Genomic DNA, 228282 nt, shown 5'->3' with positions numbered 1-228282 from the left:
TCCGGGCTGTAGTGGTGCGCTTCCGCCTCGCTGCGCGGATTGTCGACGGTGGCGATGTGCGCGGTGATCCCCAATGAGTCGGCGGCGTCCCGTACGAGTTCGGCGAGCTGTTTGATGGACAGGACGTCGCGCAGCTGGTTGAAGACCCGGTACTCGCCGGGAGTGGGCGGGTGCTCCAGGGCGAGGGTGAGGCACTGCATCGAATCAGCCAGCGACAGCAGCGCGCGGCTCTGGGTGCCGCTTCCGTACGGGGTGATGGGGTGTCCGATCACTGCCTGGCAGCAGAACCGGTTCACGGCGGTGCCGAACGCCTCGTCGAAGTCCAGTCGGCTGTTGAGCCGTGGATCGGCCGGCGGGCACCAGCTGCCGTAGACGATGCCCTGCATGACGTCGGTGGCGCCGAGCCCCCACAGCCGACAGGCGAAAGCGACGTTGTGGGAGTCGAAGACCTTGCTCCAGTGGTACCAGGAGCCCGCTTGCCGGGGAAAGGGGAGCCGGTCCCGCCGACCACGGAACTCGACCTCGAAGAAGCCCTCCGGGATGTCCACATCGGGCGTGCCGTACTCACCCATGGTGCCGAGCTTGACCAGATGGGCGTCGGGGCAGTGCTCACGCATCGCGAACAGCAGGCTCAAGGTGCCCGAGACATTGTTGCGCTGTACGAAATCGGCGTGCCGGAAATCGATCATCGAGTACGGGGCAGAGGGACACTCGGCGAGCTGCACCACGGCATCCGGCGCGAAGTCGGCCAGCGCCCGGCCCAATGCGGAGTGGTCCCGCAGATTCAGGGCGTGGAAGGGCAGTGAGGAGCCGGAGAGCTCACGGTAGGCAGTCAGTCGCTCATCGACTGGGGCGATCGGAATGGCGCTGACCGATCCCCGCTCCGCGACCCAGTTACGCCGCAGCAGGGCGTCGGCGCCGGCGATGACATGGCCTCGTGCGGAAAGATGCTGGGCCAGTGGCCAGCCGAGATATCCGTCGACTCCCGCGATGAATACGCGCACAGCGTCGGCACCCCCTCATCCCTCCCGGAGGCGGACCACGGTTGCGTGGCTTCTCCTCCCAAGAGAACACAGGCGGGTGATCCATGGCGATATTCCACCTCATCGCGTGAATTACGGAATATTCGGTCACGATTAGGCGAGTTTTATGCTAAAGGGTCCTGTCGAGCCAGGTGACGTTTCCCAACTGCGCGCAACCGTTGCCTGTACCGAGGCGAGCATGATCGTCGCCGGGCTCCGGCCGGGCGACCGGGTGACGAACCTGCTGTCCGCCGGCGAAGCCCTCTACGCCGACCAGCGGACTCTGCTCACCGAGGCGTACCCCCATGCCGAGCCGCGCCCGTTCGCCTACGTCACCGCCGACGTCGGGATCCTCGCCACCCCGGTCCCCGACCAGGACGACCCACGGCTGTACCAGACCAACTCACCCACACCATCCTCGGGATCGCCGACCCCGACACCGGTCGGCCGTTGTCCGAGCTCGGCCGCACCGGGCGGATCCTGGCCACCAACCTCCTGCGTCGGCTCATGCCCGTCATCCGCTACCCCGTCGGCGACCTCGCCCGATTGGCCGACCCCCGCCGCGGACATCTGCGCAAGAACGCGGTGATCGACCTGGAGGAGTCCATGGCGTGGCACGGCGGCCAGCGCATAGTGGGCAGACAGACGGGGACCGCGGAGAACGGCCGGCTGAAGTCCTCGCCGACCGGCCTGATCATGGTGATGCTTCCCCTGCTGGTGGCGGTGTGCTGGGTGGCGATGGCCGGGGTGATCATCGCCATGTGACGGGGCCCGGGAGGCGCGGCCGGACCTGTCGGGCCACGGCTCGGGCCAACGACGCGCTCCCCCGATCCCGGTGACCGTCGACGCCAAGGACAGCAGCAACGCGCCCAGCACCCCGACAGCACCGCACAGCCGCACCTCCCGCCGCCCGTCGTATCGGCGGACATAGCGCATGGTGGCCGCGGCGAAGGCCAGGCCGCCGGCGATGAACCACGGCCCCCACAGACAGAGATACCAACGGGTCAGCCCGGCGAGGTCGGGTGCCACAGAGCGCGCCCCGGCCTCGACCAGCACCCCGTGGACGACGAAGAGACCTCCGTGCCAGATGAGAAGGGCCGCTGCGCCGCCACCGCAGAACACCAGCAGACGGCTGGTCCACGTGCCGCGGCGGCGTAGCAGGCCGATCCCGATCAGCGCCCCGAAGAGCTTCAGGAAGCCGGTCACCCACAACACGGCCAGGAACCAGGGCACCCGGTCCTGAGCGAGCTTCATCAGCGACGGAGCCACCGTCGACCGCGCCCCGAGAGTGCCGCCCATCGCCCAGACGAAACTGGGCACCGCAAACAGGAGCCCCCAAGCCGCAACGGCGAACCCGGGCCACTGGCCCAGGCGCACACGGCGCGTCCGACGGAGGAGCGGACGCACCGCGCCGTCCCAAGAGTGGTTGATCGCCATGCCTCCACCCTGGCCGGATCCCGACCACGGGGCGTCATCCGGACGGAGGATCCACCTCCCCCATGGGAGCTACCCGTTCTCCGCCGGTGGGTGAGGTGTCCGTCGTGAGGCGCGGATAGGTCGCCGCCACCGCCCATGCGAAGATCCACTCGCAGTGTGTCCCGTTTCAACCGTGGAAGGTGACCATGTACGCGATATCCCTGGGCGACGACGGCGCGGAGCTCCGGCCGCTCGAGCCCTGGCAGGCCGAGGAGTTCCTGGCCCACATCGACCGGGGCCGGGAGTTCATCGGGCAGCACAACGCACTGCCCGACGTCGTCGCGGACCTGGAGTCGAGCCGGGCCTTCCTCCAGGCCTACGCGCAGAGGGCCGCGACCGACACCGGGCGGCTCTACGGCATCCGGACGGACGGCACACTGGTCGGCGCGGTCTTCTTCCGGAGGATGGACGTCGAGCAGGGCACCGCGGAGGCGGGCTGCTGGCTGGAGCCGTCGGCCGTGGGCAAGGGGCTGGTGACCCGGGCCGTGCGTGTGATCATCGACTGGGCGATCCGGGAGCGGGGCATCCACCGCGTGGAGTGGTGGGTCTCGGCGACCAACGAGCCCAGCATCGCGGTGGCCCGGCGGCTCGGGATGTCGAAGGACGGCGTGCTGCGGCAGAGCTACCTGTACCGCGGAAAGCGGCACGACGAGGAGATCTGGTCGGTGCTCGCCCCGGACTGGCGGGCGGACGAGCAGGCGGTCTGAACCTTTCGGCCGCGGGTTTCCGTCCGATATCCGGTTCGGATATTCGGTGGGGTGGCCACCGGCCTTGCGTCATGATCGGTGCTTATGACGCTCGTCCTGCCACCCCGGCTCACCGCATCGGCGGAGACAGGACGCCGCCGCCTTCGGCGCGGAGCTGCTGGCCGGTTGCGGTCACACGCTGCCGACCGCCATCGTCGTCGACGTGGGAACGATCGACGGACGCTGGGCGGTGATCGAGGCCAACGCCGCCTGGGCCAGCGGCATGTACACCGCCGACCCGCAGCGCGCCCTCGACGTCATCCTCCGGGCCACCGGTCCGGCCGGCGCCGTCACCGACCGGAACCGCCCGTACCTCCGCGCTCCCGCCCGCCCCCTGCCACAGCCCGCGGCCCCGTAGCGACCGCGTAATCGGCCAAGGTCCTGCCGGCCGTCCATCCCTGACGTTCCGCCTTGGACACATCGAGCACGACGCTGTGCGCCAGTTGGTCGACGGCGTACCGGGTCAGCGGAGGTTCGACGCGCGGCCGCAGCCGGGACAGCGCCTCCGCCGCCGTCGCCGCGGAGTGGGCCACGGGCAGGGGGAGGTGGCCGATCCGGGCCCGTACGCCATGGGCGCGCAGGACGGTTCGTATCGCCGCGTCGCGGCGGTACGGCACAGGGTCGGCGATGTTGTAGGCGCCCGGTGCCCAACGGGCAGCGGCAAGGCAGGCGTCGGTGAGGTTCTCGACGGCCGTCAGGCTCAGGGGGACGTCGCGGCCCGGCAGCAGGAGGAGGCCTGCGCGGACGCGGGCCAGCAGCCGGGGCACCAGGTGGGGGTCCCCGGCACCGTAGACCGCGCGCGGTCGCAGGACCACCGCACCGGCCGCCAGCGCCAGGGCCTCGCCTGCCGCCTTCGTACGACCGTACGCGTTCAACTGCCCCCGCACCGGATGGTCCTCGGCGATCCGGGACCGTCCGGGGCCCGGCGCGTAGACGCTGGCACTGCTCACCCAGACCACCGGTCGCCCGGCGGCCGCCTCGAGGAGGCGTGCGGTGCCGTCGACGTTCACCGCGTGCATCGCCGCCTCCGCCGGTGAACCGGGAACCGGGTCGCCGACCGCCGCCGCGCAGTGGACGACGACGTCGGCGCCGGTGAGATCGGGCACGGCGGTCGACGCGTCCCAGGGGATGTGCCGGCCGACGGGGCCCGGGCGTCGTCCCACGCACAGCACGTTCGCCCCTCGTGCGGCGGCGGTGGCGGCGACGTGGGAGCCGCAGAAACCGCTGGCTCCGGTGACGGCGATCGTGGTCATCGGTGCTCCGTCGGTGCCTGGGCGTGCGCCGCCCGGACGGTCAGGGACCGCCAGCCGGGCAGCGCCGCCCGCCGGTCCACCCGGGCCCGTACGACGGACGGGCGGTGAAGGGCAAGCGCGGCCAGGGCGTCGTCGAGCTGCGCGCGGGCCAGCCGTGCGCCCGGACAGGCATGCGTACCGGCCCCGAAGACGAGTTGTGCCACGGCCGGTGGTGCCGGGTGGTGGGCGTCCGGGGCGTCGCTGTGCGCCCGCGCGGCGTGGCGGGCCACCAGGATCAGCCGGTCGCCGGCCCGTACGGGGCAGCCGTCGAGGTCGGCGTCGGCGGCGGCCACGCGCGGCAGCAGCGGGGAAGGGGCGGTGACCCGCAGCAACTCGGTGACCAGGGCGGGCCGCAGACGGTCGGCGGCCGCCTGCTCCCACAGCCCGGCGTCCGCGCACCAGGCGACGGCGCGCGGCAGGGCGGCGACGGTGGTGTTGACGGCGGCGACGGCGAGCATGGCCCGAAGCCCGGCGTCCGCGTTCCCGGCCGCACCGGAGCCGGAGCCGGAGCCGGCCGGAGCGAGCAGTTCCTCCAGCCGCGCCGTCGCGGCGGCCGCCGCCCGGGCGGTTCCCGGCCGCCGCGGCCCGGGCAGATGGTCGCGTACGGCCGCGGCCGCTGCCTCGGCCGCGGCTTCCGCGACGGTCAGCGGGTCGGCGGCGACGCCCAGCAGGGCGCAGACGGTCGCCCCGGCCAGCTCACGGGCCAGCGGCACCAGATCGACGGTGCGGCCGGTGTCGAGTGGGGCGAGGTGGCGCACGAGTACGTCCTGCCACACCGGGCGCAGCCGTTCCACGCCGGCCGCACCGAAATCCCCCGCGAGGGAGCGGCGGGTGTCGCGGTGACCGGTGCCCTCCTGGTCGAACAGCAGCGTGCCACCGGACAGTTCGCGGGCCGCGCCGCCCGTGGTGCCGGGGGCGGTGCGGTCCAGCGGGATCCGGGTCAGGGCGTACCGGTACTCCTCGGCGCCGTGCACCAGCACCGCGCGGCCGAGCCGGGCCACCGGCCCGCGGCGGCCCGCGGCGAGCAGGGCGAACAGCAGCGGGTGGGAGCGGGTGTACACACGCCGGTCGCGACGGCGTGCCGTGCGGCTTGCGCGGTCGGTGGCAGGGCTGGCCACGGGACATGCACCATCCGTTCGCCGGCTCGGGACGTCCGAGGACTTCCGGCGCTGGTTGAGCGGGACGTCGTCTGCGGGTCGGCGCTGCGGTGGTACGCGCGGCGCGTCGAAGTCGGGCGCCATCGCCCCCGGCGTCACATCGGTCCCGGCCGTCGTCATCGGCCCGCTCCCCGGAGGCGCTCGGCGGCGAGGCGGGCCGTGGCCGCGCGGTCGGGCTTCAGCGAGCGGCCGGCCAGCGGGATGCCGGCGAACAGCAGGGCGTCCGGGCGGGCCGAGCCCATCCGGTCCAGCGGCCCGGCCAGGGCGGCGCGCAGCCGGTCGGGGTCGGCTCCCCGGGCCGGCTGGACGACGGCGACCAGGCGCTCGTCACCGTCACCGGCCGGAACGCCGACCAGGACGGCGAGTTCGACGCCGGGCACGTGCAAGGACGGTTCGTACAGGCCCGGGTAGATGTTCTCCGCACGCCGGAGCACCATGTCCTTGCAGCGGCCCTCCAGGACGATCCGGCCGTCCTCGAGCCTGCCCCGGTCGCCGGTGGCGACCCAGGGATCGGGCTCGTCACCGAGGTAGCGGTCCCGGGCGGCGGGCCCCGACAGCAGCAGCTCACCTGCTTCACCGGTCCTGGCCCGGACACCCGGCAGCGGGGCCCCGATCAGATCGCCGGCGCCGGTGAAGGCCGCCTTGTCCGCCTGCTCGACCGCGGCGGCGGGGAACAGCTCGGTGAGCGCGTACACCCCCCACGCCTCGTCCGCCCCCGCGTTCTTGACGCGCGTCAGCAGGTCGGCGCTCGCCGGGGCGGAACCCGTCCACACCCGTCCGGTGAACCGTGCTTCCGCCGCCAGCGCGGCCCGGAGCTGAGGCGGGGTCAGGTAGGTGGCCTGCGGCCCGAGGCGCCGCATCTGCCGTGCCAGGACGCGGGGCGAACGCGCGGGCAGTGCGACGGGGGCGCCGCTCGCCAGGGACGGTACGAGGACGAAGAACGTTCCGCCGAGGACCGGGCGGCCGGGCCGCGGACCTACGAGACCCGTCACCGTCGCCATGCCCGCGGCGAGGGAGGAACGGGTGTGGACCACGGCGCGGGGCCGGGAGGTGGTGCCGGAGGTGAAGACGATGACCGCGTCACCGTCCTCGTCCACCGGGCGCGGCAGGGCGGTCCCGCTGAGGCCGGCGTTCAGGGCGGGGGCGCAGCCGGGCAGCCGTGGGCCGACCGTGGCCACCGGGCCCAGCCCGGCCAGGTCCGGCAGGGCGAGGCGGGCCCGGCGGGCGAGCGGCCGGGCCCAGCCGGCCACGGCCTGGGCGGCCGCGTCCGCCAGGACGACGTCGGGCCGGGCCAGGGCGAGCCGGGCGCGCAGGACCTCCGGTCCCGCGCCGGGGTCGAGGACCGCGGCGCGCAGCCCGAGGCGGTGCACGGCGAGCAGAACGGCCAGGGCGCGCGGACCCGGTCGTACCGCGACACCGACCGTGCCGCCGCGCTCGACGCCCCGGGCGTGCAGGGCCGCGGCGTAGCGGTCGGCGAGGTCGGCGAGGTCCCCGCAGGTGGCCTTGGCGCGGACCGCACCGGTACGGGTGGTGCCGAGCACGGCGGGACGGCCGGGGTGGGCGCGGAGGGTGTGGGCGAGGGCGTCGAGCATCAGCGCGGGTCCTCCCCGTGGTGGCCCGGGCCCCTGTCGAGGTACCAGCGGGCGGTCCCCACGATTCCGTAGGCGCGCAGGCGCCGGGTGGAGTTCTCCACCACCATGTCACGGGCGTGGACGATGGCGGTGGTGTGGCGGCGCACCCGGTTCAGGAAGAGGCGGTCGGTGGGGGAGGGGCGGCGCGGCATCCCGCCGACGGCCTCGTACAGCCGGGCCGTGACGGCCATGTTGTTGCCGGCGTGCATCCGGTACGGGGCGAGGTAGCCGTGGCGGCGCCGGTGCGCGGGACGCACCCGGCCGAAGAACGCGGCGACGCGCACCATGCCGCGGAACGCGGCCCGGCCGAGCGGGCCGTGCTCGTCGCGACGGGCGTCGATACGGCCGCACACCAGGCCCGCGCCGCGCCCCAGCGCCGCCCGGGCGGCGCGCGTCCAGCCGGGGTGCGGCAGGCAGTCGGCATCGGTCCGGGCCAGCAGCGACGCGCCCCGCCCGATCGCGTACCGGAATCCGGTGTCGACGGCGCAGCCCACACCCTTGTCCGGCTCGTGGAGGACGTGTACCGGGAACGGCGCCCGCTCGGCGAAGTCGCGGGCGATGCCGGCCGTGCCGTCGTCGGAGGCGTTGTCGACCACGACGAGCGTGAAGTCCCGGTCGCTCTGCGCGGCGAGCGCGTCCAGCGTCGCGCCGATCCGCGCGGCTTCCTGGTGGGCGGGCACCACCACCCACAGCGCGCTCACGCCTTCTCCCAGACCATCGTCATGATGCTGACGCCGCCGCCGAGGCCGACGAACAGCACACGGTCGCCGGACCGCAGCCCGTCCCGTACGAGGTCGAGTTGTACGCCCAGGGTGGCACTGGCCATGTTGCCGAGCTCCGGGACGGTGACGACGAGACGGTCCTCGGGCACGCCGGTGATCTCCGTGAACCGCTCCAGGTACGGCACCGTGACCTGGTGGACCAGGACGTGCCGGAAGTCGGCCCAGTCCAGGCCGGTGCGGTGCCGCATCCGGTCCAGCACCGACGTGCCGACCTTCTCGAACACCTCGCGCAGCTCGCCGCCGTCACCGTGGAAGTAGGTGTGCTCGTCCCCGCGCGGGTGGCGCGAACCGCCGCCGAAGAGCCCGCCGACCGGCCAGTGCTCGGAGTGCGTCGCGGTGTCCACGTCGAGGATCCCGCCGCGCCCGACCTCCTCCAGGACGACTGCGGCGCCCGCGTCGCCGAAGGTGTACCCGGCGAAGCCGGCACGGAACTGCGCGAGATCCGCGGGGTCGTGCCGGACCGCCCGGCTCGGCGTCTCACCGGTGACGACCAGAGCCCGCCGGGCGCGCCCGGCCAGGATCATGCTGCGGGCGACGTCGATGCCGTTGACGAAGCTGTTGCAGGCGTTGGTCACGTCCAGGGCGTGCGCCCGGGAGCCGAGCTCGGCCTGCACGATGTGCGCGGTCGCCGGCTCGACGATGTCGCGGCTGGCGGAGGCGAACACCAGCAGATCGACGTCGAGCGGGTGGAGCCCGGCCCGGCCCAACGCAGTGCGCGCGGCACGCACGGCCAGGGTGGAGGCGTACTCCCCCTCGTCCACGACCCGGCGGCCGCGGATCCCGGTGACCCGCTCGAATATCCCGGCCGGCAGCGGCAGCCCACTGCCGGCGGTGATGCGCTGCCGCAACTGCTCCGATGTCATGACCCGGCCGGGCAGGAAGGAGCCGACCCCGGTGATGCCGACGCGGACGGGAGCGTCGTCGACGGCGTTCTGACTGTTCATGGGAGGGAGGCTATGAAGTGATCAAGGGTGATCGTATGAGTGCTGATACTCAACTGGTCTAGGCAGAATCGGAAGCGGGGGTGAGTCTGAGCCCCAGCGTCGGCCGAACGCCACAAGGCGCCTCATGAGGACGAACGGAACGCATCCAAGAGACCGCACGGGTCGTTGGAGCGGGCATGAAGAAATTCGTCACTCTCGGTGTGCTCGGTGCGGCGATGCTGGGCGTCTCTCCACCGGCCCATGCCGATGCCCACGCCCAGGCCGATACCGATCCCGCCGGCGGAATCCTGGCGCCTGCCTGGAATGTCACCAAGTCCGCCGAGACCACGGCATGTCAACAAGACCTCTCGGGCCTGCCGGTGGTGAGCCAGTACGCAGGAGTCGTGTCCGGGGTCTGCAACAGCAAGGGAGCGCTCTCCGGCAATCCGCACAGCTGATACGGCTGTACGGCTTCTACCTCGCCTCTTCTCCTGTTCGCCGCGGGCTCACGGTCATGCGGATGTCGTCGGCCCAGAGCACGAACCGTTCGGTCGGCGTCACCTCGTGTTCTGGCGCCGGCCGGAATCGGAAGCGCTTGAGCAGGACGGCCAGGACCAACTGGGCCTCGGCCATGGCCAGAGCGGCGCCCTCGCAGCTGCGCGGCCCGAGCCCGAAAGGGATGTAGGCCAGCCTCGGCCGCTTGGCCGCCTCTTCCGGTGTGAACCGCTCGGGCATGAATGTCCCGGGCTCGGGCCAATAGTCGGGGTTCATGTGTACGGCCCAGAACGGATAGAAGATCGTCGCCCCGGCCGGGATCTCGTAGTCGCCCAGGGCGAGGGCCACGGTCGTCTCCCGGGCGCCGTACGGGCCGGGCGGGTAGAGCCGCATCGATTCCTTGAGGGCCATTTCCAGATACGTGAGCCGCCGTAGGTCGGCGTACTCGGGCACCGGCCGGTCGCCGAGCACACGGTCCAGCTCATCGGCGACGCGTTCGGCCACCTCGGGATGGCGCCCCAGCAGATGCAGGGTCCATGACACGGCCACCCCGGTCGTGTGGTGGGCGGCCAGCATCGCCACCATGACGGTGTCGCGGATCCGTGCCGGTCGTTCCCCGGCCTCGACGAGTGCTCCGATCAGGTCGCTCTTGTCCGGGTGGCTGCCGCGGTGATGCGCCAGGACCACCCGGTCGACCGTCGCGCGGAGGTGGGCGAGGGCCTCCTCCGCCCGCCGGGTACGTTCCTCCCGGCCACCCCCGTCCGGCACCTCGTACAGCCGTCCGAGGTATTCGGTGAGCACCTCCTCGAACGCGGCGACGATGCCGCCCGGGTCCGCGGTGTCGCCGCCGAGCGCGTACGCGCAGATCATCCGCAGTGACAGCTCGGTGAGGTCCTTCTGCAGCTCGACGGGCTGACGGCCGGCCCGCTCGGCCCACCGGTCGGCGAGCGCCGTGGCCAGCGCGGTGAACTGGGTGAAGTGCCGCTCGTGGGAGGGGCGTCCGGCCAGCACCGACAGGAGCAGGCGCCGCCACGGGGTGTGTTCGCCGGCGGGCATCACCTGCAGGTTGCCGGTCTCGAACAGCGGGGCCAGGAACGCGAACAGCGACTCCGGCCGCTTGTCGATGTGAGCCGTGGCCTCCAGCAGCACAGGGTCGGCGACCGACACGGCGGTCTCCACGCCCGGCAGCTGGAACCGTACGACGGGCCCGTACTCGGCGTGCAGCCGCAACTGGTAGGTGTGCAGGCCGCCCGCTGCCGCGACGGCGCCGACCCCACCGTCCGACCGGGGCTCGGGACCAGGGATGTTCATGGCCGCTCCTCCGGAGCTGTTCCCTACAGGTCACATGGATCACGTAGATCACGCAGTTCGCTCACGAGTCATTGTGCGGCGCCGGGGCGTGGTGCGTCGCCCCCGCATGTGTATCGTCCGGCGTGTGTGACGACCGTTGACGGGGGCGTGAGGAGGGGGTAGTGAGCGGGATAGTGATTTATGTGCCGCAGGGGAGCGGCGACGTCGATGGGGAGCCGTGTGGCGATGCGGTGACGTTACGGCTCGGCCCGGGGGAAGTGGCACGCTTCGGGCGGGGTTCCGCGACGACTCCGGTCGAACTGCGGCTCGCCGATGCGGCGATCTCCCGGCTGGCGGGGGAGATCCGGGTGACCGACGACCATTGGCAGCTCAGCAATCACAGTGCGACCCAGAGCTACCTGGTGGAGAACCCGGAGGGGGCGGGGGAGTACCTGAGGGTGCCGCCACGACGGGCCGGAGCACCGATCCCCTTTGAGTTCTCCCGGGTCGTACTGCCCACCCGCGGCAACACCACGGTCGCCTTCCAGGTGTTCGCGCCCGACCACGTCTACCTGGACCCGGACGGCACGGGCGGCCAGTGGGGGAGCCGCACGGTCACCGCGTACTCCCTGGACGAGACGGCCACCTACTTCCTCGTCCTGGTCGCCCTCTGCGAACCGCGGCTGCGTGACGAGTCGCCGGTCGCCGTGCCGACCACTCCCCAGATCGTCGAACGGCTCAGCGGTCACGCCGCCTGCGGCCAGCTGACGGCCCGGGCCGTCAGCTCGCACATCGACTACCTCGCCGAGGAGAAGATGCGGATCAGCGCCCCGGTGGGCGGCGAAGCCCGCCGGGAGGGCCGTCGCAACGGCAAGCGGGAAGCGATCGTCGGACTCGCGCTGCGGTTCGGGCTCGTACGGGAGGAGCACCTCGCGCTGCTGCCGCCCAGGGCCGGGACGGGCACAGGGGAGCGGGAGACGGTGAGATGACTCGAAGACCGACGGGGAGAGGCGGCATATCCGCAGACGGCCGACGGACCGGGGGAGGGGACGGTGCAGGGCCCGTGCGACACCTCGGGAAGTGACGGCATGGAACCGCTGCCGCCCGGTCACCGCGTCGGACGCTGGGAGGTCACCGCGCCGATCGCGGACGGAGGCTGGTCGACGGTCTACGCGGGACGGTCGGCCGGCGGGGAGGACGTCGCGCTCAAGTTCCTCCTGACCGAGGGGCTCACCCCCCGGCAGGCCCGCAAGGTCGCGGACACCGCCCGGCGCGAGGTGGAATTCGGCCGCCGCAACCGCCATCCGAGGCTGATCCGCCTGCTGGACTCGCTCGTGCTCAGCGAACCGGGCCACCCGTCCCTCGACGGCGCGATCGTCCTGGTCATGGAGCGGGCCGAACACAGTCTGCGCAACCGGCTCGATGCCGGAGCGACCGAGGCCGAAGGCGCCCGGCTGATCACCGAGATCTGCGAGGGCCTGGCACACCTGCACCGCACCGGCTGGGTGCACGGCGACCTCAAACCGGACAACGTCCTGCTCATGGCGGACGGTTCGGTCAAGCTCTCGGACTTCGGCCTCACCACGGAACTGACCGGCACCCACGCGTACGCGCCCCCGATGGGCACCTTCGACTACCTGCCGCCCGAGCGCTGGAAGGCCCCGCTCGGCGAGCAGGGCGTACGGGTGCGGCCGAGCGCCGACATCTGGGCCCTGGGCATCATGATCCACGAGGTGTTCGCGTCCGGCTCCTCGCCGTTCCCCGGTGCCACGCCCGTCTCGCGCGCCGCCGCGACACAGGAGTACGCCGACGGGCGCGCCCCGCTGCGCATGGACAACGCGGTACCGCCGTTCTGGCGTGAGCTGGCCGCCGACTGCCTGGCCCCGACCCACGCCGAGCGTGCCGCGCACACCGCCGAGAGCCTGCTGGCGCGCATCACCGCCCGGCAGGAGCCAGAAGCGGAGCCCGCCGGCGAGGCCGGGCACAGCGCCGGCGACCTTGAGGCCGCGCGTCCGGCGGCAGGGCGGCGCAGGAGGACCCGCACCGCCCTCGTGGCCCTCGCGGCGTGCGGAGTGGTCGCGGCAGCGGGCTGGTCGTACATCCTGCGCGACGGCGGATCCGCCTCGGCGGCCGGATCCGGCGAGCGCGCCACCGCGGCACCGTCCGGCGCCGCGGGACGGATCCGGGTGTTCAACGTCGAGCAGCGCTGCGGCGACCGTACGGACCGGAATCCGGACTGCAGTCTCGGCCTGGCGATCGATCCCCTGCGGCCCTACACCATCGACAACGTCGTACCGACACGGGTCTGGCACGGTGACGTCCTCGCCGTCGACTGCCAGTTGCCCGACGGTGTGTCCATCGTCGACGAGACGGGCACGTGGTCCGGCCAGTGGTACCGCGTCCGGCTGCCGCACGGCTCCGCACGGGACACCGCATGGCTGCCCGCGGTGCGCACGAAGGACCGCCCCGCCATCCCCCGGTGCCCGAGGCCCACACCCGTGCGGTGAGGGCGCCCCGATGCCGTGCCGCAGTCGGGGGTCTGCGGCACGGCTCGGGGTCCGGGCGTCGGTCATCACGGCACTCAGAGGTCTATCGGCAATCACCGGGCCCTGTCACTCCGGATCGTTCCGGATGCCGCGCCCCGGCGGCCCACGACTACCTTGCGGGCCTCGGTCCCCGGACCGGTGACAAGGCGGACTCCGTCCACTCCGCCCTTCTGGCGAACCCTTTCCACCGCAAGGTGATTCCGACCCTAAGGAGCAGCACGTGCGTGATGTAACCGCACGACGCGCGAGATTCGGAACGGCGATGCTCTTAGCCGTAGCGGCCGTTTCCGCCCTGGGCGGCCCCGCATGGGCACAGGGCGCGAACGGCGTGCCCGGTCCTCTCGGGCACCCCAGGACCGCCGAAGCGTACTGCGGTGTCCCCGCGGAGCGGGACATAGCGGTGACCCGGAAGGTCTACGAGGTCGGCCAACGCCTCAACGTCTCCGACAAGGTGATGCTCGCCGGCTTCGAGACCGGCTGGGTCGAGTCGCACATGAACAACCTGAACTGCGGGGACCGCGACTCGCTCGGCGTCTTCCAGCAGCGCCCGTCGCAGGGCTGGGGATCGCCGGAGCAGATCCTCGACGTCGACTACGCGGCGAACAAGTTCTTCGAAGTGGCCCTGCAGATGGCACCCCGCATGGAGGGCAGCAGCGCCGGGCAGCTCGCCCAGGCCGTCCAGCGCTCCGCCTATCCGGAGCGCTACGACCAAGTGGAGGGCCACGCCCGGGCGATGCGGGACGAGGCGTTTCAGCCGTACGGCTCGATCGGGGCGAAGTACGACAGCCTGGGCGGCCACGGCGGCCCGCTCGGCCCGCCGGTGCGCGCCGAGGAGAACGCCTCGTCGGGCGGGCGCTTCCAGCTGTTCCGGAACGGAATCGTCATCTGGCATCCGGACGCCGCCCACGCGATCTACGGCGACATCCTGAGCAAGTTCTGGGCGACGGACGCGGAGCGGCGTTGGGGTTTCCCGACGATGGACGAGGCGGATGCGTCGTCGGCGCCCGACGGTACGCGTGGCCGGTATCAGTTCTTCGAGCGGGGGCTGTTCCTGTGGTCGGAGCGGACGGGCACCCACCCCGTCCACGGGGAGATCTACAAGGCGTTCCACGACGCCGGCCATGAGAAGGCGCTGGGCTACCCGCTGACGGACGAGATGGACGAGGCGGGCGGCGGCAAGGCCCAGAAGTTCCAGAAGGCCACCATCCACTGGAGCCCGGCCAAGGGCACCTGGATCACCCCCGACAACTGAACAGGGGACAGCTATGAGATCGCTGATTCTTCGACGCCTGTTGGGCGCGCTCACGCTGACCCTGGCCGCCATCGCGTTCACCTTCTCCGCGGCGCCCGCCGCGAGCGCGTCGGAACCGGACGGGTCGATCGGGCGCGGCGAGGTGATGGACCGCGGGTGGTCGTGGGTCGCCGAACAGGTCCCGTACAGCCAGAGCGGCTGCTACCGCAACCAGTTCGGCTGCTACCGCCCAGACTGCTCGGGCTTCGTCTCCATGGCCTGGCACCTGGGCTCGTCCCTGACCACCTGGGCGCTGTGGAACGTCACCTCCGAGATCCCCGCGGAAGACCTGCAACCCGGTGACGCCCTGCTGCGCGACTCGGGCGGCACGGACCACGTGGCGCTGTTCGTCCGGTGGGCGGACGCGGCACACACGCAGCCGGTCGTGCGCGAGACGTACGACTTCGGCCACGTGGCCGAGGAGCGGGTGTGGGGCAACGGCCTGCGGGGCTTCTCGCCCCGCCGCTACAACCGGCTGGACGACCTGATGCCCTACGGCTCGATCAGGGTGAAGTACGACAGCATGGGCGGCCTGGGCAGCGTGCTGGGCCCGCCGGTCAGGGGCGAGCGCGACTCCCAGCTGGGCGGACGCTTCCAGCAGTTCCAGAACGGGATCATCATCTGGCACCCCGATGCCGCCTACGCGATCCACGGGGAGATCCTGAGCAAGTTCTGGGCGACGGACGCGGAGCGGCGCTGGGGTTTCCCGACGATGGACGAGGCTGACGCGTCGTCGGCGCCCGACGGTACGCGTGGCCGGTATCAGTTCTTCGAGCGGGGACTGTTCCTGTGGTCGGAGCGGACAGGCACCCACCCCGTCCACGGGGAGATCTACAAGGCGTTCCACGACGCCGGCCATGAGAAGGCGCTCGGCTATCCCCTGACGGACGAGATGGACGAGGCGGGCGGCAAGGCCCAGAAGTTCCAGAAGGTCACCATTCACTGGAACCCCGCCAAGGGCACCTGGATCACCGACAACTGACGCGTTATTACTCCCTTCCCGACCAGGAGGTCATGATGAGCGAGAACCCCACCCGCAGAAACATCCTGAAGGCCGCCGGCGGCCTCTCCGCCGCGCTGGCTCTCGGCGCCGGAAGCGTCGTCGCGACGGCGTCGGCGGCCCACGCGGTCGGCGACGGCAACGGGCTGCGCATCGTGCAACGCGGCGAGACCGACCCCCGCATGTGGTACTACCGGTTCGCGACCGCGGAGATCGGCTGGCAGCCCGCCGTCAACGTGCTGCTTCCCGACGACTACCACACCAGCGGACGCACCTACCCCGTCCTCTACATGCTCCACGGCGGCGGGGGCGACTTCATCGAGTTCGACCGCCAGGGCATCCGCGAGCTGACCGCCGGCAAGCCGATCATCGTCGTGATGCCCGACGGCGGAAAGACGGGCTGGTACTCCAACCCGGTCAGCTCCAACGTCGGCCCCCGCAACTGGGAGAACTTCCACATCAACCAGCTGATCCCGTGGATCGACGCGAACTTCCGGACGTTCGCCGAGTACGACGGCCGCGCCATCGGCGGGTTCTCCATGGGCGGATTCGGCGCGCTGAAGTACACGGCCAAGTACTGGGGCCACTTCGCCTCGGTGAGCTCCTACTCCGGCCCGGCCAGCCTGCGCCGTGACGGCGGCCTGGTCGTCCACTGGGCGAACACCACGTCCGCCCTGGACCTGGGTGGTGCCACCGTCTACGGCGTGCCGTGGGACCAGGCCCGCGTCACCGCCGACAACCCGATGGAGCGCATCGAGAGCTACCGGAACAAGCGGATCTTCATGGTGGCCGGCACGGCCCCCAAGACCGCGTTCGACTGGCTCAACGAGCCCCAGGTGCTGGCCGGCCAGCGGGAGTTCCGCGGTGCCCTCGACCGCGCCGGCATCCCGTACGAGGCGCACGAGGACGGCGGCGGCCACTTCTTCCGCGGGAACTTCTTCCGCGGCGACCTCGACGGCATCATCGGCCGCCTCCGCAGGGCGTAGGACCGCCCGTGCGCCCGGCGCGGGGACACCGTCTCCCCGCGCCGGTCGCACGGTCACGCCTCCGGGTGGTTGGGGTTCTCCGGCAACGGCGGCGTGAAAGCCACCTTGCCGCCCTGCCAGCGCGCCCGGTACGTGCGCTTCCCCCCGGACGCACAGCACTGGGGGTCGGTGGGCGCGTAGACGGGATACGAGAGGGTGACCGTCGTACCGTCCTGGCCCTCGATCGTCGACTGGGCGATGCCCGCCGCGTCGAAGCCCACGTACTCGTTGCCGACGAAGAAGAAGACGGACACGCAGGTGCCGTCGGCGGAGTTCGTGCAAGTGGCGTGGATCGCGCGCAGCGGACCGCGGAGGCCCTTGAGGACGGCGGGCTCGATGTCGGGCGTGAAGCCCAGGCGCTTGACGCGCAGCATCGCGCGGTCCGCGTCGAACGGCTCGTCCCGGGCCACCGGCGACTGCCCGGCCGAGGGGTTCCACAGGGAGATGGTCGGACTCGCGGCCGGCCGGCGGCCGTCGGACGACGACGTGCAAGCCGTCACCAGCAGCAGGCAGAGGCTTGCCGCGGCGGCGCCGGCCCTTACTCGTCGCGACATGCCGTCACCCCCAGCAGATAGCGTTCCAGCATTCCGTAACGCACGGTTTCCAGATCCCCCTGTGAGATGTTCCGTGTGACGCGTGAGCACAGTTCGGCGGCCCAGTCGTCCGCCGACGCCTTTCGGAGGACGAAGACGGCGTCCGTGCCCCGGGCCGTGCTCAGCAGCAGGCGCCGGCCGTCGGGTGACGGCACGACAGCCCGTACGCGAGCGGCGGCCGGCAGACGTGACCGGGCGGCCAGCCCGCCGGGGCCCCACCGCTCCACCATCCCCGGCCGGACGCTGACGACCTCGCCGGCGCCGGCGGACGCGGAGAGGAACTCCGTGGTGCGGGACGGCTCGGCCGGGACGGCGACGTCCCGGTGTCCGCCGTCCGCGGTCCACACCTCGGCGCTCCCGTCCTGCCCGAGCAGGAGCAGTCGGCCGTCCGGGCCGAACCGCACGGCGTCCCGGTCGGCCAGCGCCGCACGGAATCCGGGGGCGAGCACGGCGGCCCGGTGCCGGTCCCGCAGGTCCCAGACCTCCACGCCGCGCCGGTCGGGCGTCGTCACGGCGATGCGTTCGGACGCCGGATCGATCGCCAGGGTGGCCGTGTAACGGCGAAGGTCGACCGCCGTGTCCTCCCGGAAGAGCAGCGGTCGCCCCACCTCACGGCCGGTCGTCACGTCCCACTGCGAGACGGCGCCACCCGTCAGCGCGACGAGCCGGCCCTGCCGGGTGAAGCCCAGTCCGTCGAGTCCTGCGGCCAGAAGCGGTGTTCCGAGCGGCGGATCGACGCGCACCCGCCGCCGCACCTGGAGCGCGGGCAGGCTGTAGAGCGTCACCGTCTGGTCCGCGGGCCCGCTGACGGCCAGCGTCTTCTCGACGGCGTCGAAGGCCAGTCGGGCGGTACTGACGATCCCGGGCGCACCGGTGGCGCCGAGCCGCCGCCCCGTCCCCGGGTCCCACACCGCGAGTCTGCCTCCGACGCCCTGGGTGAGCAGGTAGCGGCCCGACGGCGAGAACTGCGCGACCCGTTCGTCGTGCTGGCCCGAGTCCGCGTCGCCCCAGACGGACATGGAGGACGTCGCCAGCGAGCCCGGCTCGGGGGCGGTGGTGACCAGCACGTCAGTGCCCCGGGCGAAGGCGACGCGGCGGCCCGCGGCGGCCAGGGAGTATCTGGTGTAGCGCCCTGCGGCCCCGTCCTCGGCCAGCGCCGACAGCGGCTGCCCGGTGGCCGCGTCGTACATGGTCACCGCGTTCTTCTGCCGCGCCAGGACGATGCGGTCCGAGACGCCTGCCAGTTCGTCGCCCGTGGCGCACGGGATGCCCTGGGACAGCCGCCCGTCGGCCCTGCCGGTGGCGACGCCGGCCAGCCGCCACCGGCTGTCGACGCACGTCGCGGCCACGGGGCGTGGACCATGGGGCACGTCGGTGTCCGTATCGGACGAACCCGGGCCCACGCGGTGGCCGGTGCGGCGGCCGGTGCGCGTGTCCCAGACGGGCCGGCCGAGCGAACCGGACGACACGATGTGTGTGCCGTCCATGTCGAAGGTGAGCCCGTCCGCGTTGGGGCCCCCGAGCGATTCCAGGGCAACGGGACGGGCCGAAGGCCGGTCGAGGTCCCACACCTGCGCCGTGTCGTCCAGATGGGGATGGGTCGCCAGACGACGCCCCGTGCGGTCGAAACGCACTTCGTCCACGGTCTGTTCCGTGCTCGCGGTGCTTGAGGCGGCCCGCAGCGTCAGGACGGTCCGGTGCTCGCGTACGTCCCAGATCCGGACGCGGTTGCCGTCGCCGCCCAGGGCCAGCCGGGTGCCGTCGGGGCTGACCGCGACGGCCGTGACGGCGCTCGTCCGCAGGAGCGCCGAGGGCCCGCCGGCAGCCCCGACGCGCCACACCGACAGCCCGCCGGCACCGGTCCGTACCGCGACGACCCCACCGGAGTCGTCCAGCGCCGTCTCCGCGACTTCCCCGCCGGCGGGCAGGACGGCGTCGTACGGGGCGTCGGCCAGATAGCGGCCGAAGAGGTTGTCGCGCGCCTGCTGGGTCGGCGCGGTGCGCCACGCGGCGACGGACAGCAGAGCGGCCGTCTCCCGGTGGGAGTCCGCCTGACGCTGCGCATTCTGCACGAGGCCGGCCGAGAGCTCGGCGGCCTTGCTGTCGCGCACCTCGTACAGGCCGGCCCCGGACAGGACGCCCATCACCGTCGCCACCGCCGTCGCCACGACGGCCTTGCGGGAGCGCCGGCGCCGCCGCCACTCCAGGCTCGCCCGCAGATACGCGCGCTCGCCCTCGGGGATGTCGTCCGGCTGCTCCCGCAGCCGCTCCCGCGCCTGCTTCAGCTCGGAACCGCGCATCAGCAGGGCACGGTCGTGGCCGCTCTGCTCCCAGCGGGCCATCCGCTCGCGCAGATGCTCCTGCCAGCTCCGGAAGTCCCGGTCGGCGTCCACCCAGGAGCGCAGCGCGGGCCAGTGCTCCAGCAGCGCCTCGTGGGCGAGCGAGACCGTCTCCACGCCGTCGGACGCGCGGTCGAGGTGCACCAGACGCTGGACGGCCAGCAGCTGTGCGGCCTCCCAGCAGGCGGGGTGCAGTTCGGGGCGGCGCGCGGTGCGCCCGGTGTCGACGGGGCTGTCCAGGCCGCCGTCGCCCGGGCGGACGAGCTGCACGAACAGTCGCCGCACCTCCTCCCGCACGTCGCCCAGCCGCTCCTTGACGACCCGCTCCGCGTGCGTGGCGAGGGCGCCCGCTACGCGGCCGATCTCCTCGTAGGCGGCGTGGCCGAGGACGCCCTGGCGCTGCCGCTCCCACAGCAGGGTGAGGGCGAACTCGAGCAGGGGCAGCGCGCCGGGACTCCGGCCCGCGTCCGACAGCAGCCGCTCGGCGAGCCGGTCCTCGAACCGTACGACCCCGTGGAACGAGGCGACCGGCGACAGCACCACGTCACGGAGCTGGTCCCCGGCCAGCCGGTCGACGAGCACCGGCGCCGCCTCGCACACTCTCTCCAGGGCCGGGAAGCGCCGCATGGCCTTCAGGAAGTCCAGCCGCAGGGCGAAGACCAGCCGCACCAGCGGACCGCCGTCCGCGGTGCGCCACCCGGTCATGGCGACCAGCTGCTCGACCAGGGTGTCGGCGGCGTCCGGCGAACAGCGGAACAGCACCTCGAACTGGTCGACGATCAGGAGGAGCTGGCTCGTACCGGAGCGGGCGAGCACCTCCTTGACGACCGGTGCGGCCGCGCCCTCCCTCAGCCGGCCCGCGAGCCGTTCGAGCGTGTCGAGCCGCCCGGAGACGTCGTCGGGGGCGCCGAGCAGCGGCAGCAGTGCGGAGGCGAGCACGTCCTCCGCCCGCACGGCCGGCTCCGGGACCAGCGAGGCGATGCTGTAGTCCCCGCGCCCGCGCAGCTCGGGGACGAGACCGGCGTGGACGAGCGAGGACTTGCCGACCCCGGACACCCCGATGACCGGCACGACCGACGACGTGGTGACCGCCTCGGTCAGCGCCTTGATCTGCTCGGACCGTCCGAAGTAGTGGGCGGCGTCCTGCTCCCGGAACGACTCCAGCCCGCGGAACGGCGACGGCAGGGCGGCGAGGCGGCGCAGTTCGGGGTGGGCCTCGAAGAGGACGTCGGCGGTGATGGCGTAGGACGCCCGCTGGAGGAACCGGTCGTCGGTGGCGACGACCATGCCGACCACGCCCTTGAACCGCTCGTCCCACAGCGGTGTGCCGCTGAAGCCCTGCCGGATCTCGCAGGCGCCGGTGCTCTCGATCTGCAGCCAGCCGCGGCCGCGGTCGTCCACGATCGTGCCGAGCGACCAGACGCCGTCGTCGTCGCCGGCGGGGAAGCCGAAGGCCCGGAACGGGTGGCCGCGCACCGCCTCCACGTCCAGCAGTCGCACGGGCTCGGCCCCGGGCGGCGGGTCCTCGTCGAGCACGAGGACGGCGATGTCGCCGGAGCCGTCCTCCGCGACGGGGACGTGTGTGACGAGCCGGGCGGTCTGCCGGCGGACCGCCCGCCCGGTGAGCGGGAAGTCCACCTCGACGGTGAGCCCCGGCGTGAGCGGGCTGCGCTCCGGCTCGCCGGCGACGGCCGACACGACGTGCCCGCAGGTGAGGACGGTCCTCGGGCCGGCGAGGAAGCCCGCGCCCTGCGGCGCGGCCGGCGCGCCGCGCGACCACAGGCGCGCGACCCCGGGGTTGGGCACAGGTTTGGACACCGCTGTCTTCCCCGCGTCCTCAGCCCGTCACGGCGCCGTTGCGCGCGGCGACCGCCCGGGTGAGCGGCACGGCCTCCGGCCGCTGCTTGTCCCACTCCAGGGTGAGGGTGAGCGACCCCTCGCCGGCGGTCTTGGCGAGAAAGACGCCGGCCTCCGCCGACAGCTTCAGCCCGAGCTCCAAAGTGATCCTGTCCGGCTGCCTCGGCAGGTCCGCGACCTTGCCGAGCACGGCGTGCGCGGCCTCCCGCACGCTTTCCAGTCCCCGCTCCAGCGTCTCCGACGCCTCGGCCACCATGCCACCGGGTCTGGCCACCCTGACCACGCCCTGAGGGCCGTCGTCGACCTCGACCAGTACGGAACCGCCGCTCTCCAGCGGCACCCTGAGTAACGCGGCCATCAAGTACCCCCGTGGCGCTCCGCGATGCGATGCGCGGAACTCTAGCGTCGGCGCCGGACGTTCGTGGCGGGAACGGCGGGGTTGACCTTGCCCTTGGGGCAGAGGGGAGTGCGACGGGCGTGGAGGACGACGACCCCTTGCTCAGCATCGGCGTGTTCGCGCGCCGCGCCCGGCTCTCGCCCAAGGCCCTGCGGCTGTACGACCGGCAGGGCCTGTTCCCGGGCCGCGCTTGCCGTATCCGCCACGTGTGAACGGCATCGAACATGACCTCTTGCGCACGCTGTGCGCTTGTGCGTACGGTGTGCGCAGCGGGTGAGTCCATTGAACCGGTCGTCCCCGCTTACTGGGGCGACCCATCACGAAGGAGTGGGAAGTGTCGGGAAACGCGCACTGGAAGAAGTCCCTGTCGTCCGCCGGGCTCGGCCTCGCCGCACTGGTCGTTTCGGTCACGGCCTTCAGCGGGCAGGCGTTCGCCGAGAGCGTCGAGGGGATCGAGGTCGACGACAGCGTGGTCAGCGAGAACGCCGAAGCGGCCACGGCGGCACTGCCGTGCATCACCAGCACCGGCGTCATCACCTGCTTCGACAAGGCGGGTGACAAGGTCTTCGTCAAGGACACCGCGGCCGACGGCAAGTCCGCGGTCGGGCTGTGGAAGACGAACTACGACCGCGCCGGCGGCTGCCGCAACAAGCTGGGTGCCGGCAAGTGGGCCGAGTGCAACTACAACATGCGCGAGGGCGGGTACATCCAGCTGCAGAACGCCCGGTACGACGGCGACAGCGGCAGGTTCACCTACCCCAACCCGCGGGTGTACTCCATATGGCTCCCCATCGGCTGATCGTCACCGCCTCTACCGCGACGTAACGGACAGGTGTGGCAGCCGTGTGCACGCGGCTGCCACACCTGCCTCACCCTCTGGGCAGGACCTTGCGCAGTGCCGCGTCCAGGTCCTTCGCGAAGCCCTCCTCGGACGCCGGATGGGACTTCGGCGAGCTGTGCAGCTTGCTCAGCTCCGTGGTGAACGCGTGGGTGAACGCTCCGTAAAGCGGTGTGTGCGGGCGCAAGGCCGCCGCTTCCAAGGCCGGCAGGAGCGTCCCCTCGGCGTACGAGGGGCGCTGAGCCTTGTCGCGGGGCATGTCGTCGCCGCTTCCCTCCGACGGTGCGGTCGCGGTGGGCGCCGCACGGTGGTCGTCGCACGACGTCTCCGCGTCGGTGTAGGCGGACTTGCGCGTCGCGGCGAAGCCGGCGTCCAGCAGGCAGCGCTCGCTGGTCTTGTCGGTGAGGAACCTGATCAGGTCGAGCGTCTTGTCGACCCGCGCCTTGGGCATGGCCGGGTTGGCGGCGACCGCGAGGTTCTGTCCGCCCAGCACGGCGCCGGGCAGCGGGACGACGCCCAGCTTGTCGTTGCCCAGGGCCGCGTGGAGCGTCCGGTACGCGTAGGGCCAGTGGCGGAGGAAGGCGGTCCGGCCTTCCGTGAAGTCGTTGAGGGTCTCGGCTTCCTCCGATTCGAAGGCGTTCTCGTACGTGTGCGAGGCGGCGGTTCGCTCCCGGAACGCCGCCACGCCCTTCCTCAGCCCCTCCAGAGACACGGAGTAGTAGCCGTCCTCGTCGGTCAGCCGGACTCCCACGGACGCGAAGGCCTCGGCGCCGTTGACGGTGAGACCCTCATAGGCGCTGAGCTGGCTCGTCCACGCGCTCCGGTAGTTCTTCGACTTGTCGGTCTTGTCGACGCGCGCCCACGCGTCCCCCGCGTCCATCAGGGAAGCCACGTACTTCCATGGGGTGCTGCTCGTGATCGCCTCCAGCTTCTTCACGTCGATCCCCGCGCCGCCGACCAAGTAGTCACGGCGGAAGTAGAGAAGACCGACATCGCTGTTGTACGGCGCGGCGTACACCTTCCCCTTCCAGCGGGCCGTGGTGGCGACCTTGTCGAGGATGTCGCCGTCGTCGGCGTAATTCCCCGGCAGTTCCCGTATGAGGCCGGCCGCGGCGAACTCGGCGACCCATGTGACGTCGAGGTTCACGATGTCGTAGTTCGCGCTGCCCGATTGCAACGCCGCCAGCAGCTGGCTCCGTTGCAGATCCGCGGACCCCGGCAGGATGACCGCACGCGCACGGTAGGGAGAATTCTCCTTCTCCTGCTTCTTGTTCCACGCGTCGACCAGGCGTTTGCGGACGCCGTTCTTACCGGTGACGTCCATGCCGGTGGCTATCACCAGCTGCGTCCCGGTCAACGGTCCTGCCGACGCCGGGCCGGACGTCCGCTCCGGCCCGCCGGTCCCGGAGCAGGCTGTCGCGCCCAGCACAAGGGCGGCACACCCTACGAGCGACCGGACGATCCCCGAGCGTTTCATGCTGCTGCCCCCGTCGAACTATCGATGCCCCTGCGCGACCCGGGAGATCTCGGTGCCGAGCCCCTTGGCCAGGTCGTCCCGGGCGTCCAGGCACATGCCGCCGCTCGCTTCGGCCACCCGCAGGTCCAACCGGTCCTTCAGACAGCCACCGGAGTCGAACGAAACCATCACCACGGGCACTTTCCGCTCGCCCACGAACTTCACCAGGTCGTCCTGCTGGGCCCCGCTCATACGGCTGTTGTCCTCGTCGTCGGTGATGAGAACGATCAGCTGAGGGTGCCCGTCGTCCTCGCCGCCACGGGGCATCTGATCGAGCGCCGCCCTCAGCGCACCGCCGATGTCCGCCTCCATGGACATCTCAGGCGTGGCGTCGTCCATCTTCTTCCCCGCCTCGGCGGCCTTGTCCTGCTCCTTCTTCCCGGCAGCACTCGACCCCGAGCCATGGGTGCCGAACGGGAGCAGTTCGCGGTACGCGGCATCGGACCCGCCGGAGGCGACGCTCCACACGCCGAACACGTCGTCGGGGCCGAAACGGCTCAGCGACTGCTTGACGATCTCGCGCGCCCCGTTCGCCCCGTCCCACCACCGGCTCATGGACCCCGAGCTGTCCAGGAGGAAGCGGACCCGGCTCGCGGCGTTGGCCTGCCGGTACTTCTCCAGCGTGTCCGCCGCCTCACCCGCGGAGAGCGCACGGGGCATGGGGCCGGGGCTCGTCAGCCGACCGGGCAGCGGCGAGGGGAGCGAGCCTTGCGGCGCATCGCGGAAGCCGTCCTCCTGAAAGGCCTTCCTGCCGTCCTTCGACGCCAGCCAATCCTGGAACCGTTGAACGGCCTCGTCACGCTTCCCCTCGTCCAGACGGGCGTCATTCCAGCGGACATGGACGAACACCGGGTCGAGCCCGGGCACGTCATTGGGATACTCGGCCACCCGTGTCACCGCGGTCTCGTCGGCGCAGCTCCGGTGCCGGCCGACGGTGGGCTCCGCCACCAGGACCGCGGTGCGCCGGTCCACCGTTCGCTCCTCGACGGTCTTGCCCCTGGCCAGCCCGCACACGAGGTCCTTGCCCGACAGCACGGGCCGCCCCTGGCGCCGCTGCTCGAGCTCGACGTTGCGCGGGGTCTCGGTGCGGTACAGCCCACGGGCGGCGGCGAGCCCGGCATCGGTGTACCGCGGGTCGGCCCGCCGGACCTGTACCTGTTCGCCTTTGCCCTTCATCGCGGTCACCAGCTCGGCGAGCCTACGACCCGTGCGCCCGCCCTCGGGCTCGGCGAGCTGTTCGGGCAACAACAAGACCATGGGCGCATAGGCCAGCGGACGTTTGTCGTCGAATTCCAGGCTGAGTACCGACGACTGATTGCCGCTCCCATCGTCCTGCGCCCGGCGCGCGCTCGCCGAGGACGCCGGTATCCACACGTCCGGCTGCGGCCCGACCGTGCCCACCGGATTGAATCCGGGCCGGCCGACGTGGGCCCATTCCGCGTACTGGGTACGGAACGCCTCCGCGCTCTCGGCGGAACTCGCGCTGTAGACCGTGATGCCTGTGCGTCGGCAATTCTTGTCGTCCGTGTTCGCGCCGGACGTGACGAAGCTGTTCACCGCCGTGCGGACGACCGGCTCCAGATCCGGGTCGGTGAGCACGCGCAGTTCGAGCGGGGGGCTGTTCGCGCAGGAGGCGGAGGGCACATGGTCATCGTCACGGGAGGTGATCCACCAAAGGGACAACGTGAGGGCGACAGCCACCGCCACCGTCGCGGCGATCAGGCGAAGACGGTTGGGGCGCGGCTCGTCTTCCTTGGCGTCTACTTCGTCGCCTTCGTCGCCGTCGTCGCCGTCGGTCGGCCAGGCCAGGACCTCGTCCTCTGCGGCATCCTTCCGGCATGCCAGGGGGCTCCACTCCCTGCCACCCACCGTCCTCGACGACTTGAGGCTGTCCGACACACTCCTGTGCAGGCCGCACAAGGTCACTGCACCGCCGGATTCTCCCGCGCCGTGCTCGAGGTGCCGTATCAGCGCTGCTGTGTACGGAGTCGGCGTTCTGGCGCTGCCCGCGTCGATCCGCTGGTTCTTCTGCACGGCCAACAGCAAGGAGACGCGCTTCTGATCCTGTTCGTCGAGCTCCTCCCAGGCAGCGGAAGCGTTGCCCGCGTAGCAACAGTCGAGGATCACCACCGTGTGCCGGGGCCTGTTCTCGCCGGAACACAGCCGGTTGAGTACGTCGTCCCAGCGGATCCACCCGGGAAAGCCGGGACCGTGCTCCACCTTGGCGTCCCGCAGGCCCAGCAACAGGCGCCCGTGCCCGCCCGTACGCGTATCCACGATGCCGTGCCCGGCGAAGTAGACCAGGAGCAGCCCGTCCGTGTGGTCCCGTGCGAAACCCAGCCCGTTCTCGAACTGCTCGACGCCGGGCGACGAGAGGGACTCCGTCGCGTCCTCGTCGAAGACGCCGCCTTGGCACAGTGCCTTCCGCAGCTCTTCCAGATTGTGCTGGACGGCGGCGATGTCTCCCAGACCCTCGGCGAATTTCAGGGGCCTCTTGCTGGTGTAACGCACCACTCCGACGAGAAGGGCGCGGTTGGTCTCCTTGCGCTGTTCAGGTCGGGCCATCGCGCTAGCCCTGCTCGTCGTCCAGGCGCGCCCGGAAGTCGGGAGGGTTGGGATCCCCCAGGGCACGCCGGCTGGTCCGCCACTCCCTGACCGACTCCGACACCCGCCTGACGACCTCGGTAGTGGTCGCGGCACCGGTCCACTCGATGACATGGAGCACGATGTCCAGCAGAGGGCCCATGGGAACGCCGGCTTCCGTACGCCGGGCACCTCGCTTGACCTGCACCAGGTCCTTCAGCTCCGGTTCGCCCTTGAGCCATGCCTCCAGTGACGTGACGTCCTTTTCCTGTACGTGCCCGGGCGCGGAGACCCGCACGTCGCGGCGTAACCCGCCCTCTCCCGTCGCCATAACTTGACATGGTGGCACGGAGTGTGGCGTTCGAGGAGAGGCTCGAGGGCATGTTTCCGACCGGGCCTCGGACGAACTTTCTCGCAAGTTTTTGTTATCGCTGTCCCCGCTGTGGGTCTCCTGAGTGTCGGACCAGCACTCAGCAGCACCGCATCGGAAGTGATCCACATGAACCATGAACCCGAGACGTCGGTCTACGCCCCCGCGTCGGACGAGACCCGTCGATCGCGCCGGCGCCGGGACAGGCGCCCCCGGCGGGCGGCGGTCGTGGGCGGAACGGTGGGGCTGATAGTCGTCGTCGGCGGTGGCTACGGCGTGGCCCAGTCACTGACCGACGACAAGGACAGCGGCAAGCGTTCGGATGCCGCGGGGGCTTCGGTCCAGGCCGCGCCCGAGCCCGCCGCGCCGTCCGCGGAACCGTCCGCCGTGCCCTCCGCGGTGACGGCCCCGTCGGCGTCGGCCTCGCCCTCCGGCAGCGCCTCTCCGAGCACGACCGCGGCCGGCACCGACCGGAAGCCCGCTTCCGGGATGTCCGCCAAGCCCGGCACCGCACCGGCCACGGACGCCGGCAAGGGCAAGAGCGCCGACGGCGGCAGCGCCGGCGGCGGCAGCGCCGGCGGCGGCAAGGGCAACGACAGCACCCGCAAGGCCCCCGCGGCGGGCAACGCGGCCGGCAAGACCGCCGGCGGGCCCGCGCAGCAGGTCGTCGAAATGGTCAATGCGGAGCGCGCCAAGAACGGCTGCTCACCCGTCACCGTCAACAGCAAGCTGCAGGCCGCGGCCCAAGGCCACTCCGACGACATGGCCGCCCGCGACTACTACGCGCACAGCACTCCCGAGGGCAAGGGGCCCGGCGACCGCATGACGGCCGCCGGATACCGCTGGAGTACGTACGGCGAGAACATCTTCAAGAGCCCCAAGGACGCCAGAACGGCGATGGAGGGCTGGATGAAGAGCCCGGGGCACCGCAGCAACATCCTCAACTGCGCCTTCAAGGAGATAGGCGTGGGCATCAACTTCAGCTCGAACGGCCCGTGGTGGACGCAGAACTTCGGCGCCTCTTCCTGAGTCTGTATCCCCCTTGCCGACGATTCGGGCGATTCGCCGTTTACCGGCACCTCCCGGCGGAAAGGCACCGCCCGGCGGTGGCCCCACCGCCGGGAGCAAGGAGGAGTCGGGTATGAAGCCCGGAGCCAGGAGAACAGTGATGTCGGCGATCGTCTCCGCGGCCGTGGGAGTGTCGGTGCTGCTGCCGACCGCCACGGCGCAGGGACAGGCCCGGACGCAGGCGCGGATGCCGATCTGCCCGCACGTCGTCGGTCTGTGCACATGGACGGCGCCCAATAGCGAGGGCGGGCCGAGGATGCTCCAGCGTGCCGAGCCCAACGTGAACCCGCCCGTGCGCAGTGCCAAGAACCAGACCAACGTGAGCTGGTGCCTCTATCCGCACCCGTCCTACGCGGGTCGGCCGGTCGTTCTCCCCTCGGGTTCGTACACGCCGGGGCTCGGTCTCACGGCCCGCTCCGCGCGACCCTGCTGACGCCGTTCACCGGGAGCCCGGGCGTTGCCCCGGGCTCCCGGGGCAACGCCGGAGCCCTACGTGCTCAGCTGATGGCGGCGCCGAACCACCGGGGCAGCCGGTCGAGCAGGTCCTGCTGGTCATCACCGGCCCATGCCACGTGGCCGTCCGGCCGCAGCAGCACCGCGGGCACGTCCAGTTCGTCGCTGGCGTCGACGACGTGGTCGACCCGGTCCTCCCAGCCCGCCACCGAGAGCCGGCCGGTCTGGTCGAGCAGCAGCCCGCGGCCGCCGCGCATCAGCTCGTAGAGGCGGCCCTGCTTCAGCTCCAGGTCCCGCATCCGCCGGCCGAGCAGGTCGTGGCCGTCGCCGAAGTCGTAGCGGACCCCGACCGCGGTGATCATCCCGGTCACGTACGCGTTCACCTCCTCGAAGTCCATCAGCTTCGAGAACAGCTCCCGCAGAGCGGTCGCACCCGGATCGGTTCCCATCAGCGTGATCTGCGCGCGGGTGTTCTCCAGCACGGCGGCGCCTACCGGGTGCCGCTCGGCGTGGTAGCTGTCGAGGAGACCCTCCGGCGCCCAGCCGTTGACCGCGGCGGCCAACTTCCAGCCGAGGTTGAACGCGTCCTGCACGCCGAGGTTCATCCCCTGTCCGCCGGTCGGCGGGTGGACGTGCGCCGCGTCGCCGGCCAGCAGCACCCGGCCGACCCGGTAGCGCTCGGCCTGCCGGGTGGCGTCGCCGAACCGGGACAGCCAGCGCGGCGAGTGCACGCCGAAGTCGGTTCCCCCGAATGCCCGCAGCTGCTGCTTGAACTCCTCGAGGGCCGGCTCGCTCCTGCGGTCCTCGGACACGCCGTCGGCGGGCACGATGACGCGGTACACCCCGCCCTCCTGGGGGACGAGGCCGAACCGCTTCTGGGTCTTGTTGACTTCCGCGACGACAGCGGCGATCGTCGCCGGGTCCTCGGTCACCTCCATCTCGCCCAGCAGCGTCTCGACCGTGGCGGCCTCGCCGGGGAAACCGACGCCGAGCAGTTTGCGCACCGTACTGCGGCCGCCGTCGCACCCGACGAGGTAACGCGAGCGCAGCTGCGTGCCGTCCGCCAGCTCGACGGTCACCCCGTCCTCGTCCTGGCTCAGCCCGACCACTTCGCAGCCGCGCCGGATCTCGGTCCCGAGTTCGAGCGCACGCTCGTTGAGCAGCCGCTCGCTGACCGGCTGCGGGGTGGCGAGGCCGTACGCGTGAGCCGTGTCCAACCGGCCCGGCCACGGCTTCATGATGCCGCCGAAGAGACCGCCGACCTGGAACTTCTCACTGACCGCCAGGAACCGGTCCAGCATGCCCCGCTGGTCCATCATCTCGACGCTGCGCGCGTGCAGGCCCTGCCCCCGGGACTGCTTGGTCGGCTCGGTCAGCTTCTCCAGCACGACCGTTCGCACCCCGGCCAGCCGCAGCTCGCAGGCGAGCATCAATCCGGTCGGTCCGCCGCCGGCAACGATGACGTCGATCATCAAACCACCATCTCCAAAAGATCTTGCTTAGGTCGATGATTGTGCGGCATGGCCGGGGTCTTGCCGCAAGCCCCCCTCTGCGCTATAACTTGAGAGTGGCAAGGAGTGGGAAACCTCCTTGCCTTTCTCTTTTTCCTCCGCTGCGCCCGCCTGTGACAGGGCCTCAGATCCCGGATCCCTCTCTGTACCTACTGGTATGTACAGTGATCGCATGAGCACTGCGGAACGCCTCATCGAGAGCACGCGAGAACTGCTGTGGGAACGCGGCTACACCGGCACCAGTCCCAAGGTGATCCAGCAACGGGCCGGGGCCGGGCAGGGCAGCATGTACCACCACTTCGCCGGCAAGCCGGACCTGGCGCTGGCCGCGATCCGTCGCACCGCCGAGGAGATGCGCGTCAAGGCCGAGGCGCAGTTCACCGCCCCCGGGTCCGCCGTGGAACGGATCGCCGCGTACCTGCGCCGCGAACGGGAGGTCCTCAAGGGCTGCCCGATCGGGCGCCTCACCCAGGACCCGGACGTCATGGCCGACCCGGCGCTGCGCGCACCGGTCGAGGAGACCCTGGCCTGGCTGCGAGAACGCCTCGCCGCGGTGCTGACCGAGGGGCGCGAACGCGGCGAGCTGGACGCCGCCTTGGACCCGCCGGCCACCGCCGCGACCATCGTCGCGGTCATGCAGGGCGGCTACGTGCTGGCCCGCGCCGCCGACTCCGCGGCCCTGTTCGACCAGGCGATCACTGGCGTGCTGGACCTGCTGGCCGCACACGCCTCCACCGCCCGCGCATAGACCTCACCACTCGCACATCACAAGGAAAGACGGCATTTTCGTGTACGCCAAGCAGTACGAGATCACCCTGCCCGCCGACTACGACATGAAGATCATTCGTAAGCGGGTGGCCGACGGCGGCCATGTCCTCGACGACCGCGCCGGACTGGGAATGAAGGCGTACGTCATCCGCGAACGCGGCGTCGACGGCTCTCCCGTCAACCAGTACGCGCCCTTCTACCTGTGGAACGACACCGGCGCGATGGCCCACTTCCTCGTCGGCGGCGCCGGGTTCCAGAACATCATCCGCGACTTCGGGCGCCCGGTCGCACACCACTGGACCGGCGTCGCCTGCCACGCCGGCCCCGCCCGCGCCGCGTTCCCCCGGGCGGCCTCCCGCCGCCTCACCCCTCTCCCCGCCGACCCCGACTCCGACGGCACCGGCCTGGGTCTGTCCGCTCTGATCGAAAAGGAAGTCGAGGGCCTTCGCGAGCTCGCCCGCCGCGACGACGTCCACACCGCCGCCCTGGCCGTCGACCCCCATCACTGGCAGCTGATGAGGTTCGTCTTGTGGAAGGACGCCGTCGCGCCGGAAGAGGCGGCGACCGAGCGCTACGAGGTCCTGCACCTCTCCGCACCCGGCATCGCCGATCTGCCGGAGGGACGGAGCTGGTAGGTGAGGGCGGCCAACGGTCCCTCAGGTGCCCGGTGGCGGGAGGGGAGCGGCCGGTCCGGTATGACCGGAGGGCGGGCGAATCCATCCAGCACTCGGGCGATGCGCCGGGCGCTGAAGACGATGTGCCCGCGCTCGCGAAGGGTGAGGTGCGCCGGATGGCTGGGAGGCCACAGCAGCACCAGCGCTCCCCAGCAGCGACGGCCGCCCCTGAGAGGGGCGGCCGCCAATGCGACTTGGTAGGGGAAGGCCGCCGCGGCGCGCGGATACCGGCGGGCCATGTCCTCCTGGCGCCCCACCCACACCAGGCGCTCCTCGCGGACCGCCTCCGGGAGAGGGGACTCGGCGGCCAGCGGCATCCGCCACCACGGCGCGGCCGTATCGACCGGCGCCCCGCACAGCACCACCAGTCCCAGCGAGGGCTCTTCCCTATATCAGGACACTACCTCTGTGCGGCGGCAGCATGCGGGGGCGGGAGTCGCTCCCTGTGCCGTGAGCGGCGCCGGGATCAGTAGCCGGCCGTGAACCTGGTCCGGTGGTGCCGGGGCTGCTCGGCCTCGTCCAGCAGGACCACGGCGAGGTCCTCCATGGAGATCGCGGAGTTGCCGTCGGCGTCGACCAGCAGTTCGTCGGTGCCCAGCCGGTAGGTGCCGGTGCGTGTGCCCGGCTCCAGCAGCGCGGACGGGCTCAGATAGGCCCAGTCCACCTCGGTCTCGGCGCGGCAGGCCGCCAACTGGGCGTTGCAGGCCAGTGCGATGCCCCGCCAGCCGGCGGGGAAATCGGGGCCGTCGATCACGGTGGTGCCGTCGGTGCCCGGCAGTATCAGGCTGCCCGCGCCGCCGACGACCAGGAGTCGCACGCCCGTACCGGCGAGTCCGGCCAGCAGCCCTTCGGTGGCCTTGACGAGGTCGCCCTCGCTGCCGGGCGCCGGCCGGGTCGCGCCGATCACGAGGTCCTGGCCGGCGCTGAGCCGGGCCACGTCCTCGGGATTCGAGGCGTCGCCGACCTCCGCCCGGGCCTGCTCGTGCAGCTGGGGGAAGCGGGCGGAGTCGCGTACGACGGCGGTGACCTCATGGCCGCGGGACAGCGCCTCGGTCACCACTCGGCTGCCGACGTTTCCTGCTGCTCCGAAGACGGTGATGCGCATGGTTCTCTGCTCCTTGTGAAGGGGGAGGTGGGAAAGGACGGTCGGATCGGCAGGGCGATCAGCGGGAGAGCGAGGTGGAACGTTCCGGCATCGACGCGGGGGCCGGCGCGTGCTTCTCGACGGGGGTCTTGCGTATCTGGGCCGCGACGAGGGCGGCGAGGACGACGAGACCGCCCAGCGACTGCCCCACGGTGAGTTCCTGGTCGAGGACGAGCCAGCCCAGCGTGGTGGCGACCAGGGGGCTGAGCAGTCCGAGGAAGGTCACGTTCGTCGGCGGCAGGGCGCGGATCCCCCGGAACCACAGGGCGTAGGCGAGGGCCGCTCCGATGACCGAGAGGTAGCCGTATCCGGCCAGGTTCGCGGTGCTGAGCGTCGTCGGCGGCGGCCCCTCCACGACGAGGGCGACCGGGAGCAGCAGCAGACCGCCCGCGACGAGCTGCCAGCCGGTGGTCGCGAGCAGGGGTGCGGGGGAGGTCCACCGTTTGCTGAGGACGATTCCGGTGGCCATGACCACCGCGCTGGCGGCGGCCGCCGCGACGCCGAGGCCGTCCAGCCGGGCGTCGGACCGCAGGACGAGCAGGCTGACGCCGCCGACCCCCGCGACGCCGGCGAGCGCGGAGCGCGTGGAGACGCGTTCACCGAGCAGGGCGGCGGAGAGGCCTATGACCAGCAGGGGTTGCAGGGAACCGATGGTGGCGGCGACTCCGCCGGGCAGCCGGTAGGCGGCGACGAACAGCAGGGCGAAGAACGCACCGATGTTGAGGGCACCGAGCGCCAGCGCGCGCCACCACCACACCCCGCTCGGCAGCTTCCGGGTGAGCGCCACGAGGAGGAGGCCCGCGGGAAGGGCGCGCACGACGGCGGCCAGCAGGGGGCGGTCCGGCGGCAGTAACTCGGTGGTGACGAGGTAAGTGGTGCCCCAGATGGTGGGCGCCAGCGCGGTCATGAGGATGATCCCGATGCGATTGCTTAGCACTAAGGCAATGTATCTCACCGCTAAGAGAAATGGCTAGACTGGAGCCATGGCAGATCACGTTGACCGAGTACTGGAACAGTGGGGCGCGCGCCGCCCCGACCTGGACGTGTCGCCGATGGCGGTGATCGGCCGGCTGTCGCGGCTGCACCGGCTGATCGACGTCGAGCTGCGCCGCACCTTCGCCGCGCACGACCTCGACAGCGCCTCGTTCGACGTACTGGCCACCCTGCGCCGCAGCGGCCCCCCGCCGCATTCCCTGACCCCCGCCGAACTGATGCGGTCGTCCATGGTCACCTCAGGAGCCATCACCCAGCGCCTCGACCGCCTGGAGGCCCGGGGCCTGGTGTCCCGGGCGCCGAGCGCCTCGGACGGCCGCGTCGTCGACGTCACCCTCACCGACGAGGGCCTCGCCCTGATCGACCGGGCCCTGCCCGACCACGTGGCCACCGAGGAGCGCATCCTGTCCGGCCTCTCCCGCGCTCAGCGGGACGCCCTCGCCGACGGACTCCGCGACCTCCTGGAGTCCCTCGACGGCCCCGCCTGACGCAGGGGCTCCGGAGGCCCGGTCAGGGATTCCGGAGCCCCCGCCCGAGGTTGTGCTCAGCCGACAGGAACGGGCCGCGGCGCGTTGGGGGCGGACAGGCGCTCGGCGCCGTCCGGGACCGGGACCGCGGCGAAGATCGCGTCCTGCTGTTCCTGGAGTTCCTTCGCCCGTTCCGGGCTGGTGCTGGGCAGCCGCTGCTCCTCGTACAGCTTGTGGGTGACCTCCTGGGCGTACTTGCCGGCCGGAGTGTGGAGCTGGACCTCGAAGCGGTGCCCGGAGCGCGGGGCCTGCCATACCGAGTTGATCGCCTTGTAGCCCTTGGCGCGGCCCCAGGTGTTGGACCACTTGGTGCTGTCATTGCCCCAGGCGGACAGCACGCGCGAGGCGACGGCGACGCCTGTGACGTAACGGCCGTCCGGCCACTGCAGGGTGTAGCGCACAGAGTCGTTGATTCCGGCCAGAGCCTCGTTCACCTTCTGGCCCGGGTGCTCCTTCATGGACGTGGCGACCTTGCGCTTGAGCGAGTCCGGCGACTTCAGCCGGTGGTCGAAGCCGACCACCTCCGCCGAACTCAACGCGGCCGCGGCCCGCACCTGCGGGCTGATGGAGCGCTCGGCCTGCCTGGCCTGCTCCGCGAACGCGTCGACGCGCGCGTTGTCCGCGGCGTTCAGGGACAGCCCGCCCTCGCCCTGCCAGCCGCCGTCGTCGTCGGCACGACCGGCTTTGCCGACCTTGTCGGCCATCGGCGCGGCCTGGACACCGGGGGCCGAGCCCAGTCCGAGTGCCACGGCCAGCGCGGTCGCGGTGGCGGCTCGGGACACCATGGTGCTGAGATTCATGGGCGTGCGTCGTTCCTCTCTCGAAGGGGTTCGTCCGCCGTGTGCGCCGGACGACAGACAGTCACTCAACCCAACAGGGAGCACGCGTCCCCGTGCTCACCGAACCCTCCAACGAGGGGGGTTTGTCTTGATCCCATTGACGGGTGGCCGGATGTCCCTCCCCGTCCACCGCGCCCGGCCGGAGCGGCTCGGGAGTGCGTCCTGCTCAGGAGAGAGAGTCCTGTCAGCTGCCGGTGGCCGACTTCCACGCGGCGACGTAGCCGGAGAGGTTCTTGTCGACGTCGGTCCAGTCGGGGCGGAAGATCTCGACGCCGCGCATGATGCCGGCGAGCGAGGTGGCGTTGGGGTCGGTCGCCTTGACGTCCGTACGCGCGGCGAAGCCGCCGCCCACGGCGGAGACTTCGCGCTGCACGCGGTCGGTGAGGAGGTAGTCCAGGAACTTCTTGGCGTTCTCGGTGTGCGGGGCTCCCCTCACCAGTCCGGCCGTGTAGGGGAGGGCGAAGGTGGTGCGGCGGCCGTCGTCGCCGGCCGGGAAGAAGATGCCTTGGTCCGGCATCGACTTCATGTTCGCGAAGTTCATCTGCACGTCCCCGTTGGCCACCAGGAGTTCGCCCTTGTCGACCTTCGGGGCGAGCTGGCCGGTCGAGCGGGAGGGGCCCACGTTGTTCCTCTGCAGCTCCTTGAGATAGGCCAGCGCGGGCTCCTTGCCGCCGAAGTCGTGCATGGCCTTGATCAGCACGGCCGTGCCGTCGCCCGCCACCCCGGGGGTGGAGTACTGCAACCTGCCCTTGAACCTGGGGTCGAGAAGGTCCTTCCAGGTCTTGGGCGGAGCGCCCTTGAGCTCCTTGGAGTTGTAGATGAAGCAGAAGTAGTTGCCGGCGATCGCGGTCCATTTGCCGGAGGGGTCCTTGTCGCCCTCGGTGACCTTGTCCGAGCCCTGGGGCCGGTACGCGGCGAGCAGGCCCTTGCCGTCGGCCTGCTGGACGAACGGCGGCAGGGTGACGAGGACGTCCGCCTTGGTGTTGGACCTCTCCCGGGCCAGGCGCTGCACGACTTCGCCCGATCCGCCCTCGACATAGCGGACCTTGACGCCGGTCTCCTTCTCGAAGTCCTTGAAGACCTTGTCGTAGAAGCCGGAGCCGTCCTCGGCCCTCAGGCCGTCGGCGCTGTACACGGTGATCTCGTTCGACCGGGCGTCGGCCGTCCCTCCGCACGCGGTGAGCGGGGCGAGGAGGAGGGGGACGAGAGCGAGCGGGACGCGGGAACGGGGCATGGCGGGGCGGACTCCTTCACGGGAAGAACGTGCGGCGGGAGGGGGATCAGCGGTGGGCGGCCTTCGTACGGATCCGGGAGACCGCGTACAGCGCCAGCAGCGTCGTGGCCATGAGTACGACGGCGAGCACGGCACCGGGGAAGAGCGCGCCCCGGTCGGTGGCGGCGAAGACCTTGACGGGCAGGGGCACCCAGTCCGGGGGGTAGAGCATCATCGTGGCGCTCAGCTCGCCCATGGACAGGGCGAAGCACAGCCCCGCGGCCGCCGAGAGGGACGGCAGGAGAAGGGGCAGCTTGACCCGCAGCAGGACGTTCAGGGGGTTCGCGCCGAGGCTCGCGGCGGCCTGTTCGTACGCGGGGTCCAGGCGGTCCAGCGCCGCCGTCACCGACTGGTGGGCGAATGCGGTCACCAGGACGGCGTGCGCCAGGACGACGATCGTGGACGTGCCGTTGAGCAGGAGCGGCGGCTTGGAGAAGGCGACCAGGAGCGACAGCCCGACGACCACCGACGGCACGGCGACCGGCAGCACGAACAGCGCTCCGATCACGCGCCGCAAGCGCGGGCCCCTGGCCGCCAGGGCCGCCCACGCGCCCGTGACCAGGGCGAGCACGCTCGCCGCGACGGCCGTCAGCACGCTGGTGGCGAGCGCGTCCAGAGCGTCCCCGTGTGCGACGGCCCGGTAGTGCTCCAGGGTCGCGCCGGAAGGGAGCACGCCGCTCCACCGCGTGGCCAGGGAGGCGGCCACGACGACGAGGAACGGCAGCGCGAAGACGGGGAGGAACAGCGCGAGGAAGGCGGCGTGGACCGCCCGGCGGGCACGACGGCTATGCACGAGCACGACGGACTCCGTCCATGCGAGTGGTGATCGTTCGGTACAGCCCGTACAGCGCCAGCGAAAGGCAGATGTTGACGACGGCCACCACGCAGGCACCGCTGTAGTCGCCGTCGAGGATCGCCTTGCCGTAGACGAGCACGGGCAGGGTCGTCACGCCCTTCGCACCGGTGAAGAGGACGATGCCGAATTCGTTGAGGCACATCACCAGCACGAGCGAGCCGCCGGCCGCCAGCGAGGGCAGCGCCGCGGGCAGGACGACCTGCCGGACGATCCGCGGCGGCTTGGCGCCGAGCGAGGCCGCTACGTCCAGCTGTGCGGTCTCGAACTGCGAGAACGCGCCGAGCAGCGGCCGCATGACGAAGGGCGTGAAGTAGGTGATCTCCGCGAGCAGCACGCCCCAGGGCGTGTGCAGGAAGCCGAACGGGCCGTGCGCGGCGCCGGTCACGCCGGTCCACAGACCGTTGGCCATACCGGTGGTGCCGTAGACGAAGAGGAGGGCGAGGGTGATGAGGAAGGACGGGAAGGACACGAAGACGTCGATGAACCGGCCGATCGCCTTGCCGCCGGGAAAGGGGATGAACGCGATGACCAGGGCGAGGAAGAAGCCGAGGAGGAGCGCGCCGGTGGTGGCGCCGACGGCGATCAGGACCGTGTTGCGCAGGGCATCACGGAAGACGGCCTGGGCGAACACCTCGGTGTAGGCGGAGAACGAATGCCCGCCGCCGTCCGGTGACACGGACTGCCACAGGACGAGCGCGAGGGGGTGGAGGAAGACCAGGCCGAGGGCGACGACGGGCGGGAGGGCCAGGACCCAGGCCGGGACCTTCCTCCGCCGCACGACATCGGGCACGGGCAGGGACACGGGCGCGGGCGCGGTCACGGGCTCAGCCATGGGCCCCTGCCGGGAGCAGCACCGCGTCCCGCGCGGCGAAGTGCACGGTGACCTCGGTGCCGAGCGGTGGTGGTGCGGGGAGCTCGCGGAGGTCGGCCGTCACCCGGTGGCCGGCGACGTCGACGCACAGCCGGTGGGTGGCGCCGCGCCACTGGACCTCCGTGACCGTCCCGCGCAGGGCGTTGGGCCCTTCCCCGAGCCCCACCAGGTGCGGGCGGACGCACAGCGTGGCCGTATCGCCCTGCGCGGCGCCGCCCGCCTGCACGTCCAAGTCGGTGCCGGCGAGACGTACGCCGTCGGTGGTGACCGTCACCGGCAGGAGGTTCGCGGTGCCGACGAAGGAAGCCGTGAACTCGGTGCGCGGTCGCCGGTAGAGGTCCCGCGGGGTGCCGCAGTCCTGCAGCCGGGCGCGGTCCATGACGGCGATCCGGTCGGCCAGGGTCAGCGCCTCGACCTGGTCGTGGGTGACGTACAGCATGGTGATGTCCGGCAGTTCGCGGTGCAGGCGGGCGAGTTCGGCCAGCATTCCGGAGCGCAACTGTGCGTCCAGGGCGGACAGCGGCTCGTCGAGGAGGAGCACGCCGGGCCGGATCGCCAGCGCCCGCGCGATGGCGACGCGCTGCTGCTGCCCGCCGGAGAGTTCACGCGGATAGCGCTTGGCGTACGCGGCCATGCCGGTCATCTCCAGCGCCTCCGCGACGCGCGCGGCGATCTCGGCCCGGGGCGCCTTGCGCGCCTTGAGGCCGAAGGCGACGTTGGCGTCGACCTTCATATGGGGGAAGAGCGCGTACTGCTGCACCACCATGCCGACGCCGCGCCGGTGCGGTGGCAGCGCGGTGACGTCGCGGTCCCCGATGTGCACCCGTCCCGCCGCGGGCTCGACGAAACCGGCGACCGTGCGCAGTGCGGTCGTCTTCCCCGAGCCGGAGGGGCCGAGGAGCGCCATGACCTCGCCCGGTTCGACGGTGAGGTCGAAGGAGTCCAGCACGGTGGTGCGGCCGTACGCGACCGTGACGCCGTCGAAGCGGATGCCCGTGCTCAACGGCCGTCCTCCGCCCGTCGCAGGAGGTCCGGCAGCTCCGCCACGGACCGCAGCACATGGGTCGCTCCGGCGGCGCGGAGTACGGCCTCGTCGTGCGCGCCGGTCAGGACCCCGGCCACCACCCCCGCACCCGCGTTGATGGCCGACCGCATGTCGTGGGAGGTGTCGCCGGCGACCGCGATCCGCCGTACGTCGTCCACCGCCCGGGTGCGCAGCAGGGCGGTGAGCACCATGTCGGGGTACGGGCGGCCCCGGCCGCCCGCGTCGGCGGGGCACAGGGTGAGGTCGGCCAGTTCCGTCCAGCCGAGGGCGGCGAGGATCGTGTCCTGGGTGACGCGGGCGAAGCCGGTGGTGAGGACCACGGTGCGGCCTTCGGCGCGGAGCGTTTCGACGGCCTCACGGGCGCCGGGCACCGGCTCGCAGTGGCCGGCGGCCACCAAGGCGCCGTACGCGGACTCGAATTCCGCGTTGGCGCGGCGGGCCGCGTCCTCGTCGCCGGCGAAGAGGTGCCGGAAGACGGAGATCTTCGACTCGCCCATCGTGGCGCGGACGTGGGCGAGCTGTTCGGCGTACCGGGCGGTGTCCGGGGCGACTCCGAGGGCCTGGGCGGCGGCGCCGAAGGCCCGCTCGACCAGGCCGTCGTCGGCGACGGTGGTCCCGGCCATGTCCAGGAGGACCAGGTTCGTCTTCTCGGCCATGTGCCTCACCAGCCCAGTTCGTTCGCGGTCGACTCGGCGATCGCCGGGGAGCACGTCATGCCGCGCCCGCCGGGCCCGGTGACGAGCCAGACGCCGTCGCGCAGCTGTTCGCGGTGCACGACACGGGTGGTGTCCGCGCACTGCGCGTACACCCCGGCCCAGCGCCGGCGGATCCCCGGCAGGGGGCGGCCGAGCAGGGCCTCGGCGACGGACGTGAGGTGCTGGTACGGGTCCTCGTCGACGTCGAAGGCGAACGGCTCGGCGTACTCGTGGGTGTCGCCGATCGTCAGGCCGCCGTCGGCACGCTGGACCATCAGCAGCTGCATCCTGTGCTCGGCCGCGACCGGGGGCTGGGCCCGGGACGCCGCCATCGTCTCGAGGGCCGCACCGCCGTAGGCGGGGTAGTAGCGGAAGCTGTCGGCGTCGGCGACGGACGTGGTGAGCGTCTCGCCCAGCGGGGCGGTCTGCATCATCTGCAGGCGCACGCGTCGCACCGGCAGCGCGGGCGCGAGTTCGCGGACGAGGCCGCCCAGCCAGGCGCCGGTGCACAGGACGACCGCGTCGCCTTCGTGCAGTCGGCCGTGGTCGTCGCGGACCGCGGACGCTCCGACCACCTCGCGGGCCTCGCGCCCGCCGAGGAACGTGTAGCGGCCGGAGGACCGCAGCGCTTGCCGCAGGGCGCGCTGGGCCGTACGCGGCTCGACGGCGGCGTCGCGGCCGCAGGCCAGGGCGCCGAGGAGCTTCCCGCGCAGGGCGGGGTTGACGGCCCGGACTTCGTCGGGCGTGAGCAGCCGGAATCCGCGGGCGGCGGCATCCGGCCGGGCCAGGGCGGCGCGGGCGACGGCCAGTTCGCTCTCGTTGGTGACGACGGTCAGTGAACCGTTGGCACGGAAGCCGAGGCCGGGGACGGTGGCGCTGATCTCCTCCCATAATGCGCGGGCCCGCAGCGCGGTCTCCAGCTCCTCGCCGGCCGCCCGGCCGCTGACCCAGATCAGGCCGAAGTTGCGGACGGAGGCGCCGCGGGCCTCGACCTCCCGCTCGATGTGCACGACCTCGTGGCCGCGCCGCACTGCCTGCCAGGCGTGCATGGTTCCCAGGACGCCGGCTCCGATGACTATGACTCGCATGAGGTGAACGGTCGTCGGGCGGGGTGACGCGGGGGCGGCCGGCCGGCGAAGCGGGGGGAAACGAGCCGCCAAACTTGGACTAGACCCGTTATCGTTTCGTGACATCGAAAGGGGGTGCCGGGGGCTTCTCCGGCTCAGCCCCCGCCGCGCAGGTGCGTGGTGAACGAGAACCGGTCTCCCCGGTAGAGCGACCGCACCCGTTCCAGCGGTCTGCCGTCGGTGTCCCGGGAGACCCGGTGGATCAGCAGCATGGGCAGCGCGGGCGGCGTGCCGATCAGCAGGGCTTCGCGCGGGGTCGCCAGAACGGTCTCCAGCCGCTCGTCCGCGTCCCCGAAGCCGATGCCCAGACGGTCACGCAGATAGCCGTAGAAGGAGGAGTCCGGCTCGAACTCCGTGTCCAGCCCCGGCGCCCGCTCCACCGCCACGTACGTGCTTTCCAGCCCCACCCGTTCGTCGTCGGCGAGCAGCACCCGCTCCAGATGCCAGACGGGCTCGCCCGGTCGTACGCCGACATCGGGGGAGAGGGCGGTGGGGCAGGCGAGGCGGTCCAGGCCGATGAGGGTGCGCCCGGGCCGGCGCCCCTGGCGGCGTACGCCCTCGGTGTAGCTGGCGAGGGCGAGCGGCTGTTCCAGCTTCGGCCCGGCCACGACCGTACCGCGCCCCACACGGCGCAGCCGTCCCTCGAGCAGCAACTCACGCAGGGCCTGACGCACGGTCTCGCGAGCCACTTCGAAGCGTGCGGCGAGCTCGCGCTCGGCGGGCAGCAGGCCGCCCTCGCCCAGGTCGTCGAGGAGGACGGCGACCTGGGCCTTGACCGCGTAGTACTTGGGGATCCGCCCGTGCTCGGGGATGCCGGCCCGGACGGGGGCGCCGGGTGCCCGGCCCGGGACGTGGTGCGTGTGTGTCGGTTCCACGGGGTGATCCTCGCATCCCCGTGTGAACGGGGTGTCAGGGGCGGAGCGGAGCCGCGGGCGGGGTTCGGCGGATGCGGGCGACGGCGGAAACGGGATGCGCAGCCTCCCGCCCACGGCCATGATGTCGATCATGACCGTGTTCCTGGATGATCCCGCCCGGCTCGGCGAGAGTCGTCTGTCCGACGGGCGGCTGCTCGGGTGGGCCGAGTGGGGGCCGCCGGACGGCGTGCCCGTGGTGCTCTGCCCGGGTGCGGCCACGAGCCGCCGGCTCGGCTTCGGCGCGGGCGTCGTCGCGGCGCTCGGAGTGCGCCTGATCTCCGTGGACCGCCCGGGGCTCGGTGTCTCGACATCCGCCCCCGGCCGGACCTTCTCCGACTTCGCCGGCGATGTCGGTCTACTCTGCGCCCTGCGGGGGCTGGGGCGCCCCGCGATGGTCGGGAACTCGCAAGGTGCGCCCTTCGCTCTCGCTTGTGCGGAGGCGGGCGTGGCTTCCGCGCTGGCCGTCGTCTCCGGCGCGGACGAGGTCGCCGCGCCGGAGTTCGCCTCCGCTCTTCCGGCGGACCTGCGCGGCCTCGTCGAGCGGACCGCGTGCGACCCGGCCGGCGCCGAGGAGTTCTTCGCGGGCTTCAACGCGGATGCGATGTGGGGCATGGTCATGGCCGGGAGCCCCGCCTGCGACCTCGCGGTCTACCAGGATCCTGCTTTCGCGGCCGCCTACCGCAGGGCCTTGGACGAGGGCTTCGCCCAAGGTGCGGCCGGCTACGCCCGCGACACGGTCCTGGCCATGGGGCGGTGGCCGTTCACCCTCGACGGGATCGCCGTCCCGGTCGACATCTGGTACGGCGAGCAGGACGCCGGCCACTCTCCCGACAACGGAGCCCTGCTCGCTTCCCGCATACCCGGTGCCCACCGCCGTCTCGTACCCGGGATCGGCGGCGCTCTGTTGTGGACACATGCCGAGCCGATCCTCACGTCGCTCCTGGAGAAGGCCGCCGGCGAACGGCAGTCCGGCGCCTCTATGGCCTGAGGCCATGCGCCGATCGTCGCGCGACAGGGGTGGATTGCGCGCCGGATGGCGGCTGTACCGAGGGGTGGCCGACCGCGACGATTGCAGACATGGACCCCGAACTCGAAGCATTCCTACCGCTGATACCCCGCTCCGACCTGACCGACCCGGTCGCGGAGCGCGAGAACCTCGCGCGACTGATCGCCTCGCTGCCGGCACCGGACACCGGGGGAATGGAGGTGGAGGACCGTACGGTGCCGGGCGACCCGGACGTCCCCGTGCGGATCTACCGCCCGCACGCGGCGCAGGGCGCCATCGTCTGGTTGCACGGTGGTGGATTCTGCACGGGTGACCTGGACACCGAGCACCCCTTGGCCGCCCGGCTCGCGGACGCCTCCGGCGTCTTGCTGATCTCGGTCGGCTACCGCCTCGCTCCCGAACACCCGTTTCCGGCAGCCCTGGACGACGCGTACACCGTCCTCACCTGGACTGCCGAGCACGCCGAAGAGCTCGGCGTCGATCCCGCGCGGATCGCGGTCGGCGGCATGAGCGCGGGCGGATGCATCGCGGCCGCCGTGGCGCTGCGGGCACGCGATGAGCAAGGTCCGCCGATCCGGTACCAGTTGCTCAATCAGCCCGGCCTCGACGACCGCCAGGAGACCGTATCGGCACGGAAGTTCACCGACACGCCGCGGCTCGATCGCCGCAACGCCGCCGTCGCGTGGCGGCACTACCTCGGATCCGCGCCCGCCTCGGCGTCCGCGGCCCCGGCCCGGGCCGCCGATCTGTCCGGTCTGCCGCCCGCCTACATCGCCACGGCTGAGTTCGATCCTTTCCGTGACGAAGGCATTGCCTACGCGCTGCGCCTGCTGGAGGCCGGCGTCCCGGTCGAACTGCACCAGTGGCCGGGCACGTTCCACGGATCGCACGCCATCATCTCCACCGCCGTGTCCCAGCGGCAGAACGCCGAGCTCGCCGCCGTTCTGCGCCGCGCGCTGTCGGAGTGACGGCGAACGCGCACGCGTACCGCCCGTGGCTGACAACGCCGACAACAGCGCCGAGGGCCCCCGTAGCTGGCATACCAATGTCCCATCGGGGGTTCCCGGGGGCTGGTAGGCGGCGATGCCGAACGCGTCGGTCGTCTCCGGGCCCCGGGCGGGATCAACCGCACTGTTAGCGTTACCCCCTGAGCGAGGGGCGGAGACAGCAGATGGCATCGAGCACGTTTCGCATCGGCGGGGACCTGAAGGCAGGGCGGCTCGGCTTCGGAGCCATGCGCCTGCCGACGGAGCCGGGCCCCGCCCGCGACGCCTCCCTCCGGATTGCCCGGCGGGCCGTCGAGCTGGGCGTCACGCTGATCGATACCGCCCATATGTACGGGTGGGGAGCCAACGAGGAGCTCCTCGCCGAGGCCCTGCACCCCTACGCCGACGGGCTGCTCATCACGACCAAGGTCGGCGTCGCGCGATCGGCCGGGCCGGCCGGGTGGACGCTCGACGGGCGGCCGGACGTGCTGCGCGATCAGGTCGAACACGCCCTGCGCCGGCTTCGCGTCGAGCGGATCGAGCTGCTCCAGCTGCACCGCATCGATCCGGAGGTGCCTCTCGCCGACCAGCTCGGCGCACTGCGGGAGCTCCAGGCCGAGGGCAAGGTCGGCCGCCTCGGGCTGTCCGAGGTCACCGTCGCCGAACTCGATCAGGCGCGGGAAATCATCGACGTCGCGAGCGTGCAGAACCGGTACAGCCTGCTCGACCGCGAACACGAGCCCGTGCTCGCGGCGTGCGAAGCGGCGGGCATCGCGTTCCTGCCGTGGCGCCCGGTCGCCGGTGCGGCGTCGGCGGCGACGGCCGAGATCGCCGCCGTGGCGGCCGAACTCGGCGCCACCCCCACGCAGGTCTCGCTCGCATGGCTCCTCCACCACTCCCCGGTCATCCTCCCGATCCCGGGCACCGCCCGGCTCGACCACCTGGAGGAGAACCTCGCCGCGGCACGGCTCCACTTGACTCCGGCGCACTGCGACCGCCTCGACGGGATCGAGCGGACCGGTTGAGTTGACCCCGCACTCCCTGGCGTTCTATGTGGACGTCGTCACCACCGGCACCGTGCTCGGCCTGCGCCCTACGGACTCTCCCGACCGCGTCACCGAGGTCCTGGGGACGGACTTCGGCGAGAACAGCTTCAGCGACCACAGCATGTGGCGTGACTACGGCCTGGCCGAGTTCTTCTGGGACCGCGCTTCCGCCGACCAGCCCTGGTCGGGCCACCACTTCACCTTGCAGGTGCACAGGCTCGCGTACCGGGACCGCACGCTCGCCAACGAGACGCTCCGCGCCCGGTACGGACGGTTCGCCCCACGGCTCCGCTTCGACAAGCTGCAGCGCCTACTGAAGCGGCGAGGCGTCCCCCTGCTGGAAATCCCGGAAATCCCGGGGAACGCACCGTACTACCGGACGTTCTGGCAGCCCGATTCCCAGGTCTCCGTCTCCGTCGTCGCCACCTACGGCGAATACAGCACACCGGACAACCTACGGGTCGGCGACGTGAACAGCATCCAGAGCCCGACGACTGCCGCGGAAGTGGAGTGGCGGAGGTCGCGGGCCGGGCGGTGAGAGATGACGCCGCCATGTCAGAGCCGTCGAGTCCGGCGTCGTGGCCGTCACCTCCGGATTGTCAGACCCACCCAGCACACTGGCAGGGTCTAGATCCATCGAGCACCAGTGAGACTCATGATCACCACACTCGCCGTCGAGAACTACCGCTCCCTGCGCCGCCTGATCGTGCCGCTGGACAGACTCAACGTCGTCACGGGCGCGAACGGCACCGGCAAGTCCAGCCTGTATCGCGCGCTGCGGCTGCTCGCCGACGCGGCCCGGGGCGGCGCGGTCGCGGCGCTGGCGCGCGAAGGCGGGCTCCCCTCCACCCTGTGGGCGGGGGAAGAGAAGCCGGGGCGGGGCGTGGGCCGCGCCGAGCCCGTCAGCCTGCGGCTCGGCTTCGCCGGGACCGACTGCAGCTATGCCGTCGACTTCGGACACCCCATCTCCGACGGCTCGCTCTTCGACCTGGACCCGGAGATCAAACGCGAGTGCACGTGGACGGGCCCCGTGCTGCGCCCGGCCGCGCTGCTCTGCGACCGCTCGGGCCCCGCCGTACGCACCCGCACCGCGGACGGCGGCTGGCACCGCTCGGCCAACGCGATCCGTCCGTACGACAGCATGCTCAGCGAACTCGCCGACCCGCAGCTCGCCCCCGACCTGCTGCGACTGCGCGAGCTCATCCGGTCCTGGCGCTTCTACGACCACGTGCGCACCGACGCGCACGCACCCGCCCGCACCGCACGGATCGGCACCCGCACCCCCGTCCTCAGCCACGACGGCTCCGATCTCGCGGCCGCCCTGGAGACCATCCGGGAGATCGGCGACCACGAGGCACTGGACCACGCCGTGGACGCCGCGTTCCCCGGCAGCCGCGTACGCGTCGAGAACCATGACGGACGATTCGAACTGAAACTGCACCAGCGCGGCCTGCTGCGCCCGCTGGGTGCCGGCGAACTCTCCGACGGCACCCTGCGCTACCTCCTGTGGGCGGCGGCACTGCTGACCCCCCGACCGCCCGAGCTCCTGGTCCTCAACGAGCCGGAGGCCAGCCTCCACCCGGACTTGCTGCCTCCGCTCGCCGATCTGATCCTCACCGCGGCCAAGGACACCCAGCTGGTGGTGGTCACCCACGCCCCGGTCCTGGCAGAAGAGCTCGCCCGAAACGCCCCGCGCCACCGGCTCGACGTCAACTCCATACGCCTGGTCAAGGAGGCGCAGGGTCAGACAACGGTGGCGGGGCGCGAAGGGCTGCTGGACGAGCCCTTGTGGTACTGGCCCAAGCGCTGACGGCAGCCGCACGCCGCACACAGGTGTACCGGGCGAGCGCCAGGCCTGAGAGGCCTCCCTCTGGCGGCTCGCCCCGTCGTCCGGTCTCGGGGGCGCGCGGTTCTACTGCGTGCCCCGGGGTAAGCAAGCCCGCGTAGCCGAAGAAGGGGGGCAGCACATGCATCAGGTCGTCTTCACGAGCTATGGACGGCATGAGCTCCGCTTGCTGGGGGTCCGCCGCGGCGCGCATGCCCACGCTGCCCGTGACTTCCGACTGACGATGACACTCGAGGGCGACTTCGCCGCTGCCTTCGCCGACGGCGACAACGGGAGCATCCTGCCGACCCGCAGCATGACCAACACGGCTTCCGCCTTGGTGCACGACCACGTGGACGCCAGCGTCGAACGCCTCGCCCTGGCGCTCGCGGAACGCCTGCTGGAAGCGTGTCCGGCCGCATCGACCGCGCACGTATCCATAGCCGAGCACCCCTGGATACCCCTGCCCGGCAGCCATCACAGCTTCGCCACCGGCCCTTCCGACCAATGGCTGGCCGACGCGACGGCTCGGCGCGGCCGGCCGGCCACGGTGGTCAGCGGCATCAGCGGTCTGCATCGAGCAGTGACGACGGGATCGAGTTTCACGGGCTTCCTGGTGGACGACTACACCCTCGCCCCTGAGGTGAACGCGGAAGACCGGGTCCTGCGCATGTCCGGCGACATGCGCTGGGAGTACAGCAGCCCGCCCGCCGACTATGACCAGTACCGCGACAAGGCCCTGCGGGCCTTCGTGGATTCCACGGCCGACCAGCTCAGCTCCTCCTCTCAGCATTCCGCGTACCTGTCTGCCGCGGCCGTGCTCGACGCGTGCCCGCTCATCAGCCAGGTCAGTGTGCACTTCACGCACCACGCCCACGCGGCGTCGGCCCTCCGGCCCTTCGGCAGGGACGGCACGGATGACGGGTCCGGTGTCTGGCTGGGCACGGACTCCTCGTACGGCGCCGGTGCCGTGACGGTCAGGCGAGGCGCCGGCGGATGAAGGCGCCGCCGCGCCCCCGGCCGTCCGGTGCGTCGGGACACCAGAGCCCCTGGGCGTGCGCGCGATGGCGCGCACGGCAACACCGCGCTTCGGGCGCCCTGGGCGCCGCGGCTCGTTCGAGGGATTCCCGGGTAGGGAGGGGGCCGTGAGGGTGCCCCGGTCAAGGGGCACAGCTCCGGGACCGAGGAGGGTGCATGTCCGATCGGCGAAGAGCCGGCGTCGCGTTGAGGGCCGCCGTGCTGGCGGCGGCATGTCTGGCGTGGTCCCCGGCCGCCGCCCGAGCTGACGACACGCAGCCGTCCCCTGCCCGGAACGACTCCGTCGCTTGTGTGGGGCAGTACCGCACGTTGTGGACCCCGGGGCTCTCCCTCATCACCCGGCCGACGAGGATCTCGACGACCGAGCAGTACGCCTGCGCGGAAGGCTCCGGGAAGGTGAGCAAGGCCGTCGGCCGCTTCGAAGGCACCCTTCCCGCATCCTGCCTCGGTGTTAACACTTCGCCGTTCCGTGAGGTCGTGCGCTACACGGACGGACGCGAATCCGTGATCGAGTACACCTCCAACATCAGGGCTCGCGTCGGCGCCGCCAGCCTCGTCAAGCTGGAGGGGACGGTCACCGAGGGACACGGAAAGGGGCAACACGCCTTCCGTACCGCGCAACTGCTGCACACCGACCTGCCGACGGCGTGTCTCTCTGCCGACGGTCTCCGGCAGGGCACCGGACTGGCCGAGCTCTCCATCGGCCCACGCACCGGTGATCGCAGCAGCCCTCCTCGGCATCCTGATGGGCACCGTCCGGGCGGAAAATGATGGGGCGGACCATGTAACCGACCGGCAGAATGCCCCCATGAACGACCGGCTCGACGACGTCCCCGACGGCCCCACCACGGCGGCCCGGGCGACGCACTGGATCACCACGCCCATCACCGCTGACCTCCTGCGCGGCGCCCTGGATCTGGAGCGCACCGAACAGGGGCTTCTGCCGCACCGGCTGCCCGCCCGGGCCCGGGCACAGTGCGCCGACGGGCAGCTGGCCATGGCCGAGGCCCAGCCCTCCGGCGTACGGCTGGTGTTCCGCACCCGTGCCACCGCTGTCGAGCTGGACGCACTGCGCACCAAGAACGCCTACCAGGGCGCCCCGCCCCGCCCCGACGGCGTGTACGACCTGCTCATCGACGGGCAGCTGGCAGACCAGGCCGGTGTGACCGGTGGCAACGTCCGGCTGGTGGACATGAGCACCGGGTCCGTGGAGACCAGGCCCGGCCCGGTCGGCACCGTCCGGTTCTCCGGTCTTTCCGACCGCGTCAAGGACGTCGAGATCTGGCTGCCGTACAACGAGATCACCGAGCTGGTCGCCCTGCGCACCGATGCCCCCGTCGAGCTCCTGCCGGACAGTGGCCGCAAGAAGTGGCTGCACCACGGAAGTTCGATCAGTCACGGCTCCGACGCCGCGAGCCCCAGCACGACCTGGCCCGCGCTGGCCGGCTCCCTCGGCGGGGTCGAGCTGACCAACCTGGGCCTGGGCGGCAGCGCCCTGCTCGACCCGTTCACCGCCCGCGCCCTGCGCGACACTCCCGCGGACCTGATCAGCGTCAAGATCGGCATCAACCTCGTCAACACCGACCTGATGCGCCTGCGTGCCTTCGGCCCCGCGGTGCACGGCTTCCTCGACACCGTCCGCGAGGGACACCCCACCACTCCGCTCCTGGTGGTCTCGCCCATCCTGTGCCCCATCCACGAGGACACTCCCGGCCCCAGCGCCCCGGACTTCAGCACCGTCAGCGAGGGAAGGCTGCAGTTCCGGGCCGCGGGCGATCCCGCGGAACGGGCCGGCGGGAAGCTGACCCTCAACGTCATCCGGGACGAACTGGCCCGCATAGTGAAGCAGCGGGCAGCCGACGACCCGAACCTGTACTACCTCGACGGCCGCGACCTCTACGGCGAGGCGGACTTCGCCGAACTGCCGCTGCCCGACCAGCTCCACCCCGACGCCGCCACCCACCGCCGCATCGGCGAACGTTTCGCCGCCCTGGCCTTCGGCTCCGGCGGGCCGTTCGCCGCCACGCAGGCCTGAAACGTGTAAACGTCCGTTCCTCATCCGGCTCCGACCGTCATCGGAGCCGGATCGGATGAGGAGTGCCGCGGCAGGTGGCTGGCCCCCGCGGGGATACGGGGGCCAGCCGGAGTGATCACGGCCGGACGCGTCACTAACGTCTGAGCACATGACACCCTTACGGCGCAGCAAGAGAACAGCCTCCTCGGAGAGGCGCCGGCGGCGTGGGCCGGCGGCGTTCGCCGTGGCATCGATCGCCCTGGCGCTCACCGCCCCCTCGGCCGACGCGGCGACCATGTCCGGCACGGCGGCCCGAGCCACCTCGGCCTCCGGATGCGACACCGCGCGCGGCGCGGTCACCGGCTCCCTGGACACCCTCGGACAACGCCACGGCTTAGCGGCCGCGGCCGTCGAAGTGGTCGACGGCCGCTGCGGAAAGTGGAGCGTCGCCCGGGGCGTGGCCGACCTGAGCACCGGCCGTCCGATGAACGCGAAGGACCGGCTGCGGATCGGCAGCGTCAGCAAGACCTTCACAGCCACGGTCGTCGTGCAGCTCGCCGCGGAGGGCCGGATCGGGCTGGACGTCCCGGTCGAGCGCTATCTGCCGGGGCTGATCCGGGGCAACGGTCACGACGGTCGCACGATCACCGTACGCCAACTGCTGCAGCACACCAGCGGACTTCCCGACCACGTCGAAGCCGTCGCCGGAAGGCCCGTGGAGGAGTGGCGCTACCGTCACTTCGAGCCCCGCGAACTGATCGAGACCGCGCTCAAGCTGCCACCCCCGGACAAGAAGTGGCACTACTCGACGACCAACACGATCGTCGCCGGGCTCATCGTCGAGAAGGTCACCGGGCACGGCGTGGAGGCGGAGGTGACCCGCCGGATCATCAAGCCGCTCGGCCTGCGCGACACCTACTGGCCGGGCGACGACACACGCATCCTGGGCCCGCACTCGCGCAGTTACTTCAGGGGCCCCGACGCGCCGGACGGCACACCTTCACCCCGGGTCGACGGCACCGAGTGGAACGTGACCTTCGGCCGCGCGGGCGGCGCGCTGATCTCGACTCCCTCCGACGTCAACCGGTTCTTCGGCGCGCTGTTCGGCGGCGAGCTGCTGCCCGAGCGGTGGCTCGCCGAGATGAAGCGCACCGTACCCGCGGACCCGGACCGGCTCTGGCCCGGCGCCCGCTACGGGCTGGGCCTGATCGCCTCACCGCTGGAGTGCGGCGGCTGGTGGTGGGGGCACGGCGGGACGGTGCCCGGCGGCCACCGGGCGCTGGGCGCGATCGGCCCCGGAGGCCGGACCGTGTCCCTCGCCCTCAACGAGGTGCCCGCAACCGACCGGGCGGAACAGGACTTCCGCGCCGTCGTGAGCACCGCCTTCTGCGCCGACCGCACCGGTCAGGCGAAGGAGACCCCGTGACCACCCGCAGCGCCGTCACCGCGCGCCGCGCCTCGGCCGTGGGCCTCGCCCTCACCGCCTGCCTCACCGCTACTCCCGCGGCCTCCGCCTCCGCCGCCGGGACGCCCGAGGCCGGGCTCGGGCGCTACTACCAGCAACGTCTCGACTGGGGCAGCTGCGTCAAGGGCCCCGGCGACACCACCGGCACCGACTTGGACAAGGTCGGCGTGCAGTGCGCGGACGTGACCGTTCCGCTCGACTACGCCGACCCTCGGGGCCGTACGATCACCGTCGCGATATCCCGGCTCAAGGCCACTGACACCCGCCGTCGTGTGGGTCCGCTGCTGCTCAACTTCGGCGGTCCCGGCGGGCCCGCCCTCGGCGATCCGCCGGTTGTCCGCAAGGCCATGAAGGACGTCGGCGCGCGCTACGACATCATCGGCATGGACCCGCGCTTCGTCGGCCGCAGCACCCCGCTCGACTGCGGCTGGCCCGTGGGCCACTCCATCTTCTCGGCCGGCCTCGGCAGGGCCGGTTTCGACCGGCAGGTCGCCCTGCACAAGGACCTGGCCGCGAAGTGCCGAGCCACCAACGCCTCCGTGCTTCCGCACGTCAGCACGCGCAACACGGCCCGCGACATGGACGTCGTCAGGGCCGTGCTCGGCGAGCGGAAGCTCTCCTACCTGGGCTACTCGTACGGCACCTATCTGGGCACCGTCTACACCCAGATGTTCCCCGGCCGCTACGACCGCGTGGTCCTCGACGGGGCCATCGACCCGCGCCGCTACAACCCCCGGCTGATGCGGGGCGCCGAGCGCGAGAACGAACAGGCGCTCGCCGACTGGGCGTCCTGGGCGGCGAAGAGGCACGACACCTACGGCCTCGGCCGCACCCGCGCACACGTGCTCGCCACCGTCGACCGCATCGTCGGGACGTCCGCGCGCGGGCTGACCCTCGGCACCGCCCCCGACGTCTTCCGGCTCGACGACACCCAGGTGCCGACCCTCATCTTCGGCGGGATATCGGACGAAACCGACGTCATGCGGGCGGCGTTCGCTGAGCAAGTGTCCGTCATGGCCAAGGCAGCGAACGGCCGGCCGACCCGGCTCTCACCGGAGTTCAAGGAACTCCTGCAAGGGACCGTGTCCAGCAAGAATTCCCCCTTCGGCAGTGTGCAGTCGGCCATCCTGTGCGGGGACGGGGCCGCCGCGCGCGACCCCGAGCGCTACTGGCGCGACATCGAGAACAGCCGTGCCGCCCACCCGCTGTTCGGTCCGCTGACCAACAACATCGGACCCTGCGCCTTCTGGGACCGCCCCCGCGAGGAGCCCACACAAGTGCGGCGCGACGCCCCGGCCCTGATCGTGGCCGCCACCGGCGACCCGCGCACCGTTTACGAAGGCAGCGTCGCCCTGCGCGGCATGCTGCCCGGCTCCAAGCTCATCACCCTCAAGGGCGCCAACCAACACGGGATCTACGGCTACTACGGCAACGCCTGCGTGGACGAGAAGGTCAACGCCTACCTGGCCACCGGCAGGCTTCCGGTGAACGACCAGACGTGCGTCATGGCGGCCGGCTGACATCGAGTGGGTGACCCCGGGCTCGGCCAAAGTGGGACTTCTATGAAAAGCGGAGCATCCCGGCGGGAGTGCCTGATGTGAACGGCCGGGTGCGAGGAGAGGGAAGTGCCCGGCGGCCTGGCACGCGTGGGGTGAATGCGTCGACCGGGCCCGGGGTTGGCAGCAGGACAGGCGGCGGAGAAAAGCCCATGTCTCTCCTCCGGAGCAAGGCCGTCCTTCTGGAGAAACGATGCCGCGCAGCATGCTGGTGGCCGCCGAAAGGAACGGCTCAAGGAGGGTCACATGGAGTTCATCGGCTACTTTCCGCAGTGGGCGGTCTACGACCGGAAAATCTTCCTCAAAACCCTCGACGACAACGGCACGGCAGAGCGCTTGACGATCCTCAACTACGCGTTCGAGAACATCACGTCAGGCGACGTGAAGAAGTCCGAAGAGTATCCCGAGGGATACACCGGATACCGCTGTTTCGAGGAGGTCAGGCCCCTCGACAACAAAAAGCCGGGTGCCGACGCCGGAATCAATGCCGGGGACGCCGGCGCGGACTACCTCACCCCGTTCATCAAGGGCTCGGGCAAAGAGCCCATCGGGGGAAACGACCCGGGCTGGGGCGCGCAGGCGCTCATGGGGAACTTCAACCAGCTCAAGCAGCTCAAGGCGAAGCACCAGAAGCTCAAGGTCCTCGTCTCGCTCGGCGGCTGGACGTACAGCCGTAACTGGTCGCTCGCCGCGGCGACCAAGCAGGGGCGGGAAGATCTGGTCTCCTCCTGCATCGACCTCTTCATCAAGGGGAATCTGCCCAAGAGGATCTGGGTGAGCAACTGGCAGACGCACAAGCTCGCCGAGCAGGACGTGTTCGGCGGCGCCAAGGCGGCGGCCGGTATTTTCGACGGGGTCGACATCGACTGGGAATGGCCCGGATGCGACAAGGGCCTTCCCGGGAACAAGTACGACGCGCAGCACGACAAGGCGAACTTCGTGGAGCTACTGAAGGAGTTCCGCAAGCAGCTGGACGACCCGGAGCTGGTCAAGAACTACCCGCCGCGGGGCGGGAAGTACCTGCTGACCGCCTTCCTCCCCGCCGACCCGGAGATCATGAAGGCCGGCTGGGACGCGCCCGAGGTGATGAAGTGCCTCGACTTCGGCAACATCCAGGGGTACGACTTCCACGGGGCGTGGGACAAGACCACCGACCAGCAGTCCGCCCTCTACCCGCCGGCGCAAGGACTCTCCGTGGAGGCCGCGGTGAAGGCCTGGATCGCGGCGGCGGGGGAGAGCGCCCGGTCGAAGCTGACCTTCGGGATCCCGTACTACAGCCGCGGCTGGAAGGGCGTGGGAACGGAACACGCCGACGGCATGCACAACTCGGCGTCCGGGCCGGCGGACGGCAAGTACGAACCGGGAGTCAACGACTACCGCGAGATCGCCAAGCTCGACGCCACGAGCTACCCCGTGTACCGCCAGAAGAACAGCGCGGGCGAGGAGAGTTCCGCCTGGCGGTACAGCAAGACGGATCACGTCTTCTGGACCTACGACGACCCGACTCTCGCCTACCACAAGGCCGCCTACGCGAAGAAGATCAAGCTGGGTGGCGTCATGGCCTACTCCCTCGACGGTGACGACCCGACGACCGGTGCGCTCTCCCAGCAGATCCGCGCCGGACTCGACGGTGCGAAGGCCCCGCTCAACGGGACGAACGGGTCCTGACCACACCTGACGGTGCCCGTACCGGTGAATCGCCGGTACGGGCACCGTCTCTTCGTCGAGCCCTGGGAAGCGGCGCGATCAGCGACGGTCAGATCCGGGCTATCAGCGCGTAGCGCTCGTCGTTCACCGGGCCGCCCCACAAGGCGGAGTCGCCGCTGAGAGGCTCGACGCGCAGGCCGCTGACGAGGGGGCGTACCGCATCCGCCAGGTCGTCGGCGGTGATGCCCCCGTGCCAGGGCAGGGTCTCGGCGCCGGCCACGTACGGCACTCCGCTCTGTCCGGCTTCGCGCCAGCGGCCCTCGATGAGGACGAGGAGGCCGCCGGGGCGGAGGCGGCCGGCCCACTCGTCGAGTGCGGCCAGCGGGTCGGGCAGGGTCCATACCAGGTGGCGGGAGAGCAGGACGTCGAACCGCGCGCCGCCCGTGGGCGGTACGGCGGCGTCGCCGACCAGGAACCGTCCCGTGAGGCCGGCGGCCGTCAGCTTGGACCGGGCCTGCTCGATCATCCGGGGTGAGAGGTCGACGCCGGTGACCCGGTGCCCCGCCTCGGCGATCAGCTCCGAGAGCGATCCGGTGCCGCAGCCCACGTCCAGCACGTCGGCCGGGGCGGACGGCAGCCAGGCGCTCAGGACCCGGGCCCACGCGGCGCGGGTCCCGGCGGCCCGCAGGCCGTGGTCCGGCTCGTCGTCGAAGTCCTGGGCGGCGGCGTCCCAGTAGGCGGTGATGGCGGCGGAGTTCGTCATGCGCCGATCCTGTCAGCCGCCACTGACATCGCCCGATGCCGCCGGCCGCGATGGGCGTGGGCCGCGCCGATCAGTCCCGCCCGGGCGATGAGGAGCCGGTCACCCACCGCGGCCGCCGAGGCCTCCTCGCAGGCCACCTTGGCCTCCCCGTACTCCTCACGGCCGGCCTCCTCCCGCTCGGTCGCCCGAAGCAACGCGGCCGATTCGTCCGCGCCCGGCTGCGCGTGCGAGGCGTACGCGCTGATCGACGACACGTACGACCAGTGGCCCGCCCGCTCCCCGAGTGCTGCCAGCGCCGGGCCCGAGCGCCGACCGCGAGCGCTCACTGCTGGACGCGCTGGGGTGAAGGGCGGGGCGGGTGGACCGGTGCCTTCCTGGGGGTTCCCTCACCCTGCCACGATCTCAACCCCGGCTGCGATCATCCTGGCGATGATCTGATCGGCCAACGTGTCGTGGCAGATCAGCACATCCATCGGCTGCTCGCCCTTCAGCACGATCAGGTAGCCGCTGCTCGTTCGCTCCAGCTGCCAGGCGTTCCGCCCAGTCGTCCACATGTGCTCGTAGTCGGCGAGGACCGGCTCGTCGGCGCCGGTACCCGCACGGTCCCCGTTCCGGGGCGGGCGCTCGAGCCGGACCTCGTGCGTGTAGCCGCCCGGCACGACGGGCCGGAGCCGGAGCCCGGGGTACCGGTCGTCTCCGAGCGCCTCCAGTACCTCGGTCGCCGGGTAGCCGAACAGATCGATGTCGTCGAGGACGACCGGGACCGCGGCCGGGCTCCACCACACCGGTGGGAGGGTGTCGTGTGCAGCCATGGGCAGGCTGGAGCGGGCCCGGCGCAGGATGACGTTTGCCAGGAGCGGGTCGGTCGGTTGTCGCCCGGACCGGTCGATGCCGCCCGGTACGGCGGTCAGCTCGAGGTCGCCGCATACGACGGTGAGGGCCCACGGTGCGTCGGGGACAGCCTCACCGCGGACCTGACCGAGGCGGGCCAGGGTCTTCTGCGCGGCATCCTCGTCCATGCCGAAGCGGAGAGTCCCCGCGCCGTCCGGCAGGAGGACCCCGATCCTCGGCAGCAGTTCGAACATCCGCTGATCGTCGCGGCTCGTACAGGGTCGCCGCAACCGGGTCCCGGTGCCGCACCCCACTCCAATGGCCGATCAGCTCCCGGGCCGAGCCGCTGCCAAGTCGCGGAGGCCGTCCGTGTGGGCTAGACAGAGCACATGACATGAATTCCGCGCGAGCGCCCGGCAAAAGAAGGGCGCTGTGCGCTGCCCGCTGCCGGGGTACCCGCCCCGACCAGCGATAACGATCACCTGTCCGGCATGTCTCCGAGGATCGCTCAGGCCGGGTTGGGGGTTTTATGGTCATGCGTGGAGCCGGCCTGCGTGCTCGCCGTACGGGCAGCCGGAGTTCGGGGACGCGCAGGCTCATAGCCGGGGGAATGCTCATCGCGTCGGTATTCGTCGTCTTCCAGGTGCTCGGCTACCACAGTGATACGCGTCCCCCGGCGGACAACGATGTCTATCGCTACACGGTTCAAGCCCATAGCGCAGCCGGTGCCAGTCCCGCCGAAGCGGTTCGCAGAGCGGCAGCGGACTGGTGCGGCTCGCGGTACGGCAACGACACGGCCTTCCGCCGGGTCGAGGGAGCCGTCCACGCGAAACCGGAACCCAAGGTGTACAGCGACTGCCTGGACTGGCTGATCCGCCACGACGGCACGACCGAGCGGTACAAGGAAATCTTCTACGCACGGCCCGGCTACCCCTTCATAGCCGCGCACATCGCACCTCTCACCGGAGTGTGGGCCGCCCTCTGGGCCGTTTCGCTGGCGTTCACCCTGGTGGGGGGCGCTCTGGTGATCGTCCTGATTCGGCTCGCGGGCGGCGGTACCCCTGCCGCCTGGGTCGGCGAGATCCTCTTCTTCACCCTGCCCACCGGCAGCATAGGCGTGCAGCGGCTCACCGACGGGCCCGCCGTCACCCTCATACTGGCGGCTCTGACCGGCGCGGTTCTGCTCGTTCGCCACCGGTCTCTGCTGCCCGGTGTGCTGACCCTCTGCGGCGCCCTCGCGCTGGGGACCTTCGTCCGCTACTCCTCCTTCACCCTGCTTTGCGCGACCCTGCTGGCAGCTTCGCTGATATGCCTGGCGCGGCGCCGCTCCCGTCATGCGGGAACCGTCGCACTCGCCGCAATGTCCTTGGCCGGGCTCGTGGGAATCACCGTCGGAACCGGCCTCATGGGCTGGCCGGGGGCCTCGAGCACCATGCAGGACACCTTTACCGACCACTTCAAGCAACCGGATGTCGCCGACCCCGTTCAGCAGTTGATCAGACTCAACATCGACTTCTGGACGTACATGCCCTGGCAGAGCGATACCACGGCCTTCCTGCCCCTCGCGCTGTGCGGCCTGTCGCTCGCCGCGCTCTGGCGCACCGATGCCGCCGTCGCCGTCCTCGTCACCGCGGCCGCCTTCACCGGTGTCCTCACCGTGATCGCCCATCCGGTCTTCGGGCAGTACCCCCGTCTCATCCTCCCCCTCTGGCTGCTTCCCGTCCTCGGGCTGCCCTTCCTGGCGTTCCTGAGAAAACCGGCCGAGGAGCGTGCCGAGGAGCGTGCTGAGGAGCGCCACACGTAGCCGACCTGACTGCCGCGGTGCGTTTGCACCGGGCGTCGGTGGTGACCACTCGGCAGAGGCGGCTGCGGAGTCGACTCGGTAACTGTCCTTCCCTCCAAGAAGCTTATGCACAACAACCATTATTGACGTGACCCGTTCATCAATTTAAGGTCGCGGGACTCCCGTAGGAGATCAAGACGACGGAGTCCAATGACGCACTCTCCCCATGCGCGGCCACGTCCCACCCGCCTGTCCGCCCTGCTGCTGGCAGGCGTTCTCGTCGCCTCGGTACCGCCCGCGGCCGCCGCGCAAGCGCCACAACCCCCCACCGCCGACCGTTCCTCCACCTCCGCCTCCCCGACCGGCAGTTGTCGTACCGGCGACGGCTGGACACTCGACGCCACCGGCATCAACGCCGACGACACCCACCACGCCTACGTAGGCAACGGCTACCTGGGGCAGCGCGTACCGCCCAACGGCGCGGGCTACGCCGACAGCAGCGCCAAGACCGGATGGCCGCTGTTCACCCCCAGCTACGACGGCTCGTTCGTATCCGGGCTCTACGCGCACAACAAGCAGACCGCCGAGGACCGGCAGGCCGTCGCGGCACTGCCCACCTGGACCGCGCTCACCGTCGGCACCGGCGGCGAACATGCCGATACGTTCAACTCTTTGACTCAATCGGGCCGAATATCCGGTTACCGTCAGACCCTCTTCCTGCACTGCGGCATCGTCCGGACGTCTTTGACCTGGACCGCCGCCGACGGGCGGAAGACCGACCTCGTCTACGAGGTACTGGCCGACCGCAACGACCCGCACGCGGGTGCCGTGCGGCTGAGCATGACGCCGCGCTGGAGCGGCGAGGCCACCGTCACCGACCTGCTCGACGGGCGCGGCGCCCGGCGTATGCGGCAGACCGGCGGCGGTGACCGGACCACGGGGGCCGGCCGGGACGGCCGGACCATGGACGTGGCCTTCCGCACCGACGGCACGGACACCGACGGTGCTGTCGCCTCCACCCTGCGCGCCGGGCGCGGCGTACGCACCGCCAAGGCCGCGGACGCCGAGGGCGCCCGGGACTTGAGCGTGCGGCAGTCGCTCACCTTCCCCGTGCGCAAGGGCCACGCCTACGAGCTCACCAAGTACGTCGGCGTCGACACCGCGCTGACCTCGCGCTCGCCCCGCCAGGACGCCACCGCCGCCTCGCAGCGCGCCGCCCGGCGCGGATGGGACGCGCTGCTGCGCGCCCACGCCGCCGCCTGGGCCCGGTCCTGGCGTGCGGACATCGAGGTTCCCGGGCGGCGCGACCTGCAGGCATGGGTGCGCTCCGCGCGGTACGGGCTGCTGTCCAGCACCCGCGAGGGTGCCGCCAACAGCATCGCCCCGGCCGGGCTGACCAGCGACAACTACGCGGGCCTGGTGTTCTGGGACGCCGAGACCTGGATGTACCCGGCCTTGCTGGCCACCGAACCCCAACTCGCCAAGACCGTCGTCGAGTACCGGTACCGGACCCTCCCGGGGGCCCGCGAGAACGCCCGCCAACTCGGCTACCAGGGCCTCTTCTACCCCTGGAACAGCGGCAGCAAGGGCGACCTGGGCCAGGAGTGCCACAGCGTGGACCCGCCCCACTGCCGCACCCAGATCCACCTCCAGTCGGACATATCGCTCGCCGCCTGGCAGTACTACCTCGCCACCGGTGACACCGACTGGCTGCGCGAGCGCGGCTGGCCGGTGATGAAGGGCATAGCCGAGTTCTGGGCAGGGAGAGTCACCCGCAACGCGGACGGCAGCTACTCCATCAAGGACACCGCCGGGCCCGACGAGTACAGCAACGGCGTCGACGACGCGGTCTTCACCAACGCCGGTGCCGTCACCGCACTGCGCCACGCCGCCCGGGCCGCGCAGCTGCTCGGCGAGCGCGCGCCGGGGGAGTGGACGGCGGTCGCCGACCGGATCAGGATCCCGTACGACGCGCAGCGCAAGGTCTTCCAGCAGTACGACGGATACCGGGGCAGCAAGATCAAGCAGGCCGACACGGTGCTGCTGATGTACCCCCTGGAGTGGCCGATGCCGACGGGCGCCGCCGCCGGCACCCTCGACTACTACGCCCAGCGGACCGACCCCGACGGCCCCGCCATGACGGATTCGGTGCACGCCATCGCCGCCGCCGGCACGGGCGAGGCGGGCTGTTCGACGTACACCTATCTGCAGCGCTCCATCAGGCCGTTCGTACGCGGCCCGTTCGCCCAGTTCTCGGAGGCGCGGGGCGCCAAGGCGGGCGCCGAGGACCCGCTGGCCGGCTCGCCCGCGCACGACTTCCTCACCGGCAAGGGCGGCTTCCTGCAGACCTTCACCAACGGTCTGACCGGCATGCGGATGCGTGAGGACCGGCTCCACCTCGACCCGATGCTGCCCCCGCAGCTCAGCCGGGGCATCACTCTGCGCGGGCTGCACTGGCAGGGTCGTACCTACGACATCGAGCTCGGCGCCCGCCGGACCACCGTGCGGCTCACCGACGGCGCGCCCATGACCCTCGACACCCCGCAGGGCAAGCAGGTCCTGACCAAGGCCGCCCCGGCCGTCCTCGAGACCCGCCGCCCCGACCTCGCCCCCACCGACAACCTGGCCCGCTGCACCACCGCCACCGCCTCCTCCGAGGAACCCGGCATGTACGCGGACGCCGCTGTCGACGGCAACTCGGCCACGGCCTGGGTCCCGGACGCGCCGAAGGGCACCCTGACCACCGATCTCGGCAAGCTCGCGCGCGTCACCAAGGTCACCCCCACCTGGAGCGGAGGGGAGCCGGTCTCGTACGACATCCAGCTGTCCACGGACGGGCGGGAGTGGCACGACACCGCTCGCGACGCGGCCGGCGGCGGTGGCACGCCGGTGCCGGCGCGGTACGTACGGGTGGTGGTGCGCGGTGACGCCGCCGCGAAGTCCCGTACGGGCATCGCCGAGCTGTCCGTCTCGTAGGGGGCGAGCGGGCCGGCGCGCACTGGTCGCTGGTCGAAGAACCAGCGGTTGCCGGCGGGGAACAGCCCCTCGGCCGCCAGCTTCTCGAAGACGGCCAGGTCGCGGCGGATCGTCTCGTCGTACGTGGCGTGGAGCCGGAACCCCCAGCCGTTCTCCATCAGCAGCCGGACCGCCTGCTCGAACTCCCCCTCGTAGCCGGCCGCGAGCTCGGGTCGGGGCTCCGCGAAGTTCTCGAAGTCGGCGGCCGCCCAGGTCAGGTTCTCCCCGGCCCCGTTGAGGCGCAGCCATTCGTCGCCCTCGCCCGTCCGGACGGAAGCGGTCCACCGCTTGAGGTCGGCCAGTTCCTGCCCGGCGGTCTGCGGGAAGAGGTGGTAGGCGATGCGCAGGGAGAGCTCGCCGGAGCGGGCCAGGTCGATGACGGTGGCGTAGTTCTCGGGGAAGTTCTGGAAGCCGCCGGCCGCGTCGACGGCGAGGTGAGGCCGAAGCGGTTCAGCTCCCGCAGGAAGTGACGGGTGGAGGTGCGCCGGCCGGCCTCGTCCAGGGCGGGGGCGGCGGCCAGCGTGGAGTAGAGGATCAGGGCGCTGGGCGCGGCGAGCAGGACGCCGTTGGGCTCGCCGTTCCGGTCGCGGACGATCTGGCCGCCCCGCGGGTCGGGGGTGTCGCGGGTGATGTCCGCGGCACGGACGGCGGCGCGGTTGAGGATCGCGGACTGGTAGAGGTGCAGGACGAACACGGGAACGTCCGGCGCGGCGGCGGTGAGCTCGGCCACGGTCGGCATGCGGCGCTCGGCGAACTGGTCGGCCGTCCAGCCGCCGACGACGCGGATCCACTGGCCCTTGGGCGTGCGGCCCGCCTGCTCCCGGAGCATCGCCAGCGCCTGCCTGAGGGTGGGTACGCCGTCCCAGCGCAGTTCGAGAACGTAGTTGAGGCCGCCACGGATGACGTGCAGATGGGAGTCGTTGAGGCCCGGAACGGCCCGGCGTCCCAGCGCGTCCACGACCCTCGTCCGGGCCCCGACGTGCCCCGCGACGTCCCGGTCGTCGCCGAGCGCCACGATCCGGCCGTCGCGCACGGCGGCGGCACTCGCGGCGGGACGGCCGGGATCGCCGGTGAAGATCTTCGCGTTGCGCAGGACGAGGTCGGCGCCGGCGGGGGCGTCGTCGTCGCGTACGGGGGTGATACCGCTGACCGGCATCGTCGTCATGGCTCTCGCCTTTCGGGGGAGGGGGGCGGTCGGTCATGGGATCAGCCCGTTCGGGTAAGTCGACGAAGGCGGCGGCTGGGTGTCCGTCGCGGCCGGTGCACGGGCACCCGCAGGACGCTAGGCCGGGGTCGGACCGTCGATGTGTCGTCGCGTGCACACGTTCTTGTCCTCGGGCGCACGACCGCACGGCCGCCGCGCTGCCGTAGCCCCGGCGTGCACAGGAGCGAAGAGGTCAGTCAAATGACCTAATGGGTCGCCATGTGACGCGTACACGCTGGCCGTGTGCCCCGATCCGAGCAGGAAGTAAGAAGTCACATGCAGACGCACGCCGGAATGTTCCCCCTCCTCGACGACGTCCCCGCCGACGCACGGCTCGCCACCTGGCACCAAGGGGTCGAGCGGGCGCTGGCCGCCGAGTTACAGGTCAGGACGCTGCAGGAGAACGGCTTCGACGGCAGGTTCGACGTACGTCATCTCGGCTATCTGCGCGTGCTGTCGCTGGAGGCGGATCCCGTACGCCTGAGCCGCACGCCCCGGCTCATTGACCGCGCCCCGGCCGACGGGGTCGTCGTCGCCCTCCAGCAGACCGGGAGCGCGGCCCTGACACAGGACGGGCGCAGCACCGCGCTGCTCCCGGGCCACCTGGCCGTGATCGATCCGCGGCGGCCCTTCTCCCTGGAGCAGAGGCAGCGCTTCCGGCAGCGGTTCTTCCGGCTTCCCGCTCAGGTGCTGAACGTGCCCGCGGCGCGGTTGAGGACGGTGACAGGGCGCGCCTTCGCAGCAGGGCGGGAAGGGGCGCAGCCGGCTCCCTTCCTGGACCGCCTCGCGGACCGCGCGGCGCGCATCCCGTCGGCTGTGGGCGACCTGCTGGCCGGCAACGTCGCCGACCTTCTGGTCACGCTGGTGGAGGAGCACGCGGAGAGGGAGGACGACTGTCCGGGCGCGGCCCATGACCACCTGCTGCCCGCTGTGCGCCGCTACATCGAGAACCATCTCGGCGACCCGGGCCTCACCCCGGAGGCCATCGCCCGGGCCCACCGCATATCCGTCCGCTACCTTCACCGGCTCTTCGAGGGCGAGGACGTGACGGTCCACAGGCTGATCCAGCGGCGGCGCGTCGAGGAATGCGGGAAGGAGCTCGCCCGGTCCGCTCCGGGGCCGGCCGGTTCGACGATTTCCGCGGTGGCCCTGCGCTGGGGGTTCCACAGCCCGGCACACTTCAGCCGCGTCTTCAAAACGGTCTACGGGCGGCCCCCGCGGGAGTGGCGCACGCTGGACATGCGCCATGCGGTCGAAGGCGTCGACGAGCCGCTCGAGCCGAACTCAGGGCATTCCGGCGCGCCGCACTCGTTCTCTACAGGCAAGGGAAAGGGGGTTCGCTGAGAAAACCTCAGTCAGCGACGGGAGGTGGCACGCTTGGGCGGCGCGATGCGTACCCGCTTCTCAGTGGGCGCGTTCTCGATGTCGTCGAGTTGCGCAATGATCGTGCTGCGCAGGTCGTCGTAGTCCTCGAAGCAGTGGTCATTGAACAATGTGTAGCCCGTCCACATCAGATTGGCGCACACCCGTGCCGGCACCCGGCCGGTCTGGGCGCCCATGCCGACCAGCGCCACCGACCCGATGCTGCCCGGCACCTCATTGTTCTTCCGGTGGATCGCCTGGAACGCGGCGGCGCACGCCAGGGCCACATTCAGGGTCTCACTCACGTTCTGCGATGAGTGTTCCATCGTCGGCGTCGAAATCAGGAACTTCGGGTTGATCGCCCCGGACGGGACGCACACCGCGCTTCCCACCGGGAGGCTTCCCGCGAACTGGTCGCGGATCGCCCGCTGCACGCGCAGTTGGATGCCTGCTCCGAGGTGCCGCTTGATGACCGCGTCGACCCCGCCGTCCATCCGGCCCCGGGAGTTGGTCGGGTTGACCCAGGCATCGACATCCTCATCGAGGATCGAGCCCTTGCGGATCTCGATGTCGGGGGTGTCGGCGAACGCCGCCCGCCACGCTTCCACCACTTCGGTGTTGATGTCGGTCAGTACCACCCTAAGCGGCGACTGCACGGCGTTCACGGTCATCATCCACTCCGATCGGGAGACGGTCCTTCCAGCGATCACGACGCTACCGCGCCCCACTGACAACCAGGTGGGAGCTCGGTTGTCGTACCCCGTTGCTAGCCTCCCGGCCATGATCGACGCCAACGCCAACGCCAACGCCCCCGCCCAGTCCGACCCCAATGACCCGCTGGCCCTCGCCGAACTCTTCGAAGGCGGCGGTGAACCGTGGCTTCCGCTACTGAAGCCGGTCATCGAGGCGCAGCCGGACGCGGCCAGGTTCATCGGCGCGGGCCGCGGACCGGATGTCGTCCCTGTCCGTGAACTGACCTTCCAGGCGCTCAAGCCCCATCCACCGCACAAGTGGAAGGTCGTCATCTTCGGTCAGAATCCGTATCCGCGGCCGGAGAGCGCCACCGGCATCGCCATGTTCGACAACACCTTCCACGACTGGAAGGACAGCCAGTTCGGCAGGGTCGTCAGCATCCGCTGCATCATCAAGGCGGCGGCGATGTGGAAGTACGGCATACCCAAGAAGACCCCGATCGCCGACATTCGTGCGCTCTTGAAGAAGCAGGACACCGTTCAACCGCCGGAATGGTTCCAGGCGATGCTCACGCAGGGTGTGCTGCTGTTGAACGCGGCACTCACCGCCAGCAGTGACGGAGCGAGGGGAGCCGACCCGCACACCGCTTTCTGGCGTCCGGTCGCCGAGCGGATCGTCGAAGAGATCCTCAAGGCCAAGCAGAACGCCGACGAGGAGGACCGTGGTGTCGTCTTCGCCTGGTGGGGAGCTCACGCACGCAATCTGAAGAAGGTCGTCCTCCAACTCCAGGAGAAGTACCCCGAGGTCGAAGTCCGGCACATCGACCACCCGAATCCCGCGGCGCAGGGCGACATCTTCTGCGAAGGCGACCATTTCGCCATGGTGAACGAGGCCCTTGCCTCGCTGGGCGCCGATGAGGTCGACTGGCTGCCGAGCAAGGGCTGGAACGAGCTCGCGCAGGAGGCCGGCGGGACGAACGGCGACGTCGCCGAACGCATGGGCGCGTTCATCGCGTCCACCATGGAGCTGCACCAGCTGTACCTCGACCGGCTCGCCGGCGTAAAGGACGAGGGGCTCGCCCTCCCCGCGATCACCGGTGTGTTCGACACGCCGCTCATGGACTTCCGTGACGCCGTCTCCCCGGTCGCCAAGCTGCTGTCCGGTCTCGACCGGCACGTCAATCTGTCGCACGAATTCGGCAAGAGGCGGGCGGACGAGGCGACCGGCGTCCTGTCCGCCGACGCCATCGCCGCCCTCTACCTCTATACCTGCGAGTCCGCGTTCTACCGGGAGATCAACGCCGTCCTGCGCGCCCCGGACCGGGCCAGAGTCGTTCCGTACCTGCCGTACCTGCGGCTGCTGTTCTCGGCGGTGTCGCAGCTTCCGGCCCGCACGGAGCCGTTGTGGCGCGGGGTTGCCCTGGACCTGCGTGCGCAGTACCCGCTCGGCCGGACCGTGACCTGGTGGGGCGTGTCCTCGTGCACGCCCAACCTCGGCGTGGCGCGGGCATTCCTCGGCAGCCGCGGCAAGCGGACGCTGTTCGAGGTGGTCCCCGCCAGAGCGGTGGGCATCAGCCGCTTCTCCGCGTTCACCGGCGAGGAGGAATTCATCCTCTCGCCGGGCACGCAGCTCAAGGTGACGGACGTCAAGACCGAGCGCGGCGGCTTGTGCACCGTGAAGCTGACCGAACTGGAAGAGCAGATCCTGGTGTCCTGATCAAGCGCCCGGCGCGACAGGCGTCAACCGCACGACCGGCTGCTTACGCCTCCGGAGGCCAGAGCGATGCGGCGTGACTGTCGCGCCACGCGGTGGGCGACATGCCGTACGCGGCGCGGAAAGTGCGGCTGAAGTACGCGGGGTTGGCCACCCCCCAGCGCTTCGCGACCGTCGCCACGGCTGCCCCGGGCCGGCCGGAGCGTGCGTGGGCCAGTTCCCTGTGGCATTCCTCGAGCCGTCGCTGCTGGATCCAGCGGCCGACGGTGGTGCCTTCGGCGGCGAATATCCGGTGCAGGAAGCGGGTCGAGATGTGATGGTGCGCTGCGATGCTCTCGGGTGTGAGGCCGCGGTCCCCCAGGTTCTCGTTCACGTAGGCCCGCAGCCGGGGCGCCAGGCTGTGCCGGTCCCGCCCGTCCGGGCTCGTGGCGGGAGCATCGGGCGTACCCGCCGGACCCGCCTCGAACGCCAGCGTCCTGAGCAAGGCGACGACGCAGCCGGCCAGGTGTTCCGCCGACCGTGGCGAGCGGACCGTCGCCGTGGCGGCGAGGTCCCGCAGCAGAGGACTCAGCAGGGGCGCCACGTCGCCGCGGGTATGCGGGTGGAGTCGGCACAGGCGCTCGACGTCCGCCCGGTCCGGCCCCAGCAGCTGGCGGGGCACACCGAAAAGGTGCAGCTCGAAGTCCTCCGCCTCCTGGAAGGCGAAGGGGACGGCGGAGTCGAGGACGACGAGGTCGTGCGGGCCGCACGCGAGGAGCTCGCCGTGCTGGACGAAGGTCGCGACCCCCCGTCCGTGGACCGCGGCGATGATCCGGTCCGCGTTCGTGGCGGCGGTTTCGGTGTCGTCCGCGGTTCCGCCGCTCGGCGGGATGAGGGAGGCCGGTGCCACGACCGATGCCGGCCCTCGGGCCGTACAGACCCGCAGGAGACCGAGGGTGGCGTGTGCGGTATCGCGGGAGACGGGCGCGGCGTCCGGTCCGGGCGCGGTGGTGGTCATGGTCGCAGGGCTCATGGCCTTCCCTGATGTCGCTGGGGCTTCGAGGGGGATGCCGATGCCGGTGCGCCGGGGCGGTGCCGGGTTGCTCCGGATCGAACGGCCCTCAGCCTGCGCCTGCCGCGTTCACCACCTGTAGGTCGTTTGACTGACACCGGGCTGACGGGCCGTCGATCGCATTTATGATCTTGAAAGGGGTACTGCCCGAGGGACAGGGGAGCGGCCGTGGTGTCCGTAGCCGATTGCGGGAATCTCGTAGGACGGCGGCGGGAGATGTCGCTGTTGAGCCGTGCCCTGGACGACGCACGGTCCGGGGCGGGAGGTGCGGCGACGCTGCTGCGCGGCGAGGCGGGCATCGGCAAGACGGCCCTGCTGGCGTGGGCGGAGGAGCGGGCGCGCGATGCCGGGTTCACCGTTGTGCGCGCGGTGGGTGCCGAGGCCGAGACGGAGCTCGCGTTCGGGGCGCTGCACCAAGTGCTCTGGCCGCTGCTGGAGCGTTCGGAGTCGCTCCCGCCGCGTCAGCGGCAGGCGCTGGAATGCGCGCTGGGGCTGCGTGACGGACTGCCGCCCAACGGCTTCATGGTGGGTGCCGCCGCGCTGACGCTGCTTGCGGAAGCGGCACGTCGGCAGCCCCTGCTGCTCCTGATCGACGACCTGCACTGGGTCGACTCCTCCAGCGCCATCGTGTTCGCGTTCCTCCACCGCCGGATCGCGGAACTGCCGCTCGTCATCGTCAGCGCGTGCCGTCCCGACGGTGCCGCCTCGGAGGGGTGGCCGGCGGATCCGGTCGATGTGGCGGCCCTGACCCCCACGGACGCGGGCACCCTGCTGCGCGAGCGGCACCCCGAGCTGGCCGCCACGACCGCCGGCAGGGTGCTGCAGGAGGCCGCCGGCAATCCGCTGGCACTCGTGGAGCTGCCCCGCCAACTGCACGAGGACCACCTCAAGGGCATCGTTCCCCTCCCGGAGCGGCTGCCGCTGGGACAGCGGCTGGAGCGGCTGTTCGCCGGCCGGCTGCGGTCCCTGTCGGCCCCGGCCGCCCGGACCCTGCTGCTGACCGCCCTCGGCGGCGGTGCACCGGCCGACGCCTGCGGAACGTGGCCGCACGAGGTCGTCGCAGTCGCCGCGGAGACGGTGCTGGACGAGATCGAGGCGAGCGGGCTGGCGCAGCTGGACACTTCGGGGAGGCTCGCTTTCCGGCACCCGCTGGTGTGCAGTGCCGTCATCTCCACGGCCCCCGCTCCCGAGCGGCGCGAAGCCCATCGGATCCTGGCGTCGGGCCTGGGAACGGACGACCCCCGCCGGCTGATCCACGAGGCCTCCGCGGCACTCTTGCCCGACGAGGACCTCGCCGCCCGGCTGCAGGAGGCGGGCCGGCGGATCGCGCGGCGCGGCGGCGATGCCGAAGGAGCGCTGCTGCTGGACCGGGCGGCGGCCCTCAGCGCCGACCCCGCCTCCCGCGCCCGCCGGCTGACATGGGCGGCCGTCATGGCCGCCCGGAGCGGCCGGCTCACGTACACCACGAAGCTGGTGGAGGAGTTGCGGCGGGCACCCGTGCCGTCCGATATCGCCCCGCTGTTCGCCTACGCCGTGGTGTACGTCGACCAGAGCCACCGGATCGACTTCGCCTCCTCGTTCACCCTCCTGCCCGAAGCCCTCGACGCCCTCGCCGCACCCGGCGCCGAGTCCTTCGGCGGGCTGGCCGAACAGGTCTACTTCAAGCTGCTGCTCGCCGCCACCTACACCGACGACGCCCGGGCCTGGCGCGCGCTGGAGAACCACCTGCCGAACGTGTCCCCCATGGCCCGGCTGTGCCACCGCGCCTGGTCCGATCCGGCCCGCACCGCACAGGGCGTATCGGAGGAACTGCGAGCCCTGGCCGAGGGCATGAGCGAGGAGCAGGAGGCCGGGGGCGCCTGGCTGCTGCTGTGGACCGCCTCGGCGGTCGACCTCGCCGACGACGACATGTGGCGGCGCTTCACCGGGCAACACGCCTACGCCACCCAGGGATCGATCGCGAAGGCCCGCTGCTACCAGGACTTCCTGCGGGGGCGCTGGGACGCGGCCGACGACTGCCTCCGGGAGGCGGAGGCCGCCGAGGAGCTCGGCTACCACTGCAACGCGCTGCTGTTCCGGCACTACTACGCCCACTTCGCCGCCGGGCGCGGCGACGAGGAGGGCCTGCGGGAGATCGAACGGCGGATCACACCGGTGGCGTCGCGCGCCCGCATGCGATTCGTCACCGACCACCTCACGCACCTGCATGCCCTCGCCGCCCTGGCGCACGGCCGCTACGAGGATGCGTACTGCGACCTGTCGTCGCTCATGGCGCCCGGCGTCCTGCCGCGCGGCCTGCCCTGGTTCCATCTGCCGTTCTTCGACTTCGTGGACGCGGCCGTCCACACCGGGCGGCGACAGGAGGCCCAGGCGCACCTGGCCGCGGGGCGCGCGGCACGGATGGCGGAGATCTCCGCCCACCACGCCTTCCTGCTCGCCGCGGCCACTGCCCTCGCCGCGCCCGACGAGGAGGCGGACGCCCGCTACCGCGACGCCTACGCCGTGCGGCGCGGGGGAGTGGGTCTTCGAACTCGCCCGCCTCCGGCTGGCCCACGGCTCGTGGCTGCGCCGCCACCGCCGCGCCGAGGCCCACGACGTCCTGCGCGAGGCCCACCGGGCGTTCCGCGGGCTGGGCGCGCGGCCCTGGGAGGAGCTCTGTGCCCGTGAGCTGCGTGCGGCCGGGCACCAGGTGGGAACGGCCACGGACGGGTACGCGCTCCTGACCGGGCAGGAGCTGCGCATCGCGCCTCGCCCGCGTAGTCGGCCGGTCGCGCTGAGTCGGCGAAGGGGCCCCGGGGCGTGAGGCCGGGCACGTGGGCCCCGTCACTTACGAATCCGGGTAGTGGTGGCGGGGTCCCTGAAGTGCGGAATTCCGGGGATCGCAGGGGGTGTTTTACGGCGTTCCGTCGTAGGTCACACCCTTTGTCAGGGGGTTCTCGGCCCGCTAACAATGGCTGAGTCGCACGGCGCCGTCGTTCGAGACGCGGCGCTTCTCTTATGCGCCGCACGGGCCACTGCGACGTCCCCTACTGGAAGAGGTTCAGCTCAGTTATGCGCTCCACCATCTCCGGCTATACCGCTCTGTCCAAGGCTCACAAGTTCTCCGCTGCCGGTCTCGTCACCGCTGCGGGCGCCGCCGCTCTGACGTTCGCGCTGGTGCCGCAGGCCTCCGCCGCCGACACCTACAGCGCCGGTGTGAAGACCGTGGCGCGGAGTGCCCAGGAGTTCGGTGAGACGCAGGACGGCGAGCTGGCCAAGGCCTTCGACGCCGCCGCCGGCAAGGCCAAGGCCGACGCCAAGGCCGCCACGGAGACCGCCAAGGCCGAGGCGAAGGCCGAGCAGGAGCGCGCGAGCCGTTCCGAGGCCCGTCAGCCGATGAAGCCCGCTGCGAAGCCGGCCGCTCCGGCGCCGAAGAAGTACGCCGACAACCTGGACGGCTGGATCAAGGAGTCCCTGGACGTCCTGCGTTCCAAGGGCATCCCGGCCTCGTACGAGGGCATCAAGCGCAACATCATGCGTGAGTCCACGGGCAACCCGCGTGCGATCAACGACTGGGACGTCAACGCCGTGAACGGTGTGCCGTCGAAGGGTCTGCTGCAGATCATCGACCCGACGTTCAAGGCCTACCACGTCGAGGGCACGTCCTGGGACATCTGGGACCCGGTCGCCAACATCACCGCGTCCTGCAACTATGCCGCCGACAAGTACGGCTCCATGGACAACGTCAACTCCGCGTACTGATCCGGACACAGACGGCACTCCGTGCGCATGCCGCATAACGCATAACGCATAAAGCAGGACGCGCAAAGGGCGCAGCACCCATGAGGGGGCTGCGCCCTTTCGCTGCTCAGGCGGCACGCGCCTCGCGGCGGTAGCTGCCGGGGGCCTGGCCGTACTCGCGTTTGAAGGCCTTGGCGAAGGCGTACTCGGAGCCGTACCCGGTCCGGGCCGCGACGGTCATGAGGGGGGACTCGGACTCGCGCAGCAGCTTGGCGGCGGTCGTCATGCGCCAGCGGGTCAGATAGGCCATGGGCGGTTCGCCGACGAAGGCCGTGAAGCGGCGCGCGAAGGCCGCCCGGGACAGGCCCACCCGGCCGGCCAGCGTCTCGACGGTCCATGCGGTGGCCGGCGCCTCGTGGATGGCGGCCAGGGCGGGGGCGATCGCGGGGTCGCCGAGAGCGGCCGCCCAGCCCTTGGTCGCCGTCGGGGGCTGATCCTCGATCCAGGCGCGCAGGATGTAGAGGAGCAGCGAGTCGATGAGCGCGGGGACGATCCCGGCCGATCCGATGCGCGGGTTCTCCAGCTCCGTGCCGAGGAGCTGCACGGCGGCGCTCAGCTCGGGGTGCCGGCCGTGCCGGGTGGCGAGATGGACGATCTCGGGGAGCTGGTGCACCAGCGGGTGGGGGCGGCCCTGGTCCAGGTGGTAGTTGCCGCACAGGAGGCTGGTGCCGGGGCCGTCGCCGCCGATCGTGACCGTGCCGATGGGCGAGCCCGGGTGGAACTGGTCCGGCCTTTCCACCTCGGCCGGCGTCGAGGGGTGGTCGGCGAGGATGTGCCCGCGGCCGTCGCGCAGGAACACCACGTCGCCCGGGCTGAGGGCGATCGGCTTCATATGGGGCGCGTCCTCGAGCGGTATGAGCCAGCAGGTGCCGTAGAGCACCACATGGAAGCCGGCGCCGGCGACCGGGGGGAGACGCAGGCCCCAGGGCGCGCGGCCGTGGGTGCGTACGGATCTGGGCTGCCCGGTCCGCATCGAGCTCAGCGCCTCGGTCAGGATGTCCATCGCCGTTCCCTCATCTCCCCTGTCTCCCCCGTCGTCGGGCGTCAGCCTATGCTCCGCCCGCCGTCAGTCGACGGTGAGGACGACCTTGCCCTGGACCCGGCCCGAACCGACCAGCTCGTGCGCCTTGGCGGCCTCGGCCAGCGGGAACGTCCGGGCAACGTGGGGACGGATGCGCCCGGCGTCCACGAGCGCGGCGATCGCCTCCAGCGAGGCGTAGTCGGGTTCGACGGAGATGCCCGCGAAGCGGCGGCCCGCGGCTTCCACCTGGGCGGCGAGCTCCTGGTTCCAGTGCTCCATGATGCTGACGAGCGTGCCGCCGGGGCGCAGGACGGTCAGGGCGCGCACGCCCTCGGAGGAGGAGTCGAAGACGACGTCGACGTCCTTGACCGCCTCCGTGTAGTCGGTGGTGCGGTAGTCGATGACCTCGTCGGCGCCCAGGCTCCGTACGAAGTCGTGCTTGGGGGCGCTCGCCATGGCGATCACATGGGCGCCGCGGGCCTTGGCGACCTGGACCGCGAAGTGCCCGACGCCGCCGGCCGCGCGGTGGATCAGCACCCGCTGGCCTTCGCCGATCCCGGCCGCGTCCACCAGGCCCTGCCAGGCGGTGAGCGCCGCGAGCGGGACGGCCGCGGCCTGCACGTGGTCAAGGGTGGCGGGCTTGCGGGCCACCTGGCGGGAGGGCACGGCGACGTACTCGGCGTAGCCGGTGGCGGCGCGGGGGAAGAACGGCATGCCGAAGACCTCGTCGCCGGGCTTGAACCGGGCACCGGGGCCGGCCTCCTCGACGACGCCGGAGACGTCCCAGCCGACGCCGAAGGGCGGCTCGCCGAGCAGCGGGTAGGCGCCGGACCTGACGGCCACGTCGACCGGGTTCACGCCGCTGGCGTGGACGCGGATCAGGACTTCGCCGGCGAGGGGGGTGGGACGGTCGGTCTCGGCGACCTCCAGGACCTCGGGGCCTCCGAAGGACTTCTGGATGACGGCGCGCATGGTGTTCTCCCTGTGGTGGGCGCCCGGGAGGATCGGTGCCCCGGGCTCGGCTTGATGTGCTCAACACTAGGGAGATCGAATGAGTCGATGAATATCCCTGGCTCTTCAAAAGATGTCCCAGCGTCTTCCTTCGCTGGAGTCTGGACCAGCGGCCAGCAGCTCACGGGTCTGCTCGGCGTCCTGGTGCGCCTGGAGCCGCTCGAAGAGGGTCAGTGCGGCCCGCAGGCAGGCGTCGGCACGGGCCTGCTGTCCCACGTGGGCGAGGCTGCGGCCGAGGGTCCTGAGCAGGCCGCCCTCCAGCATCGCGCTGACCCGGCGGGCGAGCGGCAGGAACGTCTCCGCGGTCTGCACCGCGAGCGCGTACCGCCCCTCCTCGGCGTGGAGTTCGGCGATCAGATTGCCGGACGCGGCCTCGAAGGACGACACGTTCAGCGCGCGGAAGAGCACCAGGCCGTCATCGGCCTGCCGCAGGGCCTCCTCCCGGGCACCGCACAGTCGCAGGACCCGGGCCAGGTAGTACAGGCCGATGGCCTTCGACACCGATTCCCGGTCGCTGACCAGCCGGGCGCCGCGCTCGGCGGCCGCCCGTGCCTCGGACAGGCGGCCCTGCCGGGCATAGTTGAAGGCCAGCTCGCCCAGGGCCGTGCCTTCGGCGGTCGCCGCGCCCAGAGCGCGGAAGAGCCGCACCGACGCCTCCCCGTGTGCGACCGCGTCGTCGGAACGGCCGTGGACCCGGGCGTTGGCGCACAGGGTGAGGTGGGCCGAGGCGCGCAGCCGCGGACCGGCCCCGCCGTCGCAGAGCTCAAGGCCGCGGGTGAGCTCGGACTCGGCCTCGGTGAAGGAGTTGGCGTGCCACAGCGCGTTCCCCCGTACGTACCGGGCCAGGGCCTCGGACGGCCGGTCGCCGCGCCGCGCGGCGACGTCGGCGACCTGCTGGGCCAGTTCCGTCACCGCCGTGAGATGGGTGATGCCGGAGAGCACGGTGTTCAACCGATCGATCAGGTCGGCGGCCTGGGACAGCGGCAGGCAGTCGTCGGCACAGGCGCGGGCGACCAGTGCCCGCTGCAGGACGGTTTCCTCGTGCATCCAGTCGGTGGCCTCCTGGGCTGATGTGAATACGAGCCCGGGTGAGGCCACCGCGACGTCGATGAGCGTGCGTTCGTCGGGCTCCGCCGAGTGCGCGACCGCGTCGGCGTTGCGGGCGGTGGCCAGGCAGAAGTCCAGGAGGCCGGCGACGGCCCGGGCCGTCGTGCCGGGGGAGTCCTGACGGGTGCTCCTCGTCCGGGCGAAGTCCCGTACCAGGTCGTGGAAGTGGTAGCGGCCCAGGCGGTGCGACTCCAGGAGGTTGAGTTCGACGAGGGAGTCGAGGATCTCCTCGGCCTCGTCGGTGCCGAGCCCCAGCAGTGCGGCCGCGCTCGGCAGGGCGAGGTCGGGAACGTCCACCGTGGACAGCAGCCGGAACGCGCGTGCCTGTTCGGCGGTGAGGGTGGCGTAGGAGAGCTCGAACGCGGCCTCCACGGCGGCGTCGCCGGTGCGCAGTTCGTCCAGGCGCCCGCGTTCGTCGGTCAGACGCCGCACCATGTCCGCGAGTGGTCTGCCGGGCTCCGCCGCCAGGCGGGAGGCGACGATCCTCAGGGCGAGGGGCAGGAAGCCGCAGGCGGCCACGAGCGCGGCGGCGGCCTCGGGCTCGGCGTCCGCACGGCGGTGGCCGACGGTCCGCCGCAGCAGGTCGAGCGCCTCTGTGGGGTGCAGGACGTCCAGCCGCAGATGGCGGGCCCCGGGAAGCCCGGTGAGCCAGGCACGGCTGGTCACCAGGACGGCGCAGCCGGCGGCGCCGGGTATCAGCGGCCTGATCTGCTCGCACGACGCCGCGTTGTCCAGCAGCAGGAGCATCCGGCGGTCCGCGAGCAGCGAGCGGTAGAGCGCCACGCGCTCGTCGGCACCCTCGGGAATGTCCTTCTCCGCGGTGCCCAGCTCTCGTAGGAACCCGTCCAGTACGGCATGTGGCCGCAGGGGCTCGGCGTCGGCGCCGCGCAGGTCGGCGTACAGGCGCCCGTCCGGGAAGGCGTCGGCGAGCCCGTGGGCGGTGTGGACCGCCAGGGTGGTCTTGCCGACGCCCGCCATGCCGTTGACCGCCGAGACCACCACGGCCGAGGCGTCCGGCTGCGTCAGCATCCCGGCGAGCTCCCGGACCTGCTCCTCGCGTCCGGTGAAGCCGCTGATGCCGGAGGGGAACGTACTGCGGCCCGGGGCACGGGGCGGGGGGTCCGCCTCGGGGAGCCGCAGCGAGGGGTCCGAGCACAGGATCCGCCGGTGCAGCGCGGTCAGTTCCTCGCACGGCGTGCGCTCCGCCGGCGGCAGATGCCCGAGCTCGGTGCCCAGGTACCGCCGGGTGTCCTCGTACACGCCCAACGCCTCGGCCTGACGTCCGGCGCGGTACAGCGCCAGCATCTGCACCGCGCGCAGCCGCTGGCTCGACGGGTGCTCCATGACCAGGGCACCCGCCTCCGCCGCGAGCCGGGGCCGGTCACCGAGCTCGGCGTCGAGCGTGAGCCGGGCCTCCAGCAGCGACCGCCGCACCTGCGCGAGCCGGTCGCGCAGCGCCCTGGCGTGGGGGCCGTTGAGGCCGGCCAGCGGCTCGCCCGTCCACAGTTCCAGGGCCTCGGACAGGACCTCGCGGGCCTGCTCCGCGGGGCCGCCCGAGGCGCGGATCTCCTCGGCCCGCGCCAGTGCGCGCTCGAAGGCCCAGGCGTCCACGGCCGGGGCCGGCACCCGCAGCGCGTAGCCGCCGCCGACCGTGACGAGCACCGGTTCGGCGGTGTGCCGGGCCAGGGCCCGGCGCAGCCGCCAGACGTGGGTACGGACCGAGTGCTCCGCCCGGGCCGGCCGCTCGCCCTCGTCCCACACCCCGTCGACGAGCAGTGCCGGCGACACCGTACGCCCGGCGGCGGCGAGCAGGACCGCGAGGACCTCCCTCGGCCTGGACTGGCCGAGGGCGACCGGAGTCCCGTCGTACCAGGCCCGTACGGGGCCGAGCAGGGCGAAGCTCAGCCCCGTGGCGGGGGCGTTCACCGGGCCGTGGACCCGCAGGGGAACTGGAGGCCGAGCGACGACGACCAGAGCCTGATCACGTACGGTGCCTCGCTGTCGGGCATGGTCAGGATCGACATGTCGCCGCCGGAGCCGACGGTGACTTTGGTGACCGGGAGGTGCAGGCAGTCCTTGCTGTCGGTGCGGCTCTCCCACAGGGACTTGCCGTCCTGTGTGGTGACGACGAGGTTTCCGTTGTCCTGCATCACCGCGCGGTTGCCCTCGCCGGTGGTGCCGGAGTGCCAGCGCAGCTGCGGATCCGTCCCGCCGGTGCCGGTGGTGTAGAGGGCGAGGTCGCCGTCGTGCTGCATGACGAGCCGGGTGTCGCCGCTGTTGAGGCTGGCGCCCGGGGACAGGGTCTCGCCGGTGGAGAGGGCGGAGCGGGCGGCGTTGGGTTCGGCGTGGGCCGCACCGCTGGTGGCCAGCAGCCCTGTCGCCGCGAGTAAGACCGAGGCCGTGAGGGATGCGGCGCGGGCGGTGACCGAGTGGTGTGCTCTCGTCGTCATAGCGGGGCCCTTCCTGATCGTGTGGGGCGTCATCGCGGGGTGCGGTGCGCCCTTGACTTGCTGGGCTCGACCTTCGTCGACGCCGATATATAAACGATCAAGACTTTATAAACGGAAAAATGGGACCGGACCCGCGTCCGATCCCATGCCGTGCGCCCGCGACGCTCAGGAGTCGTGACGCTCAGGAGTCGAAGAGGAAGTGCAGGGCGGCCACGGCCACCGCCAGCACTCCGGCCAGGGCGGTGATCAGGACCGACGAGGTCAGTACGTACGTGCCTCCGATGCTCGCGGTCATGCCGTTGACGAGCGCCACGACCTCAGTGGGGCTCGGGTTCCGGTGGGAACCGGTGGTGCGCCTCATAAGGGCCTCACCTTCCTCGGGTTGTGGTCGAAGAGGCTGTTATCGACGGGCAGTTATCGAAGAAGGGGCGGAAGGAACTCTTCCCGTGCAAGTGCCGTGGACAGGGGGCTTCTGCCGGGATTTTGCACACCGCCGCGCGCTCACGGACCTATAAGGGTGTGACCGACCCACAGGAGGTGGCTGCGTGAGTCCCCAAGGAGATCACGGGGTCATACCGGATGAGTTGCCGGGTTTCGCCGTTTTCTATACCGCGGAGTACCCACGAGTCGTTCATAGCCTGATGAGAGCCGGGGCGACCTATGAGGAAGCCGAGGACGCGACGCAGGACGCCATGCAGGAGCTCCTGCGTACACGGCCGGACTGCAAGAGTCCCGCGGGCTGGGTCCGTACGGTCGCCTGGCACGCGTACTGCAAGAAGGCCGAACGCAACCGCAAGCGGCTGGCCCTGGAATCACGGAACGCGCGACTGACGGGGCCGGCGGGCCCGACATCGGCAGACCGCGGCGAACCTGACGAACACGAAAAGGTATTGGGGATTCTGCGTGGTCTGCCTCCTCGGCAGGGACAGGTACTGGCTCTGCACCTGGACGGTTACTCCGCACAGGAAATCGCTGATCTGATCAGCGTGAAGGCGAGCACCGTCCGCAGCAATCTGCGACACGCGCTCGCCACGCTGCGAAGCTCGCTCGAGAACTACGAGGAAAAAGAAGGAGGTTCGCATGTCCACAAGGAATGAGCGAGCTCTCACCACACGCAGGGCCCAGCCGAAGACCGCCAGAGAAACGACGACGAACGTGCACCCCGCGTTCGAGCGCTTTCTCCTGGCCGTCCGGGCCGAGGTCGAGAGCCGGCTCACCCCGGACGAGGTGGAGGACCGGCTGCGACGGCTCCTGGGGTCCTGCGCGGCGGCACCGCCCGCGGGCCGCGCCCGGAGGGCGGATGCCCCCGGCTTCGATTCCCAGGCCGGCTGGGCCGCATACGGCTATCACGTCATCCATCTCTGGCTGCTGGCCATCGCGACAGCGGGCCGGCCCGGTGTGCGGCTGCATCGGCACGACATCGACGAGCTCGCGGTGGAGACGGCGGCCCGAGCCCTGGGCAGCTTCCGCGACCAGGCGCGGCAACCGGTTCCGGAACCGCAGGCGGCCGTGCCGGAACTCAAGGCCGCGTTCCTCACGGAGTGCGTGCGGCACCTGCCCTATGTCAATCGGAGCCGTCACCTCATGGCCGAACGGGTCTCCTTCGACGAATTCGAGGACACGGACGCATCCGATCTCGTCGGCGTGCTGTGGGACTGCGCGACCACGGGACAGGCGGAGGAACTGCGCCGCGTGGCACGCGCCGGGGACGGGGCGGGCGACACCGACGAGATCGTCACTTTGACCCCCATCGCCATCCGTGCCGCGGTCCAGCGGTATCCGGAGGCAGTGGCCCCGGAATCGCTGACCTGACCCACTCTCCTGAGCGCACCACCGGACGCAAGGTGGCACATGAACGTGAACGACGTGACAGTGCGGCAGGTTCTACGACGTTCGTACGAACTCGACCACGGGCGCTACGCGGTCGGCATCGAAATCCAGCCGTACAAACTCACAGGGGTCGTTGTCGGGTCCGACGGCGTGGTGATGGCACGCTCCCGTCGGCATCTCACGGTCATGGAGTCGGAGGAGGTGGTGAAGCGCGTGGCAGAGATGGCAGGCAGTCTGGTCGACGACAGACTGGGCTGTGCGTTTCCCAGAAACAGGGTGTGCGTGGGGGTCCAGGTGGGCGGCCCCGTCGACCCGGACACGGGAACGGTGCTCCACCTCGTCAACGGCCCCGACGACCACAGGCACGAAAAACCCCCTCCCTATGAATGGGTGGACTTCCCGCTCGGTGCGGAACTCGCCTCCATGGTGGGCTGCGCCACGTCGGTGGAGAACGATGCGCACGCCTTCGCGGCGTACGAGCAGAGCCTCGGCGTGGGCCGCAAGAACGCCACGTTCGGGGTCGTACTCGTCCGTGACGGCGTGGGTGCCGGAATGGTCGTGCGCGGCCGACGGATCTCCGTCCCGATGGAATTCGGGCACCTCCAGGTGTGGCCGAGGGGCAGGATCTGCGATTGCGGGATGCGGGGCTGCATCGAAAGCCAGGTCGGGAACCGTGCGCTGACCGCCGTGGTCAAAGAACGGACCGGGCGGGAACTGGACGGACTCGAGGCCGCGATCGCGCTCGCCGACAGCAATGACTCGCAGGCGCGTGAGGCGGCGGCGGCCTTCCGCAAGGCCGGGATCTCGATCGCCCGCGGCATCGCCACGCTCCTCACCACGTTCGGCCCGACCCATCTGGTGATCTATGCGGCCGAGGACCTCATCAGCGGCGGGCCGGGGCGCCGGGCGGCGAATTCCTTCCTCCACGCGATGCGGAGGTTCCCCGCGAACACGTTCCACATCAGCAGGGACTGTCGCATCGTCACCAAGCCGCTGGATGCCGTCCGTGGTGCGCACGGCGCCGCGCTGATCGCTCTGCAGAGCTGTTTCGACGTCTGGCTTCAACCCGGTAGGAGTACCCCTGATGCCCCCACGATTCCCTGATGACGGCCGGCTCTCCATCGGACTCGACATCGGAGGCACGAAGATCGCGGCAGGAGTGGTCGACGCGGAGGGCCGCGTCGTCGAACGGGTCCCGGCCGTGCCGAGCCCCGTCGACCAGGCGGCCATTGTGAAGACCGTTTCCGTCCTGATCGAAGGACTGCGTTCCCGGCATCCCGGAATCGCCGCTGTCGGCGTGGGAGCGGCGGGCCTCATCCACTGGCCCGAAGGCCGCATTCGGACCGCCCCCAACAACGCCTACCGTGATCTGCCGCTCCGGCGACTGCTCCAGGAATCCACCGGACTGCCGACCGTCGTCGACAACGACGCCAACGCCGCCTGCTGGGCGGAGTACCGCATGGGGAACAGCGCCGCTCACATGGCCTTCATCACCGTGGGCACCGGTGTCGGCGGCGGCCTCGTCCTGGCCGATCGCCTCTTCCGCGGCCGCACCGGAATCGCCATGGAGATCGGCCACATGATCGTCGACCCGTACGGCACCGAACGCTGCGGCTGCGGCACCATCGGCTGCCTCGAACCCCTGGCCTCCGGGCGGGCGCTCGGCCGCTACGGCAGCGCGGCGGCCGCGGCCGACCCCGGCGGGATGCTGGCCAGGCTCGCCGGCGACCCCGGCCGGGTGACCGGGGAAACGGTCTCGGCCGCCGCGCGCGCCGGCGACCCGGCCGCCTGTGCTCAGCTCGAACGACTCGGCCACTGGCTCGGCATCGGCGTCGCGACGCTCGTCAACCTCTTCGACATCGAGCTGGTGGTCATCGGCGGTGGCGTCGCGGAAGTCGGCGATCTCCTGCTGACCCCCATCCGCTCGAGCTTCACCCGTTTCGTCACCGCCGCCGCCCACCGTGAGCTCCCGGACATCGAGCCGGCCCGCCTCGGGCCGGAGGCCGGGTGGATCGGTGCCGCCCTGCTGGCCCTTGACCAGGAGAAGGAGGGGCCGGCCGACGGACTGTGAGGCCAAGCGCACGTCCCCCGGACCGGCCGGCCCACCGGCTTCGGCTGTCCGGGTGGTCTGCCGGGCGGGCCCGTCCGTGTCCGGTGCCGGACCGCTCCGTCCGGGGCGGCCGTCCCGTCTGATGGGTACCGGCCGCCCCGCCGCGGCCGGTACCGCAGCCGGTACCCGTTTCCAGGGAGGAGGCTCGACATGGGCACGACGGATCCCGTGCGCATCGATGTCCACCAGCACCTGATCCCGCCGGAGCGTCGCCGCGCGATGTCCGGCCGCGCCGCCGCCTTCGGCTGGCCCGCGCCGGCCTGGGACGAGCGGAGCGCGATCGCGATGATGGACCGCCGGTCGATCGCCACCGGCGTGCTGTCGTACGCCGCCCCGGTCGGTGCACCGGACGACCCCGCGGCGGCCCGCGCCACGGCCCGGGGAGTCAACGAGTACACCGCGGAGCTGGTCAAGGACCGGCCCGACCGGTTCGGGCACTTCGCCGCCCTTCCCCTGCCCGACGTGGACGGAGCGCTCGCCGAGGCCGCGCACGCCCTGGACGAGCTGAACGCCGACGGGGTGATGGTGCTCAGCAACGCCCATGGCCGTTACCTCGGGGACCCCGGGTTCGAGCCCCTGTGGGCCGAGCTGGACGCCCGCGCCGCGGTCGTCCAGATCCACCCCACCGCGCCGCCGGGGCCGGCGCTTCCGGACCTGCCCGGCCCACTGGTGGACTTCCCGTACGACACCACCCGCGCCGCCCTGCACCTGGTCGTCAACGGGGTTCCGCGCCGGTACCCCCGGATCAGGATGATCCTGCCGCACGCCGGCGGCTTCCTTCCGTACGCCGCCCACCGGTTCGCCTGCGCCGGGCGACTGCGGCCCGGCACCACCCCCGAGGACGTCCTCGCCGACCTGCGGCGCTTCTACTTCGACACCGCCTTCGCGGCCGGCCCGGCCACCCTGCCCTCGCTCCTGGCCTTCGCGGCGCCCGGACACGTGCTGTACGGCAGCGACTTCCCCATGGTCCCCGAGGAGTGGGGCACCGGGTTCGACGCGGCGCTGGACGACCACCCGCACTGGACGCCAGAACAGCTGCACGCCGTCAACCGCGGCAACGCCGAGGCCCTCCTTCCCCGGCTCGCCCGGGGCTAGACGGGGGCCGCCTCCAGAGCGTCGGCCCGTCGGCGCAGGTCGGCTGCGATGTCGTCCCAGAAGGGTCCGTGGAGGTAGAGGCTGTCGGCTGCCTCGCGCATCAGCGCCGGGTCGTCGGGCCGCTGGAGGAGGAGCAGCCGGTAGGTGAGGTTGCGGACCCACACCGGGAGCCGGCTCTCGACCATGTGCGGGCCGAGCTCTCGCAGCATGGAGAGGATCGAGTCGGCGTCGGCGAACGTCAGTTCTTCGACGAAGTAGTGCTCTTTGTGCTCGCGGTCGCACGCGGGCACGGGCCGAAACTCGTCGCCGTAGAGACACCGGGCGTGTTCGGACAAGGTCGTGTGCATGATCTTCAGCCTACGATGTCATGATCTTGAAGGGTATCCCGCCGGTCGAACGCCAGGCTGACTCGCCGTCCGGTGCGTGGCTCTGATCCGCCGTCCCTCGGTTCAGGCCCTTCCGGCCGCGAGGACCTCGCGTGCGAGCGCCAGCAGGTCCGGGACGGCCGGGTGTCCCGGGCCCGCGCGCCAGGCGAGGACGACGGGAACGGTCGGCGCGTCCGCGAGCGGACGGTAGACCAGCGAGGGGTGCGTGTGGTTGCCCGGGGTGGCCGACGTGGTGACCCCCACGGCGCGGCCCGCGGCGATGGCGATGAGCCACTCGTCGGTGTTGGTCACCTCGATGGTCGCGACGGGGCGGGCCGTCGGCGGCCACAGGTTCACCGTCGTGGTGCCGGAGACGGTGTTGAGGGCGATCGGATGGTCGGCGAGGTCCGCCAGGGTGACCCGGGGGAGCGCCGCCAGCGGGCTGTCGGTCGGCATGACCACCACCCGCTCCTCCGACAGCAGCAGCTCCGTGCGGAGCCCGGCCGAGGTGACCGCGCCGCGCAGCAGGGCCGCGTCGACCTTGCCCTGCGTGAGGCCCGCCGTGCGGTCGTCGATGCGGAGCAGCTCCAGCGGAACGGCGCGGTGCGTCTCGTCCCAGCGGCGGAGGAAGGGGATGGTGTAGTCGCCGAGCGCCGCCCAGGTGTGGCCCAGGCGCAGCGGCCAGCGCCTGAGCCCCCCGGGGTCGAGGGCGGTCTCGACGGCGGCGACGGCGGCGAGGGCCTTGTCGCGGAAGGTATGGCCCTCGGCGGTCAGTTCGAGGTGGTGGGTGGAGCGGTCGACGAGGCGGGCGCCCAGGTGGTCCTCGAGCTGGCGCAGGGTGCGGGAGAGCGCCGGCTGGCTCAGGTGGAGGCGGGCGGCGGCGCGGGTGACGTTGCCCTCTTCGGCGATGGCGAGGAAGGCACGGAGATGCCGCAGCTCGATGGTCATGCGTCAGGAGCATAACCACGGTGGACTCGGCATTTCCCGCCGCGTGGCCGGATTCGTAGCGTGAAGGCATGACATCCACGGTGCACAACTCATCTGCCACGACGACCACGCCCGTTGTCGTCCGTCACGCCGCGGGGCGCGGCACTCTCGGCGGCGTCGGCCTGGTGCTGGCCGGGACGCTGTCCGTGCAGTTCGGGTCGGCCTTCGCCGCGCTGCTGTTCCCCCGGGCCGGGGCGCTCGGCACGGTCGCGCTGCGGGTGACGTTCGCCGCGTTGCTGCTGCTGGTCGTCGCCCGGCCCCGGCTGCGCGGATACGCGCGCGCCGACTGGGCGCTGGTCGGCGGGTTCGGCCTGGCCCTCGGCGGCATGAACATCCTCTTCTACCAGGCCATCGACCGAATCCCGCTGGGGGCGGCGGTCACCCTCGAGGTGCTCGGGCCGCTGCTCCTGTCGGTGGTCGCCTCGCGCCGCGCCGCCAGCCTGCTGTGGGCCTCTCTCGCGCTGGCCGGGGTCTACCTGCTGGGCCGCGGCGGCTTCGGCCAGCTCAACGTCGCGGGCGTGGCATTCGCATTGAGCGCCGGGGTGATGTGGGCGGCGTACATCGTGCTCAACGCCCGTGCGGGCGCCCGCTTCCCCCGGCTCGACGGTCTGGCGATCGCGATGGCCGTCGCCGCGCTGGTCAGCCTGCCGCTCGGCATCGGGGCGTCGGGCGGCACGCTCCTGGAGCCGGCGGTGCTCGGCCTGGGCCTGGCGATCGCGGTGATGAGCTCGGGGTTGCCCTACACCCTGGAACTGCTCGCCCTGCGCCGGCTGCCCGCGGCGACGTTCGCGGTGCTGACGAGCCTGGCGCCGGCCGTCGCCGCGACGGCGGGCTATCTGGTGTTGGACCAGGGGCTCTCGCTGTCGCAGTGCGCCGCGATCGCGATGGTGGTCATGGCGAGCGCGGGCGCGGTACGCATGGGTACGCGCTGAGACGACGCCTGCCCGCCGCGGGACAGGCGGCCGGACCGCCGCCGGCTGTGACCTTGATCATTTGCCAGGGGATGCCTGTCTGCGACCATGCGTCAATGGGGGCGGAAGGCGAACACGCACGGCTGTGGGCAGCGACCGGCAGTCCGCAGGTGGAACTCCTGGCCGCCCGTTTCGAACGCTTCGCCTTCGACCGGCACAGCCACGAGCAGCTCTCCGTCGGCGTCATCGAGCAGGGCGCCGAGGGACTGCACATGGCCGGCGGCACGGTGGTGGTACCGGCCGGGCAGCTGGTGATCCTCAACCCCGGGCAGGTGCACACCGGTTTCGCCGCCGACGAGTCCGGCTGGCGGTACCGCATGTTCTACTTCGACACCGCGATGGTCGAGGAGCTGGCCGGCGAACACCTGCGCGCCCGGGACGTCTGGTTCCCGGAGACGGCCGTACGGGACGCCGAACTGTTCGCCCGGCTGCGCCGCGTCCACCGCGAGCAGGAGCGCGTCGACGATCCCCTCACCGCCGAGTCCCTGCTGCTCGAGGGCCTGGGCGCGGTGCTGCGCCGGCACGCCCGTACCGGTCGGGTGGCCCCCGCCGGGGCTCCGCCGGGCGTGCGCCGCGGCCCGGATCTGGCCCGGCAGATGCTGCACGACCGGTGGACGGAGCCCGTCACCGTCGCCGAGCTCAGCGCCGCCGCGGGCATGCCGCGGGCGTCCCTCATCGCCGCCTTCCGCCAGGCGTACGGACTGCCGCCGCACGCCTATCTGCTGCGGCTGCGCGCCAACCGCGCGCGCCGCCTGCTCATGGCCGGGCAGCGACCGGCCGACGTGGCGGCCGCCACGGGATTCTCCGACCAGGCGCACCTGACCCGCATCTGCAAGCGGTACTTCGGGGTCACGCCGGGGGCCATCCGCCCCTGAGCTTCACGGGGCGGCGTCTTCGTTCCGCGACTTTCGTTCAAGACCGCTGCCGGCCGCGCGGCGAGGCTGGGCCGTAGCCGTACAGCGAGAGAACGAAAGGCGGCTGGAACAATGGTGTGGGCGATAGCGGTATCCCCGCTCGTCATGGTGCTGGGAATGATCACGGGGCTGCGTCGGCCGGCGCACTGGGCGGCGGCCGCGGGCGTCGCCCTGGCGGCGGTACTGATCTGGTGGCTCCCCGACTTCACGCTGCCGGGCGACGTGCTGGCCACAGGTGCCGGGGGAGCCGGTCTGCTGGTGCTCAACGCCGCCGCGGTGATGCTGCCCGGCGTCTACCTGAGCCAGGTGCTCACCCGCCGGGAGGTGCACCGGTCGCTGCAGGAGTGGGTGCGGGGGCTGCCGCTGGCAGGACCCGCCACGATCGCCCTGGTGGTGGCGGGCATCGCCCCCACGGTGGAGGCGCTCACCGGCTTCGGGGTGTCGCTGCTGGTCACCGTGCCCGTGCTGCTCGCCCTGGCGCCACCCGCGACCGCGCTGCGGCAGGCCATGCTCGGCATGAACATCATGCCGTGGGGCACCCTCGGCCTCGCCACCGTCATCGGCGCCGCGCTCACCGGCAGGGAGACGGCCGCCATGGGCACCGCCACCGCCGTCACCAGCAGCCTGGTCTTCCCTCTGGTGACCGTGTGGGCCGCTCTGCTGACCCGCCCGCAACGCCGGTTCCGTACCGCCGTCATGGCCGCGGGCGCGGGCGCGGCCCTCGCGCTCGGGCTGCTCGCACTCAACCGGGCGGGCGTGGTCCAGCCGGCGGGCGTCCTGGCCGGGCTGCTCACCACGACCGTCGGGCTGGTGCTCTGCGCCCTCCGCCGGTCCCGCTCCGACGCGGGCGCCGAGTCCGCCGGCCGGCTGCTGCCGCCGCGCACGGTCCTGCACGCCTACGGGCTCGTCCTCGGTGGCATCGCCCTCACCCGCGCGGCCACGGCCGCCGGTGTTCCGACCTTGGCACTGCACGCGGGCAACGCGAGCTTCGCGCTGCTGTCCTCGCCGGGCCTGCCCCTGCTGGCAGCGGCCCTGTTGCTGGACCGGGGCCGTCCGCACATCCCGGACGCCCGTGCCGCGCTGGTCCGGGTCGGCCGGCCGCTGCTCACGTTGACCGGGTTCGTCGCCCTCGGCCGGCTGATGGCGGACAGCGGCATGCTCGGCGAGCTGGGCACGGCGGTCGCCGGGGCGCCGCCGCTGGTCGCCGCCCTGGCCGCGCCCGCGCTCGGCATGCTCAGCGGCTTCATCACCGGCTCGAACGTCGGCGGCAACGCGCTGATGATGCCGCTTCAGGAACGCCTCGCCCCGAGCGGCGCGGGCCTCGACGCATGGTTCGCGGCCCTGCAGAACAGCGCGGCGGGCCACGCCGTCTTCACCTCCATGCCGATGATCATGCTGATCCTGGCGGTGGCCGGCGACCGCGCGCAGACCGCGGGCGTCACCGAGCACACCCTCCTGCGCTTCGGCCTGCGGGTGGCTGCCGCGATCTACGCTGCTCTGGCGGTGACGGCGATGGCCCTGGTCTCGTTCGCGTGATCCTCGACCGGACCCCGCGGGCCCGGCCGTCAGGCTCCGGTGCCGGCGGTGATGCCCGCGTGTGCGACAAGTCCGCTCGCAGGCCGGGCGCGAGGTCGGGGTGGATCTCCGTGGCCGGGTCGCCCTCGGCGAACAGCCCGGCGCGTACACCGGCTACCGCAGCCGGAGCCCGCGGCTCAGGAGAGGCGGCCGTCGTAGTCGGGCAGCTTGAAGCCCTTCTCGTAGTAGCGGCCCTCGAAGTCGGTGGGCCGGTTACCGATGTTGGCGGTGATCGTGTAGCCGTCCTGGGTGAGCTCCTCGCGGCAGCGCTCCTTGCCCTCGCCCTTCTCCTCGCCGTGCTCGCGCGTGCATATGGCGTCCACCGGATAACCGGCGTCCCTCAACTGCTGCCGGGCGGACGACGAAGACGTACGGGCCGTCACGAACAGCACGGCCACGTCGTGCTCGTGCGCCCACTGGGCCACCTTGAGCACCGGCTTGTTGGCCCGGCCCTCGTGGTAGTACGTCTCCAGGGCGGTGTTGTCGATGTCGAGCACGACGGCCGGCTTGCCACCCCCCTTGCCCGCCTTGCCGGTACGGTCGCGCAACCACGGAATCGCGGGGCCGACGGCCTTCTGCACGTCGGCCTGCCACGTCCCGTAGTCGGGCACCCCCCGGCTCTGGCCGGCCTGGGCGGCCTGCGCGGTCGCCGCGCCGCCCAGCGACACGGCCGGCAGCGCGAGCGCCGCCAGCACGGCGAAGGGAGCCATGCGGAACTTCTTGCTGGACATCAACCCTGGTCCTTCCGTCGGTCACATTGCCGGTCGCAAGATCAGCACTGTGGAAGAACGCAGGGACGACGGGAAGATGTCCCGCAGATGAAGATCGCGGTTCGTCGCCACCTGACGTGGCGCTCAGCCGTTGACGAAGGTGAGGCTGGTCGCGTCGTAGCGGGTGCCCGCGATCTGCTCGGCCGGGGCGGCGGCCTCGATGGCGGCGAGGTCCTCGGCGGACAGCTCGACGGTCAGGGACGCGAGGTTCTCCTCCAGGTACCGCTGCCGCCGGGTGCCGGGGATCGGCACCACGTCGTCGCCCCGGTGCTGCACCCAGGCCAGAGCGAGCTGGCCCGCGGTGACGCCCTTCGCCGCGGCCAGCTCGTTCAGCTTCGCGACGATCGCCAGGTTCCGTTCGAGGTTGCCGTCGGCGAAACGCGGCTGGCTGCGCCGCACGTCGCTCTCCTCCAGCCCCTCTACGGAGTTGTAGCGACCGGTCAGGAAGCCGCGTCCGAGCGGGGAGAAGGGGACCAGACCGATGCCCAGCTCGCGGCAGACCGGAGCGACCTCCGTCTCCAGGTCGCGGGTCCACAGCGACCACTCGCTCTGCAGCGCGGCGATCGGGTGGACGGCGTGCGCCCGGCGGATGGTCCGCACACCGGCCTCGGACAGCCCGAGGTGGCGGACCTTCCCCTCCCGCACCAGCTCGGCCATGGCGCCGACGGTCTCCTCGATCGGCACCTGCGGATCGACGCGGTGCTGGTAGTAGAGGTCGATGTGGTCGACCCCGAGCCGGCGCAGCGACGCCTCGCACGCCTGCCGCACGTAAGCGGCGTCGCCGCGGATCAGGGTGGGCTCGCCCAGGCGGTTGGCGAAGCCGAACTTCGTGGCCAGCACCACCTCGTCGCGGCGCCCGGCGACGGCCTTCCCGATCAGCTCCTCGTTGTGCCCGGCACCGTAGAAGTCGGCCGTGTCCAGGAGGGTCACCCCGAGGTCGAGGGCGTGACGCAGCGTCGCGATCGACTGCGCGTCGTCCGCGGCGCCGTAGCCATGGCTCATGCCCATGCATCCCAGGCCCTGCGCGGATACCGCCAGTTCACCGAGGTGTCGGGTGGGAATGCTGGTCATGCTGTGCCTCCTGGGCTCGAAACCATCTGCCCATGACACTAGGTATTGGAGCGCGCTCCAAGTCAAATGCCCTGATCCGGGGCCACGGCCCCGGATCAGCGCGCGGTACGGCATGTACCGACAGGCGCCTACGACTCGACCGTGATCGGCTTCTCGGCGCGCAGGTCGCTGACGAAGCCGCCCTTGACCACGCGCATCCAGTAGGAGTGCCTGCGGTCCTTGATGTCGGAGTCACGCTCCAGCTTGCGGTCCATCGAGGTGGCACCGCCCTGGACGTCCCGCTGGAAGGTGTAGGGGTGCCAAATGCCGATCTCGCTGCTGTAGAAGGGCTTGGTCTCCATCAGCATGACCTGGTCCGGGTTGCCCTGCGCGGGCTTCCAGTTGACGCGGACGGTGGCCGCGTCGAGGCGGTCGACGGACGTCACCGCCGGGGCCTTCGGGATGACCGAGGAGGCGGCGGGCTTGATGTCGGCGCTGCGGATCGTCCGCGGCACGGACGAGTCGTAGCCGTCCGGGTTGTCCAGCTTCCCCGTCACGCGCAGTGCGGTGGGGGCCTGGCCCTGCCCGCCCGCGCACACGTCGACCTGGGCGACCTTGCGCCAGTCGACGCCGGGGCCGGGGAACCTCACGAAGTCCTCCTTCTGGACCTTCAGCTCGCGGGTGACGCCGCCTATGACCGCGCTCACGGAGTAGACGTAGCGGGAGTCGTCGTCGCGGACCACCTGGTAGCTGCACCCGTCCACAGCCGCGGCCCGCGCGCTGACCGCCGGCGCGCCGGCGGTGGTGGCCGACGGAGCCGCTGCGGCGACGCCCGCACCCGAGACGAGGGCACCGAGACTCAGTGCGGACGTGGCGATCGCGGTGGCGATACGAGGGGGCATGCAATCCTCCGGTGGCATCCAACGGCTCGCGGTTGAGCCGGCGAACGAACAGATGACGTGCTGGGGTCGGCTCTGATCGGGATCACCGACCAGGGCTGGACGCTACCGGCAAATGGCGGTCAAGAAGAAGTCAAAGCTCGGCAAAGCGAAGGCTTTCCGTCAACTTCCCTCAGTGGTGGCGCGAATTCGTTGACCGACCCGGTCGGGGCAACCACGATGCGGGCGTTCGAATCACCTCGTTCAGGGGTAGCCCAAGTCGCCTCATCCTGACGGCATTTAAGCCGACGCCATGCCAACTCCTAGAGTGCTAGCATCCTAAGCATGGCCGCCGAGAGACCGGTAAAGCAGTTCAACGTCTACCTGCCCATCGACCTCATCCGCGAGGTCAAGCATCACGCTGTCGACACCGAACGGTCACTCTCGGCAATAGTCGAGACGGCCCTGACCGAGTACCTCCAGCGTGTCGCAACCGCAGGAAAGGAGAGCACGCATGACGACTGACGGCATCGAGGGGTTCCTCGTCGAAACCCGCAACTACGGTGCGACCGCCGCGTTCTGGAAGTCGCTCGGCTTCGAGAACGTGCTGGAGACCGACCACGGCTCCGGCCACTGGTCCCATCCGGCCGGCGGGCCCTACGTGTTCATCGTCGAGCAGCACGAACGCGAGCTCGCCACCTGCCCCGTGCTCAAGGTGGCCGACGCCGAGGCCTTCGCGCCCGACCGCGCACCGGAGTTCGCCCAGCCGTTCACGCCGACACACTGGGGTGTCCGGCAGGCGCTCGTCCGCGACCCCGACGGGCGGATCGTCGCCCTCGAAGCCCCGCTCGCCGACGGCAGCGAAGGTAACGACGCCACCCACGCCACCGACGTCACGGAAGGACACCACCATGGCTGACGAACAGCGCCTCTCCGACCAGTACGAACCCGACCACACCGCTGTGCGCGTCGCCCTCTGGCGCGCCCTCCACGTCCAGGCCGACGCCCCGCCCCACGTGCTCGACGACGAGATCGGGCTGAAGCTCGCCGACCCCGGGGAGAACTGGCGCGAGCGCCGCGACATGACCATGCCGGGCGTCAGCGGCGTCCGGGCGTCCATGGTCGCCCGCGCCCGCTTCGTCGAGGACCTCGTCGCCGAACACGCCGACGCCGGCGTGGCGCAGTACGTCATCCTCGGCGCGGGCCTGGACACCTTCGCCCAGCGGCGCCCCGAACTCGCCTCCCGCCTCGACGTCTTCGAGGTCGACCAGCCGGGCACGCAGGCATGGAAGCGGCAGCGCCTGGCCGAACTCGGCTACGACATCCCGCCCTGGCTGACCCTGGTTCCCGTGGACTTCGAGGCCGGCGACTCATGGTGGGAGCGGCTGACCGCCGCCGGGTTCGATCCTCAGAAGCCGACGGTCGTCGCGTCGACCGGCGTCAGCATGTACCTCACCCACGAAGCCCACACCGCGACGTTGCGCCAGGCCGCCGCGCTCGCACCCGGCTCCGTATTCGCCACGACCTTCCTGCTGCCGCTCGACATGCTCGACCCGGAACAGCGGCAGGTCCAGGAGTTCTCGATGCGCAATGCCGCCGCGTCGGGCACCCCGTTCATCAGCCTCTACTCGCCGGACGAGATGGCGCGAGCAGCCCTGGACGCGGGGTTCACGAAGGCTGTGCACGTATCTCCCGACGACCTGGCGGCCCGGTACTTCGCCGACCGTCCCGACGGCCTGTGCCTGCCCAGGGCCGAACAATTCCTCGTCGCCGAGGTGTAGCCGGCCGACGGCGCACGTCCGGGGGAACTTCCCAGCGGCTCCGGGCGTCTGATCACGAGAAAACGATCACGGCGCATATGGGGGTAGTGGCTATGGCGATCACGCTGGCCGAGGAGATCATGCTGCTGTCGCTGGACGACGAGTCCGGGGTGGCGAAGCGGAAGCAAGCCGTTGGGTGGGCGGTGGCGGGAGGGATCCTGCTCGAACTGGTCCTGGCCGAGCGGGTGTCCGTTTCGGGCAAGTACCTGGAGGTGACGAACGCGTCCCCGACCGGGGACCAGTTGCTCGACGGTCGCATGGCTCTCATAGAGACCTGGCTGGGCGGTCGCGAGAAGCAGGTGAAGAAGTGGCTGACGAAGGACCACACCAAGGCCCTTGATGCGACTCTGGACAGTCTGTCCAGGCGCGGAGTGGTCGTGGAGGAGAAGCACAGGACCCTCGGCCTGTTCCCGGTGCGCCGCTATCCCGAGGCCGATGGTGCCATCGAGGCCGAGATGCGGGAACGGCTTCGCGCGGTCGTACTGGGCGGCGCCCAGCCGGACACACGGACGGCGGGACTGATCGCGCTGATCCACTCCGCCAAGCTGCACCGCCTGGCCTTTCCCGACAGCCCGCAAAGGCAGGTCTCCCGGCGGATGTCGGAGGTGGCCGACGGGCATTGGGCGGCCGCGAGCGTACGCGCTGCCCTCCGCGACATGCAGGCGGCGGTGGCCGGGGTCGCGGCCGCCGCGGGCGCCGCCGCCGGGAGCTAGACCACTTCTTCCGGGGCAGCGGGTGGACCGGACGAGGTCCAGGCGCTCAGTGCCTGGGTCCGTTCGGCCTGGCGCATGTACGCGTCGGTGGTTCGGGTGGCCCATGCGACGTGGCCGTCGGGACGGATGAGGACTTCCCTCACCCCGTCGAGATCGGGGTGCACTTCATGTGGGCGAGCGGTGAGCGCACGGATGTGGCCGGCTCGGGCCGGGCCGTCGCCTGTCCACCTGCGGGATTCGTCGTCGCCGTCCAGGTTCAGCAGCACGAAGCGGCCGTCGTGAAGGAGCTCGTATACGCGGGTGGGCTCTGCTGCGCTGGTGACAAGGCTGACGTCCGGCATGCGTCGGCCGGTGAGCGGATCGGCGGGTGAGGTGGCGGGGGGTGGGTAGACGGTGTCGAGCGCGGAGATCCGGTCGGCCAAGTGGCGGTTGACTTCCTTCATGCCCAGGAGCGTGTCGAGCAGCTCGCACAGCAGGGCCGCGGGACGCCCGTAGCGTTCGGTGAGGGGTAGTTCCACCAGCAACGTCTGAGCCTGGGTGCCGGTGGTGACGGAGCGGCCCACGGCGTGACGCTCGGTGTGATAACTGTCCAGAAGCGTGGGCGGTGCCCATCCGCGGACCTGGGCGGCGAGCTTCCAGCCGAGGTTCATCGCATCCTGCAGCCCCGTGTTCAGGCCCTGCGCCCCGACGGGGAAGTGGACATGCGCGGCATCGCCGGCCAGCAGAACACGGCCGCGCCGGTACCTTTCGGCGAGCCGGGTGGTGTTGCCGAACCGCGACAGCCACCGGGGCTCGCCGATCCCGCAGTCCGTCCCGCACACCCGCTTGAGCGAGGTGCGGAACTCCTCCAGGGTCACCGGCTCGGCGGAAGGCACCCGGATCCTGTGCGGGTCCATGACCACGAACCGGGTCAGCCCGGCCTCCAGCCGTGCGACGAGAACGCCGTGTCGCCGGGCCCGCTCATTGTCCGCGTGATCGGCGACCGCGAAGTCACCCACCACGGCGGTCATCGACTCGGGTGTCCCCGGGAACGCGATGCCGGACGCCTGCCGTACGAAGCTGCGCCCGCCGTCGCAGCCGACCACGTACCGGGCCCGGGCGGTGACCGTACCGCCCGGGCCGTGCACGCCCACCTCGACGCCGTCCGTGTCCTGACGCAGGGCGACGGCTTCGTACCCGCGGTGGATCCGCACTCCGAGTTCCCGGGCCCGTTCCGTGAGCAGGGCCTCGGTGCGGGCCTGGGCGATGAGCAGGGCGTACGGATGCCGGGTATCGAGCGCGGTGAAGTCGAGCCGTTGCCTGAGGCTCGCGGTGAACTGCCAGCCGGGCACGGTCCGGCCGGCGGCGAGGAACCGGTCGGCCAGGCCTCGCATGTCCATCAGCTCGATGCTGCGGGGGTGCAGATTCAGCGCCCGTGACTCGCGATGGGGCTCGGGGCGCCTGTCGACCACGCGCGTCCGTACGCCGGCCAGGGCCAGCTCGCAGGCGAGCAACAGCCCGGCCGGTCCCGCACCGACCACGAGGACCTCGGTGTCCATGCCTGTGCCCAAGGACGTCACACCCACCACCCTTCGGCGCGCGCGGCCGCACCGTCAAGGCTGCTCCGTGCGCCGCCGCGACGGCAGGGTTGGCCGGGAAGGGAGCTTGGCAGCCGGGCGGCTCCGTACTGGGATGGTGCAGGACCCCGGGGGTGCCGCGAGAGGAGTCCGTTCGTGATCCACATGACCGAGACGCTGGCCGTGCAGACCATCGAGGACTTCCTCACCGCCGCGGAGACCACCCAGCTCACCAAAACCCTGGACGAACATCTCGCCGCCACCGGCTGGATCCCCGCACGCCCCAGCGAAGGGATGACGCCGCCCGAGCCCGCCCAGGCGATCCTGAACGCCGCCATGCGGCGGGCACTGCCGGCCCTTCGGCGGGCCTTCCCCTCCGCCACGGCCACCGATCCGTGGCTCTACCACGACCTCAAGCCCGGCGACAAGATCCGCCCGCACGTCCACGGCGTGGGCGACCCGCAGGCTCGCCCGCAGCGGATCGCCCGGGTCGCCTTCAACCTCCAGGACGCCGAAAGCGGCGGCGATTTCTACCTCGACACCTGCTCCGCCGACGCCGTGTGGAGCGACGTCACTCCGACCGTCGACAGCGACTACGCACCCGGCACACGCTTCGTCCACGAGATCACCGCCCGCACCGGACCAGTGAACCTCAACGACATCCCGCACACCCGCTGGACCTGCAGCCCACCTCCGGGAACCACCGTCGTGTACGGCACCCAGCTCGTCCACGGCGTCCTTCCCGTCACACAGGGCCGGGTGCGCAAACTCATCACGAACCTTCTCGCATGACCGCGACGGCCGGTCCGGGAAGGATCGGCGCACCGCCGTGCTTCAGGGCGTATGTGCCGCGCGCGAGTTGGACGGTCGCTTCTTCCGGACTGTTCAGCAGCACACCCTCCGGGAGGGCGGCCAGCCATTCGCGTACCGAGGCGGCCCGCTCGACCGGGGCGCCGAGGACCGCTCGGCGCCGACTGGTCCGCACGGAACTCGCCGAGGACCACCACGCGCATCATCCACACCGCCGTCCGACTCGCTGACGACCCTACGGAGTCTCTCCAGCCGTACTCCACATGATGTCCCGGGACGGTCCGATGGGCAGGGTCCAGGCGTTGACGAGCTGCCTGGCCCGTCCGGCCTCGTCGGCGAAGACCAGGACCTGCAGCTTCCGCAGTGTCCGGAGCCGGCCGTACGACCTGCGGGTGCAGGGGGCGACGGTGGACCGGATCCCGCAGGTGTCGAGGAACCGGCGGATCTCGTCGGCGGCAGTCGTCGTGGCCACGCACGCCACCGGCACCAGCAGCCCGTACGGGTAGCTCCGGCGGCCGGCGGGGGAGAGCCGTGACCTGATGCCGAGAGGGGAGAGGTACCGCACCGCGACCACCTTCGCGCCCCGCCCCATGTTCAGTGGTGGCCTTCCGGAACCCGCTGGGGTTCCGCGTGGCCGTGTGCCGCGACGATCTCCTGGTACTCCTCCGGGGTTGCCTTGCGGATCTGGCCCGTCTCGCTGAAATAGGCCCGGGAGAGACGTGCCCGCACTCTCTCCGACCACGTGATCTTGCGACGGACGCCCTGCTCGTCCACCTCCGGGGGAGGCGCGTACGGCCTCGGCTGCTCGTGCGCGGTGTAGTAGTACAGGTCGGCCTGCGCCAACGGTTCGTGGATCTCCACGAATTCGCCGTGCGGCTTGCGCAGGATGATGCCGCTCTCGCGCCCGTGCAGGACCTTTTCCCGGTCGCGGCGCTGGAGGCCGAGGCACCACCTCTTGGTGATGACGAAGACGAGGACCGGCAGGACGAAGAATCCGATGCGGACCGCCCAGGTGATGGTGTTGAGCGAGAGCCAGAAGTGCGTCGCGAAGAGGTCGTTGCCGCCTCCCACCAGGAGGATCGCGTATTCGGAGATCCAGGCGGCGCCGAAGGCGGTGCGGGTGGGGTTGTTGCGGGGGCGTTCGGTGATGTGGTGTTCGCGTTTGTCGCCGGTCACCCATGCCTCGAGGAAGGGGTAGCACCACAGGGCGAGAAGGATCACGGGGAAGATCATCAGCGGGATGAACACCCCGAGCACCAGGGTGTGGCCCCAGAGGTTGATCTCCCAGCCCGGCATGATGCGGATCAGGCCTTCGGAGAAGCCCATGTACCAGTCGGGCTGGGCGTCGGTGGTCACCTGGTCCGGCCGGTACGGCCCGTACGCCCAGATGGGGTTGACCTGCGCGATGGCCGAGAACACGGCCAGCACCCCGGTGACCAGGAAGAAGAAGCCGCCGGCCTTGGCCATGTAGACCGGCATCAGCGGCATGCCGACGACGTTCTTGTTGTTCCGTCCCGGTCCGAAGCCCTGGGTGTGCTTGTGGTAGAAGACCAGGATCAGGTGGGCCACCAGCAGGCCCAGCATGATGCCGGGGATCAGCAGCACGTGGACGGTGAACATCCTCGGCACCCAGATGGTGCCGGGGAACTGGCCGCCGAAGATGAAGAACACCAGGTACGTGCCGATGATCGGCACGGACAGGATCGCGCCCTCCAGGAACCGGATACCGGTGCCGGACAGCAGGTCGTCGGGCAGCGAGTACCCCATGAAGCCGTCGAACATGCCGAGGAACAACAGGCCCGCGCCGATGAGCCAGTTGAGTTCCCGGGGCTTGCGGAACGCGCCGGTGAAGAAGACGCGCATCATGTGCACCAGCATGGCCATGACGAAGACGAGCGCCGCCCAGTGGTGCAGTTGACGGAGCAGCAGGCCGCCCTTGACGTCGAAGCTGAGGTCGACCGTCGACTTGTACGCCTGGGACATCAGGACGCCCTCGAGCGGCGCGTACGGGCCGACGTAGTGGACCTCTTCCATGCTGGGCTTGAACCACATCGTCAGATAGACGCCGGTCAGGATGATGATGAGGAACGAGTAGAGGGCGACCTCTCCCAGCATGAAGGACCAGTGGTCGGGAAAGATCTTGCGCAGGTTCGCCTTGGCGAGGGAAAAGATCCCGACTCGTCCGTCGGCCCAGGTCGCGAGCCTTTCACCCCGCGATGCCGGGGAGGTGGGGCCCTGGCCGGCCGCGGGGGTGTGTTGCGTACTGGTCATGCGTGAGCGCTCCCGGCCTGGAAGGGCAACACTTCCATGGTTGCCCCTTTATCCGATAAAGGTCGCCATTTCTGGCATTATGTCCCCTATCTTCCCCGCGTTGTGCCGTGAATGCGGTATTTGCGTTGAGTGTGTCGGTGAGGAGAGACGAGGGGGCAACAGGCCCGCTCACCGCTCCTCGACCGCGCGCTCTCCCAACGGCCGTATCGCCGGGCCCTGGAGCACCGTGCCGTCCGTGTCGAACCGCGAACCGTGGCAGGGGCACTCCCAGGTGCGCTCGGCGGCGTTGAAGGCCACCAGGCAGCCCAGGTGCGTACAGCGCGCCGAGACGGCCCGCAGAGTGCCGTCGTCGTGGCGGTAGACGGCGCACTTCTCGCCGCCCGTCCGTACGAGGGCGCCCGTTCCCGGCGCGATCTCCGCCACGGAGTCGACGTGGGTGGGCCGCAGCCGGTCGCCGAGGAAGTGGCGTCCGACGGCTGCCTGGTGCTTGAGGAAGGCGGGCGCCTCGCGCACCGTGCTCCACAGCCGGCGGGGATCGTAGAGGTGCGTCCACGAAGGACTGTTGCGGCCACAGATGAGGTCGGTCAGCAGCCGGCCGGCCATGGCGCCGCCGCTCATGCCCCAGCCGCCGAAGCCGGTCGCCACGTAGGTGTGGCGGGCGCCCGGATGGAACGGGCCGACCAGCGGCACGGTATCGGTGGAGTCGTTGTCCTGCGCCGCCCAGTGGTACAGCATCCGGCCGGCCGGGAAGTGTGCGCGGGTCCAGTCGGCCAGGGCCGCGTACCGCCGGCCGACGTCGCCCGCGCCCGGGGTGAAGGTCTCCCCGGTGACGATCAGCAGACGCCGGTCCGGTCCGTACGGCGCGGTGCGCACCGACCGCGTGCGGTCCTCCGGCGTGATGTACATCCCGTCCGGGTCGTCCCGGGCGGGGATCTCCGCCGCCAGCACCAGCTCGCGGCGGGGCGAGAGCCTGGTGAACAGCAGGGCGCGGTCGAAGACCGGATAGTGGGTGGCGACCACCACGTCCCCCGCGGTGACCACGCAGCCGTTCTCCGTCGTCACCCGGCAGGGGGCACCCTCGGTCAGACCCGTGACGCGGGTGTGTTCGTAGAGACTTCCGCCACGTTTCCGCACGTCCTCGGCGAGCGCGAGGAGGTACGTGCGCGGATGGAACTGCGCCTGGTCCTCCACGCGGACCGCGCCGGCGACCGCGAAGGGCAGCCCGGTCTCCTCGACGTAGGAGGCCGCCAGCCCCGCCTCCCGGGCGGCCTCCGCCTCGGCGCGTACGGTCTCGCGCTCGCCGGGGTCGGTCACGTAGGTGAAGGCCGGCCGCCGCTCCAGGTCGCAGTCCACCCCCACGGAGGACGCCACCGCGACGACCCGTTCGACCGCCTCCTGCTGGGACCGCGCGTACAGCCGCGCGCCCTCCGCTCCACGCGTGCGGCGCAGCCTGTCGTAGACGAGGGTGTGCAGCGCCGACACCTTCGCGGTCGTGTAACCGGTGACTCCCGCGGCCAGACGGTCGGCCTCCAGCACCGCCACGGAACGGCCGGCGTCGATCAGTTCCCACGCGGTGCTCAGCCCGGCGATGCCACCGCCGATCACGGCGACCTCCACCTCGATGTCGGTGGTCAGGGGCGGATACGGTGCGGCGGGTGATGCGGTGGCCATCCAGAAGGACTCGGGACGGCCCGGGGGAGCGGCGGGGCCCTCGGGGCGCGACATGCGGGCCGGGTTCCCCTTGGCGGGCGTTCGAATCACGGCGTACCGGCATGTGACCCGAATGGCCGCACCGGCCGGCTGGGACCCGTCCGGGTCAGCCCGCGGGGCCGGCGCCGGTCGTCGGCCGCGCTCCTGGGGGAAGGGGCAGGTCGAACACATGGGCCGGGGTGACGATCTTGGTGATCGCCTGGCCGAAGAGGGTGCTGGGCTCTATCTGATGGTGCAAGATGTCGGTGTTGAGCAGGACGACCAGCGTCGCCCGTTCCTCGGGCAGGTAGATCGTCAGCGACTCGTAGCCGGGCAGCGAGCCGTTGTGACCGATCCAGCCCTGGACGTTGAAGATTCCCAGACCGTACCCGGCGCCGGGAATGCCCGTCGGAAGGGTCTTCAGACGCTCCGCCTGGGTCCGGGGAGTCAGCAGGGTGCCGGTGGCGACGACGGGCGCCCAGGTCCGCAGGTCCTGCAGGTCGGAGATCATCGCACCGGCGGCCCAGGCCCAGGACGGATGCCAGTCCGTGGCGTCCTCGACGGCGCCCGAAGCGGTCTGGTCGGTGTATCCGTGGGCGTGGGGGCTGGGGAACTCGGCGCCGGCCGGGAACAGGGTGTGGTGCAGGCCCGCCGGTTCGAGGACCTTCTCCTGGATGGCGTTCTTCAGCGGCCGGCCGCCGGCCTTCTCCACGACGAGGCCCAGAAGGATCAGGTTGGTGTTGCAGTACTCGAACTTCTCGCCGGGCTGGAACTGCACCGGATGCTTGAAGGAGTAGTCGAGCAATTCCTGCGGAGCGAAGGGGCGATTCGGGTCGGAGGTGAGGGCCTTGTAGAAGCCTTCGTCCGCCGAGTAGTTGAACAGTCCGCTGCGCATGTCCGCGAGGTCGCGCAGGGTGATCCGGTCCCCGTTGGGGACTTTGTCGATGTACCGGCCGATCGGATCGTCCAGCTTCACCTTGCCCTCGTCGACGAGTTCGAGCAGGGCGGTCACGGTGAACGTCTTGGTCTCGCTGCCGATCCGCATGTAGAGCCCGGGATTCATGGGGGTCCCGTTCGCCTTGTCGGCGACGCCGAAGGAGCGTACGTACTCGCCCTTGCCGGGGGCCGAGAGACCGACGGTGACGCCGGGCACGGAGGCCTCGCGCATCACTTGCCGGATCGCGGTGTCCAGACGCTCGGCGACGGCGGGGCCGAGCTGCGGGAACCCGGTGTCGGTGGATGAGGGAGAAGCGAGGGGCGCGGGGAGGTCCTCCGCGACCGCGCCGGGCGCGGTCGCCGGCACCGCCAGCAGCCCGGCCGTGGCCAGGCCCACGCATATTCCGCGCCGAGTCGTAGGTGAGCACCCCATGGCAGGCCTCCTGCCGGACGAGGACAAAACGGCCTCATCAGCCTAGGCGCGCCCGCAGGTCCCCGCACTACGACCCACGACCGCAAGCCCAGGTCACCGGTTCTCCGACTTGACCTCAAGTCCGGTTGAGGAAGGAGGGTAAGGGCATGACCACACACACGGATCACGCCGAGATCACCATGCTCATCAGCCGCTTCTTCCGCGCCCTGGACCAGCGCGGGTTCGAGGACGAGTGGGTCCGCGACTACGTCACCGACGACGTCCGCACCACGACCCCGATCGGAACCTTCGAGGGCCTCGACGCCGTGCGGCGGCACACCGAAGAGGCCGTCGGGAGATTCGCCCGCACCCAGCACATCACCACCGACGCCCTGGTCCACGTCGACGCCGCCTCGGGCAGCGCGACGGCCTCGTGGAACGCCCTGATGACCCACGTCCACCACGCCTCCACCCTCGAGGCACGCGGTGAGGGCGCGAACCCCCTCTTCACCGTGGGCGGCTTCTGGGAGGCCGAGCTGCGCCGTACGCCCGACGGCTGGCGCTTCTCCCACACGTCCGTCCAGGCGGTCTGGGCCACGGGCGAACCGCCCGTCCTGCCCGAAGCAGTCCAGGCGGTACGGGCGCTCCAAGAGGTCCGGTAGACCTCACGCGCCTTGAGGAAGCGCCGCATTTCCTCCGGGGCAATACGCCGTCAGGTGAACGGTCATTGGGAAGGGCGGCAAAGGCGGCGCGCCCGGCCGCCGGTGACGCTCTTTCGCGGAGAACGGGCCCCGGAGGGCCGGAATTGCGGCCCGGTTCCGCCGGATCGAGCCACGCCGACGGCAGAAGAAAACCGGCGTGGCGGATTTTTAATGATATTCATGAGAGAGGCGGCGGTCGGCGAGTCGACCCCCGCCGCTGTAACCGGGGGACAAGGGGGACAGCTGTATCCGGGGGACAGGGGCGAGAGCAATGACCGACGACATAGTGCGCTTCACCGTGCTCGGCCCGCTACGCGCGTGGCGCGGCGACAGCGAGCTGGAGCTCGGCCCGCGGCAGCAGCGCACACTCCTCGCGCTGCTGTTGCTGCGGCAGGGCGAGCCGGTGACGGCCGGTGCGCTGGTGGCCGAGGTGTGGGGAGAGGACGCACCACCGCGGGCGGTGGGCACACTGCGCACGTACGTGTCGCGGCTGCGCAAGCTACTGGAGCCCGAGCGGGACGCCGGGTCGTCCCCCGGGGTCCTCGTCTCGGTCAGTGACGGCTACGCCGTACGCCTGCCGCAGGACGCGCTCGACGTGGGGGAGTTCGAGACCTTCGTGGCCGCCGCCGAGCGCGAGCGGATGGCCGGCCGTCCGGCCGAGGCCCGCGATCTGCTGGGCTCCGCCCTCGCGTTGTGGGGCGAGGAGCCCTTGCAGGGGCTGGCCGGGCCCGGCATCGAGGCGCAGCGGGCACGGCTCGCCGACCGCAGGCTGGCGGTGCTGGAGAGCCGCCTCGCCCTCGACGTGGAACTGGGCGGGCACGCCGCCGTACTGGGTGAGCTGGCCGCCCTCGCGGAGAGCCACCCGCTGCGGGAGCCCCTGTACGCGCTGCTGATGCGGGCACTGGTGCTCTGCGGCCGGCCGGACGAGGCACAGGCGGCCTACGCGCGTATACGCCGCGCCCTGGCCGAGGAGTTCGGCCTCGACCCCGGGCACGAGCTGTCCGCGCTCGCCCGCGACATCGCCGCCGACGGCGCCCTCGCGTCGCCGTACCCCACCGGGCGGGAAGGCGGGGAGCCGGACCGCCACCCCTGCCCCGCCCAGCTCCCCGGCGACATCGCGGACTTCACGGGCCGCGCCGGTGCGGTGCGCGACGTGTGCGAACTGCTCGCCGCGCCCCCGGGAACGGGAGCCGCCGTCGTGGCGGTGTCCGGCCTGGGCGGGGTCGGCAAGAGCGCGCTGGCCCTGCACGTCGCGCACCGGATGCGGGCGGGCTTCCCGCACGGGCAGCTCTACGCGGACCTCAGGCACCCGTGCGGACACCCCGTCGATGCGGCCACGGCGCTCGCATCGTTCCTGCGCGCGCTCGGCGTCGCCGACGCCGACATCCCCGCCGGGACCGCCGAGCGCGTCTTCCTCTTCCGCGCCCGGATGGCGGGCCGGCGCATGCTCGTCGTCCTGGACAACGCCGCCGACGGCGACCAGATCCGCCCCCTGCTGCCCGGCACCCCCTCCAGCGCCGTCCTCGTCACCAGCGGCGCCAAGCTGGCCGGGGTGCCCGGCACCCGGTTCGTCCACCTCGACGTCATGGCGCCCGACGAGGCGCTCATCCTGCTCGGTCGGGTGATCGGCCCGGAGCGGGTCGCCGCCGAGCCGGAGGAGGGCGCGCGGCTCGTGGAGGCGTGCGGCTGGCTGCCGCTGGCCGTGCGCATCATGGCCGTACGCCTGGCCACCCGCCCCTCGTGGACCGTCGCCTCGCTCGCGGAGCGGATGGCGGAGCGGGAAGGACGACTGGCCGAGCTCAAGGTCGCCGACCTCGCCGTGGAGGGCGTCTTCCGGCGGGAGTACGGACGGCTTCCCGAGCCGCTGCGACGGGCCTTCCGGCTGCTGCCCCCGGCCGACAGTCCGGACGCCGCGTTCCGGGCCGTCGACGTCGCGGCCTCCCTCGGCAGGCCCCCGCACGGCGCCGAAGAACTGTGCGAGTCGCTGGTCGACATCAGCCTGCTGGAGTCGCCCGCGCCCGGCTGGTACCGATTCCACAGCCTGCTGGCCGAGTTCGCCCGCACCTGCGTCGGCACCGACACCCGCGTTCCCGCGGCAGCCGACCCCGTGCGGCCGCATGCCGCCCCCGGGCCGTACTCCGCCCCCGCCGCCCCGGCCCGGGGCGCCCGGCGCAGCCGCCGGCTCAAGGCGGCGGTGTACGTGCGTGCCGCCGCCCGGGTCTGCGCCGGGTGCGAGGCGATGCCGTGCGGGACACCCTCGTGCCCGGCCGCACCGGCCGACCGGGGCTCGTGCACCGCCTGCGCGTCTTAAGGCCTGCCCGGCGGACCGCCACCGGGGCCGAAGCCCGATGCGGCAGCGCCGGTCGACCACGGTGCGGCCAGACGCCGTCGCGGTCCGGGAGACGTGCCTGCCGTGAACAGCGCCCATGCCACAGCCCCTGACGTGTCCGGTGTGTCCGCCGGACACGTCCTCGCACACCACGGGGCGCCCATCGCGCCCCGCACCATCCCAGCGATCCGGAGTTGAACGTGCACCATCCCGCCCCCACCGGCGCCGACCACGACCCGCGCCCCCAGCTGTCCTTCCGCATCCTGGGACCCGTACAGGTCGTCACCGGCGGCGCCGAGACGGACATCCGGCCGCCGCTGTGCGCCGCCGTGCTGGCCGCCCTGCTGCTGCGGCAAGGGCGGCGCAGCTCCTCGGCGGCGCTCATCGAGGACGTGTGGGGGGACGCCGCTCCGCCGCACGCGCTCGGCGCGCTGCGCACCCACGTGTCCAGCCTGCGCGGGCTGCTGGAGCCGGGACGCGCCGCGCGCACCCCGGCCCGGGTCCTGGTCTCCCACGGCGAGGGGTACGCACTGCGGCTGGAGCAGGGCGCTCTCGACCTCGCGGAGTTCGACCGGCTGACGGACGCGGCCGAGCGGGCACGCTCCGCCGGCCGGCCGCAGGAAGTGCGCTCCCTGCTGGACGCGGCACTTCGGCTGTTCCGCGGCGAACCCCTGGCCGGCGTACCCGGCCCGCATGCCGCGGCCCAGCGGGACCGGCTCGCCGAACGGCGCCTCGACGCCCTCGAGGCGCGCTGGGAAGCCGAACTCGACCTGGGCGGGCACACCGCGGCGATCGGTCCGCTGCGGGCCCTGGCCGACGATCACCCGCTGCGGGAGCGGACGCAGGAACTGCTGATGACCGCACTGTACGAAGCGGGCCGGCAGGCCGAGGCCCTGGAGGTGCACGCCCGCGCCGCCCGCGCGCTGCGGGAGCGGGGCGCGGTGCCCGGCCCCAGGCTGGAGCGCATCCACCGGCGCGTCCTCGCCGGGGCCCGGACCCCCGCGGCGGCCGGGGGCGTGACGGCGCTGCGCCTGCCGCAAGGGACGGCCGACTTCACCGGGCGCGAGGCCACCGTCGACCAGCTGCGCGCCGCGCTGGACCACGGCCGGGTCGTGGCCGTCAGCGCCGTGAGCGGCATGGGCGGCGTCGGCAAGACCGCCCTCGCCGTGCACGTCGCGAACGGCCTGCGCGACCGCTTCCCCGACGGGCAGCTCTTCGTCGACCTGCGGGGCACCGACGCCCTGCCCGCCGAACCCGCCCAGGTGCTGGGCGACTTCCTGCGCGCCCTGGGCGTCGTCCCCGGCCGCGTCCCCGCGCTGCCGGCCGAACGCGCCGCCCTCTACCGCTCGCTGATGGCCGACCGCCGCGTCTTCGTGGTCCTCGACAACGCCCGTGACCTCGGCCAGGTCCGCGACCTGCTGCCCGGCGGCCCCGGCTGCGGCGTGCTGGTCACCAGCCGCACCCGGCTGGCGGGACTGCCCGGCGCCACCCTGGTCGACCTGCGGGAGCTGACCGAGCACGAGGCGTCGGCGCTGCTCGTACGGCTCATCGGCGAGCGACGCGTACGGGCCGAGGAGGAGGCCGCCCGGCAGCTCCTCGACGACTGCGGGCGGCTGCCGCTGGCGATCCGCATCGTCGCGGCCCGGCTGGCGGCCCGGCCCGCCGCCTCCATCGCGCAGACCGCGCGGGCCCTCGCGGACGAGCGGCGGCGCCTGGCCGAGCTGTCCGGCGACACCGACGACGTCGAGACCACGTTCCGGCTCGGCACCGACCTGCTCGACGCCGAACAGCTGCGGGCCTTCCGGCTGCTCGCCCTGCCCGACGTGCCCGAACTGACCCGCGCGGCGGCGGCCGTCCTGCTGGACCGCACCGAGCGGCAGGCCGAGGACCTGTGCGAGGCCCTGGTCGACCTGAGCCTGCTGGAGTCCATCGCCCCCGGCCGCTACCGCTACCACGACCTGCTGCGCCTGTACGCCCGCAAGACCGCGGCCGAGGAGATACCCGCCGACGAGTGCGACGGCGCGCTGCTGCGGCTCCTGGAGACCTACCTCGCCCTCGCCCGCGACGCCTACCGCGCCACCATGGCGGGCGACGCCTTCCCCCTCACCCTCGTCCCGGCGCCGTCCGCGGAAGGCCACTTCGCCACGCAGGACAGCGCCACGACGTGGCTGCTCGACGAGCTCACCGCACTGCTCGCCCTGACCGAGCAGGCCGCGCACCACCCCCGCATCCCGGTGACCATCGCCGCCGAGCTGCTGCTGTCCGCCGACCCGCTGGGCCGCCACGCCAACCAGCCGCACGGCCTGGACCGGGCGGCGCGGGCCGTCCTGGAGGCGGCCGAACGCGCCGGCGACCCCGGCGCCGAGGCCGTCGCGCACTACATGCTGGGCGGCGCCCACGCCCAGAACTTCGAACTCGCCACGGCCATCCGGCACTTCCAGGTCACGGCCGGCATCTGCCGCCGCGAGGGCCACTCGACGCTGCTCGGCCTCACCCTCGGCGTCCTCGCGGGCTGCAAACTGGGCCTGCACGACTTCCCGGCCGCGCTCGACCTGCTCACCGAGGCACTGCCGCTGGCCGAGGCCGCGCAGAGCCCCGGCTGCGTCGGGTACGTCCGGGGCTTCCTGGGCCTCGCCCAGCTGGCGACCGGGGCACCGGAGGCCGCGATGGAATCGGGCCGGGCCGCGGTCGCGCTCGCCGAGACCTCCGGCGACCGCGAGGGCCAGGCCGCCGCATTGCGCGTGCTGGGCCAGATCTGTCTGTGGCTCGGCCGCCCGGACGAGGCGCTGGACTGCCTCAGCCGCAGCCTGGACCTCTGGCGCGTCACCGGCTCCCGCTTCCGCGAGTCCCTGGGCCTGAGCCTGCTCGCCGAGGCCCACAACCTCCTGGGCCGGCCCGAGGAGGCCGCCGCGTGCGCCGAGGAGGCCAGGGAGGCCGCCGAGCAGCACGGCGGCGGCTACCTGCTGGGCCGGGCCCTCGCCCAGCTCGGCCACGCCTGCGCGGCCCGCGACCGGGCGAGCCAGGCAGCCTTCCACTACCGCGAGGCGCACGCCCTCTTCGACCGGCTGGGGATGCCCGAGGCCCGTGAGATGGCGGCACGGCTGCAGCAGACCGGCTGACCTCCGGACCCGGACCACCGGCGCCCACCGAGACGACCTCGGTGGGCGCCGGTTTTTTCATGCCGTTCCGCATGCCCGTGGTGACGGCTCCGGTGCAGGTCACGGCGTGCTGACAATCCGTTGACGCGCGATTGATCGACCGCGGATCCGGCGGTGACACGCTCATCGAGCCCGCCCCACAGCCCCGTTCCCCCCAGAGCGAGGGCCCGCGGGGCGGGCCCCTGCCACCGGCAGGGAACCGCACCCGCCGATCGCTGAGGTACCCGTCTTGGACTCCCGGACACTACAGGCACAGACCCTGCTCTTCTCGACGTTCACACCGGAAGGGCGGGAGAACCCCCACCCCGCGCTGGAGGCGCTGCGGGAGACCGCACCCGTCTACTACGACCCGGACCTGAACACCTTCTTCCTCACCACCTACGACGACTGCCAGGCCGTCCTCACCGACACCTCCTACCGCGCCCCCGACCTGGCCTGGTGCGAGGAGAACGTGCCGGACTGGCGCGAGCACCCGGCGGCCGACTTCTTCTACTCCTCGATGCTGCGGGCCAACGGCACCGACCACACCCGGCTGCGCCGGCTCGTCGGCAAGGGCTTCACCCCGCGCCGGGTGGCCGCCCTCGAAGCCGCCATCGAGCAGATCACCGACAGCCTGCTCGACGACCTCGCCGACGCCACCTCGGACGGCGGTGCGGCCAACCTCCAGGACCTCGTCGGCTACCCGCTCCCCGTGGCCGTGGTCGGCGAGCTGATCGGCGTGCCGGAGGCCGACCGCGCCCGGTTCCGCACGCTCGGCAGCGACGCGAGCCGGCTGCTGGAGCCCGTACGCACCCCGGACGACTGGGCCCGGGCCGACCGGGCCGTGGAAGAGCTGCGCGGCTACTTCCGGGACCTGGTCGAGCGGCGCCGGCGCGAGCCCGCCGAGGACCTCGTCACCACGCTGCTGCACGCCCAGGAGAGCGAGGGGCGGCTGACCGTGCGCGAACTCGTCGACACGCTGCTGCTGGTCTTCGTCGCGGGCTTCGAGACCACCACCGGCCTGCTGGGGCTGGCCTCCCACGCCCTGCTCACCCACCCCGACCAGTGGGCCCTGGTCGCCGCCGACCCACGCCTGGTGCCCCATGCCGTCGAGGAGGCGCTGCGCTGGGACACGCCCGTCCAGATGACCGAACGCATCGCCGGCCGGGCCGCCGTCATCGGCGGGGTGCCGGTCCTGGAGGGCGCCAACGTCACCACCGTGCTGACCGCCGCCAACCGCGACCCGGCACAGCACACCGACCCGCACCGCTTCGACGTGACCCGCACCGGCAGCAAGGTCCTCAGCTTCAGCGCCGGCCCGCACTACTGCCTGGGCGCCGCCCTGGCCCGCATGGAGGCCACGGTGGCCCTGCGCCGGCTGATCACCCGCTTCCCCCGCCTCGCACCCGCCGGGGACCCGGTGCGCCGGGAGTCCTTCAGCCTCCGCGTCTTCGAGGACCTGCCCGTCTCCCACGACGCCCCGGCGACCGCCGGCGCGATCACCACGAACCGCGGAAAGGCCGCCGCATGAGCTTCCTGGACACCGAGCGCGACGTGCTCGAAAGACTGCTTCCCGGCCTCGACGCCACGCTCGCCGCACACCCGCTGGCCGAGCTGGAGCGGCCCGGCAGCCCCGCCATCGCCGCCTTCCGGGACGCCGGGGGAGCCGCCCTGCTCGTGCCCGAGCAGAACACCGGCCTGGGCGCGAGCCCCCTGGAAGCCGTCCGGCTCCAGCGGGCCGTGGGCGCCCGCTGCCCCTCGCTGGCCGTCGCCACCACCATGCACCACTTCTCCGTGGCCAGCCTCGTGGAGACCGCCAAGCACGGCGCCGGTTTCGAATGGATGCTGCTGGAGAGCATCGTCGCCGACCGCCTGCTCCTGGCGTCCGGCTTCGCCGAGGGCCGCACCGGCCAGTCCATCCTGCGCCCGGCCATCACCGCCGAGCGGCGCGGCGACCACGTCCTGCTCAACGGCAGCAAGAAGCCGTGCAGCCTCGCCCACTCCATGGACCTGCTCACCGCGTCCGTGACGATGACCGACGAGGACGGCACCGAACGCCTGGCGGTGGCCATCGTCCCCGCGAAGACCCACGGCGTGTCCGTACGGCCGTTCTGGCGCAGCTCCGTGCTGGCCGGCGCCGAGAGCGAGGAAGTGGTCCTCGCCGACGTCGAGCTGGACCCGCAGCTGGTCGTCCTCACCGACGTCACGGCCGGCTCGGCGCTGGACTCCCTGCACATCGCGGGCTTCCTGTGGTTCGAACTGCTGATGGCGGCCGGTTACCTGGGCACCGCCAGCGCCCTGGTGGAGCGGGTGCTGCGGCACGGCGGGGGCTCGGCCGCCGACCGGGCCGCGCTCGTCACCGAACTCGACGCCGCCATGCTGTCCGTGGAGGCCGTGGCCCGCGAGATGGGCGACACCACCGACTGGGGCGAGAGCCTGCTGGTCAGGGCGCTGACCGCGCGCTACGCCGCGCAGGACGCCATCGCCCGCGCCACGCAGGCCGCGCTGGCCGCGCTCGGCGGCATGTCCTTCATCGGCTCCGACGAGGGCACCTACCTCGCCTCGGCCGCCGCCGGCCTCAACTTCCACCCGCCGTCCCGGGGCAGGATGGCCGAGGCGCTGTGCGCGGCCCTGGACGGCCAGGCGCTGCGGGTCGGGTGACGGCGTGAGCGTGGCAACCGCAACCGGCCTCACCGTCGACATCCTGACCGGAGTCGACGCCGTCCCCGCCGAGACGTGGGACGAACTGGCCCCGCCCCACGACCCCATGTGGGGGCGGGAGGTGTTCGCGGCGATGGAGCACGGAGCCATCGGCCCGGACGGTTACGCCTACGCGGTGGTCCGTGAGGCGGGCCGCACGATCGCGATCCTGCCGCTGAGCGCCGTCCGCGGCCTGCGCCTGGAGCAGGTCGTCGGGCCGCAGGAGCGCCGGATGCTGGCCCCCGTGAGCCGGCTGTTCCCGAACCTGCTGCGCGTACCGATGCTGTTCTGCGGCAACTTCCTCGGCCAGGGCCACGTCCTGAGCCGGGAGCCGCTGACGGCACCGGTCGCCGAACTGCTGGTCCGTACGGTCCTCGACTACGCGCGGCGCAACCGGCTCGGCACCGTCGTCTTCAAGGACTTCGCCCCCGACGAGCTGGCGGCCCTGCGGCCGGCACTGGAAGCGGCGGACTTCTTCCAGGTGCCGAGCATGCCCGACACCGAACTGCCCCTGGACCACGCGGCCACCTTCGAGGACTACCTCGCGGCTCTCCCGGCCAAGCCGCGCCGCAACGCCCGCAACAAGCTGCGCAAGTTCCACGCCCGGCGCGACCTGCGGATCGAGGTGCTGAGCGACTTCGCCGAGCTCGTCCCCGACATGCTGGAGCTGTACCGGCAGGTGATGGACCGCGCAGACCAGACCCTCGACGTCCTCGACGAGTCCTTCCTCCACGCGCTCCAGCAGCCCGGAGGACCGGACCAGCGGCTCGTGGCCTGCTTCGAGGGCGACCGCCTCGTCGCCTTCCTGCACTGCCTCTTCCGAGGCGAGGGCGCGATCGGGGCACGCATCGGGCTCGACTACCGGCTGGCCCACGAGGCACGTCTGTACCACAACGTCCACTACGCGGCCATCGAGCTGGCCATCGACCGCAAGTGCCGGCACATCCGGTTCGCCCAGACCGCCTACGAGCCCAAACGGGAGCTCGGCTGCGAACTGGTCGAACAGCACTACGCCATCACCCATGTGAGCCCACTGCCCCGCGCGGTGCTGCGCCTGCTGCTCCCGCGGGCGCTCAACACGGCGCTCGCCCGGACGCTCGCGCCCCGGTCGTGAGCACTCCACCCCACCCTTCATCTCATAGAAAGCAGGTCCTCATGCCCCGCGTCGAGGTAGAGCTGTACATCGCCGCCCCGCCGGCCCAGAGCTGGGACGCCGTCGTCGACGTCGAGAGCTACTCCGCGTGCATGGACAGCGTCCAGTCCGTCACGGTCGTCGAGCAGAACGGTCCGCAGGAACGGACCACCGCCTGGTCCGTCCACCTCAAGGGGTCCGTCCTCGAGTGGGTCGAGGCCGAGCGGATCGACGACGAGGCCCGCCGCTTCGACTTCCACCAGGTCAGCGGCGACCTCGCCCACTTCGTCGGCCACTGGGCCGTCCGTGCGGCCGACGACGGCGGCAGCCTGGTGTCCCTGCACGTCGAGTTCGACATCGGCATCCCCCTGCTCGCCGACATGCTCAACCCCGTCGCCGCCACGGCGCTGCGCGAGAACGCCGAGCAGATGCTCACGGCGCTGGAGCGCCGCCTGACGGGCACCTCCGCCTGACCGGTGGCCCGGCGCCCTGCCGGGCCACCGCCCTCAGCCCTCCCCTTTCCCCACGATTTCCCTTCGATTTCTCGCCAAGGAAGATCACACATGAGCGTCCCGCCCCAGACCGCCACCCCGTCCACCACGGTGTTCGAGCAGCTGCGCCGGCACCAGTCGCCCAAGCTCGCCCTCACCGGCAAGTTCGCCGGCAAGGGCGCCGTGGAATCCTCCGCGTCGGGCTCGCGGGTCACCCTCTCCGACGGCCGTTCGGTCCTGGACTTCGGCTCGTACGCCGTCGCCCTGCTGGGCCACCGCCACCCCGGCGTCACCGCCGCCGTCCAGCGGCAGCTGGAGCTGATGCCCACCTCCACCCGGAGCCTGGCCAACCCCGTCGCGGCCGAGGCCGCCGCCGTCCTCGCCGACTACCTCGGCGGCACCCTGCCCAAGGTCTACTTCGGGCTCAACGGGTCCGACGCCGTGGAGGTCTCGGTCAAGCTCGCCCGCCTCGCCTCCGGCCGCGACCGGGTGCTGGCCGTGCGCGGCGGCTACCACGGCAAGACGCTCGGCGCGCTGTCGCTCACCCACAGCCCCCTCTTCCGCGCCGGGCTGCGCGGCTGCACCGCGGACGTCGTCCACATCGACCCCGACGATCGCGACGCGGTCCGCAGGGAATGCGCCCGGGGCCCGGTCGCCGCGCTGATCTTCGAGCCCGTCCAGGGCGAGAACGGCGCCGTACCGCTCGACCTCGACGTGCTGCGGCGGTGGACGCTGGACGCCCACGCACACGGCGCCTTCGTCATCGCCGACGAGATCCAGTGCGGCCTGCGACGCTGCGGCGAGCGCTCGGTCGCCCTCGCCGAACGGCTCCCCGTCGACGCCGTGCTCGTCGGCAAGCCGCTCGGCGGCGGCATCGTGCCCCTGTCCGCCGTGGTCTGCTCGGACCTGCTCTACGCCCCCCTCGCCGCCGACCCCTTCCTGCACTCGGCGACCTTCGGAGGACACCCGCTCAGCTGCGCCGCCCTGCCGGCCGCCCTGGCGGCGGTGGAGGAACTGGCCGACCACGGCCGCATGCTGACCGACCGGCTGACCGCCGGCCTGCGCACCCTCCACGAGCGCCACGGGGAGGTCATGAGCGGCTTCCGCGGCCGGGGCCTGCTGTGGGGCATCGACTTCACCGCGCCCCAGGCCGCCGGCGAGGTCGTCGTCGGCCTGGCCAACGCCGGCCTGCTCGTCTCGCCCTGCCTGAGCCGTCCCACGACCGTACGGCTCCTGCCCCCGCTGACCACCACGGAAGCCGAGCTCGACCAGGCCCTGGACATCCTCGACACCGCCCTCGAGGGCGCGGCCCGCGCCCTCGCCGTCCGCTGACCCGGGCCCGCACCACCACCCTTCCCGGCGGTCCACCCCGACCGTCCTGAACCGAACCAGGAGAAACCGCATGACCGACACCGCAGTCCAGCAGGCCCCCACCACCGGCACGGAGATGGGGCACGACCTGGCCGACACCGTCCGCGCGACCATCGCCGAGGTCCTGGGCACCACGCCCGACGCCATCACCGACAGCACCGACCTCGAAGCCGACCACGGCATCGACAGCCTCGAGCTGATGGCCATCGGAGCCCAGCTCGAACGCGCCCTCGGTGTGCAGATAGCCCCCGAGGACCTGGTGCAGGCCGACAACGTCGGCCACGCCATCGCCCTCCTGACCGAGCGGAAGGCCGACCAGTGACCTCTCCCCAGCACCCCGAGGACCGCACGCCCGACGGCCGCCTCCGCGTCGTCGTCACCGGCATCGGCGTCAAGTCCCCGGCCGGCAACACCCTCGACGAGGTCGTCACCACCGTGATGGCGGCCAAGTCCACCGCGGCCCTCGTCGACGAACTGGCCGAACAGGACTCACCGGTGCGCTTCGCCTGCCGGGTGCCGGACTTCGACATGGAGCCCTACATCACCCGCCGCGAGCTCCGGCAGATCGACCGGCCCACCGCACTCGCCCTGTGCGCCGCCGTCGACGCCCTCGAGGACGCGGCACTGCCCCCGCTGCCACCGGACCGTGTCGGCGTCCACCTCGGCACCGGCATCGGCGGACTGCCCAGCATGGAGGCCACCGCCGTCCACCACGGCGCCGACCCCATGGGCATGCCCGTGCACACCGTCCCCAGGACCATGTCCAACTCGGCGGCCGGACGCATCGCCATGCGCTACGGCTTCCAGGGCTCGTGCCTCACCTACGCCACGGCGTGCGCCAGCGGCACCAACGCCATCGGCGAGGCCGCCCGCAGGATCCAGTACGGCGAACTCGACGCGGTCGTCACCGGAGGCTTCGACTCCGCGGTCACCACCATCATGCTCAGCGGCTTCGCCCGGATGCGGGCCCTGTCCGACCGCAACGACGCCCCCGACCAGGCCAGCCGTCCCTTCGACGCGGACCGCGACGGCTTCGTGATGGGGGAGGGCGCCGCCGTCCTGGTCCTGGAACGGCGCGACGCCGCACTCGCCCGCGGCGCGCGGATCTACGGGGAGATCGCGGGCTACGCGACCAACTCCGACGCGTTCCACATCGTCGCCCCCCAGCCGGACGGCGCCGCGGCCGCCGCCTGCATGGCCCGCGCCATCGCCGACGCCGGGCTGAGCACCGGCGACATCGGACACATCAACGCCCACGGCACCTCCACCCAGCTCAACGACAACGCCGAAGCCACCGCCATCGACCGCTGCTTCGCCGGCCAGGCACCGCCCGTGACCTCCATCAAGGGCGTCACCGGCCATCTCATCGGCGGATCCGGGGCGCTGGAGGCCGCGGTCGCCCTCGTCTGCGCCGAACGCCGCACCGTCCCGCCCGTCGCCAACCTCACCACCTGCTCCGAGGCCGACCGCATCGACGTGGTGGCCGACACGCCCCGGCAGGTGACCCTCGCCCCCGTCCTCTCCAACTCCTTCGGCTTCGGCGGCCAGAACGCCTGCCTCGTACTGACCCCCGGCCACTGACACCCGCCCCACCCTCCTCACCACAGGAAGAACCACCATGCGCATCCTCCTCACCGGGGCGACCGGCGTCGTCGGCACGGAAGTCGCCGACCTCCTGAGCACCACGGCTCCCCACGGCACCGACCTCGTCCGCACCGCACGCCGCAACGCCCACGCCCCCCTGGTCCGCTGGGACATCGGCGCCGAACCGGCGCCGGCGGAACTGACCGGCCACTGGGACGTCATCGTGCACACCGCGGCCTCGACCCGCTGGACCATGACCCGTGCCGAGGCCACCGACGCCAACATCCGCACCCTGCGCGCCGTCCTGGCCCTGGCCGGCCCCGAGACCCACGTCGTCCACGTCTCCACCGCCTACGTCGGGGGCGTGCGCAACCCCGAGGACCTGCGCGGCGCCGAGTTCGAGGGCTACCGCAACGGCTACGAGTGGTCCAAAGCCGTCTGCGAGGAGATCGTCACCACCGAGCACCCCGGCCCCACCACCGTGATCCGCCCGCCACTGGTCATGGGCAGCCGCGCCGACGGCCGCATCTCCCGCTTCTCCGGCCCCTACAGCCTCTTCCCGGCCCTGGTCTCCGGCCTCGCCGCCGTCGTCGTCGGCGACCCGGACGGCTACGCCGAGATCAGCCCGATCGACGAGGTCGCCGATGCGATCGCCACGGCCGCCCTGGGCCCCGCCCCGGACGGGCCGCGCACCGAGATCGTCGCCGCGGGCGGCGCCAGCCTGCGCCTGAGCACCCTCATCGAGATCACCTGCGACACCATCAACACCTTCCGGGCCGCCCATGGCGTCGACCCCGTCGCCACACCCCCGACGGTCTCCACCGACAGCTGGAACCGCTTCTTCCTGCCGCTGGCGCAGCAGTGGCTCTCGCCGGTGCAGCAGCAGGCCGTCAACCTGCTCGCCATGTTCCAGAGCTACACCAGCATGGCCGAGCCCTTCGAACCCACCCGCCCCGTGCGCGACCCGGCCGAGGTCATGGCCGCGTCCGTACGCCACTGGGCCCACAGCAAGCCCCGGCAGGCCCTGGCCACGCCCAGCCCCTGGACCCTCGTCGCGGCCCAGGGCCGGAAGGAGCCCTGACCGTGCGCGCGCTCCTGATCAGCGGCAGTCCCAACCCCCGCTCCGCCACCACCGCCCTGGCCGGCGTCGCCGGCCGAGCGCTGGGCGAACTCGGCGCCACCGTCCACACCGTGAACCTCGCCGAACACCCCGACCCCGCCACCCTCCACCGCGCCGTGGCCCACGCCGGCGCCATCGTGCTGGCCAGCCCCGTCCACCACGCCGGCTACTCCGGCCTGCTCAAGACCGCACTGGACACGCTGCCGGGCGACGCCTTCGCCGACAAGGCCGTAGGCCTCCTCGCCCACGGCAGCGGCCCCCGCACCGGCAACGTCGTCTGCGAACAACTGCGCACCGTCGCCAAGGCCCTGGGCGGCTGGGTGGTCCCCACCCAGGTCGCCGCCTGCCGCGAGGACTTCACCGCCGCGGACGGCCCGGCCGACCCCCTCGCCCCGCTGCTCGCACGGTGCCGCACCATGGCGGCCGAACTGCACCGCTGCGCCACGATGCTCGACGTTTCGGCCTTGGAAGAAGGGAAGGCGTCGTGTACGACGTGATCGTGGTGGGAGCGCGCTGCGCGGGAGCGCCGACGGCCATGCTGCTGGCCCGTACCGGATACCGCGTCCTGCTCCTGGAGAAGGCGCACTTCCCGAAGGACAAGCTCTCCTCGCACTACCTCCACCAACCGGCGGTCGCCTCGCTCGACCGCTGGGGCCTGCTGGAGAAGATCCGGGCCACCGACTGCCCGCCCATCGAACGTGTCAGTTACCAGACCTCGGACGTCCGGCTGGAGGCCTCCCTCCTGCCGGCCGACGGGCACAGCACGACGTACGCGCCCAGACGCTTCGTGCTCGACCCGATCCTCGCCGACGCCGCGGCCGCGGCCGGTGCGGAGTTCCGCGAGGGATGCACGGTCACCGGTCTGCTGCACGAGGGCGACAGGGTCGCCGGGGTGCGCTACAGGACGGCCGACGGGGGCGAGTTCACCGAGCGCGCCCATCTGGTCGTCGGCGCGGACGGCATGCGGTCGACGGTCGCGCGGTTCGTCGAGGCACCGACGATCGCCGAGAATCCGCCCATGACCTGCACGTACTACAGCTACTGGGAGGACCTCCCCACGCAGGGCCCCTCCAGGCACTGGGAACTGTACGAACGATCCGGCCGGTCGGTCGGCGTGGTCCCGACCAACGGCGGCCGCACGCTCGTGATGGCGTACTTCCCCCAGTCGGAGTTCCGACAGGTGCGCACCGACGCCCAGTCCGCCTATATGGAGGCGTTCCGCACCACGGCTCCGGGCCTGAGCGACCGGTTGTCCTCAGCCCGCCAGGCCGAACGGCTCTACGGCACGGGTGAACAGCTCAATTTCATACGCCAGGCGTCCGGACCGGGCTGGGCCCTGGTCGGTGACGCAGCCCATCACAAGGACTCGATCGCCGCCCGGGGAATCACCGACGCTTTTCTCCAGGTGCAGATGCTCACCGATTACATCGGCAAGGACCTGCACGACCCGACGGCGCTCGCGACGGCATGTCGCCGCTACGCGCGGGACGTGGAGGAGAAGTTCATGTACTTCTACCGCGGCACCCTGAGCGTGGCCGAACTCAAGGTCCCGGAGGAACGGCTGCCCTTCCTGCGGGCCATATCCACCAACCAGACGCTGGTGGACCGCTACTTCGCCATGATGGCGGGGCTCTGCACGATGGATGAGTTCTACAACAGCGAGGAACTGCGGGAGACGCTCGCGCGAGCGTGACGGAAGCGGGGCGGACGGCTGCCCGCCGTTGGAAGCAGCGCCCGGACATGAACCGGACATGAATCCGGACAAGGACCCGGACAAGGAGGACAAGGCTCTGGTCAGGCCAGACGATCCCGTGTCGGTCCGTCCTCGGCAAGGACACGGCCTCGCCGTACTACGACGCGCTGGACCGTGATGATCTCGCGTGGGACGAACCGCCGCCGTTCATCGCCGTGGCGAGTCATATGGAAGACGTCGCCCGGATCATGGCTTCTCACGGGGTCACCAGGCACCTCCAAGGCGATGGCAGTGATGAACTGGCCGCTACCGGAACGACTTATGTCAATGTCATGGCCCAGCGGAGCCTGCTGGGATCCCTGGGCCTGGTCCGCGCGATGCGCGCCGGGACGAGGCGCTCTACATGCCGCCGGGGGCCACCCACACCGCACGGGCGACCGACGAGCCCAGCACCCATGTGTCGTTCGTCATCCAGGAGCCGGAGACGAAGGACCTCGCACTCGCCATGTTCGAACGCGCTTCCATCGGCCGATCGCCCTTTGACTGGCTGTCGGATCGGCTCCGGACTCCCGCTACAACGCCTCTTGCTGACTGGTGGGAACGGCCGCATCCGTTCCCACTCGGCACCATCAGATCCGTCCCAGTCGGCCGATCACCCGCACCGGGGCCGACTGCCGGTGCGGGGGAGACAAGAGCGCGTCCGACGTCAGGCGCTCGTGAGGATGACGAGTCGCTGGGTCGCGCGGGTCATCGCGACATAGCGGTCGACGGCTCCTTCGATGCCGTCGCCGAACGTCTCCGGGTCGATGAGGACGACCAGATCGAACTCGAGGCCCTTCGACAGTTCCGGCGTCAGCGACCGGACGCGGGATGTCGCCCGGAACGTGGGATCGCCGATGACGCAGGCGATCCCGTCGGCATGCGTGGCGAGCCAGGTGTCGAGGATCGAGTCCAGATCCGCGACAGATCCGTGGACGACGGGAATGCCGCTGCTGCGGATGGAGGTCGGCACGTTGGCGTCCGGGAGCGCGGCCCGGATGACCGGCGCGGCCTCGGTCATGACCTCTTCCGGCGTGCGGTAGTTGACGCTCAGGGAGGCCACGGTGATCCGGTCGAGCCCGACCCGCTCGAGCCGTTCCTGCCACGACTCCGTGAATCCGTGCCGTGCCTGGGCGCGGTCACCGACGATGGTGAAGCTCCGGGACGGGCAGCGCTGCAGCAGCATCTGCCACTCGGCGTCGGTCAGCTCCTGGGCCTCGTCCACGATGATGTGGGCGAACGGGCCGGCGAGCAGGTCCGGTTCGGCGCCGGGCAGCGCGCTCTCGTCGATCAGGCTGTCCTGCAGGTCCCGCCCGTGCAGCATGCCCAACGCGCCTTCGCTCTCGTCGATCACGACGTTCTGCAGCAGGCTGTCCATGACCTCGGCCCTGCGCGCACGTTCGGCGGCGACCGAGGCCTCGTGCCGACGCTTGCGTACCGACGCCTCCGGGTCGCCGAGCCGCTGCCGTGCCGCGTCCAGGAGCGGCAGGTCGGACACCGTCCAGGCCTGGGCGTCCTCGCGCTGCAGTTTGCGAACGTCGTCAGGGCTGAGCCAGGGAGCGCACTTGCGCAGGTAGGCGGGCACCGACCACAGGTCGCCGACGAGATCGGTCGCCTCCAGGATCGGCCACGCGCGGTTGAGGGTCCCGATCAGCTCCCTGTTCTGGAGCAGCGACCTGCGGAGCAGTTGGGGCGAGACCTCGCCGTCGTCCTCGTAGTCGTCCGTGTGCTTGTCCATGAGGATCGTGACCAGTTCCTCCCGGATCTGGTCGCGCGCCTCGTTGTGCGGTGTGCCGGGTTCCACGGCTGCGAACGCCGCGGCCCAGTCGTCGGCGCTGAGCCAGACGTCGGACCAGTGGGTGGAGACCGTCATTCCCTTGGTGGGCGGCTCTTCGTAGATGCCGACGGCCGGTTCGATCGCCTTCACCATGTCCGCGGACGACTTCAGAAGGGCCACGCTCGGGTCGGCTTCGATCGCCGCTCCGGCTCCCTCGGTGACGAGGTCGCGAACGATGCAGGTCTGCACGCCCTCCTCGCCGAGGCTGGGCAGGACATCGGCGACGTAGGCCAGGTAGGGCCGGCTCGGACCGACGAACAGCACGCCGCCCCGACGGTGACCGAGGCGAGGGTCGGAGTAGAGGAGGTGGGCGGCGCGGTGCAGGGCGACGACGGTCTTGCCCGTACCCGGACCGCCGTCCACGACGAGGGTGCCGCGGGATCCCGCCCGGATGACGGCGTCCTGGTCGGCCTGGATGGTGGAGAGCACGTCGCGCATGCGGGCCGACCGGTTGCTGCCCAGGCTGGCGATGAACGCGGACTGGTCGTCGAGCGCGGCGTGCCCCTCGAGCCCGTCGGCGGTGAACACCTCGTCCCAGTAGTCGCTGATCCGGCCGCGGGTCCATCGGTACCTCCGGCGGCTCGCCAGCCCCATCGGGCTGGCGTGGGTCGCCGCGAAGAACGGCTCGGCGGCGGGGGAGCGCCAGTCGAGCAGCAGTCGGCGCCCCGTGCTGTCGGTGAGGCCGAGGCGTCCGATGTACACGGGCTCGGGGCTGTCCGCATGGACGATGTGTCCCAGGCACAGGTCCAGGCCGAAGCGGCGCAAGGTGCGCAGGCGGCTGGTCAGGCGGTGGATCTCCGCATCCCGCTCCATCGCCTCCCGGCCGATGCCGCCGGGCGCCTTGCGCGCGGCCTCGAGGCGGTCGGACAGCTCGGCGATGGCCTGCTCGAGGCTCTCCGATATGGCCGCGAAGTGCTGCTCGTCGCCGCTGATCAGTGCCGGGTCGGCCTTGGGGGAGAGGTGGTCGGGAAGGTCGAACGCGCTGGTGGTCAGGTAGTTCATGTCGTCAGCTCCGGTCGACAACAACACACGCACTTGGTGGATCTCCCATTTCTGCGGGTTCTGGCCTAGGCCCGGAATCTTGCCCCACGACCGGGGCCTTGCCGCAAGCCCCCCAGTGCGCTATAAGTTAAAAGTGGCAAGGAGTGGGTAGTCCTCCTTGCCTTTGTTGTTTAAGCGGTGTCACCTTTCCAGCAGCGGACGCAAGTGTGCGTGAGCCCACCCGCTGAGCGGGGTAGGGGTGGTGGTGAGCAGGTCGCGGGGCTGCTCGGGCACCAGATCGCGTGACCCGGTGGTCATTCCGACGATGCCCTCCACCGCCGATGGAGGCAGCCCGGCCGCGCGCAGCGCGTCCCGCGCCGCGTCGTCGCTGACGGGGTTGAGCCGGACCGGGTGCCCGAGCGCCTCGGTGAGGATCCGCGCGACCTGGTGGAAGGTGAGGTCTTCCGGCCCGTGGACGGCCTGCACCACCCGGCCCTGCCAGGTGTCGTTCAGCAGCCGGGCCGCGACCACGTCTCCGATGTCGCGCGGATCGACCCACGGCATCGGGTGGTCGGGGTCGAACGCCGTGGTCAGGACGCCTCGGGAGAGTCCTTCGAGGTCGAACAGCAGGTTGGTGAAGAAGTACGCGCACCGCAGATGCAGCACATCCACGCCGGTGCCATCGAGTTGTTCCTCGATCCCGGCCAGGGCGTCGATGTGTCCGCCCCCGTGCCGCTTCTCCGCCCCGATGCTGCTCAACAGCACCACCCGCCCCACATCGCCTACCCGGGCGGCCTCCACCAACGGCGCCGCCGTCCGGAGCGAGGCCTCGATCGGATCTGCCGTCGTGTGGGGAGTGGGATCGACCCAGAAGACGGTCCGCGCCCCCGCCACCACCTCGCGGACGAAGCCGGCGTCCGTCAGGTCGCCCCGGCGTACATCGACCCGCGCGCGGGTCGCCTCGTCCAGGCGTGCCGGGTCACGGACCAGAACGCGGGGACGGACGCCGGCCTGGAGCAGCAACCGCACCACGCGCGATCCCACGTGTCCGGTGGGTGTGGTGACCACGATGGTCATCGCGACAATCCCTTTCGTGCGCTTCGCTCGCGTTCCCCGCACTCTAGGGTTCCGCGAGGCCGCGGTCGCCTCACCGGGCAAGCCCACACTCGCGAACCGGCCATTTCCCCGGTGTCCCGTGATCAGGCCGGCCCAGGCAGGCTCTGAAGCGAGCGTTCTAACCACTAGGCTGTGCCCCATGGGCCAGACCAACACCCGGGACCGGATCGTCATCGCCGCATCGCGGCTCCTGCAGCGCCAGGGCTACGTGGGCACCGGCATCAAGCAGATCGCCGGCGAGGCGCAGGCCACGCTCGGCTCGGTCTACCACTTCTTCCCCGGTGGCAAGGAGGCCGTCGCGGTCGCCGCGATCAAGCACGGCGACCAGGAGTTCTCGGCCCTCCTCCGCACCGCACTGGACGCCGAGGAGAAGCCGGGCGCGGCCGTGGAATCCTGTGCCCGACAGCTCGCCCGAGCACTGCGCGAGTCCGGCTGGGTCGACGGCTGCCCGATCACCGCTGCAGCGCTGGAGACCCTGGGCACCGACTCCGAGATCCAGCGCGTGTGCGCGGCCGCGCTGCGTGGCTGGGAGCGGCTGGTCCACGACAAGCTGCTGGGCTCGGGCATCCCCGCCGAGGATGCCCAGGACCTGGCGACCACCGTCATCAGCGCCCTGGAGGGCGCCGAGGTGACGGCCCAGGTCAACCGCAGCGAGGAGCCCCTTTGGGCAGTGGGCCGGCAGCTGGCCCGCCTGGTCGGTTCGTACGACACGACAGCTGCGGGCTGACGCCTTTCCTCACGGTCGCTTCCCGAAGGTTCTGCTGACCGAAGGTGACGCGCCGGCCGATCACTTGCCCAGGAAGGTGAGGATCCGCCTGTTCACCTCCTCCGGTGCCTCCACCATCGGGAAGTGGCCCACGCCTTGGAGCAGTGCGCCGTCCGAACCCTCGGGCAGGGCGGCGACGATGTCGGCGAGGATCTCCTCGTTGACGACGGGGTCCTCGCTGCCGTGCAGGTACAGGGTGGGTTGCGTGGGCAGTTCCGCCAGCAGGCGGCCCATTTCCCAGGCGTCGGTGCCGAACGCCTCGGAGGGGAAGTTCTGCCGGTAGAGGCCCAGCCCCGCCTTGAGGTTGGCCGGCTCGCGCAGGGCGTCCTTGCCGGCCTCCCGGTCCTCGGTGGAGTCGTAACCGGGGACGCTGCCGCTCCAGTGGTCCCACAGCCAGTCGATGTAGGCGAAGTCGTTCGCCGGCACCAGCTGGTCGGCGACGGCCATCTGGAAGAAGTAGAAGTGGCTGTTCTTGTGGATCTGCTCGGGGACCGCCGCCCGGCGCTCGTAGAACCGCACCGGCGGCACGTCGGCCACCACGACCCTCGACCAGCGCTCCGGCGCCAGCGCTGCGGCGCCCCAGGTGGCGAAGCCGCCCCAGTCGTGCCCGACGATGATCGCATCGCTGTCCCCGCCCAGCGCCTCGTGCAGCGCGTTGGCGTCCGCGATCAGATCCCGCATCAGCATGCTTCCGTCCGGCGGCACCTGGCTCGGGGCGAAGCCCCGCATGTACGGGGCGACCGCGCGGTATCCGGCCTTCGCGAGTTCGGGCATCAGGTGCCGGAACATGCCCGGGGTCTCCGGAAAGCCGTGCAGGAGAAGGGCCAGGGGGCCCTCGCCCTGCTCGACGTAGGCGAGGTCGAGGCCGTTGACGGTGATGCGCTTGATTTCCACTGTTCCTCCGAGATGGCGCGGGTGACAGGCGGCTGACGGTTCGTCTGCTGCGAACCCGCCCGCTGTAACGAACGTTCTAGTCAGACCGTAGCACTGTTAGAACGAACGCTCTATCTAATTCGTGGCCGCATCTGACACCCTGACTCCGTGGACGAGAAGCTGTGGTTGCGCAACCAGACGTGGGCGACGTGAAACCGACGGGCCGCCCGTTCGACGCGAATGCCGCGTACGACGTCGTCTCCGCGGTCCCGATCACGGAGCAGGACACCGCGGACATGCGGGGATACCGATACGAGGAGGCGGTGACCCCCGACGCCCCGGCCGAGGACCGGGAGTGGGAGTGGGAACGGGCCGTGGCCCGGCTGGTGACGCTGGTGCTGGACCGCACCTCGTGCGAGGCCGGCTGGTACGGGGGTCCCGCGACGGCAGCGCGGACCATGCGGCCGCGTCCGGCCCCACCCGGGGCGAGGACCGCGCCCGGCGCCTCGGGGCAGCGTGGCAGGAGGCGTACGCGGACGCGCGCGCCGGCCGCACCCTTGACTTCGAGCGGCTCGCCGCCTGGCAGAGCACCGTACTCGGCGTCCCCCGCGCCGCATTCCGTACGGGAACGGCGTACGCCAAGCGCGGACGCGAACGGTACGGCCTGCACGCCGACACCCCGCAGCGCTTCGCGTCCTGCCTCGCCCAGAGCTGCGAACCGACCGTACCTCTCCCCGCCCGGGCCGCCCGCCTCTACCTCGACGTCTGCTTCTTCCACCCCTTCGACGACGGCAACGCCCGCGCCGCACTGCTCGCCCTGGGACACCTGCTGGCCACCGAGGACGTGGCGCTCGCCTGGATCGCCCCGCTCATGGTGGCCCGCTACGCCGACGACCCGGAGGGGGCCGAGGAACTGGCGCACGTCGTCCACCTACTGATCACCCGCCATACGCGCGACGACCGCAAGTCTTCCGCCTGACGCGACCAAAGCGGCCCGCGGTCAGGCGGTGGACGCGGCCGGTGCGTCGATTGTCAGTGCCGGCCCGCAGAATGACGGCATGATCCAGACGTTCCCGCTGGCCCTGCCCGGCCCACTGGTGGACACCCACCGCATCGACTTGACCGCGCTCTACTCCAAGGGCTGGGGCGTCCAGGCCTACGACGTCGCCGCCGCACCGAACGGGGACGTGTACGCGCTGTACGGGGTGTACCGGCACACCTACGGCGTGGGCGACGACGAACAGGACCCGGCGACAGCCAACTTCGGGTACCGGATCATCACCCGGTACTCCGCGGACGGCGAGGTGCTGGCAAGCGCGGTGTGCTGCCCGTCCGATGGCGACGGGAGCGACTCAGCCGTGGTCAACGGCGGTGACATGACGCTGTGTGTGTTGCCCGACGGCACCCTGTCGGTCAGCGCCGTCCCGGACGCCACGACCCTGATCGCGCCCGATCTCAGTAGGGTCCTCGCCGCCTACAGCTCGGAGGACCGGCGCCCGTTCGAGAAGTACGCGCCGGGAGAAGCCTTCGCCAGCTCGATCAGCGTCACGCCCTCGGGCCGCCTGCTGTGCGTCACCACCGAGTACGGCGTCTGGAAGTACGGCAACATGCTGACCAACGTCGTCGGCCTGGCCGACGAGGCCCTGACCCCCACGACCAAGCCCGTGATCGAGGCGATAGCCTCGCTCGACCCCACCCCGGCCTTCCACAGTGACGACGACCTGCGCGCTGCTCACATCCGGTACCAGGGCAGCCCGGTCGGCGGGTCCTGCCGTCCCCGGCCGGCGCTGACCGAGCTCCTGGACGGCGAAGACAGCCTCTCGGGGTGGCGGCAGTCCCGGCTCGGCAGGCCGGTGCCGCTGGCCGACGACCTGTTCGTCGTCCCCGTCTACGCCCGCACCTTCCGCGGCGGAAGCCGCGGCCAGCCGTTCGTCTTCGCCCTCGTCGACGACCGGGGCACGATGACGGGGCGCCTCCACGGCATGCACGAATGGCGCGACAGCCCCTTCACCGGCTTCTGCTTCAACCTGGCCGCCGACCCGTACCGGGGCCGCGCCTTCCACCTCAACCGCTACGGCCTCTACGCCTGGAACAAGGCCGGGGTACTGCGCGCCAAGCTGGACACCGAGACCAAGGCCTTCAAGCCGCTGACCCACTTCACCCTCACCGCCTGCTCACCCGACGGCGACCTGCTGCTGGTCCACAACAAACAGCACCTCATCCTCCGCGTGCCCGTCCCCGACGACCTCACCGACCTCGCACCCGCCGTCGAGGAGGCCCTGCGTACGTATGCCAAGCAGCGCACCGCTCTCAAGAAGCAGTGGTCGCCCGTCAACTGGCACTGGGTGCATACGTCGGCCCAAGACCATCACCTCTGACGAGGCCGCCCCGGCCACGTACCGTCGCTCCGTCGCTGTTGCTTCACTTCACCAGGGAATACGAACGTTCCATGCCTTTCGGTTACTTTCTTCTCGTACCGGGCTACGCCCTGGCCATAGCGTGCGCACTCTACGGTCGGCGGACAGAGGACCAAGCCCACCACGCACACCGCACAGCCCCCGCCCCGGATCTCCCGGCGACGACGACCGCCGCGCACTGGGGCACCCAGCCTGCCCCGGGCGGGGCCTCGCGTGAGGTCCTGGAGATCGCCTGGCTCCAGGGCGGCGCCCCGCGGACCGCCGACACGGCTCTGCTGACCATGCAGCAGGACGGGCTGCTGAAGGTCGACGACCAGGGAGACGTCTTCCTCACCACTGGCAGCCTGCCGCGGACCCCGGCCGAACAGGCGGTCACCGACGAGCACACCGAGGCCCGCCGCAACGCAAGCTCGGTCACCCTGGGTGACCTCCGTGGCCGGCTGATCGCCAACCAGGAGATCGTCGCCATCGGCGAGTCCCTCGCCCGACGTGGCCTGGCCTACGGGACCGTGCATCGCACGCGGTTCCGTGTCGGGCATGTCCTGCTCCGGCTGTGCGCCAAGGTCTACCCGGTACTCGCGGCCCTGGCGGTGGCGATGACGTTCGTGAGCTTCGTCCGGAACGGGACCACCGACGGGATCACCGTGGCATGGTACGGCCTGACCGTAGCCGCTCTGATGGTCCTCGCCGGCGTGCTGTGCCGGATAGTCGGCGACGCCGTCCTGCCGGACCCCGTCCCCGCCACCGTCCTCGGCCGGGACGTACTGCAAGGCGCCCGGCGCGACCGTTCGCCGTACGCCACCGGCGCGGTAGCCGCGGCCGGTGGCGGCATCGCCCTGGCACTCGCGCTGGACGGCGTCGATGCCCTGGGCGATCAGCCGGTCTGTGAGGTACTGACAGGCTGCGGGGTCGGCACCGTCGCCGCCGACTCCTCCGCGTGGTGGTCCGACGCCTTCAGCGGTTCCGGCAGTGACTCGGGCTCAGGCGATTCGGGCGGCAGCAGCGACAGCTGGTCGAGCAGCGACAGCGGGTCCAGCAGCACGGGGGACTGAGGCTCCCGGGGCGTGCGTCGGCATCCGCTACGACCGCAGCAGCGACAGCTGGGGTGCTGTGGCCGTCCCCGCCTTGGTGGGCCTGGTGTGCGGCACGCTCGCCCTCGTATCGCTGACGGTTGCCGCGCTGGTTGCCGACGTCCTGTGAGCTGGTCCGGCATCGACGCTGACGGGATCTGCTGCTGCGGCTTGCCACGTCGAGCACGTTCGGGCGTACGCCGACGCGCGGACATTGCGGCCGGTCGCCTGGTGCGGAAGATTGATCAGGGTTGGGACCTACCGACTGCCCCGGGACGGCGAGGAGGAGCTCGACATGCCCGTAGCAAACGCCGAGGTGGCCGTATTGATCGTCGGCGGTGGCCCGGTCGGGCTCACCGCCCGCGCGCTGCTGGAACGCTGGGGCGTACGGACATTACTGGTCGAGAAACACCGCGAGCTGTCGCCCTTTCCCCGGGCCCGGCTGGTCAATGTGCGCTCGATGGAGATCTACCGGCAACTCGGGCTCGACGCCAAGATCACGGCTGCCGCGTTCGCCCCCGAGTACGGCCGCGTGCGCTTCCGCGACACCTTGCGTGGCCGCGACTTCGCCACAGCGGCGATGGTCGGGATCAACGCGCCGGTGCCCGAAAGCCCCGTGATCGGCGTGGTCACCTCGCAGGACCGGCTGGAGCCCACCCTGCTCGCCGCAGCGGACTCACAGATGCGGTTCGGGGTCGAGCTCGTCGGCCTGGTCGAGGAAACCGAGGGCGTCGTGGCCTTCCTGGTCGACCGCCAAAGCGGTGAAGAGACTCGCGTCCGTGCCCGTTACGTACTCGCCGCCGACGGCGCGAACTCCACGGTCCGGCAGCGGCTGGGAATCGACACGGCCGGCCCCGGAGCGTTGGGGGGCTTCACCACCGTCGTGTTCGACGCCGACCTCAGCCGCTGGTGCGCCCACCAGCCGGCCGGGGTCTACTTCACCCCGCAGGGAATATTCGCCCCGCTCTACCCCGAAGGAAGCTGGGCCTGGTTCATTCCCACGCCCGAAGACGCGGCACAGGCAGACTGGAGCGTACTCCTCGCGCGCGCCCTCGGCCCCGACACCGAGGTACGAGCCGAGGTGTTGCGGGTTCAGCACTGGGTGATGAACGCGTCCGTCGCCGAACGCTTCCGCCACGGCCGGATCCTGCTGGCTGGCGATGCCGCGCACGCGATCCCCATCGTCGGCGGCCTGGGCATGAACACGGGCATCGCCGATGTGCACAACCTCTGCTGGAAACTGGCGGGCGTCCTCCACGGATGGGCCGGACCAGGCCTGCTGGACACCTATGAGGCGGAACGACACCCCGTCGCCCACCGGACCCTCCGCCAAGCGGTGGCCAATACCCACCTCATGGTCCAAGTGCACAACCGCCGCCGCGAACAGCTCCAATCCGGCGAAGCAGCGCCGGAACGGATCGAACTGCCCTGGTCGGAACGGTACTTCGCCCAACTCGGTCTCGTGCTGGGCGTCGCCTACCACTCCGACGCCGTCCTCACCGACAACGTCACCCCGCCCGATCCACCCGACACCGACACGGGCACGGACTACGTCCCCACCGCGGAGCCGGGCCATCGGATGCCGCACCTCTGGCTCGAGCGCAACCGCTCCACGCTGGACGCCAACGGTGAGTGGTTCACGTTGCTCACCCCGGATCCCACCCGCTGGGAGCAGCAACCCACCGATTCATGGCCGCTACGCGTCGAGGCCCTTCCCGACGAGCACGTCGACCGCTGCGGCCTCCGCCCAGGCGGAGCAATGCTCATCCGGCCTGACGGCCACATCGGCGCCCACTGGCGAGACAGCCCGCTCAGCGACTCCACCCTCCACCACGCCCTCAGCACGATCACCCGCTCGGCCCCCTGAGAGGCGAAGCAGCCCCCACCCGTCCAGGCGGGTGGGGGGTGAGGGGTCGTCCGCGGTCCCGGTCAGTCGGTGCCGGACTCCATCGCGGCGCGGTCGAGCATCTGGTCCTCGTCGGCCTCGACCTTGCCGCGCGAGGCGATGACCTCGGCGCCGCCCTGCGGCATCGTGCCGATCAGCCCCGTGGAGGCGGCCTGGGCGGCGCCGATGGGCGTCGGGTGCCTGTCGCCGACGATGCCGAGACCGGCGTACTGCTCCAGCTTGGCGCGGGAGTCGGCGATGTCGAGGTTGCGCATGGTGAGCTGGCCGATCCGGTCCACCGGGCCGAACGCCGAGTCCTCGGTACGCTCCATGGACAGCTTGTCCGGGTGGTAGCTGAACGCCGGACCGGAAGTGTTCATGACCGAGTAGTCCTCGCCGCGCCGCAGCCGCAGCGTCACCTCTCCGGTGACGGCCGTGCCCACCCAGCGCTGCAGCGACTCGCGGATCATCAGGGCCTGCGGGTCGAGCCAGCGGCCCTCGTACATGAGGCGGCCGAGGCGCCGGCCCTCGTTGTGGTACTGCGCGAGGGTGTCCTCGTTGTGGATCGCGTTGACCAGGCGCTCGTACACGGCGTGCAGCAGCGCCATGCCCGGGGCCTCGTAGATGCCGCGGCTCTTGGCCTCGATCACCCGGTTCTCGATCTGGTCGGACATGCCCATGCCGTGACGGCCGCCGATGGCGTTCGCCTCCATCACCAGGTCGACCGGGGAGGCGAACTCCTTGCCGTTGACCGTCACCGGCCGGCCCTGGTCGAAGCCGATCGTCACGTCCTCGGCGGCGATCTCGACCTCGGGGTCCCAGAACCGCACGCCCATGATCGGGTTGACGGTCTCGACGCCGGTGTCGAGGTGCTCCAGGGTCTTGGCCTCGTGGGTGGCGCCCCAGATGTTGGCGTCGGTGGAGTAGGCCTTCTCGGCGCTGTCGCGGTAGGGGAGGCCGTGGGCGAGCAGCCACTCCGACATCTCCTTGCGCCCGCCGAGCTCGTGGACGAAGTCCGCGTCGAGCCACGGCTTGTAGATGCGCAGGTGGGGGTTGGCGAGCAGGCCGTAGCGGTAGAACCGCTCGATGTCGTTGCCCTTGAAGGTCGAGCCGTCGCCCCAGATCTGCACGTCGTCCTCGAGCATCGCCCGGACCAGCAGGGTGCCGGTGACGGCACGGCCGAGCGGCGTCGTGTTGAAGTAGGAGCGCCCGCCCGAGCGGATGTGGAACGCGCCGCACGTGAGGGCGGCCAGGCCCTCCTCGACCAGCGCCGCCCGGCAGTCGACCAGGCGCGCGATCTCGGCGCCGTACGCCGCGGCCCGGCCGGGCACCGACGCGATGTCGGGCTCGTCGTACTGGCCGATGTCGGCGGTGTAGGTGCAGGGGACGGCACCCTTGTCGCGCATCCACGCGACCGCGACGGAGGTGTCGAGTCCGCCGGAGAAGGCGATGCCGACGCGCTCGCCGGTGGGCAGGGAGGTGAGAACCTTGGACATGGGAAGAGTATGCGCCTTAGTGCATGAACATGCAATACGCCGGTCGTGGGTAATGAACTCGTCACCATTGACGTGGCACGGCGGTTCTGGCCGCAGATGATGGAGCTGCTGGGGCAGGTCGACGCGGTGCACGGGCTGCGCTACGTGCTGATGTACCTGGTCGGGCAGGCAAGCGGGGGCTCAACGAGTTCCTGACGCGGGTGCCCTCCGCGGTGGCGGTGGCCGTCGCGGCAGCCGGCCTCGTGTGGCTGGGGCGGCTGCTCGGCGGTCCCCGTCTCGGGCTGTGCGCGGGACTGCTGCTCGCCGTTCTGCCGACCGCGTCGCGGTACGCGCAGGAGGCCCGCTCGTTCGCCTTCGTCATGGCGGTGGCGGTGCTGGCCACGGGCGCCCTGGTGAAGGCCCTGTCCAGCAGTGCCCGGAGCAGGTGGCTGGTCTGTTACGCCGTGCTGATGGCCCTGCTGGGCTGGTTCAACGTGATGGGACTGCTGCTGGTGGCCGCCCACGCGGTCACCGTGGCCCTCCGGCGTCCCGGCCGCCGCGTCGTCGTACGCCTGCTGCTGGCCCAGGCCGCGGGCATCGCCGCCGTCGTCCCGCTGCTGCTGATGGCCGTCTCCCTCGGCCACCCCCTCTTCGCCTACCGCTACCTGCTGTTCTGCCTGCCTGCCTGCCGGCCCTGGCCCTGCTGCTCGCGACGGCCGCCACTTGTCATTCCCTGCGCCGGCAGCTGCTGCTCGTGCTCCTGGCGGCCGTGCCCATCGCCGCGTCCCACCTCGCCATCCGCCAGGAGGACAGCCGCCCGTGGGACACCCGCGCCGTGATCAGAACCCTGCGCATCCACGACGCCCCCGGCGACGCCGTCCTCTTCAGCGGCGCCCGCTGCGGCCTGATCGCCACCGCCTTCAAGGAGGCATTCACGGGCCGCCCCGACCTGGGCACGCACCGGCCGGCCGCCGGACTCGGTGCCCTGGACCACCTGCCCGCCGACCCGGACCTTCTGCAACGGCGCCTGACCCACACGTCCCGCGTCTGGCACATCACCTGCACCCACCTCTCCTCCGGCGCCCGCCAGGCCGCCGCCCGCACCGCCGCATTCCAGGAGCAGGCCCTCGCCCACGCCGGCTTCTCCCCGGCCTACCACCACAGCGCCCGCGGCGTAGACATCACGCTCGACCAACGACGCACCGCCGGACAGCCCTCCAGCAAGCCCGCACACTGACCCTGGAACGCCCACCTACGGCCAGAGATCGGCAGCCGTCCCACGCGCAACCGACGCCCCCACGCACGCGTCGCACAGCACATGGAACGTGAATGGCTCTTCTCGCTCATCCCACTGACGATCGGCGTGCTCTTCCTCAGCTTCGGCGTGTACGGACTCCGCCTCGCCAGCGCCCTCCGTCGCACAGGTGTCACCGCAGAGGGCCGGATCGTCCGCCACGATGTCGAGCGAAACGACGAAGGCACCACCTTTTACCACCCGGTCGCAGCCTGGACGACCCAGGATGGCCGCGAGTGCGCGTACGCATCCAGGTTTGGTCGCACTCGCCACGGGTCCGTCAGAGGCGCTTTCGGCGTGGGGGCCCTTGTCGTGGTCCAATACGATCCGGAAAATCCCCGCCGGTTCGCGATCCAGGGCTGGGACGTAACGACGTTCGACCGGCTGGCCACCGTGTTGGGGTCGGTTATCACAGCGGGCACGCTGGTGGTGCTGCTCGTCCGACTCCTCACTCTCTGACCGCAGCCGACTCTCAGTTCCTACTGGCATGCCGCTTCGCCCGGGCTGCCTTGTTCGCCGGGCTCCCACGGGCAGCTGTCTTCTCCACTGCTGCCTTGGCGGTCTTCTTTGCCGCCGGGCGGGCCGGGCCGGCTGGCGTCTCACCTCCGGGTTCTCCCGCGCGGTCGATCGACGCCTGCAGCGCCGCCATCAGGTCGTCGACGCTGGTGGGGGCTGAGGTGCTCTCGGCCCGCGCGGGCACGGGCCGCTCCCCGACACCGGCCCGCCACAGCGCCGCGGCGTCCAGATCCGTGCCGTAGCGCTCATGGCTGTTTCATTGTCCTCCGAGGCCGGACTTCACTACGAGGTACTTGCGGGCAACCCGCTTCAGCAGCAGCGGTTCACGCAATTTCGACACCTCCGCCAGGTACGCACATATCTCTCCCACGGGCCGGAGCGCAGCCCGCCGCCCCGGCGACCCAGCGCCGAGAACGACAAAGCCCCGGGACAGGGACTCGCCAAGCCTTTCCGCCCCATAGAGGTAGGAGCCCTCTTGGATGAACACCAGGACAATGAGCCAACACCGGACGCCTTCGCGAACGCCGAAGAGTTCGGCCGCGCCTACCAGCAGTGGGACGCCCGGCACGACGAGCTGCGGGACGAACTCTTCGATGGCACGCTGCACCTGAGCAGCCAGGGCTGTGGCTACTTGTGGCTACTACACGGTGCTCGCCGTGACCGGCCCCGAGGCCGGCACCATCTGGGACGACGTCGAGGCCCTTGGCGAGGGCGTCGCTCCGAAGCACCGCGCGGGAGCCGAGCGCCTGACCTTCGCCCAGTGGTACCTGGACTGGCTCGCGCTCGCCGAACGCACAGCGTGGGAAAACCCCGGCCGAACAGCGTGACGACGCGACCGTCCCACGAGCCCCTTCCGTTGATCCGGCCAGGCCGGTTTCCCGCTTGTGCGGTCGCGGTCCCACGGGAACGCTGTTGGCCCTCACCCCTGGCATATGCATGCCTTCAAGGAGGGAACAGTCATGCCCTTCAGACACACCGCCGCCGGCGCGCTCGTCATAGGTCTCGTACTCGTAGCCGCGCCCACGTCCCCGGCCGCGACCGCCGTGGCTCTCCCGCCCGGCTGCACCAGCAGCGCCCTGCCGGCGGGCGGCGTCCACCTCGTGTGCACCCAGGGTGTCCCCGCCGGTACGGCACTCAGCGGTACCGACCAGGCGGACATCATCGAGGTCAGGGGTGGCGACGATGTCAGCGGCCACCTGGCCGGCGTGGTCAAGGGCCTTGGTGGGGACGACGTCGTCATCGTCGACAGAATCCTCTCCAGCGGCAGCGGAGGAAACATCCGCGGGCCCATCGACGGCGGTGACGGCGACGACAGGATCACCGTGACCGACATGGACAAGTTCAGCGTCCAGGGCACCATCCACGGCGGTTCGGGCAACGACACCGTCACCACCGGCGAGGTGTCGTACCTGGGGGACATCGACGGTGGTGCCGGGAACGATGTGATCACCACCGGCGGCGTGTACAGCAGCACGATCGACGGCGGTGACGGCAACGACGTCCTGCGCCTCGCCGCCTTCCGCGTACCCGGATATGACAAGGCGAGCCGTCTCGACGGCGGAGGCGGCAACGACACCATCACGGTCGGGAAGCTGGCCGGCCCCCTCCATGGCGGCCCCGGTGCGGACGAGATCACCGTGGACGGGACAACCCCCATAGAATCCCGCCTTCCCAAGCCCGCCACCGTCGACGGGGACGAAGGCGACGACGTCATCCGCATGGGGGCGATCGGCGCCGGCGACGGGGCGCGCGCCACCTACGTCAGCGGAGGCGCCGGAGCCGACCTCATCGAGGTGCCGTCCGCCGGGCAGGACGGATACGCCACGGTCTCCGGGAACGACGACGATGACGTCATCCAGGGACCGGGCGCCACGCCGGTCGTCCTCGGCCCGTACGGGACCGTCGACGGCGGCGAGGGCGACAACACCTGTCGCACCGACAACAACGCGGGCGGCACGGTCACCAACTGCCAGAGCTAGCGCCGCGGGCCCGAGCCCGCATCGGGCCGCCGATCCCAGCAGTTGCTCCTCAGGCCGAGCGCGTCCCTGTTGGGGCCGTCCAGTCCGGCCGGTCCCCGTCTCAGGGACCGCCACCGACCGTGCCCGGCAGGGTAGGTCAGCCTTCTTGCCAGTCGACGCTTCCGACCCCCGTGCCACCGCCGCAGGTGGCCGAGGATGTGCCGGACCTGCCGGGGTCCAGTGTCCGCCACGCACCCACCTGGTCGGGCCAGTACCCGCAGATCACCACCACTCGGAAAGCCACCACGGAACCGGAGATGTCGGGCTGATGACACCGAGGGCGGCTGAAGCGGAACGTCTCGACCTTGCGTCGGCGGCCATCGGGCCCCCGCTGGAACGTGCTCTCCCAGGAAACCTCGGATATCTGCCCACGACCGTACTCGCGCGACACGGCAAACTTGGGCGGGTCCCCGACCCACGTCACCTTCCACTGCTCGTCGATGCTCTGCACCTCGCACCTCATAGGGTCCAGCCGCATCCAGACATGGAATTTCCGCTCGAGCTGCTTACGGGAGCAGGACGAGCCCCAGGCCGGCTCCCACACCCGCCACTCCGCCAACAGGGTGGCTGCATCCGATCGGGAGGAACTGCGCACGCTGATCGACACGTCCGAGCCGTTGATCGCGAGCAGTGCGTCCAGGGCCTCTGCCGGGCAGAGCGGTGTGACACCGCTGTCGGGCTGCCCTTATCAGCGGTCTGTCAGTGCCTCCGGGGCCGGTGACACCACCCCGGATCATATGGTTCCAACAGGAGGGAAAGGTCATGCCGGGCCCGGAGGCCGGGAGCCCCGTTGCGGGGTCGTGGAGAAGATAACGGGGCGGGAACCTTCGGGGCATGGGGGGGGGAGCCTCTCTGCGGTTGGTCAAGGAAATTGAGCTGCGTTCGGGTGGGGTGGCGGGGAAGGATGGCGGGGTGTCGGATCTGTTGTGGGATGACGTGAAGGACGCCTTCGACCCGGAGTGGGAGGGGGTCCTTCCTGATGTTTGGGTTCGGGAGGCGTGCGTCGAGGACTGGCAGGCGGTCCTTGACCTGATCGTGGACAGTGGCTGGAGGAGTGAGTACTCCGAAGGCGATGTCGTCATGCCGCTGCCGTGTGCTGAGCAGGTGTTGTCGCGGCCTGCAGACGCCGACTGCCCGAGTCTGCGTGTCTGGCCGGACCCTGATGTGCTGGCAATCTTCCGGTTCTACTCGGCCGATGAGATCGATTTCGACGTGGACCTGGGGGAGTTGCAGGGCCAGGAGCGGCTGGACGTGCTCTGCGGTTTCCTGTGTGCGATCGGCCGTCGACTGGGCAAGCCCGTGGTGATGACGCCCGAGGGCAGCCATGACCGCCCGGTACTCGGGTTCGATGCCAGGGCCGACCGCGTGGTGCTGTTGGCGGACTCGCAGGTCAGCTGAGTACCTCCTCATCAGCGTCTCCAACGACAACCCTCACCCCGGCGCCCGTGCTCGACGTCCTCACCGTCCCGTTCCGTGTCGAGGCAGATCACGATCTACTGGAGCGACCGGCGCTGTTCGGCCTGTCGACAGCCACGGACACGAGCCGGGGACACTTCCCGGACGTCAGCCCCGAGCCCCTGGCGATCGGTTCGGCCCGCCAGACGAGCCTCGCCGTCTTCGACGCCGAGGGCTTCGAGTCAGCCTCCCTGACAGGACGCGTTGGCGTGGGCGGCGGTATGCCGCCGCCGCGATACACGGTCCGCCTCGTCGAGGCAGCCTTCGACCGCCCCTTCGGCTTCCTGACCGTCCACCGCACCTCGCGCCTGGTCCTGACGGCCGGGTGGGTGGCCGAGCCCGTCACCTTTCCCGGATACGAGGAAGGGGACGACTCACACGACGTACGGCCGGACGTGGCCGGCAAGGAGACCGTGGCATGACCGCACTGCTCGACGGCCTCGCCGTCAACCCGGCCGCCCCAACCGACCTGCTGCTGCGGCTGCTGGAACCGCAGTACGAGAGCGTCTGGTACGCGCTGGCTTCACGGCGCGCCTCCTTCCCCGAGGAGGTGACCGCCGCGATCGTCACGCACCCGCACCCCCGTGTCCGAGGTGCCCTGGCACGCAACCCGTTCGTGGACCCCGAGGTGCGCGGGCTGCTCGTGGACGATCCTCACGGGATGGTCCGGGACCGCCTCGCCGCCCGCCCGGACCGGACGCGTCCCGTCCGCCCGCTTCCCGACCGGGTGATCCACCGGATGCTGACGACGTACGACACCGGTTCCCTCCAAGAGCTGATCTGCTCCCGGCAGATCCCCTTCCGGGTCCTTCGCGCGTCCTGCCGCCATCCTCAAGCGGCGGTACGGCAGATGGCCACCAACGTATGGAAGCACCTGTCCGCGGACGAACGGGCAGCGCTGCTGAAGGACCCGGACCCGCAGATACAGGCCAGTGCGCAACGCACGCTCGAAACCGACGACGCGCAGGCGATGGAACGCAGCCTGGGACCGCTGCCGGCGCCCCGCAACCACGGGACCGCGCTGATCCTGGTGAATTACCGCCTCTCACGGACGGTCGTCGACTGGCTGCTGAACGACCCTCACCCCGACAATCCGTGGATCCTCGCCCACAACTACAGCACCCCACCGGACGTCGTCGCCGGGCTCGCCGGCCACCCCGATCCAAAGGTCAGACTGGAACTCGCCCACCGCGCCGACCTCACTCCCGCGCTCATCAAGGTCCTCGCGCACGACACCGACGCGCGAGTGCGCACCGCGATATCGCTACGGCCCGAGTTGACCGAGGACGAGCGGGCAGCGATCGACTACACGACAGACACCGACGAGGACTTCGGACCGTACGAACACCATGCCCATCCGGCCCCCGACCCGGCCGTATCCGCCGCCCATGCCCGCTCACACCACCCGCTGCTGCGCCGCCTGGCCGCCCGCGACCCCGCGCTGCCCGCCGCCCTCGTCGCACTGCTCGCGCAGGACGACGACCTGGGCGTACGAGTGCTGCTCGCCCACAACCACCCGGCACCACCGCCGGAACTGCTGCTGCGCAGCTACCTGGAACACCAGGGCGCGGCCCGCGACCTGCTGCTCGAGCACCCGCGCTTCCCCGTCGCGGGGCTGGGCGCACGCTTCGCGGACGCCGACACAGCCGGCGAGCGGCGCCTGGCTCTCCTCGACCCGCAGCTCGCCCCGGGAACCGCCGACCGGCTCAGTCGCGACCCGGAGGCGGCAATCCGCGCAGGGGCTGCCCGCCATCCCCGGCTACCGGCCAGTCGGCTCCTCGCCCTCCTCGCGGACGAGGAACTGGGCCGGCATGCCGCAGCCAACCCGGCGCTGCCCGTGACCGTGATGCGCGAACTGCTCACGTAGCGGGCTCTCTCAAGACCCCGGCTCCACCGCGCGGCGCGTGTGCAACGTCCCATCAGACACCATCTGCATCAGCGCGGCGGCGCGACCGCGAAGGACCGCCGACACTTCTCGAGGTCGGCGGGTGTGGGGGAACGCCCGGGTACCCGATGTGTGGAAACGGGCCGGGGCGGGAAGGCCACGTTCGTCGTCCACCCCGTTTCACCCCGGACTCGGTCGGCACCACGTCGACCGTTTCGCCGGTGATGATCAGCCGACTCAACGCCTCCTCACCGATGGCCAGTTGTTGCGCCACCCGCGCGGGTCCTCCGCACGAAGCTCCCCCGTGTTCGCGCGGCACCTTCCCGATCCTGAAACCGCTGCGGTAGGCCCACCAGCGCACTGGGGGGCATGATCTTGACCATGGACGACAGCGAACTGCAACGGGAGTGGTTCAGCCACCTCACTCGACGGCGAGGAGAGTCGCCATGCGGACCGGCATCGTCATGACAGCAGGGCCGGGTGTGGAACACCTGGCCGCCCGCGCGGAGGAACTCGGCTTCGACAGTTTCTGGGTGTACGACACGCCGATGATCCACGGCGATCCGTTCGTGAGTCTCGCACTCTGCGCCAAGTCCACCCACCGGATCAGGCTCGGCATCGGCGTCACCTCACCGGCACTGCGTTCCGCGCCCGCCGCGGCGGCGGCCGTCAGCAGCCTCAACGCCCTCGCCCCCGGCCGCATCGTCTGCGGGGTCGGCACCGGCAACACGGCGCGCCGTACGCTCGGCATGCGGCCTGTGAAGATGGCGGAGCTGGAGTCGTTCACGGCCGCCCTGCAGGATCTCACCGCGGGCCGCGAGTCGGACTACCGCGAGGGGACCCGGTCCAGCAGGGTGCGATTCCTGCACGTCGGGCCGTACGTCAACACCGAGGCTCCCGTGGAGTTCGTCGTGGCCGCGTTCGGCCTGAAGGCCGCCGCGGTCGCCGGCCGGCTCGGCGCGGGAGTGATCTCCTTCGGGATGCACGACCCTGCGGCCTGGTCCGCCCTCGGCCAGGCCCGGCGGGCGGCGGCGCGGGACGCGGGCAGCGCCGGGAAGACCCGTTCGTATCTCATGTCCTCCCTGCATGTCCTCGCCGACGGCGAGGACCGCTACGGCGATCCGGTCAAGGACTCGATGGGGCACATCGCACTGAGCGCACTGATCCTCGGCGCGGAGAACCCCGCCTTCCGCGCGGCCCTCCCTCCAGAAGAGGCCGCGGCTGTCGACCGCCTGTTCCAGCTGCGCGGCACCACCCCCACCGACCCCAAGCTTCACCAGGTGCTCTACCGCAACTACCTGGGTCGGCTGTCCCCCGAGGACCGCGAGCTCATCGTGCCCTCCCTGGTGGACAAATTCGGCCTGGTCGGTACCAGGGGCGAGGTCACCGAGCGGATCAACGTGCTGGAGAAGTCGGGGGTCGACGAGCTGGTGATCCAGCCCGTTGTGGACCCGGAGACCGAAATGGCCGAGCTCGCACGACTGCTGGCCTGACACTCAGCGACTGGGCCCCCAGAGCACCACCGCGCCCAGGGCCGCAGGCGCGACTCTTGATGCCGGAGTCAGCGACGGGTGCCGGCGGCCGCGGCGGTGCAGGCATTGTGCTTGCCGGGCAGGGGGCGGCCGACCCCGAGCACGAGCCTGGTCTCCGCCTTGATGAGGACCTGCATGTTCATCGCCATGCCGTGAGGGCGACCGGCTATCAGTGGATGACTCCGCTCTTGTCGACGGTGAACTTCCCGCTCGACGCCCCATTGACCGTGCCCTTGTTGATCCACTCGGTCAGCGCCGCGGTGACCGTGCCGTGCGGTCCTGCCCATGGCGTACCGGGGGCCTGGCCGTAAACCGTTGCCGGGCTCGGGGGCGTGCAGCGTTCACCGTCGCACCCTTCCCACTCGAACACGTGGCTGGCGCAGGTGACCTGGACCATCACTTTGTTCGTCGTCGACGCCGGAAGCGCGTTGTAGATGGCCGTCGCGTTGGTCACCGGCGCGGTGGCGTCGCCGGTGCCGTGGAGCACCATGACCGGCATCTTCAGTTGCTGTGCCACGGTGGTGTTGAAGCCGTAGGTGGTGAAGGTCGGTGTGCGGCTCAGGCCGTCGGGGTGGTTGGGGTCGGTGCCGCCCCATTTCTCCCCGACTTTGTCCCCCTTCATGAGCTCCTTCCAGACGTCGTCCTGGACGCCCGGCGGGACGCGGCCGGTGCAGTCCTGATCGCTGGTTCCGCCGACGGTCGCAAGCGGCCAGGTGGTCGTGCTCTTGCGGTCGGTGAGGGTCAGCGGGAAGGAGACGAGGCCTGGCGACGTCGGTTCCTCGGTCGGCAGACCGAAGAGCGACGACATGAAGACGGCGCTGTTGACCTTCGCGATCGTGGCCGCACTGTCGGGCAGTACCGGGTTGGCCGCGTAGAGCGTCCGCCCGACACGGGGTCCCCCGAGCGAGTACCCGACGAGGGTCACCTTGCCGTCCGTCGGCTTGGCCTTCGCGATGGCGTCGTCGATGGCCTGGCGGACGTCACGCACCCACGTGTCCATGCTCGCGAAGCGCACCTTGCTGGAGTGGGCGTACGTCTTGCCCTCGAGGGGATTGGTCGCGAGTTTCATGCGCTGCTGGTCGAGCGGGAAGATGGGGTTGTGCGTACGGTCGCACCCTTCCGGATGCGGACAGCTGCCGTCGGCGTTGTAGGGCCTGAGGCTGGCGTTGTGGGGATCGTCCAGGCCGTGCTCGAACCGCGTGGAGTACCCGTAGCCGAGCATGTCCGGCGCAAAGGTGTCGATGCCCGCTCGGGCGAGCCCTTCCTGCACGCTCATCTTGTTGTTGTGCTGGTCCTTGCCCTTCAGGTCGAAGACCGGCCGCCCTGGAATCGAACGGCCGTGGATCAGCACGGCGGCCTTGGAGGGCGTGTCCGGGCACCGCCCGTGCTGGTATTCCGGCTGCACCCGGTGCACGGCCACCTTCGCCTTCTGCCCGTTGAACTGCGGGTCCGGCATCAGCCCGTTCGGCACGGTGAAGTCCAGCGCGTAGTCGCTGGTGGTGATGCCGGTCGGCTTCTCGTCGCAGGGCGGATCCGCGAACCGGACGGCGTCGACCGCGAACAGCCCGGCCACGCCGAAGGTACCCATGGCCAGGCAGGTACCCAGCGCGATCCACCGCCTGTGCACGACTGACCGGCTCCACCACCACCGGGCCGCCCACCCGCGCTGTTTGCCGTCGTTCTCCTGACTGCCGCCCACCGCATCTCCCGACTGCCTGAGCTCGCGGATCACCTCTACGCCGCATTTTTCTCCGGGCGCGCGGTTCTCGCCACGCGGGTTCGGCCGAACAGACGACTGGGGGAACCGCGCGTAGATCCAATTGGCCTAGGGGGTGTCCGATGGGTCGTGCTGTGGCACTGCAGGCAGTAGGTCGTACAGGTAGGAGCGGCCGCTCTTGAAGCTGCGCCAGACAGTCGCAGGGGGTTCGGGCTCGTTGCCGCAGCTGTTGAGCGGATGGGCGGTGACAAGGCCGTCGCCGATCACGCAGTGCCAGCCTTCGTCGGCTCCCCAGACACACCACACCTGCCCGTCGGTGCGGCGGTAGGCGGGCTGGCCATGGCGGTCGCCGTCGTGCTCGAAGTGGTAGCGGAGCCCGTCGTTGTGGCGCACGAAGGTGAAGGATTCTAGAGCCGTCATACCTTCGGGACTGTACGGGAAGAGGCTGATCGGTGGCGGAGGAGTGTTGATCGGCACTCGGGTACGCATGTGTCTCATGGACGGAGCCAGAGCCGGATGGCCGCAATCGCTTCGGGACGGTGTGTTTGATGTGCCGTCGCCGCAGGTGGCCGCGACGGCGGCGAGACGCGTCCCACGACCCGTCGGATACGGCCCAGCCGTGTGCTCGTCGCGGTACCGCCTGGTTCTCCGTGTGTCGGAGGGCGTGTGACTCGTTCGTGGCATAAATCTGTGGGTTGCGCAAGGTGCGCGTGCGAGAGGGGATGCTCCTGCGGCTGGAGACGAGAGGCGCCTCGTACCGGTCCCCGGGTGACGGGCTATGGCGTAGGCGCGAAACTGAAAGGGAATCGCATGCCTGTCGGCGACGCGCTCAGGACGGATGTCTTTGCCGTGGATTTGGGGAAGTTCCGGGTAGCGACCTTCCAGCAGGTCAGCGGCCTGGTCTTTGGGCAGGATGCCACCGAGGTGAAGACCGTCGTACCAGACGGACAGCTTGTCACTCGGAAGATCCCCGGTGCCGGGCAACTTCCGGGCGTCACCTTGTCCCGGCCTATGGACGCGAGCAGCACGTGGGTCGACTGGGTCATGCTGACGGCGACCAACCAAGATGTCGATCAGGCCCGGGCGAACATCGGGATCTCGCTCCTTGACTCGAAGAAGAATCCGGTCCTGCGCGTCAACCTGCTCAACGCCTGGGCCTCATCGTGGAAGGGGCCAACCCTGCAGGCGGCCAACAGCAGCGCGGCGATCGAGACGGTAACGCTCGCCTACGACGACATGACCATCGACACGTGATCGCTGACCTCCCGGCCTGTGCGTCCCACCGAGGTCACCCGGTTTGAGCGGCCCGGGGTTGTTCGTTCCCGCCCACGGTGTCCTGGTGGGCCGACTGACATTCCTGCAATCGTGTCATTCGGGAGTCTTGGTGTGCTGCCGGTCAGGCGCCACAATCCCGCAGCTCGGGGTTCTGCTCGATCTTCCCGAGTTGCGGGCGAGGCACGCGGGCATCCGCGCGGGACAGGGCGGCGCGCGGCCGGTAGTGCCAGCGGTTGTAGTCGTGCAGCACGGTGTGGTTAGGGCGGATCTCACGGCTGATGGTGGAAGGGCTGTGGCGCAGCTCGGCCGCGATGGTCCGGACGGATGCCTTCTCCCGCAGCCGGTCGGCATGTGGATGCGATCGGCTCCCCGCGGGTAGCGGGAGGGGCGGTCAGCCGGCACCCCCTTGGAGATGGGAGGCACCGGCTTCCGGCCCTTGCACGGTGAGTGCCAGCCGTTGCGCCACCGCTTACGCGCATTGATGCCGACGATCCGGCAGTCCTTTCGGGTGCGGGTGCTGCAACGGTGACTAGAACTCAAGTTCGATGCGGCGGGGTGCTTTTGCGTGCGCGAATCAGGACTTCGGGATGCACGTCGTGAGCTGGTACACAGGCGTCCAGTCGGCAGTGGGATCCTGGTAGAAGGCGTTGGGCGTGGTGTAGGTCCGGCCATTGGTGAGGTTCATGCGGACCCGCCTGCTCTGGGTCTGGTTGTTGATCCATGCTCCTGAACCGCTGTAGCCGATGCCGTACGTTCCGCAGTAGAAGTAGTCCTTCTGGGTGGGGTCTCCGTCGACGGTTGCGCAGAAGTTTCCGTAGTTGCAGTTCATTGCTTCCAGTGGTGCGTGTGTCGTGCGCAGGTCTCTGGCGTAGCGCTCACCCGGCACCGCAACTGTGATCTGCCCGCCGGGGAAGGCGATGGTGTTCGGTCCGGTCTGGTGCCCTTGCGCTGTTCGCTCGAGGTAGCTGTCGACCTTCCTTTGCAGAACGAGGGCCTGGGCCTGGGTGAGGCCGGCCGACTTCGCCTGCGATGTGTTGGACGGGGCAGCGCGGTCACTGCTCGCCAGGGCTGGTGTGGCTGAAGAAGCCAACGCCACAAGGGAAGCAACTGCCGCCAGGACCGCCTTGTGCTGGGATGAGATACGAGACATGCCACTCCTTCTGCGTCGTGGCTCAGGGCCACGACGTTCACGGATCAGTGAGGCAGTTGGCCGTGGAAGAGGTCAGGGGCCACTGCTCGCTACTGGGCTACCGTCTGCCGCGACGGTGGGCCCAGCTTGCTGGCGTGCCTTGGGTGGGGCTAGAGCGACACCTGTCCCGGACAACTCATGTCCCGTCCGGCCTGGTCAGCGCCGAATCGAAGCCTGTCCGGGACAAGCCCGGACAGCTCCGCATGCGGAAGTCAGCCCGGCGCCCGCCTTTTGATGGGGAGCGACGGCGACGGTGCGCAGAGCGGCAGGACGGACAGTGCCCCAGACGCCGGCCGCCGGGAGGCTGTTTCGCCGGCCGATGACAGACTGCTGAGACGCTCGATGTTCACGGCGATCGCCGTGAAGACGTGCTGCAGGTGGGCCTAGCTCAAGGACATCCCCGCCCCCGCACAGGGCAAGCCGGGAGCCGGCCTGCCGGGGGTCCGGACCACGAACGACCACGGCATCGCACTGTCCCTGCGCCCCGACTGGTACTCCGGCAAGCCGAGCCTCCTCGCCGACGGAGGAGGCGTACGCCACCAGGGCTACCTGCTGGACTGGGAGTAGGACGAGCGCCGAATCGGCCCCGTACCGTTCAGTCCTCCCAGTCCTCGTCGTCGCCGCCGCGCATGGTGCGCCATCCCTCGAGGTCTTCCAGCGCCTCCCGCGCCAACTGGGCGTACTGCACCGGGCACTCCCACAGCTCGCGGGCCGAGAGCTCCGCGGGTACGGGGGTGTCGGGGTGGTCCTCCGGTGCGTACAGGTGGACCACCGCGCGGTACCGGGACTGCACGGTGGAATCGGCGGTGGACCAGGGGTGCTGCGGATGCTCGCAGGAGACGTCCAGGTCAATGGTGGCGAGCGCGGCGGCCAAGTCACGCGCGTACGAGGGCGGCAGGCCCGCGTACGTCTGGGCGATGCCCATCCACAGGCACAGGAACACGCCGATCCGCTCTTCGTCCCGCACCTGCCCGGTGAGCCAGCGGCGAGCGGACCACAGGGCGACCGGGCCAGTGTTGTCCTCCCAGCTACGGCGGATCGCCTCCTGCATGGCGACGAGGTCGAGGCGGCCGTCGTCCCGGACGAACTGCGCGTCAAGATGGGAGACGTCGATGCCGCCGAAGAGTTCCTGGTGCGCCTCGCGCAAGCGGACCAGGGCCTCATCGGCGAGGTCCGCGAGGAACCCCTCGCAATCGAAGACCGCCGACTCCTCCTTGTCGAGACCGTAGTCCTCGGCGAATGCGGCCCGTCCGGCCTCGGTCAGCATGCTCACCCCGGCCTCGACCTGGTACTCCGAGTCCAGCCGCGTGGGGTGGGCGCCGGCCGGGCAGGTGCAGGAGGCCCGGTCCAACTGCGCACGGAGCCCGTCCAGGGCCCGTATGTACGACGCGAACAGGGACTTGCTGAAGATACGTGCGGAGACGTACCAGCAGGTGGCATGCAGGAGGATCGTGTACCCGGTCCGCTCCCGGCGGCTCTCCGGGGTGGCGTCGCGGCCGAGCGCCTCCGCCGCGTCGTAGGCGAGGACGGCGAGGGTCGATTCGGGATCAACATAGGGGTAGTCGCTGACAATCCCGGACAGGTCGGAGATCAGTTCGCGGAGGTCGGCAGGCAGCGTGGGCGTCACTTCAGTCACATCCGAAACCGACGATTGCGCAGGTCGGACGGTTCCCCGGCGCACGTGACCGATGGCCCGGTCGGCCCCGTCCTGAGTCCAGAAGGCGGGGAAGCACGCGACGCTCTGCATGAGGATGTCGAGCCGGTTCGGGTTCAGGGGCCGCTCGTACTCGCCGAGCACCCAGTCGCCGGGGCGTACCTCTGCCCGGAAGTAGACAGCCATTTCCGCGAGCTCGGCGGGCAGCGGGAGGGTTCCCGGACGTAGTCGGCGGTGTACGCGTATGCAGCCCTGGTGAGCCCAGTCGAGGTCGAGACGGTTCTCCCGGGCGTACCACTCGGCGCACCAGTACTGCAGGGCCTGCCAATGGCCCGCGTAGTGGTGGGGTGCCCGTGCGACAAGTTCTTCCCACAGGGGGCGGAACTGCTCAGGGAAGTACTGGACTCCGCGGGCGGCGGCGCCCGTGACGACCCACGGGCTGGGGTCGTGCGGCGCGAGCAGGGTGGCTTCCCGTGCGGACCTCATGGAAGCGGGCCGCACTTCGCGGAAGCACCTCATCCGTTCGGCTGGGACCTTGTCGGCGTACTCGGTGTCGCGGATTTCTCAGGCGCGGTGGAGCAACATCTGGGCGTGGAGGGTAGCGGCGGCGCAGCTCTCCGGCTGCGCCCGGCTCCAGTCGTCCAGCCATGCGTCGCCGTCGTCGGCGACTTGCTGCGGAATTCCAGGCGGGACCACCGATCGTCCCAGTTCTGACGCGCGGCCTCCACGTATGCGGCGGCCGCCTGCCGGTTACCCGTCAGTCGCCCTCCCATGCCGCGTCCGCGATGGCCTGTATTTTCTTGTGTCGGTAGGCAGGTATCCGGGGGACCGGCTCGGCGCGGGTCCAGCTGTTCGCGGGGGACGAGCCCGTACTGGGCCGGGACGGAGTGGCCGCGGGCCCAAGTCGCGAGGCGGGCGGGGCCCACGAAAGTCCAGCCGAGCCACGCGAAGAGCGCGGCCGTCAAGGTGGCGAGAAGGGGTGCCATGACCGAGACCATTCAGTTTGATCACGGAGCGCAAAACGTGGCCACTCGTCGCGGTGGGGCCGTTCCGTGACGCCCCCCGCGCAAGGGGGTCGCCGGCGAGCCGTCGGGGGAGGAACGGACCTGCAGCGCACTGGCGAATCTCACTCTCCTACATGCGGGGAATCTCGCAACGACCTGGCGAAATCCGCGACCGTCGCCTTGCTCAGCTCAGGATCAACGCCGCCATCGCGGCGTGGGCCACCACCTGCGCAGCCACGATCCACCCGCGGACTGCCCGGACCCATGACCACTCCCCAGGTAGACCGGCTGCCAGCATTCCGAGCGTCGCCGACGTCAGGAAGGCCGCGTACGTCCATACCTCCGACACCGGCGAGCACTCCTCGCCGGACATGACACAACGGCCGCCGTGACTGGAGGAGAGGTACCCGATCCCCGTGACGATCACGGTCGGTATCAGCAGAGCCAGGGCGATCCCTGCCCACCTCCGCCACATGCCGTCCTGCGCTTCGATCTCACTCACCGAGGACTCATCCGAGGCATCCATGACTGCGTTCATGAGAACCATCAAACGGCGGCCGGCCCTTCAAACCGATCCGGAATACTACTCAATTTGATCTGAGTAGCCATGGCCGTTCACCCACAGCAGGCCAGCACCTGCTCGCGTGTGGAGAAGCGAGGCCGGGGGAATCCGGAGGTCTCTCTGCGGCCGGTGAGGACACTGGCCCATTCGGGTCGGCGAGCAGGTCCCGGATCATCAGCGCGTTGACGAACACCAGGGCCGCTTGTAGCAGGTGCAGGTGCAGGGACAGGACGGCGAGTTCCTGCTGATCGCGGCGGTTGGTGACCCGCCTACCGCAGGATCGCCGTGATCACGCCGCCGCCGACCGCCTTGCCCGCCTCCCGGATGGAGAACCGCGTGCCCTTCTCCATGGCGACCTGCTCGGCGAGCTGAACGGACATGAAGGTCAGGCCGCCCCGGGACACGTCGATGTCCTGGCCGCCCTGCCGGAGGACCACGATCTGCCCGGTGACGTCCGTCGTGCGGAAGTAGAACTGGGCTCGGCGCCGAGCGAAGGTCACGTCGCGACCGCCGTCGTTCTCGGGGAGTACATACACCTCGGCTTCGAAGGCGCTGTGGGCCGTGGCCGTGCCGGGGACGGCGAGGACCTGGCCGCGTTCGACGTCCTCACGCGTGACGCCGCGCAGCTCGAGACCGATGTTCTCCCCGGCCTCCGCCTGCTCGGTGCGCTCGCGGAGCCGTTCGATGGCGGTGACAGTTGTGGTCCCCGAAGTGCTCAGACCGAGGTACTCCACCTCGTCGCCCACCCGGAGAACACCGCGCTCGATCCGGCCGGTGAGGACCGTGCGCGGGCGGGGGCCGGAGCGCGTGAAGACGTCCTCGACCGGCATCAGGAACGGCATGTCGCGCTCGCGGGGCGCGGCCGGGAAGTCGGCCGTGACGGCCAGCAGCTCCTCGACGGCCGAGGGCTGCCGTGCCGAGCCGAAGACGATCGGTACCTCGTCGGCAGGGTACGCGTGCCGCCTCAGCAGTTCGCGGATCTCCAGCGCCAGGACCTGCTGGAGTTCCCGGTCCGGCAGCAGGTCGGCCTTGTTCACGAACACGGCCACGTGCTCCACGCCGACCGCCCTGACGAGCCGGAGCAGCTCCCCGACGGCGGGAGTCGGTCCGTCGATCATCGACATCACGAGCACCACGGCACAGCGATGACCGCGCGTCAGCTTCATGGCACCACTCGTGCGGGGAGGCCAGTCGAGTGCCGTGAAGTGCCGCGCCATGGGGACATGGCCCGTGGCCCGGGCGACCGCCTCTATCAACGTGGTCGTGCCGCTGCCCGGAGCGCCGATGTACTCCACTTCCCGGCTCGATCTGATCATTGACTCGTCCATCGGCCCATTGTCGACGGCCGGCCGTTCGACGGGGCAATCGAAAAAACAAGGATTGAGGGAAATCGGGGGACCAGGAACAGCGGAACGAAACCGGCGGGAGCGGTTGGCTGGGGCCAGTGAATCGCTCCGGGATCGGTGGAGGCTCTATGTGTTGGCTCCGGCCGTAGGTTGGGGCTGGTGTTGAGCGTAGTGGTTAAACCCCGCCGGCCCTGGCACCTTCAGTCCGTGGCCGGCCAAGACACGGCAGATCGGCTCGACCCCGAACACCTGCCGGTGCTTGGCGTTCTCTGCCTTCAGCCGCTTGATCTCCGCGGCCTCGTCCGAGGTCACACCCGGCCATCAGCCTGTATCTACCTCGGCCTCGCGGACCCAGATCCGCACCGTCTCCGCCGCGCCAATCCCCAGTTTCGCGGCACCACCGCCTTCATCGCGGCCCACTCGGTTGGGTAGCTGGGGCGGACCTTCGCGACCATGCGCACCGCATGCTCACGAAGCCCAGCAGGGTGGGGAACCCCGCATGCGCGGGGACCACCCCCAGCTACTCCATCTCGTCGAGGCGCTCGCCGACGAGATGGACGTCACCTACGGCAAGGATCTGGCCGAGTGACAGTCGTGCCGCAGCAGGCTTCGGTTGTTCTCCGCACGCACCGGCGCCGGTTTTCCCTGGAGCCAAGGGAACCAGCGCGACCGGGCCGCCCCAGTAATCGCTATCGGCGATTCACTCGCCGCTGGTTCCTCCCGGTGGCCAGTAGACGCCCGCCGTCCCCGGCCTGCGGGACCAGAACGGATCCTCCCAGCGGGCCGGTTCGGGGAGGCCGATCAGCCGTATTCGCTCCTGCAGGTCCGATGAGGCCCCGTCGGCCCGGAGGCGGGCCGGAGCGTGGTGCACCAGCCAAGCCGTCAGCTCGTCGCGCATAGCATCCCTGTTCTCCCAGGCACTCCAGGGAAGCGCGTCGCCCAGCAGGTCGTACTCCCAGGTATCCACCAGCTCCGTGAGGTGCCGGTCGGCCACGGGGTGGGGCACGGGCAGTGCCTGCCAGACGCGTAGCCACGGCGTGACCGTGGCGGACGCCTCGGAAACCGCCATCAGGACCTCATGAGCGGGTGCAAGGGGAGCCGGGTCGGTGAGCGTCGAGGCCCACCAGGCATGCAGGAACTCCTCGACCGCCCCGCTCTGCCCGGCGGGCCACTGCTGCCACGCCCCGAGAGCGAAACAGCGCCCGACCGCCTCCATACCAAAGACCGGATCGACGCGGCCGTGGACAAGGTCCGCGGCGAACTGCGGCAGGATGCGCCGCAGCACACGCGGATGGTCGCGCCAGTCGATGGCCGACCAGGTGCGCTGCAGCAGATCGGGGTCGAGCTCGACGTCCGGCGTCTTCAGCAGCGCGAGTTCCTCCGCGCTGCCCCAGTGGCATTCGCAGTTGTTCTCCTGCGGATGAGCGGTCATGCCGCGGAACGTTTCGGCGAGGCGGTCGAGCGCCGCGTCGAGGCGGCATCTCGCGGAAGACGGATGGGAGTGCATTGTGGCCGCGGCCTTCTTGACTCCGGGGGCCGGCGCCTCCGAAGAGCACGACTCTACCCAGTCTGCACCTCGGCGGAAGAGGCGACCACCTCGAAGGCGACCACGGTGTCAGCCGGAGAAGACCAAGGAGGGCCGCCTCCTGCGCGTCCCGCCGAGCCTCGTGCCCAATGTCGGGGCGGCGCCGGTGAACGAATCCGTTCTCGCTGCCGCCACGCACTCGCCGGCTTCCTGGGCGGGACCGGCAACGTCCACACCGTCACCTTCACCCGCGGTTAGCGATGGCGAGTTCGTCCCGCTCGGCCCGTACCTCCGCCAGCTGCTTGGCCAGCCGTTCTTCAAGTACGTCCAGTTCCGCACGCCGCGCGGTGATCCGCTTCAGCAGCTCGGGATCCAGCATGCACCGGATCGTAGAAGGCCGCCCAGCCACAGAGAGTAGGGACCGGCAAGTCGACCACTGGCCGTCTACGAATCGGAGGGGAGAATGCCCGGCCTGGACTCGCACCCCCGTAGCGCGTCCAGGCCGGGCTGTATCCAGGGATTCCCTAACCGTGGTTCAGTGTCATGTGAGGGCGATCCCGGCGATCTTGGACCTGACGTAGGCGCGGGCCGTGACCGGATGGTGGGTCACCCGGCCGATCGGGGCGGGGAGCGAGTCCACGACGGTGTGCGGATCGCAGTCGTAGAAGTAGACCAGAGATAGCAGTTCCTCGGACGGGGTATCGGCAGGCGGGGCCAGTACGCGGTGGCGGCCGGAGCGCCAGCGGTCACCGGTCCAGCGGGCCATCAAGTCCCCGATGTTGACGGTGAGTGCCTCGGGGTCGTAGGGGGCGTCCTGCCAGCCGACGTCCTCCGTGTGGACCTGCAGGCCGCCCTTGCCGGGTTGCCGGTCGAGGATGGTGATGGTGCCGAAGTCGGTGTGCGGACCGACACGGAACTGGCCCGGCAGCGGCGCTCCTATGGTGCTGATGGCGGGGTACCAGTTGAGGTTCAGGGTCCAATCGGGGCGGATTGCGTGGCGGGTGAAGAAGTCGAGCTGCTGCCGCAGTGCCGCTGCCAGGAGTCGCAGCAGTTCGTCGGCCAATGCCCGCATGGACCGTACGTACTGCTGGAGGACGGGGCGCAGCGCCGGGGGCTGAGAAGGCCAGGACACCGGCAGCAGTTCGGGCTCGGCAGCGGTGTCGTACGGGCCAGGGGCTGCGGACCAGGTTTCCACCAGGTCGGGTGGCGTCGCCATGCCTTCCGTCCGGCCGGCGGCCACCGCTCCTGGCCCCCTCCAGCCGTACTGGCCGGTCCCCGCCAGGTACGGCAGCTTGGCGTCGGCCGGCTGATGGAAGAAGGCGCGGGCCGCGGTCCGTAACGCGGCGGGCACGTCCGGGTGGACGCCATGACCGGTGACGAGCAGGAAGCCCGCCCGCTCAAGCGCCTGGTCGACGAGCATGGCGATACGGTCACGGCCCTGCCGTTCACCGGTCCGCCACAGCGAGAGGTCGATCGTGGGAATGGTGGTAGCACTCATGCTGTCTTCTTCTCCTTGTCCTTCCGCGTCCGGGAGTGGTGAAGTGGTCTGGTCATGGTCGTTCGAGGAGTGGGTGCCGGCCTAGCAGCCCGCCTGGAAATGGGATGAACAGGCGTTTCCAGGCGACGGGACGGGACAATGCGGCAGGCCGCCGGTGCGGCCGGTATCGGGCGCCTACCGTCGGGTCCTGTCACGGAGAGCATGGGACGGCGCGAACGCACGGGAGGTCACGGTGGGGGGCTCAGGCACCTTTGACGCTCTGGAGCTGGCGCTGTTACACGCTCTCCAGCTCGACGGCCGGGCAGCACTGAGCCACATCGCGCGCCGGGTTGGCGCCTCGGAACGCACGGTGGCGCGCCGCTACAGCCGACTGCGCACACTGGGCCTGCGCGTCGTCGGCCAGCCCGTCCCCGCGCGGTTGGGGATGACCCGTTGGCTGCTTCGCATCCACTGCGCTCCCGACTCCGCGGGCCCCGTCGCCCAGGCCCTGGCCCGACGGCCCGACACCAGCTGGATCTCGCTGGCCTCCGGAGGCACCGAGCTCTACTGCGCCTTCACCGTCTCCACGCCGTACGAACGGGACGCCCTGCTCCTGGAAACGCTGCCCCGCACCCCGCGCCTGGTAGGCGTCAGCGCGCACTGTCTGCTACGCGTCTTCACCAGCATCACCAGCACGTGGTACTCCAACGGGATCCCGTTCGGCCCCGCCCCCGGAGACGAGGACAGTATCCCGGCAGCGGCCCTGGAGCGCCCCGAACACCCCGAGCCCTTGGCCCTGGATATCACCGACCGTGCTCTCCTCGCCAAGCTCGCCGAGGACGGCCGGGCCGGCCTGCCCGAACTCGCGGCCGCCACCGGCCGCTCGCCCTCCAGCATCCAACGCCACCTCGAACACCTCAGAACCCAGGGCGCACTGGGCTTCTCCGTGGACTTCTCCCCCCAGCACCTGGGTTACCACCTGATAACCCACCTCTGGCTTCGGGTGACTCCCGGCACAGTCTCCGCCGCCGGCCACGCCCTGGCCACCCACCCCGAAATAGCCTTCGCGGCCGCCACCACCGGTCCGCACAACCTCGTGGCCTCCGGCGTCTTCCGCAGCAGCCACGACCTTCACCACTACCTTGACCACCACATCGGCTCACTACCCGGCATCCAGGCCGTCGAGACCGCCCCCGTTCTCCGCGAGGTCAAACGGCTCACCGTCCGTACCTGAACAGGACCCGCTTCCCCCGACCGACCCGCAGAAGCTGGGCGATGAGGGTGCGCAGGACCATCGCGCTGCCACCACCGCCGAAGCCAGACGGACGATCTATGCCGCAGACTGCCGCTCATGACCAGCGTGAGCACCCCGACATATCGGCACACCAGCCCTTTGAGCAGCGAGTTCAAGTTCGTGACGTCACTGCGAGGCAACTGCTGCCCGGTCTGGTAGCCGACCTGGACCAGCCACACCGGTGCCCCGGTGCCGGAGTCGTCGCTTTCATACCGGGAGGCCCACGGGTTCACAAAAACTGAAGGCTGGTCAGCCGGAACCCCAGGGCCGATGGCCTCATTTTGGGGGTCGGCCCGTGAGTTCGCAGCGAACACGCGTGTCAGATCGCCCGCCTGAGTCGGTTCAGGACTCCTATCCGTGAACCAGGCCGCAAGGTAGGGGCTCCGCCTAGGTGCTGGTCGGGAAGACGGTAGATATCTTCGACGCCGAGCTGGCGCAGGCCCATCGCGCCACGATCGCAGTGGCCCGGTAAGGTCCGGACACGCAACGGGACCCCACCCCGAGATACCGGGGTGGGAGCCATTGTCCTTACAGGGTGGCTACGCGCCGGTGCCGCGGCCGGGGGCGATCACCAGCTGGGTGAGGTGCGGCTGCTGATCCGGACGCTCGAGGTCCGGATCGGCTCAGAGCGTCGTGCCGTCGGGGAGTTCCTTCTTCGCGTCGACCACGGCCCGCTTGATGACCACGGTCTCGTGGGTGACGGCGCCGGGTTCGAGGCCCCGATACGGCTTGACCAGCACGTCACGCTGGCCCAGGTACGCATAGGTGTTCCTGTCGAAGATCCACTCCTGACGGCTGACGGGGCCGGTGTGAGTGATCGCGACGCCGGGCCGGCCGGTCGCGTCGGCAGCCTTGTCCACGAGCGTGACGCCCGGGATCTTGGCAGCCGCCTTGAACAGTGCAGCGCTGATCTCCGGCGCCGCGATCTGCTCCTCCAACAGCTGGCCTATCTCCCCGAACGCCGTCCAGTCGGCCTGCGGGTCGCCCATCCTGCCCCCCTGGTAGAGGCGCTCGAGCAGGACGTCGGGGTCGGTGGGGAGCGCCTTGACGCTGTTGTAGGAGCCCCGGTCGGTGACGTCATCGGCACGCTCGAGGTCGAGGTCCTCGCCGTTCTTGTCCATGAATTCATGGCCGGGCTCATAGATGAAGCTCTTGAGGCCGTCGGGCGAGTGCCAGACCTGGCGTGAGCGCAGCGGAGTCACCACGAGCTTCTCCTTGCCGCCCGCCCTGTCGACCCGCCCGCCCCTCACCTTGCTCTCCACGTAGATGTACTGGTCCTGCCGGGGCTCCAGGGCCGGCTGCAGTGCCGCCGCGAGCGAGATGCGGTCGACCGTCGCCGACAAGCCTTTGGTGGTGCCGGGTTGCAGCTTCGCACCGGCCTTCGGCGGGCGGGTGTCCGTATCCGAGGTACCCGAGCTGTCCGGGGCAACGATCACGGCACCCGCTATCACGGCTGTGGCGGCCGGGAGCGCGATCCAGGCCGTGCGGTGCGCACGGGAGCGCGGTGCGCACGAGGCGGCCCGGTGCGCCTCGGCCCACAGGGCCTCTTCGAGCAGGTCCTGCCGGGCCTTGGGCAGGGCGGTGTCGTCCTGCCGGGGGAGCAGGAGGTCGAAGTCGCCGTGGTCGAGCGGCGCTTGGGGCCGCCGGGAGCTACGCATCATCGGTTCCACTTCTCGTTCGGCCGGTTCAGGTTCAGGTGCAGGTGGAGGTGCTCGGGCCGCCGGGCCGCCGTCTTGTCAGCGTGTTGCCGGAGCTCCTGTTCGGTGAGCTTGCGCAGGCGCTCGCGGGCCCGGAACAGCCGTGACCGTACGGTGCCGACGGCCACGCCCAGGGCCTCGGCCGCTTCCGCATAGCTCAGGCCGGACCAGACGCAGAGGGTGACGACCTCGCGCTCCGACCGGCGCAGCTTCCCCAGGGCGTTCTTCGCGGCGGTGAGCTGTTCGGCGTCCGCCATCCTGCCCACCACTTCACCCGCGATGTCAGGCACGGCTTCCTTGGCGGGCATGCGGGCCAGGGCCTTCGCGTGGCGGCGGGCGGCACGGTTGGTGTTGCGCTGGACGTTCACCGCGATGCCCATCAGCCAGGCCTTCGCGCCGTCCGGCTCCTCGGGAAGCTGGGCGCGGAGGCGCCAGGCCTCCAGGAACGTGAGCGAGACGATGTCCTCGGCGGTGGACCGGTCGCCGGTGGCGCGGATGGCGTAGCGGTGGACGATCTGGGCGTGTGAGCGGAAGAGATGGCGGAAGGAGTCCGGGTCGCCGTCCCTGATGCGGGTGTGTATTGACATCACGTCTTGATATGTCCGGTAGGAGGTACGGGTTCCCATGATGTGGGTCACACGACGGGACGGCCCCCCACCGTTCCCGGCTACCCCTTGGCAGAACCGGAGCGCCGCCACCGTCCCGAGACACGGTGGGGTGTGACGTTCCAGTCCGGCAGTCAGGTCGAGGTTCAACGGGCCCAGCGCGTCCGAGGTGAGAGCGCCCCGGCTGCGCTGTTCAGGTGGGGGCGGGGCATCCCGCCGGCTTCAGGTGAGGTCGGCGGCGGGCTCGGTCGCGTAGCGGCTCATCAAGTGGATGCCGGCCTGTGGCGTCAGCGGCCGACCGTCGGCGATCACGTTCTGGAGGTCTCGGAAGTACCGCACGTACAGGTCGGGGGTGAATGTGCTGAGCATGACGGCGGGTTGGTCGGTCAGGTCGGCGAACGTGTGGGGGACGCCGGGAGGGGCCATTACGAGCGTGCCCGTGGTGGCGTCGTAGTCCTTGTCCCCGACGGTGAACCGCGGGCATCCGGCGGACTGGCGGCTGGGCGGGCTTGCGTCCCTTGCCCGTGCCGGGCGAGGCGAGGGCTACGTATAGGTCAGGACCACGCAGCCGTCCCTGCCGTCCCTGCCATCCTTGCCCGGCGCGCCGTACCCCTTGCTGTCGAAACCACCGCCAGAACCGCCGCGGCCGCCATGGCCAGCCTGCCTGAGGCAGGAGGCAGGGACGTCACCGGGGGTGCCACCCTCGCCCCCAGTTTCCAGCCACCCGTGGTCGGAGCCGTTGCGCCCCGTGAAAGATTCGTGCGTGGGAGCCGTTCCTGCAGATGTTCTTCTTTGTGCCGGTGCCGCCTTCTGCGCCGCCATGTGCGAGGTCGGAGCGGCCGCGCTGACCGCCGCCAGCGGCCTCTGCGACGACCCGTGCGTGGTTGGGGTCGCCGGTCCTCTACGGCGATATGCTCGCCCGGCTGTGCGCCGACCATCGTGGACGGACCCATGGCAGCGGGCCCAGGGCTCCACTCCTGGTTCGCCGAGTGTGAGGCGGGCCTCACTCAGATGGCGATAGCGCGGCCCCGGTACGAAACGGTCGCCCTCAGCGAGGGCGAGAGCGCGCCCGGACGAGCGGTGATGTCTGCCCCGGACCACCGTGACCGGAAGGAGTGGCACCGGTACCGACCGGCGGGTTCCCTCCCTACACTCGCCCGCCATGAACACGCCACGAAGAACGATTCTGCGCGGCCTCGCAGCGGGTCCGTTCGTCGCCGGGGCAGGTGGTCTTCTCCTGCCCACGACAGCCCACGCGGCGGCCGCACGGCGCCGGCTCACGGTCAGCACGAAGGCCCCGGGCGGGGGAAACCTGACGTATGCCGAGGTCATCCGGCGGCTGGGCATCCGCGCCGACACCGCGGGGCAGCCCTGGGGCATCGGACGGACCTCGGTCGAAAGGATCCTCGCGGGCTCCGCACAGCGCACGGGCGTCGTGGAGCCGCTCACCTGGCCGGCCGGGCGTCCGCCCGCCGGACAGACGCCGCCGCTGCACACGGTGTTCCGCTGGCAGGACGACGACTACCGGACCAAGGACTGGCGCCCGCAGGGCATCACCACCAACTACGACTCCCTCGGCGGCAACCCCGCCAGAACCGTCCTGCTGGTCTCCTGGGACGCACACCCCGTCCGCGCGGAGGAACAGGGCACACGGGTGAGCATCGTGGACGTCCCCTCCGGCGGGGCACCCCGGTACTGGCACGTGCTCCTCGTGGAACCGGCGATGAAGGGCCGCCACCCGAGCTACCGTCCAGTCAAACTGCACGCCGGCGGCCTGGCCTGGTACCGCAATCTCCTCTACGTCACGGAATTCCACCGCGGCGCCTCGAACGGCCTTCGGGTCTTCGACCTGAACAGTCTCTTCACGGTCCGGTGGGGCAAGGGGCACGAGAACGACTTCGGCTACAGCAAGGACGGCAAGTACTACGCCCGGCAGTACGGGTACGTCCTGCCGCAGATCGCACGGTACAAGGACCCGGCCCGTGACTTCCGCTACTCCCAAATGGCCCTGGAAAGGGCCGGGGACGGCTCCGCCCCTCGCGACTCCCTCCTGGTCAGCGAGTACCGGCCGAAGGGAGACGCAAGGGCACCGCGCCTGGCCCGGTGGGAACTGGGACCGGACGGCAGGATCTCCGACCTCACGTCGCAGGAAACCTCGGACATAGCGGGCGCCTACGGTATCCAGGGCGCCGTGGGCGCCCGCGGCACGTTCTACCTCTCCAGGAGCGACGGCGCCCGGAGAAACGGCTCCCTGCAGACCTGGCGCCCCGGCGGTTCGCCCACGCCTCTGTGGCAGACCCCGCCGGGCCCGGAAGACCTCAGCTACGACCGGCGCGGCAACGTCCTGTGGTCGCTCGGCGAATACGCGGCCGGTGACCAACTGCCGGACGAGAAGCACAGGACCCCCTACTTCACCCGGCACGTCTACGCCATGCGGCTCCCGTCCTGACCGAAGGGAAATCCGAGACAACAGGAAATCCGGGATAGTGGAGCGCGCCACAGAACCGTCGACCGACATCCGCCCGGGCCCGTGGCGCGCCCGGGTACTCCCATGCTCCTCGCTACCGGGATCACTTGAGTGAGTGTTTGAATGCCCCTTGATCATTTTTGTTCTGGGGAGCATGTGCAGTTCAACTACGAGATTTCTTATGTCGACGCTGACAATCAAGAGACGCTTTGGGGGCGTTGCGTCGCGGTGGCCGGGTTGTTCCGCGAGCCGATGCCGCCGACACGCGAGGTCCTGACGCTCGTCGGCTGTGCGCCGACAGGGATGCTGGCGGCGGGGACGAGACGGCTCGGTGAGCTGTGCCTCACGGTGTCGGATGACGTGCGGCCGCTGCAGTGGTGGGGGCTGTCGAACGCAGTGGTCCTCGCGTGGCGCCCGCACGTCGCCGATGCCGCACTGGTCGACGTCGTTCTCGAAGTCGTGGTCAGTGCCCCGGACAGTGGGGTGCATGAGCTGCCGGATTCCCCACGGTTCGAGTTGACGGGCGGGTGGCCCGAGTCCTCTTACGGGACCTGCCTGAGCGTGAATGGGCTGTACGAGGAGAGGCCCGAGCCGCCGGAGATTCCGATCACGTTGGTGGGCTGTCGGTCCGAGGCGCCGATGCTGTCCGCGCTCACCGAGGGCGACGAGGAGTACCTGATTCTTCGGGCGCTCGACCGCGAGGGCCGGCCCATGGCAAGCCGCTCCTTCTACTGGAACGTCCAGCAGACGCGCCCTTCCGTCCTCGGCGGCACGCTCGTCGACATCGTCCTCGGCAACGGCGTCGACGAGCCCGTACCGCCCGCAGCCCGTGAGGCATGGGAGGACTGGTACGAGCGCGGTATGCCGAGGACCCCGGGTACGTGGGCCACGTACTCGCCGGAAGGGCGGAAGGAGTGGCTCGAGCTCGGCGCCCCGGGCCGCTTCCCGCGGTGGAATTCAGGGGAGGACAGGAAGGGCGGTACGTACCATCTCGACGGCCGGTACGTGAGGGACGAAGCAGGCCTTCACTGCGCTATGGGGGAGGCACTCATGGGGCCTGGCGGTTACTTCGGCCGGGACTGGTACTCGTTCAAGGCGTACTTGGAAGGCGGATACGGCGTCGGCCTGCCGTTCACGCTCGTCTGGCACGAGTCCGTGGTCGCGCGTGAAGCCCTGGCAGGCACGGCTAATCCCGAGAACGGGCTGTCGTATTTCGAGGAGATCGTGGACCTCATGCGCCGGTGGGGTGCGACAGTGGTACTGGGATGAAGAAGGAGGGCATGCCTACCGACTTTGTACTGCCATGGGTCGACTGCGGCGCACGACGGACGCGCCGCCTGACCGCCGCCGCTTGGTATGCATTCCCTGGTTCTTGAGAACGACGGGGCCATCTTGTTGGCTGCGTATGGCGCGAGCGTCATGCGATCGTAGATCCCCTCGTAGATCCCCTGATAGGGGGGCTTGATCGTCTCCTCATGTTGCTGCCGCTTCTACCAGGCGCGTATCTCGTGTAGCGCCCCTGGCTCGGGACCGCGAAGGCCGCTGTGAACCTTTTGGATCTGCCTCATGCCGTGGTGCTCAGGCCTGGGCCTGGCCGGCGCTCTGGTGCAGGAGGCCGTGTTCCCGTACAACGAACCATGGCCAATCGCCCGGAGCCTGACATCCTGTCGCCGCCGGAAGACTGGAGTGCTCCTGAGCGCCGTCTGTGGTCCGCCTTCCGTGACGGCAGCATGCTGGACTTGAGTGCGGGTATGGCGGCCAATGACAATCCCGTGACCGGAGCAGCGTGGGGCCCGGAGCGGCAGATCAGAGCCCATGTGATCGCGGTCCTGCTGCTCGACGGTCCGCCCGCGCGTCCTGGGAAGGTTCGTGCGCTCCATATCGCGGGTGCACGAGTGACGGGTGAGCTTGACTTGACCTCGGCGACCATCGACTGCGAGATCCACTTTGACGCCTGTTCCTTTTCCGGCGTCCTGAGCCTTCGGCACGCTACGACTCTCGCCGTTTACCTGTGCGGGTCGTTCCTGCCCGAGCTCAGTGCGGAGGCGCTCCGCTGCCCGCTCCTGGACATGCGCGACGCGGTCGTGGAGGGCAACCTATGGATCCAGGGGAGCGACATCACGATCGACCTCAACCTCGATCGTGCGAAGGTCGGCGGTTGGATCAACGGAAACCTTCTCACGATCGGGTCATGGTTCAACGGCCGCTTCGGTCTGTCCGTGGGCAAGTGGCTTGCGCTGGCCAGCGCCCGGATCAATGGTGTTGACCTGCGGCGAGCCGACATCGGCCGTGCCGGAGGAGGGGCCGGAGAAGGGGCCGGAGGGTCACTCGGCGCTTATCTGCTGACATGCGGCACGCTCTGGATGTCGGACATCCAGGTGGCACGTGGCATCGTCCTGAGCGGTGCGCGGGTCAGCGGTGAAGCGGACCTGTCGAGAGCGGTTGTGCACGGGGTGCCGTCGGGAGAGCAGGCGATTCAGCTCGATGAGGTTCAGGCGGGACGCCTTGTCATCGATATCGCGCGTGCGGATACGGAGTGCATATCGCTGCGGGGGGCTACTGTCGGCAAGCTGGTCGATCGTCCTCAAGGAGGCCCCCTGCTGGAGCTGGACGCACTCGCCTACGAGCGGCTCGAGCCCCTGCCGCCTCGCTCGACGAGCGTTCGACTCGCCTGGCTCGAGAAGTGCCTGGGTACTCAGTACCTGCCTCAGCCCTACGAGCAACTGGCAGCGGCCTATCGAGCCCTTGGCTATGACAGCGAAGCCCGCAGGGTTCTGCGTGCGAAATGCCGTCATCATCGCTCCACTCTCCCGTGGGGGACACGAGTCTGGGACTGGTTGCAGGATGTTGTCGCAGGCTACGGCTACCGTCCCGCCCTCGCTGGTGTGTGGCTCATCGTCCTCACGCTGCTCGGCACACTCGTCTTCAGTGCCAACGAGCCGCACCGCTCCGAACCGGGACGCGGCGGCCCGGCCTTCAACGCCACCTTCTACACGCTCGACCTGTTGCTTCCCATCATCGACTTCGGCCAGGAAAAGACGTTCGTGTCGGCTGGCGGGCTGCAGTGGTTCGCCTATGTCCTCATTGCTTTGGGATGGATCCTCGCCACCACGCTGGTCGCCGGCCTCACCCGCGTGCTGGGGCGCTCCTGACAGGACAAACAGAAGTAGCCAGCATCACGCTGAGCGTGGTCAGGCGCACAACAGAGCGGGGGACTACCAAACTGCGTGTGAAGCTCAATGCCTACGCCTCCATGCCGTGCACCGAAGCAACCAGCCAGACGTCCGGGCCTGAACGAGCGCACCATCAGGGAGGGATCAGCGTGCCGAAGCCGTGGCTTCCACCGTATGAGTACGTCGCCAGCCTGCCCAAGGCTGCCGTGTACGGATGCCTGTACTTCACCGACATCGCAGGCCGCCCCCTGCAGCTGCGCTCCGCGATCCATGGCGGATGGCAGTGGCCGGGTGGGGACATGGATCCCGGGGAGACTCCGTGGGAGACGGCGGTGCGGGAGTGCCGCGAGGAGACGGGCATCGTCTTCACCGGCAGCCCGCGCCTGCTTGCCACGGTGTTCATGCCCGTCGGGCAGTGGCCGGTGCCGAAGGTCGGGTTCGTCTTCGACGGCGGCGAGCTCACCGACGAGGACATCGCCCGGATCACCCTCGATCCCGATGAGCACTCCACGTTCGAAGTGCGGACCATGGACGACTGGGCAATGGCCCTGGACAAGCCGACCTGGCAGCGGCTGGTGTCCGTCCACCAAGCCCGCGCCATCGGTCAGTCCCTCTACCTGGAGATCAGGCCCGATGCCCTCGGCTGACCAGCATCATGACTGGGCCCGGTCGTTCAAAACCGGCGCAGTGACGGCCAGGTGCTGCGTGCCCAGCATCCTAGGAAGCGCGCGTGGACCCTCGGCAGGAATGGCCGAGGTCGGCGAGCCCCCACGCTGGTGCGCGGAGCACGAGACCGGCAAGACCGGGCTGGTTGGCTGGTCGCTGTTCAGCACCGCTCGCCGAATCGCCGATGGGACAGCTCGTACATCGCGGACCTGCACCAGCGCTTGTCTCCACGTCCAACATCGCCCCGGTCAACTGCGAGCGCCTCCAAGCGCCGGACGGTGGGCTTCGGAGCTGGGATGGTTTGCCCCGGACGACGGGCTCACGCTCATGGACGCTGCCCCATGAGGCACTATCTGCGGCCACCCTGCGGGCCGTGCGGACAGGCACCTGCACCTACTTCGAGCGCAATGGAAGGTGATCACGTTGGCCGCCGAGCATCCGCAGTTCCCACGGGCCGAATGGCTCGCGCGCCGCACCCGGGTCCTTGCCTCCGCCTCCTCCCTCGTCCACGACGCCGAAGGACGAATTCTGTTGCTGCACTGCTCGTGGGCGGACGAGTGGCAGTTCCCCGGCGGCGCCCAGGACGAAGGCGAGGACCTGTGGCAGACCGCGGTGCGTGAGACCACCGAGGAGACCGGTCTCACCATGCCCAGCGAGCCGCACCTGCTTGCCGTGGACTGGGGGACCCACCCGGAGGGCATCGCCGAGTTCTGGGCACTCTTCAAAGGGCCCTTGGTGAACGCCGACACGGTGGAGATCAAGCTGTCCGACGAGCACGACGAATGGCGCATGCTCACGGCGAAGCAGTGGGCCCCGCTCATCCACTCCGGCCAGGCCCGTGTCCTGGCCACCGCCCGGGACGTCCTCGCCGGCGGGCACTGCGTGTACCTGCGTAGCGGCAGTCACCTGGAGGACGTCCCAACGTCCCATGACGGAGAACATGCGGGCCACGATTGAGCCGAGTAGGTGTCCTTGATCCCTTCGGTAGATGTCTGCAGCTCATGACAGGATCGGGCTCACGGGGTGAGTGTTCGTTGTCGCCGGCCTGGCCGTCCTCGGGGGAGAGCACGGTCTCCGGCTGTGACTGAGCGCTCTGGGGTCTGAGGAACATCCGTGTCAGATCGTGCGCTAAGGGTTCGTGGGCTGTGTGGTGCTTTGACCTGGGCTGATTGAGCGTCGGAGCCTTCATGGGTCGTTGTTGTCGATCTTCGGAGAGCTGTTGTGGCGGTCGAGTTCCTGACGGATGAGCAGGCGGCCCGGTACGGGTCGTTCCACGAGGCGCCCTCGCGGGCGGAACTGGAGCGGTACTTCGTCCTGGACGACGCGGATCGGGAGGCGGTGCAGGCCAAGCGGCGGGCGCACAACCGGCTCGGGGTTCGCGGTCGAGCCGGCGAGCGTGCGGTTCCTGGGCCAGTTCATGCCGGACCTGCGGCAGGTCCCGGCGGAGGTGGCCGAGTACCTGGCCGGGCAGTTGGAGATCGAGGACGCCTCGTGCCTGAAGCTGTACGGCGAGCGGGACGGCACGGCCCGTACGCACGCCGGGGAGATCCAGGAGGCCGGAGGCTGGGCGGGACTTCGCTGCTGACCGTGCCGTCGGGTGAGCGGGTCTCGGAGCTGGACCGGCTGTGCCGGGGGCCGGTGCGGGTCTCGGGCCCGCAGATGAAGCGGCCCCTGGAGCGGGCGGAGGAGATCGCCGCGCTCGGGATGGGCGGCTTGGACGTGTCGGGGATACCGCCGCGCAGGCTGGCGGAGCTGTCGCGGTACGGGGTGGACGGCAAGGCGTCGCTGCTGCGACGGCACTGCGATGCCCGCCGGTTGGCGAGGCTGCTGGCCACTAAGGGGACGGCATGGAGGATCAGATCGGCGCCCTCGGCCTGGTCCTCCATGCCCTCGTGCTGTTCAACACTCGCTACATGAACAACGCGCTCACCCAGCTCCGCAAGGACGGCTTCGAGGTCCGCGACAAGGACGTCGCCCGGCTCTCCCCGTTCGTGCGCCACCACATCAACGTGCTCGGCCGGTACTCCTTCCAGCTCCCCGACCTGCCCGGCGGCCCCTCCGCGACAAGCACACCACCGACGAAGAGTGACAGGCCCTCGCCCGGCAGCCGGGGCTGCGGGGCGAGGATCACTCTCCCCCGGCGCGCGAGACCTTCGCCGCAGCGGACTGGGCGTGGGCGGCGAAACCACTCTGCGCGGTCCGGCTGCCCGGCTTCTTCGCGCCGGCGGGCTGCACCTGCGAGGCTGCGGCCGGGGTAATTCCCCCTGCTTAGCTGCTGGTGAAGCTTCAACGGCGTTCCGGGCGGCAGGGCTACCGTCGTGCGTGACGTGCCGGTGCGGTAGAAACGCGGGTTCAGTCCAGTTCCAGCATGCCCACCGTTTGGTCTCCGCTGGTCTCTCCGGTTGGGCGGAAGCCGAGTGCCAGATAGAAGCCCCTTGGGCCATCCGCTCCGGGATGCCAGGTGGTCGTCAGGCACTTGCCTCCTCGGCGCCGGATTTCGCTGGCTACGGATTGCACTGCGAATCGTCCGTAGCCTCGGCCTTGCTTGCCATCTGCGATGTTGAGACGCCAGAGTCCGGAACGGAAGTCGGTGCCCTTGCCGGTCCAGTCGATGTCGAAGAAGGCCATAAGGAACCCGACGACTTCGTTGTCGTCGCAGATGAGCCGAGGCCATGCGATGCCGGGATGGACGTACGCCTCGGCGAGCGACTTCACCACGGGTGCCACCAGGTGTTCCTGGTCGGGACGGACCCTCAGATTGATCGCAGTCTCGAAGTTGTCAGGGGTGATCTCTTGCAGGTGCAGCGCAATCGGCATGTCCGCACTCTAAGACCGTGTCCTACATGGTTGTTGGCCGTTGGTGCGGTCATGGGGAGTGGGCGGTGGGGCTGGATTGTTCCGTGCGGGCTGTGGCAGTTGGTGAAGCCGCTGCTGCCTGGGACGCGGGTGCGTCCGTAAGGCGGCGGGGTGGCGAACATCGATGACGAGGCGGTCTTCGCCGCGATCGTCTATGTGCTGGTGAGCGGGTGTGCGTGGCGGGCTCTGCCGCCGTGCTTCGGGGCGTCGAAGTCGACGGTGCACCGCAGGTTCCTGATCTGGTCCCGGGCCGGTGTCTGGGGCCGGCTCCACCAGAAGGTGCTCGAGCTCCTGGACGGGCAGGGCCTGGTAGACCTGTCCCGCACCGTGCTGGATGCGGCCCATGTGCGGGCGAAAAAGGGGGCAAACTTGCAGGTCCGTCGCCCGTGGACCGGGGCACGCCGGGCTCCAAGATGCACATCCTGTCCGATGCAGGCGGACTGCCCCTCCGTGTCGGCCTCTCCGCCGCCAACACCCACGACAGCCTCGCCCTGAAGCCGATGCTGTCCCATTTCCACATGGGACACGAATCCCACGCTGCAGAGTCCAAGCCGCAGCGGCTCCACGCCGACAAGGCCTACGACATCCCCCACCTGCGGAAATGGCTGTGGGGCAAGCATATTGGCGTCCGCATCGCCCACAAAGGCATCGACTCCAGCGAACGCCTCGGCCGCCGCAGCTGGGTGATCGAGCGCACTATCTCCTGGCTGCCGCTTCTCCTTCCCGTCACGCCAGTGCAGCCAGAACGGCTGCGAAGCGATCCCCGCAACACCCGGATCGAAGTCCAACAGGATCAGCCGGTTCCAGCCACGACTCGACCCCCCATGGCGTCCCGTCGATGCGGCCCACCACCAGCCTGGGAAATGCCCGAGTCCGCGCGACCAGCGGAACGTCCGTACCGAGTTGCCTCCTCCCACGCCAGCCCGTGGCCGTGGTCCAACGGGACAACTCGCTCGTGGCCTTCAGCACCGCCGAAACGGAGCGTGAACCCACCTCCGGCGGTGGCATGCTCTACTGCACCCGCAGTGCTCACCCGGTCACCTCGCCCCCAATCGAGTAAGCCGTAGTGGCGACAAGCCGAGCTTGAGCAAGATTCAGTGACAAAGAGGAAGATCGACTGTCACAGGACACTTGGGGTGCAGCCAAGGTGAGCCCAAAAGCCGCCCCGCTGTCCTGTCTCAACGGACTCAGTTGGTGGAACCGCGCTGACCTGCATGGACTGGGTTGGATGAGACGAGTGTCCGCAGCGTTTTCGTCCCGAGAGGCGTGATCGTCCCGGACGCCGGGCACGGGATCCCGGTGTCCGTGTTGAACAGCGCGGTGCCCGCGTTCGTCCGCACGGCGGAGGCGGAGGGCAGGCCGTGGCGTCGGGGCGGGTGCCGGGTCGGCCCGGAAATGAGAGAGGTTTTCTAAAAACAGTCTCCACAACGAGCGTTCGGCCGACCCATACTCGGCCCACGAAGCGGTCCGGCGTCCGACCGAACGTCCGGGTCTTTCCTTGCCTCCGGCATGCGTCGACGCGAGCGCGGCTCACAGATTCACGCCCAGGCTGATGAACAGTCCGTACCCGTAGATGGAGACCCAGTGGCAAGGAACATACGCAGACGGAGACTGGCGGCCGTGGTCGGCGCGGTGTTCGCGGCGGTGCTGGTGCTGCCCTCCCCTGCGCAGGCCCGGCCCGCCGCCGACGGCCATAGGGCCGCACAGGCCGAGCTGAACGCCTTCCAGGCGGAGACCGGTTTGGGCGCCGGGCTCTACGCCGGGGACGACACCGGTTCGTGGAACCTCACTGCCGGTACCGGCCTCGCTGGCGCCAACCGGCCCGTCCAGCCCACCGACCACTTCCGTGCCGGCAGCCAGACCAAGACGTTCACCGCGGCCGTGGTCATGCAGCTGGTCGACGAGGGGAAGGTCTCCCTCGACACCCCGATCGAGCAGTACCTGCCCGGCGTGGTCGCCGGCAACGGCTACGACGGCAACACCATCACCGTACGCCACCTCCTGCAGCACACCAGCGGCATCCCGGAAAGTCTCCTCAGCGTGCCCCAGCAATCCACGCACACGCTCGCCGACCTGGTACGCCAGGGGCTGGCCCACCCCCCGGCCGCCGCACCGGGAACCACCCTCATCTACTCCAACACGAACTACCAGATCCTCGGCATGCTCATCGAGCGCATCACGAGGGTCCAGGTGGGCGAGGCGATCACGATCCGGATCATCGGGCCGCTCGGCCTGAACCGGACCTTCTTCCCCCCGGCGGGAGTCCGCACCCTCCCCGACCCGTACGTGCGCGGCTACCGGGTCCTCCGCATCGGCCCGACCGTCTTCTGGACCGACGTCACGTCGGATTTCGAACCGTCCCTCTTCAGTAGTGCGGGGGCGATGGTCTCGACCGAGCAGGACCTCACCACCTTCTACCAGGCGCTCATCGGCGGGAAGGTCGTGTCGCAGACGAGCCTGGCCGAGATGAAGAAGATGTGGGACGTCGGCCAGGGACCGGGCACCGGCGTGGGCCTCGGCCTGGAAGCCGGCCCTCTGTCCTGCGGCGGCCTGGCCCTGGGGCACAACGGCATAGTCAACGGTTACATGTCGCTGACCGTGGTGACCGCCGACGGCCGCCATGCGTCGGTCATGACCAACTCGGGGGCCTACAACTCGCAAGCCTCCGCCATCAAGAAGATGTACAAGGTGGCCGACGCAGCGCTGTGCGAGACCCCGTAGGGCAGCGAGCAGATGGCGAAGAGCCGGCCGCGGTGAGTACAGGCCTGGGCGAACGGCCGTAAGGGCGGCTCCGCGCGTTCACCGGCGGCACGCTTCCGGGTGCACCCACCCGACCGAGCTTCCACCCGCTCCGCCTTGCACGACTAGGTCGGCTGATACAGAAGGCCGAACGACTGGGTTCGCTGAGAATCGCCTCGATTGGATGAGAGCGGTCAGGTGCCTCGTACGCCATCTGTTCGCTCACCCCTACGGGTTGTCCCGGGCCAGATGTACCGCCCCGGCACCCACGCCGCCCTACGCTCGGCCGCGACGTACACGAGCGAAGTATGGGCAAGGACACCCGTGGACCCCATCGCACCCGAACTGCTCATGGCACTCGCCTCCGGCACCGCCGGTGCCGCCGGGCAGCAGATCTGGTTCGCGCTGCGCAACCTGGTCGCACGCCGGCCGGACCCTGAGGCTGCGCCGGACGGCGCGGGCGAGCTCGTCGCGCTCGACGAGACGCCCGACAGCGTGGACCGCGCCCGGGAGCTGGCAGGGACACTGGCCGAGCGGGCCGGGCAGGATCCGGCGTTCGCCCGCGCCCTGGAGACCTGGCGGCGCGAGGCCGAGGTCCTGCCGGGGCTGCGGACCGGCACGGGCGAGGTTGGCAACGAGATCTCCGGCGGGACCTTCCAGGGCGCGGTCGTCCAGGCACGGGACATCAACGGGCCCCTGAGCTTCGGCCGTTAGGTACGGGGCGCCGCATGCCGGGGGATGAACGCGACGACGGCGTCCGGGTGCACAACGAGATCTCCGGCGGCCGGTTCCACACCGTGGTGCAGGGCCACCGGGTCGAGGTGCACTTCACGAGCCCTCGCCCCGAGGAGCAGCAGGCCCGGAGCAGAACAGGCCGGGCCCTGCCGGCGGCTGTCTGCGCCGCGCTGGGGCTGGCCTTGTTCTCCATGCCGCCACAGGCAGCGCGAGGCTTCGCCCCGCTCGGGGCCGCGCTGGCCGTCGCCGGTCTGGTGTGGTGTGCGGTCGTCCTCCTGTGGCTGCCCGAGCGGTGGCAGGGCCGTCGTGCGCCGCGCCGCGGGCCGCTGCCCGAGGAACTCGACCGGGTGGCGGAGGACCTCGCGGCGGCGCTCGCCGACGAGTACGCGCGCGACGAGCGGCAGTCCCGCGTCCACGACCCCGTGCCCATCCCCGTCCGCTGGTCGGCGGCCGACCCACGGGTGAGCGACCACGAGGCCAACATCCTGGGCGTGCCCGCGACCACCGAACCCGCACCGGCTCCGGCCCCCGACCGGGAGGGCCAATTCGAGGCCATCGGCCGCTTCTTCACCTCCCTCCCCAATGGCCGTCTGGTGATCCTGGGCGCGCCAGGCGCGGGCAAGTCGGCGCTGGCGCTGCGGCTGGCCCGCGCGCTCCTGGACGACCGGGTGCCGCTGACGGCTGTACCCGTGCTGCTGCCCCTGGCCTCCTGGAACCCCACCGAGCAGGACCCCTGGCACTGGGCGGCGCGTCGGCTGGCCGCCCTGCACCCCTCGGCGGTGCCCACCCACCACACCGCCCACGACCTCATCACCAGCGGCCGGATCCTGCCGATCCTCGACGGCCTGGACGAACTGCCCGCCCCCACCCGCGCCAGGGCTCTCGCCCGGCTGCGGCGCAGCCTGAACGCCCCGGCCCGGCTCGTGCTGACCTGCCGGAGCGAGGAGTACGAGGCCGCCGTCGCCGACGCGGCCACGGTGCTGCCGGCCGCGACGGTCGTGCAGCTGACCCCGCTCGGCACCGACGACCTGCGCGCCTATCTCCCGCGCACCACGCCACGCACCGGTCCGGCCCCGGCTGCGCCGACCAAGTGGGCGCCCGTCCTGGCCGAGCTGTCCGCCGACGCCGGGCCGCCGCAGGCCGCTGTGGTGCGCTCGGTGCTGAGCACACCCCTCATGGTGAGCCTCGCCCGCTTCGTCTACAGCGAGACCCACGCCGATCCGCGCGACCTCCTCGACGGTCGCCGCTTCCCCGACGCCGCCGCCGTCGAACGCCACCTCTTCGACGCGTTCCTCTCCGCCGCCTACGAGGACTCCGCGGGCGGCCTGTGGAGCGGCGCCCAGGCCCGCCGCTGGGCCGGGTACCTCGCCGCGCATCTGCGCCGCGGCGGTGAGCAGGACATCGCCTGGTGGCGGCTGGCGGAGGCGGTGCCCTGGTGGCTGCGCTGGCCGGGCACAGGCCTCGCGGTGGGCATCGCGGCCCTCGCCATGGGACTGACCGGCTACGACAATCCGTGGTGGCGAGAGTGGCTGCCGCTGCCCCCATGGGCGGCAGTGCTCCTGCTCGGCTCGCTCGCGGCGCTCCTCGACTGGGTGCTCTCCCCGGCCGTCGATCCGCCGCGCCGGTTGCGAGTGCCGGGGCGGGAGGAGGTACGGGGGTGGTGGCGGGCATCGCGGTGGCCGCGGTGGTGCTTGCCGGCCGCGGTGACGGCACTGGCCTTCTCCGGCGTATTCACCCAACCCAGCTGGATCGTCCTGCCCCTGGCCCTGCCCGCCCTGGCCCTGCTGCTGTCCCTGACCATCGGCCTGCTCGACCTGCTGAGCTGCCGGGCCGACCCCGCCGAGGCGCCTGAACCGGTCGCGCTGCTGCGGGCGGACCGCCGTACCGAGCTGCTGCTCGGCCCCCTCGCTCTCGTACGCCACCGGCGCCGGCGGACCGCGACCGAGGTGGTGCTCGGCTTCACCTTCCTGATGGTGATCATCTGGCAAGTGCAGACAGCGACGACGCCCACCCTCACCTGGCTGCGGACGGCTGCGCTCGTGCTGCTCGCCTGGGCGCTGTGCGCCTGGTCGGGGTCGGCCGGCGGCGGGCTGGCCCTGGCCCGCCTCTGGTTCTCCATCAGCGGCACGCTGCCCTGGCGGGTGATGACCTTCCTGGACGACGCGCACCGCCGGGGCGTGCTGCGTCAGTCCGGCGGGCTGTACCGCTTCCGCCACATCGAGCTGCGCAACCGGCTCGCGGAGGCGAACGGCGTCACCGCGGACGGCACGGCCGCCCACCCGGCCCGCGAGGAGCCGCACCTGCCCTCGTTCATCAGCGTGTACGCCGTCAGCACCTGTCTGATGTCGATGGGCCTCATGGCGTCCTCGGTGATCTCCCTGGACCACACCTCGAAGCCCGCTCCCACCGCATGCGAGCTGCTCCCCATGGAGCGGGTGCGGCAGGTGGTCGCGGACCCGGTACAGGACGACAGAGGACCGATCTGCCACTACGAGGAGAGGTCGCCCTTCCGCCCCGCGCGGACGGTGATGCTCGACCGGCACTGGGAAGCCCCCGGACAGACCGGCGAGCAGGAGTGGGACATCATGCGACGCGCCATGGACACCCCGGGCACCTCCAAACTCACGGGACTCGGGGACGAGGCCCTGCTGCGGGTGTCCCCCTCCACGGGACCGTATGGCGCGCCGGAAGCCGTGGTCGCCGTGCGGGCCGCACACATGATCGTGCATGTGACGTACAGCGAGGAATACGCCACGACCGGCAGGGCGAGCGCGGTGGCCCAGATCCTCGCCAGGTGGGCGCTGTGCGCGGGCCATGTCCCGGACGACCGGATCGGTGCCGCCGGGCCCACCCTGGCTGACGTCCCTCCGGCCAAGGTGCCGCGGCAGACACGCACCGACGGCTACCAGCGTCCCGAGCAGTCGCTATACGGCGCAGTCTGGGGTGCCGACGAGCACTCCGTGATCCAGACACACCCCAAGCTGAGCATTCCCGTGCGGATGCCACCGGACGCCCTCGGGTGCTGGCCACAGGCCGGGTTCGGCGTCTTCCGTTGCCGCAGCGAGTCCCTGGTCGTCGACATCATGGACCGCCCCGCCGCCCTGCCGCCCGACCTCGGCCCCAGGCCCGGCCCGTCGTACGCCGTCCGGAATCCCGGGAACGGCCGCTACGAGATCTCGATCCGCGTGACGCACACCCCGGCGGGCCTCCCCGCGCGCGACATCCGGGTGCGTGTCGAGGCCAACGCCGGGCAGGCCGACGTGGCGCAGAAGATCGTCAACAGCGTCTACACCCAGACGCTGCCGCGCGGCTGATCCGCCGAGAGACGAGCCGCGACCGGGCATGTTTCTGAAGCCGTCGATCCACCCGCTGCCGTAGGCTACGGCCGCCCAGACCCGCCTCTTCCTCGCCCCGGCCAGCTCGCCCGTGACGCCCCGCTTGGCGGCTTCTCGGCGGTCATGCGGGTGCGATCGACATCGGGCGGCCACTGCAGCCGCAATTACGGTTCAGCCTTCAGCGCTTCACAGCTGTCGGCGAGTTCGAGCACTATTAGGGAGGCAGGGCGGATCGCTACAGGGCGTGAAGGGCGTACGAGTGGGGAGCGCGGGCGTACCCGCGCTGGGGTCCGCGCCGTCCCATCTTCCCGGCGCGTGCAAGACCGGCGGGCCGTTCGGTGCCGACCACTGCGCTTACATAAATGCAAACAAACTAAAGGCAGCTACTTGCAGCTTGGCGCAGCCTCGAGAGTACCGGGGATCTCCTCAACCGCCATCGGGAGGTGAGTTTCTGCGCCTGCGCCACCGCCGGCTCAGTGGCTGTTGAGCGGACATAGCCAGTGCTGCCTCCAGGACGTTACGGGTGCGCAGGGTGTGCGGGTGTTCGTCGCCCAGGATAAGGATGCGGTCATCATGGGTGCGCCGCAGCAGCTCGACCGCTTCGGCCTGCTCACCTGCTCTCGTCAAGGCCAGACCGAGGTTGTGGCTACTGGCCAGGGTATCGGGGTGCTCGGGGCCCAGGATCCGGGTGCGGTCCTTCAAGGTCTGTCGGTGCAGACGCACTGCCTCTGCGTGCTCGCCCATTCCGTCCAAGGCGAGACCGAGGCTGTCGCGGCTGGCCAGCGTGTGCGGATGCTCGTTACCCAGGATGCGGGCGTGGTCGTTGAGCACTTCCCACAACAGCTGGATGGCCTCTGTCTGCTCACCCGCCCTGGTCAGGGCGCTGGCGAGGTTGTGGCGGCTGAGCAGGGTGAGGCGGTGCTCGGGGCCCAGGACGCGGGTGCGGTCGTCAAGGGTGCGCCGGTGCAGGCGCACTGCCTCTGCGTGCTCGCCCATTCCGTCCAGGGCGAGACCGAGGCTGTCGCGGCTGGCCAGCGTGTGTGGATGCTCAGGGCCTAGGACACGGGTACGGTCGTTGAGCGTACGTCGCAGCAGACCCGCCGCCTCGGCATGCTCACCCGTCCCGTCTAAAGCGCAAGCGAGGTCGTGTCGGCTGGTCAACGTATCAGGATGCTCGGGGCCCAGGATGCGGGCGCGGTCCTCCAAGGTCTGCCGCAGCAGGCGTATTGCCTCGGCTGGCTCACCCCTTCCGAACAGGGCGTTGGCGAGGTTGTTACGGCTGGTCAAGGTGTCGGGGTGCTCGGGGCCCAGGGTACAGGCCTCGACGTCGAGGACCCGTTGGTGGAGCAGGTGCGCTGCACTGAAAGCGCCAGCCTTCTGCAGTATCTGCGCGGCGGCGTTGAGAGTGGTGCGGTGTTGTGTGGAGGTGCGTGGGTCCGCGTAGTCGAGCAGCAGCGGCAGGTGAGGGGTGAGGAGCACGGCTGCAGGCCAGCCAGCGCGCCCGCGTCGGCTGGCCTCGTGCGCAGCCGTGGTCAGACGCTCGGCAAGGGCCCGGTGCCACACGGTGAGATCGGAGGCATCGGCCGTGAGGGCGACAGCGTTGATCTCTCGGATCAAGGGATGCAGCATTACCTGCGCCGCATCACTGTTGCCCGACACTGGGCCGGTGCTGGCGGGAGAGTGGGGGAGACCGAGGAGGCCGTAGCGGTGCAGTCCGGCGAACGCGGCTTCAAGCGTCACCGGGGTGACGTCGTGTCCGGTAACGGCGGATAGCAGGTCCGGGGTAATCAAGGACAGTGGGATGGGTGCCTGGGCCAGCAGGGCCAGCAGTCGCAACAAGGGGCGGGCCAAGGCGTTGCCTTCCCCTGCGAGCTGGTCCAACGACAACTCCCAGGTGTGCCGCACCACGGTACGGGCGACGTGCGGATGGGAGGCACTCGAGTGCGCGGCTCCCAGCAAGTGCCGCAAATCCTCTTCCAGGGCCTGGTGATAGGAAGCAAAGGTGCGATAGCGACTGGTGGGCCCGGCCAAATAGGTGCCGGCCGCGTGCAACGCCAGCGGCATTCCACCCAGCCGCGCCGCCAGCTCGCGGGCCTGTTCGGCGCTGCCAGCCATGGGAGCAGCGTCCAGCAGGACCTGCCCCGCAGGCCACACGGGCAGCGGCTCCAGCCGCAGCAGCTGTGCGCATGGTCCCCAGGTCTGCTCGCTGCCATCCCGGCTGGTCACCACGAGCAGCCCCCGGCCGCACGGGCGGATCCAGCCGCGGTAGTCGGCCACCCGCTCCCCTGCCGGGCTGAGCTTGTGCGGCTCGTCGGCGTTGTCCACCACCAGCAGCCACCGCTGCACGCGGCTCAGCTGCCCCCAGACCGCATCCGGCAGGCTTACCTGTCCCGCCCGCGCGGCCTCAAGCTCCGCTTCGGGCAGGCCGCAGGCCAGCGCCGCCTGCACCATCTGCTGCGCCAGCTCCGCGCCGTCGCGCCAGCGCACCCAAAACACTCGGCAGCCCGCTGCCTCGGCCTGGACGGCCAGTTGCGCGGCCACCGTTGTCTTGCCCATGCCGCCGGCCGCGCATAGCACCGCGAATCGGCCTTGTGGCCGCCGCAGCATGCCGGCCAGCACGGCGAGTTCCGCCTCACGCCCCCGCACGAGCCCTACATGCGGAGGGTGCAGGGAAGCCTGCGGGCCTCGGGCCAGGCGGCTCACCGGTGCCAATGGCATTGGCGATCTTCCCGCGGTATCCAGCCGCCGGCCCCACAGCACCAGCCCGATGCTGGCCGCCACCAGTACGGCGAACACCGGCCAGATCACCCGCGCCTGCGCCGCCCAGCCAGGCACCGTGGTGCTGGCGTAGTTGGTTACCGGGCCAAGCACGGCCGCCACGATTGCGGCCGTACCTGCGACGGCCGACCCGACCCACGCGCCGCGCCTGCGCCCCATGGCCTGCCACCCCCGTTCATCGCCACCAGCATGCTCCCGCCTGGATCGTGTCTACGGGAGGTGGCGAATCAGGTGGTCATGATGCAGGCAGTGGTCCTGCTCCGGTTCGGCCGCCCGCTCGTAGCGGTCCAGTTTTCCCCTCCGGTCTCGCTGACGTCGGCGACTCATCGTCCGTGCTCCTCGTGACGTCGAAGCCGCTGCTTGGGCGCCGGCTTCCGCTGGTCTCCCCTGCGGACCCGTCGGAGTCATCGTCCTGCTCTACGCAACACCGCTCAGTCGCGTCGTCCGGCTCACCATCGACGACGTCAACAGCGACAGCAATCTCCTGCTGCCGCCGCTCGGCGAGCCCCCTCCCCGGTCCGCAGGCCTCTTGCTCCACTTCCCGGGCCGCAGGGCCGATGCACCCCGACACCCTCGCAGCCCTTATGAACGACCTCGGCATCCCCGCTGTCGCCAGCCGCTCAGCGGCCGCGTCCTGGAGATGCCTGCACCCCCTCGTTGCGGAGGGCTTCGGCTACCACCACGTCACCAAACCAGGCTCGCCTCCGAGACCGGAGACACCTCGAGCCGCTATGCAGCTGGTGAACACCCACCATCACCAAACAGGCTGGGTGTCACGGAGAAACCACGGCCGTTGAATACTTGAACTCGTCGGCCAATCCCCTTACAAAACGCTCCTGCGCTCCCAATACTGAGCTGGAAGGTTGGGTGAGGCACGGTATCGCTGCACGAGCTTCTCGAAATTCTGCCCTTCCAGTGGAGAAGCTTCGGTTCGGCGCCTGCAAATATACGGTTCTATGGCTTCCCATACCCGAGGAGGTGATCTGTGGAAGCAGGCGAGCACTAAGTCAAATTCCAGCAGGCGATGTTCAACGAGGACGCCAAGGACTTCAATCTGATCGTGCATTTGCCAGAAACTGTGAAAGTCGTCCGGGTTCAGGCTTGCAGGGTCAAATTGCTCGGGAGTGCCGAACTCGCCAGCCAGCAGGCGGTGTCGGAAGCTACGTGCCTCAGGGCTGTGATAGTTCTCCTGGAAGGAGAGCAATAGATTTATGTGACGCGCGTGGCGTGCTTCCTTGATCTGCGAGTAGGCAAAGAAGCCTGCGATGATCACTACAATAGCGCCGAGAGCAGAGCTGAGAGCACTGACGGCCGACCACACGTCCTCCATGGCGCCAAGTACAGCATCATCAGGGGCTGCAGGACCAGGGCGCCTCAACATGCAGTGTCTGTGCGATTCCAGCGCACAGCTGACATGATCACGATCGGCTCCCCTTGAGTCGCTGGCAAAACCGCCTCACATCCAAGGCTGAAAAGGGCCGGATTGGGTCTGGTAATCATGCACGGTCACCAGCGTCCGTGCATCCCGTGGGGAAGCGGCGACAGTGGAATAGGCGAGCTCACCAGTCGGCTACCCCCTGCTGGAGGAGGGCGAGGAGGAGCTGCACCTCGGCAGACGCGGTGATGGCCAGGGTGGTGATCTCGGGTTCACGTAGAGGCCGATAGCCGGTTCCCCTCGTCCACAGCGGTTCCCAGTACGTATCCGGGCCGTCGATAGTGGCTGGCGGGGCCACTGGTGCAGGGTGCGCAAGAGGAGGAGAACAGCACGAGGAACGGGGTCGTGAGGAGTCGCCGGGTTCGAGGGCGGTGTCCTGGTCGGTAAGGATGCCGGGGGTGGCATCGGTGATCGAGGCGTTCCCTTCGATCTCGGGGAAGGGCTCAAGGGAGAAGGCGTGAAAGCTGCTGGTAGGAATCACGGTGCGGAGCCTTGGACGAAGGAGACGACGTCCTCTATAGCTGGCTTGTAACCGTCGGAGGTGTCGACCTCCAGTGTGGGGACGTCGAGAGAGATCGGCGTGAAAGAGTCGAGCGAGCGTTCTCCTGAGGCCAGGGCCTCCAAGAGGTCGTGGTCCCCATGGGCTGCACGGTGATTGCTTTGCTGTACGCGGTCAGCGATCCGGTCGTGGGCAACGTCTGCTGGGGTGCTGCATCGGACGACGCGGATGTCAGCGAGGGGAGCGAGTGGTTCGAGGTTCGGTCGCCACAGCCGATCTTGGAACGCGGCTTCGACGACGATCGTCACGCCAGCACTCAGCATCACTCTCGTCACCTCGAAGAACGCCTCCAAGGTGGGGTAGTTGAGTGGATCGTCGCCCCCGGCCTGGTATCCAGGGGTGGCTTGGACCATGCCTTGTTTGATCTCGTCTCGGATGATGGCGGGGCATCCGAGCCTGCGGGCGAGTTGGTGGGCGAGCGTGGTCTTTCCCGTGCCCGGCGGTCCGCTGACGACAGCCAATGTCGGTGAGGTCATGACTCTTCCTGTAGGTTCCTGCTCCAGGCCTGCCCGAGAGTGGTGAGGACGACGTTCGTGTGGACGGGATTCGGTAGGAATCACCCCTCAGGGGGCCGTGCGGCAAGCCCGTCGGCTACGGAAGTAATAGCCGCGGTGTTGGCAGCAACATACTCGCGTAACGAGAGGGGCAGGAGGGCAAGGCGCCACACAGCCTCTTCCGTGAACGGAACCCGGACGATCTCGTACGAGCCGCGCTCAGGCTTGGAGAACTCCGTGCCCGGGCGGGCCGACGGATCGAAGCTGACCAGCCGAGCTGCGAAGATGTGCTGTACCCCCACGCTCTTCTCCAGAGTGTCGGTAACACCAGTCGGGGCGCGGTAATCGTGGCCCCAAGCTCCTCGAAGACTTCCCTGCGCAGGGCGTCCTCGATGGTCGCGTCGGATGCTTCGACTCCTCCACCGACAGTGACCCAATACGAGGCCTCGCCCGGCCTGGTCCTCTTCATCAGGATGAGCTCCTTTCCATCGAGCAAGATCACCCGGGCGCTGCGCTTGAGAATTCCAGGCATGGGCCGGCTCCTTCCGGTCACGGGTGATGGACCTGTCGTCCACGAGCCGCCGGGCCTGGGCGCCAGGCCCTCCGCCGTCTTCAAGACGGTTGCGGGAGGGGCTGGGGTAGGCAGGGGCGCAGTAGTTCCTCACCGTGGACGAATTCGAGCATGTTCGCCGCAGAGGCGCTGTTGGCAGGGAAGCGGTCTGCTTCCTCGAAGCGGTGGGTGTAGTAGTCGATGATCTCCATCCTGATGGTGACAGGGGCTCTTCTCGCTCCGAGACGGTCGTGAAGATCAGAAGATGGGCGGCCTGCCCGCTGTGGTGAGCCGGGCGACCGTTCGCCAGCTCATCGGTGACCGGGTGCCGGGGTCCTTGCGGAGTCCCTCCTGGAAGCCGGCGAGTGAGGCGCGCAGGGCGTTGCGATCGCGGAAGCGCCACAGGGTGATCAGGGTCCAGGTGGCGAGGTTGAGGGGGATCAAGGGGGCGGGGAGGTTGCGGCGGGCGAGCCAGACGCGGTTGCGGGCGTTGAGCCGGTAGAAGCGCTCGTGGCGTGCCGGGTTGGTCGCGGGGTGGTGGACGATGATGTCGGGCGTGTAGAGGCCGGTGTGACCGTGGTTCCACAGCCTCCAGGCGAGGTCGATGCCCTCGTGGAAGAGGAAGAAATGTCCGGGCCACCGACCGCTGAGTTCGAAGGCGCTGCGGCGGACCATCACGACTCCTTCGGCCATGACGGTCACGGTGCCCGATCGGGTGGCGTCGCCGGCGCGCAGCCGAGGAACCCACCGGCGCAGGGTGACGCCTGTGTCGGGGTCGGCGATACGGGGCTGTACGTAGGCCAGGTGCGGGTCGGGTTCCATCGCGGCGGCGAGGCGGGCCAGTGCGTCGGTGGTGGGGATGACGGCGTCGTTGTCGAAGAAGAAGATGAAGTCACCCTTTACGTTCTCGGCGCCGACATTCCGGCCCTCGGGAATGCCCACGTTCTCGGGCAATGCGACGGTCCGTACACCGTCCGGTACCTGGGCGGGCTCGCATCCGTTTCCAACCACGACGATGTCGAGGTCCACACCTTCCTGGGCGAGGAGCGAGGCCATGGCCCGGGAGAACTCCTCGGGGCGGTCGTTCATCGTCAGGACGACGGCGCCGATCGTGGGGCGCGGTGCTCCGGTGCTCACGGGCTGGACCCTTCTGCTGGTGCGGATCACGGACGTGGGACGCGGGCACGCCATCGTCGCGTCATCTGGCGGATGCCTCACCGTAATGCACTGGATCCGGCCCTCGGGGCGATCTGGGATCGGTGACGAGGGCGGTGACGCTGGCCTGTACGGCGGTGATCAGGCTGGTACGGATGTCTGGGGAGTCCTGCCGGGGCTGACGGTCGAGGAGGCAGCCAGGCGACGGCGCGCACCGGCCCCGGCCGGCCCCGGCGTGCCGCCCGGGGATTACAGTCTCCACATCCTCGAGTGCCCGGTACCGGTGCCCGGCGGACCACAGGCCATCCCCGTAGGCGACCGGGTTGTCGATCGTCACGGTGATCTCCATTCGTCGGGCCTGACGGCGCGCTCAGGTAGTGGCTGGTGGGGCCGCGGGGGTCTGGTGCAGGGTGCGCAAGGAGGAGGAGAACAGCACGAGGAACGGGGTCGTGAGGGCGAGGGTGCCGAGAGCGAGGGTGTTCCACAGGCCGAGCCAGGTGCCGGATGCTCCGGCGAGCAGGGCGCCGTAGGTGATCCATTGGCCGGTGGCGAGCATGCGGCCCTGCATGCCGGGATCGCACACGGCCTGGCGGATGCTGCGCTGGGTCGAGCCCTGTGCGGTGGAGGCCGCGAGCTGGACGAACAGGCCCGCGGCGACGGCCATCTGCCCAGGCCGACCGGGCTCCACCAGCAGGAGCGGCAGTTCGGTGATGGGGAGGACGGCCAGGGCGGTCAGCATGACCCGGGCCGGCCCGTACCGGTTCACGAGCGGGCGGACGGCGAGTGCGCCGGCGACCCCGCCGAGCGCGGCCACGCTCAGCAGCGTGCCCAGCGCGGTCGCGGAGTAGTGGAGTTCGCGCAGCAGGTACACCGACCACACGGTAGTCAGGACGGCGAAGCCTGCCGTGAACGCGGTGCCGGTCAGCAACAGTGGCCGGATCGTGGGGTGGCGCACCACCTACAGCACCCCGTCCTTGATCTCGCCGCGCAAGGTGGCCGTCTTCGCGGACCGGTCCGGGGTGGGTTCCGGCGTGCGGATGCTGCTGAGTAACAGGGCGCACAGTAGGTAGGAGGCGACGTCGAGGTAGACGGCGCGGGCCGCACCGAGGACGGCGACGACCGCGCCGCCGAGCTGGGCACCGGCGCTGTCGGCCAAGGACGAGACGGCACCGGCATGCGCGTTCGCCTCCAGCAGCCGGGCGCGGGGCAGCAGGGACGGCAGGTAGCTGATGCGGGCAGTAGAGCCGAACACGATGGCTGTCGCATCGACCAGCGCCACTGCGAACAGCAGCTCCAGCGACAGGCGGCCGGTGGCATCGGCCAAGGGGACGACCGCGAGGGCCGCGCCGGAGACGAGGGTCGCGCCGATCATCGTGGGTCGTTTACGATACCGGTCGGCCAAGGCCCCGGCGGGAAGGGAGAACAGCAGCGGCGGCAGGCGCTCGGCGAACGCCAGCAGCGAGACCTCCCACACCGAGGCGTGCAGCGCAACGACGGCGATCAGGGGCAGGGCCACGGACGTGACGCCGCTGCCCACGAGGTCCACCGCGTTCGCGCTCCAGTACCGGACGAAGTCCCGGTGCCGCCACAGACTGCCCTCTCCCGCCGGGGCGCTGCTCATCGCGCGTCGCTCCTTTCCGCCGCATCGCCCATCTGGCGCTGGCCGGGCAGGGCGGTGTCCTGGAACTGGGCACGCTGCATCTCGTACAGGCCCCGGAACACGCCGCCCGGCATGTTCAGCAGCTCCTCGAAGGTGCCGCTTTCGCGGAGCTCGCCCTTGTCCAGGACGTGGATGAGGTCGGCGTGCCGTACGGAGGCGAGACGGTGGGTAATCAGGACGACGGTCTGCCCGCCGTCGGCCAGCTTGCGGATCTGGTCGAACACCTCCAGCTCCGCCCTGGCATCGAGCGCCGAGGTGGGTTCGTCGACGATGAGGATGTCGGCGTCGCGGTAGCGGGCGCGGGCGATGCCGATCTTCTGCCACTGGCCGCCGGAAATCTGCTGCCCGCCCTTGTAGCCCTTGTTCAAGAGCGTGTCCCAGCCGCGCGGCAGCTCGGCCACGACCTTGTCGGCGCCCGCGTAGGCGGCGGCCTCCTCCAGGGCTTCTTGATCCAGAGGGCGTTCGGGCTGACCGATGGCGATGTTCATGCGGCAGGTGAACGGCCACCGGTGAAAGTCCTGACTGACCATCCCCACCCGCGACCACAACTGCGCCCGGTCCAGGGCGCGGGCGTCGATGCCGTCCCACAGGATGCTGCCGTCGTCCGGCTGGTAGAGGCCCGCCAGCAACTTGGCCACCGTGGTCTTGCCGGAACCGTTCTCACCGACCAACGCCACGATCTTCCCGATGGGCACCTCCAGGGTGACGCCCTTCAACGCCGGCCGCTGCTCCTCCGTCTCTTCCGTCTCCTTCCTCTCTTCCGTCTCCTTAGCCTTCTGTGGCTCGTCGCCATCGTCGGGGTAGTGGAAGGTGACGTTCTCGAAGCGGATCCGCGACAGGTCCTCGGGAACGGGGGCACCACCGATGGGGATGGTGTACTTCGCTGCCTCCTGGAAGAGACGTTCGAGGTCGCCGACGTAGGCGGACTCTTCGTAGAGGTTGTTGACCTGCAGGACGAGGGTGGTCAGGCTCTGCCCGCCGCTTCGGATGGCCAGGACGGCGGTGCCCGCGATCGACAGGGACATCGCGCCAGTGGCCAGCAGGACTCCGAGGCAGGCGTAGGTGAGGGCGGCGGCGATGCCGGTCAGAGCGGAGGCGACCAGGCGCACGCGGGCGCGGCTGGCGGCGAGGCGGGACTGCTCGGTCTCGGACGCCTCTGACATGCCCCGGAAGTGGTGGAGGAGGAGCGGGCCGACGTCGTGGACGCGGATCTCCGGGGCCGGGCCGGTGCGCATCAGGGTCTGTGCCAGCAGCCGTCCGGCGCGCGAGTGCTGCATCCATTGCAGGTAGCTGGCGTAGCGGGCACGGGCGTTGCGCAGCGATGCCCAGGAGCGGGGCATGGTCATCAGCACAAGCAGGGGGAGCAGCGCGGGGTGCAGGACGGTCAGGACGCCTGCGGCGGCCACGAACGAGACCAGGGAGCCGACGACCCCGGTGCAGATGTTGACCATGCGCCGAGCTGCCCCGGAGCCGTATTGGGCGGAGTCCATCAGCCGGTTGAAGTCGGCGTTCTCGATCGCCGACAACTCCACGCGGGCGACGTGGGAGAGGTACATCTCGGTGGCGACGCGTTCGACCTTGGGCTCCAGCCGGCCCGTGCCGGCGGTGGAGGCGGCGTTGGCGAGGGCGGCGATGATCCCGGTGATCGCGACGCCGATCATGGCGGGGATCGCGGCCTGCACCCGGTGCCCGATCGTGCCCGTCGCCAACACGGTGGCCAGCACGGAGTTGACCGCGATCAGCCCGATGGCCTGGCTGATGCCGCGAATCAACTCACCCGTACCGACGGTCCACAGGGCACGCCGGTCGGCACGCCAGGCCACACGCACGGTGAACGCGACCAGGCGCGGCAGCTGGGCGGCCATGGTCCACAGCGACATCTCGAAGAATGCGCCATGGTGCTCGGCCCACCGTGCGTTGTACAGCAGCGGTCCGCCGAACAGCAGCTTCTCCGACTCCGACCCCTCACCCACCTCGGGTACTGTGATCGGCTTGCTGCGTTTGAGTTTCACGCGGTGTCTCCCGTGGTGGTGGGCCAGCCGTTCAGAGAAAGCAGGGCACCGGAGCAGAACTGGCTGAGGACAGCTGCGGTGTAGGGCACGCAGTCCGCCGGGGGCTGCCCGGGGTTGGCCCACACCAGCGCCGAGCACTTGCTTGGCTCCCGGTTGCGTGGCTCCCCCGACCACCGCTGAGTTGTGAAGACCACCCCCACGCGGCCCTCGCCGTCGGGGGAGCGGTGATGCATCAGGTGGCAGAACTCCAGGTCGGCGGGCGCGATGCCGACACCGACTTCCTCACCGACCTCGCGCACGGCCCCCGCGATGAAGGTTTCGCCGTCCTCGAGGTGACCGCCGGGCGGGGCGAGGAGTCCGGAGGCGTACACGTTTCCGGCACGACGCAGCAGCAGGACACGACCATCGCTGCGGTGCAGCAGGACCATGACGTCGACGACGCTCTTGTAGCGGGTCTGGTGGCTCACACCGGCCTCCTCGTGCTGCGTGTGGCTGGGGCAGTGAACGGCTGGCATTCGAACAGCAAGGGCCCCCTCGTGTCGCTCGTACGGCAGATGGGACGGTGATGCACTTCGCCTCCTCGTTGACGCATGGATCGGACGAGTGATCGGAAAAACGACCCCCGATCGGGGCCCGTCACGGCCATCCGGGGGGTGCTACTTCGCGCAAGAATTCGATGGATCGTCAATGGGGCCGCGACTTTGGGGCGAGGGCGGGTTGGCGCCTTGTGTGATTCACTCGCCCGTGGTCGCTCACCCGTTCCGGTACTTGTGTTGCTGACGGAAACAGAGGGCCGCCTCCGTCCGCCCGCTCGTTTCCGGGCAGACGGCGGTTACGGCTTTGCAGATGGACGGGTGAGTGGGCGCGACGCGCCGCCCGTCGGCCCGTGCCGGCTTCAGCGGTGTTGAACGGGCCGCACCTTCTGCCTTTCGTCGTCCGGTCTACGAGCCCCGGTCCGAGGGCTTTGCTCGCCTTCGTCGATCCTCGCGGGGCGGGCGTAGACGCCCAGCTGCCAGGCCCGGCGGATGGCGTGGCCTGGGGTGCGGGCGTTGAGCTTGGCCATGAGGTACCTATGGTCGTACTCCACCTGCCGGCGGGTGACGACGAACGGCTGACGCAGCTTGCCCAGTGGAGAGCGGCGGCGTAGGAGGAGAGCACGTTCAGCTCCCCGGGCGTCAGCACGGGACGCTCCCCGCCTGCGGGGGTGGGAAGCGGGAAGTCAGGATGTTGGTGCGCGGCATGGATCAAAGCGGCGGTACGCCCGGGGACGCGCAGGACCCGTGATGCTGCCTGGAGCAGGCGCTGGACTTCCTGTCACGTGATGCCCATGTCTTCGGCGACGCCCGCATGGAGGCTGCCGAGGGCGAGCAGGGTGACGGCCACGCGCTGCCGCGGCTCCAGCAACGAGGTCGTCCGTAGCGCCTCCAGCTCGTGCTCTTCACTGTCGGGGAAGCGGTAGTTCAGGGCGAGGAACGGATCGGTGTGCACCGGGTGCTGGAGCCGGGACGCGACGGTGGCCATGCTCATTCCTGCTCTGCTTCCGCCAGGGCCTCGGCCACGGTCACGTTGATCAGCAGGGAGAGGGTGGCCGAGAAAGGGTGGCCCACGACGATGTCGATTTCGCTGTCGGGGCGCTTGATGACGCCGAGCACGACGCGGTGGTCCTGTAAGGCGTGGCCGTGCACGGTGTGAAGGTGGTGCACGGTGACGCGCAGGCGGGTGGCGCAGTAGTTGGCGTTGGCCGCGATGTTCGCGGAGCCGCCGAGGAGGACGAGGAGTTCAGCGGCGGCCTGAGTGGAGGTGTTCATCGTGGTGGTCACCGGTGCCCCCACAGGTGAACGGCGGTGTCGATCTCGGCGAAGGGGATGTGTTCCTGTTCGCGCCAGTAGGAGTCGGCGCTGAGGTGGGTGAGCAGGTGGGCCAGGCTCATCTGGTGGTCGAGCCACGTGCCGGGCCGGCGCAGGGCCCGTTTGGTCGTGGTGGGCAGGCGCCGGTGGTGGCGGTCGAGCGCCACCCGCCACTCGTGCACGAGCTCGCCGGGCACGGAGCGGTGCGTGGGGTCGGTGATGTACGTGCGGATCTGCTCGATGGCCTGGCTCAGCTCGTCGTCGATCCTGGGCGACGGCGGGGCGGCCAAGGCCAGGAGCAGTTCCCGGTCCGCGGCCTCGTCGGCCGGCACTCCAGCTTTCGATCTCAGTCCGGGTGACGGGGGGACACGTCAGTGACCCGTTGACTGGATTCTGGGTTCGCTACCGCCGTTTCGCGGGCCCGGTCGGTGGCGCCGTGGTCCAGCGTCGGCTTGTCCGACGACTCGTACGGCTCCGCCTGCGCGGTGGTGGACACGTCGTTCTCCGGCATTTCCTACCTTGCTCTGTGTGCTTGGACGACGCCCGGGATTTCCCACACGCACTTGGCGTGCTGGCCCTGTCCATCGACTGCGTGCTGGTCAGGGGGTGCGTTCGGTGGCAGTGACGAAGCAGCGGCGCAGGCTGTCGCTCCTCCAGTCGCAGTGGAGTTCGAGTCCCGCTTTCCAACTGAGTCGCATCATGATGTTCACGACATTCGCGGCCATGAGACGGCCTGTCGGGTCGTAGACCGGGCGGCCATTTTGGGTCGCGGGCGTGGTGACCCAGCCTTCTCGCCCCGAGACCCGGACGAACAGCGGACCTTCGGTCCGGCCCGCGGCATGCAGGCTGGAGAGGAGGCGCTGGGCGGCTTCGACTGCGCATGTGGCGGGGTCGGCCGTGCGTGGTGCGAAAACCACTTCGCGCTGCTGGGAGTGTTGCCGGCAGATCGTGACGTGCATGCCGTGGTCGGTGATGGTGATATCGGTGACGTCCAGAGCAACCAGTTTGGTGACGGTCGCATCGCAGGCGTGTCCGAGCAGGAGCAGGCCGGCACTGCGCCATGCGGCATGGTGGGCTCCGGCGGAGACCGACCAGCACAGCCCGAAGGGCGACCGGAAGGGCGGCCGCTTCTGCGGAAACAGACTCAGGCATCACTGCCTCCTTGTTCGTCACCGTCCAGGGTCTGATCAGCCTAAATGCTGAGCAGGCGGCGCTCATCCCGGTATTCGCCTCACTGGGCTCGGCCAGCGTGGCTGTGCGCCTGGCGCATGGGCTTTCACCCGAGCGGGGCGCAAAGGCGATCCTCCCTGTCGGGAGGTACTCCATGCCGCGTAGAACCCGCTTCCGATGCTTTCTTCCTGGGCGCCCCGAGCTGGCCACTGGGGATGATCGTGCAGAGAGCCCCCGCCCTGCTCGAGGCGGAGGTGTGGCTTGTTCGGTGCGCGAGATCGGGGCAGTCTGCCGAGCCGTGAAGGTGGCGGAAGGCCCCGGTGAGGCGTTCCAACACGGGTGCAGGCTCCACTGCCGGATGACGGTGATGTCGGCTGAGCAGTGGGCCACCCGCCGGCCAAACAGCTGGGTGGCTCAGTACGGCTCCGCGAGCTCCTCGCCGATGACACCGACTCCATAACCCCGAAGCTGCAGCAGCAGAGGCGCCCCAGGGGCGTGAAGCGGATCACCGTCGCCGTGCTGCGGTCCCTGTGGAGTCCCGCATCCCCAGATGCCGTCAGCATTCCGCTGCCGCCGAACCCGCGCAGGCTGCACTCCTACCCGGCCACGTGAAAGCAGCAGCTACGCCAGTCGCCTGCGCGCCTGCAGTGGAACCTCGAGCGCAACCCGCACCTCGAGCCGCTGCAGTACCGTTCATTGCAGTCCGGCCTCACCGGTGAGGCCGCCCGGCCCCACGCCGACGAGTGGATCGTCGCCGTAGGAACAGCCGTCCCCCCTTTCCGAAAGGCTCCTCCACCACCTGTGCGAACGACCACCCCCGAACACCCGCTCCTCGCGGCCGTCCGCAACAGCGACACCAAGGCAGTGGTGGCCCTGCTCCAGGAGGAGTACGGAACCGCCCACGCGAGAGGCCCGCATGTCGCAGCCGCCCTGCGTCTGGCCGCGGACGCCCTCGACCACCGGGTCCTCGATGCCCTGCTGAAGCTGGCCGACCTCGACGCGCTGGACCTGGACGGCATCGACGCCGACGGCCGCACGCCTTTGCTGCGTGCCGTCGACCGAGGCGCCCACGACATCGCCACCGCCCTGCACTTCGCCGGGGCCGACCCCCGGGTCACGGGCCGCGAGGGCCGCGACGCCCTCGCACTGGCCCGCCACTGGCACACCACCGGCCTCGGCGCGGGCGTCTACCGCCGGACCGTGCGCGACGGCAACAACGAGATCTGCCGCGAGCTGACGATCGGCGGGCAGACCGTCCGCGACGGCCACACCGCGATCCTCACCCACCTGGAATGGTGCTGCGGAATCGCCACGCCCTTCGCCGAACTGCTGGACCGCGCCATGGCAGAGCCCGAGGTCGACCACCCGGTGTGGGGCGCGGCCGTCGTCGCGGCCGCCGGACGCAAGGGCCCGGCGCTGCCGCCCGTCTGGGACGCGGCCGCCGCTCTTCGCCACCACCCCGATCCGCTGGCGCGCTACTTCGGCGCGGAGGTGCTGCGCTGCATCAACCTCTACGACGAAAGCGGTGAGGACGAGGAACCTCCCTTCGACAGCCCGCTCGTCGACCTTTTCCTCCCCTGGGTGGAGCAGGAGGAGGACCCCCGCGTGATGCGGCCCCTCGCCGGCGGACTGGCCGAGGCCATGGACCCCCGTGCCGAGAAGCCGCTGCCCGTCCTCATCCGTCACCCCGATGCTCAGGTCCGGTCCTGGGCGATCGGCGGCCTGCACTGGCAGATCCGGCAGGCAAATACCGACGCCCTGGCCGCCGTCCTCGCCTGTACCCGGGACACGGACGCCCAGGTCCGGGAAGTCGCTTGCCGTGCCCTCCGCGGGGCCCAGGCCGACGACCCTGCCCCCTGCGATGCCCTGGCTGCCTGCCTCTCCGACTCCGAGGAGGCCGTACGGGTCACCGCCGCGGTGCAGCTGGCTCTTCGCGACGACCACCGCGGTGACGCACTGCTGGACGCCCTCGACGGTACAGTCGACCAGACGTCGCCGTACTACTGGCCGCTGTACGACGTGTGGCGGCACCGCCGGGACTGGTGAGCCGGGCACAGCGAGGAGTCGCCAAGGGGCACGGGGCGGACTCGCAGCCACGATGCCTCGGCCGGCCCGTGAGATCCTTTTCATCATGTTCGAGAGCGAGCTCAGCCAGCGGGCGATAGCAAGCGTCGAGGCCCACGTTCGCGGCTTCTTCACCGGCCATGTGATCACGGTTGCCGACTACGACCTGGGACCCGGCCGAAGGAAAGCAGTTCCAGACCTGAGGATCCTCACCGTCAGCCCGGGACCAAGAGCTGACAGCTGGTCCTACATCACCGCCGGCTGCTGGTCCACGGCAGAGACGGACGGCCACGGCCTCGAATTCGTCCTCACCGCGCCCGTCCGCGACGAACGTTTCGCCGATCTCCTGGCCATGACCGCCTACTACCACGCTGATCACGACCTCGATCTCGAGCACAGCCTGCCTATCGGGGAGCCGTGGCTGCCCGGGTCCCACTGCCACCGCCTGCTCATCAGCCTTCCCTACCTTCACGGCCCTGACCTGGAGCACTGTCCGCTGCCTGACGGTCATGCCCGCATCCTCTGGGTTCTGCCGGTCACCGCAGCCGAGGTGGCATACCGCCGACAGCACGGCCACGAAGCCCTTGAACAGCTCTTCGACGAGCACGCGATCGTCCCGACCGATCCGAGGCGTCCATCCGTCGCCTGAACCTTGCGGGCGCAGTCTGGGCACAAGCGGCAACCGGGAAGTCCTCCAGTGCCGTCAAAGCTCGTCGGCATGCCGAAGCACAGTGATCAACAACTGCTGCTCAAAGCCACGACAAACGCTGTCCGTTTTCATGAGCGAAGCCATCGCCGCCCGGGCCGAGGGCAAACGTGATACCTCGTTCCAGTTCCTCGACTAACCTCGCGAGGTTGTTATTCACGTGTTCAGGAGGAGATCGTCATGGCCCGGCCGTTCCCGCCCATCGAACCGTACGTTCACGGATTCCTCGATGTCGGCGACGGTAACCAGATCTACTGGGAGACGAGCGGCAACCCCAAGGGAAAGGCGGCTCTGTGTGTGCACGGCGGCCCCGGTAGCGGGGGGCACCGCGGAAGTCGCAAGATGTTCGATCCCGAGACATACCGGATCGTCCTGTTCGACCAGCGTGGCTGTGGTGAGAGCCGGCCTCACGCCTCCGACCCGACCGTCAGCCTCGATCACAACACCACCCGCCACCTCATCAACGACATGGAGCGGCTACGCGAGCACTTGGGCATCGAGCGCTGGCTCCTCTACGGCGGCTCCTGGGGCTCGACGCTGATTCTCGCCTATGCCGAGCGCTACCCCGAGCGGGTCTCCGAGATCGTCATCGCCGGCGTCACCATGACCAGGCCCGAGGAGACCGATTGGCTCTACCGCGGCGTCGGACGCTTGCTGCCAGGCCCCTGGGAAGCGTTCCGCGACGCACTGCCGGAGGCAGACCGAGGCGGCAATCTCGTGGCCGCCTACAACCGGCTGATGAACAGCACGGAAGAGGCAGTCCGGGTCAAGGCCGCGCGGGACTGGTGTGCTTGGGAGGACGCCGTCATCGCCCACGAGGCACTCGGTAAGCCCGGCGCATACAGCGACAAGCCCGACGACGCGCTGATGGCCTTCGTCCGGATCTGCGCGCACTACTTCGCGAACGACGCCTGGCTCGAGGACGGGCAACTCCTGCGCGACGCGGGCCGACTGGCCGGGATCCCGGCGGTGCTGATTCACGGCCGGCTCGACCTGGGGAGCCCGCTGAAGACCGCATGGGAGCTGGCCAAGGCGTGGCCGGACGCGGAGCTGAAGGTTATCGACGACTCGGGCCATACGGGCAGTGCCGCGATGCAGGACGCGATCCTTGAGGCGACTGGGCGGTTCGGCAGGAACGGGAGGTGACTGGCTCCGCATCGTGTTGCTTCCTCGACGAAGAAGAGTGCCGAAGAAGGGGACAGTGCATGGCCGGAATAACCCCCTCCCGCCAGTAGTCCAGGGCATGCGCTCCGGCTGCTGCCCCGACCTCCCGCGCCCGCCGCCGACGGCACCGTGGGCCGCCACCTGATCCACACCCACCACTACAACGACGTCATCGACGACGACGGCAACCACATCTCCGCCAGCGAACTCCGCGAGGTGCCCTGGGTCGCCATCCCACCGGTCGTCCGCCTCCAGGCGCGTCCAGCACTCCCGGTACGGCCGGGAGGACAGCACCTCCCGGCCGGTGCCTCCAGCAGGTTGACACCACCAGCAGGGCCGGCACCGTATGAGCGGCCTCCGTCGTGCCTCGGCTGCGCCGTCGCGCCCGCTGCTGGAGCGCCGCGAAATCCAGATCGACGACCAGACCCTCACTGATGCCGACGGCCTCGACGAACTCGGTGAAGGTGGCCGTGACGTCGACGCCGCGCATGGACGGGAGCAGCACCGTGCCCGAGCGGATGAACGCCAGGCACCGGTAGCTGTCCGCTTTCAGCATCTGGCGTGGCCGGCCCCGGGAACGCCTCGTCACTCCTTGGCGACCCAGCCCCCAAGGTTGTTCACGTTGGTGGCCGCCGCTCGCCGCCGCATAGCCTCCGGGGAGCCCAGCACGCTAGGCGGCAGGTACCCGGACCGGACGCCCAGCTCCCACCCGTGTACCTGAACGGCAAGGGCGGCCAGGGCAAGGGCGCCGAGCGGCAGCAGGGTCCGGGGGGCGGGGTCAGGTCCCGCGCTGTCCCGGTGCTCGGTGAGCCGCGCCACAAGGGCCTGCTCGAAGGCATGTTGGTCATCGTCGAGGAGCACGCGAAGAAGACGCTGGTCCGGGGTCAGCGAGCCGACTGTGTCCAGGTGCCGGGCGGCCTCGGCGCGCTCGTCGGCGGTCGGCTTGCGCAGGGGGACGGTGGGCCAGTCGCGGGGCAGGTGCCCATCCGCCTCGGTCAGGTACCGGCACAGTGCGTCCATCGCCGCGAGGTCCGCCGGATCGGAGGTCGAGGTCAGCTTCGAGTACGGCACTCCGTCGCGGATCGCGGGCGCGCAGCTGCCCCTCAGCAGCAGACCAATCGCCTGCTGCCATTCCCACATCAGCCCGCTGACCAGGCACGTCTCGAATGTGTCGAGCCACGTCCTGGCGGTCGGGGCCTCCTTGACGACGTCCCTGAAAGCTATGTCCTCACTGCTGAGGCCCTCGCCGATGAGAGGAAAGGAGATCTCCTGGTCACCATTGGGCCAGCAGCCGACGCTCAGCACACCCATGGAGCACTCCGCCGCGGTCCGCAGCACGGTGCGCGATGCCTCGTCGAGCGCGAGGTCTTCCATGGTGCGGGCGGCGATGTGGTCGAGGAGTTCGTCACGCATCTCCTGCAGCTTCTCCGGGGACGGGTCGTCGTAGTACATCCCGTGCCACCGCCGCCGGGTCCGTCCGCTGATGTCGTCGAGCGCCTGCGCTATGGACTCGTCGCTGACCTTGTGGCGTGTCACTTCCTGCACGGCTACCGTCCCCTCGTGATCTTCCCAGCCGGAGCCGGCACGTTATCAACGGGCTCTGACACTGCCCATCCGGGCAGTGGGGACGGTAATGGCAATGATCAGGTGGTCTCGGTCCCGCAGCCAGGAGGGGGCTGCTCCCGGCGGCGGCCACAGGCCGCGAGGACGACGCCAGGTGACGCGCGTAAATATCGCGGGCAGTGTCCGGCCACGCCTCGGTGAGCCCGCAGCTGGAGAAGAATGCCGTGCGGCTGTCGCGGTCATCGCCGTGCTCGGCCAGCAGCCCCATCCCATCCTGGCGGCCCCGGTCTCCTGGGCCCGGCGCGCGAACTCGGACATCAGCGCGCGGCCGGCGCCCGACCGACGGTGCCCTTTGGTCACGGCGATGAAGCCGATCCACGCGTGCGGGCGGGGAAGACCCAGTTCATCCAGCGCATGTACGGGGGGTATCGCCGAGATGCGGGTCAAAGGGGCAATGAGTTGATCTTGAAGCGCTGAGCACCTCGGTCCGTCACCCGTTCGGCTCGGTGTCGTTGGGCGTGATGTTGTCGTCTGGGGCCCGGGGCGGGAATATCGAGCGGACCGCGTACCCGCGGTTTAAGCGGCTGATCGCCGCGCATGAGCTGCATCTATTCTTCTCGCCGACTCGTGATGATCTTCAATGGGCGGCGGATGTCACGGATGGTGACGAGCATCTGCTGGCCCTACTGTTGATGCTGAAGTCGTACCAGCGCATGGGCTGCTTTCCCTCGCTGGAGGAAGTCCCGGAGCAGGTGGTGGAGTTCGTACGGCGGCAGGTTGAGCTGTCGGAGGGCACGCTGCCGCTGTACCGGGCGGAGCGGACCGCCAAGCACCACCGGGGCCTGGTCCGCAAGAAGGTCGGCGTGAAGTACGACCAGGGCGAGGCCCGGCGGATCGCCGAGCGGTCGATCCGCAAGGAGGCCGAAGCGAAGAACCGGCCCGCGGATCTCATCAACATCGCGCTGGAGAAGGTCGTAGAGGCCGGGCTGGAACTGCCCGGGTTCTCCACCTTCGACAAGATGGCCTCGAAGATCCGCACCGAGGTGAACGCCTCGATCCGCGAAGGCATCCACGACCGCATGAGCCCCGTTCAGCGGGCCGGGCTGTTTCGGCTACTGGAGGAGCGCGACAGCGACGGCACGACGCTGTTCAACCGGTTGAAGAAGCCTGCCAAGGGGCCGACCTGGTCGCACTTCAAGAACCTGGCCAAGCGCCTGGAGTGGGTCGATGAGCTCGGCGACACGTCGGTGTGGATGGAGTCGGTCGCCACGGGGAAGATGACCGACTTCGCTGAGGAGGCGGACGCGGCGGACGCCTCGGAGCTGCGGGACTACGCGCCCATCAAGCAGATCGCGCTGATCGCGTGTCTGACGCACAAGGCGAGGATGCGGGTCCGAGACGACCTGGCGACGATGTTCTGCAAGCGCGTCGCGACGAAGATCAAGAAGGCCAAGGAGGAGCTGGAGGAGATCCGGCTCGCCGAACGGGAGATCGTTGAGGCCCTGATCGGGAACTACCGCACCGTGCTCAAGAACATCGACGCCGACGGCCCCGCCCAGGAGGCCGTTCAGAAGGCCGCGGCTATGACCGCGGAGGTCCGCCACGCCCTGGAGGGCCTGGACGACGAGGCGCCGGTGGACGAGGTCGCCCAGCGCTTGGACGGCAAGGTATCTCCGGCGGTCCTGGCGATGGCCAAGGCCCTGGTGGTGCAGGCCGGCGGGCTCGGCGCCGTCATCAAGGCGGTGGAGGAGCTCGGCGGGTTCGCGGGGCAGTACGAGCAGATCGAGAAGGTCTCGGCCCATCACGGCAACTTCCGGGAGGTGCTGCTGTACGGGCAGATCGGCCGGGACCGCGCGGTGATGTTCGACCTGGCCGAGAAGCTGGAGTTCACCGAGACATCCGAGGACCGGCGGGTGCTGGACGCGCTCGCGCACGCGATGCGGCACCGACACGCCCGCGGCGAGTACATCACCGCCTTCGACGAGGAGGGCAAGGAGGTGGACATCTCCTTCGCCACTCAGAACTGGCGCAAGGCCGTGGTCGACAAAACCCGGACGGGGCAGTTCGTGCGCAAGCACTTCGAGGCGATGGTCTTCACCGCACTCGCCGAGGAACTGCGCACCGGCGATGTCGCGGTGGTCGGCTCGGAAGAGTACGCGGACTGGTCCAAGCAGCTGCTGGACTGGGAGGTGGTGAAGGAGAAGCTGGGCTCCTACCTGGTCGAGGTCGGCCTGTGCGAGGAGGGTGAGACCGCCGCGTTCGACGCAGTCTCCTTCCGTCGGCAGCTGGAGGACAAGCTCACCGCAGCCGCCGCGGCGGCGGACGCCGGGTACCCGGACAACGAGGGTCTGGTGATCGACCCGGAGACCGGTATCCCGTCGCTGAAGCCGCACCGCTCGGAGGGGCAACGGCCCTCGGCCAGGCGCCTGGAGCAGGAGGTCAAGGCCCGGATGCTGGAGCGCTCGCTCATGGGGATCGTGGCCCGGACCGCCTACTGGGTGGACTGGTGACAGCGCTTCGGCCCCGCCTCCGGCAGCGAGCCGAAGCTGGACGATTCGTTCGGCCGTTACGTCATCACGACGTTCGTCAAGGGCACCAACATGGGCCCGTACGAGGCCGCCCGGCACATCCCCGGAGTCTCCGGCCACGAGCTGGCGTACACGGCGAACCGCCACTTTCCATCGTGCTGCTGAACGAGGCGATGGCCGACCTGGTCAACGCGCATGCCCGCCTGGACATCTCCCAGGCGTGGGGCGACGGCACCACGGTGGCCGCCGACGGCACCCACATGGACACCTACCTCGACAACCTGCTCGCCGAGACGTCCATCCGGTACGGCAAGCCGGGCGGCATCGCCTACCACCACATCTCCGACACCTACGTCGCACTGTTCACGCACTTCATCCCGTGCGGGTATGGGAAGCCGTCTACATCATCGAGGGCCTGCTCAAGAACTCCTCCGAGGTCAAGCCCACCACCGTGCACGCGGACACCCAGGGCCAGTCCCAGCCGGTGTTCGCGCTCGCGCACCTGCTGGGCTTCGACCTCATGCCCAGGATCAGGAACTGGAAGGGCCTGACCTTCTACCGCCCAGCAAGACCATCGAGTACGTGCACATCGACGCGCTGTTCGGCGAGACCGGGAAGAACGTCATGGACTGGCACTTGATCGAGTCCCAGTTCCGGCACCTGATGAAGGTCGCCCTCTCCGTACGGGAGGGGGCGATCTCCTCGTCCACGCTGCTCAAGCGGCTGCGCTCGGGCTCCAAGAGGAACGCCACCAACGCCGCCTTCCGCGAGGTCGGCCGCGTGATCCGCACCCGTCCAGCTGCTGCGCTACCTCTCCGATCCGGCGCTTCGCCGGCGGGTGACCGCGGCGACGAACAAGACCGAAGCATTCAACGGCTTCTCGCAGTGGATCGGCTTCGGCAACCGCGGGGTCATCGCGGACAACGACCCGGTCGAGCAGGAGAAGGCGATGAAGTTCAACGCCCTGCTCACGAACGCGGTTATTTTTCACAACGCCCCGGACATCGCGGAGATCGTCCGCCAGCTCCTGGAAGAGGGCTGGACGATCGAGCCGGAGGACCTGGCCCGCATCTCGCCGTACCTGACCGAGCACATCAACCGGTTCGGCGAGTACTCCACACACGAGCTCGGCATCCAGCCCGACGCGTACGACCCGAAGCTGGACGTCGACTTCACCCAGCTCCGCGACGAGAACGTGCCCGCCGAAGGCTTCGGCCAGGCGGCCTGAGCTCAGCGTCGGCGGAGGGCGATCGCCACGCCGAGCGCGGTGGCCAGCGCCGAGGCCATCCCGCCCACGGCTCCGATCGGACCGGCCAGCGAGGGGTGGACCATGCAGAGGTAGAGCGTGGCGCCCAGGACCAGGACGACGACGATTCCCAGCACCAGGAGCAGCACGGGGTCCGTGCCCGAGGGCTGCGGAGCCGACGGCGGGGGCTGGTTGGTGGTGGCGGACATGGGAGATTTCCTCCTTTGGGTGGGCCTGTGGACTGTCCGCAGGCGGAAGATGGGGCATAAGAGGCCCCGCGCCCCTTGCGTGCTGGGGTGCTAGACGGACGGCAGAGTGCGAGGCACGGGCGGGGTTAGGCCCGACACGGCGGTCGGCTCATCGCCCAGCAGACGCCGCCTTCTTCCGGGGCCTGCGCGGCTGCATGATGGCGGTGCGCTTGTACTGGTGGGTCTTGGTGAAGCCGAGCGGGGCGAGGGGGGCTTTGATGTAGTGCTCGCGTCGCTCGACAAGCCCGAGGGCGATCAGCTTCTTCAGCCCGCGGTCATGGGTGTCGGCGGACCAGCCGTACCACTCGCGGGCCTTCTCTGAGGGGAAGGCCGACCAGTTCTTCTCGCGGGCGACGACCAGGAAGAGGGCCAGGCCGGACAAGTCCAGGCTCTCGTCACGGCCCGTCGTCCAGAACGCGGCCGGGATCTGGAGATAGCGGTTCGCCTCGGTCTTGCCGTCGGGGCGGTCGTACGGCCTCCCACTGCCGTCCTCGCGCATGAGGGTGACCGTGATCATGGTCCCGCTGCGGCAGCAGTCGATCAGCTTGCGCTCACGCAGCCGGAGCAGGGCCCGCCAGGCGCCGGTACGGGCGGACTGGTCGGTCGCGTTCTCGTGGATGTCCATCAGCCGCGCCCACACCGCGCTGTCGTGCGTGGTCGACCATCCGTTGTCCCCGTTGCTGCACGCAGCCACGATGAGCAGGTAAGCCTTCAGGCCCCGCAGATCCCTCCCGGTCACGAAGTCCTTCAGGGGCCCGTGCCGACTGTCGCCCCCCGCGTTCGCCTGCACGAAGGTCTTGCGCAGTGGCACGTTGGCCCGAACCGAGCGGGTGAGGACCGCCGTACGCGTGTCCCGCCCTGTCGCGGTGGCTTCCTGCTGCATGTCCCGCTCGGCGGGCGTCGTCGTTTTCATGTCTCAGACGCTAGCCACCCTGACGTCGCAGCATCAAAGGGCTTAGCCGTCTGAAGGGTGCCGCGCCAGCTGATGATCATGGACGTGCCAGCGGTTCTTGTGATAGCTCAATGAAAGCTCCATGTGACAGATCCAGTGAGAGTTCCGTGACAAGTCAACATGGGATAACGGGTAAAACATGTCTCGGCACCGCACCCCGCACGCGCCATCGCGACCGTTGCCGCACGACGGCGGGAGAGACCGACCAGTTCGCTGCCTGGCACGCCGAACCGGATTCCCGTTCCCCGGCCCGGCCCTCAACCGTCTGCAACACGAGCCCGTAAACAGCCCACTGAGCCCCCTTCAGGAGCGGCCGGGCAGCGGGCTCGCGCGCGGCGGCGCTCAGCGGTGCCGACAACCTCGCGGCGGCCCAGGAATGGGTGAACGAACTCCAGATTGGCGACACCTCGACCGCCTGATCATCCTTGGTGAAGGCCGTCGCGCTCCGTGCTCGCAGAAATGAGTAGTTCTGAGAGGTCACGAACCCCCACCGGACCTTGTCCGGTTTGCCCCTGATCTTCGTTCTCACGACCTCTCACAAAACAGCTTTCGCGCAATGCCCCTCGCGGTGGGTTCTGCGACATGCCAGAGCCTGTCGAACCGGCCGCCGCCGTCGAACAGTTTGACTGCCCCACCTGTGAGGTGCCCGCTGGAAGCACCTGCCGCACCCGCGGCGGCAAGGTCGCCCCGAAGTACCACACCCCCCGCTTCATGCTCGTCCCCCCAGCTCCGCGCCGAACTCGAAGTCCGCCCCCCCTGCCGACCGCGGCCCCGGCCGCGTGTGGGAGAGGGGACCGGCGATCGACGTCGCAGTGCCCAAGGCCACCACGAAGCCCACGAGAGTGGGCTATGCCCGGTGCAGTACCGCCCAGCAAGAGCTCCAGAGCCAGCTCGACGCCCTCGAAGAGGCAAGCTGCGACCCGGTCTTCTCCGAGAAGATCAGCACGCGCGTCAAGGTCCGGCCCGAGTTCGTCAAGGCGATGGACTTCGCCCGCACCATCAAGAAGGCCGCCCCCCACCAGCGGGTGATCTTCACCGTGCGCGCGACCGGCACGGCGGACGTCCCAAGGTCGTCGACGACGACATGGCCGCCTACGCCCGATCCCTGCGGGCCAACGGCGTCCCCGTCCCCGAGATCGCCCGCAAACTCGTCATCACCTCGGGCAAGAACCAGGGCAAGCGCCCCTCGGTCGCCACCGTCTACCGCATCCTCGCCGATGACGGCGCGATCGACAGTGCCGAGTAACCGGGAGGCTCAGGGTTTCAAGATCAGCTCATTGCCCCTTTGACCCGTATCTCGGCGATACCCCTACGGGGTCGTGCAGGTGGGTCGCCGGCGCCACCTCCAGCTGGCCGACGGCGTCGCTGTCCTTGGTCACTGCCACCAGCATCGGGATCAGCGTGGTGAACACCTATCCGTTGTGGAAGTCAGTCCTGGGTGCCCACGGCAGATGAAGACGACTTCCCTGATTGAGCGTGTTCAAGCCTCGGGGGAGGCGCGTCGCCCCCAGGCACCCCCCTGACCGCATCAGTCGACGACCCAGCTGCCGGGGCCGGCTGACGCTGGCCCCGGCAGGCAGGGCCCATGCCGGGCGAGACGTGGACTGGGGCTTCTAGCCCTCCGCGCGGACCTGGTCGGCCTGCATCCCCTTCTGCCCCTGGACAGCCACGAAGGTGACCTTCTGGCCCTCCTTCAGGCCCTTGAATCCGCTCCCCTCGATCGCCCGGAAGTGGACGAACAGGTCGGGGCCGGATTCCGGCGTGATGAAGCCATATCCCTTTTCATCGTTGAACCACTTCACAGTGCCGGCCTGGCGCTCTGTCATGTCTTCCCTCAGCTCAGGAACAGGGGGTCATCATCGTCTTCGGTGAAACACCGAGACGATCTTGACACCCAGGGGACCCTGCCGACGGGGAAACGGCTCGGAATCAGCCCCAGGACGGGTCGACTCCTGCGTCGCGAGCCAGTTCCATCGCTCAGCAGCAGGCTGTCAGCGCCCCAGCACTCCCCATAGGTCTGAACATAGGAACTTGACGGGGGAAGGACGTTCGCGGAGAGTCTGGCGCGGGCCAGCCTGTCGGCTTCCAGCCTACGGGGAGCTTCGCCCGGCCGCCCTGGAACCGGGTGACCGTCGCGATGGAGGCCACGGTCCCAACTCTTGAACGTAGACGAACTATTGGCTTTGCGGCGGCCCTTGGACAAGGTCGCGCTATTGCCATAACCACCGCAGTGGCACGAGGTTCTCGGACTGGCCATCACCGAGGAGCAGGCTCGGCTCGCTGCTTGCCGGGGATGGTGCTACCCGTCCGCATGTGATCGCACTGTTGCGTGTGCCGGTGGAACGCGACGCCCACGGCCATGCCGACGGCCGGAAAGAACTGACGTCCCTGGACGGACTGCTGAGTGGTACTCCAGCTGTACTCCTCGCACCCCTGCACCGCGCGGAGCATCATGCGGGTTCCGTACCCCTGGTGCTGGTAGGCGGCGGTGACACGGATCTGGCTGACCAGGCCCAGGCAGCACCGCGCACATGCCCTCCACTCCAGGCGCGCGAAGTCGTACCCGTCTTCGCGTCGGCAGACCCGTAGCTGCTGGGCGCTGGCTGGGGTGACCGGCGGCGCGTACAGCCACAGGTCTCCGTGCGCGCGCTCCGCTTGGCGCCTGCGGAGGACGTCGGCGATCCGGGACCACACTGTGTCCACCTCCTGAAACCCCTGCGGCGTGCGACGCTGCCGCCGTGTGGACCCCGCCTGGTGCACGGCGCGGGAGATAAGGCCCGGCGACGAGGCGCATCGGCTTCCTCGATGTGAGGTGCTGCCGGGCTTCCTCATTCTCTCATTCCCCCGACGCGGGCGGCCCGGCCGTGTCCGGCCGCATCGGCGCCGCGCCTGCGGTCACGGCCTGTAGGGGCCGTGCTCCGGGCTACCCGCCCACACGAACTGCTCCTCGGCGGTGACGGTCATCCCGAAATCCCACAGCTCCGGCCGCCCTCGGGCCTCCCACTGATCCCAGCCGTCGAGGAGCTCTGCCCAGACGTCACGCGGCCCGCCTCCCGTAACCAAGACCGTTCCGTCGGGTTGAGGTACGGCGCGCGCCCAGGACGAGGCACCGTCGTGCACGCTCACCCCGACGCCGCCGTCGGCCAGGGTGGTGCTCACCCTCAGGTGGGGGTGACTGACCCGCACAGCGAACAGCAGGTGCCTGTCGGTGAAGAGCGCGAGGTTGCGGTGCACCGTCGCCACTCGCGTCGCCGGAGCCGCGCCCTGGACTGTGTGGAACGGGCGGCCTTGGTCGACGCCGCGGGCCGGCATGAAGGTGGCAAGACCCTGGACCCAGCCGGAGGCCGAGCGGCCGTCGTCGGCGACCGTCAGGGCAACATGCCCCAGGTGCCCCCAGGGAGCGACGATCCGCCCTCCTGGGCGGGTCTGCTCCACCCAGATCCAGGGCACCCGCTCCACGGCGTAGGTGGCGATCACCCGGTCGAACGGTGCGCGGTCCGCAGCGCCCTTCGTCGCGTCCCCAGCCCGCACCTCCACCTCCAGCCCGGCCTGTTTCAGCCGCGCGTCCGCAGCGTCGGCCAGTGCGGGATCGATCTCCACACTCACCACGAGCCCGCCCCGCCGGGCCAAGAGGCCCGCGTTCCACCCGGCCCCGGTGCCCGGCTCGAGCACCTGGTGGCCCTCCTCCAGCATCAAGGAGTCGAGCATGTCGGCGACGATGGCGGTGCAGGAAATGCTGGAGGACGGCAAGCCGTCCTCGCCGATCTGCGTGTTAGTTGCCTCGTACGGGCTGGCCGGGTAGACGGCATCAGCCCATCCGCAGGGGTTCTCAGCCCGGTCTACAGGGGCGTACACGGACACCCCGTCCCAGACGAAGACCCGGTCCGGCGCGAACTGGTCGCGGGGCAGGCCCAGGATGGCCGGACGGATCCATGCCGAGTCGTCTTCCGCCGGCCACAACCCCTGAGCGTCCATGGCAGCCGTCAGCGCCGTCCGACGGTCCTCCACGTACGGCACTGGCCCTACTTCCGGCGCTTGCCCGAGCCGGTCTCCGGCGAGGAGACCTGCCCATCGGAGTTCCCTGGAGGCGGCGAGCCTCCGGACAGCGGCGGATCCGGCTTCCGGTGCGTCCCGCTGCCCTCGTCGTCCTTCTTGTCCTTCGCCAACGCCGCCTCCTTCACCCCGCAGTGACGGGAGATAACCGTTCGGTGAGTTGAGCGATCCGACCGTAGTGGCAGCCCGCCCACCTGCGCCATACGGCGAACATCACCGGACAACGCCCTGTCGGCGTCTGGCCGAGGCTGACCATTTCCGCCCCAACGCCTACGCGCTCCATCGCGGCCGTCGGTATCCGGCTGCTGTCCAGGCCGACACCTCGGGCCTCATCGCACTGACCACCGGGCATGACCGGCCTGAGGATCTTGTCACCGATCCCCGGGACCCGGGCGCCGGGCACTTCCTGGCCGGCCTGGAGCAGTTGGACGCCTGGTACCGGATCCACTGGACCTTCCGCTTGCAGTGCTGCCCTTTCGACGCCGTCGGGACGGTGAACGGCAGGATCAAGGGCGTCTATGCAGGCGGCAGCTGGGGGTTCGCAGACAACGGGCAGCTGACTCGGGAGACGGGTCCCGAGAGGGTGCACACCCGATACGCGGTCGAGGTGGACCTCGACGGCGTCACCGAACTCGAACAGCACCGCACCGGCAGGATGGCTACGGCCGCTGCGGCCGCAGCTCTCGGTGCGGGGTCCATCAGCTGAAGAGAGCCGACCTGTCAGAGGTGAGAACTAGGGTCTGTGAACATGGCTGATGTCTTTGAGCTCACGCTCACACTCGACCTTCTCGACCCATTGTCGGAAGAGGAGCTCGCTGAGCTGCGATGGCATCTCGGCCTGGGCCCCAAGCCGGAGATCCTCCGTATCGTGACCACGTTTCCGTTCGTGGTGGAGGATGAGCACGGGGAACCGGTCGTGGAGGACCATCCCGAGCCGCTGCTGGGCTGCCACGGTGAGGCGTTCAAGGTGGGTGGTGCGCTGGTATCGGCTCTGGTGCCCAGGCAGGACACCCGGCGTGGCGCCTGGGCGCTCACGAGTCGGCAGGAGACCCACCCCGATGATTTCGAGCGTACGGGCGAACTCCTCAGCTGGCTCGCGACCAAGGCGGTCGATGCACACCGACGCTCTGATAACGGGGACGTCCACCTGGGATGGATCCGGTTCTGCGAAGAGGTCCAGCCCAAGCCATTGGTGGTGCGTGACGGGGTGGCAGTCTGGCCTACGTAGTGGGGAACGGAATGGCGCAGATCCCAAGGGGGAGCAGGGAACCTCAGAGTCGGTAAGAGGACTGAGCCACCTGGTCCAGGCGGAGCCCCCGTTGATCCGCTCACCTCGGCGGCGCCGCACGCCAGCGGCCAGCCTCCCCGAGCGTGAGCTCACCGGCGCCGACCGGCTGGCCAAGCAGGTCGAACGGCTGCAGCGTCTCGACGACTCCTGGGCCGTGCAGATCCAGGCGGACCACACCGGCGCACACTCACACAGCTTCGTCTGACGGGCGCAGTAGCCAACGGGCTAGCGGAGCTGCCGGGCGATCACGGCCGGAGTCGATCTGGCTGCTACTTGAGGCGTCGGCGGCAACGGGCTGAAGTCGAGGCCCAAGTTCCGTTGGAGCTGGGGGCCTTCACCGTTCGGATGTGGTTGAGCGTGCCATGAGCTCGTGGAGGGCTGCTTGCGGGGACTTGCCGTGGTGGATGATGCCGACGACCGTTTCGGTGATGGGCATCTCGACGCCGTGGCGGCGGGCGAGGTCCAGTACGGACGCGCAGGACGTGACGCCCTCGGCGGTCTGCTTCACCGACGCTGCTGCCTCCGTCATGCTGAGGCCCTGGCCGAGACGAACCCCGAAGACGTGGTTGCGGGACAGCGGCGAGGCGCAGGTCGCCACGAGGTCGCCCATCCCCGCGAGCCCGGCGAAGGTGAGCGGATCAGCGCCCACGGCCCGGCCCAGGCGTGTGGTCTCGGCGAGGCCGCGGGTGACGAGCGCGGCTGTGCTGTTGTTGCCCAGGCCCATGCCGTCGGCGATGCCCACGGCGAGCGCGATGACGTTCTTCACCGCGCCGCCGAGCTCGCAGCCGACGACATCGGCGCTGGTGTACGGGCGGAAGTACGGAGTGTGGCAGGCCTTCTGGATCCGGGCGGCGACCGTCTCGTCGCGGCAGGCGACGACGGCGGCCGCAGGTCGGCGTGCGGTGATCTCCCGCGCCAGGTTGGGGCCGGTGAGCACGGCGATCCGGGGCGGTGAGGCCTCGGTGAGCTCAGCGATGACCTCACTCATCCGCTTGCCGGTACCGATCTCGATGCCCTTCATCAGCGAGACGAACACGGTGCCGTCGGCGAAGAGCGGCGCCCACTGGGTGAGATTGGGGCGCAGGACCTGCGCGGTCACGGCCAGGACCGCGACCTCCGCGCCCTTGGCGGCCTCCTCCGCGTCCGCCGTCGCCGTGATCCCGGCCGGAAGGGTGACCCCAGGAAAGTAATCGGGGTTGGAGCCGCTGATGTTGATCGCTTCGGCCAGCTCCGGACGCCGGGCCCACATGGTCACCCGGCACCCGGCGTCTGCCAGGACCATCGCGACCGCTGTTCCCCACGACCCGGCTCCGAACACACTCACCCGAGCGACCACGCTTCCCCTCCAGCTTCTCCCCGCCCCGAGCCCTGGCCCCGGGGTCTGTATCGGAACATCGGTGGACGCCCAGCACAGGTCAGCCTCCCGAAAACCCGACCACGTCGTCCGCAGCGCTCTGGGGCCACGTACACGCCACAGGGCCAGCAGCCCCCCAGGCGGCCAGATGGAGCGGCATCAGGACGGCGGGGAGGTTCGCGGCGAACCAGCCACACCCGGTTGTGTGCGTTCATCCGGTAGAACAACGCGTGGCGCGCGGGATGGTGTCGTTGACCTGAGTTTTCTCGGAAATCTATGGATGCGTCGGGATGCTGCTGTCATGGCGCCCCTTGGCCAGCCCTGCTCCGGTCGGCCTGCGGGCCGACAGATCTCGACGAGGCTTGCATGGACACTCTTTGGCAGGCCACCTAGCAATACCGCGGGCCACCTCGGCTTCCTCAACCTCACCCACACGCCATCGCTCCGTTCGGCCCAGCTCCTACTGGCCTTGTGGCCGCTCGGGTGGCTACATGCCGGACCGACTCGGGCAGATCGACTGCCCGGCGATCTTCGCGGTCCTACCGGCCGGTGAGACAGAGGCCGTTTCGCTGAGCGGGCAGGGGGCGCAGAGGATCGTCGGAGGCCTGGCGAAGTCGTGCTCCGGCTGAAGAAGCTGATATTCCCGTCCGCCGCGGATGTCTCGGTGCTGTCGGTGGACGTGACTGTCGAGATGGTGCGAGTTGACGCGCAATGCACCACGGCTGGCGCCGCTTGTGCGGGATGCGGGGCCTGGTCGACCCGGGTTCACAGCTCCTACCTACGGTTTCCCGCCGACGTACCGAGTGCCGGACGAAGGGTGATACTCCGACTGCGAGTTCGGCGGTTCCGGTGTCGGAACATCACCTGCCCGCGCCGGACCTTCGTGGAGCAGATATCCGGCCTGACCCGCAGGTACGGCCAGAGCACCGAACGGCTGCGTTCGACTGTGGCTGCCGTCGGCCTCGCCCTGGCCGGCCGGGCAGGCGCTCGGCTGGCTGCCGTCCTTGGCGTGTCCGTCAGCCGGAGCACGATCTTGCGCCTGGTAGACACGCTGCCCGAGCCGGAGGTGCCATCGCCGCGAGTGGTCGGCGTCGATGAGTACGCCACCCGCAAGGGCCGCCACTACGGCACCGTCCTGGTGGACGTGGAAACCCGCCGCCCGATCGACCTGCTCCCGGACCGGGAGGCAGCGAGTCTGGCCGCGTGGCTCGCCCAGCGGCCCGATGTCGAGGTCGTCTGCCGGGACCGCGCGCCGTTCTTCGCCGAGGGCGCGGCGACCGGAGCGCCGCAGGCGGTCCAGGTCGCGGACCGTTGGCATCTGTGGCACAACCTGAGCGAGGCCGCCGAGCGGTGCGTCGCCCAGCACCGCCGCTGCCTGCGCGTCCTGACGCCAACAGCACCTCAGCCCGAAACCGAGCCGGTCCCGACCGCGGACCCGCCCACGTCACCTTGGCCACGAGGACACCGGTTCGCCGACCGGACCCGCTCCCGGCACGCAGCCGTCCACGCCCTGCTCAAGGCAGGCCACAGCCGGCGCTCTGTCCAGCGGCACCTCGGCATGACCTGGCGCACCGTCAAGCAGTTAGCCGACGCCGCGATGCCAGAGGAACTGTTCACTGGCCAGTGGCAGAACCGGCCCTCGGTCCTCGATGACTACAAGCCCTACCTCGACGACCGCTGGAACAAGGGCTGCACCAACGCGTGGAAGCTGTGGGAGGAGATCGTGCCGCTCGGCTACAACGGCAGCTACCAGCGCGTCCGCGCCTACCTGCACGACAAACGCACCTCGCCACGGCCGGTGACCGCCCGGCCACCCTCGCCGCGGGCCGTCGCCGGATGGATCCTCCGGCACCCGGACACCCTCACCGAATCGGAGGAAATCCAGCTCAAGGCCGTTCGGGCACACTGCCCCGAACTCGACGCCCTCACTCGCCACGTCCGGTCCTTCGCGAACATGCTCACCGGCCGCCAGGGCGAGCGTCTGCCGGGCTGGCTTGACGCTGTCCGGCAGGAGGACCTGCCCAGCCTCCATACTCTCGCCGCTGGCATCGACCGAGATCGTGACGCCGTCATCGCCGGCCTGACCCTGCCCTGGAACTCGGGCGTTGTCGAAGGACACGTCAACCGGATCAAGATGCTCAAACGCCAGATGTTCGGCCGCCGGCTTCGCTCTTCTGCGTAAACGCGTGCTGCTGTCGGGATGAGCCCGTTGCCCAGAATGGTCGTCAGCGGTGATCATGACCGCTATGGACAGTAGGCTCCCAGGCGAGACACCCAACAGCAGTGTTCCTCAGCTGGAGTGGACCGAGAGGGTGTGCCTGCAGACCGTTGACGCGGACGGCGGCATACAAAAGGTCATCATCCAGCTTGGCAGGACCTCTACCGCGACGATCGAGCTTCTTGACGATCAATCCCGAACGGTTTTTAGAGGGACTGACTACCTCGACTGCCTCACCCAGGTCCGGAGGCAGCTGGAACACAAGGGCCGGTTGCTCTGCTGCCAGGGGGCTCGCCCTAATGTTCACCCCTCCGGGCAACTGCGGCAATTCACCAACGGGCGGCAGGCGTACGTGCTTCCTTCGGGCGCCCAGAACGAAGCCCCTACAACCGTCGACATTTTCGCCCCCGTGCTCTCCGGAGACGTCGTAAGCCTCGACGACCAGCGCATATCAGTTATCAGCTACTGGAACGCTCGGCACCCACGAAATCAAATCTGACCTGCCATGGGACACGGTCACTCACAGTGGCCGCTGACGGAAGCTGAGCCAGAACCGGTTCTCGTGAACAAAGCCAGAGGGCTGAGGAAGTACCTGATGTGGCGCTTCCGTGCCTTGTGTGAGTTCTAATGGGATGCAGCCAAACGACACCTTCTTCTCGTGTTCTGGCGGGGCTGACACATTCCGTAGCGCACCTCCCGCCATGGTCGCCATGGCAGCGCCCGCTTGAGCGCTGCTCTTGGCGAACGGTGCCGCGTGCTCAGTCACAGACGCGTTGCGAGGCAGGGCAGCTGGGAGCTGGCCGCGGTCAGAGGGTGAGCAGCCGGATGAGCAACACGATCATCGTGCCCGCTGTGAATATCGACCCCAGCACGGTGGAGTTCGCGGATGTCCGGATCCGTGGTGAAGCGATAGATGCGGGGCTTTTCCCGATTGGCGGCGACCCCGAAGTGGGAGCCTTCAGAATCGCGCGCGTTGTGGAAATCGGCGTCCTGGAGATGCTTGCCGGAGAAGGTCAGCTCGAGGTCGCTCTTCAGGCCCGCGGCCTTCTCCTCGGGCATGAGCTCCCAGGTGCCGCTGCCGCCGCCGACATGCTTGGGTCGGTTCGGGTAGTGGAACTCGGGCCAGTCGGTGGCGCTGAACGTGCCGTCGTCCATGAGCGTCACGGTCCCGAACGGGTCGGCGCTGTAGGTGCCAATCATGTCCTGCTGAGTGAGTTCAGCAGGACGTTTACCCTCGTCGCCACATGCAGAGTAGCGGGCGCCCCAGTGCTGGTGACCGAGGTGGCCACAACCAGAGGACATATCAGACCAATGGCATGCCAACTCATCTCGAATCCCTTGAAACGGGCCAAGTCGAACGTATCAAGAATCTCAAAGGCACGGTCATTGCACGTCACCGGTGGACGCTTCCGAGGCTCGTCATCGAGCATCGGCGGCGCGTTCTGCCTGGAGCGTGTCTGAGGTCCGGCCGCTCGGCCCGTCGACGCGCCCTAGGCCAGGATGGTGTCCATGTCCAGCGAACCACTGCAAATCTCGGTCGACCAACTGCGTCACGCCTTTGATGTGGCGCTTCGGCACATAGAAGCGTCGGTCGGCCATACGGTGTCGCTCAAGGAGGACTGCTTCTGGTCCGTCCCTGGTGACGAGCTCTACAACGTACACACCGAGCCCCAGGCCCTCGCGATCGGGCAGCCTTTCGGATTCATGGCAACACCTTGAGGATCTGCTCACTGACCAGGACCGGGCGGTGGGCTACCACCTCGTGTGGCTTGCCGAAGTGATCCGGGCGATCGGCCAGGAGGTTGCCTGACAGAGGCCGACGACCCGGCAGAGCCCCTCGTGTCACCACTACGGCATGTCCGGCGCCTCATGAGCGGATCCATAGCCGGATTGTTGCGACGTGACCATCCCCTGGAAGACGTAGGCTCGCTTGTCGAACCGTTGAAGAAGGGGTGCGCCCTCACCACGCTGCGACTGTCGCCCCGTTACGCGACCACGCTGCTGCGGGCTCTGCTCGTGCTGACCTGCACCGAAGTCACCCCCTGACCGACGATCTTGGGAGAAGCCAACCGCCCACGACCAGTACGAACGCAAGATCACTGACTCACACCAGCCCCAACGACCTGCAGGTCGAAGTTGGTGGATCTTCAATGCTCGGGCTCACCGGTCTTTGAGGCAGAGGCCGCCGTAGGCGGGGCTGTCGGGCACCAGGTTGGTGGCGGTGGAGGCGAAGGCGACAAAGCGCCCGTCGGCGCTGATGCGGGGACTGAACGAGTCGCCGTTGGCCTCGGTGCCGTCCGCGCGGACGCTGACGCGGACGGTGCCGGGATGCTTGGGCGTGCCCGAGGCCGACGAGGCCACCGGAACCGCTGCGGCACAGAGGACCAGAGCGGCGGCCAGGATGACAACGGGTCTGCAGTGGCGCAGGGATCACCACGGTTGAGGGGAAGTGCAGGCGCGGAGAGTCAACTGCCTGCCAGGCTCCGGTCAATGATGCCGACCCGCTTCCACCACCGGATACGGCCGTTGTGGCAGCGGCGCCTGGCCAGTAGCAACCAACAGGGCCCCTTGGAGCCGATGCGGCGAGTGGATCACCACGTCGGCGACAAGGGGCCCTGCCGCATCACCACCACGAGCCTTCCCGCTGTTACCAGGGATACCAGGCGCCGTTATACCACTGCTCGTTGGCGTCGTCGTTGTGGTGATCCATGTTGAAGTCCGGCCAGTAGTTGTCGTTGTGGTTCTTCGGGTAGGTCCCGGCGCCGGCGGACTCGTCGCAGATGTAGTCCCAGTAGCAGATCGACTTGACCGGCACGTTGCCGAAGTTCCGGTCAGCGCCTGCGAGCGGGTAGCCGATGATACCGCCGAACGGCGCGGCGCTGCCGTTGGTGCCGGGCCCGCCCTGACGCTTGGGGTCCGCGAGGAGAATGGCGTTGACGTTGCCGAACGTCCTCCAGTTCTCGCTGATCCAGACGTGCACTACCGCGGCACCCAAGGAGTACCCGCCCATCTTGACGTGCTGTCCCGGGCACGCGGCACGTTGCTCTCGGACCAGCCGGTTCAGCTCGTTGACGCCCGACCGGACACCCAGGCCGGTGGGGATATCGCTCAAGTACCCTACGTGCTGCTGGATGTTGCCGGTGAAACGGTCGTTGTTCCACCTGCTCCACGTGCCCCCGACAACAATCGTGTACGTGCCCTCGCACGGAGCTGTTGCCACCCGCGCTGTTGCCGCCTGCGCTGCGGACCCCTGCGCCAGTGAAAGCCCCGATGCCAGCAGAAGAGCGGCCAACGCGGCCGCGATCCTTCCTCTTCGCATTCGATTCTCCCCATGTAGTGGGCCTACGCGTCCGCCGTCCGATGCGGTGCACGGTCGGTCGGCCGAGTTTGCTGGACGACAGTGGCAGTGGCCGATGAAATCCCTGTGAAACCCGTAGGGTCCGAGCGGACTCACGCCAAGGGTGGGCCGCCGACCGGTGCCCACGGTGACCAGTTGCCGCTGGGCGCGAGCTGGTAGCGGCCGTTCAGCGGGCCGGCGGAGGTCCCGGCGATGATCTCGATGCGCCCGTCGGCGTTGGTACCGAACCCGGCCCCGGACGCGCCGGGGCCGAAGCTCTCCCATGCCGGCCAGCCGGAGCCGTTCTCCCAGCGGTGCGCCGTACCGGTGCGGCCGATAGCGGAAACCTCCATCCTGCCATCGGCGTTGCGCCCGATGTGGACTCGTGCGTTCGACGGCCCGCCGAAGGCGTTCCATGCGGACCATTGAAGGTCCACCAACTTTGAAACCTGCAGGTCGTTGGGGCTGGTGTGAGTCAGTGATCTTGCGCTCGTACTGGTCGTGGGCGGTTGCCTTCCCCCCAGATCGTCAGTCAGGGGGCGACTTCGGCGCGGGTCAGCACGAGCAGGGCCCGCAGCGGCGTGGTCGCGTCACGGGGCGACAGCCGCAGCTTGGTGAGGACGCGCCGGTTCTTCAGGTGCGCGAAGGCGTGTTCGCAGACTGCGCGGACGGACGCGATCAGCTTGTTGACCTGCTTCTTCGCTGACGTGAGGGGCTTGGTGCGGGCGGTCTTGTAGCCGGTGATGACCACCGGGTTGTCCGGGTCGTCGTCCAGGCCGACGAATCCGAGGTCACCGATGGCGCCCAACTCCTGGGCGCGCAGGCGCTCGACGAGGTGGTTGTAAACCAGCTTCACCATGACCGGCCCGTCCGCCCGCGTACCACGTCCATGATCCGCTGATAGTCCGCGGGCCGGACCGTCTCGTCCATGCCCCGCTCATGTGGTGGCACCGCCAGCACCGCACGGCCCGCGACCTGCCCGGCAGGCGATGTCATAGCCGGCGCGGATTCGGCACGCAAAGGATCCCCACCTCATCCGGCGCTGGGTGGGGCGCGAAGCGTCCGGCCTGCCCTTCTCGGTGCGGCGCTGTTCATGCCCATAGCCCATGTCCTGGAGACAGTGTGGCCCGGCCTTCTCCTCGGACTGCCGCCGGTCCACCGCCACCCCCTCGCCCACCTGCCTACGCCGTCGACGAGGTAGGTGTTTGGACTAAGACCGTGTCCTACATGGTGAGTTTGAGAAGTCGTTTGTAGCAGCAGATCGCCGCTCCGAGGCCGAGAAAGGCCAGGTAGTTGCGGGGGTGGCGTTCGTAGCGGATGGTGAGGCGGCGGTAGCCGGTCAGCCACGCGATGGTGCGCTCGATCACCCAGCGTCGCTGGCCGAGGCGTTCGCTGGAGTCGATGCCTTTGTGGGCGATGCGGACGCCAATATGCTTGCCCCACAGCCATCTTCGCAGGTGGGGGATGTCGTAGGCCTTGTCGGCGTGGAGCCGTTGCGGTTTGGATTCTGCTGCGTGGGATTCGTGTCCCATGTGGAAATGGGAGAGCATCGGCTTCAGGGCGAGGCTGTCGTGGGTGTTGGCGGCGGAGAGGCCGACACGGAGGGGCAGTCCGCCTGCGTCGGACAGGATGTGCATCTTGGAGCCCGGCGTGCCCCGGTCCACGGGCGACGGACCTGCAAGTTCGCCCCCCCCTTTTTTGGCCCGCACATGGGCCGCATCCAGCACGGTGCGGGACAGGTCTACCAGGCCCTGCCCGTCCAGGAGCTCGAGCACCTTCTGGTGGAGCCGGCCCCAGACACCGGCCCGGGACCAGATCAGGAACCTGCGGTGCACCGTCGACTTCGACGCCCCGAAGCACGGCGGCAGAGCCCGCCACGCACACCCGCTCACCAGCACATAGACGATCGCGGCGAAGACCGCCTCGTCATCGATGTTCGCTACCCCGCCGCCTTGCGGACGCACCCGCGTCGCAGGCAGCAGCGGCTTCACCAACTGCCACAGCCCGCACGGAACAATCCAGCCCCACCGCCCACTCCCCATGACCGCACCAACGGCCAACAACCATGTAGGACACGGTCTAAGACCGTGTCCTATGTGGTGAGGCGGATGAGCCTCTTGTAATAGCACAGGGCGGCGGCGAGGCCGAGAAAGGCCAGGTAGTTGCGGGGATTGCGCTCGTAGCGGGGGCTGAGTCGGCGGTAGCCGGAGAGCCACGACATGGTGCGCTCGATGACCCAGCGGCGTCGTCCTAATCGTTCGCTGGACTCGATGCCTTTGCGTGCGATGCGAACTCCGATGCGCTTCCATCGAAGCCATCTGCGCAGGTCGGCGCGGTCGTAGGCTTTGTCCGCGTGCAGGCGTTGGGGTTTGAAGTACCGGCCGTTGTACGGGTCGTGTCTCGTTTGGTGACCCTCGACCATGGGCTTCAGGCCTTCGCTGTCGTGGGTGTTGCCGGCTGAGACGCCGACAAGGAGGGGCAGTCCGTTCGCGTCCGACAGGATGTGCATCTTGGAACCCGGCTTGCCCCGGTCCACGGGGCTCGGACCTGTGTGTTCGCCCCCTTTTTAGCCCTGACGTGGGCGGTGCCGAGGACGACGCGGGTGACATCGACCAGCCCTGCGTCGTCGAGCCGGTGCAGCACAGCTTCGTGTAGTCGTGCCCAGACGCCGGCCCTCGACCAGATGAGGAACCTGCGGTGGGCGGTCGACTTCGATATGCCGAAGCAGGGCGGCAGCGCCCGCCAGGCGCAGCCGCTGACCAGGACGTAGATGATGGCCGCGAACAGCGTCTCATCAGGTGTGTCCTGCGTTCCACCGCCCTGCGGGCGCACCCTCGACGGAGGGATCAGCGGCTTGGCGATCTCCCACAACCCGTCCGGAACAATCCAACTCCATGTACCCCGCCCCATGAACGGGCCAACGATGGCCTCACCACATAGGACACGGTCTAAGAGGTCGTCTCAGTTGGCAAGACTTCGGTAGCAGATGAGGGCACTGGCGATGCCGACAAAGGCGAGGAAGTGCTCGGATTTGCGCTCGTAGCGGCGGTGCAGGCGGCGGCAGCCGCCCATCCACGACAGCGTGCGCTCTACGACCCAGCCGTGCCGGCCGAGACGGCCGGAAGTCTCCACTCCACGCCTGGCGATGCGCGGCACGATCTGCCGACGTCGCAGCCAGTTCCGCAGGTGATCGAAGTCGTACCCTTGCCCGCGTGGAGCCGGGCTGGTCGGCGGCGCCGGGGGCCGCGGCGTGAGCGGACGGGAGGTATGCCGCGCATCATTGGCACCAGGACCTGGCTTTTGTGCAGGTTGGCGGCGGAGATGCCCACCGAGATCGGCAGGCCGTTGCGGTCGCAGATGACATGGATCTTCGACCCTTTCTTGCTGCGGTCGGTCGGATTCGGTCCCGTCAGGGGCCCCTTTGACGGCGCGGACGCTGATCAAGGCGATTGCGCAACGCGACCAGTCCGCATCGAGCCGAGCTGGTCCAGCAGCACACGGTGCAGCTTGGTCCAGACCCGGGCCGCAGACCAGTCGGTAAAGCGCCGGTGCACAGTCTGCCAGGAGGCTCCGAAGACCGTCGGCAGCTGCCGCCAGGCGCAACCGGAGGCCGCGCGTCAGCGCGGGAAAATTGCGGCTCGTCCGGGGCGCCGCCGCCGATGAGTCGCGTGGGGCGGGCCGTCGGGGAAGCGCTCAAGGCACTCCCAGGCCCCGCCCCCCCGCAAGGGCGTCGTCATCTTCCCAGCGTCATGCCCCTGGCAAGACCGCGGCGCGGTGACTCACGTGAATCCCTCCCCGGAAAGCTCAGTCAGTTCAGAGCCGCATTGTCCTCGTCCAGCTCCGGCGCGTGCGGGCCGCGTAGCGGGCGGAGTCCTTGGCCAGGGCCGCTGGCCTTGCTGTTGAATTGGTAGCGGCCCAGGAAGCTGATGTGCCGGTCCTTGAGCGGGGAGAGCTGGGCGACGTCCTCGCCCTTGAGAGCGACTCCACGTTCACCTGTCGTTCCCAGGCCGCACCCATGGAGCAAAGCGCTGGCCAGGTACCGCATCCTCCCGCCAGTACCTCAGAACGGTTTCGTGCACGATTTCGAGTCGTCCCGCAGCGATGAAACACAAGGCTGGCTCCCGGCCGTTCGCGTCCGCTTCGAAGGCAACCAGAACACCCGGAGTCCCACAGAGCTGCCGACCGACTCTCCTCGACTCCTCGGGCGTGGGCGCGCGAAAGACCGGATCGTGAAACGTCGTCGGGCAGCTGACGAAGAGCGGATCACTGAAGACCAGCTCCAAGCCATGGTGGTACGTCAGGTCGTGCCCGGCGGCAAGCCGGACCTCGTCAGTGTTCCAGGTGATGACCTCCCAGTCCCACCAGGATCCCTCGGGGAGCCGGATCGCCGCGTGCTGGAATTCGGTATCCATGCTCAGCCCTTCAACCTGTTCGGACAGATTGAAGGCTACAAGGCAACCAAGACATGACGTTGTACCCGCCGGAAACACCGAGACTCGTCTGCGCGGTTCTCCGCGAGGTGGGGAGGTGGCTGACCGGACGGTGACCGGCAGTCCTCACAGACACTGAGGGCTGACGGTCACACGCCGTCCGATCATTATCGGAGGCCCTCGTCGCGGACTGTCCCTCCGTGGCGGGGGCCTGTAGGCCGGAAGCATCTATCCGGACCCGTGAAGCACGCTGGCAGCCGGCCCCGGGCCCCGCACCCATAGCCGGAAAGGCTCCGGCGCCTCCCGTCGTCTGCGTTCCTGTCCCCGCGCTCGGGAATGTCTGCGCCGTCGGGGTAGCCGGATCATCGCCCCGCAAAAACAACGGAGATGGCTGACCCGCGGCGATGCGGCTACTGGGCAGGCTGCGCGGGTCCGGGAAGCCCCGGTGTGCTCACGGGGTCGGCGAGCGTGATCCGTCCACCAGTGGAAGGGCCGGGATCGCTGATCTGGAGCGACGTTGGGCAGAGGAGGGGCTGCCGCTATTGCTGGTGGGCGCGGGGCGAGGCTGGGGTCAGCGGCTCTCCCACCTTGGCTGCAGGGTGCGCAGGAGGTCGCGGGTGCCTCGGGAGAGTTTGGCTACGACGCGTTCCCAGGAGTGGTCGATCATCTCGGCGATCTCGTCCTGCGGCACGGTGCCGTCAAGGCTCGGGCCGGGCCGGACTCCGTCCGGCTCAGCGGGCACAGCCGGGCTGCGGATACGCGTCTGCGCTCGCTGGGGCGGGACTTGGTCCAGAACCTCACTGAAGGGTGTCGGTAGGGGAGACGCCGTGATGGCGGGCGCAGGTGGGATGCCGGCGAGTAGGTATTGGATCGATGGGCTGCCCAGGGGAAGCTGTGGGTACTAGCCTCGATGACGGACGGCCACAAGGCAGGAGGTAGTCCGCATGTCCCGTGGTCAGGAGCAGACCTGCAATGCGTGCAACGGTGCAGGGATGACCGACAAGGAGCGGCACACCGTAGAGCTGAACGAGAAGGGCGAGCAGGTGCCGGTCACCCGTACCTTCATTTCGGCCTGTTCGCACTGCTCCGGTACGGGAAAGGTCTCAGGATGAGTGACGAGACGGACTCGGGGCGGGCACAGATGCGGCCGGTGTTCACCTGCGTGATCTGCGGCTGCACCTACCTGCCGCCCAAGACGATGCACTACCCACAGCTCGACACCGACGCCTCCCCCCTGCACTGCAGCACGCCTCAGTGCCGCGACGCATGCGCTGCCCTGCCCAGGCCGCTCAGGACTGTCATGGCCGCGATGGCGTGGGAACGGGCGCGGCCGTGGATGGAACGGGAGCCCTCGACGCTGCCGGAGCGGGCGCGGCGCCGGACCCGAGGGCGTACACGGCCGCGGAGCGCCCGTTCGAAGCTCGGGTGAGCTGCGCCCGCGGGCGCCGGAAGGCCCCTTTCGTTGCCGACCGGACGGCGCTGGGGTCGAAGGCCGGAACTGGCGACCAAACGTAATCGTGGGCTTCGCAACGCCTGCTGGCCATGCCCGGGTGGCCCGGCCTCCGGCTGCCCGGACGGGTGGCCGCCTCGGATACCACGCCACCACGGGTACCGGCTTCTGCCCCGATCAGCAGGCGGACACCGACCGTGGCCTGTCGGCAGGTACTGGCGCCCCGGGGCGCGCCGCGTCACGGCCCGGGGCGCGCGGCGTACAGAAGGATGAACGGGGCGACCATCAGCACGTACTGGAGACAAGCCATCGCGCAGCGCGCTGCAGCGAAGCGGTTGGGCACCAGCGCGGCGACCAGGCCGGTTCCGCCTGCGGCCCACATCACCGGCCAGCACCAGCCGATCGCCTCCATCAGAGGCTCAGAGCATCCGTCGTCGTAGCAAGCGGCCGTCGCCATCTGCATGCCCGCCATCACCACCACCTGGAGCAGGAAGACTGGCACGAAGAGGAAGAGGCCGATGACGGCCAGGCGCCGACTCGTCAAGACGTACCCCGGCGAGTGCCCGGTCTCCGGCGGACGGACAGCATTCATCGCGCCTTCCGGCCGGACCGGGGAGGAAAGCTGGTGACGGGTCATGCCGCCACCTCACCACCCCGACGAAGCCAGAGGAATCCGTACCAGTACTCACAGTGGACGGGCCGAGGTACTCAGACCACGGCTGCGCGCCGGTCAGCTACCGCCCGCAAGCGATGTCAGTGGCTTCCCTTAGATTCCCGTCCCATGAGTTCCTCCCTGAGCGTCTACCTGCTCGACGTGACCGTTACGCGCGCCTTGGTCGGATCCCGCGACGACCAGCTGCTTGAGGTGATCCGCACCGAATTCGCGGACAGCCTGGCCCGCGACGACGACTACTTCAGCCACGCGATCGCGAAAGGCGCCCCCACGGCATACGAGGCACTGCGCGCCGTCATCTACGGCGGCCCCTTCAGCGACGAGCAGGACCACGCCTTCCAGTACGGCTACGCCTACGACCGGCTGTGCTCACTGACCGGCTCGTTCCTGGACAACTCCTGCTTCACACCGCACCGGGGCGACTGGCTGTCCGTAGTCGACCAGGGCCTGACCGCCCTGGGCATCACCGCCGTGTCCGTGGCAGCCTTCGGCTACAACGATCTGCCCGAACCCCTCCCGTACACCTACACGCCGGGTTGCGGCGAGTGGACGCCTGAGGCCATCGCCCAGGCGCTGGAACAGTTCGAGGCCACCAAGCGGGCAGTCGACGAGTCGGGGCAGGCCCCGCCGCTGGAGCCCGAAGTCGTCGAGGCCGTCATGCAGTGCCTGGGCTGGATGCGGCACGCGAAGGCCCGGCCCGGCTTCGGTGTCATCGGCTTCCGCTCCTGATTGCAGGTCACTTTCTGTACGGGTTCCAGGGTCGCTGACCCCAGCTAGCCGGAGCGTGAAGCGCTCTGACATGGGACAACGCTCCCGAGGTCGCAAGGCGTGTTTGCTGCCCCGCCCCTTAACAAGATCATTAACGCCGCGATCCGGGCCCATCGAGGCCCGGATCGTGCGCGAGAAACGGTGTCAAAAAGTCGTGGTACTCAACAAATAGAGGGGCACCGTTTTCTGTACGACCGGGGCCATGCAGCCGCCCCGCCACCAAGCCGACGACGATCTCCTCGCCCCCGTCCCGGCCGTACGGACCGGCACCCTCGTCGGGTACGCACGGGTGTCCACGAGGGGCAACTACTCGACCGGCAGATCCGCGCCCTTGCGGATGCCGGGTGCGAACGCATCTTCACCGACAAGAAGTCCGGCAAGAACGCCGAGCGCGAGGAAGGCACCAATCGTCCAGGGCACCAATCGTCCAGGCACCAACGAGGGCCTCGACGCAGCCCGCGCCCGCAGCGCCCGCCTGGGCTGCGTTCGAGCCGTATTAGACGTCAGGTTTGGCCACCAGTAAGCCCATAGTTGACGCCATTAAGAAGAGTGCTCACCCCACGCCCCAGAGAGCCGCCGAGAAGGCCATTGCCATCCGCAGGTGTAACCAGGGCGACGATCGTCAAAGTGGCGATCACGCTTTTTGCGAGCGCGATAGCTACTCGCCGGACACGTGTCATAGCACCTCCAAGACTCGACTTTGCAGCTAGCACCGTCCCCCGCTGCCGGAGCCAGGCTTCCCCTCCGCCAAGTCCATAGACATAAACCGCCCTTACGAGTGAGATCTCTCTCCGGGACGCAGCATGCCGCAAGAGTCGAGAGCGGAAGCAACGAGGAGAGCGCCGCCTGCCTACCGAACAGGCCTGTTCGCCGCCGACGTGCGGGCCAAGTACGACCACATCCCGGCGGACACGGCGACGCGGGGCGTCGGCCAGATTCTGGCGTTCGTGGCCGCCGGCGCGGCCAGCGAGAAGCCGCTGAGCCCGTCCCCGCTGGTGGACGACTTCTGGCACGCGTTCGTCCTTCGGACCAAGGCGTATGCCGACTTCTGCCAGGAGACGTTCGGGAAGTTCGTTCACCACCAGCCCGGGTTCCTGGATCGTGAGGAGCACGGCGGGGGCAAGGGTCTGCGTGCCAGGACCGTGGAGGCCATCCGGGCGGCCGGGTACACGGTCGACCTGGAGTTCTGGCCGGAGTTGGACATCGCCGACTGCTCGCAGTGTCACGCGAACTGTCACAACAGCCCGAAGTGCAACGCCGCCAAGACCAGCTGATCAGCGCACAGGCACCCGGGCCGGCCGTACCCACGTGGTGCGGCCGGTCGCGCCCATGAATACGACGGAGGAGCACGTGAGCGACACGACGGCGTGGGACACCTACGCCCACAGGAAGCCCGGCGGCCGGCGGGAGAAGAACGCCGAGGGGGAGACCACCTGGTTCAACTGGACCCAGTACCCCGACCACGGCCCCGGCATCGAAGTGCTGGGCGAGAGGGCAGGCGCCTCCGTCCTGGAGCTGGGATGCGGTACAGGTGGCAACCTCGCCCACGTTGCCACCGTCGGGCACCGCGCCGTCGGCGTCGACATCTCGCCCGTTCAGCTCGACGCGGCCCGCGAGCGCTGGGGCGACCTGCCGGGCCTGGAGCTGCACCAGCGCGGCGCGCTCGACTTCATGAGCGAGACCGCCGAGCGCTTCGACGCCGTGTACTCCGTCTTCGGCGCCATCTGGTTCACCGACCCGGACCAGATGCTCCCCGCCATCCGCCAGGTCCTTAAGCCCGGCGGAGTGCTCGCCTTCTCCCAGCGGCCCCCGGTCGAAGGCTGCTACGGCTGCCAGGCGTCCTACATCAACCAAGCCGACGACCCGAACCCGCTGGTCGTCAAGCGCTGGGACTACACCCCCGACATGTGGACCGACCGACTGAAGCAACACGGCTTCCGCTACCCCCTGGCGAACGAGATCGCCCCGCCCGACGGCTGGAAGACTGGCACGCTCCTGGTGCGCGCCTTGGCGTCGTCTTCCTGAACGGGCTTCCCGCCGGTACCGCCTCACACTCCCCATGCCGATTCCGGAGGGCTCGCGCCCACTTGTTTCTCTGTACATCCAGCAGTGGGTCTAGGAGCAAGAGGAATGCGAGCGACAGCACCAGCGGTGCCGTGCGGCCGTGGCAGCAAGCATGGGTTACGACTACGAATACACGTACCCCGGAGCCCGTACCGTTCCCGCAGTAGACCGATGAACGCGACCACCTGTACGCGGTCGCCGGCTACCTGCCCCCGCAGGGCCCGGCCACCGACGGCTACGCCGACCCCGGCCTGATGCATGTCCTGGACGCGCTCAAGGGCACACCGTCCCAGATCGTCGACGACCTCGGCACCATCGTCATACAAAACCCCATGGCCGTGGCCCCTTCTCGGTCCTCTGGCCGGCCTTCCCGGCCGCGAGGGCAACGGTGCCTGGGCCTGGTTCACCCGGCCCGAGGTGTGCGGCAGCTACCTCGAGGAGGATCACGAGGCGATCGGCCGCGTCATCGTCGCCGACCTGCGCGCGGCGGTCTACCGGCACTGCCGCCGCGCTGCCAGGCAGGCCCTCGTCGACGAGCTCCTCAAGAGGAGACTGGAGTTCGCGGCCATGTGGGAGCTGGGTGAAGTCACGCTCGTGCGCTCCACCCGTAAGACGCTCCTCCACCCGCGGGCCGGCCGCCTCGATCTCCAGGGCGACGCCGTCCTCAGCCCTAACACCGGCAACCGCCTCTTCCTCTATCGTCCCCAGCCCGGTACCGACGCCGCCGAACGCCTCACCTTCCTCCACGGCGTGGATAACGAAACCTTCACCAGCTGACGGGGCGCGGAGTCCGTAGGGCCACCGGAAGATCCCTCGTGTCCTCAGCCCGGCCCGCCCGTAGCGACATCCGAGCCCGCCGCAGAGGGCGGGCCGGGAGCTCAGGGGAGTGCGGCCGGCTGCCGACGGCGCCGGAGCGCCGGCCGGGTGCTGGGGCAGCGCGCGTGTTCGTCGGTGTCGTCAGCGGGTGGCGGCGAGGTGGGCCTGGTGCTGGGCACGGTGCCGGGGCTGCTCGGGTTCGGCCAGGACGCGCCGGCCGTGCGGCTCGCCGACCTGGCCGCACGAACTGCTACAGACCGCGGTAGGAACGGCGGCCGGCGCAGCCGGAGTCCGGGTCGCGCGGCTTGCCTGAGGGGCTGACCGCGTGGTCGCAGGTGGTGCCGTCGGCGTGGAGCGGTTCGACTTTCAGGGAGTAGCCGCAGCCGCCTTCAACAGCAAGGGACCCCGTCGCCATGTCGTCCACATCCTCCGCCCCGCCCTGGAATGTCCAACGACTACCCGGTGCCGATGGCCGCGTCTTCCTGGTCACCGGCGGCAACGCCGGCATCGGGTACTTCGTCGCGGAGCAGTTGTCGGCAACCGGAGCCACCGTCGTACTCGGCAGCCGGAATCCCGCCAAGACCCAAGCTGCCACGGCCTCGGTCCGTGCGCGCGTCCACGGCGCACGGGTGCGGGCCATACGGCTCGACCTCGCTGACCTCTCGTCGCTCGAAACAGCAGTGGAATCACTGGAGGTGGAACGCCTCGACGCGGTAGTCCACAACGCCGGCGTCGCGCTTGACGACCCGCCGCGCAAGGAGACCGGGGACGGTCACGAGCTCATGTTCGGCACGAACCATCTCGGGCACTTCGTCTTGACCCAGTGGCTGATGCCGCTGCTGTCGCCTGCGCCAGCGGCCCGCGTTGTGACCATGGGCAGCTTCGCGACGAAGTCCGAGCGGCTCACCTCGACGACCTGCAGTCCCGGAAGGACTACCAGCCCAAGCGCACCTACGGACGCTCCAAGTTGGCCCAGATGTACTTCGGCGTCGAACTCGACCGCCGCCTGCGCGCTGCCGGCAGCACGGTGGCGAGCGTGGTGGTCCATCCCGGCGGCGCGCTGGAGTCCCTCACCCCGTCACGGCCACCGGTCCATGTGCGAACCACCGGTGCACGGCTGAGCGCGGCACCTGCGGCCCTCCTCGTCCAGGGCAAGCACGCCGGCGCTTGACCCGCGGTCCGGGCGGTGTTCGACCCGGCCGTGCGTGGAGGCCAGCTGTGGGGACCGCGCGTCTTCGGCCTGCGCGGTGAGCCCCGACGTGCACCGGTGTGGAACCACCTCGCCGACCCCTCCGTCGCGGCACGGTTGTGGGACGCAAGCTGTGATCTGACCGGCGCCGACCTCAGCACCATTTTCGGATAGCTCAGGAACGCGCGCGTTGGCCAACAGGTGGTCGAGCAGTTCCTGGGGGCGAGGATGTCTCGGGCGGCGGCAGGGCGCGGAGCCCGTCGCGGATGTCCTCGACCCTGTCAGCGGTCGGCGGGACCGGCCTGCCGTCCTGGTCGGTGGGGAGGTGGAGGCAGCCGAAGGAGATCAGGTGGATCGGGTGCACGAAGATGCCTCCTGGGTTGCTGATGGAGGGTGGGAACGGGGGCGCCGCGGACGGCCCGGGAGAGGCGGGCGCGGCGCTTCGGGGTGGTGCTACTGGGTGGTGGTGTCGGCGACCACGGGGAACTGGTCGCTGCCGGGTCCATGACGACTCCGGCGTCAGTGCACTGGGCGCGCTGAGCGGCGGCGTATTCGTCGGCGGACCACGATCCGCGGGGGTGGCCGGCGAGGAACGGCTCCAGGACGGTGTGTGGTGAGGTGCGGCGGTTGTCATCGGGACGCGCCGCCGTTCTCGGAGGCGTCGATCAGGTCGCCAATCGCTTCGGGGCTGGCCCCTCGCTGACCCACGCCCCGGGCGCCGTGAAGACCGGGACCTGGCCGCGGTCGGCGTCGAAGGCGCGTGTCAGAGGCGATGATGGTGCCCCGATACGTCGATCACGAGGTCAGGAGCACCGATGCCACGACGGGTTCATCAGCCACTGGAGGACGAGGAGGTCGACTTTGTGCTCAGGATGTGTGAAGGCCCGGTCCTCGCCTACTTCTCCGGGACGTGGCCGAAGGCGATCGAGGCATGCCGGGCAATGGACCTTGTCGTGGGTCGGATCGCCGAGGAGTACGCGAACCTCCTGATGGCCGTCAAGATCGACATCACCCGCTGTCCGGAGGCGACCAAGCGGTACGGCATCACGGGAGCCCCGTCCGTCGTCCTGCTCAAGGAAGGTGAGGTGGCGGCACGCGGCGCGGGGCCGATGACCTACACCGAGGTCCGGGATCTCCTGCTCGCTCACTTCTGACCGGCCGCCCGCCCTTCTCCGGCCGGGGAGGCGGATTCCCCGAGCCCAGGAAGCCGTCCAGGACTATCGCGTCGTCCACGATTCAGCCCGCCGCGGCCAGGGGCTGCGAGGCTCGGTAGGCGGCCTCGTACGCGGCCGCGATCTTCTTCGGGATGACGCCCTGGTCGGCGACGGTGTGCCCGTTCGCGCGGGCCCACGTGCGGATCGCGGCCAGCTGTTCCTTGCTGCGCCGCATCATGGGGGTCGGCTCGGTGGCCGGGTCTGCGGTGGGGCCGCGGCCGCTGGCCTTGACCGTGCGCAGATCCGCCATGGCGGCCTCGAGTTCGGCCTTGGCCCTGGCGACGTGCCCTTCGGCGTCGCGCGTGACCTGCTCGGAAGCGTGTCGGCCGCGCAGCTCGGTGAGGTCAGCGCGGATGCGTGCGGCGCGGTTGCGGATGCTGGCGGCAATGGGGTCCGTGGTGGGGAGATAGGGGAGTAACGAGGTGGTGGTGTTCCCGTCCGGTGGCAGCCCGAGGATGTCCAGGAGTCGGAGCAGGTCGTCCTCGTCGTGGGCTCGGCGTGCGGCGGCGCGGGCGGCGGCCGTGTTCTGTTCGGAGGTGGTGGGCTGGAGACCGATGAGCTCAGCCGTGAGCGGCTTGCTGAAGTCCGCGAACATCACGAATCCTTGGCGGGCCGGTTGATGAGCCGAAGGGTCGCTTGACAGCGGCCACCAGGTTTTCCCATGTATGGCCAGTTGGCACGGTTACGCGAGGTAGCCGAAGGGAGTCGCCGTAATGGGATATTCACGAGCGGAACGGTCATCTGGTTGGCAGGCTTGAGTCATGAACGCCCAGCTCAATGACGTGCCGAGCCATTCCTGGCTCGGTGCCCCGATCGATGCCCGCTCCCTGTTCGCCCCGGAGCAGGCGGCGCTGATGGCCACGCTGAGCAGCCTGGCGTCAGCCGACTGGGGCAAGGAGGCGGTGCCGGGCTGGACCTCCGGGATCTTGCCGCGCACGTCCTGGGCGACTTCTACGGGCGCCTCGCCCGGGACCGTGATGGCCGCAAGGACGGCCCCGGCTTCGCGCCAGGTGAAACGCTGGAGGCGTTCATCCACCGCATCAACCAGGAATGGGTCGACGCCCACCGCCGGGTGAGCCCGGCCGCGCTCACCGACACCCTTGACCTGATCGGCGGGCAGGTCGCCCGGTTTTTCGAGGCCGCTGACCCCGGCTCCCCCTCGCTGGGGGTGTCCTGGGCCGGGGTCGATCCGGCGCCGATGTGGTTGGACAGCGCCCGTGACTTCACCGAGTTCTGGACCCACCGCCAGCAGATCCGCCACGCCATTGGCCAGGACACGGATCCCGATCCGTTCCTGTCCGTGGTCCTGGACACCTTCATGCGGGCCCTGCCCCACACCCTGCGCGAGGTCACCGCGCCAGTTGGCACGCAGATCCAGGTGCGGATCAACGGCCCGGCCCGGCCGACGGCAGCTGGACGGTGACGGCCATCGGGGATCACTGGTCGCTTGCCGAGCCGGACGCCAAACGGCCTGCCGCGCTCGTCGCCCTGGATGCGGAGACCGCCTGGCGCCTGTGCACCCGCGGCGTCCAGCCGGACACCGCCCTGGCCCGCGCCCGCATCGACGGCGACCGTGAACTGGCCGAAGCAACCTGCCAAATCGTGTCAATCATCTACTGACGCCAACCAATTTGGCGGCAGTCACATGCGGTGACACAGGCGGCCAGTTGCCTCCCCAATAACTGGCCGCTAACACATCGCATCGTGGGGCTTCACGTGCGGGCCCAGTGCCACTGGTCCAGCTGGTAGTCGACGAGAGCGCACAGCGGCAGGGTGCGGCGCTGCGCGTATTCGTCTTCGACGGTGGCGGTAGCCATGTCGCCGCGGCGGCGCAGGACGATGTAGAGCATGCCGGGTCCTGGTCGCGGAGCTCGGTCAGGCGGATGGCGGCGGTCGCCGCGGGGATGTGCCCGTACGGGGCCGGGGAGCGCACGATGATGGAAGCCATACTGGTTTCCCCTTCTCGTTGATGCGGGATGGGTGGCTTGGGACGGGCGACGTGGTTGCCAGGCAATGGCGGCCGTCCCGGGGACGTAGCTACAGCTCGATGGCGCTGGTGTGGGTCCAGCTGAAGGGGTTGTCCCAGCGGCCGGCCCACGTGGCCGACCAGTCGGGCTCCCAGCCGGGGCGCAGTCCGCGCGCTCCCCAGCCGTCCGGCCGTGTGCGCGGTGAACGCGGCGTCGTACGGCCGTGCTCCGCCCGCCGCCCCCACACAGCATCGGCCCGGACCATGGGTGGCACCCCACCGTGAGGTCCTCGATGGGGTGACCGGGTCATGCAGGGCGTGATCAGCGGCTTCTGCGGACCTCAGCGCGGAACGCATAATCGGTTGCCTGTTGGCGATGGTGGTGGATGCAATGTCCGGCATGATCACGCAGGTGCGTTCGCCACGGCGAGATGAGATGGACGCGTACCACCGGGCCTTGTCACTCGGCGATCTGGGCAACCTGCGACCGCATCGTCACACGGGAGACGCCAACGCATGAATACGTCACCATCGTCATCTGCAGCGGAGTGGACTGACGGCTCATCAGTGCGGATCGGCGCTCTCGTTCCGCTGACTCGGCCTGGCTGGGTCGAGGCAGGCCAGCACTTGCTCGCTGGACTCGAGCTGGCCGTTCGCGAAGTCAATGAAGCTGGCGGGATCGTCGGAAGACCACTTGAGCTGGTGGTCCGAGACACCGCGGCTGATCCGCAAAGGGCTGCGGCGGCCGTAGACGAACTGGCTCGTCTGGGCGTGGCTGCCTTGGCGGGGGAGTATCACAGCGTCGTCGCTCGCGCCGCTGCCGCCAGGGCCGACGCCCTCGGCCTGCCGTTCCTCTGCTCGTCAGCGGTTCTCGACGCGCTCACCGAACAGCCGACGGAATGGGTCGCGCGCCTCTGCCCGGCGCAGTCCCACGGCTGGCAGATCTACGCGGACTTCCTCCTCAGCGCGGGCCACAGCCGAATCGCCGTAGCAGCCCAGCCGAGTGTCTACTGGGCGTCCGGGGCCCGCATCCTGCGGGACTACCTTGCTCCGCGCGGCGGCACCGTCATCGAACTCGGCATGGGCGCGCTCACCCCCACGGCCGTGTGCGACGAACTCGTCGACCATCGCGCATCAGCCCTCCTGCTTCTGGTCGGCCACCCGGAGCCGGCGGTGTCGATCGTCAAGTCTGTCCGCAGTGACCAGCGCCTCGCCGAGATCATGATCGGCGCTCCGGCCGGGCAACCGGAGTTCGCCGAATGGGCGGCTTTGCTGGGCGACGACGGCTCAGCGATCCCGTTCTTGCGCTACCTGCCCGAGCGTCTCACCCCACTAGGTGCACGAGTTGAGACGGCCCTCCGCGAGCGGCTGGGCGAAGCGCCATCCTTCGTCGCCTTCGAGGGCTACGACACGGTCGCCGTCCTCGCCGATGTGCTGCGTTCTCACGGCGCGGAGCGGGCGCGTATTGCCGAATCCTGGCCGCGCGTTGCTGTCGAGGGCACCCGCGGGCAGATTCGGTTCTCCCGCACGCCGGACATCAGCGTTTGGCAATGGGCTTGGACGTCGGTCCAAGTCGTTGATCGGGACCCGGCGGAACCCGATCGCTTCCGGATCCTTCACGCCAGCTGAGAGAGCACGGAGGTCCGGCTGCCCAGATCTGTTCGACTTGAGGCTCTCTACCTCTCCGTCAGTCGTGATCACGAGCAGCCCCATCGTCAATGACTCCGGCGTCCGTGGCGCGCTGCCGCCAGTCCCTCGTGGACAAGGCTCCCGTGCGGGCTTCGATCGCGGCGAGGCGGTCGGCATCGGTCGCGAGACTCTCGGCAGGTAGCAGTCCGGGTAGCCGCGGACCCAGCGGTCGCCGTGCGGCAGGTCGCCTTGGTTGAGTGGGTGCGGGTGTGGGCTGCTGCTACTCACAGCCTCACCACCTCCGCGTACTGCTCATAGCGCTCGTACTGCCCTCGGGATCGAGCGACTGGTCCTCGTCGTCGTGCGGGCTTTGAGGAGTGCAGCGGATGACGTCCTGGTCCACATCTCCGGCCAGGGCTCGCAGGAGAGCAGCTGCGGAGCAGGCCGGTGCCCAGGTCATGCCGGGTCGTTCGTCGTCATAAGGGCAGGGCAGCAGGGCCTCGAACCCCACGCCGGACAGGCCGGGGATGTCTGGGCGCAGGGCGAGTGTCAGGCGATCCGGGCAGAGCCGGATCTCGCCTACGCGGTCGCCGCCAGCAATTCGTGATCCGGTCCTCCGACGGAACAGTGCGGCGATTTTCTGCGCCGAAGAACTCGCGAAGAAGCAGGCCGTCGCCATCGCCGGTGTACAGGCTGCGCTCGGCCTGCTGGGTGTTGCTGACCCGGAGCAGCAGCTCTGCCAGGCGGTGGACGCTGTCGCTGAAGAGCACGTGGTCGAAGCCCTCGTCGTGGAGGCCGGGGTGGGCGTCGGCCAGGGCAGCGTGCTGGGCACGGACGGTGTCTTCCGGGCCTCGGCGGTTGGCGGGCCGCGGTTACCGGCGTTCGATGCAGGCGGAGAGGGGCGTGACGACCAGGAGCGTGACTGTGGGGACGTCGTGGCGCTGGGCGGTCGCGATGAGCTGTGCGCGAGCGCGGGCTTCGGTGTTGGTCGCGTCGATTACGGTCGTCAGGCGTCGCGTGAGGCGGGCTTCCAGGACGGCCTCCAGGACGGCCTGCAGCGCGGAGACCGCGTCGGGTGGCTCCCTGGTTACCAGCGTCGTCGCTGACCCAGCAGGGCGGCGAAAACGGCGGCGTTCATGGCTTCGGGCAGCACGGGCCCCTGCCAAGACTCTGGCAGGGGCCCGTGCTGCAGAGAGCCGAGGAGGGCCGGGATCTCTCCCTGGAGGAGCAGCATCCTGGCCAACACGGCTACCGTCTGCTGGTGGCCTGACGGCCCGGCGTCACTTCAGGTGTCGGGTGAAGAACTGGGCCGCGGCGTCCCCCGCGAACTGCGGGACGCCGGTGTGCCCGCCCATATTGGCGTGCAGCGTCTTCTCCTTGGAGCCGAAGGCGTCGAACAGGTCCAGGGCCGCCTGCCGGTCGTTCCCTTCGTCGTCCCACTGCAGCAGGACGTGCAGAGGAATGGTGACCCGGCGGGCCTCCTCGAACATGGCGCGAGGGACGAAACTCCCGGCGAACAGAACAGCGGCCGAGATGCGCGGCTCGACCACCGCCAGCCGGGTCCCGATGGAGATTACTCCCCCCGAGTACCCGACCGGGCCGCCGATCTCGGGCAGCGACAAGAGGGCGTCCAGGGCGGCCTGCCATTCCGGGACCGCCTTGTCGACCAGGGGGAGGATGAGGGCGTCGATGATCTCGTCGCTGACCGGCTCGCCGACCTCCATGGCCCGGCGCAGGTCGGCGAGGGCCTGCTCGGCGGCGGGCCAACGGGGCCGGTCGCCGCTCCCGGGGAGCTCGATGGTGGCCGTGGCAAAGCCGTCCGCCGCGGAGTGCCGGGCTCGGGCCACCAGTCGGGGGTACGTCTTGCGCAGCCCGAGAGGAGGGGGGCTGAGCAGGATCAGCGGCGCCGGTGCGGATGCGGACGCGGATCCGGGCGTCCACAGGATGCCGGGGATCTCGCCGAGGGTGAATTCGCGCTCGAGGCCAGAGTTGTCGAGACGCTGTTCAGAAGTGATTTGCATGGTCGTGTCTTTCGGGAGTGCCATTGAACGGCGCTCCCGGACGACCTATCGCCCGACCGTGACCCCGGAGGGGAGCACCCATGTCGATACGTTCACGGGTACCACCTCCTCGCTCTCTTGCACGGCCTCCGGAAACGTAGCAGTGGTTGCCGTGGTTCCGTCAACGGGTTTTTGCGGAGGCTCTGTGGTCGAACACCACGGCGTCGGGGTCACGCCTGTCACTGGTCGGGAAGCACACGTCCGCCACCGATTCGAGCACCGAAAAGTCGGCAATCAACCGCTGACGGACGATCTACTGCGCAGGCAGCCGCCCATGTCGGCTTCCCTCGCCTGACGGATAAGGCGTGCACCACCCCGACACAGCCCGTACTGAGCACTGTGGCCCGCGAAGAGCCTGCGGGCCACAGTGCTCACTCGTAGGCCAGCTTCAGCTACGGGCCGCGGCTGATGTGGCCGCATTTGCTCGTGCAGTACGAGGCCCGTTCCTGGGGGACGACTCCTGCCGAGCGCGCGTTCACCGAGGCCGAAGCCCGCGAGTGGGCCATCAGTAGACCGCCGGCCTTCACCGAGATGGAGCGCCGCGCGGGCGCGGCCCTGGTCGGCCCCTGGCGCCGCAACCGGACCCGCGCCGCCTCGGCGCCCGCGGGGCGTGGCCCCTCGCCCCGCAAATCTCCTCGAACTGCTCCTTCCGGATGGGCGGGGCGTCATACGCGGCTGTGTATGGCAAGGTATGCCGACCGGACGCGAGCGTTCCGTTCGGTTAACGCACGACTTTCAGGAGCACGACCCGTGAACGGAAAGCGCCGCCGACTGCTGTTGGCCGCCGTCGACCCCATGCTCGAGCCCGGTGAGCGGGTCGAGGTGACGACCATCGTGAACCTGAGTTCCGTCTCCGTGCGCCGGACCGCGGCGTTCGCGGCGGCCTCGGCGATCATGAGCGGTGGCGCCATGGCCGTGATCCCGGCGCGGATCCCCATGTATCTGGCGATGACCGACCGCCGCATCTTCATTTTCCGGGCCAACCCGACGTTCGCCCGCCCGGAGGAGCACCTGATGACGATCCCGCGCACCGGTCTCGTCCGCTCGGAGATCAAGGAACGCCTGCTCAACTCGTCCTTCGTCGTCTCCTCCCCGGAGAGCGAGCAGGGACTGAAGATCATCTTCCCGTTGGTCGGCCGCAAGGAGCGGAACGAGATAGCGGCCGCCCTGCCTGTGGCCGGCTGACCGCTCGCGCTCGGGTCCGGGCCACCGTGCGCGCCATTGCCGTCACCTGGGGCGGGAGGTGTCGTCCAGGGTGTCGGCGACATCGCAGAATTTGGCGCGCAGTCCGTGCAGGCACGCCTCCTGAACGGCCTCTGCGGCTCGTCCTTGAGGAGGCGGATGCGCTAGCGGATGACGTCGGTGGGGACGGATGCAATGCACCGCCAGGGGCCGCGAGCGTGGCCCGTCCTGCGGAAGGCGTCGGCGTCCCCGCTGCGGCGATTCCGCAAGGGGCGTGAGGGTGGGTCACTTGGGCGGTAGCCCGGCTGTGGCGTCCCAGGCCGCCCGCAGTCAGTCGTCAAGGACTTCGTCGTCGAGGACCTCGCCGGCCACGTATACCCAGCTCTTCGAGGTCCGGCCGCGGGATTCGTAGGGCCGTGCGCTGGGCTGGGTCAGGGCGTCGTCCCTGTCGTCGGGGTCGGCGCGTACGAGCAGGTCGTCCCCGAACACCCCGGCCACCGTGTTCCCCCGGTCCAGGAAGCAGACCGCACCGAACATCTTCTTCTCCACGGCATCCAGGTCGGCTTGTTCCAGGTGCTGGCGGACCCTGTCCGCCAGCACCTCGTCGTAGGCCATCAGGTCAGCCGCCGACCTGCCAGAGGAACCACTGGTTCTCCCACGGGTCCTGGACGACCGAGACCGAGACCGGGCCCTTCTGCAGCTTGGGTGCCAGGACCGTGCCGAAGTTGCCCTCGACCGCGGCGAGGGTCTGGTGGCTCAGGCTCGTGATCAGCGCGGCCCGGCCGAGGCTGTGACGGTGTACCGGGAGGCGTTGTCGCTGTGGCGGGGGCCCGCGCTGGCCGGCGTTTGTCCGAGCCCACCGCTGCAGGCCGCCGTGCAGGCGCTGGAGGAGCTCCGGCTGGCCTCGGTGGAGCAGTTGGCGGCGGGCTACGCGCAGTTGGGCGAGTATGCCCGGGCCGCCGCTGTCCTGCGCGCCGAGGCGGTTGCCCACCCGCTGCGTGAATCGCTGTCCGCCGCCCTCGTGACGGCGCTTCACAGGGCGGGCCGCCGGTCGGAGGCGGTCGACTGGTTCCACCGCACCCGGCGTCCGCTCGCCGACGAACTGGGGATCGGCCCGGGCCGCGAGCTGGCGGACGCCTACGCGATGGCCCTGCGCGGGGAAGCCGACGACGCGGCGACGGAGGCAGCGGCCCCGTCCCGTGCTGCCACGGTGGACGCCGCGCCTCTCCCACCCGTAACACTGACCACCTTCCACTCCGGCGCGCCCGATCTGCTCCCGCGCGCGCCACGTGGCTTCCATGGGCGGGCGGCGGAGCTCGCCGCCCTGTCCCGAGCCGCTGCGGGCGAGGGGCCCGTCTGTCTGTTCACCGGGCCCGCCGGGGTCGGGAAGACGGCCCTCGTGCTGCAGTGGGCACACGACGGCCGTGCCGGTTTTCCCGACGGGCGGCTCTACGCCGACATGCGTGGCTTCGGCGATACGGGCGAGCCGGGCCTCATCGAGGTGCTGCGCGAGTTCCTGCTGGCGCTCGGCGACCCGGACGAGGCCGCGGAGGTCTGCGAGCGGGCGGTGGAGCTGGCGCGCAAGGCCGGCGACCGGACCATCGAGAGACTGGCCCTGCAGCACCTCGCCCGGCATCAGGTCGACGCCGGGCAATGGCGCCCGGCCCTCGACACGGCGACCAAGGCCCTCGCCCTCGACGATCGACCGGGCACGGCCGACGTGCCCCGGATACTGCTGCTCATGGCGAGGGGGGAGGCGCTGCTGGGGCTCGGGGACGAGGCCGAGGGCATCTGGCAGCTCGACCTGGCAGCCCGGGGAGGCGGAGTCCTCCGGCTACGAGGACGGCGCGGTACGGGCACTCGGTTCGCTGCTGCGGGTATCGGCGGACGAGGGGTTCCGGGCACGGTACGACACGGCGCTGGAGCGGCTCACGGCCCGTCCGTGACCGCGCGTCGGCGGGGACGGTGGGACGCTGCGGTTGCGCGGCTCACGACGCGGACGCGAGCCGTTGGTCCGTAGCCCGTAGCCCGTAGCTCGTAGCCCGGCAGCACGTCACGGGACCGGTAAGCGGTAATCGCGGATCGCAGCCGATAGCCCCAAGGCAGCGGCTCCAGCCGCAGCCGGAAACGGTGTGGCTGTGCGTCAGCGTGCGGTGCGTGCCGCGTCGCGCAGCCTGCGCCACGTGCGATGGATGGACGCCGGCCCGGCGCGCCTGGCGGCGGAGCCACCGGCCCCCCAGTTCTGGGCCGTGTCGGTGAACGTCTCCGCACTCGTCGTCGCGAACGGTTGTCGCACCTGAGCGGCTCGTGCGGCGAGCCGCAGGTCCTCCGGTTCCATCGTGTCGAGCGTCGCCCGGACGTGGCTGAGCAGCGTGGCGCAGGCGTCGGCGATCGCGGCCTCGCCCAGCGGGCGCGCCGGGAGGTCCAGGCCTTCGGACAGCCGCTGCTCCAGGGCCGTGCGCAGATCCTGCAGGGAGATGTCGCGGATCGTCAGCGACAGGTGGGCAGACAGGCCGGCGGCGCCCACCGCGCGGTGTGCGAAGCCGCGCGGCACGTAGAGCACGCTGCCGGGCTCAAGGACGCTGTGCAGGAGTAGCGGGGAGTGCTCGTTCTCCGGGAGCTCTCCCAGCGACCAGTCCGCCACCGTCGGCGCGTCGTGGACGTACCAGGTCTTGCGTCCGGCCACCTGGAGGACGAACACGTCGGCGTCGTCACGGTGCACCGCGAGGCCCTGACCGCCGGCGGGTGTGACGAAGAAGAACGCCTCTACGCGCCGGCCGAGCTCCTCGGACAACCGCGCCACCAGATCGCCCGTCGGGCGGTGCCACTGGTCGACGCATCGCAGGAGCAGCGTCGCCCCGGCGCGCAGGAGTGCGACGACTTTCGCGCGGTCGGCGAAGCCGTGGTGCGTTGTGCCGTTGACCAGGCGTGATGTGGTGTAGGCATCGGCCGGGACGACGACCTTGTCGGAGCGGACCATCTCCAGGTAGGGGGTGCGCAGCAGCCCTCCGTCGAAGGCGGTGTCCAACTCGTCGAGGTCGAACGGAGAGGCGAGTGTCTCCGGCGTGAAGAGCGCAGGCCGGCGCTGCCACTGGTGGCGGGTGAAGCTCTGGACGTCGCCGACCCATGTGGCCAGCGTGGGCGATTCCATGGTGTTTCCCGTGGTGTCAGGGTGTTCGGTGTTCGGTGCTCGTGGCCGGCGGCGACTGCCCGGGACGGGCGCGGGTGGCGGGTTCCGGGGCGGGAGGGTTCCGCGTGGTGGTCACCCTGTCCTTGTCCGGGTCGCCGGGAAAGGCGGGCGGCGCAAGGGCGCTGCGCCAGGTCACGCTGCGGCTTCCGCGTCGAACCGTACGGAGAGCAGGGAGCGCAGGGGGATGTGCGCCTCCTGCCGCGGGCTGCGGATGACGAGTCCGTTGTCGAAGGCGACGGTCAGCAGACTCTCGGCCAGGGGCACGACCAGATGCTTGGCCCAGCAGCGGGCACCGTCGAACCCGAACGGCATGAACGCGGGCGTCTTCTCCGGGTCCGCCACCCCGGCCCACCGCTCGGGCCGGAACTCCAGGGGGTCGGACCAGTAATCTGGGTGACGGTGCATCAGGAGCGGGAAGAGCGCGACGCTGTCCGTGGGACGGATTTCAGGGTGCAGTCCGGTATACGCGTCCCCGCCCTTGCGGAACAGCATCCATGCGGGCGGGAGCAGTCGCAGCGTCTCCCACAGGACCGATGTGAGGTCGTCGCGGGCTCCTCCCTCTTGTTCCCGTGCCGGCCCCATGAGCCACAGGGCGTTGCCGGCCAGTGCGGCCACGCCGTCGCAGAGGGTGGCCGTCGCTCGCCGGTACAGCGCGATGGCCTGCTTCCTGTCCTGGGTGCCGGAAGCGCCGCGTATCTGCTCGGCCAGCGCGGTGCACTTGCCCTCGGCGTCGGATCCCGGCCAGAGCGTGACGGCGCGGTCGACGATCCGGGAGACCGTGTCGGAGCGTGTGACGCCGCGTTTCGACAACAGGGAGACCGGCAGGGGGTCGGACGCGAAGAGCCACCGGCGCAGGTAGGAGGTGGCCGCGTAGGGCCAGGCGCCGGACAGTGCGCGCGCCGGGGGCGGCGGAGTCCGGATGCCCGCCATGACGTCCTGCCCCAGCGCGCGGATCGTCCGTGTCGCGCTGTCGTGCGGGATGTCGGCTCCTGCAGCGGGCTTGTAGACCGAGCGCTCCGTCGCCAGCACAGGGCGCCCCGCGACGATTTCGGCCATCAGGTCGCAGTCGGAGACGCCGACCGTGGTCGCGTCGATCCGGAATACCTTCTCTTCCCTGGCAAGCAGGTCCTGCATCCGCGGCGCGTACACGACGGAATGGTCGCGCACCACTGCCGACACCATTTCTTCCACGAGAATCCCGCCTCCATTGGAATGGCGATGAAATGCGTTCCCCGCGGCAGGAGGAGAACTCCGGGCAAGAAGCGGGCGGGACCGCCACTCCACGCCGCGGCCCGGCCTGCGGCGGAATCCGACACGGTCGTGGCCGCCGCGGAACGCGGCAGCCAGAAGCACTCTGCGGCGTCGGCGGAGGCAGCGGCATGACCGCGTCCTCCGCCCCCCCCCCGAGCGGGAGGGACCGTTGCGACACCCCCGGGGTTTTGGGGGGGGGCGGGCGGGATTTTACGGTTATAAAAAACCCGGGGCACCATA

Annotated in this window: 208 protein-coding genes and 16 pseudogenes (1 of these 224 running past the window's edge); 113 read left to right on the top strand and 111 right to left on the bottom strand. The window is 70.2% G+C overall.

The window, feature by feature from the left end; all coding sequences use genetic code 11:
* Positions 1-1004 carry the 5' portion of an NAD-dependent epimerase/dehydratase family protein gene (locus tag ACIGXW_RS13985; RefSeq protein WP_399573016.1) on the bottom strand. The gene continues 226 nt to the left of window position 1, outside the view, so 1004 of the gene's 1230 nt are visible here — the first part of the coding sequence; it begins with the start codon at positions 1002-1004; its stop codon lies beyond the left edge, outside the window.
* A 468-nt stretch (positions 1005-1472) separates the two neighbouring features.
* Between ACIGXW_RS13985 and ACIGXW_RS13980 the strand changes: the two genes are divergently transcribed.
* Positions 1473-1787 (top strand): hypothetical protein, encoded by a 315-nt coding sequence (locus ACIGXW_RS13980; protein ID WP_399573521.1) that lies wholly within the window; start codon positions 1473-1475, stop codon positions 1785-1787.
* A 195-nt stretch (positions 1788-1982) separates the two neighbouring features.
* Here ACIGXW_RS13980 and ACIGXW_RS13975 read toward each other — a convergent pair.
* Positions 1983-2459: pseudogene (locus tag ACIGXW_RS13975) on the bottom strand (DUF3995 domain-containing protein); the annotation flags it as partial.
* 185 nt (positions 2460-2644) lie between these two features.
* Between ACIGXW_RS13975 and ACIGXW_RS13970 the strand changes: the two are divergent.
* Both ACIGXW_RS13970 and ACIGXW_RS13965 read left to right on the top strand, forming a co-directional pair.
* Entirely contained in the window at positions 2645-3205 is a 561-nt protein-coding gene (locus ACIGXW_RS13970) for a GNAT family N-acetyltransferase (protein ID WP_399573014.1), read from the top strand.
* A 112-nt stretch (positions 3206-3317) separates the two neighbouring features.
* Positions 3318-3602 (top strand): annotated as a pseudogene (locus ACIGXW_RS13965) (ATP-grasp domain-containing protein); the annotation flags it as partial.
* On the opposite strand, the gene ACIGXW_RS13960 reads toward ACIGXW_RS13965, so the two are convergent.
* The 5 genes from ACIGXW_RS13960 to ACIGXW_RS13940 all read right to left on the bottom strand — a co-directional run bounded on the left by ACIGXW_RS13960 (position 3535) and on the right by ACIGXW_RS13940 (position 9050).
* Positions 3535-4497, bottom strand: coding sequence for an NAD-dependent epimerase/dehydratase family protein (locus tag ACIGXW_RS13960; protein ID WP_399573011.1), 963 nt, complete (start codon positions 4495-4497; stop codon positions 3535-3537). The pseudogene ACIGXW_RS13965 and the gene ACIGXW_RS13960 sit on opposite strands and share 68 nt — an antisense overlap.
* Positions 4494-5654: a cytochrome P450 gene (locus ACIGXW_RS13955; RefSeq protein WP_399573009.1), complete on the bottom strand. Its 1161-nt coding sequence runs from the start codon at positions 5652-5654 to the stop codon at positions 4494-4496. Before ACIGXW_RS13955 ends, ACIGXW_RS13960 begins: the two co-directional genes overlap by 4 nt.
* Before the next feature lie 155 nt (positions 5655-5809).
* On the bottom strand, positions 5810-7285 hold the full coding sequence (locus ACIGXW_RS13950; RefSeq protein WP_399573007.1) for a class I adenylate-forming enzyme family protein: 1476 nt from the start codon (positions 7283-7285) through the stop codon (positions 5810-5812).
* Positions 7285-8025, bottom strand: coding sequence for a glycosyltransferase (locus ACIGXW_RS13945; protein WP_399573005.1), 741 nt, complete (start codon positions 8023-8025; stop codon positions 7285-7287). The genes ACIGXW_RS13950 and ACIGXW_RS13945 overlap by 1 nt, the downstream gene beginning before the upstream one ends.
* The gene (locus ACIGXW_RS13940) at positions 8022-9050 is read right to left on the bottom strand and encodes a 3-oxoacyl-ACP synthase III family protein (protein ID WP_399573003.1); all 1029 of its coding nucleotides are present in this window, start codon (positions 9048-9050) and stop codon (positions 8022-8024) included. The genes ACIGXW_RS13945 and ACIGXW_RS13940 overlap by 4 nt, the downstream gene beginning before the upstream one ends.
* A gap of 176 nt (positions 9051-9226) precedes the next feature.
* Between ACIGXW_RS13940 and ACIGXW_RS13935 the strand changes: the two genes are divergently transcribed.
* Positions 9227-9487: a hypothetical protein gene (locus tag ACIGXW_RS13935; RefSeq protein ID WP_399573001.1), complete on the top strand. Its 261-nt coding sequence runs from the start codon at positions 9227-9229 to the stop codon at positions 9485-9487.
* A 16-nt stretch (positions 9488-9503) separates the two neighbouring features.
* Here the strand turns inward: ACIGXW_RS13935 and ACIGXW_RS13930 are convergent, their stop codons facing one another.
* A complete protein-coding gene (locus ACIGXW_RS13930; protein ID WP_399572999.1) occupies positions 9504-10835 on the bottom strand; it encodes a cytochrome P450 in 1332 nt (443 codons plus the stop codon).
* 161 nt (positions 10836-10996) lie between these two features.
* On the opposite strand from ACIGXW_RS13930, the gene ACIGXW_RS13925 reads away from it, so the two are divergent.
* The 5 genes from ACIGXW_RS13925 (at position 10997) to ACIGXW_RS13905 (ending at position 16637) form a co-directional block, all read left to right on the top strand.
* Positions 10997-11803, top strand: a complete 807-nt coding sequence (locus tag ACIGXW_RS13925; protein ID WP_399572996.1) for a serine/threonine protein kinase — start codon at positions 10997-10999, stop codon at positions 11801-11803.
* A gap of 99 nt (positions 11804-11902) precedes the next feature.
* Positions 11903-13321, top strand: a complete 1419-nt coding sequence (locus ACIGXW_RS13920) for a serine/threonine-protein kinase (RefSeq protein ID WP_399572994.1) — start codon at positions 11903-11905, stop codon at positions 13319-13321.
* Between the two features lie 301 nt (positions 13322-13622).
* Positions 13623-14612, top strand: a complete 990-nt coding sequence (locus tag ACIGXW_RS13915) for an LGFP repeat-containing protein (RefSeq protein ID WP_399572992.1) — start codon at positions 13623-13625, stop codon at positions 14610-14612.
* Positions 14613-14625: 13 nt separating this feature from the next.
* Positions 14626-15633, top strand: coding sequence for a hypothetical protein (locus ACIGXW_RS13910; protein WP_399572990.1), 1008 nt, complete (start codon positions 14626-14628; stop codon positions 15631-15633).
* Positions 15634-15665: 32 nt separating this feature from the next.
* Positions 15666-16637, top strand: coding sequence for an alpha/beta hydrolase (locus ACIGXW_RS13905; RefSeq protein ID WP_399572988.1), 972 nt, complete (start codon positions 15666-15668; stop codon positions 16635-16637).
* A gap of 53 nt (positions 16638-16690) precedes the next feature.
* Here ACIGXW_RS13905 and ACIGXW_RS13900 read toward each other — a convergent pair whose 3' ends face one another.
* The 3 genes from ACIGXW_RS13900 to ACIGXW_RS13890 are packed head-to-tail and all read right to left on the bottom strand — an operon-like array spanning position 16691 to position 21823.
* A complete protein-coding gene (locus tag ACIGXW_RS13900; protein ID WP_399572986.1) occupies positions 16691-17230 on the bottom strand; it encodes an LppP/LprE family lipoprotein in 540 nt (179 codons plus the stop codon).
* Positions 17215-21426 carry a trypsin-like peptidase domain-containing protein gene (locus tag ACIGXW_RS13895; protein WP_399572984.1) on the bottom strand — a complete coding sequence of 1404 codons (4212 nt, stop codon included), beginning with the start codon at positions 21424-21426 and terminating at the stop codon, positions 17215-17217. Before ACIGXW_RS13895 ends, ACIGXW_RS13900 begins: the two co-directional genes overlap by 16 nt.
* A gap of 19 nt (positions 21427-21445) precedes the next feature.
* A complete protein-coding gene (locus ACIGXW_RS13890; protein WP_399572982.1) occupies positions 21446-21823 on the bottom strand; it encodes a CU044_2847 family protein in 378 nt (125 codons plus the stop codon).
* 119 nt (positions 21824-21942) lie between these two features.
* Here ACIGXW_RS13890 and ACIGXW_RS13885 point away from each other — a divergent pair, with 119 nt between their 5' ends.
* Together ACIGXW_RS13885 and ACIGXW_RS13880 are read left to right on the top strand one after the other, a co-directional pair.
* The gene (locus tag ACIGXW_RS13885) at positions 21943-22074 is read left to right on the top strand and encodes a MerR family DNA-binding transcriptional regulator (protein WP_399572980.1); all 132 of its coding nucleotides are present in this window, start codon (positions 21943-21945) and stop codon (positions 22072-22074) included.
* Positions 22075-22196: 122 nt separating this feature from the next.
* On the top strand, positions 22197-22661 hold the full coding sequence (locus ACIGXW_RS13880; RefSeq protein ID WP_399572978.1) for a hypothetical protein: 465 nt from the start codon (positions 22197-22199) through the stop codon (positions 22659-22661).
* A gap of 70 nt (positions 22662-22731) precedes the next feature.
* Here the strand turns inward: ACIGXW_RS13880 and ACIGXW_RS13875 are convergent, their stop codons facing one another.
* The 3 genes from ACIGXW_RS13875 to ACIGXW_RS13865 all read right to left on the bottom strand — a co-directional run bounded on the left by ACIGXW_RS13875 (position 22732) and on the right by ACIGXW_RS13865 (position 27130).
* A complete protein-coding gene (locus tag ACIGXW_RS13875; RefSeq protein ID WP_399572976.1) occupies positions 22732-24057 on the bottom strand; it encodes an extracellular solute-binding protein in 1326 nt (441 codons plus the stop codon).
* Between the two features lie 138 nt (positions 24058-24195).
* Positions 24196-26781, bottom strand: a complete 2586-nt coding sequence (locus ACIGXW_RS13870; RefSeq protein ID WP_399572974.1) for a substrate-binding domain-containing protein — start codon at positions 26779-26781, stop codon at positions 24196-24198.
* A 4-nt stretch (positions 26782-26785) separates the two neighbouring features.
* On the bottom strand, positions 26786-27130 hold the full coding sequence (locus ACIGXW_RS13865; protein ID WP_399572972.1) for a hypothetical protein: 345 nt from the start codon (positions 27128-27130) through the stop codon (positions 26786-26788).
* A gap of 168 nt (positions 27131-27298) precedes the next feature.
* Between ACIGXW_RS13865 and ACIGXW_RS13860 the strand changes: the two genes are divergently transcribed.
* Both ACIGXW_RS13860 and ACIGXW_RS13855 read left to right on the top strand, forming a co-directional pair.
* Positions 27299-28198: a CAP domain-containing protein gene (locus ACIGXW_RS13860; RefSeq protein ID WP_399572970.1), complete on the top strand. Its 900-nt coding sequence runs from the start codon at positions 27299-27301 to the stop codon at positions 28196-28198.
* Between the two features lie 112 nt (positions 28199-28310).
* Entirely contained in the window at positions 28311-28670 is a 360-nt protein-coding gene (locus ACIGXW_RS13855; RefSeq protein ID WP_399572968.1) for a peptidase inhibitor family I36 protein, read from the top strand.
* 64 nt (positions 28671-28734) lie between these two features.
* On the opposite strand, the gene rox is transcribed toward ACIGXW_RS13855, so the two are convergent.
* Entirely contained in the window at positions 28735-30162 is a 1428-nt protein-coding gene (gene rox, locus ACIGXW_RS13850) for a rifampin monooxygenase (RefSeq protein WP_399572966.1), read from the bottom strand.
* Between the two features lie 211 nt (positions 30163-30373).
* On the opposite strand from rox, the gene ACIGXW_RS13845 reads away from it, so the two are divergent.
* Positions 30374-30949: a TetR/AcrR family transcriptional regulator gene (locus tag ACIGXW_RS13845; RefSeq protein ID WP_399572964.1), complete on the top strand. Its 576-nt coding sequence runs from the start codon at positions 30374-30376 to the stop codon at positions 30947-30949.
* A gap of 40 nt (positions 30950-30989) precedes the next feature.
* Positions 30990-31604, top strand: coding sequence for a DUF4865 family protein (locus tag ACIGXW_RS13840; RefSeq protein WP_399572962.1), 615 nt, complete (start codon positions 30990-30992; stop codon positions 31602-31604).
* A 505-nt stretch (positions 31605-32109) separates the two neighbouring features.
* Here ACIGXW_RS13840 and ACIGXW_RS13835 read toward each other — a convergent pair.
* Both ACIGXW_RS13835 and ACIGXW_RS13830 read right to left on the bottom strand, forming a co-directional pair.
* Positions 32110-32748 (bottom strand): NAD(P)H-binding protein, encoded by a 639-nt coding sequence (locus tag ACIGXW_RS13835; protein WP_071967641.1) that lies wholly within the window; start codon positions 32746-32748, stop codon positions 32110-32112.
* 58 nt (positions 32749-32806) lie between these two features.
* Positions 32807-33724, bottom strand: coding sequence for an EamA family transporter (locus ACIGXW_RS13830; RefSeq protein ID WP_399572960.1), 918 nt, complete (start codon positions 33722-33724; stop codon positions 32807-32809).
* Between the two features lie 46 nt (positions 33725-33770).
* Between ACIGXW_RS13830 and ACIGXW_RS13825 the strand changes: the two genes are divergently transcribed.
* Positions 33771-34268 (top strand): MarR family winged helix-turn-helix transcriptional regulator, encoded by a 498-nt coding sequence (locus ACIGXW_RS13825; RefSeq protein WP_399572958.1) that lies wholly within the window; start codon positions 33771-33773, stop codon positions 34266-34268.
* Between the two features lie 56 nt (positions 34269-34324).
* Here ACIGXW_RS13825 and ACIGXW_RS13820 read toward each other — a convergent pair whose 3' ends face one another.
* The 8 genes from ACIGXW_RS13820 to ACIGXW_RS13785 form a co-directional block, all read right to left on the bottom strand.
* Positions 34325-35107, bottom strand: a complete 783-nt coding sequence (locus tag ACIGXW_RS13820) for an ATP nucleotide 3'-pyrophosphokinase (protein ID WP_399572955.1) — start codon at positions 35105-35107, stop codon at positions 34325-34327.
* 223 nt (positions 35108-35330) lie between these two features.
* Positions 35331-36380, bottom strand: coding sequence for a 2-aminoethylphosphonate ABC transporter substrate-binding protein (locus tag ACIGXW_RS13815; RefSeq protein ID WP_399572953.1), 1050 nt, complete (start codon positions 36378-36380; stop codon positions 35331-35333).
* Between the two features lie 46 nt (positions 36381-36426).
* Positions 36427-37218, bottom strand: coding sequence for an ABC transporter permease (locus ACIGXW_RS13810; protein WP_399572951.1), 792 nt, complete (start codon positions 37216-37218; stop codon positions 36427-36429).
* Positions 37205-38107, bottom strand: coding sequence for a 2-aminoethylphosphonate ABC transporter permease subunit (locus ACIGXW_RS13805; RefSeq protein ID WP_399572949.1), 903 nt, complete (start codon positions 38105-38107; stop codon positions 37205-37207). Before ACIGXW_RS13805 ends, ACIGXW_RS13810 begins: the two co-directional genes overlap by 14 nt.
* On the bottom strand, positions 38100-39149 hold the full coding sequence (locus tag ACIGXW_RS13800; RefSeq protein WP_399572947.1) for an ABC transporter ATP-binding protein: 1050 nt from the start codon (positions 39147-39149) through the stop codon (positions 38100-38102). The genes ACIGXW_RS13805 and ACIGXW_RS13800 overlap by 8 nt, the downstream gene beginning before the upstream one ends.
* Entirely contained in the window at positions 39146-39847 is a 702-nt protein-coding gene (locus ACIGXW_RS13795) for a phosphonatase-like hydrolase (RefSeq protein ID WP_399572945.1), read from the bottom strand. Before ACIGXW_RS13795 ends, ACIGXW_RS13800 begins: the two co-directional genes overlap by 4 nt.
* Before the next feature lie 5 nt (positions 39848-39852).
* Positions 39853-40974 carry a TIGR03364 family FAD-dependent oxidoreductase gene (locus tag ACIGXW_RS13790; RefSeq protein ID WP_399572943.1) on the bottom strand — a complete coding sequence of 374 codons (1122 nt, stop codon included), beginning with the start codon at positions 40972-40974 and terminating at the stop codon, positions 39853-39855.
* Between the two features lie 134 nt (positions 40975-41108).
* A complete protein-coding gene (locus tag ACIGXW_RS13785) occupies positions 41109-41888 on the bottom strand; it encodes a GntR family transcriptional regulator (RefSeq protein WP_399572941.1) in 780 nt (259 codons plus the stop codon).
* A 130-nt stretch (positions 41889-42018) separates the two neighbouring features.
* Between ACIGXW_RS13785 and ACIGXW_RS13780 the strand changes: the two genes are divergently transcribed.
* From ACIGXW_RS13780 to ACIGXW_RS13730, 11 genes are all read left to right on the top strand, one after another.
* Entirely contained in the window at positions 42019-42915 is an 897-nt protein-coding gene (locus ACIGXW_RS13780; protein ID WP_399572939.1) for an alpha/beta fold hydrolase, read from the top strand.
* Positions 42916-43004: 89 nt separating this feature from the next.
* Positions 43005-43901, top strand: coding sequence for an alpha/beta hydrolase (locus ACIGXW_RS13775; RefSeq protein ID WP_071967648.1), 897 nt, complete (start codon positions 43005-43007; stop codon positions 43899-43901).
* A 203-nt stretch (positions 43902-44104) separates the two neighbouring features.
* Positions 44105-44944, top strand: coding sequence for an aldo/keto reductase (locus ACIGXW_RS13770; protein ID WP_071967649.1), 840 nt, complete (start codon positions 44105-44107; stop codon positions 44942-44944).
* Between the two features lies 1 nt (position 44945).
* Positions 44946-45503: a hypothetical protein gene (locus ACIGXW_RS13765; RefSeq protein WP_399572937.1), complete on the top strand. Its 558-nt coding sequence runs from the start codon at positions 44946-44948 to the stop codon at positions 45501-45503.
* 117 nt (positions 45504-45620) lie between these two features.
* Complete coding sequence (locus ACIGXW_RS13760) at positions 45621-46775, top strand: AAA family ATPase (RefSeq protein ID WP_399572935.1); 1155 nt, start codon at positions 45621-45623, stop codon at positions 46773-46775.
* A 157-nt stretch (positions 46776-46932) separates the two neighbouring features.
* Complete coding sequence (locus ACIGXW_RS13755; RefSeq protein WP_399572933.1) at positions 46933-47790, top strand: hypothetical protein; 858 nt, start codon at positions 46933-46935, stop codon at positions 47788-47790.
* A 434-nt stretch (positions 47791-48224) separates the two neighbouring features.
* Positions 48225-48599: a hypothetical protein gene (locus ACIGXW_RS13750; RefSeq protein ID WP_399572931.1), complete on the top strand. Its 375-nt coding sequence runs from the start codon at positions 48225-48227 to the stop codon at positions 48597-48599.
* A gap of 37 nt (positions 48600-48636) precedes the next feature.
* Entirely contained in the window at positions 48637-49863 is a 1227-nt protein-coding gene (locus tag ACIGXW_RS13745) for a GDSL-type esterase/lipase family protein (RefSeq protein ID WP_399572929.1), read from the top strand.
* 223 nt (positions 49864-50086) lie between these two features.
* Positions 50087-51268, top strand: coding sequence for a serine hydrolase domain-containing protein (locus tag ACIGXW_RS13740; RefSeq protein ID WP_399572927.1), 1182 nt, complete (start codon positions 50087-50089; stop codon positions 51266-51268).
* Positions 51265-52827: an alpha/beta hydrolase gene (locus ACIGXW_RS13735; protein ID WP_399572925.1), complete on the top strand. Its 1563-nt coding sequence runs from the start codon at positions 51265-51267 to the stop codon at positions 52825-52827. The genes ACIGXW_RS13740 and ACIGXW_RS13735 overlap by 4 nt, the downstream gene beginning before the upstream one ends.
* Before the next feature lie 282 nt (positions 52828-53109).
* The gene (locus ACIGXW_RS13730; protein ID WP_399572923.1) at positions 53110-54531 is read left to right on the top strand and encodes a glycoside hydrolase family 18 protein; all 1422 of its coding nucleotides are present in this window, start codon (positions 53110-53112) and stop codon (positions 54529-54531) included.
* 88 nt (positions 54532-54619) lie between these two features.
* Here the strand turns inward: ACIGXW_RS13730 and ACIGXW_RS13725 are convergent, their stop codons facing one another.
* The 3 genes and pseudogenes from ACIGXW_RS13725 to ACIGXW_RS13715 all read right to left on the bottom strand — a co-directional run bounded on the left by ACIGXW_RS13725 (position 54620) and on the right by ACIGXW_RS13715 (position 56358).
* On the bottom strand, positions 54620-55273 hold the full coding sequence (locus tag ACIGXW_RS13725; RefSeq protein ID WP_399572921.1) for a class I SAM-dependent methyltransferase: 654 nt from the start codon (positions 55271-55273) through the stop codon (positions 54620-54622).
* 41 nt (positions 55274-55314) lie between these two features.
* Positions 55315-55569 (bottom strand): annotated as a pseudogene (locus ACIGXW_RS13720) (oxidoreductase); the annotation flags it as partial.
* 90 nt (positions 55570-55659) lie between these two features.
* Entirely contained in the window at positions 55660-56358 is a 699-nt protein-coding gene (locus ACIGXW_RS13715) for a hypothetical protein (protein ID WP_399572919.1), read from the bottom strand.
* 356 nt (positions 56359-56714) lie between these two features.
* On the opposite strand from ACIGXW_RS13715, the gene ACIGXW_RS13710 reads away from it, so the two are divergent.
* Together ACIGXW_RS13710 and ACIGXW_RS13705 are read left to right on the top strand one after the other, a co-directional pair.
* A complete protein-coding gene (locus tag ACIGXW_RS13710; RefSeq protein WP_399572917.1) occupies positions 56715-57908 on the top strand; it encodes a hypothetical protein in 1194 nt (397 codons plus the stop codon).
* Between the two features lie 189 nt (positions 57909-58097).
* A complete protein-coding gene (locus ACIGXW_RS13705) occupies positions 58098-60863 on the top strand; it encodes a discoidin domain-containing protein (RefSeq protein WP_399572915.1) in 2766 nt (921 codons plus the stop codon).
* Positions 60864-60894: 31 nt separating this feature from the next.
* On the opposite strand, the pseudogene ACIGXW_RS13700 reads toward ACIGXW_RS13705, so the two are convergent.
* A pseudogene (locus ACIGXW_RS13700) lies at positions 60895-62067 on the bottom strand (amidohydrolase); the annotation flags it as partial.
* 315 nt (positions 62068-62382) lie between these two features.
* On the opposite strand from ACIGXW_RS13700, the gene ACIGXW_RS13695 reads away from it, so the two are divergent.
* Positions 62383-63450 (top strand): helix-turn-helix domain-containing protein, encoded by a 1068-nt coding sequence (locus ACIGXW_RS13695; protein WP_399572913.1) that lies wholly within the window; start codon positions 62383-62385, stop codon positions 63448-63450.
* An 11-nt stretch (positions 63451-63461) separates the two neighbouring features.
* Here the strand turns inward: ACIGXW_RS13695 and ACIGXW_RS13690 are convergent, their stop codons facing one another.
* A complete protein-coding gene (locus tag ACIGXW_RS13690) occupies positions 63462-64139 on the bottom strand; it encodes a macro domain-containing protein (RefSeq protein WP_071967859.1) in 678 nt (225 codons plus the stop codon).
* Between the two features lie 109 nt (positions 64140-64248).
* On the opposite strand from ACIGXW_RS13690, the gene ACIGXW_RS13685 reads away from it, so the two are divergent.
* Positions 64249-65877, top strand: coding sequence for an ADP-ribosyltransferase domain-containing protein (locus ACIGXW_RS13685; RefSeq protein WP_399572911.1), 1629 nt, complete (start codon positions 64249-64251; stop codon positions 65875-65877).
* Between the two features lie 43 nt (positions 65878-65920).
* Here the strand turns inward: ACIGXW_RS13685 and ACIGXW_RS13680 are convergent, their stop codons facing one another.
* Positions 65921-66886 (bottom strand): helix-turn-helix domain-containing protein, encoded by a 966-nt coding sequence (locus tag ACIGXW_RS13680; RefSeq protein WP_399572909.1) that lies wholly within the window; start codon positions 66884-66886, stop codon positions 65921-65923.
* Positions 66887-67141: 255 nt separating this feature from the next.
* On the opposite strand from ACIGXW_RS13680, the gene ACIGXW_RS13675 reads away from it, so the two are divergent.
* Entirely contained in the window at positions 67142-69592 is a 2451-nt protein-coding gene (locus ACIGXW_RS13675; protein ID WP_399572907.1) for an AAA family ATPase, read from the top strand.
* A gap of 384 nt (positions 69593-69976) precedes the next feature.
* Complete coding sequence (locus ACIGXW_RS13670; protein ID WP_399572905.1) at positions 69977-70666, top strand: transglycosylase SLT domain-containing protein; 690 nt, start codon at positions 69977-69979, stop codon at positions 70664-70666.
* A gap of 106 nt (positions 70667-70772) precedes the next feature.
* On the opposite strand, the gene ACIGXW_RS13665 is transcribed toward ACIGXW_RS13670, so the two are convergent.
* The 5 genes from ACIGXW_RS13665 to ACIGXW_RS13645 form a co-directional block, all read right to left on the bottom strand.
* Entirely contained in the window at positions 70773-71708 is a 936-nt protein-coding gene (locus ACIGXW_RS13665; protein WP_399572903.1) for an AraC family transcriptional regulator, read from the bottom strand.
* A 63-nt stretch (positions 71709-71771) separates the two neighbouring features.
* Positions 71772-72698 (bottom strand): NADP-dependent oxidoreductase, encoded by a 927-nt coding sequence (locus tag ACIGXW_RS13660; protein ID WP_399572901.1) that lies wholly within the window; start codon positions 72696-72698, stop codon positions 71772-71774.
* A gap of 105 nt (positions 72699-72803) precedes the next feature.
* The gene (locus ACIGXW_RS13655) at positions 72804-75770 is read right to left on the bottom strand and encodes a BTAD domain-containing putative transcriptional regulator (protein ID WP_399572899.1); all 2967 of its coding nucleotides are present in this window, start codon (positions 75768-75770) and stop codon (positions 72804-72806) included.
* Complete coding sequence (locus tag ACIGXW_RS13650) at positions 75767-76294, bottom strand: hypothetical protein (protein ID WP_399572897.1); 528 nt, start codon at positions 76292-76294, stop codon at positions 75767-75769. Before ACIGXW_RS13650 ends, ACIGXW_RS13655 begins: the two co-directional genes overlap by 4 nt.
* A gap of 181 nt (positions 76295-76475) precedes the next feature.
* On the bottom strand, positions 76476-76655 hold the full coding sequence (locus ACIGXW_RS13645; protein WP_071967676.1) for a hypothetical protein: 180 nt from the start codon (positions 76653-76655) through the stop codon (positions 76476-76478).
* Between the two features lie 184 nt (positions 76656-76839).
* Between ACIGXW_RS13645 and ACIGXW_RS13640 the strand changes: the two genes are divergently transcribed.
* The 5 genes from ACIGXW_RS13640 to ACIGXW_RS13620 all read left to right on the top strand — a co-directional run bounded on the left by ACIGXW_RS13640 (position 76840) and on the right by ACIGXW_RS13620 (position 81329).
* A complete protein-coding gene (locus ACIGXW_RS13640) occupies positions 76840-77391 on the top strand; it encodes an RNA polymerase sigma factor (protein ID WP_399572895.1) in 552 nt (183 codons plus the stop codon).
* Positions 77375-78106: a hypothetical protein gene (locus ACIGXW_RS13635; protein WP_399572893.1), complete on the top strand. Its 732-nt coding sequence runs from the start codon at positions 77375-77377 to the stop codon at positions 78104-78106. Before ACIGXW_RS13640 ends, ACIGXW_RS13635 begins: the two co-directional genes overlap by 17 nt.
* Positions 78107-78145: 39 nt before the next feature.
* On the top strand, positions 78146-79228 hold the full coding sequence (locus ACIGXW_RS13630; RefSeq protein ID WP_399572891.1) for an ROK family protein: 1083 nt from the start codon (positions 78146-78148) through the stop codon (positions 79226-79228).
* A complete protein-coding gene (locus tag ACIGXW_RS13625; RefSeq protein ID WP_399572889.1) occupies positions 79209-80195 on the top strand; it encodes an ROK family protein in 987 nt (328 codons plus the stop codon). The genes ACIGXW_RS13630 and ACIGXW_RS13625 overlap by 20 nt, the downstream gene beginning before the upstream one ends.
* 189 nt (positions 80196-80384) lie before the next feature.
* Positions 80385-81329 (top strand): amidohydrolase family protein, encoded by a 945-nt coding sequence (locus tag ACIGXW_RS13620; RefSeq protein WP_071967682.1) that lies wholly within the window; start codon positions 80385-80387, stop codon positions 81327-81329.
* Here the strand turns inward: ACIGXW_RS13620 and ACIGXW_RS13615 are convergent.
* On the bottom strand, positions 81326-81676 hold the full coding sequence (locus ACIGXW_RS13615; protein WP_071967684.1) for a hypothetical protein: 351 nt from the start codon (positions 81674-81676) through the stop codon (positions 81326-81328). The two genes, ACIGXW_RS13620 and ACIGXW_RS13615, sit on opposite strands and share 4 nt — an antisense overlap.
* A gap of 102 nt (positions 81677-81778) precedes the next feature.
* Positions 81779-82642, bottom strand: coding sequence for a LysR family transcriptional regulator (locus tag ACIGXW_RS13610; RefSeq protein ID WP_399572887.1), 864 nt, complete (start codon positions 82640-82642; stop codon positions 81779-81781).
* Between the two features lie 68 nt (positions 82643-82710).
* Here ACIGXW_RS13610 and ACIGXW_RS13605 point away from each other — a divergent pair, with 68 nt between their 5' ends.
* The 3 genes from ACIGXW_RS13605 to ACIGXW_RS13595 all read left to right on the top strand — a co-directional run bounded on the left by ACIGXW_RS13605 (position 82711) and on the right by ACIGXW_RS13595 (position 86102).
* A complete protein-coding gene (locus ACIGXW_RS13605) occupies positions 82711-83613 on the top strand; it encodes an EamA family transporter (protein ID WP_399572885.1) in 903 nt (300 codons plus the stop codon).
* Between the two features lie 95 nt (positions 83614-83708).
* Complete coding sequence (locus ACIGXW_RS13600; protein ID WP_071967687.1) at positions 83709-84527, top strand: AraC family transcriptional regulator; 819 nt, start codon at positions 83709-83711, stop codon at positions 84525-84527.
* A gap of 111 nt (positions 84528-84638) precedes the next feature.
* Positions 84639-86102, top strand: a complete 1464-nt coding sequence (locus ACIGXW_RS13595) for an L-lactate permease (RefSeq protein WP_399572883.1) — start codon at positions 84639-84641, stop codon at positions 86100-86102.
* Positions 86103-86278: 176 nt separating this feature from the next.
* On the opposite strand, the gene ACIGXW_RS13590 is transcribed toward ACIGXW_RS13595, so the two are convergent.
* From ACIGXW_RS13590 to ACIGXW_RS13580, 3 genes are all read right to left on the bottom strand, one after another.
* Positions 86279-86872, bottom strand: a complete 594-nt coding sequence (locus tag ACIGXW_RS13590; RefSeq protein ID WP_071967689.1) for an HAD family acid phosphatase — start codon at positions 86870-86872, stop codon at positions 86279-86281.
* 123 nt (positions 86873-86995) lie between these two features.
* Positions 86996-87982, bottom strand: a complete 987-nt coding sequence (locus ACIGXW_RS13585) for an aldo/keto reductase (protein WP_071967690.1) — start codon at positions 87980-87982, stop codon at positions 86996-86998.
* Between the two features lie 128 nt (positions 87983-88110).
* Positions 88111-88863, bottom strand: coding sequence for a hypothetical protein (locus ACIGXW_RS13580; protein WP_399572881.1), 753 nt, complete (start codon positions 88861-88863; stop codon positions 88111-88113).
* Positions 88864-89184: 321 nt separating this feature from the next.
* Here ACIGXW_RS13580 and ACIGXW_RS13575 point away from each other — a divergent pair, with 321 nt between their 5' ends.
* The 4 genes from ACIGXW_RS13575 (at position 89185) to ACIGXW_RS13560 (ending at position 91372) form a co-directional block, all read left to right on the top strand.
* Positions 89185-89364, top strand: a complete 180-nt coding sequence (locus ACIGXW_RS13575; protein WP_399572879.1) for a ribbon-helix-helix protein, CopG family — start codon at positions 89185-89187, stop codon at positions 89362-89364.
* The gene (locus ACIGXW_RS13570) at positions 89354-89758 is read left to right on the top strand and encodes a VOC family protein (RefSeq protein ID WP_399572877.1); all 405 of its coding nucleotides are present in this window, start codon (positions 89354-89356) and stop codon (positions 89756-89758) included. Before ACIGXW_RS13575 ends, ACIGXW_RS13570 begins: the two co-directional genes overlap by 11 nt.
* Entirely contained in the window at positions 89751-90620 is an 870-nt protein-coding gene (locus tag ACIGXW_RS13565) for a class I SAM-dependent methyltransferase (RefSeq protein WP_399572875.1), read from the top strand. Before ACIGXW_RS13570 ends, ACIGXW_RS13565 begins: the two co-directional genes overlap by 8 nt.
* Before the next feature lie 92 nt (positions 90621-90712).
* Positions 90713-91372: a GPP34 family phosphoprotein gene (locus ACIGXW_RS13560; protein WP_399572873.1), complete on the top strand. Its 660-nt coding sequence runs from the start codon at positions 90713-90715 to the stop codon at positions 91370-91372.
* Here the strand turns inward: ACIGXW_RS13560 and ACIGXW_RS13555 are convergent.
* Entirely contained in the window at positions 91369-92910 is a 1542-nt protein-coding gene (locus tag ACIGXW_RS13555; protein WP_399573507.1) for a monooxygenase, read from the bottom strand. The genes ACIGXW_RS13560 and ACIGXW_RS13555 overlap by 4 nt on opposite strands.
* A 174-nt stretch (positions 92911-93084) precedes the next feature.
* On the opposite strand from ACIGXW_RS13555, the gene ACIGXW_RS13550 reads away from it, so the two are divergent.
* Positions 93085-93720, top strand: a complete 636-nt coding sequence (locus ACIGXW_RS13550) for a hypothetical protein (protein ID WP_399572870.1) — start codon at positions 93085-93087, stop codon at positions 93718-93720.
* Positions 93721-93973: 253 nt separating this feature from the next.
* Here the strand turns inward: ACIGXW_RS13550 and ACIGXW_RS13545 are convergent, their stop codons facing one another.
* The 4 genes from ACIGXW_RS13545 to ACIGXW_RS13530 form a co-directional block, all read right to left on the bottom strand.
* The gene (locus tag ACIGXW_RS13545; RefSeq protein WP_071967699.1) at positions 93974-94330 is read right to left on the bottom strand and encodes a hypothetical protein; all 357 of its coding nucleotides are present in this window, start codon (positions 94328-94330) and stop codon (positions 93974-93976) included.
* 2 nt (positions 94331-94332) lie between these two features.
* Entirely contained in the window at positions 94333-96009 is a 1677-nt protein-coding gene (locus tag ACIGXW_RS13540; protein ID WP_399572869.1) for a cytochrome bc complex cytochrome b subunit, read from the bottom strand.
* A gap of 168 nt (positions 96010-96177) precedes the next feature.
* Complete coding sequence (locus ACIGXW_RS13535) at positions 96178-97734, bottom strand: FAD-dependent oxidoreductase (RefSeq protein WP_399572867.1); 1557 nt, start codon at positions 97732-97734, stop codon at positions 96178-96180.
* 91 nt (positions 97735-97825) lie between these two features.
* Positions 97826-99067: a serine hydrolase domain-containing protein gene (locus ACIGXW_RS13530; RefSeq protein WP_399572865.1), complete on the bottom strand. Its 1242-nt coding sequence runs from the start codon at positions 99065-99067 to the stop codon at positions 97826-97828.
* 146 nt (positions 99068-99213) lie between these two features.
* Here ACIGXW_RS13530 and ACIGXW_RS13525 point away from each other — a divergent pair, with 146 nt between their 5' ends.
* From ACIGXW_RS13525 to ACIGXW_RS13465, 13 genes are all read left to right on the top strand, one after another.
* The gene (locus ACIGXW_RS13525; protein WP_399572863.1) at positions 99214-99708 is read left to right on the top strand and encodes a nuclear transport factor 2 family protein; all 495 of its coding nucleotides are present in this window, start codon (positions 99214-99216) and stop codon (positions 99706-99708) included.
* Positions 99709-100018: 310 nt separating this feature from the next.
* Entirely contained in the window at positions 100019-102058 is a 2040-nt protein-coding gene (locus ACIGXW_RS13520; RefSeq protein WP_399572861.1) for a BTAD domain-containing putative transcriptional regulator, read from the top strand.
* 218 nt (positions 102059-102276) lie between these two features.
* The gene (locus ACIGXW_RS13515; protein ID WP_399572859.1) at positions 102277-105195 is read left to right on the top strand and encodes a BTAD domain-containing putative transcriptional regulator; all 2919 of its coding nucleotides are present in this window, start codon (positions 102277-102279) and stop codon (positions 105193-105195) included.
* Positions 105196-105463: 268 nt separating this feature from the next.
* Entirely contained in the window at positions 105464-106744 is a 1281-nt protein-coding gene (locus tag ACIGXW_RS13510) for a cytochrome P450 (RefSeq protein ID WP_399572857.1), read from the top strand.
* Positions 106741-107874, top strand: a complete 1134-nt coding sequence (locus ACIGXW_RS13505) for an acyl-CoA dehydrogenase family protein (protein ID WP_071967706.1) — start codon at positions 106741-106743, stop codon at positions 107872-107874. The genes ACIGXW_RS13510 and ACIGXW_RS13505 overlap by 4 nt, the downstream gene beginning before the upstream one ends.
* A gap of 10 nt (positions 107875-107884) precedes the next feature.
* Positions 107885-109027: a GNAT family N-acetyltransferase gene (locus ACIGXW_RS13500; RefSeq protein ID WP_399572855.1), complete on the top strand. Its 1143-nt coding sequence runs from the start codon at positions 107885-107887 to the stop codon at positions 109025-109027.
* A gap of 41 nt (positions 109028-109068) precedes the next feature.
* Positions 109069-109518 (top strand): SRPBCC family protein, encoded by a 450-nt coding sequence (locus ACIGXW_RS13495; protein ID WP_071967708.1) that lies wholly within the window; start codon positions 109069-109071, stop codon positions 109516-109518.
* A 90-nt stretch (positions 109519-109608) separates the two neighbouring features.
* Positions 109609-110868: an aspartate aminotransferase family protein gene (locus ACIGXW_RS13490; RefSeq protein ID WP_399572853.1), complete on the top strand. Its 1260-nt coding sequence runs from the start codon at positions 109609-109611 to the stop codon at positions 110866-110868.
* Between the two features lie 70 nt (positions 110869-110938).
* Entirely contained in the window at positions 110939-111229 is a 291-nt protein-coding gene (locus ACIGXW_RS13485) for an acyl carrier protein (RefSeq protein ID WP_399572851.1), read from the top strand.
* Entirely contained in the window at positions 111226-112488 is a 1263-nt protein-coding gene (locus ACIGXW_RS13480) for a beta-ketoacyl-[acyl-carrier-protein] synthase family protein (RefSeq protein WP_399572849.1), read from the top strand. Before ACIGXW_RS13485 ends, ACIGXW_RS13480 begins: the two co-directional genes overlap by 4 nt.
* A 37-nt stretch (positions 112489-112525) precedes the next feature.
* A complete protein-coding gene (locus tag ACIGXW_RS13475; RefSeq protein WP_071967712.1) occupies positions 112526-113572 on the top strand; it encodes an SDR family oxidoreductase in 1047 nt (348 codons plus the stop codon).
* 2 nt (positions 113573-113574) lie between these two features.
* The gene (locus tag ACIGXW_RS13470) at positions 113575-114108 is read left to right on the top strand and encodes an NADPH-dependent FMN reductase (protein WP_399572847.1); all 534 of its coding nucleotides are present in this window, start codon (positions 113575-113577) and stop codon (positions 114106-114108) included.
* Positions 114096-115304 carry an NAD(P)/FAD-dependent oxidoreductase gene (locus tag ACIGXW_RS13465; protein ID WP_399572845.1) on the top strand — a complete coding sequence of 403 codons (1209 nt, stop codon included), beginning with the start codon at positions 114096-114098 and terminating at the stop codon, positions 115302-115304. Before ACIGXW_RS13470 ends, ACIGXW_RS13465 begins: the two co-directional genes overlap by 13 nt.
* A gap of 706 nt (positions 115305-116010) precedes the next feature.
* Here the strand turns inward: ACIGXW_RS13465 and helR are convergent.
* Both helR and ACIGXW_RS13455 read right to left on the bottom strand, forming a co-directional pair.
* The gene (gene helR / locus ACIGXW_RS13460) at positions 116011-118182 is read right to left on the bottom strand and encodes an RNA polymerase recycling motor ATPase HelR (RefSeq protein ID WP_399572843.1); all 2172 of its coding nucleotides are present in this window, start codon (positions 118180-118182) and stop codon (positions 116011-116013) included.
* Positions 118183-118362: 180 nt separating this feature from the next.
* Positions 118363-119238 (bottom strand): NAD(P)H-binding protein, encoded by an 876-nt coding sequence (locus ACIGXW_RS13455; RefSeq protein ID WP_399572841.1) that lies wholly within the window; start codon positions 119236-119238, stop codon positions 118363-118365.
* 178 nt (positions 119239-119416) lie between these two features.
* Here ACIGXW_RS13455 and ACIGXW_RS13450 point away from each other — a divergent pair, with 178 nt between their 5' ends.
* Positions 119417-120004 (top strand): TetR/AcrR family transcriptional regulator, encoded by a 588-nt coding sequence (locus ACIGXW_RS13450; RefSeq protein WP_399572839.1) that lies wholly within the window; start codon positions 119417-119419, stop codon positions 120002-120004.
* A gap of 60 nt (positions 120005-120064) precedes the next feature.
* Here the strand turns inward: ACIGXW_RS13450 and ACIGXW_RS13445 are convergent, their stop codons facing one another.
* The gene (locus ACIGXW_RS13445; RefSeq protein WP_399572837.1) at positions 120065-120937 is read right to left on the bottom strand and encodes an alpha/beta fold hydrolase; all 873 of its coding nucleotides are present in this window, start codon (positions 120935-120937) and stop codon (positions 120065-120067) included.
* A gap of 391 nt (positions 120938-121328) precedes the next feature.
* On the opposite strand from ACIGXW_RS13445, the gene ACIGXW_RS13440 reads away from it, so the two are divergent.
* The 4 genes from ACIGXW_RS13440 to ACIGXW_RS13425 all read left to right on the top strand — a co-directional run bounded on the left by ACIGXW_RS13440 (position 121329) and on the right by ACIGXW_RS13425 (position 126270).
* Complete coding sequence (locus ACIGXW_RS13440) at positions 121329-121895, top strand: Fic family protein (protein WP_399572835.1); 567 nt, start codon at positions 121329-121331, stop codon at positions 121893-121895.
* 79 nt (positions 121896-121974) lie between these two features.
* On the top strand, positions 121975-123294 hold the full coding sequence (locus tag ACIGXW_RS13435; RefSeq protein WP_399572833.1) for a hypothetical protein: 1320 nt from the start codon (positions 121975-121977) through the stop codon (positions 123292-123294).
* A gap of 71 nt (positions 123295-123365) precedes the next feature.
* Complete coding sequence (locus ACIGXW_RS13430; RefSeq protein WP_399572831.1) at positions 123366-124385, top strand: TIGR04222 domain-containing membrane protein; 1020 nt, start codon at positions 123366-123368, stop codon at positions 124383-124385.
* 313 nt (positions 124386-124698) lie between these two features.
* The gene (locus tag ACIGXW_RS13425; RefSeq protein WP_399572829.1) at positions 124699-126270 is read left to right on the top strand and encodes an FAD-dependent monooxygenase; all 1572 of its coding nucleotides are present in this window, start codon (positions 124699-124701) and stop codon (positions 126268-126270) included.
* Positions 126271-126332: 62 nt separating this feature from the next.
* Here ACIGXW_RS13425 and argG read toward each other — a convergent pair whose 3' ends face one another.
* Positions 126333-127784, bottom strand: coding sequence for an argininosuccinate synthase (argG, locus tag ACIGXW_RS13420; protein ID WP_399572827.1), 1452 nt, complete (start codon positions 127782-127784; stop codon positions 126333-126335).
* Positions 127785-127829: 45 nt separating this feature from the next.
* Between argG and ACIGXW_RS13415 the strand changes: the two genes are divergently transcribed.
* The 4 genes from ACIGXW_RS13415 to ACIGXW_RS13400 all read left to right on the top strand — a co-directional run bounded on the left by ACIGXW_RS13415 (position 127830) and on the right by ACIGXW_RS13400 (position 129516).
* On the top strand, positions 127830-127979 hold the full coding sequence (locus tag ACIGXW_RS13415; RefSeq protein WP_399572825.1) for a hypothetical protein: 150 nt from the start codon (positions 127830-127832) through the stop codon (positions 127977-127979).
* 5 nt (positions 127980-127984) lie between these two features.
* On the top strand, positions 127985-128602 hold the full coding sequence (locus tag ACIGXW_RS13410; protein WP_399572823.1) for a hypothetical protein: 618 nt from the start codon (positions 127985-127987) through the stop codon (positions 128600-128602).
* Positions 128599-129000, top strand: coding sequence for a hypothetical protein (locus ACIGXW_RS13405; protein ID WP_399572821.1), 402 nt, complete (start codon positions 128599-128601; stop codon positions 128998-129000). Before ACIGXW_RS13410 ends, ACIGXW_RS13405 begins: the two co-directional genes overlap by 4 nt.
* 81 nt (positions 129001-129081) lie before the next feature.
* Complete coding sequence (locus ACIGXW_RS13400) at positions 129082-129516, top strand: DUF3592 domain-containing protein (protein ID WP_071967729.1); 435 nt, start codon at positions 129082-129084, stop codon at positions 129514-129516.
* A 313-nt stretch (positions 129517-129829) separates the two neighbouring features.
* Here ACIGXW_RS13400 and ACIGXW_RS13395 read toward each other — a convergent pair whose 3' ends face one another.
* The gene (locus ACIGXW_RS13395) at positions 129830-130180 is read right to left on the bottom strand and encodes a hypothetical protein (protein WP_399572819.1); all 351 of its coding nucleotides are present in this window, start codon (positions 130178-130180) and stop codon (positions 129830-129832) included.
* A 16-nt stretch (positions 130181-130196) separates the two neighbouring features.
* Here ACIGXW_RS13395 and ACIGXW_RS13390 point away from each other — a divergent pair, with 16 nt between their 5' ends.
* Together ACIGXW_RS13390 and ACIGXW_RS13385 are read left to right on the top strand one after the other, a co-directional pair.
* Complete coding sequence (locus ACIGXW_RS13390; protein ID WP_399572817.1) at positions 130197-130400, top strand: hypothetical protein; 204 nt, start codon at positions 130197-130199, stop codon at positions 130398-130400.
* Positions 130401-130532: 132 nt separating this feature from the next.
* The gene (locus tag ACIGXW_RS13385) at positions 130533-131552 is read left to right on the top strand and encodes a calcium-binding protein (protein ID WP_399572815.1); all 1020 of its coding nucleotides are present in this window, start codon (positions 130533-130535) and stop codon (positions 131550-131552) included.
* Positions 131553-131688: 136 nt separating this feature from the next.
* Here the strand turns inward: ACIGXW_RS13385 and ACIGXW_RS13380 are convergent, their stop codons facing one another.
* Positions 131689-132042 carry a hypothetical protein gene (locus ACIGXW_RS13380; protein ID WP_399572813.1) on the bottom strand — a complete coding sequence of 118 codons (354 nt, stop codon included), beginning with the start codon at positions 132040-132042 and terminating at the stop codon, positions 131689-131691.
* A gap of 461 nt (positions 132043-132503) precedes the next feature.
* Between ACIGXW_RS13380 and ACIGXW_RS13375 the strand changes: the two genes are divergently transcribed.
* From ACIGXW_RS13375 to ACIGXW_RS13360, 4 genes are all read left to right on the top strand, one after another.
* Complete coding sequence (locus ACIGXW_RS13375) at positions 132504-132989, top strand: hypothetical protein (RefSeq protein ID WP_399572811.1); 486 nt, start codon at positions 132504-132506, stop codon at positions 132987-132989.
* A 47-nt stretch (positions 132990-133036) separates the two neighbouring features.
* Positions 133037-133468 (top strand): hypothetical protein, encoded by a 432-nt coding sequence (locus tag ACIGXW_RS13370; protein WP_399572809.1) that lies wholly within the window; start codon positions 133037-133039, stop codon positions 133466-133468.
* Entirely contained in the window at positions 133465-134913 is a 1449-nt protein-coding gene (locus ACIGXW_RS13365; RefSeq protein WP_399572807.1) for a translation initiation factor 2, read from the top strand. The genes ACIGXW_RS13370 and ACIGXW_RS13365 overlap by 4 nt, the downstream gene beginning before the upstream one ends.
* A gap of 464 nt (positions 134914-135377) precedes the next feature.
* Positions 135378-136424: an LLM class flavin-dependent oxidoreductase gene (locus ACIGXW_RS13360; RefSeq protein WP_399572805.1), complete on the top strand. Its 1047-nt coding sequence runs from the start codon at positions 135378-135380 to the stop codon at positions 136422-136424.
* Positions 136425-136632: 208 nt separating this feature from the next.
* On the opposite strand, the gene ACIGXW_RS13355 is transcribed toward ACIGXW_RS13360, so the two are convergent.
* Positions 136633-138090, bottom strand: coding sequence for an alpha/beta fold hydrolase (locus ACIGXW_RS13355; protein WP_399572803.1), 1458 nt, complete (start codon positions 138088-138090; stop codon positions 136633-136635).
* 198 nt (positions 138091-138288) lie between these two features.
* Positions 138289-138600 carry a hypothetical protein gene (locus tag ACIGXW_RS13350; RefSeq protein WP_399572801.1) on the bottom strand — a complete coding sequence of 104 codons (312 nt, stop codon included), beginning with the start codon at positions 138598-138600 and terminating at the stop codon, positions 138289-138291.
* 390 nt (positions 138601-138990) lie between these two features.
* Here ACIGXW_RS13350 and ACIGXW_RS13345 point away from each other — a divergent pair, with 390 nt between their 5' ends.
* Entirely contained in the window at positions 138991-139434 is a 444-nt protein-coding gene (locus ACIGXW_RS13345) for a phage tail protein (RefSeq protein ID WP_399572800.1), read from the top strand.
* Between the two features lie 142 nt (positions 139435-139576).
* Here the strand turns inward: ACIGXW_RS13345 and ACIGXW_RS13340 are convergent, their stop codons facing one another.
* The 8 genes from ACIGXW_RS13340 to ACIGXW_RS13305 form a co-directional block, all read right to left on the bottom strand.
* Positions 139577-139768 carry a hypothetical protein gene (locus ACIGXW_RS13340; RefSeq protein ID WP_399573506.1) on the bottom strand — a complete coding sequence of 64 codons (192 nt, stop codon included), beginning with the start codon at positions 139766-139768 and terminating at the stop codon, positions 139577-139579.
* A 261-nt stretch (positions 139769-140029) separates the two neighbouring features.
* Positions 140030-140605 (bottom strand): hypothetical protein, encoded by a 576-nt coding sequence (locus tag ACIGXW_RS13335; RefSeq protein WP_399572798.1) that lies wholly within the window; start codon positions 140603-140605, stop codon positions 140030-140032.
* Positions 140606-141239: 634 nt separating this feature from the next.
* Positions 141240-142784, bottom strand: a complete 1545-nt coding sequence (locus ACIGXW_RS13330; protein ID WP_399572796.1) for a hypothetical protein — start codon at positions 142782-142784, stop codon at positions 141240-141242.
* Positions 142785-143486: 702 nt separating this feature from the next.
* Positions 143487-143840 (bottom strand): hypothetical protein, encoded by a 354-nt coding sequence (locus tag ACIGXW_RS13325; RefSeq protein WP_399572794.1) that lies wholly within the window; start codon positions 143838-143840, stop codon positions 143487-143489.
* Between the two features lie 293 nt (positions 143841-144133).
* On the bottom strand, positions 144134-145180 hold the full coding sequence (locus tag ACIGXW_RS13320; protein ID WP_399572792.1) for an EF-Tu/IF-2/RF-3 family GTPase: 1047 nt from the start codon (positions 145178-145180) through the stop codon (positions 144134-144136).
* A 730-nt stretch (positions 145181-145910) separates the two neighbouring features.
* A complete protein-coding gene (locus tag ACIGXW_RS13315; RefSeq protein ID WP_399572790.1) occupies positions 145911-146642 on the bottom strand; it encodes a hypothetical protein in 732 nt (243 codons plus the stop codon).
* Between the two features lie 337 nt (positions 146643-146979).
* Positions 146980-147114, bottom strand: a complete 135-nt coding sequence (locus tag ACIGXW_RS13310) for a hypothetical protein (protein WP_399572788.1) — start codon at positions 147112-147114, stop codon at positions 146980-146982.
* Positions 147115-147276: 162 nt separating this feature from the next.
* A complete protein-coding gene (locus ACIGXW_RS13305) occupies positions 147277-148233 on the bottom strand; it encodes an isopenicillin N synthase family dioxygenase (RefSeq protein WP_399572786.1) in 957 nt (318 codons plus the stop codon).
* Between the two features lie 154 nt (positions 148234-148387).
* On the opposite strand from ACIGXW_RS13305, the gene ACIGXW_RS13300 reads away from it, so the two are divergent.
* Positions 148388-149446 (top strand): Lrp/AsnC family transcriptional regulator, encoded by a 1059-nt coding sequence (locus tag ACIGXW_RS13300; protein ID WP_399572784.1) that lies wholly within the window; start codon positions 148388-148390, stop codon positions 149444-149446.
* A gap of 683 nt (positions 149447-150129) precedes the next feature.
* Here ACIGXW_RS13300 and ACIGXW_RS13295 read toward each other — a convergent pair.
* The 3 genes and pseudogenes from ACIGXW_RS13295 to ACIGXW_RS13285 all read right to left on the bottom strand — a co-directional run.
* Positions 150130-151167 (bottom strand): CU044_5270 family protein, encoded by a 1038-nt coding sequence (locus tag ACIGXW_RS13295; RefSeq protein WP_399572782.1) that lies wholly within the window; start codon positions 151165-151167, stop codon positions 150130-150132.
* Positions 151164-151790 carry an RNA polymerase sigma factor gene (locus tag ACIGXW_RS13290; protein WP_399572780.1) on the bottom strand — a complete coding sequence of 209 codons (627 nt, stop codon included), beginning with the start codon at positions 151788-151790 and terminating at the stop codon, positions 151164-151166. Before ACIGXW_RS13290 ends, ACIGXW_RS13295 begins: the two co-directional genes overlap by 4 nt.
* Before the next feature lie 240 nt (positions 151791-152030).
* Positions 152031-152297: pseudogene (locus ACIGXW_RS13285) on the bottom strand (cupin domain-containing protein); the annotation flags it as partial.
* A 673-nt stretch (positions 152298-152970) separates the two neighbouring features.
* On the opposite strand from ACIGXW_RS13285, the gene ACIGXW_RS13280 reads away from it, so the two are divergent.
* The 7 genes and pseudogenes from ACIGXW_RS13280 to ACIGXW_RS13250 all read left to right on the top strand — a co-directional run.
* Positions 152971-154257: a hypothetical protein gene (locus ACIGXW_RS13280; protein ID WP_399572778.1), complete on the top strand. Its 1287-nt coding sequence runs from the start codon at positions 152971-152973 to the stop codon at positions 154255-154257.
* 174 nt (positions 154258-154431) lie between these two features.
* On the top strand, positions 154432-155544 hold the full coding sequence (locus ACIGXW_RS13275) for a hypothetical protein (protein WP_399572776.1): 1113 nt from the start codon (positions 154432-154434) through the stop codon (positions 155542-155544).
* 368 nt (positions 155545-155912) lie between these two features.
* Positions 155913-157427 (top strand): oxidoreductase, encoded by a 1515-nt coding sequence (locus ACIGXW_RS13270; protein ID WP_399572774.1) that lies wholly within the window; start codon positions 155913-155915, stop codon positions 157425-157427.
* Positions 157428-157597: 170 nt separating this feature from the next.
* On the top strand, positions 157598-158095 hold the full coding sequence (locus ACIGXW_RS13265; RefSeq protein WP_399572772.1) for an NUDIX domain-containing protein: 498 nt from the start codon (positions 157598-157600) through the stop codon (positions 158093-158095).
* A gap of 442 nt (positions 158096-158537) precedes the next feature.
* On the top strand, positions 158538-159071 hold the full coding sequence (locus tag ACIGXW_RS13260; protein WP_399572770.1) for an NUDIX domain-containing protein: 534 nt from the start codon (positions 158538-158540) through the stop codon (positions 159069-159071).
* A 264-nt stretch (positions 159072-159335) separates the two neighbouring features.
* Positions 159336-159950: pseudogene (locus ACIGXW_RS13255) on the top strand (DUF4158 domain-containing protein); the annotation flags it as partial.
* Positions 159951-159955: 5 nt separating this feature from the next.
* Positions 159956-160203: pseudogene (locus tag ACIGXW_RS13250) on the top strand (Tn3 family transposase); the annotation flags it as partial.
* Positions 160204-160466: 263 nt separating this feature from the next.
* Here the strand turns inward: ACIGXW_RS13250 and ACIGXW_RS13245 are convergent.
* Positions 160467-160931 carry a GNAT family N-acetyltransferase gene (locus ACIGXW_RS13245; RefSeq protein ID WP_399572768.1) on the bottom strand — a complete coding sequence of 155 codons (465 nt, stop codon included), beginning with the start codon at positions 160929-160931 and terminating at the stop codon, positions 160467-160469.
* 51 nt (positions 160932-160982) lie between these two features.
* Here ACIGXW_RS13245 and ACIGXW_RS13240 point away from each other — a divergent pair.
* The 4 genes and pseudogenes from ACIGXW_RS13240 to ACIGXW_RS13225 form a co-directional block, all read left to right on the top strand.
* A pseudogene (locus tag ACIGXW_RS13240) lies at positions 160983-161740 on the top strand (IS5 family transposase); the annotation flags it as partial.
* A gap of 814 nt (positions 161741-162554) precedes the next feature.
* Positions 162555-163691 (top strand): serine hydrolase domain-containing protein, encoded by a 1137-nt coding sequence (locus tag ACIGXW_RS13235; RefSeq protein WP_399572766.1) that lies wholly within the window; start codon positions 162555-162557, stop codon positions 163689-163691.
* A 342-nt stretch (positions 163692-164033) separates the two neighbouring features.
* Positions 164034-164423 carry a hypothetical protein gene (locus tag ACIGXW_RS13230; protein ID WP_399572764.1) on the top strand — a complete coding sequence of 130 codons (390 nt, stop codon included), beginning with the start codon at positions 164034-164036 and terminating at the stop codon, positions 164421-164423.
* A 14-nt stretch (positions 164424-164437) separates the two neighbouring features.
* Positions 164438-167758, top strand: a complete 3321-nt coding sequence (locus ACIGXW_RS13225) for an NACHT domain-containing protein (protein WP_399572762.1) — start codon at positions 164438-164440, stop codon at positions 167756-167758.
* A gap of 447 nt (positions 167759-168205) precedes the next feature.
* Here the strand turns inward: ACIGXW_RS13225 and fxsT are convergent, their stop codons facing one another.
* The 16 genes and pseudogenes from fxsT to ACIGXW_RS13145 all read right to left on the bottom strand — a co-directional run bounded on the left by fxsT (position 168206) and on the right by ACIGXW_RS13145 (position 181228).
* The gene (fxsT, locus tag ACIGXW_RS13220; RefSeq protein WP_399572760.1) at positions 168206-170659 is read right to left on the bottom strand and encodes an FxSxx-COOH system tetratricopeptide repeat protein; all 2454 of its coding nucleotides are present in this window, start codon (positions 170657-170659) and stop codon (positions 168206-168208) included.
* Positions 170660-171380: 721 nt separating this feature from the next.
* A complete protein-coding gene (locus ACIGXW_RS13215; RefSeq protein ID WP_399572758.1) occupies positions 171381-171887 on the bottom strand; it encodes a hypothetical protein in 507 nt (168 codons plus the stop codon).
* Between the two features lie 229 nt (positions 171888-172116).
* The gene (locus tag ACIGXW_RS13210; protein ID WP_399572756.1) at positions 172117-172473 is read right to left on the bottom strand and encodes a hypothetical protein; all 357 of its coding nucleotides are present in this window, start codon (positions 172471-172473) and stop codon (positions 172117-172119) included.
* Positions 172470-173027 (bottom strand): AAA family ATPase, encoded by a 558-nt coding sequence (locus tag ACIGXW_RS13205; protein WP_399572754.1) that lies wholly within the window; start codon positions 173025-173027, stop codon positions 172470-172472. Before ACIGXW_RS13205 ends, ACIGXW_RS13210 begins: the two co-directional genes overlap by 4 nt.
* A gap of 80 nt (positions 173028-173107) precedes the next feature.
* A pseudogene (locus tag ACIGXW_RS13200) lies at positions 173108-173577 on the bottom strand (NUDIX domain-containing protein).
* 80 nt (positions 173578-173657) lie between these two features.
* The gene (locus ACIGXW_RS13195; protein WP_399572752.1) at positions 173658-173807 is read right to left on the bottom strand and encodes a hypothetical protein; all 150 of its coding nucleotides are present in this window, start codon (positions 173805-173807) and stop codon (positions 173658-173660) included.
* A gap of 46 nt (positions 173808-173853) precedes the next feature.
* The gene (locus ACIGXW_RS13190; RefSeq protein WP_399572750.1) at positions 173854-174732 is read right to left on the bottom strand and encodes a glycosyltransferase family 2 protein; all 879 of its coding nucleotides are present in this window, start codon (positions 174730-174732) and stop codon (positions 173854-173856) included.
* A 388-nt stretch (positions 174733-175120) separates the two neighbouring features.
* Complete coding sequence (locus tag ACIGXW_RS13185; RefSeq protein ID WP_399572748.1) at positions 175121-175708, bottom strand: hypothetical protein; 588 nt, start codon at positions 175706-175708, stop codon at positions 175121-175123.
* On the bottom strand, positions 175709-176371 hold the full coding sequence (locus tag ACIGXW_RS13180; protein WP_399572746.1) for an MFS transporter: 663 nt from the start codon (positions 176369-176371) through the stop codon (positions 175709-175711).
* Positions 176368-178422 (bottom strand): ABC transporter ATP-binding protein, encoded by a 2055-nt coding sequence (locus ACIGXW_RS13175; RefSeq protein WP_399572744.1) that lies wholly within the window; start codon positions 178420-178422, stop codon positions 176368-176370. Before ACIGXW_RS13175 ends, ACIGXW_RS13180 begins: the two co-directional genes overlap by 4 nt.
* Positions 178419-178889 carry an NUDIX domain-containing protein gene (locus ACIGXW_RS13170; protein ID WP_399572742.1) on the bottom strand — a complete coding sequence of 157 codons (471 nt, stop codon included), beginning with the start codon at positions 178887-178889 and terminating at the stop codon, positions 178419-178421. The genes ACIGXW_RS13175 and ACIGXW_RS13170 overlap by 4 nt, the downstream gene beginning before the upstream one ends.
* A gap of 847 nt (positions 178890-179736) precedes the next feature.
* Positions 179737-179943 (bottom strand): hypothetical protein, encoded by a 207-nt coding sequence (locus tag ACIGXW_RS13165; RefSeq protein WP_399572740.1) that lies wholly within the window; start codon positions 179941-179943, stop codon positions 179737-179739.
* A 2-nt stretch (positions 179944-179945) separates the two neighbouring features.
* The gene (locus ACIGXW_RS13160; protein WP_399572738.1) at positions 179946-180242 is read right to left on the bottom strand and encodes a PTS transporter subunit EIIB; all 297 of its coding nucleotides are present in this window, start codon (positions 180240-180242) and stop codon (positions 179946-179948) included.
* The gene (locus tag ACIGXW_RS13155; protein ID WP_399572736.1) at positions 180239-180601 is read right to left on the bottom strand and encodes a hypothetical protein; all 363 of its coding nucleotides are present in this window, start codon (positions 180599-180601) and stop codon (positions 180239-180241) included. The genes ACIGXW_RS13160 and ACIGXW_RS13155 overlap by 4 nt, the downstream gene beginning before the upstream one ends.
* Before the next feature lie 14 nt (positions 180602-180615).
* The gene (locus tag ACIGXW_RS13150) at positions 180616-180780 is read right to left on the bottom strand and encodes a hypothetical protein (protein ID WP_399572734.1); all 165 of its coding nucleotides are present in this window, start codon (positions 180778-180780) and stop codon (positions 180616-180618) included.
* 88 nt (positions 180781-180868) lie between these two features.
* Positions 180869-181228 (bottom strand): hypothetical protein, encoded by a 360-nt coding sequence (locus tag ACIGXW_RS13145; protein WP_399572732.1) that lies wholly within the window; start codon positions 181226-181228, stop codon positions 180869-180871.
* 838 nt (positions 181229-182066) lie between these two features.
* On the opposite strand from ACIGXW_RS13145, the pseudogene ACIGXW_RS13140 reads away from it, so the two are divergent.
* The 4 genes and pseudogenes from ACIGXW_RS13140 to pip form a co-directional block, all read left to right on the top strand.
* Positions 182067-182189 (top strand): annotated as a pseudogene (locus ACIGXW_RS13140) (DUF4291 family protein); the annotation flags it as partial.
* Between the two features lie 51 nt (positions 182190-182240).
* Positions 182241-183485 (top strand): HEAT repeat domain-containing protein, encoded by a 1245-nt coding sequence (locus tag ACIGXW_RS13135; RefSeq protein ID WP_399572730.1) that lies wholly within the window; start codon positions 182241-182243, stop codon positions 183483-183485.
* Between the two features lie 85 nt (positions 183486-183570).
* Entirely contained in the window at positions 183571-184152 is a 582-nt protein-coding gene (locus ACIGXW_RS13130) for a suppressor of fused domain protein (RefSeq protein ID WP_399572728.1), read from the top strand.
* A gap of 237 nt (positions 184153-184389) precedes the next feature.
* Complete coding sequence (gene pip / locus ACIGXW_RS13125; protein WP_399572726.1) at positions 184390-185355, top strand: prolyl aminopeptidase; 966 nt, start codon at positions 184390-184392, stop codon at positions 185353-185355.
* A 603-nt stretch (positions 185356-185958) separates the two neighbouring features.
* Here the strand turns inward: pip and ACIGXW_RS13120 are convergent.
* A complete protein-coding gene (locus ACIGXW_RS13120; RefSeq protein ID WP_399572724.1) occupies positions 185959-186918 on the bottom strand; it encodes an immunity 49 family protein in 960 nt (319 codons plus the stop codon).
* A gap of 45 nt (positions 186919-186963) precedes the next feature.
* Positions 186964-187383, bottom strand: a complete 420-nt coding sequence (locus ACIGXW_RS13115; RefSeq protein WP_399572722.1) for a GNAT family N-acetyltransferase — start codon at positions 187381-187383, stop codon at positions 186964-186966.
* Between the two features lie 74 nt (positions 187384-187457).
* On the opposite strand from ACIGXW_RS13115, the gene ACIGXW_RS13110 reads away from it, so the two are divergent.
* The 4 genes and pseudogenes from ACIGXW_RS13110 to ACIGXW_RS13095 all read left to right on the top strand — a co-directional run bounded on the left by ACIGXW_RS13110 (position 187458) and on the right by ACIGXW_RS13095 (position 190692).
* The gene (locus tag ACIGXW_RS13110) at positions 187458-189446 is read left to right on the top strand and encodes a DUF4158 domain-containing protein (RefSeq protein ID WP_399572720.1); all 1989 of its coding nucleotides are present in this window, start codon (positions 187458-187460) and stop codon (positions 189444-189446) included.
* Between the two features lie 15 nt (positions 189447-189461).
* Positions 189462-189629 (top strand): annotated as a pseudogene (locus ACIGXW_RS13105) (Tn3 family transposase); the annotation flags it as partial.
* An 8-nt stretch (positions 189630-189637) separates the two neighbouring features.
* A pseudogene (locus ACIGXW_RS13100) lies at positions 189638-190196 on the top strand (Tn3 family transposase); the annotation flags it as partial.
* A 67-nt stretch (positions 190197-190263) separates the two neighbouring features.
* Positions 190264-190692, top strand: a complete 429-nt coding sequence (locus tag ACIGXW_RS13095; protein ID WP_399573505.1) for a Tn3 family transposase — start codon at positions 190264-190266, stop codon at positions 190690-190692.
* Positions 190693-190694: 2 nt separating this feature from the next.
* Here ACIGXW_RS13095 and ACIGXW_RS13090 read toward each other — a convergent pair whose 3' ends face one another.
* Together ACIGXW_RS13090 and ACIGXW_RS13085 are read right to left on the bottom strand one after the other, a co-directional pair.
* Positions 190695-190919 (bottom strand): hypothetical protein, encoded by a 225-nt coding sequence (locus tag ACIGXW_RS13090; protein ID WP_399573520.1) that lies wholly within the window; start codon positions 190917-190919, stop codon positions 190695-190697.
* Between the two features lie 148 nt (positions 190920-191067).
* Entirely contained in the window at positions 191068-191871 is an 804-nt protein-coding gene (locus tag ACIGXW_RS13085) for a hypothetical protein (RefSeq protein ID WP_399572718.1), read from the bottom strand.
* An 818-nt stretch (positions 191872-192689) separates the two neighbouring features.
* Between ACIGXW_RS13085 and ACIGXW_RS13080 the strand changes: the two are divergent.
* Positions 192690-192848: pseudogene (locus ACIGXW_RS13080) on the top strand (recombinase family protein); the annotation flags it as partial.
* 146 nt (positions 192849-192994) lie between these two features.
* Positions 192995-193156, top strand: coding sequence for a hypothetical protein (locus ACIGXW_RS13075; protein ID WP_399573519.1), 162 nt, complete (start codon positions 192995-192997; stop codon positions 193154-193156).
* Positions 193157-193184: 28 nt separating this feature from the next.
* Here the strand turns inward: ACIGXW_RS13075 and ACIGXW_RS13070 are convergent, their stop codons facing one another.
* The 5 genes from ACIGXW_RS13070 to ACIGXW_RS13050 all read right to left on the bottom strand — a co-directional run bounded on the left by ACIGXW_RS13070 (position 193185) and on the right by ACIGXW_RS13050 (position 196076).
* Positions 193185-193322: a hypothetical protein gene (locus tag ACIGXW_RS13070; protein ID WP_399572717.1), complete on the bottom strand. Its 138-nt coding sequence runs from the start codon at positions 193320-193322 to the stop codon at positions 193185-193187.
* A gap of 201 nt (positions 193323-193523) precedes the next feature.
* Positions 193524-193736: a cold-shock protein gene (locus ACIGXW_RS13065; protein WP_399572714.1), complete on the bottom strand. Its 213-nt coding sequence runs from the start codon at positions 193734-193736 to the stop codon at positions 193524-193526.
* Positions 193737-194166: 430 nt separating this feature from the next.
* On the bottom strand, positions 194167-194613 hold the full coding sequence (locus ACIGXW_RS13060) for a hypothetical protein (RefSeq protein ID WP_399572713.1): 447 nt from the start codon (positions 194611-194613) through the stop codon (positions 194167-194169).
* 192 nt (positions 194614-194805) lie between these two features.
* The gene (locus ACIGXW_RS13055; RefSeq protein WP_399572711.1) at positions 194806-195927 is read right to left on the bottom strand and encodes a protein-L-isoaspartate O-methyltransferase; all 1122 of its coding nucleotides are present in this window, start codon (positions 195925-195927) and stop codon (positions 194806-194808) included.
* A gap of 5 nt (positions 195928-195932) precedes the next feature.
* A complete protein-coding gene (locus ACIGXW_RS13050) occupies positions 195933-196076 on the bottom strand; it encodes a hypothetical protein (protein ID WP_399572709.1) in 144 nt (47 codons plus the stop codon).
* A gap of 47 nt (positions 196077-196123) precedes the next feature.
* Here ACIGXW_RS13050 and ACIGXW_RS13045 point away from each other — a divergent pair, with 47 nt between their 5' ends.
* The 3 genes from ACIGXW_RS13045 to ACIGXW_RS13035 all read left to right on the top strand — a co-directional run bounded on the left by ACIGXW_RS13045 (position 196124) and on the right by ACIGXW_RS13035 (position 197456).
* The gene (locus ACIGXW_RS13045) at positions 196124-196669 is read left to right on the top strand and encodes a hypothetical protein (protein WP_399572707.1); all 546 of its coding nucleotides are present in this window, start codon (positions 196124-196126) and stop codon (positions 196667-196669) included.
* A gap of 42 nt (positions 196670-196711) precedes the next feature.
* Complete coding sequence (locus tag ACIGXW_RS13040) at positions 196712-197191, top strand: hypothetical protein (protein WP_399572705.1); 480 nt, start codon at positions 196712-196714, stop codon at positions 197189-197191.
* 91 nt (positions 197192-197282) lie between these two features.
* Positions 197283-197456 (top strand): hypothetical protein, encoded by a 174-nt coding sequence (locus ACIGXW_RS13035; RefSeq protein ID WP_399572703.1) that lies wholly within the window; start codon positions 197283-197285, stop codon positions 197454-197456.
* Between the two features lie 129 nt (positions 197457-197585).
* Here the strand turns inward: ACIGXW_RS13035 and ACIGXW_RS13030 are convergent, their stop codons facing one another.
* The gene (locus ACIGXW_RS13030; protein WP_399572701.1) at positions 197586-198587 is read right to left on the bottom strand and encodes an NAD(P)H-dependent glycerol-3-phosphate dehydrogenase; all 1002 of its coding nucleotides are present in this window, start codon (positions 198585-198587) and stop codon (positions 197586-197588) included.
* A gap of 709 nt (positions 198588-199296) precedes the next feature.
* Between ACIGXW_RS13030 and ACIGXW_RS13025 the strand changes: the two genes are divergently transcribed.
* Positions 199297-200787: an ISL3 family transposase gene (locus ACIGXW_RS13025; RefSeq protein ID WP_399573504.1), complete on the top strand. Its 1491-nt coding sequence runs from the start codon at positions 199297-199299 to the stop codon at positions 200785-200787.
* A 798-nt stretch (positions 200788-201585) separates the two neighbouring features.
* Here the strand turns inward: ACIGXW_RS13025 and ACIGXW_RS13020 are convergent.
* Positions 201586-202023, bottom strand: a complete 438-nt coding sequence (locus tag ACIGXW_RS13020) for a hypothetical protein (RefSeq protein ID WP_399572699.1) — start codon at positions 202021-202023, stop codon at positions 201586-201588.
* A gap of 309 nt (positions 202024-202332) precedes the next feature.
* Between ACIGXW_RS13020 and ACIGXW_RS13015 the strand changes: the two genes are divergently transcribed.
* Positions 202333-202542 carry a hypothetical protein gene (locus ACIGXW_RS13015; RefSeq protein WP_399572697.1) on the top strand — a complete coding sequence of 70 codons (210 nt, stop codon included), beginning with the start codon at positions 202333-202335 and terminating at the stop codon, positions 202540-202542.
* Positions 202543-202983: 441 nt separating this feature from the next.
* Here ACIGXW_RS13015 and ACIGXW_RS13010 read toward each other — a convergent pair whose 3' ends face one another.
* The 7 genes and pseudogenes from ACIGXW_RS13010 to ACIGXW_RS12980 all read right to left on the bottom strand — a co-directional run.
* Entirely contained in the window at positions 202984-203184 is a 201-nt protein-coding gene (locus ACIGXW_RS13010; RefSeq protein ID WP_399572695.1) for a hypothetical protein, read from the bottom strand.
* A 286-nt stretch (positions 203185-203470) separates the two neighbouring features.
* Positions 203471-204142, bottom strand: a complete 672-nt coding sequence (locus tag ACIGXW_RS13005; protein WP_399572693.1) for a cutinase family protein — start codon at positions 204140-204142, stop codon at positions 203471-203473.
* A 131-nt stretch (positions 204143-204273) separates the two neighbouring features.
* A complete protein-coding gene (locus ACIGXW_RS13000; protein ID WP_399572691.1) occupies positions 204274-204513 on the bottom strand; it encodes a hypothetical protein in 240 nt (79 codons plus the stop codon).
* Positions 204514-204692: 179 nt separating this feature from the next.
* The gene (locus tag ACIGXW_RS12995; RefSeq protein WP_399572689.1) at positions 204693-205019 is read right to left on the bottom strand and encodes a transposase family protein; all 327 of its coding nucleotides are present in this window, start codon (positions 205017-205019) and stop codon (positions 204693-204695) included.
* 364 nt (positions 205020-205383) lie between these two features.
* Positions 205384-206202, bottom strand: a complete 819-nt coding sequence (locus ACIGXW_RS12990) for an IS5 family transposase (RefSeq protein ID WP_399573503.1) — start codon at positions 206200-206202, stop codon at positions 205384-205386.
* Positions 206203-206252: 50 nt separating this feature from the next.
* Positions 206253-207070, bottom strand: a protein-coding gene (locus ACIGXW_RS12985; protein WP_399572688.1) for an IS5 family transposase whose coding sequence is annotated in 2 segments (ribosomal slippage) — positions 206253-206728 and positions 206728-207070 — 819 coding nt in all. Because the reading frame shifts where the segments join, the coding sequence is not laid out codon by codon here.
* 51 nt (positions 207071-207121) lie between these two features.
* Positions 207122-207774, bottom strand: a pseudogene (locus tag ACIGXW_RS12980) (IS5 family transposase); the annotation flags it as partial.
* Positions 207775-208233: 459 nt separating this feature from the next.
* On the opposite strand from ACIGXW_RS12980, the gene ACIGXW_RS12975 reads away from it, so the two are divergent.
* The gene (locus tag ACIGXW_RS12975; protein WP_399572686.1) at positions 208234-208629 is read left to right on the top strand and encodes a hypothetical protein; all 396 of its coding nucleotides are present in this window, start codon (positions 208234-208236) and stop codon (positions 208627-208629) included.
* A gap of 532 nt (positions 208630-209161) precedes the next feature.
* Here the strand turns inward: ACIGXW_RS12975 and ACIGXW_RS12970 are convergent.
* Both ACIGXW_RS12970 and ACIGXW_RS12965 read right to left on the bottom strand, forming a co-directional pair.
* Positions 209162-209332: a hypothetical protein gene (locus ACIGXW_RS12970; protein WP_399572684.1), complete on the bottom strand. Its 171-nt coding sequence runs from the start codon at positions 209330-209332 to the stop codon at positions 209162-209164.
* A gap of 946 nt (positions 209333-210278) precedes the next feature.
* The gene (locus ACIGXW_RS12965) at positions 210279-210677 is read right to left on the bottom strand and encodes a hypothetical protein (RefSeq protein WP_399572682.1); all 399 of its coding nucleotides are present in this window, start codon (positions 210675-210677) and stop codon (positions 210279-210281) included.
* Positions 210678-210821: 144 nt separating this feature from the next.
* Here ACIGXW_RS12965 and ACIGXW_RS12960 point away from each other — a divergent pair, with 144 nt between their 5' ends.
* From ACIGXW_RS12960 to ACIGXW_RS12945, 4 genes are all read left to right on the top strand, one after another.
* The gene (locus ACIGXW_RS12960; protein WP_399572680.1) at positions 210822-211442 is read left to right on the top strand and encodes a hypothetical protein; all 621 of its coding nucleotides are present in this window, start codon (positions 210822-210824) and stop codon (positions 211440-211442) included.
* Between the two features lie 917 nt (positions 211443-212359).
* Positions 212360-212755, top strand: coding sequence for a glycine-rich domain-containing protein (locus tag ACIGXW_RS12955; protein WP_399572679.1), 396 nt, complete (start codon positions 212360-212362; stop codon positions 212753-212755).
* Positions 212756-212831: 76 nt separating this feature from the next.
* Positions 212832-213506, top strand: coding sequence for a class I SAM-dependent methyltransferase (locus tag ACIGXW_RS12950; protein WP_399572677.1), 675 nt, complete (start codon positions 212832-212834; stop codon positions 213504-213506).
* 297 nt (positions 213507-213803) lie between these two features.
* Positions 213804-214322, top strand: a complete 519-nt coding sequence (locus ACIGXW_RS12945; protein ID WP_399572675.1) for a hypothetical protein — start codon at positions 213804-213806, stop codon at positions 214320-214322.
* Positions 214323-214611: 289 nt separating this feature from the next.
* Here ACIGXW_RS12945 and ACIGXW_RS12940 read toward each other — a convergent pair whose 3' ends face one another.
* The gene (locus tag ACIGXW_RS12940) at positions 214612-214776 is read right to left on the bottom strand and encodes a hypothetical protein (RefSeq protein WP_399572673.1); all 165 of its coding nucleotides are present in this window, start codon (positions 214774-214776) and stop codon (positions 214612-214614) included.
* Between ACIGXW_RS12940 and ACIGXW_RS12935 the strand changes: the two are divergent.
* Together ACIGXW_RS12935 and ACIGXW_RS12930 are read left to right on the top strand one after the other, a co-directional pair.
* Positions 214775-215724, top strand: a pseudogene (locus tag ACIGXW_RS12935) (SDR family NAD(P)-dependent oxidoreductase). The gene ACIGXW_RS12940 and the pseudogene ACIGXW_RS12935 sit on opposite strands and share 2 nt — an antisense overlap.
* Positions 215725-216365: 641 nt before the next feature.
* Positions 216366-216704 carry a thioredoxin family protein gene (locus tag ACIGXW_RS12930; protein WP_399572671.1) on the top strand — a complete coding sequence of 113 codons (339 nt, stop codon included), beginning with the start codon at positions 216366-216368 and terminating at the stop codon, positions 216702-216704.
* Positions 216705-216786: 82 nt separating this feature from the next.
* On the opposite strand, the gene ACIGXW_RS12925 is transcribed toward ACIGXW_RS12930, so the two are convergent.
* Complete coding sequence (locus ACIGXW_RS12925) at positions 216787-217359, bottom strand: histone-like nucleoid-structuring protein Lsr2 (RefSeq protein WP_399572669.1); 573 nt, start codon at positions 217357-217359, stop codon at positions 216787-216789.
* 166 nt (positions 217360-217525) lie between these two features.
* Between ACIGXW_RS12925 and ACIGXW_RS12920 the strand changes: the two are divergent.
* Positions 217526-218384 (top strand): annotated as a pseudogene (locus ACIGXW_RS12920) (maleylpyruvate isomerase family mycothiol-dependent enzyme).
* Positions 218385-218476: 92 nt separating this feature from the next.
* Here ACIGXW_RS12920 and ACIGXW_RS12915 read toward each other — a convergent pair.
* Both ACIGXW_RS12915 and ACIGXW_RS12910 read right to left on the bottom strand, forming a co-directional pair.
* A complete protein-coding gene (locus ACIGXW_RS12915) occupies positions 218477-218614 on the bottom strand; it encodes a hypothetical protein (RefSeq protein ID WP_177338749.1) in 138 nt (45 codons plus the stop codon).
* A 187-nt stretch (positions 218615-218801) separates the two neighbouring features.
* A complete protein-coding gene (locus ACIGXW_RS12910; RefSeq protein ID WP_399572668.1) occupies positions 218802-218996 on the bottom strand; it encodes a hypothetical protein in 195 nt (64 codons plus the stop codon).
* A 250-nt stretch (positions 218997-219246) separates the two neighbouring features.
* Between ACIGXW_RS12910 and ACIGXW_RS12905 the strand changes: the two genes are divergently transcribed.
* Positions 219247-220359 carry an ABC transporter substrate-binding protein gene (locus tag ACIGXW_RS12905; protein ID WP_399572666.1) on the top strand — a complete coding sequence of 371 codons (1113 nt, stop codon included), beginning with the start codon at positions 219247-219249 and terminating at the stop codon, positions 220357-220359.
* 872 nt (positions 220360-221231) lie between these two features.
* Here ACIGXW_RS12905 and ACIGXW_RS12900 read toward each other — a convergent pair.
* Both ACIGXW_RS12900 and ACIGXW_RS12895 read right to left on the bottom strand, forming a co-directional pair.
* Complete coding sequence (locus tag ACIGXW_RS12900) at positions 221232-221525, bottom strand: AAA family ATPase (protein ID WP_399572664.1); 294 nt, start codon at positions 221523-221525, stop codon at positions 221232-221234.
* A 114-nt stretch (positions 221526-221639) separates the two neighbouring features.
* Positions 221640-222380 carry an alpha/beta hydrolase gene (locus ACIGXW_RS12895; protein WP_399572662.1) on the bottom strand — a complete coding sequence of 247 codons (741 nt, stop codon included), beginning with the start codon at positions 222378-222380 and terminating at the stop codon, positions 221640-221642.
* Positions 222381-223169: 789 nt separating this feature from the next.
* On the opposite strand from ACIGXW_RS12895, the gene ACIGXW_RS12890 reads away from it, so the two are divergent.
* Positions 223170-223604, top strand: coding sequence for a hypothetical protein (locus tag ACIGXW_RS12890; protein ID WP_071967766.1), 435 nt, complete (start codon positions 223170-223172; stop codon positions 223602-223604).
* A gap of 327 nt (positions 223605-223931) precedes the next feature.
* On the opposite strand, the gene ACIGXW_RS12885 is transcribed toward ACIGXW_RS12890, so the two are convergent.
* Positions 223932-224216, bottom strand: a complete 285-nt coding sequence (locus ACIGXW_RS12885) for a TfoX/Sxy family protein (RefSeq protein ID WP_399572660.1) — start codon at positions 224214-224216, stop codon at positions 223932-223934.
* Between the two features lie 136 nt (positions 224217-224352).
* On the opposite strand from ACIGXW_RS12885, the gene ACIGXW_RS12880 reads away from it, so the two are divergent.
* Entirely contained in the window at positions 224353-225621 is a 1269-nt protein-coding gene (locus ACIGXW_RS12880; protein WP_399572658.1) for a BTAD domain-containing putative transcriptional regulator, read from the top strand.
* A gap of 123 nt (positions 225622-225744) precedes the next feature.
* On the opposite strand, the gene ACIGXW_RS12875 is transcribed toward ACIGXW_RS12880, so the two are convergent.
* Both ACIGXW_RS12875 and ACIGXW_RS12870 read right to left on the bottom strand, forming a co-directional pair.
* Positions 225745-226752 (bottom strand): JmjC domain-containing protein, encoded by a 1008-nt coding sequence (locus tag ACIGXW_RS12875; protein ID WP_399572656.1) that lies wholly within the window; start codon positions 226750-226752, stop codon positions 225745-225747.
* 171 nt (positions 226753-226923) lie between these two features.
* On the bottom strand, positions 226924-227973 hold the full coding sequence (locus ACIGXW_RS12870; protein WP_399573502.1) for a cytochrome P450: 1050 nt from the start codon (positions 227971-227973) through the stop codon (positions 226924-226926).
* Positions 227974-228282: the final 309 nt, after the last annotated feature.

It is taken from the genome of Streptomyces sp. NPDC053079, assembly GCF_044546695.1.
GTDB lineage: Bacteria > Actinomycetota > Actinomycetes > Streptomycetales > Streptomycetaceae > Streptomyces.
The sequence above is the reverse complement of the archived record's forward strand: the minus strand, read 5'-3'. Positions and strand labels throughout refer to the sequence as shown.

Excerpts from the sequence above, each read along its gene's own strand:
- rox (WP_399572966.1), bottom strand. The coding sequence starts at position 30,162 with ATGATCGACGTCATCGTTGCCGGCGGCGGACCGACCGGATTGATGCTC.
- ACIGXW_RS13555 (WP_399573507.1), bottom strand. The coding sequence starts at position 92,910 with ATGGACACCGAGGTCCTCGTGGTCGGTGCGGGACCGGCCGGGCTGTTG.
- ACIGXW_RS13795 (WP_399572945.1), bottom strand. The coding sequence starts at position 39,847 with ATGGCCGAGAAGACGAACCTGGTCCTCCTGGACATGGCCGGGACCACC.
- ACIGXW_RS13090 (WP_399573520.1), bottom strand. The coding sequence starts at position 190,919 with ATGTCCGCCACCACCAACCAGCCCCCGCCGTCGGCTCCGCAGCCCTCG.
- ACIGXW_RS12870 (WP_399573502.1), bottom strand. The coding sequence starts at position 227,973 with ATGGTGTCGGCAGTGGTGCGCGACCATTCCGTCGTGTACGCGCCGCGG.
- ACIGXW_RS13580 (WP_399572881.1), bottom strand. The coding sequence starts at position 88,863 with ATGCCCCCTCGTATCGCCACCGCGATCGCCACGTCCGCACTGAGTCTC.
- ACIGXW_RS13725 (WP_399572921.1), bottom strand. The coding sequence starts at position 55,273 with ATGACGAACTCCGCCGCCATCACCGCCTACTGGGACGCCGCCGCCCAG.
- ACIGXW_RS13145 (WP_399572732.1), bottom strand. The coding sequence starts at position 181,228 with ATGCACGTCACGATCTGCCGGCAACACTCCCAGCAGCGCGAAGTGGTT.
- ACIGXW_RS13065 (WP_399572714.1), bottom strand. The coding sequence starts at position 193,736 with ATGACAGAGCGCCAGGCCGGCACTGTGAAGTGGTTCAACGATGAAAAG.
- ACIGXW_RS13180 (WP_399572746.1), bottom strand. The coding sequence starts at position 176,371 with ATGAGCAGCGCCCCGGCGGGAGAGGGCAGTCTGTGGCGGCACCGGGAC.
- ACIGXW_RS12910 (WP_399572668.1), bottom strand. The coding sequence starts at position 218,996 with ATGGTCCGGGCCGATGCTGTGTGGGGGCGGCGGGCGGAGCACGGCCGT.
- ACIGXW_RS13900 (WP_399572986.1), bottom strand. The coding sequence starts at position 17,230 with ATGTCGCGACGAGTAAGGGCCGGCGCCGCCGCGGCAAGCCTCTGCCTG.
- ACIGXW_RS13205 (WP_399572754.1), bottom strand. The coding sequence starts at position 173,027 with ATGACCTCACCGACATTGGCTGTCGTCAGCGGACCGCCGGGCACGGGA.
- ACIGXW_RS13630 (WP_399572891.1), top strand. The coding sequence starts at position 78,146 with ATGAACGTGAACGACGTGACAGTGCGGCAGGTTCTACGACGTTCGTAC.
- ACIGXW_RS13360 (WP_399572805.1), top strand. The coding sequence starts at position 135,378 with ATGCGGACCGGCATCGTCATGACAGCAGGGCCGGGTGTGGAACACCTG.
- ACIGXW_RS12915 (WP_177338749.1), bottom strand. The coding sequence starts at position 218,614 with ATGCTCTACATCGTCCTGCGCCGCCGCGGCGACATGGCTACCGCCACC.
- ACIGXW_RS13835 (WP_071967641.1), bottom strand. The coding sequence starts at position 32,748 with ATGCGCATCACCGTCTTCGGAGCAGCAGGAAACGTCGGCAGCCGAGTG.
- ACIGXW_RS13820 (WP_399572955.1), bottom strand. The coding sequence starts at position 35,107 with ATGAATCTCAGCACCATGGTGTCCCGAGCCGCCACCGCGACCGCGCTG.
- ACIGXW_RS13425 (WP_399572829.1), top strand. The coding sequence starts at position 124,699 with ATGCCCGTAGCAAACGCCGAGGTGGCCGTATTGATCGTCGGCGGTGGC.
- ACIGXW_RS13540 (WP_399572869.1), bottom strand. The coding sequence starts at position 96,009 with ATGACCAGTACGCAACACACCCCCGCGGCCGGCCAGGGCCCCACCTCC.
- ACIGXW_RS13225 (WP_399572762.1), top strand. The coding sequence starts at position 164,438 with ATGCCGGGGGATGAACGCGACGACGGCGTCCGGGTGCACAACGAGATC.
- ACIGXW_RS13450 (WP_399572839.1), top strand. The coding sequence starts at position 119,417 with ATGGGCCAGACCAACACCCGGGACCGGATCGTCATCGCCGCATCGCGG.
- ACIGXW_RS13710 (WP_399572917.1), top strand. The coding sequence starts at position 56,715 with ATGCTCATCGCGTCGGTATTCGTCGTCTTCCAGGTGCTCGGCTACCAC.
- ACIGXW_RS13940 (WP_399573003.1), bottom strand. The coding sequence starts at position 9,050 with ATGAACAGTCAGAACGCCGTCGACGACGCTCCCGTCCGCGTCGGCATC.
- ACIGXW_RS13620 (WP_071967682.1), top strand. The coding sequence starts at position 80,385 with ATGGGCACGACGGATCCCGTGCGCATCGATGTCCACCAGCACCTGATC.
- ACIGXW_RS13455 (WP_399572841.1), bottom strand. The coding sequence starts at position 119,238 with ATGACCATCGTGGTCACCACACCCACCGGACACGTGGGATCGCGCGTG.
- ACIGXW_RS13685 (WP_399572911.1), top strand. The coding sequence starts at position 64,249 with ATGATCGACGCCAACGCCAACGCCAACGCCCCCGCCCAGTCCGACCCC.
- ACIGXW_RS13730 (WP_399572923.1), top strand. The coding sequence starts at position 53,110 with ATGGAGTTCATCGGCTACTTTCCGCAGTGGGCGGTCTACGACCGGAAA.
- ACIGXW_RS12885 (WP_399572660.1), bottom strand. The coding sequence starts at position 224,216 with ATGGCCTACGACGAGGTGCTGGCGGACAGGGTCCGCCAGCACCTGGAA.
- ACIGXW_RS13365 (WP_399572807.1), top strand. The coding sequence starts at position 133,465 with ATGACCGCACTGCTCGACGGCCTCGCCGTCAACCCGGCCGCCCCAACC.
- ACIGXW_RS13000 (WP_399572691.1), bottom strand. The coding sequence starts at position 204,513 with ATGGAGGTTTCCGCTATCGGCCGCACCGGTACGGCGCACCGCTGGGAG.
- ACIGXW_RS13645 (WP_071967676.1), bottom strand. The coding sequence starts at position 76,655 with ATGAGGCGCACCACCGGTTCCCACCGGAACCCGAGCCCCACTGAGGTC.
- ACIGXW_RS13475 (WP_071967712.1), top strand. The coding sequence starts at position 112,526 with ATGCGCATCCTCCTCACCGGGGCGACCGGCGTCGTCGGCACGGAAGTC.
- ACIGXW_RS13860 (WP_399572970.1), top strand. The coding sequence starts at position 27,299 with ATGAACCATGAACCCGAGACGTCGGTCTACGCCCCCGCGTCGGACGAG.
- ACIGXW_RS13760 (WP_399572935.1), top strand. The coding sequence starts at position 45,621 with ATGATCACCACACTCGCCGTCGAGAACTACCGCTCCCTGCGCCGCCTG.
- ACIGXW_RS13915 (WP_399572992.1), top strand. The coding sequence starts at position 13,623 with ATGCTCTTAGCCGTAGCGGCCGTTTCCGCCCTGGGCGGCCCCGCATGG.
- ACIGXW_RS13565 (WP_399572875.1), top strand. The coding sequence starts at position 89,751 with ATGGCTGACGAACAGCGCCTCTCCGACCAGTACGAACCCGACCACACC.
- ACIGXW_RS13695 (WP_399572913.1), top strand. The coding sequence starts at position 62,383 with ATGCAGACGCACGCCGGAATGTTCCCCCTCCTCGACGACGTCCCCGCC.
- ACIGXW_RS13560 (WP_399572873.1), top strand. The coding sequence starts at position 90,713 with ATGGCGATCACGCTGGCCGAGGAGATCATGCTGCTGTCGCTGGACGAC.
- ACIGXW_RS13345 (WP_399572800.1), top strand. The coding sequence starts at position 138,991 with ATGCCTGTCGGCGACGCGCTCAGGACGGATGTCTTTGCCGTGGATTTG.
- ACIGXW_RS13675 (WP_399572907.1), top strand. The coding sequence starts at position 67,142 with ATGTCGCTGTTGAGCCGTGCCCTGGACGACGCACGGTCCGGGGCGGGA.
- ACIGXW_RS13600 (WP_071967687.1), top strand. The coding sequence starts at position 83,709 with ATGGGGGCGGAAGGCGAACACGCACGGCTGTGGGCAGCGACCGGCAGT.
- ACIGXW_RS12940 (WP_399572673.1), bottom strand. The coding sequence starts at position 214,776 with ATGGCGACGGGGTCCCTTGCTGTTGAAGGCGGCTGCGGCTACTCCCTG.
- ACIGXW_RS13305 (WP_399572786.1), bottom strand. The coding sequence starts at position 148,233 with ATGAGTGCTACCACCATTCCCACGATCGACCTCTCGCTGTGGCGGACC.
- ACIGXW_RS13585 (WP_071967690.1), bottom strand. The coding sequence starts at position 87,982 with ATGACCAGCATTCCCACCCGACACCTCGGTGAACTGGCGGTATCCGCG.
- ACIGXW_RS13910 (WP_399572990.1), top strand. The coding sequence starts at position 14,626 with ATGAGATCGCTGATTCTTCGACGCCTGTTGGGCGCGCTCACGCTGACC.
- ACIGXW_RS13335 (WP_399572798.1), bottom strand. The coding sequence starts at position 140,605 with ATGTCTCGTATCTCATCCCAGCACAAGGCGGTCCTGGCGGCAGTTGCT.
- ACIGXW_RS13680 (WP_399572909.1), bottom strand. The coding sequence starts at position 66,886 with ATGAGCCCTGCGACCATGACCACCACCGCGCCCGGACCGGACGCCGCG.
- ACIGXW_RS13150 (WP_399572734.1), bottom strand. The coding sequence starts at position 180,780 with ATGCCGGAGAACGACGTGTCCACCACCGCGCAGGCGGAGCCGTACGAG.
- ACIGXW_RS13930 (WP_399572999.1), bottom strand. The coding sequence starts at position 10,835 with ATGAACATCCCTGGTCCCGAGCCCCGGTCGGACGGTGGGGTCGGCGCC.
- ACIGXW_RS13705 (WP_399572915.1), top strand. The coding sequence starts at position 58,098 with ATGACGCACTCTCCCCATGCGCGGCCACGTCCCACCCGCCTGTCCGCC.
- ACIGXW_RS13385 (WP_399572815.1), top strand. The coding sequence starts at position 130,533 with ATGCCCTTCAGACACACCGCCGCCGGCGCGCTCGTCATAGGTCTCGTA.
- ACIGXW_RS12875 (WP_399572656.1), bottom strand. The coding sequence starts at position 226,752 with ATGGAATCGCCCACGCTGGCCACATGGGTCGGCGACGTCCAGAGCTTC.
- ACIGXW_RS13960 (WP_399573011.1), bottom strand. The coding sequence starts at position 4,497 with ATGACCACGATCGCCGTCACCGGAGCCAGCGGTTTCTGCGGCTCCCAC.
- ACIGXW_RS13570 (WP_399572877.1), top strand. The coding sequence starts at position 89,354 with ATGACGACTGACGGCATCGAGGGGTTCCTCGTCGAAACCCGCAACTAC.
- ACIGXW_RS13330 (WP_399572796.1), bottom strand. The coding sequence starts at position 142,784 with ATGAGGTCCGCACGGGAAGCCACCCTGCTCGCGCCGCACGACCCCAGC.
- ACIGXW_RS12895 (WP_399572662.1), bottom strand. The coding sequence starts at position 222,380 with ATGCAAATCACTTCTGAACAGCGTCTCGACAACTCTGGCCTCGAGCGC.
- ACIGXW_RS13610 (WP_399572887.1), bottom strand. The coding sequence starts at position 82,642 with ATGACCATCGAGCTGCGGCATCTCCGTGCCTTCCTCGCCATCGCCGAA.
- ACIGXW_RS13535 (WP_399572867.1), bottom strand. The coding sequence starts at position 97,734 with ATGTCGCGCCCCGAGGGCCCCGCCGCTCCCCCGGGCCGTCCCGAGTCC.
- ACIGXW_RS13165 (WP_399572740.1), bottom strand. The coding sequence starts at position 179,943 with ATGGCCACCGTCGCGTCCCGGCTCCAGCACCCGGTGCACACCGATCCG.
- helR (WP_399572843.1), bottom strand. The coding sequence starts at position 118,182 with ATGAACTACCTGACCACCAGCGCGTTCGACCTTCCCGACCACCTCTCC.
- ACIGXW_RS12930 (WP_399572671.1), top strand. The coding sequence starts at position 216,366 with ATGCCACGACGGGTTCATCAGCCACTGGAGGACGAGGAGGTCGACTTT.
- ACIGXW_RS13315 (WP_399572790.1), bottom strand. The coding sequence starts at position 146,642 with ATGACCGCTCATCCGCAGGAGAACAACTGCGAATGCCACTGGGGCAGC.
- ACIGXW_RS13270 (WP_399572774.1), top strand. The coding sequence starts at position 155,913 with ATGGCCAATCGCCCGGAGCCTGACATCCTGTCGCCGCCGGAAGACTGG.
- ACIGXW_RS13635 (WP_399572893.1), top strand. The coding sequence starts at position 77,375 with ATGTCCACAAGGAATGAGCGAGCTCTCACCACACGCAGGGCCCAGCCG.
- ACIGXW_RS12965 (WP_399572682.1), bottom strand. The coding sequence starts at position 210,677 with ATGACCCGTCACCAGCTTTCCTCCCCGGTCCGGCCGGAAGGCGCGATG.
- ACIGXW_RS13295 (WP_399572782.1), bottom strand. The coding sequence starts at position 151,167 with ATGATGCGTAGCTCCCGGCGGCCCCAAGCGCCGCTCGACCACGGCGAC.
- ACIGXW_RS12960 (WP_399572680.1), top strand. The coding sequence starts at position 210,822 with ATGAGTTCCTCCCTGAGCGTCTACCTGCTCGACGTGACCGTTACGCGC.
- ACIGXW_RS13855 (WP_399572968.1), top strand. The coding sequence starts at position 28,311 with ATGAAGCCCGGAGCCAGGAGAACAGTGATGTCGGCGATCGTCTCCGCG.
- ACIGXW_RS13525 (WP_399572863.1), top strand. The coding sequence starts at position 99,214 with ATGACCACACACACGGATCACGCCGAGATCACCATGCTCATCAGCCGC.
- ACIGXW_RS13590 (WP_071967689.1), bottom strand. The coding sequence starts at position 86,872 with ATGTCCAGCAAGAAGTTCCGCATGGCTCCCTTCGCCGTGCTGGCGGCG.
- ACIGXW_RS13320 (WP_399572792.1), bottom strand. The coding sequence starts at position 145,180 with ATGATCAGATCGAGCCGGGAAGTGGAGTACATCGGCGCTCCGGGCAGC.
- pip (WP_399572726.1), top strand. The coding sequence starts at position 184,390 with ATGGCCCGGCCGTTCCCGCCCATCGAACCGTACGTTCACGGATTCCTC.
- ACIGXW_RS13825 (WP_399572958.1), top strand. The coding sequence starts at position 33,771 with ATGGCAGATCACGTTGACCGAGTACTGGAACAGTGGGGCGCGCGCCGC.
- ACIGXW_RS13430 (WP_399572831.1), top strand. The coding sequence starts at position 123,366 with ATGCCTTTCGGTTACTTTCTTCTCGTACCGGGCTACGCCCTGGCCATA.
- ACIGXW_RS13615 (WP_071967684.1), bottom strand. The coding sequence starts at position 81,676 with ATGCACACGACCTTGTCCGAACACGCCCGGTGTCTCTACGGCGACGAG.
- ACIGXW_RS13890 (WP_399572982.1), bottom strand. The coding sequence starts at position 21,823 with ATGGCCGCGTTACTCAGGGTGCCGCTGGAGAGCGGCGGTTCCGTACTG.
- ACIGXW_RS13325 (WP_399572794.1), bottom strand. The coding sequence starts at position 143,840 with ATGAACGCAGTCATGGATGCCTCGGATGAGTCCTCGGTGAGTGAGATC.
- ACIGXW_RS12945 (WP_399572675.1), top strand. The coding sequence starts at position 213,804 with ATGTCCTGGACGCGCTCAAGGGCACACCGTCCCAGATCGTCGACGACC.
- ACIGXW_RS12995 (WP_399572689.1), bottom strand. The coding sequence starts at position 205,019 with ATGGTGAAGCTGGTTTACAACCACCTCGTCGAGCGCCTGCGCGCCCAG.
- ACIGXW_RS13020 (WP_399572699.1), bottom strand. The coding sequence starts at position 202,023 with ATGATTGGCACCTACAGCGCCGACCCGTTCGGGACCGTGACGCTCATG.
- ACIGXW_RS13215 (WP_399572758.1), bottom strand. The coding sequence starts at position 171,887 with ATGGAGGACGTGTGGTCGGCCGTCAGTGCTCTCAGCTCTGCTCTCGGC.
- ACIGXW_RS13690 (WP_071967859.1), bottom strand. The coding sequence starts at position 64,139 with ATGACCGTGAACGCCGTGCAGTCGCCGCTTAGGGTGGTACTGACCGAC.
- ACIGXW_RS13755 (WP_399572933.1), top strand. The coding sequence starts at position 46,933 with ATGCATCAGGTCGTCTTCACGAGCTATGGACGGCATGAGCTCCGCTTG.
- ACIGXW_RS13005 (WP_399572693.1), bottom strand. The coding sequence starts at position 204,142 with ATGCGAAGAGGAAGGATCGCGGCCGCGTTGGCCGCTCTTCTGCTGGCA.
- ACIGXW_RS13970 (WP_399573014.1), top strand. The coding sequence starts at position 2,645 with ATGTACGCGATATCCCTGGGCGACGACGGCGCGGAGCTCCGGCCGCTC.
- ACIGXW_RS13665 (WP_399572903.1), bottom strand. The coding sequence starts at position 71,708 with ATGGACATCCTGACCGAGGCGCTGAGCTCGATGCGGACCGGGCAGCCC.
- ACIGXW_RS13790 (WP_399572943.1), bottom strand. The coding sequence starts at position 40,974 with ATGCGAGTCATAGTCATCGGAGCCGGCGTCCTGGGAACCATGCACGCC.
- ACIGXW_RS13495 (WP_071967708.1), top strand. The coding sequence starts at position 109,069 with ATGCCCCGCGTCGAGGTAGAGCTGTACATCGCCGCCCCGCCGGCCCAG.
- ACIGXW_RS13745 (WP_399572929.1), top strand. The coding sequence starts at position 48,637 with ATGAACGACCGGCTCGACGACGTCCCCGACGGCCCCACCACGGCGGCC.
- ACIGXW_RS13110 (WP_399572720.1), top strand. The coding sequence starts at position 187,458 with ATGTTGTCGTCTGGGGCCCGGGGCGGGAATATCGAGCGGACCGCGTAC.
- ACIGXW_RS13130 (WP_399572728.1), top strand. The coding sequence starts at position 183,571 with ATGTTCGAGAGCGAGCTCAGCCAGCGGGCGATAGCAAGCGTCGAGGCC.
- ACIGXW_RS13595 (WP_399572883.1), top strand. The coding sequence starts at position 84,639 with ATGGTGTGGGCGATAGCGGTATCCCCGCTCGTCATGGTGCTGGGAATG.
- ACIGXW_RS13770 (WP_071967649.1), top strand. The coding sequence starts at position 44,105 with ATGGCATCGAGCACGTTTCGCATCGGCGGGGACCTGAAGGCAGGGCGG.
- ACIGXW_RS13435 (WP_399572833.1), top strand. The coding sequence starts at position 121,975 with ATGATCCAGACGTTCCCGCTGGCCCTGCCCGGCCCACTGGTGGACACC.
- ACIGXW_RS13575 (WP_399572879.1), top strand. The coding sequence starts at position 89,185 with ATGGCCGCCGAGAGACCGGTAAAGCAGTTCAACGTCTACCTGCCCATC.
- ACIGXW_RS12990 (WP_399573503.1), bottom strand. The coding sequence starts at position 206,202 with ATGGGGAGTGGGCGGTGGGGCTGGATTGTTCCGTGCGGGCTGTGGCAG.
- ACIGXW_RS12925 (WP_399572669.1), bottom strand. The coding sequence starts at position 217,359 with ATGTTCGCGGACTTCAGCAAGCCGCTCACGGCTGAGCTCATCGGTCTC.
- ACIGXW_RS13775 (WP_071967648.1), top strand. The coding sequence starts at position 43,005 with ATGGACCCCGAACTCGAAGCATTCCTACCGCTGATACCCCGCTCCGAC.
- ACIGXW_RS13290 (WP_399572780.1), bottom strand. The coding sequence starts at position 151,790 with ATGTCAATACACACCCGCATCAGGGACGGCGACCCGGACTCCTTCCGC.
- ACIGXW_RS13935 (WP_399573001.1), top strand. The coding sequence starts at position 9,227 with ATGAAGAAATTCGTCACTCTCGGTGTGCTCGGTGCGGCGATGCTGGGC.
- ACIGXW_RS13660 (WP_399572901.1), bottom strand. The coding sequence starts at position 72,698 with ATGCGCGCCGTCATCCAGAAGTCCTTCGGAGGCCCCGAGGTCCTGGAG.
- ACIGXW_RS13400 (WP_071967729.1), top strand. The coding sequence starts at position 129,082 with ATGGAACGTGAATGGCTCTTCTCGCTCATCCCACTGACGATCGGCGTG.
- ACIGXW_RS13490 (WP_399572853.1), top strand. The coding sequence starts at position 109,609 with ATGAGCGTCCCGCCCCAGACCGCCACCCCGTCCACCACGGTGTTCGAG.
- ACIGXW_RS13015 (WP_399572697.1), top strand. The coding sequence starts at position 202,333 with ATGTCCAGCGAACCACTGCAAATCTCGGTCGACCAACTGCGTCACGCC.
- ACIGXW_RS13650 (WP_399572897.1), bottom strand. The coding sequence starts at position 76,294 with ATGACGACGAGAGCACACCACTCGGTCACCGCCCGCGCCGCATCCCTC.
- ACIGXW_RS13085 (WP_399572718.1), bottom strand. The coding sequence starts at position 191,871 with ATGAAAACGACGACGCCCGCCGAGCGGGACATGCAGCAGGAAGCCACC.
- ACIGXW_RS13350 (WP_399572801.1), bottom strand. The coding sequence starts at position 138,600 with ATGACGGCTCTAGAATCCTTCACCTTCGTGCGCCACAACGACGGGCTC.
- ACIGXW_RS13280 (WP_399572778.1), top strand. The coding sequence starts at position 152,971 with ATGAACACGCCACGAAGAACGATTCTGCGCGGCCTCGCAGCGGGTCCG.
- ACIGXW_RS13670 (WP_399572905.1), top strand. The coding sequence starts at position 69,977 with ATGCGCTCCACCATCTCCGGCTATACCGCTCTGTCCAAGGCTCACAAG.
- ACIGXW_RS13870 (WP_399572974.1), bottom strand. The coding sequence starts at position 26,781 with ATGGCCCGACCTGAACAGCGCAAGGAGACCAACCGCGCCCTTCTCGTC.
- ACIGXW_RS13530 (WP_399572865.1), bottom strand. The coding sequence starts at position 99,067 with ATGGGGTGCTCACCTACGACTCGGCGCGGAATATGCGTGGGCCTGGCC.
- ACIGXW_RS13485 (WP_399572851.1), top strand. The coding sequence starts at position 110,939 with ATGACCGACACCGCAGTCCAGCAGGCCCCCACCACCGGCACGGAGATG.
- ACIGXW_RS13545 (WP_071967699.1), bottom strand. The coding sequence starts at position 94,330 with ATGGGGCGGGGCGCGAAGGTGGTCGCGGTGCGGTACCTCTCCCCTCTC.
- argG (WP_399572827.1), bottom strand. The coding sequence starts at position 127,784 with ATGTCCAAGGTTCTCACCTCCCTGCCCACCGGCGAGCGCGTCGGCATC.
- ACIGXW_RS13040 (WP_399572705.1), top strand. The coding sequence starts at position 196,712 with ATGGCTGATGTCTTTGAGCTCACGCTCACACTCGACCTTCTCGACCCA.
- ACIGXW_RS13195 (WP_399572752.1), bottom strand. The coding sequence starts at position 173,807 with ATGGAGATCATCGACTACTACACCCACCGCTTCGAGGAAGCAGACCGC.
- ACIGXW_RS13245 (WP_399572768.1), bottom strand. The coding sequence starts at position 160,931 with ATGCCGATTGCGCTGCACCTGCAAGAGATCACCCCTGACAACTTCGAG.
- ACIGXW_RS13625 (WP_399572889.1), top strand. The coding sequence starts at position 79,209 with ATGCCCCCACGATTCCCTGATGACGGCCGGCTCTCCATCGGACTCGAC.
- ACIGXW_RS13715 (WP_399572919.1), bottom strand. The coding sequence starts at position 56,358 with ATGTTCGAACTGCTGCCGAGGATCGGGGTCCTCCTGCCGGACGGCGCG.
- ACIGXW_RS13605 (WP_399572885.1), top strand. The coding sequence starts at position 82,711 with ATGACATCCACGGTGCACAACTCATCTGCCACGACGACCACGCCCGTT.
- ACIGXW_RS13805 (WP_399572949.1), bottom strand. The coding sequence starts at position 38,107 with ATGGCTGAGCCCGTGACCGCGCCCGCGCCCGTGTCCCTGCCCGTGCCC.
- ACIGXW_RS13865 (WP_399572972.1), bottom strand. The coding sequence starts at position 27,130 with ATGGCGACGGGAGAGGGCGGGTTACGCCGCGACGTGCGGGTCTCCGCG.
- ACIGXW_RS13920 (WP_399572994.1), top strand. The coding sequence starts at position 11,903 with ATGGAACCGCTGCCGCCCGGTCACCGCGTCGGACGCTGGGAGGTCACC.
- ACIGXW_RS13505 (WP_071967706.1), top strand. The coding sequence starts at position 106,741 with ATGAGCTTCCTGGACACCGAGCGCGACGTGCTCGAAAGACTGCTTCCC.
- ACIGXW_RS13845 (WP_399572964.1), top strand. The coding sequence starts at position 30,374 with ATGAGCACTGCGGAACGCCTCATCGAGAGCACGCGAGAACTGCTGTGG.
- ACIGXW_RS13075 (WP_399573519.1), top strand. The coding sequence starts at position 192,995 with ATGGCCGCCTACGCCCGATCCCTGCGGGCCAACGGCGTCCCCGTCCCC.
- ACIGXW_RS13815 (WP_399572953.1), bottom strand. The coding sequence starts at position 36,380 with ATGCCCCGTTCCCGCGTCCCGCTCGCTCTCGTCCCCCTCCTCCTCGCC.
- ACIGXW_RS13905 (WP_399572988.1), top strand. The coding sequence starts at position 15,666 with ATGATGAGCGAGAACCCCACCCGCAGAAACATCCTGAAGGCCGCCGGC.
- ACIGXW_RS13780 (WP_399572939.1), top strand. The coding sequence starts at position 42,019 with ATGACCGTGTTCCTGGATGATCCCGCCCGGCTCGGCGAGAGTCGTCTG.
- ACIGXW_RS13950 (WP_399573007.1), bottom strand. The coding sequence starts at position 7,285 with ATGCTCGACGCCCTCGCCCACACCCTCCGCGCCCACCCCGGCCGTCCC.
- ACIGXW_RS13310 (WP_399572788.1), bottom strand. The coding sequence starts at position 147,114 with ATGCTGGATCCCGAGCTGCTGAAGCGGATCACCGCGCGGCGTGCGGAA.
- ACIGXW_RS13025 (WP_399573504.1), top strand. The coding sequence starts at position 199,297 with ATGGTGCGAGTTGACGCGCAATGCACCACGGCTGGCGCCGCTTGTGCG.
- ACIGXW_RS13520 (WP_399572861.1), top strand. The coding sequence starts at position 100,019 with ATGACCGACGACATAGTGCGCTTCACCGTGCTCGGCCCGCTACGCGCG.
- ACIGXW_RS12905 (WP_399572666.1), top strand. The coding sequence starts at position 219,247 with ATGAATACGTCACCATCGTCATCTGCAGCGGAGTGGACTGACGGCTCA.